The organism is Butyricimonas sp. Marseille-P2440, assembly GCF_900091675.1.
Classification (GTDB): Bacteria; Bacteroidota; Bacteroidia; order Bacteroidales; family Marinifilaceae; genus Butyricimonas; species Butyricimonas synergistica.
Genome location: NZ_LT594610.1, coordinates 1,516,466 through 1,747,151 on the forward strand (window position 1 = coordinate 1,516,466; position 230,686 = coordinate 1,747,151).

The window sequence follows — 230,686 nt, forward strand, 5'->3', positions numbered from 1 at the left end:
GATCCGGAAGTACTCACCCGCAAATTAATGAGGCAATAAAAAAAGGGCTGGCTACTTCGGACAAGCCAGCCCCGTGCAACCAGCTCTCAAACCCGGATATTCTCTATAATATTCAAGGTTCTCAACTCGTTCAATATATCATGTGTAACTCCAGTTACCCGGACACGTTTGCCGTGCGCCAGTTTGTACACGTACCACACCGACGTATTATACTTCTTTGCAAGGTTGAAATAGACAGACTTGTTTTTCGACTTAAAAATCTTCAATATAATCATACGCACTTCATTTTATCTAGGTGACACTCCATGAATTTCTATACGCAAAATTATGGATGACAACTCATTATCCCCGACCAAATGATAAAATAGTCAAGGTTAAAATCGTAAATCTGTCTCTTTCTTATAGGCAAAACCATAAAATCAAACAAAATAGTAAAAATCGAAGGTTTTATGAGAGAACATTTATTCACGAATACCGGACAAAATGTTTACCCCCTTCTCGTCATTCAATATTATGGAAATGAATATATTAAATACTTCAAATATCTGTTTGATATTTTAAACAGAATTATTACATTTGTGCAATCAATAAACGTTCGTTAAATAATATTCTCAAACCCTTATTAACAACCTAGTGTAGAATATATTTACTACCTTTGCGCCTACAATAATAATAGATGATATGCCAACCAACAGCACACGTGCGGAATTCTTTTCGGAAGTCTACGAAATAGTGAAACAAATCCCACCGGGAAAGGTTTTCACGTATGGCGGCATCGCCCGATTGGTCGGTAAACCCCAACGTTCCCGGATGGTCGGGCAAGCCATGTTCAATGCGCCTTCTGAATTGCATCTCCCCTGCCACCGCGTAGTAAACCACCAGGGAGCAATTGCCCCCCATTGGCTCGAACAAAGAGAACTACTCGAACAGGAAGGTGTTTCCTTCAAGAAAAGCGGGTGTGTGGATATGAAAAAACACCTTTGGAATACCGACCTTCTCCTGCCATAGGAAAAACTCACGATTCGTGAGTTATAAAGTTTATAAACTAAACTATTTCATATATCGAATATTAATTGTAGCTTTGCCGTGAAATATTCTGAAGGGGTGCCTAAGAAGCGCAGGAAATATCCTAAAACTTCTGTCTGACTAAGACCATTAGCAGATAAAAACAACGGGCTGAGATTATACCCATGAACCTGATCCGGGTAATGCCGGCGTAGGGAGAGAGAGTTATAATACATATCGAATTCCGTTTTAAAGAATCCCCCGAAAGAAATTGAAAATGGAAGTCCATCTTTCATTCTAAATTTAAAATTCTAAAATTAGAACGATGCAGATATTCATAAATGACAAATCATTCGAATGCCCCGCCGGGGCAACTCTTCCCGAAGTACTGGAAGCCAACGGCATCAAAACCGACAACATCGCTATCGCCGTCGACTTTTCCGTCATTCCCCGCCCGGAATGGAATCACACTGTCCTCCAAGACGGCAGCAAAATCATCATCATCAAAGCGGTACAGGGAGGCTAAATGAAGTTTAAAGTTTAGAGTTTAAAATCAAAAAAATAATATAATGGAAGAATTTAAAATCTCAAGCGGACCCCTCCCGGGTTCCGAGAAAATCTACGTGAAGGGCAAAATGTTTGACATACAAGTACCGATGCGCCGGATAACCCTCTCTCCCACGATTGACCTCGATGGCGTGAAAGTTGAAAATGAACCGGTGGTAGTTTACGATACTTCAGGACCTTACACGGATCCCAATTACCAGGTTGACCTGCACAAGGGTTTACCCAAGATCAGGGAACAATGGATTGCCGACCGCAACGATACGGTGAAGCTCGACGGGCTTAGTTCGGAATACGGGCGGATGCGGCAGAACGACAAGTCGCTGGATGCCCTCCGTTTCGAGCACGTGAACACGACTCCCCGGGTGGCAAAGCCAGGGCATTGCGTTTCACAGATGCACTACGCGAAGAAGGGCATCATCACCCCGGAAATGGAGTTTATCGCCATCCGGGAAAACCAGCTGGTAGACAAAATACGGGAAGCCTATAAAAAGGAAAAAGGAGAACCCCTGGGAGCCAACTTCCCGGAATACATCACGCCCGAGTTCGTGCGCCAGGAAGTTGCCGCCGGGCGGGCTATCATTCCGGCGAACATCAACCACCCGGAGAGCGAGCCGATGATTATCGGGCGCAATTTTCTCGTGAAGATCAACGCCAATCTAGGCAATTCCCCCATCACCTCCTCTATATCAGAAGAAGTGGAAAAAGCCGTGTGGGCGTTCCGCTGGGGAGCTGACACGATCATGGATCTCTCCACGGGAAAAAATATCCACGAAACCCGAGAGTGGATCATCCGTAACTCGCCCGTGCCCGTGGGAACGGTACCTTTATATCAGGCTTTGGAAAAGGTACGCGGCAAAGTGGAAGACCTGACATGGGAAATCTACCGCGACACGCTGATCGAGCAAGCGGAGCAGGGCGTCGATTACTTCACGATCCATGCCGGGTTGCGCTGGCACCATGTGCCACTAACCCTCAAACGCCTCACGGGCATCGTGTCCCGCGGGGGTGCTATCATGGCACACTGGTGTACCACCCACAAGCAGGAGAGCTTCTTGTACGACCACTTTGAAGAGATTTGCGAGATACTGGCGAAATACGACGTCGGGGTATCCATCGGCGACGGTTTGCGCCCAGGATGCATTGCCGACTCCAATGACGAAGCGCAGATTGCCGAACTGAAGACCCTCGGCGAACTCGCCCAAGTAGCATGGAAACACGATGTACAGGTTATCATCGAGGGGCCTGGACACGTGCCCATGCAGAAGATCCGGGAAAACATGGATCTCGAACTCAAATACTGCAAGGAAGCACCCTTCTACACCCTAGGACCTCTCGTGACGGACATCGCTCCCGGTTACGACCACATCACCTCTGCCATCGGCGGGGCAATGATTGGGTGGTATGGAACTTCCATGCTGTGCTACGTCACCCAAAAGGAACACCTCGGGCTCCCGAACCGGGACGACGTGAAAGAAGGGGTAATCACTTTCAAACTGGCAGCCCATGCCGCCGACCTCGCGAAGGGACACCCGGCTGCTTACTACCGTGATTACGCCATGAGCAAAGCTCGTTTTGAATTCCGCTGGAAAGACCAGTTTCACCTCGCCCTCGATTCGGAGAAAGCGTTGCGTTTCCACGACGAAACCCTTCCTGCCGAGGGACACAAGGAAGCCCATTTCTGCTCCATGTGCGGTGAACACTTCTGTTCCATGCGTGCCAGCGAGAAGTTGAGAAAGAAAATGAAACAATAAATCGATTACGTGATTCTATCACCCAATCTTCACGTTATGATAGTTGTCATCACTCCACCCTATCCGGTAGCGGACGAGGAACTTATCGTGAACCGTCTTTTTGAAAACGGGTTACATCTGCTGCATCTGCGGAAGCTGAATGCAGAAAGGGACGTTTACGAGCGATTCATTCAAAAGATAGAACCCCGTTTCCGGGAACGGATCATTGTGCATGATTATTTCGATCTGGTGGAATCATACGGTTTGAAAGGCGTACATCTCAAATCACACCAGGCGGACGCTTTCGGTGACCGGGATCGGTATTCGCACGTCAGTGTTTCCTGCCACTCTTTCGAAGAGATCTACGGATTGCCGTTCACGCCGGATTACGTGTTTTTGAGTCCCGTGTTCGACAGCATATCCAAGCAAGGGTATAAATCCGCCTTTTCCCGCGATATGCTGAAAAAGGGACTGGCTAAGACTTCCGTCCCCATCATTGCCTTAGGCGGGGTGAAAGCAGAAAACATCGCCACCTGCCGAAAGGCAGGCTTCCGGGGCGTTGCCCTACTCGGTTATCTTTGGGAAAATCCCTCGGCAACCCTCTCCCGTTTCGAGAAAATCTTCCCGGACGAGGCATTAAGCATCGCCGGATTCGACCAAAGTTCGGGTGCGGGCGTAACAGCCGACATAAAGACGTTTGAATGTTGCCGGGTATATGGATTGGGCGTGGCGAGTGCCGTCACCTTTCAGAACCAGAATGAGTACCTCGGCACCAAGTGGATGACCCCCGACGAGATTATCCGCCAGTGCGAAGTTCTGTTCCGGGAATTCACCCCGCCATTCGTCAAGATCGGGTTGATCGAAAGCTTTGATTCGCTGACTCGTGTCGTCGATTACCTGACTTCCGCCCTTCCCCGCGTGAAAATCATCTGGGATCCCATTCTAAAAGCGAGTGCCGGATTCCAGTTTCACAACGGCGAAAGTCTGGAAGCCATACAGGAAGTGCTGAAGAAAATATACCTGCTCACCCCGAACCGGAACGAACTTGAAATCCTTTTCGGGAAAGACATTGAAATACAACATATTCAAGACATTTGCCGCCGCCTGCACACCAATATTCTCTGGAAAGGCGGTCACAACACGGAGGCATTGGCTTCCGACAGACTAATCACGGGCGAAACGATACACACCTTCTCCGTCGCACGAGGCAGCCACGGGAAACACGGCACGGGGTGCGTCCTCTCGTCCGCTATCACCTCTTACCTCACACTCGGTTACTCTCTCCCAGAAGCCTGCCGCCTCGGGCAACACTACGTGTCCGGTTTCATCCGGTCGAACGACACGAACTTAGGCTTGCACAACCAGGTTCATGCCGAGGCGATCCCGGCTGACCTGTACCGTATTCCTTTGCAATACATCACGGATCACAAGGAAGGCGTATCCATCCCCGAGCAGGTAGAAGCGGTGTGCAAGGGAGGATGCCGCTGGGTGCAACTGCGCATGAAGGACGCCTCCCGTGAAGAATTTATCCGGATCGGGTACGCCGTCAAGGAGATATGCAAGCGTTACGGAGCCTTGTTCCTCGTCAACGACCACGTGGACATCGCCCTCGAACTCAACGCCGACGGGGTACATCTCGGCAAAAAGGACATGAACCCACTGGAAGCTCGCAAGATACTAGGATACTCCAAGATCATCGGGGGCACCTGCAACACGTTCGACGACGTCGCTGAACGCTACCGCCAGCAAGTGGATTACATCGGCTTGGGACCCTTCCGGTTTACTTCCACGAAGAAACAATTAAGCCCTATACTAGGACTGGAAGGTTACCGCCAAATCATGGACGCATGCCGCCAGACGGGCATCTGCCTTCCCGTACACGCCATCGGCGGGATTCAGGAAGACGACATCCGCCCCGTTTTAGACACCGGAGTGACAGGCATCGCCCTCTCCTCCCTGCTCAAAAACAATGACAACATAGCAGACAAAACAAAACAAGTTTTGTCCCAATTAAAACTTATACAATTGAAAAATGGATAGATTAAATGATTAAGGAATCACAGAATTTATTCAATCTAAAATTAATAGGATCATGGAACCATTAAAGATCGCAGACAAAGTATTCACATCGCGTTTGTTTACCGGAACCGGTAAATTCGCATCGAATCAACTCATGGAAGATGCTATTCTTGCATCCGAATCACAACTCGTGACGGTTGCCTTGAAACGGGTAGACCTCGAGAGCAAGGAAGACGACATACTCGCCCACCTCAAAGCCCCTCATATCACCTTGTTGCCCAACACCTCCGGCGTGCGCACCGCCAAAGAAGCCGTGTTCGTGGCACAGCTGGCAAGGGAGGCTCTCGGCACCAACTGGCTGAAACTGGAAATCCATCCCGACCCGAAATACCTTCTCCCCGACCCGATCGAAACCCTGCGGGCTACCGAAGAACTGGCTAAACTCGGATTTGTCGTGCTTCCTTACATCCAAGCCGACCCAGTGTTGTGCAAACATCTGGAAGATGCCGGTGCGGCAACGGTAATGCCATTGGGCGCCCCTATCGGCACGAACAAAGGGCTGGTGACCCGCGACCTGCTGGAAATCATCATCGAGCAAAGCCGCGTGCCCGTGATCGTGGATGCCGGCATCGGAGCCCCCTCACACGCTGCCGCCGCCCTCGAGATGGGAGCCGCAGCCGTGCTGGTGAACACCGCTATCGCCGTGTCGCCCAACCCCGTGGAGATGGGACGTGCTTTCAAACTGGCGGTAGAAGCCGGACGCATGGCATTCGAGGCAAAGTTAGCCAAACAATACCACCACGCACAAGCCAGTTCGCCTCTAACAGCATTTTTGGACTAAAAACAGTTTATAAACTCAACGACAATGACATTTTACGATATAATTCAAACCTACGACTGGGACGATGTCAAACAAAGCATCATGGACAAGTCGAAAAATGATGCAATCGATGCGATCAACAACCCGCACCGCACGGTGGATGATTTTATGGCACTCATAGCCCCCGCCGCCACCCCCTTGCTGGAAGATATGGCTATCGAGGCGAACCGCCTGACCCTCGAGCGATTCGGGAACACGATACAACTGTATATTCCCCTCTACGTATCCAACTACTGCACCAACTTCTGCGTGTATTGCGGATTCAACCACGACAATGACATCCACCGCAAGATGCTCACCCTTGACGAGGTGAAGGCGGAAACACGGGTGATCTCCGACTGGGGCTTCAAACACTTGTTGCTCGTGTCGGGCGAGGCTCCCGCCGTCACCACCGTGGACTACTACGAGCAGGTGATCCGTGCCGTACGCAACAACTTCTCGCAAATCGCCATCGAGGTACAACCTCTCGACACGGCGGACTACGCCCGTCTTCACGAGGCGGGGCTCAGTTTCGTCTGCGTCTACCAGGAAACGTACAACGAGAAACAATATCCCCTCTACCACCCGAAAGGCAGAAAAGCCAACTACCGCTACCGGCTGGAAACCCCCGACCGGGCTTGCTCGGCAGGCGTACAGAAAATGGGTATCGGGGCATTACTCGGGCTGGAAGACTGGCGCACGGACGCATTCTTCACCGCCCTGCACTTGAAATACCTCGAGAAAAACTACTGGCAGTCCAAGTTCTCCATTTCCCTTCCCCGCCTGCGTCCCCACGCCGGGGCGTTCATGCCGAAAGACCCCATCAACGACCGGCAGATGGTGCAGCTCATCTGCGCCTACCGCCTGCTCGACCAGCAAGCTGAAATCTCCATATCCACGCGGGAAAGCCGGGAGTTCCGCAACCACGTGATGCACCTCGGCGCCACCTCCATGAGTGCCGGGTCGAGCACCGAGCCGGGCGGCTACGTCGTGCCCCACAAGGAACTGGAGCAATTCGCCATAAACGACAACCGAACCCCGCAAGAGATGGTGGAAGCCATCAAGGCGCAAGGCTACGAGCCAGTGTGGAAAGACTGGGATACATGGATGTGATTTCATAACTAATTTTAACAACCTTAATATCACGATTATTCTCCTCCTTTTGTTACGTTTGTCTTTTTAATTCTCAAAAACTAAATGAATTATGGTAGTCGCGTATTTACGAGTCAGCACAAACAAACAACACCTGGAAAACCAGGAGGAGGAGATTAAGAAATTTGCAGCCAACCGGGGGCTCGATATTGACAAATGGTACCACGACGTTGTCAGTGGCAAAGTTTGCAGTAACGACCGGAAACTCGGCGATCTTCTCGAATCTTTGCAGGAGGGCGATTGTCTTATTGTCACGGAAGTATCGCGGTTGAGCAGAACCCTGATCGACATCATGAACATCATCAACACCTGCATCCAGCGTAAAATCGTTCTTCACAGCACCAAGGAGGGGTACACCTTCGAGAACAACCTGAACAGCAAAATCCTCGGGTTCGCTTTCGGGCTGGTGGCGGAGATCGAACGTAACCTGATCTCCATCCGCACGCGGGAAGCCCTCGCGGTCAGGAAGGCGGAAGGCAAGAAACTGGGACGCCCCCACGGAAGTTGCCCGCAGCTGAACGTGCTGATACAAAACAAGGAAAAGATCATCGAGCTTATGGACAACTGCGTGCCTTACAAGAAGATTGCCAAAAAATACAAGGTATCCATCTGTACCGTGAACCGCTTCGTGAAGCAACATATCAACGAGAGAGATAATTGAAAAGGACAAAAACAAATTTAGAATTAAAGCGATAGAATATGTCATTAACCTCTAGGGAAAAAGAACGTTACAACCGACATATAATCCTTCAAGAAATTGGAATTCAAGGACAAGAAAAAATTAAAGATTCGCGGGTACTGGTAGTCGGTGCCGGGGGACTGGGTTCTCCCGTGTTATATTACCTTACCGCCGCCGGCGTCGGGCACATCGGCATCATGGACGACGACGCCGTATCGGAATCGAACCTGCAACGGCAAATATTATACGACACCACGCACGTGGGGACAAGCAAAGCCATCATTGCAGCCACCAGGCTCAATCAATTAAATCCCTTTTGCGGGATTACACCATATTCCTTCCGGCTGACACCCGGGAACGCACTTGAAATCATCGCCACGTATGACATAGTGGTCGATGCAACCGACAACCTCCAAGCCCGCTACCTTATCAGCGATACTTGCGCCGAACTAGGCAAACCGTTCGTCTACGGCAGCATCTGCGAGTTCGAGGGGCAACTATCCGTTTTCAACTATCACGGCGGTCCGTCCTACCGAGACCTTTTCCCGTACCACGACGGCGTGAAGGACTTCTCCCAGCCACTGGGCGTCGTCGGTGTTCTTCCCGGCGTCATCGGCTCCCTCCAAGCTAACGAAGTTATCAAAATCATCTTGGAAAAACCGGGCGTTCTCTCCGGCAAACTGCTCACCATTGATATTTTGAATAACACGTATTTGACTTTCGCAATTGAAAAATGAATAGATTCAGAGATTTCCGATTTAGTGATTTAGCGATTAAGGAATCACTGAATCGGCAATCACGATGCACAACTAGACATACATTCCTGTAAACATTTGAATAATCATTACACAATCGTTGCCTAACCACAAGAACCTTGTATATACACATCATGAACGTTGCATAAACGCAAATTTACGTCTATGCAACGTTCATGATTTGTACTTGAGGTAGAGTATAGGTAGACCTAGTATGGCGAAAAGGTATACCACGTATTCTTCATCTTCTACAAATTGTTAGGTTTTCCCAGTAGCATGAACATATTGTTTTTGTAGGCTTCCACGCCCGGTTGGTCGAAGGCGTTCACACCGAGGATGCCGCCGGAAATGCCGCAAGCCAGCTCGTAGAAGTAGAATAACTGGCCGAGGTAGTATTCCGACAATTCGGGGATCACAACACGGATGTTGGGGACGCCGCCGTCCACGTGAGCCAGTTGGGTGCCGAGTTCCGCCATCTTGTTCACCTCGTCGAGGCGCTTGCCCGCCAAATAGTTTAACTTATCGAGGTCGTGCGCATCACTGGGCACGAGCAACTTGTATTTCGTTTTCTCGATGGAAAGCACGGTTTCGAACAGGTTGCGCCGTCCTTCCTGGATGTATTGCCCCATAGAGTGCAGGTCGGTCGTGAAATCCACGCTGGCGGGGAAAATGCCCTTGTGTTCCTTTCCCTCGCTCTCGCCGTACAACTGCTTCCACCACTCGGCAACGTAGTGCAGTTTCGGGTTGTAATTTACCGTGATCTCCGTCGTGTAGCCTTTCTCGTAAAGGGCGTTCCGCACTGCCGCGTAAGTGGCGGACAGCTCGGCGCCGTTACCCTTGCCGATCGTCCTCATGTCCGCGGCTCCCCTCAGCAGCGCCCGGATGTCGTAGCCCGCAATGGCGACAGGCAGCAAGCCCACGGGAGTAAGCACGGAATAGCGTCCCCCGATGTTGTCCGGGATAACAAACGTGCGGTAGCCTTCCCGGTCAGCCATGACACGCAAAGCCCCTTTCCGCTCGTCGGTGATCGCCACGATACGGCGGCGGGACACCTGCACGCCCTCCTGCGCGATCAGCTGCTCCTTCAAAAGGCGGAAAGCAACGGCGGGTTCTGTGGTGGTTCCCGACTTGGAAATCACGCATATACCGAACTTCTTGTCCTTTAAAAACTCCTGCAATTCATATAAATAATCCTCGCTAACGTTGTTGCCGGCAAAGACTACCCTTGTCCCGGAGAAGGCGTCGAAACTGCCGGACATCGCCTCGATGACGGCTTTTGCGCCGAGGTACGATCCCCCGATGCCGACGATAACCACCACGTCCGTTTCTTCCCTCAGCGACCCGGCACACGCCTCTATGCTATCGAGTTCCTCACCCGTGACCCGTGACGGGAGGTCTATCCACCCGAGAAAATCGCTTCCCTTACACGTTCCGTCCTCCAGCGCTTTCAACGCCCGTGACGCTTTCTCCTTTTGCGCGGAGATTTCTTTCTCTCCCGCAAATGGCAATACTTTCGAGTAGTCAAGTTTAATGCTATCCATTGTCTTTAATTTTTATTATTCGCTTTTTCTGGCATTCAGCATATCCCTGTAACGGGATGCGCTCTCGTAATCTTCATTCTTTACGGCTTCCGCCAGCAAACGTTTCAAGTCTTCCTCGGTTAATTCCGCTTCTTTCGCTTTCTCGATCTGTACCTGCACCTTCTCCAAGTGTTCTTTTATGACCTCGGTGTCGGCGACGGGAATCGCCGTTTGCTCGATCACCTTTGCCGCAATATAGATGGGGCAATCGTAACGCAACGCCAACGCGATAGCGTCCGAGGTGCGCGAATCTATCTTCAACAACTCCTCGCCGTGGCGGAAGCGCAACTCGGAATAAAAGATGCCCGCCTCCCAGTAATAAATGAAGACTTCCTCGAGGGTCGCCCCGAGGCGGTCGGTCAGACTCTTTATCAGATCGTGCGTGAGCGGACGCTGCGAATGCAAGTTTTCCAGTTGGATAGCAATAGACTGGGCTTCCGCTATCCCGATGATTATGGGAACACGAAATGCGTCATGTTCCTCGGCAAGAATCAACGCGTACGCTCCCGTGTGTGACATACTTTTATATGATAGTCCGAAAACTTTTAACCTAGCTCTATCCATAACCCTGTACTGTTTTAAATTTTATATCTACGGTTTTTAAACCCGCAGAGTTGCCCCAGGTCACTTCTTTATCGGTGCCCGGTATATACGCGCCAAACCGCCAAGACTGGTTTCCCGGTATTTTGCCTGCATATCGCATCCCGTCTGCATCATGGTTTCAACCACGTCGTCGAAGGACACTTTATGCCGCCCGTCCGAGAAAAGGGAATAGATGGCGCACTCCCTCGCTTTCTGCGAAATGAAGGCATTGCGCTCGATGCACGGGATTTGCACGTACCCGCCCACGGGGTCGCATGTCAATCCCAAGTTGTGTTCGAAGCCCATCTCCGCGGCATACTCGATCTGCATCGGCGAGCCGCCGAGTATCTGCGCCGCCGCACCTGCCGCCATAGCGCAAGCCGTACCCAGCTCGCCCTGGCAACCGACTTCCGCACCGGAAATAGAACCATTGGTCTTCACTATGTTGCCGATCAGCCCGGCAGTAGCCAATCCCTTGATGATGCGTTTGTCGCTGATATTTTGGTCGTGTTTCAAGAAAAACAACACGGACGGCACAACGCCTGCCGATCCGCAAGTGGGAGCCGTGACGATCTTTCCTCCCCCGGCGTTTTCCTCCGCCACCGCCAGCGCCGCAGCGAACACCATCCCCATGTGGCGCAACGTTCCGGCTGACTGCTGTGCCCGCACGTGGTAGGAACAAGCCTTACGCGCCAAGCGCAGGTTGCCGGGCAATACACCCTCGTTCTCCAAGCCGTTGTGGATGCAGTCTACCATCACTTGCCATACTTCTTCCAGATAGTCGAATATACCGGGTCCCTCGTGCAATTCCACGTACTCGACAAAGGAGCGCCCCTCGGCTTTGCACCAGTTCAATATGTCCGTCATCTTGGTATCCGGGTAAATATCATCCGACTTGAAAGTCCCCAGTTCGTCCCACAAGGCACCGCCTCCCACGCTGTACACTTCCCAACGGTCGGCAACCACGTCGCCGTTCAACGCCTCGAAAAGCATCCCGTTCGGGTGGTGAGGCAACGATTTCTCGGACTCCCACACGATCTCGGTGTCCTCGGGACGATCCATCATTTTCAATATCGCCTCGTCCGTGCCATGTCCCCTGCCCGTGAGCGCCAAACTTCCGAATAAAGTCACCCGATAGTGTTCTGCTTCCGGGTTTCTCTCCTTGAAAAAAAGCGCCGCACGTCCCGGTCCCATCGTGTGACTGGACGAAGGTCCGTAACCTATTCTAAATATTTCTCTGATTGATTTCACGTTTGCTAATTTTAAATCTTACTAATTTTAGATTGAATTAATTCTGTGATTTAGTGATTTCCAATTCTGTGATTCCTAAATCATTAAATTGGAAATCTCTGAATCTATTCATTTTCAATAAAAAAAAGGCAGTTCTATAAGCCGGGTTCTGTACCTTTCGGTTTCTATCATTTATCTACTCCGTGAATCACTTCACGGCTCTAGCGACCTACCCCCTGGCATCGGTCGGGCTAACCTTAATTGCCAGTATACATGGTCTTGCAACTCGTGAGGCGTACGGCTACCCCGGTTGCCCGGGATACCGGTGGGCTCTTACCCCGCCTTTTCACCCTTGTTCCGCAAACGGAACGGTTATTTTCTGTTACACTACTATATCCTTTCGAATACCTTCCCGTTAGGAAGCACGATGCCCTGCGTTGCCCGGACTTTCCTCTCTCCCTCTCGGGACAGCGATAGAACGAACTGCCTTTTTATATTTATGATAAATCTAACCATCAAACCTTTTTCATTTTCAATTCTCCATTTTCAATTAATTGAGAATCGGGTCTTCCGGGAAGTTTGCCCATAGTTTGTGCTTTCCTCCCAGAGAGCTCATGGCTTGTTCCCACAGCCCCTCGTTGGGCACGGTAAACAATATATCGGCGGGAATTGTCCCCACCATCCAAGAGTTTTCCTTCAATTCCCCATCCAACTGTTTCTCCGTCCAGCCGCTATACCCGGCAAAGAAACGAATCTCGTCCTGCAATATCTTTCCAGCTTGCAGCATCCCCGTCAAAGCCCGGAAATCTCCGCCCCAGTATATCTCTTCCGCTATCCGTACCGAATCGGGGACATCGCCCTTGCGATGAATATAGTACAACTGGTTCGGTTCCACGGGGCCCCCGATATACACCGGGAAATACACTCCCTCCAATTCCTTCACCAGCTCGGAAGCCGTGTAAGGCAGAGGCTTATTGAGCACAAATCCCACGCTTCCCGCGTCATCGTGCTCCACCATGTAGACCACGGAACGGTTAAAATACTTCCCTTCCAAAAAAGGTTCCGCGATCAATACCTTTCCCACTTCAACACGATCATCGTTATGACGTATCTGAAACAGATCCTGAAATTCCTTTTCCACTAGCTTTCGTTTTTACAATTCAAATATATCACTAAATTTGTATCAATAAAGCGTTAATGCAAAGATATTAAAATGTACAAAATAATCATCGTAATCTTCCTATCTTTATTTATTAACAGCTTTGCAGAGGCGCAAAGTGTCCTCCCTTCCGTCATCATCCGAGGGGACACGCTGCCGCACGTCACTCTGAATGAGGTAAATGTGTACGCCAAAAGGATCAGTAACAGGAAATTCACCCGCCAACAAAAACGCAATCACAGGTTGATTTATAACGTCCGCAAGGCATATCCCTACGCTAAAATAGCCGCCGCAAAGATCAACGAGATAGAAGCACGGCTGGCAAACATACACACGAAACGGGAACGGGAGCGAATTATCAAAGAGGAATACAAGCAACTGATGAAAACATTCAAGAAACCCTTGATGAGCCTTACCGTCACGCAAGGCAAAATTCTCGTGCGCCTCATTTACCGGGAAACCCACAATTCGTCGTTCCACCATATCAAGGAATACAAAGGCGGCGTGAACGCTTATTTTTGGCAATCGCTCGCCCTCCTTTTCGGCAATAACCTCAAGGCAGACTACGAACCGGAAGGCAGGGACAAGGATATCGAAGAGGTCGTGAGGCAGATAGAGAAGGGGTTGTAAAGTTCATCAATTTTCAATTCTCAATTTTCAATTATTTCGTATCTTTGCCTTTATGAAATACGAAGATATTATTGCAGATTTAAAGAAGGGGAAATACCTCCCTATTTACTTTTTATCCGGCGAGGAACCTTATTTCCTGGATGAAATAACGAACAGGATAGAGAAGAATGCGCTCACGGAGGACGAGAAGGCGTTCAACCAGACGATATTGTACGGGAACGATGTCACCATGACCACCGTAACCGACACCGCCCGGCGTTTCCCGATGATGGCGCAAAGGCAGGTGGTTATCGTCAAGGAAGCCCAAAACATCCGGGATTTCGAGAACCTGCTCCCCTATGTCGACCACTTCCAGCCGACCACCGTCCTCGTGTTTCTGTACAAAAATAAGAAGCCGGACAAGCGCAAAGGTGTCTTCAAAAAACTGGGCAGCTCACCCAATTGCGTTTATTTCGAGTCGGCAAAACTCTACGATAACAAGGTTCCCGACTGGATCATGTCGTACTGCAAGGATAAAAAATACATGATCTCGCAAAAAGCCGCAGGCATCCTAGCTGACAGCCTCGGCAACGACCTCAGCAAGGTGGCAAACGAGCTGGACAAACTCATGTTGCTGTTGCCGGGTGGCGGTGAAATCAAAGAGAACCTCGTCGAGGAACACACGGGCATCAGCAAGGAATTCAACACGTTCGAGCTTACCGCCGCCATCGTGGCTATGGATCACCTGAAAGCGAACCGCATCGTGAACTACTTCGAGGCAAACCCCAAGAACAACCCGCTCGTGCTAACGATCAGTATGTTGTTCCGCTATTTCCTGAACCTGCTCACGTACCACTATCAAAAGAAAAGTACTCCCAGCCCACAGGAAATGGCAAAGATACTAGGCATCAATCCCTATTTCATGAAGGATTACACGGAAGGAGCCAAAAGATACAACGCCATGAAATGCGCCAACATCATATCTTTCTTGAGAGAATACGACCTCAAATCCAAAGGTGTCGGCAACGCCAACATTTCCGACGGACAATTATTGAGAGAATTGATTTTTAAAATAATGCACTAAGACAATTGAAAATAGAGAATTGAAAGCACAGACCGGTGCGGTTGGAATCTAAAATCTAACATTTAAAATCTAAAATTAAAACATGGTTCGAGCGATATTTTTTGACAGAGATGGCACGATAAATTCCGATGAAGGACACTATTATATATACAGGAAAGAAGATTTCGTGTTTAACCCCGGGGTAATCGACGGCATCCGCCGGCTGAACGAGGCGGGTTATTTGATTATCGTGGTGACAAATCAAGGCGGCGTGGCAAAGGGCGAGTACTCGCTCGAGGACGTCGAGGCACTGCACGCATACATGTGCGCGGAACTCGAAAAGCACGGGGCACGTATCGACAAGATATACTATTGTCCCCACCATGACAGCGTGGCTCCCTGCCCCTGCCGGAAACCTTCACCCTACATGATAGAGCAGGCCATCCGGGAATACGGCATAGACAAATCCGCATCCCTGCTTATCGGTGACGGAAGCCGGGACATCGAAGCCGCAGAAGCCGCCGGGATACGAGGCATTAAGATCAAGAAAAACAGTGATATAACCCCCGTAATCGACAGCATCTTGGGACAGTAGTACTAGAATGCAGCCAGCAACAGATCTATATCCCTGGAAACCAGCCCGTATTTGTCGGCAATGATCTTCTTGGTCAATACCCCGTTGTAGATATACACGCCATGCCGCAACCCGGCATCACTCTTGATAGCGGGATTGAAACCGCCATCACGGGCGATCTTCTCCAACAAGGCGATAAACAAGTTACTGTACGCGATAGACGCTGTGCGGGCAACCCGCGAAGGCACGTTCGGTACACAATAATGGATCACGCCATTATATATATAGGTAGGATTCTCGTGCGTTGTGGGTCCCGAAGTCTCAATACACCCGCCGTGCTCGATAGACATATCCACGATCACCGCACCTTGTTTCATCAGTTTCACTTGCTCCTCGGAAACCGTGATATCCAGATCGTCATCGAAAAAGCGCAAAGCCCCGATTAACACATCGGCGGATAAGAGAGCCCGCTCCAACACCGGTTTGTGGAACACGGACGTGTACACGCGCTGTCCGAGACAATGATTCAAGCGGCGCAGGCGTTCCAAAGAGTAATCGAACACTTTCACCTCCGCCCCCAAAGCCAGCGCCGTGCGGGCAGCATACTCGCCAAGCGTCCCCGCGCCGAGGATCACCACCTCGGCAGGCGTCACCCCGGTAATTCCTCCCAGCAGAATGCCTTTCCCTTCCCGAGAATTGCTCAAGTACTCGCTGGCTATCATGATCGCCGAATTGCCGGAAATCTCACTCATCATCTCTACCACGGGATAAGTCCCGTTGTCCCCTTTCAATATATCGAAACCGATAGCGGTTATTTTCTTCTGCATCATCTCCACGATAGCCTCCTTCCGCAACTCGAAAAGCTCTATCGGGGACAAGATCACCTGACGGTCGCGCATCACTTCCACGTCCTCCTGCATCACGGGTGTCGGCTTCAATATGACGTCAGACGTATACACTTCCTCACGGGTATCCACCATCTGTGCCCCGGCGTCCGCATAATCCCGATCGTGGTAATGCGCCTGCTCGCCAGCACCCCGCTGTACAACGATCGTGTGCCCCATATCCATCAGCACACTCACCGCCTCGGGGGTCAGACAAATCCGGTTCTCCCGGCGTTCCGTTTCATTCGGCAAGCCGATCGTCAACCGTTTGTGACGGTATTCCCCGAAAACTTCTTTCTCTTGATACAGAAACCATTCCCTGTTGATTTGCGCACCCAACAATTTACCCGAATTATCCATGCGATCTCGATTTATAATTTACAATTTATTCTATCGTCAGTTCCCGCCGCCCGTCTTCCAACTCGGCAAAACGGCAAACCAGCGTGTTCTCCGGCAACAGCGACTCGATCATCTCAGGCCACTCGATGAAGCAACGGTTTCCACTATAAAAATACTCCTCGTACCCGAAGTCCATCGCTTCCTCCACGTTCTTCACCCGGTAGAAATCAAAATGGAACACGGAATTCCCCTGCGCGGTCAAGTACTCGTTCACGATCGCAAACGTGGGGGAAGTCACGTCGTCCTCTATCCCCAAGCACCCGGCGACAGCCTTCACGAAAGTGGTTTTCCCCACTCCCATCGGACCGTACAAAGCGTATATTGTGTCTTCCCCGGTCGATTCCAGGAACTCTCGTGCCACTCTCTTTAAATCATCTACGCTGTCAATTATCCAACGCATAATTCATCAATTTAAACGTATATTATCTTCGTGCTATACCTCTCCGTGAAGTATAGCACAAAGATAATATTAGTAAACGAAAAACGAAGTCAAAAGTTAGTTTTCACTCGCAACATCTTCCTGTGGCTTCTCTTCGACTTTCACGTTTTCCATCGGTTGCCCTTTCAAATAAGTAGGCAGATTAAGCCCCGCCATATTGAACAAGTCATTCAACGGGGGTACCGACTTCATCATTCCCGAGATGAAATTGGCGGTGGAAGTGTTGCCATTCCCGGCATTATTCCCGTCCCAAACCGTCACCTTGTCGATCTTGATGTTCTTGACCGCCTCGACTTGCGTCTTCACGAGTTCTGGCAACTTGTCGGTAATCAACATCATTACCGCCTTATCCGGGTCGCCGGCAGCAGCTTGCACGATCCGGGCATATCCCTCGGCTTGCTTGGTCAACACCTCGTACATACCCCGAGCCTCAGCGTCCATCTTCGCGAAGATAGCGTCCGCCTCTCCTTTTGCCAATCTGCGTAAACGCTCGGCTTCTGCTTCGGCATCGATAATAGCCTTCTCCTTGTCGATCTGCGCGGGAACCACGATATTAGCCGCTTGGGTCGCTTTCTCCCGTTCGGCACGGGCAATTTCAGCCTCTTTCTCTGCCAGATAAGCCTCTTCCAAAGCCTTTGCCGCCTGCACTTTCTCTGCCGCAGTAGCCTTGCGGGAAGCCTCTGCCTCACGTTCCCGGCGGATTGCGTCGGAGTCCGCAATCAGGATCTTGGCGTTATTTTCTCCCTCCACGGCGCTAGCGTTAGCTTCCGACGTGCGGATACGGGTATCCCGCACCGTCTCAGCAATACGTATATCTTTGTCCCGGTCTGCCTCTGCCTTACCGATTTCACCGAATCTGTTCTGCTCTGCCACGCTCTTCTTGGCGTCATTGATAGCCTTCGCTGCAGCCTCTTTTCCGAGTGCCTCAATATATCCCGATTCGTCGCGAATATCCGTCACGTTCACATTAATCAGCTTCAGACCGATCTTACGCAACTCCGCTTCCACGTTGGCACTCACGTTAGCCAAGAATTTGTCCCGGTCGGAATTGATTTCCTCTATATCCATCGTCGCAATCACCAAACGCAACTGACCAAAAAGAATATCTTTCGCCAAATCCTGAATATTCTCCAACCGTTGTCCCAACAAACGCTCAGCAGCATTCGTCATACTGTCCGACTCGGTAGAAATACCCACAGTAAACCGACACGGCACATCCACGCGGATGTTCTGCTTGCTCAACGCGTTGGTCAGGTTACACTCGATAGAAATAGGCGTCAAGTCCAGAAAAGCGTAACTTTGGAACACCGGCCATATAAACGCAGCACCTCCATGAATACAACGAGCTGAACTCACGCCTCCCGTGGCGTTTTTCCCTGTCTTACCATACACGACCAATATCTTGTCCGACGGACAACGTTTATAGCGGGACAAGATTGCCGCGAACGTCACGAACAAGACCGCGGCTATCGCCACAATCAAATACAAACTACCTTCCATAGTACTTTCCATATTTTAGCTGTTAAATAATTATATAGTTACCTATCAAAAACGCTCCACGAGCAACATACTGTCATTCACGACTTCTACGACCTGTATTGGGGCACCGGTTTCCAATTCTTCTCCCAAGGTGATCGCATCGAATTCACGGATTGCGCCTTGGATAGAAATCTGAACCTTCCCTTCTCCCCGCTTGTTTGCCGGGATTTTCAAGTAGACATTTCCCCGGCAGCCTACGGCATTCGCCATCTGTATCGTACCGCTCTGCTCCATACGGCTCATGAATCGGAAAATAGCCATCACGGCAATGACCAGCAATACCCCGATCACGGCAGCCACAAGGATCAGTATGAACTGGTTCTGAATCACTCCTTGAAACGAGATGATCGACCAACCGAACCCCAACAGGAAATTGATAAAATTACGGAACGTGAACAACTGGAAAGGACCGGCATCCCCGTCCCCCGGCATATCCGAACCCATATCCACATCCATACCCCCGTCGGCATCCATACCCACGAAAGTCAGTATAGTCTGTATAATAAATACTAAACTGGCAAACAACGTGATACACCACACCGATTGCATAAATAAGCCTAAAGCATTCCACCATTCTTCCATGACATTAATTTTAAGTTACACTACATTCGTCAATTCACTTCCCACGCACGCACAACTATACAAATATAAATATTTTTACAGAACTTCCAACATGAAAAAAACAGAAAGTCAAAAGAATGGAAAACTTACTAATTTTAGACTTTAAATTTTAGATTTTAAATGTAGAAAGATCGCCAAACAACCTCGAAGTGCTATTATAAAATATTAACTAATTATTAACTACTAAAATTAGTTTTATAACTAAAAGTTTTAGTTACTTTGTAGCAAAAGATAAAAACTATGAAAGGGCTAACAACAAAAGAAGAAGAGATCATGGGATTTTTCTGGAAGGAAGGTCCTCAATTCGTGCGGCAATTGCTTGCTTACTATGATGAACCCAAACCGCATTTCAACACCCTCTCCACCATCGTGCGGGGTTTGGAAGAAAAAGGGTTTCTCGGACATGAGGCATTCGGGAACACCTATCGATACCATGCCGTCATCAGCGAAGAAGAATTCAGAAAAAGGACGTTGAAAAACGTGATTAACAAGTATTTCAACAACTCGTACCTCAATGCCGTATCCTCTCTGGTGCAGGAAGAAGACATATCGCTAGAAGAACTGAAACAACTCATCGAGAAAGTAGAAAAAGCACACCAAAAACAATAGCTTATGGGCACTTTTTTCGTCTATATATTAAAAGCGTCTTTCTGTCTAACGGTCTTCTACCTATTTTACAGGTTGTTGCTCAGTAAAGAAACTTTTCACCGTTTCAATCGGATCGCTTTGTCCGGGATTCTCGTGCTGTCACTGCTTATCCCACTTTGTGAAATCACCGTTCACAACAATACCGAGATCCAACAAACCCTCGTGAACCTAGAGCAATTCATCCTGCAAGCGGATTACGTCATACAAGCTTCCCCCAGCATAGCAGAGTCATCGATCCCGGTGTGGATACTGGTTGCTCTACTGGTTTACTTTATCGGGATTCTCTTCTTTTTCGGACGCACCGTGTATTCTCTCGTTCAAATGCTTCGCCTCGTGAGAAGCGGACGAAAAGAAAAGTTGGAAAAAGGAATTACCCTCGTCATTCACGACAAAGAAATTGCCCCTTTCAGCTGGATGAAATACATCGTCATCTCGGAAAAAGACCTGACAGAAAACAGCAAGGAAATTCTGACCCACGAGATCGCCCATATCCGGAACCGCCATTCAATCGACCTGTTGGTCACCGATCTCTGCATCTGTTTCCAATGGTTCAACCCAGCCTCCTGGTTATTGAAACAGGAACTGCAAACCATCCATGAATACGAGACAGACGAATCGGTCATCCGTCAAGGCGTCAACGCAAAACAATATCAATTATTATTAATAAAAAAAGCTGTCGGCACAAGGCTCTACTCTATGGCCAACAGCTTTAATCACAGTAAACTAAAAAAAAGAATCACTATGATGTTAAAAGAAAAATCCAGTCCGTGGGCTCGAGCGAAGTACTTGTATGTACTACCGCTGGCAGTGGTTACATTAACCACTTTCGCCCGTCCCGAAATCTCTAACGAATTAAACGAGATTTCAGCTATCAAAGTTAATGATTTTACTTCAATTCTAGAAACAAAGGCAGCAAATAATCTTGCCCCAGAACAGGACTCCCTGACAAGAAAAAATAGTTCTACAAAAACAGTTGTCCGCGGGGACTCGGCTTATTTCTACACCTATACTCTCGAGGATTCTCTTGTGTCTATCACGATCGCATCCGACACGTTCAGTCATAAAAAAGGGAATATTACCCCCAGACATACATTCGTGAAGGATACCATCATCAACGGAACGAAAAGCTCTGTGGTCATTACAACCTCTTCCGATAGCCCCTTATTCATTCTGAATGGCAAAGAAGTCAGCCAAGAAACAATTCAGAATCTCAAATCTGAAAACATCCAATCTATAACCGTTCTGAAAGACCAGGCAGCTATCTCTGCCTATGGAGCAAAAGGTGTACACGGGGTTGTTGTCGTTGAACCGGTAGAAAGCGTTACCGCTACTACTTCCGTCCAAATCGTTTCGGATACGATCATTATCCTCGAGGATGGCACGAAAGTAAAACTTTCCCAAAGAGAAGGACAACCCTCCGAAGTATTTGTAGTCCGTGACGGTATCAGCAGAAAAGTAGAATTACAAGGTGAAGCTTATTTTGAGGCTCGTGAAACACACGACCACCCTCATTTCACACTTAGAACGTCACAAGTCAACGTTATTGCAGACAGTCAACTTCGTGTAGGAGAAACTCATATACTCCCAGGGATAACCAGCTCTTCCGTGGTGAAAGCAATGGGTACCGTTCTGGATCAGGACGGGAACCCCATTGCGGGAGCCTCAGTTGCTACCCCGGGCGCAAAAACGAACACGGATAAAAACGGAAAATTTCTGTTAATCACCGGGAAGAACGACAAACTCACGATCACCTCCCCCGGAATGAAAAAAGTAAAACTCAAAACTTCCCCGACGATCACCGTCTATATGGAAAAAGAATAAAACAAATAAGCCGTGCTGAAGCACGGCTTATTTGTTATTTTAGATTGAAGCAGGAATACTCACTGGCCTCGGGAATCTTTCCAATCACTCAATCTAAAATCTAAAGTCGATCAGTTAATGAAATCCTAATTCCCAAAATAAAAATCCCACAAATTCTCGATACGTTTTCCGATATGATATGCCAACAAAGGAGGAACAGCATTCCCTATGATTTTATACGCCGAAGAGGGGGATAATTTATATCTGCCCCTACCCCCGTCAGGGATCACGAACTCGTAATCCGGGGGAAAAGTTTGTATCAACGCACACTCGCGGGGAGTCAGGCGCCGCTCCTTCAGTCCCTGTTTTAACTCCTTTTTTTGGATACCCCCGTGCTCTTCCGAGAGGCGGCGATACTCGATATTCCCGTGATGCTCGGAACGGATAGTAGGAGCGACACCCGAAAGATCCACTTCAATCTGCCCTTGACAATGCCGCCCGAAGTATTTCGCACAAGAATAAAACCTTTGCGAGGGATCCTCGCTCTCTTCAGGTTCTTTCAACCCGGAAAGCACGTTGGCAAGAGTCTGTGGCACGATCAGGTTATCCCCCACCGCACGGTAGGCATGACTGGGTCGCGGGTAAGGGCTATATTCAACAGGGATTGCTTCCCTTGTCAATATCTCTCGGGCTTCCGCCGTCAGTGCTGACTTCCGGATACCGATAAAGATCACCCGCTCGCGCGATTGCGGCACCCCGTAATCGGCGGCTTGCAGCACTCTCGGTTCCAACACGAGATAACCGTCCCCGTCAGCGTGCGAAAAATCCCGCTGTATAATCTCCTTCACGTTCGAGAGGTTTACCAACCCCTTCACGTTCTCGGCAATAAATAACTTGGGTTTCGTAATCTCAATGACTTCTTTCATCCACATATAAAGTTTCCCTCGGGTTTCTTCCGATGCGATCTCCCCGTCTATGATTCTTCCCCTGTGATCCTTGTGGGAATTGAATCCCCCGCGTTTACCCGCCAAACTGAAATCCTGGCAAGGAAAACCACCCGTAACGATGTCCACCCCTTCCGGGAAGACACACTCCCCCGCCCGGTGTCGCTTCACCAGATCGACCACACTATCCTGCCGGAATACCTCGGCGGGATAACCATACTTGGCAAAATGATGCGTCCACGCCGTCCGTGCCTCTTTCAATATATCATTGGCAAAAACAATCCGGTAACGGGTAGGTTGCAGCTTCACCCATCCGTTCCCCCCGGACTTTTCAATAAAGTCCGGATTCGTTTTCTCGTTGATACTGGCTTCATGAACCGCAAAACCACCTTCCAGCCCTAAATCCATTCCCCCACAACCTGAAAACAGCGATAATACCCGAATTGTTTTAGAAGTCATCTATTGTTATTTTTACTCGTTATCCGTCGACAAAATTAACAATAATCATCAGGTTATCGACACACCTTCGAAAATTTATACTTCACGCCCCCTTTCCCATATTTTATCCCTTCAAAAATTTTTCTATTTCACCACATTCTAGTAAATTTGTCATGAATTGTTATCAGCCTAAATATATATCGAATGAACGAATTGAAGCCGGAAATAATGGAATTATTAACGTTAGTCGGGAAAAAATATGCTCGCAATTTGCTTACAACAACCGATTTCGACGAATTCTCACTTCATTTAAAATCCGAACACGGTTATCTCATTTCCACGTCCACGTTAAAACGTCTGTGGGGATACGTCAACGATACCCATCGACCTCGTACTCAAACATTGGATGTATTATCCCAATATATCGGTTTCGCTTGTTTCAGTGATTTCTGTCATCATCTGAAAACCAGTACTATGTACAATTCATCCTTTTTTACCACCCGACAGATACAGGCTCAAGATTTAAACCCGGGAGACGAGATAGAGATCGGCTGGTCGCCCAATCGTTATTTACGTTTACGCTTTCACGGGGGAGCCCGTTTTCAAGTCATGGACTCGAAACAATCCAAACTCAAAAAAGGCGATTGCTTTGAAACAGCTTGTTTCCTCATGGGACAGCCTCTATTATTATCTTACATCTTAAGGGATAATAAAAAAACGGCTCCTTTCATCGCGGGACGTAACGGGGGACTCACTTTAATCAATCAACTGACATAATGAACGAGGAAACATTATCATCCGGCTTTTTCGGTGAAGACATAACCTTGGATATATATACAGACCTAAAAGAATTTTATACCCCCGCTAACGGGTTTAGCAGGTTGCATTTATGCCGCCGATACGGGAAACTGCATATTCTGAAGAGCCTACAACCTTTCTACTCGTCACAAGAGTTTTATAAACAACTGCTATTAAAAGAATTTAATATCGGTTACCAGTTAGACCATCCCAACATTCGCCATACGCTAGGATGGGAAAAGAATGACCTGCTGGGAAATTACATCGTTCTGGAATACATTGACGGTATCCCGTTGACAACTTTTATGGAACAAGGAAAACTCACCCCGGTACTGGCATACAAGTTTATCACGGAAATATGTAATGCATTACAATACATTCACAGCAAGCAACAGATTCACAAAGACCTGAAACCGAACAACATTCTCATCACGTACAACGGAAACAACGTGAAACTCATTGACTTCGGGCTTGCAGATTGTGATGACTATGAAATATTAAAAATCCCGGCAGGAACAGAAAAATACCTTGCCCCGGAGCAATTGAATCCCGAAGCAACACTCGACTGTCGAACGGACATCTACTCATTGGGCATCATTATTGAAGAAATGTCGAGTATCGTAAAAGATCGGAAACTTGCCTCCATCGCTCAGAAATGTACACGCCCGACCCCAAACGAGCGTTACAATAATACCGCGGAAATTATCGAAGACCTCAAGAAAAGATCTTTTAAAACACCATTCAAATACGTGGCATTTGCTATCGTGTTAATTGCGGTATCCCTTTTCTATCTACAATATTCTCCCGCGAATAATCCATCTGCCGGCAAAAACACGATAACACAAACGTACAGCAACTTCTCGACCAGCAACACTTACCACCATATCCTTTTGCAGGAAAAGAACCGCTTGCACCGAAAAATAACTCAATATTCAACAAATCGCCAGGAACTGACACGGGATAGCCTGCTACTCCATCAAGCTCTACAACAAGCCCTAAATACGGATTTTCCGGAAACAAGCCAAAGGAAAACCCCGGTATATAAAAAGCTACTCTCCCATCTACAACTCGATGTTGACCGGGAAATAAAAAGCATCCGCCAAAAGATTTAATCGCCTAAGGAACAATTTCCACGATACGTTTAAATTTCTTCCACGGCTCGGCATAACGGTAACTGTTTTTACTTCCGGAAGGCACGTAAAGCACGCACGTTTCAAAAAAGTCCGCATTCCCGAAAGCCTTGGAAGCACACGTGGGAGAAATATCAGCCAACACCGTCAACTCCTCCAAGGCACAGCCGTCAAAACAATAGTCGGAAATATACACCGTTCCCCTTCCAAGAGTGACCGAACGCAACTCGACACAATTTTGAAAAGTAGCTCCCGAAACCATTGCAAGCCCATCGGAAAGAACCGCTTTTTTCAATTTAGCCCCCCGAAATACCTGAAGTCCCAAGTTCGTCACCGAATGTGCCATATACAATGTATCCGCGGGTAGATTCTGCAAGGCTTGATCCGCGATCTTTTTCACCCCGGCAGGGATTTCCAACACAGACAGCACCTTACCTTCCGGGTACAACAACAGCGTTTCCCTCCCCTTGTCATACAAAATGCCATTCTCCGCCTCGAAGTAAGGGTTTATCACGGACACCCTAAACTCTTGCAACGATGTACAGCCTTCCGACGAAGCAAAACGTTGCACGTTATCGGGTATAGTCAGCGCCGTCAACCCCGTACACCCTTTGAATACATCTTTCTCCACCACCTTTATCGTGTTCGGTAAAGCAATTTCCCGCAGATTCCGGCAATTCATGAACATCCCGTAACTCAACGTATCATTGGCAGTATAACGGGACGATGAATAGCTCATTCCCCCCTCCACGATCTGGGCATCCGTCAAATAAAGCTCGCTCAACATTCCCGGCGTATTTTCCCCTTCCACCCCCTGTCCCAACATATCCCGCAACAGGCGAAAATCGGAACCGTTCAACTTCCCGCTAACCGAAATTTGAGACAATTGGTATTTCAGACCTTCACCAATTACCTCTGACAACGTACCCGGCTCCGAAACATATATAGCGTCATCGGTGGTAAACACCACCTCGTCCGTGTATATCTCCCCGACAGAATTGGCGGCGTAAGCACGCACCACATAGGAAGTCGCCAAATTCAAATCCGTCAGCTGTTTCCGGAAAACACCCTGTTCCCCGGGTTCGGCTGGCGTAAACAACTCTTCCGTGGCATCCGCACCCCGGTACTTGAATCCCAAAAACGTGAGCGCTTCCCCTCCGTTTTCAACCAAGGTACATACCACGGTTGCCGTCGTGGGACCTTTATTTATCAAAGCAATCTCTTTCAACACGGGTGCCGTATTCGGGTAAGTGCGGAAATAAGATACTTCAGAACACACGGTACTGCCTCCGTTAGATACTTCCAAATAATAACAGTACTCCGTTCCCGCTTTCAAATTCTCCAGAACAACTTCCGCCCCGATTTCCGTACGAGTTGCCGCAACCCGAGCAACCTCCTCCGGTGAAACCCCGTACACGAAATAACAGTCCCGCACCGTCCCGTCCCCGTTTAGCATGATTTCTCCGGATAAATGCGCCGTATTGCGGGTAATGCCTGTCGCCTCACGTAAAATCAACGTCGGTGGCAAAACCGTGGGTTTCGTCTCTTTTGAACAAGCCGTTCCCAAAATCACGCAACAGATAATATAAAAACAAAACTTACCCATACACTAGAAATTAATACCTATACCCAACAGCGGTTCCCAATGCTCACCCCGGATAGTCAACATCCCGACAGACAACACCATCCGGCGTACTTCCCAAAGTACTCCCAATTCCCCCGTGATCCCTTTTGCCGAATAATCCGTATTTCGCAATTTAACCCCTTCTAACGTTTCCCAGGCGACACGCTGTTCCCCGTACCCGATGCCCTCGTACAAGTGCCACAATCCCACTATCCGGTGAATTCCCCCTATCGTGACCGTACCCAAAGCCCGGGACACGGACTCCTTGTAATAAGGTGTCGGTTCTCCAGAAGCCAACTCCCCTCTTTTGTTACACTCCCCCGAGGTCGAAAGAAAACGGAAATTACTCTGCACGTGTACCCATATGCCATGTTGCCGCATCACCCCGAACCTCACCCCGTTCGCCATCTCCCCCTCGTGCATGCCCGCCGTTGCAATCAGGAAATAAGCCGCTTGCCCACGACGTAATTTTCCCATGGGCATGGGACGCAGGGAATAATCTAAGGAGGTATTTTCCATTCCCCTGAACGGGAATCTCACCACCTTCGGGTAAGGCTTTTCCTGTACCTTCTCGGGAGGCGAAGCTATCACCAGTTCATACGTCAACCGGGATTCCAACGGCGCGGGGAAACGATAATCCCTCAACACTCCCCACCGGGGATGTTTCACGGTCAATTTTACCGTTTCGTGAGGCACGTAAATCCATATTTCGCCGACTTCATTCCTACGGGCAACAATTCCCAGGGGAGTAGAAAAGACAAAGTCCGGATCACCCACGACCTTTATCAACGCACAAGCCTCGTTGTTCAAATCGCGTACCGGATCCACCCAAGCCGTAATATCATTTGGCAAACAACGGAAAGAGCGCACCTTGAACTCTTGGGCTTTGCTCGAAAGTCCCGTCAAACACAATAGAATTATCAATAGAACCTTGTCCATCATTCCAAATTAAAACTTCCTATGTTAAATATCTCCTGTTCGGGTAACGGGGTTCGCTCATCCAACATGCGAGGCTGCCACGTGCGCACGTGTATCTTGGGTGCCGTTTCGTCCCGGAAATCCCACAACAAAAATAAATAACCTTGGTCGGAATACATATCCGACCTATAATTTTGTTTCACCGACACCCCGTATATCCCGACTTTCGTGGGATGCCGTTTTATCGAGAAATCCGTGAAATTCACATCAACACGTTGATTCGCTTGAAATATCACCCGCAGGCGATTCAAATACTCCCGCTTACTCTTCACGCTATAACGCACTTGCTCGGGAGATAAATAACGCACCTCTCCCACGGCAGCCCTCTTGACCACGGTCCCCACGACGATCAACGCTTCCTCGCTAAACAATTGTTCCAGAAAATCAATATCCTTCGTCAAGTAGGACATTCTGAAATGCTCCATGTAATTCAATATCACCTGCCTGTTCGAGGCATCCTCTTCCTGCAAACCGCCGTCCATCACCTGTCTGGCTTCCCGGTAAAACGGACTGTTTCTATCTATTGTTCGAACTTTAGGCTGAACAGGCTCTTCCAATCGCTCCGTCTTCATTTCTCGCTCCACGGGTTCAACGATAGAATCCTTCACCATCTCGTGCAACGTGAACACCTGCGGACACACCCCGGCAGCCACCCGATCCCAAAGAACGGTTGAAAACTTATTCGGTCCCACCACCTGTCCCCGTTCATCCATGATATAATAAACGTGATCCCGGCAGGCAAAAGCGTATCCTTCAAAATCCGAGATCCAATCGTACACGAACTCGCAAAGCGGTCGACCCTCGAAATCAAAAAGTCCCCACTTATCCCTTAACTTCAACGCCACCCGCCGTTCACCCACGATCTTTCCGTCATCATAATTCGCCGGGATCAAAACTTTTCCCTCCTTATTAATCAACCCGACACCCGTTTCCGTCCAGAACACGGCGGCGTCATACCGGAACGGCATCACCTCTTGTATCCGGGTTGGCAAATATAGACAAACCTTTCCCCCTCTGTCCAAAGCTCCGCAATAATTCTGTTCCAGATTCTTGAACAGCAAATAACCACAAGAAAAATGCTCGTGTATCCGGCTATTTTGTAACGTAATATAAAACTGAATCTCACCCCGTTTGTCGATCACCCGGTAAGCCAATTGTCCTTCTCCCCCGGCAACACCGACAACGGCAAGTCCTTCCGAGAAATCCGCGGCATAATCGTACACGGGCTTGATGACCATCTCACCCCTCGTATCCACGTAACCATACTTCCCGTTACTCGTGTACACCAATGCCAATCCTTCCCTAAAATTACGCGTCAACAAGATTTTATGCCCCTCGTAATTATCCACCACCGCCACCTTCTCCCCATGCTTATCCACCAACAACAAAGGCTCCCCCACCTCCTCCTGGGCGAACGTCACGTTCTCGAAAAAATAGCCGATAGCGGCAAACTTTTTGGGCGACATCAACTTCAACTCCCCTTCAAAACCATACAACTCGTACTTTCCCGAGTCATCCGGCACGCTCAACCTCCCGTTTACCACAGCCGACGGCTGATACTTGAAAGCGTTAATCATTTTTACCGTCCCGTCCGTCCCGAGAATACCCCATTCATCTCCCCGGGTAATCTTCAAGGGTAAACCATAAATTGCTATTCGCTTCTCGTCACAAGAAGCGAATAGCAACACGCACGTGAATAATATTATACCGATTCTCATCATAGACGGGACTTTACAACATCACACGTGACAAAAATACACATTTCTTTCTATTCTTCCCAATTTTCAATCTCGCCTCCTATTTCAATCTTCACTTGTTCCGGATTCTTGGAAATCACGACCGTCACCGTATGCTGGACTCCGGCTTTAAACACGAACCGTCTTTCCACCAGATAAGCCACCCCTTTCATCACCACTTCAATCAACGGTTTCATGTTATCAATCCGCTGGGGCACCACGATCGCCGAATATTGCTGTTCGCCCGTCTTCTTCGCCCGAATCACCCGTGTCGTGCCATAAACATCCTTCGTCACCACCCCCGCACTCAAGTCTATCGTGGCTGAAGGCACCGTGTTGTGCACGTACACCTCCGCCTCCTCAGGTAACTCTCCATCGTAATCATCACCCTTCACCAGACGAACATTCAACTTGCTCATCCGATGAGCGAAAACCAACTTCACGGCACCCTCTCCCGCGGTCGCCCCCTTCGCCGTTGCCCACAAGAAATCGCTCGCCTCGTAAGCACCCAAAGCGTTCCCGTTCCCCTCGATCGTCTGGTCCGAAGCCACTTCGAACGGCATATCGTCCACGCTTGTCAACGGGGACACGTACGGGTAATACCCGAACACATCATACGTCCCGTCATTCCAATAGATCTTTCTGGCAGACTCCCACGCCGAACCGGAATACGTCAGCAACTCGTTGTTCACGTAATTACCGGACACCTCCAACGGGGCATCCCGCTCCGTCAAGAACACACCCACTTGATCGCCCGCCTCGAAACTAGTCGAGGTTGCCCGGGCAAGAGCGGGATGCACCACGTCAAAAGTGACAAACAAATCATCGGGCACTGCCTCCCTATCAGAATTAGAGCAACCAGCCGAGAGGCACAGGAGACAGAATATCCCAACTCTGTATATTATATTCATGCAATTCATAGCAAACTTATTTTTCATTCAATCCTTATTTCAAAATATCCGGTTTACCTTTATGAATCCGTGGAGCGTATTGATACCCCCGAACCGTCACTCCCGGGCGATCCTCAGAACGGGACAGCGATTCCGTGGCATCTCGTTTGTCATTCTCCACGAACTTCTCGAACGAGTACGTTTCCCCGGCGTACGCCATAATCCGTTTAACGATAGCTTCCCGGCTAATCGCACTATAATAGGGAATATCATTGTTCATACAACTGTTTTGCTCCGAGCGGAACACGCCCCGGTTATGCATGAACCCGCCCTCGTAAATATCCACCACGTCACTGTACCGGTCATCAAAAATAAAATGAGCCCAAGGCACCTCGTGCATCTTCCCCGTGAGCGACAGATTCTCGTACCATCCCAACGCTTTAGCGTAATTAAATTCCCACACATGCCCGCAACACGTACAACCGCAGAAATCTATAAACTCATTATGATAGATATACTCGTCGCCCAGCTTGCCGAAACCGTGTCCTCCCGCCTCGTGTTGAATCACCCCCCGCGAATCCAACGGATAACCGTAATCACTTAACGGACAAAACGCAATAGCCGAACCATCATCCCACATCTGGCAAATACCACCGTAATCCGTCGAATTAGGAGTCATGATGATCAACGTCTGATTCAAATTACCCTTGTTCACCGTCGGCATCTCTAGGGCATACGCAAACGCCGCATCATAATCGCATTTCAACCCCACGCCACCTGTGTACGTGGTTTCGAACCTCGTGTAGCGAATTGTGTTGATCGTCCCGATACCGCTTTCCGGGGAAACGGCGATACCCGTGTACACGTTGAAATAATCCCGGTACGTCCGGTAAGGCTCTATATCAAAGAAACGCTCCACCTGCTCTCGGATCATCTTCATGTACTCCCCTTTCGAAATATCTAATGCACTATACCCGTCACCGAGAAACACTAGGTTCACCCCGTTGCCCTTGGTATGTTCCTGCAACGTGATAATCTCATCCTCCGCGTACTCGTAATCGTATTGCGTGACGTGGCAACGCGTCGTGTAATCTTTATCCTTCAACTGGAACACGATATCCCCCTCGCGAGCCTCGGCACCTCGACTCATTTGTTTAATCGTCAACCGCAACTCCGTTTTCTTCGATCCGCTCGTGGCCGACAACTCGCACCAATCCGGCTTCTCCGCCACTTCCCAATCCCCCTCGGCATTCAGCACCAGTCGACGCTCGCACTCCGTGTTGATTGCCGTCGCCAAAGCCGGACGGCACACCAGCTCCCGGTGAGCCGCAATCCGCTTGAAATCATTCCATCCCGGGGCAGCTTGGTATTGCGCAACAACGGGCTCCGGCACCTCCAACGTGAAATTATCCTTCGCCACCCCGTGAAAAGCTCCTTCCTGCACATAAGCCGGAATCGCCCCCTTACACACGATACTCCCTATCCCGAAACAATCTTGGAAAGCACCGCCATCTTCCCACCAACTAGCCTCGTAACGAATATTCTCCAAACTCTCCGGGAAAACCAAACCTTCAATACTACGACATTTAGCAAAAGCCCCAGCCCCAATACTCTGCATTCCCTCCGGGAATTCCAATATTCCCGCCAAACGCCAGTTATAAGCAAAAGCCTTATCCCCGATAGACATCAGTCCCTCGGGCAAAACCAAGGTTCCAGAGAAATCACAACCGCTAAATGTACCCTCACCAATAGCTATGAGATTCTTTGGCAAATGTAACTCTCCTTTAAGAGAAGTCCCTTCAAAAGCATATGCCCCAATAGACACGATTCCATCATGTAAAGTTAAAGTCCCATTTAACCCTGAACAACCTGTAAATGCGGCATCCCCGATATCCGTTACACCTTGAGGTATAGTTATTGAACCCGTCAAATTTTTACACCCTCCAAATGTCCCTTCATCTAAAAATTCCAAACTACCCGGTAAATGTAATTCCCCATAAAAGCCAGAACATCCCCAAAAAGATTGTAATCCAATGTATCTCAATCTTTCAGGAAGTTTCAGTTCACATACAAACTTACAGTCACGAAAAGCACCAAGACCTCCTCCCATACTTAATACCTCTAACGTCGATGGCAATGATAAACTTCCCGTGAAATTCTTACACCCGTAAAACGCCTCACCTTCTATTTTCGTGACCCCTTCCGGTATAATCAACGATCCCGTCAGATTTCTACAATCAGAAAAAGCCGCCGATTTAATCTCCTTCAACTGATCCGGCAACACCAACCTCGTCAAAGAATATTTACTACGCATCGCTGCTGCAGGAATAACATCATTCGTTACCTTTACCTCTTTCAAATTCAACGCCTGCAACCGATCCATCGAATCCCGCATGAAATAAAAGTCATCCGCATTAATCTCCCCCGTGATCTTCAAATTCTGCAACATCCGAAAATCCTTGTTCGCCGCAGTGATCGCCTCTTTCAACTTTCCCGCCTCCGACTCTATCACGATATACTCCCTCGCCGTTGCATCATGTCCTATATCATCATTCTCCCACGCCGTGATCGATTCACTCGCCAAGGTAAACTCGTACGTTCCTGTACTCTCCTTCTTGTCCACCGTTATCGTGAAATTATGCATCTTCGAGGGCACGTAAGTAAATGCCTCGTCCTTTTTGAAAGCATAAACCACCCCGTCCACTGTAATCTTGAATAATTCTGTTCCGGCAGCAATCTCCTGAGGCACCACGATCGCACGGAACACCCCGTCCTTCCGGTAAGGAATCGTCCCCGTCGTGGCAACCTCTCCCGTCACGGTCACGTTTCCCGTTGTCAAATCAATCGCTGCCTTTCGTTTTGTGTTTGTCACCAGCACCTGCTTCTCCAATCCTGCCCATTCCCCCTCGGCAAACCCCTTTCCTTCCGCGAGCGTCACCCGAGCAGTACTCATCCTGTGCCGGAATGACAAACGGATCACCTTCGTCGAAGGTGCCACCTCCACGGCTTTTCCCCAAAGAAAATCGCTCGCCTCGTATCCTCCTAGGTTACCGTTCTCCCCCGCCTTCGACTGATCCTTCTGTACCTCGAAAGCGTATGTCTCGATACTCTCCGGCGTTCCCCACGGGTAGTACCCGTACACGTCTATCGGGGTTTTCGAATCCTTCCAGTAAATATCATACGCCCCGCTCCATTTATTATTAGCCTCATCGTAAATAAATTGCACATTGGAAGCTCTATTCCCATCCAATTGTAACTTCCCGGGATTGCCACCCTCGTAATCCACGATATAGACACCCATCACATCCTTGTCACAAAATCCCCCGTCATTCACCCGGGACAACATCACCTGATCGATATCCCCCGACAAGACTATCGGAAGTCTGTCAGCCTCGCCTCCCATGACCCCGTCATCTTTCTGACAAGCAAAGAACAAACATGCAAACGCCGCCACGCACGTTCCCCAAATACCATATTTCTTTCTCATAATCACCTGTTTTAATTATTCAGCCACACCACCATGATCGACACCGTCTTCCTCCCAATTCCCGATCCCCACGTTAATACCGTTATTCGTTTTATCCACCGTAACAGTGAACGTGTACCGCTTGTTCGTCTCGAAAGTAAAAGCCTTCTTTAACGCGTACTCTTTTCCCCCGATAAGAACAACGATCAAACCAACCTCCTCGACCGCTTGCGGCACGATCAACGCCTTGTAGTATTCGCCATCACGCCAAGGAGTGATCACCTTCTCCGCCCCCACGGCAGTCGCCACTCCCGTAGCCAAATTGATGGAAGCCTCGTTTCTGACACCGTGCACCGTCACACTTTCAACAACTTTCTCCAGTTCCTCCGCAGTATACCCTTTGCCGGGAGCCACCTTGATCTGCATACAACTGAACATATGCTTCAAAGTTATATCCACCGCATTCTCTGTCGGAGCAATGCCCCCAGTTTTCCCCCACAAGAAATCGGAAGCCTTGTAATTCGTTTCTGTCGATTGATTCGCGTTCACCGTGAACTTGTACGCCAATACGTCCGTTACCGTCGTGTACGGGTAATAGCAATAGAAATCAGCCTTACTCGTTTCATCCTTCCAATAAATCTCCCGCTCCGGGATCCACCCGGAAGAATAAGTAAACTTCACGTTGTCGGCATGATTTCCCGAATTCTGCAACACCCCGGCAGAAGTACCGTTATAGTTCACGACGAACAATCCCACTTGATCTCCCGCCTCGAAACTCGTTTCCGTGGCACGGGAATCAATACCGCAATTCAATGTTATTTGTACTTTCGGTCCCTCCGGCTCCTCCGGTAAGGGTACATTCTCCTCACCGCCGCCCCCGGAACACCCGCATAGCGCAATAAAGAGTAGATTTTGCAACCAACGTTCAACCTTCATCCTTTGTATTTTTAAATTCAAATTCATTTAATAATACAAAAATACAGGACAAACTCACACGAAACAAGTTCATAATAGTTCACGACCAATATTACACTTAAATAACATTCCTCCCACTCTTATCCGTGTTTCCCGGCACACAACTATTGATTAAGTATTGATCAAGTATTGACTAACTATTCTTTAACCAATAGTTGATCAATAGTTGATTAATAGTTAGTCAATACTTGAGTGCCGGGAAACACGGATAAAACTGGTATATTACCAGGGTAATATACCGGCTACTCCAATTCACCCCGTCACAAACCGAGTATTCTCATGGTTGTGATTGATTCGTACGCAACGTGATCAAAATAATGAATGATCTCCGCTATCCCTATCCACGTGTAAACAACGATGCTCGTGATAACAACCAGTAGAAGGACTACGATTACCATTTGATTCCATTTAGCTTTCATCTCTTTTCTTTTTTAAAGTTACTAATTCAAACCAAATTCTCCTCTTCCGTTTCTATCCTCGCTCACTGTAAATATATAACATTATTTTGTATTTCCCAAATGAATTGTTAGGAAAATCTTAAATTTAACACTCTAACTACAAATCCAACTCTCTACGGCGGTGCATCAAGCGGTCGCGAAGGTATTTAATACTTTTATTTTTCTGGACTTTCACCGTGTTGACACTGATACCCAGTTTATCAGCAATCTCTTTTCCGGAAAAACCACTTATGCTTAATTTGATAATCTGTTTCCTCATGCGGGGCAAATCACCGATATGCAGGTAGAGCAAACGCACAATTTCTTCTTGTACTGTGTCGAGCAGGAAATCTTTGGCAAAATCTTCCTCCTCTTTTTCCTTGTCGATTTTATCGAGAATGGAGGCTCTTTTTTTCTTATTGCGAATATACACCAATGAATTATGATATAGCGACTTGTACAGGTATCCCATCAATTCTTTCGAGGACGCAAACTGCACGTCGGAATGCCAGAGATTCACCAACAGATCCTGCACGATGTCCTTTGAACTATCCATATCCTTGACAATCGATTCCACGTAGACACACATGGCTGCATAACAAGAGGTGTAGAGCTGTTCCCAACATCTCTCGTCTTTGCCGTTTATACCCGGTAAAATAGAATCAAAGTTTACCATCTTTATCCCTTTTTAAACTTTTCAATTTTATCAAGCGTAAATAATCTTCCCTCGCACTGTTCTGCCCGTTTGTCTCAATCCGCTTGTTCATCATAATTCATTCCTCTCGTAACACCACATTTCCCACTTATCATTATTTTGAATACTTGAACTGAACTTTGGTACTATTCTAAAATCTTAAAACTTCATTTTTTTTAAGCAGGACCCCGTACGGTTAGATCTAAAATAAAAATCCCCGTTGCCGAAGAAGATTCCAACGACAACAGGGAGGAAGAAAGGAAAATTTATCCCTTCACTATAAAATCAATTAAATTGCCTCGTTAGCCCACCCTTCATAACGCATATCGACAATCTTACCCAAACGGGTTGTCGATTGCCATTTAGGAGTTACTCCTGTTGCAAAATGGGAATTATTCACCGTGAACATATAAATTTCCCCTGTCTCCAAAGCAACTGTCAAATCCATACCCCTACTACTTGAGCCGGTTCCCGTATCCGTCGATGTTATTTTCACGATTTTCCTTCCTTCAAAATCAAATAACTTTATCGGATCGGTTCCACCCGAACCCCTGAAAATATACCCCCACAACTCTCCATTGTTCGCGCCACTACTGAAGAAGAAGAACTCCAAATCCCCGTGAGGAGAAACAAAATACGCACCATCACTATTGATTCTGTTCTGGAAACCGATAGGGAATGCCCTCTCTATTTTCGGATACGCCCTCAATTCCCAAGTTTCGTCGTCCGAACCTAATCTGAACGTATGGATACAATACAATCCCTCCGTTTCGCTTCCGCTTCTATTATCCTTGTAGAACATAAACAAATCCGAACTCTGGTCCGATCCCCATTCCGTTTGCCGGCGTCCCACGTATGAGCCGGCGTAAATAATATCCACGTCTTTCAAGTTGTCCATAGCAAGCGTGATACCTTCGGTCGGTTCCGTTCGAACAACATTAATAGCATTGGCATCACCCCAATTCCCGTAATATTCCAATGAATTGTCATCCGCGATATGCAAAAGACGATGGTTCAAACCGTCAATAGCAAAAGTGCCCGTGATACCCACTCTCTGGTAAGACATACGTATCAAACGGTCAATCTTCATTCCTCCATCTATAGCCACCGGCACATCGATATATTTACCGGCAAACCAAACATCCAAATGCTCCACGGCTTTCAAGTACAAATCTCCGTTTGTTGCCAATAAAACATGGCTTTTCGAGTTAGCCACGGCATCTTTAAAAGTTACATTAGGCAACATTCCGTTTATAAAATCATCCTTTAAATTCAAGGTCCTTTTATAATCCTGGTCACTTACATAGACCGGACCGATTCCCCCGTTCTGAAGAATCAATATCATTCCAGGCGAAGAAGAACTACCATTCTGCAACCAGTGATTCATCACTTTCACGGGCGAACCTCCCAATTCCACACCGCCATTCTGACTCGTGTAATAATCTTTCAATTCCCGGAAACGAGTCACGTAGTTATCATTTTCCCAACCACTCACATTTTCCAACACGGAAAGACAAGATTTTCCGTCTATTTCCGACAATACGATCCACGCTTCGGACATTGAATTATTATCCGTTGGGTAGATACTAATCTCACTGTCAACAATCTGGTATCCGGTAATCGTATCCGTTATAAATAAATGCAGGCTCAAAAAACCGCCCATATCTGTTTTCCATTCCAATTCTCTCCCAAATCCAAGCGACTTCACCTCATCTGTCCCCATACTCTCCACGACCCATTCAAATTTTAATGATAATGCTGTAGAATCGCCCGTGTATTCCAATACAGGGGAAACCTTTATGACATCCCCTACTGTCAAATTCCAGAAACTCCCGAATTCCTCTTCATTCGTGACGTAATCCACCACGGAAACGGTAGGCATTTCCGAATAGTCGTAATTCCCTTTATCTTCAAAGCATCCGTAAAGAAAAATCGCAACAAATACACCCCATATATAATTTTGTATCTTCATAATATTAGCCATTAATTATCCAACAATAGGAACCGTCATTTCCACGTCTCCGTCCATTACCGGAGTACCGGCATTTTTCATTTCCACTAAATGGTACTTCAGCTTCAGAGCGTAATACCTCAATTCCGTCGGTCCCATATCACTCATATCACTGATACCGGTAACCTCTATAAATTTGGCATACTTGGCATCACTATATTCACCCAAATAGTACTTGACTATATCGGATGTCCACCAGGAAGGAGCTATCGCTTTAGAAGTAAACGCCAACCGTTGGCTTCTCGTGTTATTCACCGGTCCTAAAGAAAAATCTTTCGTCGGTGCCAACTTCAATACCACCCGTACCATCTGATTTGCTAACTTTGCCGTTTTAATCAACTTAACCACGAGGGTATCCTTTTCTTTACCGGCTTCCCACGTTTGATCCGGTTCATAATCAAAATCAGTTCCTTTCACGGCAGTAGACAAACTCTCGTCTACGTCTACGCGATAAGCCATGTTTTCTTCCACGGGCATTCCTGCAAATGCCAGTTCCAAATTTATCTCATGCGTATCTTCTCCCGGGTAAAAGAAAAACGATTCGGTAATACTATCCGCCGTTATCCCTTTCGTAAAATACACAAATCTATCTGAATCGTAAGTCGTAAATTTATCCTCGGAACAAGCCCCAAGAAAAGACACGAATACCAGTATAAAAACTATATATCTCATTTCTACCTATTTAAAATTAACAGACTTAAAAAGCACTTTCCTCACTCTTCGGTACAGGTAAATAATTATTATTCCTAAAATCAATATTCTGCTTGCCATCAAAGATAGGAAGGTTCAAACGCTTGAACATATAGAAAGACTGTCCCTCCGCGATAAACTCTTTCCGGGCATCCGCCAACATGGCCTGTATATATCCCGCTTCCGTGGTAATTGTATTCAAATCGTCCGTTGAAATATCTCCCCGTGCACTTCTTACTTTCCGTAACAATTCAACTGCTTCATCCACTTTCCCCACGGAAGCCAGGTATTCCCCTTTTATATAATACAATTCGCTTTTTCTGATCACAGGCAAATAGGCAACATCCAAGTTTGTCCTTCTATTCTTGACAGAAACATAATCCGAACCTATTTGCATCAACAATTTTTCAAACCGACCGTCAATCTGGTTCCGACTTGGGAATACTTGAGTTATATTTCTCAAGTAAAGAGGATGTTCCGAGGTTAAATAAGGCGCATAATATTCACCGACCTGTTTATTATAAAGGTTAAAAATCACATCACCCAATAACCGGCATTCACCCGCCGGAAGATAATCCATTTGATCGAATCTCCACTCTTCCCCACGTCCTCCCATTTTCAACATTTCCTCAATCACGTCATAGGCTTTTTTCTTCTCGCCCATGTAAGCATAAACCCGAGCCAAGAGAGCATTCACGGATACCATATTCATACGGGAACGTTGATGTCCGAAAAACTCCGCATATTCACTCTCGTCACTCCAACTTTTCCAATATCCACCCATCACGACCCACATCCAAATCACTTCCTCGCGCCAGCTTTTACTATAAGAAACAACAGAATCCCATTGAACCATAAGCGAATGTGCCTCCAACAAATCTTGCTCTACATTTTCCAATACCTGCTTCACCGTCATTTTGTTATTAATCACGGATTCAGAATCTTTCACGTAAGGAATCCATGTTCCATTCTCGTTTTGGGCAGGCGAGGGAGCAAATAACCGAAGTAAGTCGAAATGGATAAAAGCCCGCATAGCCAAAGCCTCCCCGTGTATTTTACATTTCTCCCCTTCCCCGTTTTCAAATATGCTGTTAGAAGCTTTCTCCACATGTTCGATAATATTATTACAATCCGCGATTACCTTATACATACCGGACCAAATACCATCTGTCAAAGAAAGTACATCGCTCGTTTCATACAAACGGTCGTTCACATCCTGGTAAACTTGATCTAAATTTTCTTTGATATAATATTGTCCCAACACATCCACTAACCCCCACGTCAATTCCTTCCCGTAGAGATTTTGGGCAGACAAACTTTTATAAATACCGTTCACTTGCATCCTGAAGCCGTCCCCGGTAGAATACAAATCATCACTGCTAATTTGAGTTTCCGGACTCACGTCAAACCAATCATTACAACCGGTCATCGAGAAAGCAACCAACAAACCCATAATGTATTTTACTGTCTTCATATCTTTATCTCATTTTAGAATCTAACATTCAGGGAAAAATTCACCGAGTTGGCATACGGGTAACTCAATCCGCGTTCCGCCTTTACCGTGGAAAGTCGCCATAAATCATTCGTACCCACTTCCAAGCGAACATTGTCTATACCGAATTTCTTCAGTTTCTCGCTTCCTATCTCGTACCCGATAGTCATTGAATTCCATTCCAATATATTCTCGCGTTGCATAAAACGGGAAGTCGGATTCGTGGTTTGACTCTCGCTTTTTATATCCTTATACATCACCACGTCACCAAAGTTTTGCCAACGTTGAGCCAAAGCACGGCGGTCAACATTAAAAGTCCGTATCTGCGCGTTCTCAACCTTTTGGATTAACGTCTCATTATAAAAATCCCCCCCGAACTTATAAGTGAAACTCGTGCTAAGCGTAAAATTCTTCCATCGCAGATTCACCCCGAAAGCACCGGTTCCCCACGGGAGTTCATCCCCGATATTCTGCATTTCCGTTGCCCTCCACTCGTAACCGACAGTTCCGTCACGATAAACATACAATTCCTCTCCTGTTGCCGGATCAATACCCAAAGACTTCAACCCGTATTTAGCCGAAAGAGACTGTCCTTCCTCGTATTTCGTCATTACCCGATTCAGATTCGGTTTATCTTCATCCCAAAAATTCCTTATCTCTTGATTATAATACTCGTTTACCGCATCATTATAAGCTTTTTGGGAATCGGATATTTCCTTTATTACATTCTTGTTATGCGCCATATTAGCATAAACAGCCACATACCAATCCGAAGTCCGAAGCAATTGAGTTCTAAGTTGCAACTCGAACCCCCGGTTCTCCACCTTACCGACATTAGTCAAATACGTGGTAAATCCCGTTGAACTAGGCAATGAAGCATCATTAATCAAACCGTTTGTCACTTCATTATACCAAGAAAATTCAAGATATACCAAGTCCCTCAAAACACCTAACTCAAATCCCATGTCAAGCTTATTTGTCTTTTCCCACTTCAAATTCCGATTTCCCCGCGTAGTCATTAAGCTTGTAGCCGGACCGGACACATACCATTCGTCAGTATCAATCACGTGAGAGGGAACCGCCGCATAAGGAGAGAAGTTCACGTTACCTGTCTGCCCGAAAGAACCACGCACCTTCAAATGGTTGATAAAACCGAACTGTTCCATAAAAGGATACTTGTGTATGTTCAAACCGACACCGGCAGACAGGAATGGTGCGTATCTTTTATCAGAACCGAATTCAGAAGAGCCATCAAACCGGATCGTGGCATCAACCAAATAAATATCCCGATAAGAATAGTTCAATCTAAAATACACACCAAACAAACGCGATTGCGTTTCACTAAAATTCGGTTTATAAGGCATATCACGGGCAAACTCCGGCGAAGAGAATTCCGCGGATTGAAATCCTTTATAGGTCCCCGAATTGGAATTATTTTTAGAAGTCCGGACTTCGACCCCACTGGATAAATTTATATTATGATTTAATATTGATTCGTTATAAGAAACTGTAAATTTTCCCTCCCAGGAAATAGATTCCCTATCCGACTTGGTCAAACTGCCTACATAACTCCTATCATCCCCGTACTGCAAATTATTATATACAGACAAGGGATCAATAAATTTTTCTCTTTTATTCATCGATTGGGATACACTCGCCTCCGCCCTAACCCATAAAGTAGGCTTTATATACCAATTGACACTTAAGTTATCGGTTAACGAATTCGTTTTCCCTTTATCATAACTCCCCAGTTCTGCTTCGTACAACGGATTTATACGTTCATTAGCCATAATCTGCGACCAATTCAAGTGACGTAACATCTTACCATCCTCGTCCCTGTATTTCTCATAAGGCAACAATTTCGTATAAGTTGAAAAATCACCATAAGGAGATTCTTTTTCCTTCGTCACGCCATACGTGATCTTATTGGTTACCTGAACTTTCGGGGTCGTGTACAGCATAGAGAACCCCACGTCAATACGATCCCGGTACGAACCCTTCATAACCCCGTTTTCATTATTATAACTGAAATCTATACCATAGCGGAATTCTTTATTTCCCCCTTCCAGGTATAAACTATGTTTGTGATTAAACTCCGAACGCAACGGTTTGCTCAACCAATAAGTATCCACCCCTTCGATAACATTTTCCAATTTAGCTTGATATTCTTCTAGCCTCATCACGCCTATCCATAGTGCCAAGTCAGAAATATCATACATTCCTGATGCCACCTCCGCTTCCAGTTTCTCTCTCGCGTTCATCAGATTATAATCGTGCAAATTCGGCATAGATACTGTCCCTACCATATTATACGTTACTCGCACTTCTCCTGATTGGGGTGCCACAGTGGTAATCACGACTACACCGTTGGATGCACGGGAACCGTACAACGCTGTTGCCGCGGCATCTTTCAATATCGTAACACTTTCAATACGGTTCGGGTCCATATCATACACCTTCTGGATCGTCGTTTCAAAGTTATCAAGAATAAAAATCGGCAAATTAGGATTATTTTCCAACGCGGATTTCGACAGAGAATTCCGATCCAAATCCTTGACCCCGATACTTGATTGCCCGCGAATCTGCATTTCAGGCAAAGCATTCGGGTCTGATCCCCACTGGTTATTCGTCTTGATACGGAATGAAGGATCGAAAACTTCCAAAGCCTTTATCACGTTCGTTTTAGACACGTTCAACAATTCATCCCGCTTCACGGTCACAAAATTACCCGTGAAACTAGTCTTTCTCACGTTTCCATATCCCGTCACCACAACCTCATCCACTTCCTTCGTGTCCGGTTTCATTCGTACAACAATCTCTTTGTTAAAATCTGTCATCACCACCTCCCGAGTCTCGTATCCCACGAAACTTACCAGCAAGTAAATGGTATCCATTTTAGGCAGATTGAACACGAATATTCCTTGGTTATTGGAACTTCCCCCGATGTTCGTTCCACGCACGACAACCGTTGCACCCGGTAACACCTCCCCTCTTTCATCCAACACTTTACCACGCAACGTCACTGGTTCTATCGTCTTCTGCCGTTTCTGGATCACGATCATATTTTGGAAAAAACGAAAAGTATATTCCGTTCCCTCCAGGCATTGGCGAAGGACCTCGGACAAAGAGACAGCTTTAAAATCATGCGTCACAGCCGGAATCTTCTTCATCTCCTCATTATTATACAAAGTTTCATACTTTGTATGACGTTTAATGTAATTAAGCACATCGACAAAAGGGGTCTCCTTAAATTCCACGGTCAATCGCGGTTCATTAGCAGACTGCGCATAGCAAATCCCGATGTTAAAAGACTGAAGAACAAAAAACAGAATAAACACGATACCTGTTGTCTTCTTCATCATCAGTAAATTAGACTTCTTTTTTTTCATGTAGATTAGTTTTAGATTCATAAAAAATGAAACCCGCGTTTTACTTCGTGTCCCACCACATTGCTTGCGCGGGCTTCACCATCATTTGTATGTTAGATTTATAGGTTAGGAATTACCAGCTATTGATTTTTAAAGTTTTTAATTGTAATTACTCCGTCACTTAATATAAATTGCATATCTGTCGTCGTACTCATCCACTCCAGAAAAACCTCCAACGGATGATCACATAACAAGGCTCCCGTGAAACATCGTTCCCTCATAACAGGCGATTCATAAAGGACTTGCACGTTATACCAGCGACATATTTTCCTCATTATTAAATCCAATCGTTCGGCGTCAAAAGTAATCTTCCTATCCACCCAGGCAACGACAGCATCCGTGTTCACTTTTTCCACGTGAATCTGCTCCGGTGATATAGAAGCTTGTTCCCCGGGTTTCAACAAAACAGACACTTTTCCCGCAGTTGTTCTCACTTTCCCTTCTATCAAAGTGATCCGGGACATCGGTTCCTCGTCATAACTCATCACGTTAAAAACCGTACCTAAAACATCCACTTCAAAATCTTTTCCCGACACGATAAAAGGTTTACCCGGATCTTTTGTAACTTCAAATAAAGCCTCCCCCTCCAAGTACACTTCCCGGACTGAATCCGCAAAAATAACCGGATATTTCAAAGTAGACTTGGCATTAACTGTCACCCGTGTTCCATCCGACAAAACAAGCGATTGCATCTTCCCCGTCGGAACGATCAACGTGTGGTATTGAATAGAATCTTCCAACACACTATTTTTCAATCGCGAATAATCCAGCGTCGGCATCCCCGAGGAGCGGAATATGCCTATAGAATCCAAATGCGAAATCGGAATAATCTCTGCCTTTTTGGACAAAGCAACAACCTGGTTATTAGGCAACACCAAACGGACACAATTTCGATCCGCTATCTGTTGCACCATCGCCATATTTTCCTTACACTTGAGCAAAGAAGACTTGCTATCTTCTTTCAACAACAACCAACCCGCCGTCACGAATACAAGAACGCAAGCGGCAACATATCCCACTCTCCTCAATCTTCTATTCACACGTCTCAATTTTTGCTTTCTCCTGATTCGTTTCAAGAAAATAGCAAAATCAGCAACGGAATCATACTTCTCGTGTTCTTTAAATCTCCCCATTATAAAACGGTCATTTTCCAAATCTCTTTTCAACTGCGCCCATTCCAGATCTGCCAGTAACTCGTTCAATTTTTTCTCTTCCGGAAGAGTGAGAGCCCCCGACCAAGATTTAAGAAATAAATCCAATATCTTATATATTCTATCTTTATCCATAACCATCTAAAGAATACTCGAACATTCACTTGGTATTACTTTTTTATAGAAAAAAACTAAGTTCTTCTTTTCGAGAACAAACCTTTCATCGTCCCCTCCGGCGAAGCCAGATGACTACTCCGGCTAAAGCCAAAATAACCGGGACAACAACCATAAAGGTCATTTTCCAAACCTCCATAGCCGGCTCCGAGATATACAACTTCCGGTCTATCGGTTTCTCCCGAGACGCATGAATAGGAAGTTTCTCGTGAGACAACCAATAAAAACTAGAACGAACCAACACGTTTGCAAAATTCCGGACCTCCCTTCTCCCGGTAGCCAATTCCCCGTTACTGAAACAATCCGTATTCCCGATGACCACAACCCGCTGTTCCTTTCCATTCACCTCGCGGCTTACAGCCAAAGTAGACGTAAAAACCCCATCCTTATCACCGCATTCCGGATTATACACCACAGTATCGTTCACGAAATCCGTCGTCCCCATCTCGTTCCAACATCCCACGGAATCCGTCTCGAGCAAAGATGTATACCTCATTCCCTCGACAGGCGTATATTCCAACCCTACACATCCCGGAAACGCTACACACCCCTCATAAACACGGATCATATTCAATCCCGGAAAAAGATTTATACCCTCGTCAGTAGGTAAAGCTTGAATCAAATCTGCTTGCAAATCCCTCGTCGGCTGAACCAACCTCCCCGGTAAAAAACGAACTCCAAAGGGCTCAACAATAGAATTCATCAATTCCTGTCTTTCAGGACCACCAAGAATCAATAAATTTCCACCTCTAGCGATATAGGCATCCAAGTTCACTTTCTCCTTCTCGCTCAAGGAAGACCTCAATTCCGAAATCACGAGTATATCAATATTATCACCAATGGGGTGGCTCGCACTCACCTCCTCTATATCAAACCCTTGGTTGATCATCGCTCCCCGGTAATCCTTGTCACTGGAAAAACGTTTAAACTCACGGTCTCCCTCCTTGTAAATATTACGTTCTCCATGCCCGACGAGAAAACCGATCGTGGGCGATTCCAATACTAATCGCCTAAACGCAACCGTAATCTCACTTTCCATGGGATAACTTCTCCACCCCCCGTGATAATAGAAACGCAAATATGCCTTTTGCCCATTCTCCCGCTCGATCACGCGGATCGTCCTATTCCCTTCGCCACTCAAATCCTCTATCCCCTTCATCTCCTCCGGCGACCGGAAAATAGAGAAAGGCAACCCGTAATTTTCACAGATTCGTTTCGCCCGTTCCTCGTCATTCATATCCGGATATTGCTCATCCAACTCCTTATTATTCGCATTATCGTAAAAATACACATATCGGAGTTTCATATCCGGTTTAAACCGGACATAAGGACGCAACACTTCTTTATCTTGATTTATATTCTCGGGTAGTGTTTCCCAAAAATCCTGGTCTAATACATTCGTGTAAGTCGTTACGGTAACTTCGCCATCCAACAATGCGATAATATCCTGGCTACTCTGGCTTAAAGAATTACTCTTCGTGTACGTGGCGTCATAATATCCCATCAACGTGGAGCGGGAACTCAAGTACCCGATTCCCATTGCCAGCACGAAAACCCCTAGGTAAGCCCCCCAACGTGTCGTCCAGCCCCGCCGCTGCACCCGATTGATTAACCGAAGTGTCGTCCACGTCAAAAACATTCCGATCACGATTAGAAAATAAAGCACATCCTCACTGCAAATCAATCCTCGAATAAATTCTCCCACTCTCCCCTGCATGGACAACCAGTAAGTAATGTCCCGCACGAACTCGTAATTCTGCCACAACATTCCCACGTAATTCAGAATCATCAAGACTAACAATGTCCCAAAGGCAGCGACAACCTGATAAGAGGTCAAACTGGACACAAATAATCCAATTGCGGAATAAGCACACAATAACAAGTAAATACCAAGTATCCCGGCCAACACGTAAGGCACATCCATATTCTCGATCGTGAACAAACCGAACACCACGTAAAATAGTATCACCCCTATCATTGCCAATCCGAATGCCATCAAAGCCAGATATTTCCCTACAACAACTTGAACACTTCGCAAAGGTGCCGACTGCAACAACTTTATCGTTCCCCCGCTCAAATCCCGACTAATTATATTCATCGTTAACAAAGGAATATAATAGAAAAGATACCCCTGCATTTCTGCGAACAACTTCCCAAATATACTCGTTACCCTCCCAGCTTCATACCCCATCGCCTGGTTCACCACGATCCCTTCCAGCAAATCGGATATCATCATCCCCACCTGGTAAGCGAATATCACCAGCAATAACCACGCCACCGGCGAGAAAAACAAAGACTGCAACTCCATCTTTGCTATTTTAAACACCATCTTCATAAACTCACGATTTTAATGTTTCTTACTCTTGGCGGACAACTCCGCGAACACGCTATCCATCGAGCTCTTCTCCGCACGGATCTCAAGCAACTGCCAGTTACGGGCAACGCTCGTCTCCACGATCTTCAGGATCGCCTCGCGAGAATCCGAGAAACTCACCCGGTAATTCATCCCACCCGTGTTCTCCACATCAACCACGCCCGGAAGTACCTTCAACTCTTCCACTGACGGCATCGAAGCCAACGTCACGAAAATCGTGCTCGGGACAATATAATTGTCAAATTCCTCCACCGTACCCGAGAAAACGACCTGCCCCTCCTCGATCATGCGGATGTAATCACACGTCGCCTGCACCTCAGACAAGATATGTGTCGAGAGAATCACGGTCCGGTCTTCCCCGATCTCCTTGATCAAATGACGGATCTCGATGATCTGGTTCGGGTCCAAGCCATTCGTCGGCTCGTCCAATACCACGAAAGCGGGGTTATGGATGATCGCCTGCGCGATCCCCACCCGCTGCTGGTAACCTCCCGACAGGTTGCGAATCAAACGCCGGCGGAAATGGCTTACCCCGCAACGCTCCATCACCTCCTTCACGGAACGCCCTACATCTCCCTCCGGGATACGGCGGATATTCGCCGTGAACGTCAAAAACTCCTCCACCGTCAAATCACCGTACAACGGCGGCTTTTGCGGCAAAAAACCAATATGACGCTTCGCTTCCACCGGATCGGCACGCATACTCACTCCCTTGATATAAACTTCTCCCTCCGTCTGTTTCAACACACCGCACATGATATTCATCGTGGTCGACTTGCCCGCACCGTTTGAACCCAATAAACCATATATCCCATTCTCCGTGATCTCGAAATTTATATCCCGAATAGCCCATTGAACACTGTAACGATGTGACAAATGTTCCACTCTTACAATTGATTTTTCCAGTTCTTTCATCTTCCTCTTCTTCTAAACCATACAAAAATAGCTGCCAGCAACAAGCCAACCGGCACCATCCACTTAAACACGATCTCGGTTACAGCCACGCCGGTTTTACCCAAGAACAATTTATTATCGATTGATTTCGGACGGCGCACGTCTACCGGAGCCTCCCCGTCAGACAACCATTGGAAAGACCCGAGAATAATATAGAAATTTCCCCCTTCGATCCCTTCACGGGGCTTAAACAATTCCACGTTACTGATACAATCCGCATCCCCCAGGATCACAATCTTCTGTTCACGTTCCCCCATCGGGCGCGATAATCCCAAGAGTGTCGTGTATTGCTGTTCCACCTCTCCTCTCGCCGGGTTATAGCAAACCGTCGAATCAATAAAATTCGTCGTTTCCAACTCGTTCCATACTCCCGTGGAATCTGTCAGCAATATCGGCATCACTTTAAATCCTTTATCCGTAGAATACGTCAATCCCGTGGCACCCGGCATAGTGGCGCTCATTCTCCAATCCTTCATCGTCCCGAAGAAATAAGACAACTCCCTCGCCTCTTCCGTAGGTTGCGATAGTACTAAGTCGGGCTGGAAATCTTCCGTAGGTTTCACCAGTACCCCCTCGACAAACTCAACCCCGAACTGTTCCACCAATGGATTCATCAGGGCTTGCCTACTAGACTCTCCCACAATAAACAAATTGCCTCCCCGGTCTATATATCGCTGTAAACGTTCCATCTCCTCTCCGGTCAACGGTTGCTGCATATCGGCAATCACTAGAATATTTATTAATGTAGGAATATCCTCGTTCAACATCACTTCTTTCACGTCGAATCCCTGATTCAACAAAGCGTAACGGAAGCGTTTATTTTGAGCGAAACTCGCGTAATCACGATCCCGGTAACGGTTTATATTCCGCTCGCCGTGTCCCGTCAGGAATCCCACGGTAGGCAACTCCATCACCATTCGCTTAAATGCGGCGGAAATCTCCGCCTCGCCCGGATCTCGCATCATGTCATCAAACTGCCGTAAAAACATTTTCTCTCCGCTCTCCCGTTCCACCTGCCGCACGAAACGATTATCTTCCGGTGTTAGATCAATAATCTGTTTGATCTGTTCCGGATTCAAATACCTCGAAAACTTAATCTTGAACGAGGCGGCAATCTGCCTTGCCCGCTTCTCCATCGGCAAATCCGACAAGAATCCCTTTTCTTTAGTATTCATCACCGAATCGTAATAATACACATATTTCATCTTGATCTCCGGCTTAAAACGAAGATACTCGCGGAACTGATACATGTCACTATTTTGGTACTGCGGAAGAGCTTTCATAAAATCATCATCCAGCAAATTACTATAAGTTGTGATCGTTAACCCGCCATTCAGCTTCTTCACGATCTCCTGACTATGAGGCGTCAATGTCAGGCTCTTCTCCCGCGTCATATCAAGATATCCCATCAATGCCGGACGGGAACTCACATACGCGATAAGCCCCATTAACAGGAAAACACCCGCATACTTCATCAAACCTTGCACCCACGAGCTTCTTTGTACTCTCGAAGACAGACGCACAATAGAAAACCACACGAACATCGCCGGAAACGTGATGAAATAAGCGATCTCCTCGCTACAAATCATACCACTAATGAACGTCCAGGCATGTCTCGGGAGCGACAACCAAAAAGTAACATCCCGCACGAAATCAATATCTTGCCAAATCCGATCCACGTAATTCAAGAACGTCAAAAATACCAATGTTGCCACAGCCGAGATGATCTGGTAAGAAGACAACGTCGAGAAAAACAACCCGACAGCCGCATAAGTACATATCAACAAAAAGAAACCAAAAATCCCGGTAAAAATCTGCAACACGTCAAAATGCTCTACCGTGAACAAACTAAAAATCATATACGCGACCAAAATAGACACCAGCACAAGGGCAAAAAGCACCATCGACAAATACTTCCCGAGAACAATCTGCGCATTCGTCATGGGCGACGAATACAACAGCTTCATCGTTCCCCCGGCAAGATCTTTACTCACCAACCCCATCGTCAGCAAAGGAATATAAAGGAAAAAATACCTATATACTTCTCCGAACAACCTGCTGAAAAGATTGGAACTGATATACGAGGGATCATAACCCATCGCCTGTTGTTTCTCGATCATAGTAACTGTACCCGTGAAAATAAGACCACATTGAAAAGTAAATATGATCAACACCAACCAAGCCACGGGAGAATAAAACAACATCTGTAACTCGGTCTTCGCTATTTTATAAATCATTCTCATAACCTAAATTTTAAAATTAACGCCAATACTCAACGGCCCCTCCGCCGGAGCCATATCAGAACACCCACAAGAGCCAGCAAAACGGGAACGACAACCATGAACACAATTTTCCACCCCTCCATCGCAGCTTCACTAATATTCAACTTCCGGTCCGTCGGGTCCGCCCGGGAAGTATTCACAGGCAACTCCTCGTGAGACAACCAGTAGAAACTCGAATGAGCGAACGTGTAATTGAAATTGCGGATTTCCCGCCTGCCAGTGGCAAACTCCCCGTTACTCAAACAATCCGTGTTTCCCGAAATCACGATCCGCTGCTCTTTGCCATTCACCGTACGGCTCAAAGCTAAAACAGTAGCAAACACTCCGGCACGATCACCTGCCCCTGGATCATACACCACAGTGTCCCGCGTGAAATCCGTCTCTCCCGTCTCGTTCCAACACCCCACCGTATCCGTCGACAACAACGGCGTAACCGTCACACCCTCAACGGGACGATACTCCAACCCCACGCATCCCGGCATGGCAACACATCCCTCGTACTCCCTGATCGTCTTCAATCCCGTCCAAAACCTCACTCCCTCGTCTGTCGGCAACGACTGTATCAAATCCGCCTGGAAAAGTTCCGTCGGCTGCACCAGCTGTCCCGGTATAAACTTCGCACCGAACCGCTCGATAAGCGGGTTCATCAACTCCTGCCTCCCGGGTCCTCCCAGGATAAAAAGGTTGCCGCCCCGATCGATAAAAGCATCCAAATTCACCCGTTCTTCCTCGCTTAAAGGCGATCGCAATTCCGAGATTACCAAAATATCCACACTATCCGGAATCGCCCTGTCGGCACGCACCTCCTCGATATTAAACCCTTGATTCACCATCGAACTTCGGATATTCTTGTCACTCGAAAAACGCTTGTATTCCCGGTCTGCCTCCCGGTTTATATCCCGCTCGCCATGCCCGGTAAGAAACCCGATCGTCGGTACTTGCATCACCAAACGCTTGAAAGCGGCCGAAATCTCCGCCTCTCCCGGGGAATCTTTCCACCCCCCGTGGTAATAGAAACGCAAATACGCCTTCTGCCCGTTCTCCCGCTCGATCACGCGGATAGTTTTGTTTCCCTCCCCGCTCAAATCCTCGATCTCCTTCATCTCCTCCGGTGAATGGAAAATAGAAAAAGGTATCCCGTAATTGTCACAAATACGCTCAGCCCGTTCCCGGTCATTCAAATCGGGGTACCGCTCATCCAGTTCCTCGTTATTCGCATTATCGTAAAAGTACACATAACGTAACTTCATGTCCGGTTTAAAACGCACGTAATCCCGAAAATTCCCTCGATCATGACTGATATGCTCGGGTAAGGTGCTCCAGAACCCCTTATCCAACACGTTCGTGTAAGTCGTGATCTTCACCTTTCCATCCAACAACTTCACGATATCCTGACTCGCTTGGCTCAAGGTATTTCCTTTCGTTCTCGTGGCATCGTAATACGTCATCAATACCGGGCGGGAACTCATGTACCCCAATCCCATCGCCAGCACGAACACGCCTAGATAAGCCCCCCAACGTGTCATCCAGCCCCGCCGCTGTACCCGGTTAATCAACCGAAGCGTCGTCCACGTCAGGAATATAGCCACCACTATCAAGAAATAAAGCACATCCTCACTGCAAATCAAACCGGAGATAAACTCGAAAACCCTTCCCCGGATAGAAAGCCAATACGTCACGTCCCGCACGAACTCGTAATTCTGCCCCACCTCGCCCACGTAATTAAACGCCACCAGAATAAACAACGTGCCAAAAACCGACACCACCTGGTAGGACGTCAGGCTGGAAACAAACAACCCGATAGCCGCATACGCGCACAACAACAAGTAAAGCCCCAGTATCCCCGTCAACACGTAAGGCACATCCATATTCTCGATCGTGAACAAACCGAACACCACGTAAAATAATATCACACCCATCATTGCCAACCCGAACACCATCAGGGAAACATACTTTCCCATCACCACCTGCACGCTTCGCAACGGTGCCGACTGCAACAATTTTATCGTTCCCCCGCTCAAATCCCGACTGATCAAATTCATCGTCAACAACGGGATATACAAATAAAGAGATCCTTGAATACCCTCCGCCAACTCGCCAAACACGCTTGTCACCCTCCAAGCCCCGTAGCCCATCGCCTGGTTCACCACGATCCCTTCCAGCAAATCGGATATTGTCATCCCCACCTGGTAAGCGAATATCACCAGCAACAACCACGCCACCGGCGAGAAAAACAAAGACTGCAACTCCATCTTTGCTATTTTAAACACCATCTTCATAAACTCACGATTTTAATGTTTCTTACTCTTGGCAGACAACTCCGCGAACACGCTATCCATCGAGCTCTTCTCCGCACGGATCTCAAGCAACTGCCAGTTACGGGCAACGCTCGTCTCCACGATCTTCAGGATCGCCTCGCGAGAATCCGAGAAACTCACCCGGTAATTCATCCCACCCGTGTTCTCCGCATCAACCACGCCCGGAAGTACCTTCAACTCTTCCACTGACGGCATCGAAGCCAACGTCACGAAAATCGTGCTCGGGACAATATAATTGTCAAATTCCTCCACCGTACCCGAGAAAACGACCTGCCCCTCCTCGATCATGCGGATGTAATCACACGTCGCCTGCACTTCCGACAGGATATGTGTCGAGAGAATCACGGTCCGGTCTTCCCCGATCTCCTTGATCAAATGACGGATCTCGATGATCTGGTTCGGGTCCAAGCCATTCGTCGGCTCGTCCAATACCACGAAAGCGGGGTTATGGATGATCGCCTGCGCGATCCCCACCCGTTGCTGGTAACCTCCCGACAGGTTGCGAATCAAACGCCGGCGGAAATGGCTTACCCCGCAACGCTCCATCACCTCCTTCACGGAACGCCCTACATCTCCCTCCGGGATACGGCGGATATTCGCCGTGAACGTCAAAAACTCCTCCACCGTCAAATCACCGTACAACGGCGGCTTTTGCGGCAAAAAACCAATATGACGCTTCGCTTCCACCGGATCGGCACGCATACTCACTCCCTTGATATAAACTTCTCCCTCCGTCTGTTTCAACACACCGCACATGATATTCATCGTGGTCGACTTGCCCGCACCGTTTGAACCCAATAAACCATATATCCCATTCTCCGTGATCTCGAAATTTATATCCCGAATAGCCCATTGAACACTGTAACGATGTGACAAATGTTCCACTCTTACAATTGATTTTTCCATAAAGTATTGTTTTGAATAAATATTTATTACATTTTCTTTTCCACGTTTATAGAATACCCGAAAATAAAAATGGTACTATCCTTGCCCCCTAAAAAAAACACCCGGCTATCCTTTGCAGATACCCGGGTGTTTTACATTTAGTCCTCGTCTTAGTTCATTTCCAAAGCCCTCGCTAACTGATCGGGGCAAGAAGTCGTTTTCTTTCCGCAACAAATACCTCGCAAACGACGAATAGCTTCTTCTCTACGCATCCCCTTCAACAACGCCGCCACCCCCTGGGTATTTCCAGCACACCCCTTGGTGAACTTCACTTCCGCAATAACATCATCTTCCAAAACAATACGAATCTCCTTCGAACAAACTTCAGACGACGGGATGTAAGTAATCTCTTTTCTCTCCATAGTTCCATTAAATTTTATCCTCGTTTCACAAGTGGCAATTCAAACACCGCCCCATCATAACACAGATCTGTATTTGGAAAAATCTCACGGGCTTGTTCCAACAAAGGTGTCGGATCCGGGTATCGGGAGGAAAAATGTCCCAGCAGGAGGTGCTTTACCCCGGCAAGTACAGCCATTCGCGCCGCTTGTCCCGCGGTACTATGAAAAGTTTCTTTCGCGAGCTTCTCGAACTCGTTACCATATGTAGACTCATGGTAAAGCAAATCCACACCCTCCACGTATTCGGCAAAAGACTCCCTGAAAAGCGTGTCCGTCATATAAGCATATGAACGAGGGGCAGCCGGAGCCGTGGTTAAGCGGCAATTTTCAATCACCTCCCCATCAGGGGTAATAAAATCTTCTCCTTTTTTCAACCGATACATAAAAGCCACGGGCACCCGAAAAGCATCCGTCATCTCCCGCTTGATATTTCTTTCCCGTTCTTTCTCGGCGAATAAAAATCCCGTCACGGGAGCCTCGTAGCGATGTTTCAAAGGGAAAGCACGCACGGTCAAAGCATGATCTTCATAAATTAAAGCCGGTTCCCGTTCCAAGTGATGAAAAATCAAAGGATAATTCAAGCGGGTATTCATCACCTTTAACTGAAATTCGATAATCTCCTGCAAACGCTTGTCGGAATAAACGTGTAACTCGTTTTTCCGGTCTTGCATCGAGAAACTGGACAACAAACCGATCAGACCAAAAAAATGATCCCCGTGCAGGTGGGAAATAAAAATATGATTGATTTTATTATACGGCACCTTGAAACGCCGCAATTGCTGCTGGGTACCTTCCCCGCAGTCGATAAGAAAGTACCGCTCAAGTACATTAAGTACCTGAGCGGCAGCATTTCTTTGAAGAGTGGGCACGGCGGAACCGCACCCTAATATGGTTAGCTCAAACTTCACTAATTATTATTCTTTTTCTTTAGCTTCCATTTGGTCTTTCAAAGCAGCCAACTCGGTGATGTCACCCAGAGTAGTTTTCTCTAGTTTTTCTTTCACTTTCTTCACTGCTTTTTTAGTTGCGTTAGCCTCATCTTTCTTCTTCGCATTATCGGTAGCTTTTTGCTCGTCTTCGAAAATACGAGAGTGAGAAAGAATGATTCTCTTGGCTCCCTTGTTGAATTCGATCACCTTGAACGGTAATTTCTCGTCAACCTTAGCTTGTGAACCGTCTTCTTTTACCAAGTGGCGAGGAGTAGCAAATCCTTCTACACCGTAAGGCAATGCGATAACGGCACCCTTGTCGAAGATTTCGGTAATCGTACCTTCATGGATTGAATCAACCGTGAAGATCGTTTCGAATACATCCCAAGGATTCTCTTCCAATTGTTTGTGACCTAAGCTCAATCTTCTATTATCCTTGTCTATTTCAAGAACAACTACATCGATATCTGCACCGATTTGGGTAAATTCTGCCGGGTGTTTCACTTTCTTCGTCCAAGACAAGTCAGAGATGTGGATCAAACCGTCAACACCTTCCTCGATCTCAACGAATACTCCAAAGTTCGTGAAGTTACGCACGATAGCTTTATGTTTCGTGCCAACAGCGTATTTCTCCTCGATATTTTGCCACGGGTCATTCTTCAATTGTTTGATACCCAAAGACATCTTTCTTTCGTCACGATCCAAGGTAAGTACAACAGCCTCAACCTCGTCACCCACCTTCATGAAGTCTTGAGCGGAACGCAAGTGTTGTGACCATGACATCTCTGAAACGTGAATCAATCCTTCTACGCCCGGAGCGATCTCAACGAAAGCACCGTAATCAGCCATAACAACCACTTTACCTTTCACGCGGTCACCCACTTTCAAGTCTGCGCTCAAAGCATCCCACGGGTGCGGAGTCAATTGTTTCAAACCAAGAGCGATACGTTTCTTCTCGTCATCGAAGTCAAGAATAACAACGTTCAACTTCTGGTCTAACTCTACAATCTCGTTCGGGTGATTTACGCGACCCCAAGAAAGGTCGGTAATATGGATCAATCCGTCTACGCCGCCCAAGTCGATGAACACTCCGTAAGAAGTGATATTCTTAACAGTACCTTCAAGTACCTGTCCTTTTTCAAGTTTGGAGATGATGTCTTTCTTCTGTTGTTCCAGCTCAGCCTCGATAAGAGCCTTGTGAGATACAACAACGTTTTTGAACTCTTGGTTGATTTTAACCACCTTGAATTCCATCGTCTTCCCAACATAAATATCATAATCACGAATCGGCTTAACATCGATCTGAGAACCCGGCAAGAATGCTTCGATACCGAATACGTCTACGATCATACCGCCCTTCGTGCGACATTTAACAAATCCTTTGATAATCTCGTCGTTTTCCAACGCTGCATTAACACGATCCCAGCTACGCAAAGCTCTTGCTTTCTTGTGAGAAAGAGTCAACTGACCTTTTTTGTCTTCTTGAGTCTCAACGTAAACTTCTACTTTATCTCCCACTTTCAATTCCGGATCGTAACGGAATTCGTTCAATGAAATGATACCATCTGACTTGTAACCGATGTTTACAACGACTTCTCTCTTGTTCATTGAGATAACAGTACCTTCAACAACTTCTTTCTCTACCACGGATGAAAGAGTTTCGGCATACCTGTTCACTAATTCTTCTTTTTCAGATGCGGGGATTACATCATCATTTGCATAGGCTTCCCAATCGAAATTGTCATCAGCCTCAGCGCTTGTGGTTGCTACCGGAGCAACTTTCTTGGTTTCTTCTTGTGCAAGTTCCACTTGCTTTTGTTCTTCTGTCATAATAATAAATGCTTATCCTCTAATAAATTAGACATTATATTTTTCAAATACGGGCGCAAAAATACGAATAAATATTAACTTGGCAAACAAAACTCGCTGAAAAATAACACAATATCTCAATATCTGAATTTCCCAGCCATAAACCAAAAGTACATCCCGCAACACCCCTTTGCCAACTAAATCATCTGAATGCCCCGGTTTATTATCTGAATGTCCGGAAAAATTATCTGAATGAAACTTGTTCAATTAAAACAAATCACATACCTTTGAGTCGGACTGAACATTTTTGTTCAATCCATTGAACATTTTATACGAACAGATTGAACATTTGGGAAAATGGAATATAAAAGAGCACCATTCACGGAAATACTTCACCGTATTAATGAACCGCGCGGCAAAATGCAAGTTATCGTTGGTCCCCGTCAAGTTGGGAAATCCACGCTAATTGGTCAAATTCTAGAAGAATGTACCATCCCCTTTGACAGTTATTCAGCTGATGATGTCACCGGAGTATCCGCCGATTGGCTTGCCCAAGCGTGGGAATCACAAAGAATGAAAATGTTCGCACGGGGAGAATCGAAAAGGCTCATGGTCATAGACGAAATACAGAAAATCAAAAACTGGAGTGAAACCGTTAAAGCGGAATGGGATCGTGACACGAGGGAGAAACGGGAACTGGTTATCGTATTGCTTGGTTCCTCTAGAATGCTCATAGAAAAAGGGTTGACCGAATCTCTTGCCGGGAGATTCGAACTCATACGCCTTGCTCATTGGACCTATGCCGAAATGAAAGACTGTTTCGGTTGGTCATTACAACAATATGTCTATTTTGGTGGTTATCCCGGTGCCGCACAATTCATCAATAACGAAAACCGCTGGAGAAACTACGTGAAAGATTCTTTAATTGAACCTTCCATATCCAAAGACATTCTGATGGACACGAAAATCATGAAGCCACAACTTTTGCGGCAACTATTCGAACTGGGAAGTAGCTATAGTGGCGAACTTTTATCTTTGACTAAAATCGCGGCTCAATTACAGGATACCGGAAATGTCACCACCCTTGCGGGGTATCTTCATTTACTTGATGAATGTGGTCTTCTATGTGGTTTACAGAAATTCGCGGAGGACGATGCCAGAAAATATAATTCCGTTCCTAAATTTCAGGTACACAATAATGCACTCCGTAACGTCTATGTAGATGACGACTTTTCCGAAGTGATTGAAGATCCTAAATTATGGGGTAGATATATTGAATCTGCCATAGGCGCATACCTTGTCAGTCAAGCACAAATGAATGATTATAAAGTATATTATTGGAGAGATCATAAAGACGAAGTCGACTTTATCCTCGTCCGGCGAAAGAAAAAAATAGCCATAGAAGTTAAAAGCGGAAGAAGAACTACAAATCAAGGAATATCCGTCTTCACGAAAATGTATAAACCGTACAAAGCTTTAGTTATCGGTTTCGGAGGACTATCGTTTGAAGAATTTCTTTCCATGGATATTGACCTGCTTTTCAAATAAAGGCCAACCTGAAGTGCCCCCCAAAAGTTTTGTGTCTAACTTTTGGGGGGCACTTCACATCCCGACAAACACATTGATCAACCATTTGCCACAATATCAAAAACACGTTTCAAAGGAATATTATTTTGAAATAATCTCTACAAAATTTGAGATCACGTACTCCACCTCATCATCACTCAAACAAGTGTGCAGCGGAAGCGTCACTTCGTTACAATATTGATTGTAAGCGTTCGGAAAATCTTTAATATCAAACCCCAAGTTCTTGTACGCTGTCATCATCGGCAAAGGTTTATAATGCACGTTACAAGCCACCCCACGCTCCGCCATCTCCATGATAACCTGATTCCGGAAAGCGCTATCTTTCCCCAGCAAACGCACCATGTAAAGGTGACCGCAGGAAGAATGGTCATCTCCATAATGATCAAGCACCTGCACATTGCATTCCCCCAGAACTTCATTATAACGATTCACGATTTGACGACGACGATAAAGCAATTCCGGGTAACGCTTCAGCTGCGACAACCCTATCGCAGCCATGACATCCGTCATGTTGCATTTAAAATTCGGTGCGACAATATCGTACTCCCACGCTCCCAACCGTGTTTTAGCCAAAGCATCTTTACTTTGCCCGTGCAACGACAACAATTGAAACTGCTTGTACAACCATTCATTATCAACACCCTCCACCGAACGCCACGTCAAGGCTCCTCCTTCCGCCGTGGTCAGGTTCTTCACCGCGTGAAACGAGAACGACGTGAAATCGGCAATCTCACCACACATTTTCCCGTACCGCTTCGCCCCAAAAGCATGGGCAGCATCGGCAAGAACAACAACCCGCCCGAATGCCTTCTGTATATCATTTGCCGGAGAAAACAATCGTCTTTTACTCTCCACACCCTTAAATATCCTGTCATAATCACATACCACACCACCCAAATCCACCGGGATAACCACTTTTGTCCTTTCCGTGACAGCCTCCGCCAACCTATCGTAATCCATCTCGAACGAACCGGGAGCCGTATCCACCATCACCACCCTTGCCCCCACGTGACAAACCACGCTGGCAGTAGCCGTGTACGTGTACGAGGGAACGATCACCTCGTCTCCCGGACCCACGCCCAAAACACGAAGTATCAATTCCATGCAAGCCGTGGCAGAATTCAAACAAACTGCCTTACTCGTTTGGCAACACATCGCTATCAAATGTTCAAACTCCTTGGTCCTCGGTCCCGTCGTTATCCAACCGGAACGAAGTGCCTCACAAACTTCTATAATCTCCGCCTCCGTCATATCCGGGGGAGAAAAAGGAATATTTTTCATACAAGTAGTAATATTATGATGTAAACACATGATATTTACCGTCTGATACAATTATGTACCGATTTTTATTTTATCGTTTTTTAATAAATCTCGCGGGATTTCCAGCCCAAACCTCATTATCTGGTATGTCTTTCGTTACAACAGAAGACGCTCCTACTATTGAATTTTTACCAATTGTCACAGAATTACATATAACTGTATGACAACCGATAAAAGCATTTTCTTTTATATGGAGTTTCCCCAATCGAAACTTGTGCTGATATTTACTCCCTTCTGTATCTAATTTATTTGTGTCCAAATAATGAGTCAACAACACGCATCCCGTAGTTATCCAAACTCCCCTTTCTATCGTGATTAGTTCTGGATGATTGGTATCAAAAACAACATGTTCACCAATAAAAATATTATCTGACGGGGCATCAATACGTCCCCCCCCATTTTCAGACACTTAGCACGATTTTTCCCTTTCATCGGCAATCTGGCAAAATGGATGAACAGTAAATTTTTCAAACGTTTTATCTTCATCTCATTTTCTGAATTATCATGAATCCTTTAAAAATTCACTTCTATTTTCTGTAAGTTTTAATCCCTCCTGAAAACATCCCTTGTGTACACTTTATTTTGCACATCATCAAGAACCGCATCATAACGATTGGCTATAATTGAATCACACATACTCTTGAACCGCCCCAAATCGTTAATCACTTCACTACCGAAAAAGGTTGAACCATTTTCTAAAGCAGGCTCATATATAACAACTCTTGCGCCCTTGGCTTTCACTCGCTTCATAACACCTTGTATAGAACTTTGACGGAAATTATCCGAATTACTTTTCATTGTAAGACGATACACTCCTATTGTACAGATACGCTCTCTATTAACATCATATTCAACACCCTTATTATAATCATAATACCCAGCAAGTTGCAATACCCTATCGGCTATATAATCCTTTCTGGTACTATTACTGTCAACAATGGCTCGAATCAAATTCTGAGGCACATGCTCGTAGTTCGCAAGAAGTTGTTTCGTGTCCTTCGGTAAACAATACCCTCCATAACCAAATGAAGGATTGTTATAGTGCTCTCCTATCCTCGGATCTAAACAAACGCCATTAATTATCTCTTCCGTATCCAATGCCTTCATTTCCGCATACGTGTCCAATTCATTAAAGAACGACACACGCAATGCCAAATAAGTATTGGCAAATAACTTCACCGCCTCTGCCTCTGTAAATCCCATAAATAAGGTGGAAACATCCTGCTTCAATGCCCCATCCTGCAGCAAGAGAGCGAAACGATGAGCCGCATCTTCCAAACGTACATCACCCAATTTTGTACCGACAATTATCCTGCTGGGATATAGATTATCATATAACGCCTTGCTTTCTCTAAGAAATTCAGGACTGAACAAAATATTATCACAATTATATTTTGCTCTCACGTATTCAGTATATCCTACCGGTACTGTAGATTTGATAACCATAATTACCTTAGGGTTGATACGCATAACAGACTCAATCACGTTTTCAACAGCAGATGTATCGAAAAAGTTTTTAGACGGATCATAATTGGTTGGAGCCGCTATCACAACAAACTCCGCATCCTTATACGCTTCTTCCACATTCAAAGTCGCTTTCAGATTTAATGCTTTTTCTGAAAGATATTTTTCAATATACTCATCTTGAATAGGAGAAACACGCTTATTTATCATCTCGACTTTCTCCGGCAATATATCTACTGCCGTAACTTCATTATGCTGCGACAACAATGTCGCTATTGACAGACCTACATAGCCTGTACCTGCCACTGCTATTTTCATATATGATTTTTCCTTTTTTAAAACAAATCTGTCATTTGCAAAGAATTTTATTGTACAAACATTCTATCTTTCTGGCAACTTTATCTGGTGCATACTTATTTATAATGCTCTCGCTTATAATTTCAGGATTGTATTCATTATAATGTCCGTACATATATTGCATCGCCTCAACCAACTGTTCCTCACTATTCAAATCTATCAACAAACCATTGAAATGCTCCACGAATTCTTCAGGTCCTCCGCACTTGGTTGCAATGACAGGCAAACCAGACGCCATAGCTTCTATATATACTACACCGAAAATTTCAGAATTGGGCGGTAACACGAAAACATTAGAGGCATGTAACTTGTCCACAATCTCCTCCCTCCTCAAATTGCCGGTCATCTCTACACTATTTTCTATACCTAATCCCACTATTAAATCTTTCAACTCCTGCTTTTTCGGTCCGTCCCCAACAATAATCAAGTATTTATTTTCAATTTTCGACTTTGAAAATGCTTTCAACAATAAATCCAAACACTTTCTTTCGATAAGCGAACCGATCGATATAAAAACAAAACGTGCCTGATTTTTATCCGAACCACATAGTCCGGCAATATTAAATTTGGAAACATCAACCATATTCGGAATGACAGTACTTTCTATCCCGAAATGCTTCCTGATATTTGTCTTCAAACTGTTAGACACGGTAATAAGCGCATCCAATTTAGGATATACATTTTTAGCATAAAATCTGACAGGATTCAAAATATCATTTTTACCGACAAAACTCCAATGCTCGGTTCCGACACACGGTACTTTATATATTTCTTTTAACTTCAAAGCTATCGGCATAGTGTATAAAAAGTGTGCATGTATGATATCCGGTTTGCCGTGATTACGGAGAATAATCTTGGACAGGAATTTCGTCACCTGTACGATGTAGAAATAACCCAATCTATACATAGTCTTTATAGGCATCGGTAACAAACAGTAATTATAGACATCAATCCCATCGACAACCCTATGATTAATACCTATATGCCTATCTCTCGCTTTAAGGCGTCTATCCACACTCAATACTATCACTTTATGACCTAACGCCTGTAACGCTCTTGCCTGATCCGCTTCAAAATTCCCGTTCAACACATCTTGCGTGGAAGGGAAACCACGGGAAATAAGTAAAACTAGCATTTTAATTTTAATTTTTGAGAAATTCCTATAAAAAAATTAGCCCTGTATTTTAATCCTAAATTAATGCCTTCCCAAACAGCCCCTATGCCATAAGGACATAAATGTTTAATAAAAGGGAGAATTGAATATTGGTATTTTTTCTTTCCATATCTCCTAAGCAATTGATTTTTGCGAAGATGCACTTCTAATCTAATCAATATAGCCTCTTTCGAATTATGTGTCATAAGACTTCCTTGTTTTTCCGTAACACAATAAAACGGTCGGATATCTGCATGAATTTCTTTTGCAATAAGCGCAACCTTAGTAGAAAACATTGTATCGTTATAATAGTGCGTCTCATCGAACACAATATTATTTGAAAAAACTACAGAACTTCTAATCATCTTTCCCCATGGAACGTCATGACGAAATTTAAGAATTTCCTTTGTTTCATTGGAAGATTCATCATATTTCTCAATATATCTATGATTGAATTTATATCTGTCATTTTTCTCAAACGTTACACTATCGACACTTGTGATTCCGAAATAAACAATGTCGTATTTTGATAATAGATATTCATCGCACAATTCAAATGCAAAAGGCAAAAAGAAATCATCGGAATCGGCAAATATCAGCCACTTCCCTTTGGCTGTCCTAAGTCCTTCATTTCTGGCTCCTCCAGCACCCCTGTTTTCCGATAAAAAAATCATTGAAAATTCTGCAGAAACAAATGACGGCAGTTGTTTGAATTCATCTTCATCCAAATTACTGTTATCATCTATTACTAATACCTGTATATCATTTCTGTCTGGGATGGATAAAAGTAATCTGCACAAAGTATTGACCGACCTGTAATGAGGTATTATAATAGTATAATTAATCATTTTTCAATAAATTGGGAAATAAGTATGTTTTTGGTTACAAACATTAAAAATATAAATATATATATGAATGTATTTATGTAAACTTCAAACTGGGACATTAATAAAAAAATGATTGACACTGTTATTAATAATCTTTTCTGATATTTATTTTGAACAGACAAGATTTTTTTTATTCCCCCATACACAAACACGGCAAATATCAACAATCCTATTATACCACCTTGTAATAGCATTTGCAAAACTATATTATGAGTGTGTACCGCATTACTTAACAAATGCTGAAACCACTCTTTATCACATACACCGTAACCGATTATAGGGCTATGGATTATTTGAAATTCGGCATATCTCCATATGTTCGTTCTATGGGAAAATGTCATATCTTTTCCCAACCCTTCTACGAAATTACTTACAAGAGGTATGTCAAGAACCGAGAATGTCGGTATGACAAATGTAAAAAAGAAAAAAACTATCCCTACTATTAACGACAGGTTCTCAATTTTCAGCAAACGCTCGTTTTTAATGAATATTACCGTCAATAATAACAATAAAATAGATACTGTAGCCGTTGCAGACCCCTCCAAAGCAACTGATGCAAAACAAACTGAAAGTAATAAAATCAAACTTCTAATCCTACCAGTTCGGAAATACATTATTGTGTGTAAAAAAATAGCAGGCATAAATACTGCTGCAAATTGATTATAGTTCGTTGATATAAGATATATATATTCTCCTTTGAACGAACCAATTAACGACGGAAAAAATAACAATTGAAAAAAATTTGCATAGATTATGAAAGAAAATACCGATGATAAAATCTTCGTCGCTTTTTCCGTGTGATTAGGCATATACAATGAAAAAAGATAACGGACTGCAAGGGCTTTCATCACGAAAGGAATTTGTGTAATCCAACTATGTTTGTTTAATATGGAAGAATATACCAACCAGAACAACAATAACAACAGAAAAAAATCGAATTTGGAAAAAAACTTTCTCCTATATTTCAAACATCTTACGATATGCGCTGATAAACTTACTATAAAAATCACTTTCGACAGTATGCTAAACAACTCGAAAGTAAACGGGAATTTATACTGGAATTGAAAACAAGCACTTCCTATTACTATAAAAAAAGCGAACCACAATAACAAATCAAGAAATAACGGACTTCTATACACATTAATTTTTTTCATAAAACATAATTATTTTTTATGCTTTAAAATTATCTTCAGTACGATTTCATTAATCTTTTTCTTTTCGTTTTTTTCCATGGAAAATAAATAAACGGCAACAACAAACAGTACCGCAGAACTTACAAATGTTAATAGGAAACGATATTCTATATCTATATAATTCACAAAGAGATAACATATCGTAACACACAACATTACAGGTAGAATAACCATCTTGACCACCTGGTTGTAATACTTGCGGACATCAAAACCATTATACTTATACAGTACCGGAAGTCTTATGACCGCTGAAAATACCTCCGCTCCAACAAAACAAAGTGCCACGGTATAGAGTGGAGCTTTATTATATAGAAAAAGTATTGAAGTCGGTATGACCAACAACTTGGGCGTACTGGTTATCAATGTATATTTTTTTATATTCCCTATCGCCTGTTTTGCCGCACCTAATCCATCGGTCAACTGATTAAATAATGCAGCAGACATAATCATAATAGCGAAAAAAGCAGAATGTTCCGGTACTTTTTTTAACCATATATTAAGCAATGCATCGATTTCAAACATAATCGGAATCGACACAGCGGCAAGCAATAAAAAAGAATATTTGCATTGGATTCTTGCCAAATGCCATACACGTTCACGGTTATCCGACCCTTCAGATTTCACCAATTGCGGATTGATGGCATTACCCAAAGAAGAACTTACAAAATTTATAGCGCCAGAAACCTGTAACCCGACACCGTACGCAGCATTTAGAAGTGTTCCGAAAAACTTATTAAGCACAATTGCCAGCCCTTGAGTTCTTCCCACTATACACATAGAATGGTACACAATCCAACCCGTAAATCCGAAAATTTCTTTTATATATTTAAAATCGAACAAACTGATTTTAGGAAATTTACATTCTTCATATTTAATAAAGCAGAATAAAGCGAAAGCTACAAAATTAAACATACTTATAGCAGACATAATCCAACCGTAAGTCACTAATTTGTCATAGTTCACAAATAATAAACCGACAGCCAACACCAATTTCAATATCCCATCCAAAACTTCAATGACGGATATATACACGATATTTTCATACGATACCAGTAAAGCCTTGAACGGTGCAGCAAGTAACGAGAACATCAACATAAACAGAACCTGCTGATATACAATTTTTGCCGCACCGATTCTCTCCTGCGAGATATTAAGAAACCCGTTGAAAAGCAATGGCTCAATAACCTCCAATACTGCAACCAAAAGTATTCCGATAAACAAATGCAGTATTAAACTATTATTAAATACATGCCCCACTGTTTTCGGATTACCTTTGCCTTGATGATAAGAAACAAATCTCTGAGTCGAAGCCATCAAAGCATTGGTTAAAAACGACAGCATTGACACGACTCCGGCAACAAGCGAATACGTTCCGAAATCGTTTTCCCCTAAAGCAGACAAAACGATTCTGGAAGACCATAACGACAACAATACATTTAATATTGTCCTCGTGTATTGTGCAGCTGTGTTTACAATTATTCTACTGGATGATTTCATGAGCACAGATAAAACAAAAGCTATCTTCGCTTGGTAAGATTCTTGTCTATGTACGAACCCAACAATAATAAAGCATCCTCTGTATATTCAGTATCTTTTCCTGCCGCATTAGTCAACGTGAGTTCCCCGATATACACCTTGTTATTGACTTCGTATAAATCTATTCTTATTTGCGGAAAACCCTTTGACAACTTCCAGCATATCTCTAACTGTTGTTCCAAACACATCGGTTTTTTCACATCTGCTTTCAAGTTTTTTTTCCTCATGAATTCATCATGAGAATTCCATTCTGTATCGTATATTTGATAGTTGAATTTATGTGAACCAGAATAATCACGATTGGATAGGACTTGGGCTAATTTAGGTTCCCCGTTGAAACAAAACCATTTGTAGTCTATCAAAGATGTTCCATCCGGATTTTCCAATAATTCCTCGGCAACAATACATTTAGGAATTTTTACATAATGAGATTCGGCAGTTTCGTAACCGAAAGTAGTTTTAAGCCATTTTTCAGCCGTTTTGATGATTTCTTTACGATCTATCTTGCTTTTATCTTTTACTAAAATAACCTGCCCACATCCGTTATTCGGTTTTAAGACGAATTTTTCCGGTAATTTATCAAAATCAATCTGCTCAGCATGATAATATACTCCATACAACATGGGAAGATTCTCTCCGAATCCGTTTTCTGTAACCCATTCCCGCATTCTATACTTATCCGCCAATATTGACCATAATGATGTATCGGTATTGAACTCTAACCAACAAACCCATTCATTGAAAGACTTTGGATTTTTCCAATTCAATTTTTTCCCGAATGTTCTGTAATATAAATAAGAACACAGTGCTTTAGGATAAACACGTCCTAATACATTCCGAAAACTTTTACTTATCTTTTTTCTCAAATTAAACCTTGCCATCATTTTTATTTTTTAATTCTCAAATCCTGTCAATATTTCACTCGTCAATGTCAATAACTATTTGTTTCATTACATCATTTATCCGCACTTCACATTCCTCGTAATCAGAACATGAAACTACTACTTGTGCGAGACAGTGACTCGAATTTTCGAATTTATGAACGTATTGACCTTTTTCTACAAAAAAGGTCATATCATAGATATAAGGAAATTTCTCTCCCTGGTATGCTATATTCTCCAAAATTCCAGATTTATCAGTAGAAATTACCATTTTTGAAATTCCTGTCATTCTCCCTACTCTCCGTTTATTCCATATTCCCCTAACATCAAGTCCTAATGATGCCGCTACTATCAATTTATAGTAATTCAGACCATAATAAATACCGGTAAGTTCCGGCAAGCAATTAGCGCCTGCCCGTCCGGAAAGTTCCAGAACATATATATTCCCATTCTCCTCGATAAAATCTATATTCACGGCACAATTATCCAACTCCAATGCAAAAATTGCTTTTCGAGTTTCCAATTCGATTTTCTCTCGCATTTCCACATCACAATCAAAAGGGACATAATGTCCGACAGGAACTGCCGTTGCGGCGTAATACAACAAATCACCATGAGGCATGACAAACAACAACTCCCCATTGACAACAAATGCTTGCGCTCCAAATTCCCGTCCCTGCAGAAATTTTTCAACTATGAGATAATCCTTTTTAGTATCTTGCATCGCTTTACGGAATCCGGACAAGGCTTCATCACGATTTTCCGCCTTGTATATTCCTTTACTACCGGCTAGATCCGTTGCTTTAATGATAACAGGGTAATTCCCTACCTCCTCGACAGCCTTTATCAACTCCTGTTCCGAACCTATTTGCCTAAAAGAAGCTGTATTAACTCCACATGCCTCTAAACGCTGTTTCATTCTGAACTTGTCATTACAAAGTTCGGCAGTCGATTCCGAAAACCCCGGCAAAGAATATTTATCGCACAAGCGTCCCAACGACCTTACCCCCCTATCCAAACAACATGTCGCCACGCCATCAAACACCAATCCGGAAGTCTTGATTTCCACCTCATCCGGATTTACAATATTTGCATAACAAACCTCATCTGCCAATGGCAAACAAGGAGGATTATTATCAGGTAACGTGACTGCAATTGTCGTAATCCCCATCTCGCGAGCAGCCTTGTACAAACCTATTTGCCCGCGTCCCGCTCCCAATACAAGTAATCTTTTATCTCTCATTTTCAAAACTATTGTAAATATTTTTACGAAATAAAACTGTCCGTAGTGTCGCTAAAAATATTTTCAAATCTCCGGAGAATGTGACATGTTCGGCATATATCGCATCTTTTTCCAATTTTTCTTCATTAGATATGGAATTCCTGAAATATGCCTGAGAATATCCCGTAATACCGGGACGTACTTTTAATCGTATCCTTCGCTTCTCATCATACTTTTCAAGCGGTCTGTCTATCGTTACCGGACGAGGTCCGATAATACTCATATCTCCTGTTAGAACGTTGATAAACTGAGGTAACTCATCAACGGATGTTTTACGCATAAACTTTCCAATCTTAGTTATACGCGGATCATCAGGTGAATTATATGTTGAATTGTCTTCGTTGCGAATATCCGGAGCGTTTACCACCATGGAACGCAATTTATACATATTGAATATTCTCCCGTGACGTCCCCTGCGCTTGGCTAAATAAAACACACAGCCCTTGTCTTCAATATAAATAAAAGGGGCAACTATCAATATAACCAGAAACACGAACGGAAGAACACACAACGATACCAGAATATCCAACAAACGTTTAAAAAATTTATTATACATGGTTATTTATTCTATTTCAAAGTGAATCAGCGGTATAGCTTTTTCACACGACACCATAATTTCATCACTCGTATCACCTTGAACGATAATATACGCTACTCTGTCCAAACTATTACGCACATCCGGTACAACCTCTCCGATATGTTTCAATAAACCGACCTCGAATACCCCATCTACCGCTTCTGCCTCAGCTATTCCGGACACAGATTTTAATCTCCCTGATTTCGGTTGCAAAAAATGTATGGCAGAAAATTTTTCATATTTTTTCTCGATATCAGGAACCTCACCTATAGCACATTTGATATTGGCTGTAACCATATCTATACCAGTTGACAATGGTACAAGATGAGTCGTTATAAAATCTCCACCTAACCTTGCCCCGATTTCCACAACTTTGGGACCAGTAGCAGTATATTTAATTTCAGTATGCGAAGGACCATTGTTTATTCCCAATGCCTCTACTCCCATCTTCGCAACACTTGCTATATATTTCAATTTTACTGTATCATACCGAGAGGGTTGCGTATGTCCCATCTCCACAAAATATGGCTTCCCGGAAGTAATTTTATCCGTAATTTGAATTATATTACAAACCCCGTGAATACTTATACTTTCTACACTAAACTCATCTCCCTCCATATATTCCTCCAAAAGAATTCTGCCATCCCTGCTATATTGTTTACTATAAGCATACGCCTCCTTCAAATTTGCTAGCGAAAAATCAGTAACCAACTTTATCCCCCTATTACCGGAATTATCTGCCGGTTTCACGATAAATTTTTCTACAAAATTTTTAGAAGCATCATAAAATTCATTCCACTCACGAACTATATAAAATTCAGGGATAGGTACACCGCACTTTTTCAAACACATCCTCATTTCTGCCTTATTTGTCGCATTCAATGCTGTCTGAGGTGTAATACCGGGTAAATTCAAATCCTCGCAAACGGCTGCTACTGTCTGCATAGGCATATCTGAAGCGAGCGTCATGACACCATCTATACAGTACTCTCGAGCAGCCTCTATAACCTTAGAAGTATCTATCGTACTGATTAGAAGACCTATTACTCCATCTTCCTTAAAACCAATTGCTTCAGGATTCATATCAACAACGATAACTTCAAGCCCCATTTTTTTAGCTTGCTTGATTGCAGGAAGTTGAAGGAGGCTTCCACCCAAAATCATTATTTTTTTCATTTCAACATTATTTTCAATGATGAATCATATCAAACTCCCGCTTCGCCAAAATATTGAATACTTCCGATACCAAACCAAAATCCGCTTCCTGTCCCACCTGCCGAAAACTTTCGATTCTTTTATCCTCTTCCCGCTCCACGCTCACCCGCAAACGAGCCCGTTCCTCCTCCAGCCGTTTATAATCCTCCCCGGGCAACATCATTGCTCCCACGGCGTCACCGTACAAGCAAATGGTATCCCACCACGATAACAACACGCCACGGTCTCCGCCACGAATATATCCCAACGCCTCCGTCACCAAACGCCCCGCAAGTTCTCCGCACTCCTCGTCTCCGGCAAAATAGTAACAGTTACACAACAAACGACAAATATTAGGCGTACGGCAAGGCAACGAGATCTTCCCGTTCCCACGTGACGACAGTATCCGGTACGCTGCATCCAAACCATTTCTCAAGTATCCCAAATCAGAGTACAACTGGTAGACATCCATCTTGTCCGCCGCGTAACCCGCCCGGGTATCCACTGGAATATCATCACCTTGTAACTGCCCGGGATACAAGTGAACGATCGATTTCGCCCGCTCGTGAATATCACCGGGACTACCAAAATCACGCTCCAGCCACGGGTACACCCGCACCATCGAGTACACCGTCAGGTAACCGTGCAGCAAACCCGACAAGCTCGCCGGGGAATACGACCGGGGATCAAGATTGTCCAGTTGCCTGTACAAATCGTGAAACAAACCTTTTTCCATCTGTAATTTTTGATTTACAACGTCAGATTTATGATTTTATAAATCTTAAATCTATCCATTCGCTACTCTATTTTTTCAAGGAATGAACCCGGGATGTAAGACGTCGCAATCGACGCCACCCCCTCCAGGCGGATCACCACCCGCTTATGACCTCGCAAACGAACCAACTCTCCTTCCAGCCCCACCAATGGTCCTTTAATCACCCTAACCCGGTCACCCCGCTTGAGGTCTTTATTCAATATCTCGATACCCTCGGGAGAGAAATCCAACAGGAACATGAAATCTTCCATCTGCTTGTCGGGAACGACCAGGGAACCACGTCCCTCGATATCTTTCAGGTAAACCATGTTCAGGGAATACTCGTTAAGCAAGGAGAAACTTGTCATCTTGTCCGTGCGGATAAAAATCATACCGTGAATCAAAGGGACACGAATAGTTTTTCGACCAAGAGAAGTATCCCGGACTTGCTCCTCCAGAGGAAGAAAATTCTCGATTCCCAACCCGTCCAGTTTCTTCTTGATCAATAATTCCTGATTTACCCGTGTGTAAGCGACATACCAATGTATTTTTTTATCCTCGATCATGTAAATTCTATTCTATCAGCCGATCGGATACGCTTCGCGCACTAACCCTATTACCGGTTCTGATTTATTGCCATGTGTTTCACGCACCTCACTTAAACAGCACTATGTATTATAGATGCACGAAATCTGTTGCGACAAACGATATTTTATATCAAAAAACCATCATTTATTGACACAGCAAAAAAGAACTCTTGCGAGTAATCGCCAAAAAAACTAAACATCTGGTTGCGAGAAATAAAAATTATTATTCGAAATATTTGCGATAAACAAAAATGCTGTATATTTGCACCTCAATAAACGATCGTTTATTCACCCCCGGATCATCTCTCGAGTCAATTAATTGTCAAATAGATACAACACCCTACATCCACCCCAAGTACTGCTTTGCTTTACCTTGCCCTACCACAAAAACCATACATGTACCCATCACAAACGAATCATGAACGCAAATCCACGTTTATGCTACGGCCATGATTCGGCCATGATTCGTTTTTATGGTAGCGAAAGGATAGACTTAGGATAGCGAAAAGATCACTCATCCAATAAATCCGGACGCAACCGCCTTGTACGTTCCAAAGCCTGTTGTTCCTGCCACTCGTCAATTAAAGCATGATTCCCCGACAGCAATACTTCCGGCACACGCCAACCGTTGAATTCTGCCGGACGGGTGTACACGGGCGGGGCAAGCAGGTTATCCTGAAACGAATCCGTCAGGGCGGAAGTCTCATCACCCATGGCTCCCGGCAATAAACGCACAACGGCATCCGTCATAATACAAGCGGGCAACTCCCCTCCCGTCAACACGTAATCGCCCACGGAAATCTCCCGGGTAATCAAATGCTCCCGGATCCGGTGGTCGATCCCTTTATAATGCCCGCAAAGGATCATGATATTTTCTTTCAAAGACAACTCGTTTGCCGTCTTTTGATTAAACGTCGGGGCGTCCGGCGCCGTGTAAATAATTTCATCGTAGTGCCGTTGGGAAGCCAACTCATTGATACAATCAAAAATCGGCTGTACAGCCATCACCAAACCGGCATCACCGCCGAAAGAATAATCGTCTACCTTCCGGTGCTTGTCCTTCGACCAATCCCGTATATTATGGATATGAATCTCCACGATACCCTTCTCCTTTGCCCTCTTGATAATCGAATGATTCAAAGGACTTTCCAGTAATTCCGGTACAACACTTAATATATCAATGCGCATAACAATTGAAAATTGAAAGTTGAAAGCGACAAAGATATAACAATAAAAACAAAAAAGAACTACTATATTTGCCCATCGAATTTATTACATGGCAAAAAATTGATTATCTTTGTTATATAATAAAACACAAAAAATCATGGGAAGCGAAGGTTTACTGGAACGCTATATTAATCCCTACACAGACTTCGGTTTCAAGAAGTTATTCGGTACGGACATGAACAAGGATTTATTAATCAGCTTCTTGAATGCCTTGCTACACGGGGAACAATCGATAAAAGATATTACTTACCACTTGGATACGCAAGAGATTGACAGACGTGCAGTATTCGACGTGTATTGCGAAAACGAGCAAGGAGAGAAATTCCTCGTGGAGATGCAAAAAGGTGAGCAGCAATTTTTTAAAGATCGTAGTTTGTTTTATTCGACATTTCCCATTCGGGAACAAGCCGTGAAAGGGAAAAGTTGGGATTACGAACTAAAAGCTATTTACACGATCGGTATCCTTAATTTTACTTTTGACGACAAGGATAATTATTACCATCATGAAGTAAAATTACTAGATACTCGCACGAAAGAAGTTTTTTATGACAAACTAACGTTCATTTACCTCGAAATGCCCAAATTCAACAAGAGTGAATTGGAGTTGGAAACCATGTTCGATAAATGGATGTTTGTGCTACGGAATCTTTCAGGACTCATGGAACGCCCGGCTGCTCTACAGGAACGAGTTTTCGAACGCCTTTTCAAAGCCGCTGAAATTGCCGGATTCAGTAAACGGGAACTGTACGAATACGAGGATAGCCTAAAAGTCTTTCGGGATTGGTACAGCGTGGTTAAAACTGCTGAAAAGAAAGGGCATGTAAAAGGTTATGAAGAAGGAGAAAAGAAAGGCTTCAAAGAAGGAGAAAAGAAAAAGCAACAGGAAATAGCCCGAAATTTAAAAACGATGGGATTATCGCCAGATGCCATCATAAAAGCAACAGGTTTATCTTCCGGAGAAATTGAAGAAATATAAATGCCTATCAAGATAAATAAAATAAATCAGCCAACTAAGTCAAAGAAATTAGTTGGCTGATTTAATCTAATGCAGAATCCTATTCACGGCTACATTTTTCAATTATTTCAAGTAATCCTCGAAATAATTCGTCACCTTCTGCATCAGATGGATTCGGTCACGTCCCATCACGTTGTGCTCCGCGCACGGGTAAGGGAAGTAATCCACTTGCACGTTATTCTTGATACATTCCCGAATAAAACTTAAACTCTGTTCCCATACCACCACCGGATCGACAGCTCCCTGGCAGATCAATAATTTACCTTTGAGGTCTTTAGCTTTAGCTATCAAACTGGTTTTAGCGTATCCTTCCGGATTCTCCTGCGGGGAATCCATATAACGCTCGCCATACATGACCTCGTACCATTTCCAGTCGATCACCGGTCCCCCGGCGACTCCCACTTTATAAATATCGGGATAGTTGGTAATCAACGAAATGGTCATGAAACCACCGTAACTCCAACCGTGAACACCGATACGGTCGGCATCCACCCACGGGAAGGATTTCAACCACTCGATACCTTTCACCTGGTCTTTCATTTCCACCTGTCCGCACTGGCGGTGAATCACTTCCTCGAAAGCCTTTCCGCGATTGGGAGTACCATGGTTATCAATGATAAACACCACGTAACCGTGTTGAGCCATGTACATTTCCCACATCCGGATATTGGCATTCCAGATGTTAGTTACCATTTGCGCGTGCGGTCCCCCGTACACGTAATGAATTACCGGGTATTTCTTGTTCGGATCAAAATTCATCGGCTTTATCAAACGATAGTATAAATCGCTACCATCATCCGCCTTTATGGAACCCAAAGTAACTTCACCATAATTGTAGTTTTTGTTCGGGTTTTCCACTTCCTGAATCCGACGAATCACTTTACCGTTATTGGTTGCCAAATCAACGTTACGCGGAACCTTTACACTACTGTAATTATCAATAAAATAACTGCAATCCCCACTCATGCTGATATTATGCCAACCTTCCTCGGGAGTCAAGCGAGCTTTCTTACCACTCTTCACGTCTACCCGGAAAAGCTGTTTTTCCACCGGAGATACTTCTGAAGAAAGATAGTACACGTATTTTCCGGCACGATCCATATCCACGTAAGCCACGTCCGCATCGACATCGGTCAAACGTTTAATCAACTTGCCATTCACGTCGTACAGGTAAAGATTGAAATAACCGTCCCGGTTATTTGTCTCGTAAAGGAACTGCTTCGGGTTATTCTTCATGAATACCAACCCGTTTTGCGGCTCCACGTAAGTATTGGATTTTTCCTCGAACAATGTGGCGATTTGTTTCCCGGTAGAGGCATCGTACTTGTTCAAACGCATATGATCCTGTCCCCGGTTTAACACCTGAATGTACACGATATCGGATTCCGGCGCCCACGTGATCCCCGTGAGGTACTGTTCCCGACCGAAATCATTCACATCCAGAAAGACCGTACGACCGGAAGCGATGTCATAAACACCCATCGTTACCAGCTCGGATTTCATTCCAGCCATCGGGTACTTGATTTCTTTCAAACTCCCGGTGCGGCTATTGATATCCAACAAAGGGAAATTCGTCACCTCGCTCTCGTCCTTACGATAGAAACCGAGTTTCTTACCGTCTGGCGACCAGAATATACCTCCCGAGATCCCGAACTCATTACGGCTAACAACCTGACCGTTCACGATATTTTTATCCTCGTCGGCAGTCACGGTATAGCTGTTCCCCCGTTCATCCAGGTAATACAAGTTATTATCCACCGTGTAGGCATACAAATTACCCGCCTTCGTGTAAGTTTGATTGGCAGCCCCCTTCGGGAAAGAAAAAGTATGCTTCAACTGCTTTTTCTCCACGTCAATATGATAGATATTTCCTTGACGGGCTATAACGATCGTGTTGCCGTCTAGCCAAGAAAAGTTAGGAAAACCTTTCAGGTCGGCATTCAAAATCTTGTTCAACTCTGCAACTGTCAACAGAACAGTCTTTTCACCCTTATCGGCAGACTCTCCCATGAGCCCCTCCCGATCGAGATAAGTGTATTGATTCTTATCCCCTTGCCACTGGAAATATTTCGACCGGGGGTACAGGTGATACCCTACCACAGCCTCTTCCATGGTCAACACTTTCTCCTGTGCGTTCAAACCGAACATCATACTCAATCCGATTATCGTCAACAATGTTTTTTTCATTCCTTTCTTTTAGCTGTTATTTATACATTATTCTTCAATTGTAAATTCATCTCGATCCTCCAGAACAGGGAATTTATCACGAAACTCTTCCAGCGCCTCCAGGTCTATATCGGCTTGACGCACTTCATCGGCATAAGGTTCACACGCCGCCAGTACCTCCCCCCTGGGGGAGATCACCATGGAATCGCCCGAGTAACGCAACCCGATACCATCCTCGCCCACACAATTCACACCCACCACGTAACACTGGTTCTCGATAGCCCTCGCCTTTAGCAAAATCTGCCACGGCTCCCTCCTGGCTTCCGGCCAATTGGCAACATAGACAGCCATATCATACTCGGAAGTATTGCGGCTCCACACGGGAAAACGCAGGTCATAGCAAATAAAAGGAGCGATCTTCATTCCCTTGTATTCAAAAACCAACAACTCGTGTCCGGCGGTGAAATGCTCATCTTCCTTGCCCATCGTGAAACGGTGCCTTTTATCGTAATGCAACACACGCCCGTCCGGGAACGCCGCCAAAAGACGATTGAAATAATGCCCGTCTTCATAGCAAATGGTCGATCCCATGATTAAAGCATCCTTCTCATCCGCCCAATCCTGCATACATTGGTTCACGGCTTCATAAAAAGGCGCCACTTGCCCTTTACCCGCCATCGTGAAACCGGAAGCAAACATCTCGGGCAACACGATGATATCCGCCCCATTCACTTCACTCAAACGTTTGTTAAAAAACTTCAGGTTCAACGGAACATTTTCCCACTCCAAGCGTGCTTGTACGATTGCTACCTTCATAATCATTTTATTTTCTGATACAACAATATTCCCGTTCTATACCATTACTAATCACCCGCCGAGAAATTTTCCGGGTGACGAGGATGGGCATCCTTGTACGTTGACATGATGTACTTCAAATCCGCATCCGGGTCACCCGTGGGAATAAAACGAGGTCCCCAGGTACAATATTTATCTTTATAATCTATTCTTCCCAAATAAACGGGCACTCCCGCCTCTTTAGCGATCACCAGAAATCCTTTTTTCCATTTCTTCCGCTTCTTGCGGCTTCCCTCCGGGGTGATCGTCAAATACATCTCATCCCTCTTTTTAAACTCTTCCGCCATACGCTCGACAAGATGGTTTTCCTTGTTTCCCCGGTCAACAGGAATCACGTGCATGGCCTTCAATATCAAACCTAAAGGAAAAAAGAAAAATTCTTTCTTCATTAATATATAAGTGGGGATGCCATAACTCATGAACGTGAGTTTTCCCCAGATAAAATCCATGATGGAGGTATGTGGCACGGATATGACCACCGCCTTCTTGTCCGTGGGTAAACTTCCCCTGAGCTTCCACCCGAAAATCTTTAATATCAGACGTGCGATATATTTCATAATCTTTCTCTTTTACAGAAAACCTGCCAAAGTTAGTACATTTCCCCCGAATATAAAATCATATCTCATTTATTCAACGATTTCTTTGCCGTTTCAAAAACAATTACTACTTTTGCCGAGCGAAAATTTAGCCTCAGGGGTACACCAAGCGGAGAAACACCCACCCCATGGTATTAACTTTAAAATGAATTAGAACAATGTACGCAATTGTAGAAATCGCAGGACAACAATTCAAGGTTGAAAAAGACCGTAAAGTCTATGTTCACAGACTGGCTGCAGAAGAAGGCGCTCAAGTAGAATTTGACAAAGTGCTTTTAGTGGACAATGAGGGAGAAATCAAAATCGGTACTCCAGTAGTAGAAGGAGCCAAAGTTACGGCAAAAGTATTATCTCACTTGAAAGCTGACAAAGTGATCATCTTCAAGAAAAAGAGAAGAAAAGGATACTGCAAAAAGAACGGTCATCGTCAATGTATGACTCAAATTCAGATCGAAACGATCAACGCTTAATTTATTTTGTAACTTCTAAAATTATAAGACGATATGGCACACAAGAAAGGAGTCGGTAGCTCTAAGAACGGTCGTGAATCAGAAAGCAAACGATTAGGAGTAAAAGTTTTTGGTGGACAATTCGTGCAAGCTGGTAGCATTATTGTTCGTCAAAGAGGAACTGTACACAACCCGGGATTGAACGTGGGATTAGGTAGAGATCATACCTTATTCGCTTTGATCGACGGAAAAGTTGTTTTCAAAAAGAAACAAGACAACAAATCGTACGTTTCTGTAGAAGCTATTGCTGAGTAAACAGAAATTATGAACATATTTAAACTCCTGTCCTTGGCAAAGTACAGGAGTTTTTTTTATTTTTACAGCCCGAAACAAGAGTACTCAAAAATAGATTCTTGCTTTCGTAAATGAAAATCTTAAATTTAAAATCTAAAATTAGTCGAGATGCTAAACCTTAAATTTATTCAGGAAAACAAAGAAACGGTAATCCGTAAATTAGCCGTGAAAAACTTTGATGCCAAAGAATTAGTTGAGAAAATCATCTCTCTTGACAACGAGAGAAAAAACCTTCAAAAAGAATCAGACGACAAACAAGCCGAAATGAACAGCATCTCGAAACAAATCGGCTCGTTGATGAAAGAAGGGAAAAAAGAAGAGGCAGAAGCCGCCCGTGCCAACACAACCCGTTTGAAAGAAGAAATTGCAGCCCTGACCGCCAAGCATAACGAAACCTTGAACGAGTTGAACACACTTATCGTGCGCCTGCCAAATTTACCCCACGACTCCGTGCCTCCCGGAAAAAGCGATGCAGACAACGTGATTGTCAAAGTTAGCGACAATATACCCGCCCACGAGGAAGGACAACTCCCCCACTGGGATCTGGCAAAGAAATACCAATTGATCGACTTCGAGGTTGGGGTTAAAATCACCGGAGCCGGTTTCCCCGTGTACAAGGGACTGGGAGCACGCCTGCAAAGAGCCTTGATTTATTTCTTCCTCGAAGAAAATATCAAAGCCGGATTCGAGGAAGTGCAACCGCCTCTCGTGGTGAACGAAGACTCCGGGTTCGGAACCGGACAATTACCCGACAAAGACGGGCAGATGTATTACGTGAACGAAGACAAACTTTACCTTATCCCCACGGCAGAAGTTCCGGTAACCAACCTGTACCGGGATGTGATTCTCGACGCAGACCAGTTGCCCGTGAAAAATACAGCCTATTCGGCTTGTTTCCGCCGGGAAGCAGGCTCATACGGCAAAGACGTGCGCGGCTTAAATCGCCTACACCAGTTCGACAAAGTAGAGATCGTGCAGATCACTCGCCCGGAAGTTTCTTACGAGGCTCTCGACGGTATGGTGAAACACGTGGAAGGATTGTTGCAAAAACTGGAATTACCTTATCGTATCGTTCGTTTGTGCGGTGGCGACCTGAGTTTCACTTCTGCCCTCACCTACGATTTTGAAGTATATTCCAAAGCACAGAATCGCTGGTTAGAAGTAAGCTCCGTCTCCAACTTCGAGGAATACCAGGCAAACCGCTTGAAACTGCGTTTCCGGGAAAAAGGTGAAAAGAAAACCATTATGGCTCATACCCTTAACGGCAGCGCACTTGCCTTGCCAAGAATCGTGGCTTCCTTGCTGGAAAACAATCAAACCCCTGAAGGAATCCGTGTACCCGACGTCCTACGAGGATTCATGGGAACGGATTACATCAAGTAAAAGATAAGAACTAAAAACTAAAAGATAAGAGATAAAAGGTCATTCCCGCTTAAAGAAACCTTTTTCAGGATAGGCACGTAAGATTCACTTTAAACTTTTATCTTTTAGTTTTTAACTTTTAACCCGACCTATGCGATTTATCTACAACACCACATTTCACGTCGAAGAAGAAATAGAGGGAGCATTCAGAAAAGCGATCCGTGAATTTTATATTCCTTACGTCAAAGCCAAAAGCGTATGCTGTGATGTCCTATTCACCAGGATACTAGTAAACGAAGAAGAAGGAAAATCCTTCTCGTTACAACTTGTTTTCTCTGTTGCTGATGATTACGCGGTCTTCATGGAATTGTACAAAGAAAAATTACTGGGAGTATTAACCGAAATGTTCGGTTCTAATTTACTTCATTTCAGTACAACTTTGGAAGAAGTATAAAATCCAAAGGATTTTGTGTACCTTTGTACATGAAATAAACGTGTACACCTTCGATCAATGGAAAAACTAATCATGGGGATTGACCCCGGAACGAACTTTATGGGATACGCTATTCTCCGTACTACCGGGAAGAATAGTAAACCGGAACTTGTCGTATCGGGAGTCGTGGACATGAAAAAACTCGATGACCCTTACCTAAAATTACAACGTGTATTCCAACGTACCCTGCAAGTCATCGACTCCTACCACCCCGACGAACTCGCTATCGAATCACAGTTTTACGGGAAGAATATTCAATCCATGCTCAAACTGGGACGGGCACAAGGCGTAGCCATTGCTGCCGCACTTCAACGCGATATCCCGATCTTCGAGTATGCCCCGAAAAAGATCAAAATGAGCATCACCGGAACAGGAGAGGCATCAAAAGAACAAATCGCTATTCTGCTAGGTAAATTTATGGTTATGCCCGACACGATTTCCACATTGGACGAAACGGACGCCATCGCCATTGCCTACTGCCATCACCTGCAAGGTTCACTCCCGACAACAGGCAGCTCCAAATGCAAAGGTTGGGGAGATTTCATCAAGCAAAATCCGGACAAGGTTTTGTAAAGCAATAAATTGCTTTACCCCCCCCATAACCTAAAACAAATAGGGTCATCGCTTTCGCCATGACCCTATTTTCAATGCAAAGTCAAACAATTTTAATCAACAATATTCAAATAAATCGTTTCTTGTGCATAAGGATAAAACTCTTTATCTGTCCGAGCTTTTTCCTTCAATTGTGAGTCAAGCTGGATTGCTTTTTGCAAAGCCACAGCCATCGTCTGCGTATCTTTCAATCTAGCTGCAGCTATAGCCATCATGTAGTATTCGTATCCGGAAGTCAGATTCAAACTCTTCAGAGTAGACAAGGCTGCACGATTATCATTAGCCATCAACTGCGCGTAAGCCAAGTTAATATTCGGCATCTCTTTCAAGTAAGGAATAGCTTTGCTATACTCTTTCTGTTGCAATAACAGCATACCTAAATTATACTTAGCCTCTTTCTTAATGGACGCCTTCGTGTACATATTTTGAGCTTGTGCATTGTTGCCCTCGTTCTGGTAAACAATACCCAAGTTATTAAACACCTCCGGTTGATCTTTAATCACGGCAGCCGATTCCAATAACTTCTTCGCTTTCCGGTAATCCTTATTCTGGATAGCCGAGGCAGCCAAATCATTCAATAAATTTATATCGGTCTGTGCAGACAATACAGAAGTTTCCTGCAATTGAGGAACATAGTAAGCGGTTGCCTGATCCTCTACCTGCATCACAGCGGGTACCGTGTAGAATATAAAGAAATCAGCCCGGCGGAGAACAGGAAGAACAACATCTTTCAATTCCGGTACAGTCTTGATATAAGACTCGAGCACGGCTTCACGTTTTGCCAAATTCGAAGCAGCCTTCAAATCTTTCACGATCGTTGCTTTATTCTTTATGTTAGAATCATCCAACAACAGATACAAACCATCCCAATTCTCGTTTACCAGGTTAGACACGATAAACTTGGCATCTTTTGCCATCGGCGTATTTGCCAAACCAAGGTCTTTCTCGAAGAAAGTCTTCGCGGCCTTGAAACGGTTTGTTGTCAAATTCTTGTTCAATCTTTCCGGTCCTTCGGGGGAGCTGGAAACATACATAATCATGTTCGTGATCTTGGCATCCTTATTAGCCAACACTTCCTTCATCACCTTAGTCGCTTGGGACATCACGGTTGATTTCTTTTGAGCATCCGTGATCGCAGATTGTGCCAACGGGAACAAAACATACCCACTAACAACACCCACTCCGGTAGCGGGAACGTCTTTCACGAAAGTTTCCGTGAACAACGGGATAGCGTTAGGATTACTGGGTAAAGAATAAACGTAAGATTTCCATTCTTTCACACCATTCGTGTTCAAGATAGCAGGTGTAAAATCAACACTCTTATTACCCATGATCGCCTCGATATCAGCTATCAAGATCCCCTTTTGCATACCGTCACGGTACGGGAATGAAAGGTTATAAGTTGCCATCGTGTTACCCTTGTATTCTACCACCGGATAATCTGTGCCTCTCACCTTCTCTCCTTGGAAATAAAGCGGTTGCATAGCTTCTTCTCCTCCGGGATATTGCATCTTCGGAGTCACTTTCAAAATTAACTTCTTATAAAACTGCTTGGGAGCGAAAGCAACATTATAATTAAAATTCACCATTCCATCCACCGCCGTCAACTGCTGAGGTGAGACCTTCCCCACTACTGCCGTTTCGATGGCTTCTCTCTCCAACTTCTTCATGGTATTACATCCCACCATCAAGAAAGAAAGCATCAAAATAACTCCACTAGTCAATAAAGATAATTTTCTCATTGTTCTCTTTTTTTGGGTTCAACTTATTCCATTCATTAAAAATGTTCATATTTTTCAATTCATATCTTCTATAACGATTTTTATTGAATAAGGTTTTTTATCTTTGTCAAAACTTTTAGAGCAAAAGAGTTCAATTCACAATTATTATGGAAGAAACTGTTAAACCGATATATATAGAAGAACTTTTTAAGAGTAAAAATCCCAAGTTAGCCCGTTGGATTCCCAAATTCATTTATTCATTCTTAAAAAGATTGATTTGTCAAGACCAGATTAATGATTTCATCTCCAAATACGGCGACCACAAAGGGTTGGACTTCGCCGACGGAGTAATGGAATACCTTGATCTATCTTTCAAAATCGAAGGTGAAGAAAATCTCCCCGATCCCAACGGACGATACATATTCGCAGCAAATCACGCTTTGGGCGGACCGGACGGCATCATTCTGATTCACTACCTGGGAAGAAAATATAGTCCTTTAAAATTCCCGGTAAACGACTTGTTGATGAATCTGAAGAATTTGAACAATATTTTCTTGCCGGTTAACAAACACGGTGGATTAGCCAAGGAGGCCGCTGCCGATCTTGAAGCCGCCTTTGCTTCCGATGCACAGGTAATCACCTTTCCGGCAGGTATGGTCAGCCGGAAAACCAAAGGGGTCATCATCGATCCCGAGTGGCAAAAGAGTTTTATCGTGAAAGCCGTGAAATACCATCGTGACATTGTTCCGATACGGGTAAAAGGACAGAATTCCAAATTCTTCTATAACCTCGCTAATTTCAGAACAAAAATAGGATTGAAAGTAAACCTCGAAATGATGTGCCTTCCCAAAGAAACATTCAATAAAAAAGGCTCCACTTTCACGTTAAGTATCGGTAAACCTATTCCCTGGCAAACCTTCGACAAAAGTAAAACCCCCAAGGAATGGGCAGAACAAGTGAAGAAAATAGTTTACAGCTTATAGATTTAAATTGCGTATTGACAATCTAAAATTCAAAATCTAAAATTTATGCAGCCTGTCATCTATCCTTTGGATAAAGCAAAATTGTTAGCAGAGTTAACGGAAGAAAGATTTATCCGGAAAACGAATAAAGGTAACAACGAAATATACTCGTTCAACGCTTTCAATAGCCCCAACCTGATGAGAGAAGTCGGGCGACTACGCGAATTGACATTCAGGACGGCAGGAGGCGGTACGGGCAAAGAAGTTGACATCGACCCTTTCGATATCGATCAACAAGTGCCTTATCAACAATTGATCGTGTGGGATCCCAAAGAGCAAGAAATACTCGGCGGTTACCGTTACATCCTTTGTGACAACCTCTCCTTGAATGCAGAGGGAGAGCCCAACCTTGCCACCACGGAACTATTTCGATTCTCCGAGCAATTCAAGAAAGAATACTTGACCAAGATGATAGAACTCGGGCGTTCCTTCGTCCAACCCCTGTACCAGTCTACCAAGATGGGACGAAAATCCCTTTTTGCCCTGGATAACCTATGGGATGGATTAGGAGCCCTCACCGTGGAAAACCCCAAGATGGAGTACTTCTTCGGGAAAGTCACCATGTACACCAGTTTCAACATAGAAGCCCGTGACATGATACTTTTCTTCATGCGCAAATATTTCAAGGATAACGAACGATTGGTAGAACCCATCGTTCCCCTGGAAATACATATTGACGATCGAAAACTCGGTAGCATACTTTGCGGGAATAGCTACGAGGAGGATTATAAAATACTCTCCCGTTACGTGCGGGAACACGGGGAAAACATACCTCCCCTCGTGAACGCCTACATGAGTTTGTCCCCTTCCATGAAATCATTCGGAACCGCTATCAATCCGGGATTCGGTGGTGTGGAGGAAACGGCAATCTTGATCAAAATAGATGATGTTTATGAAACGAAAAAAGCACGCCATATTTCAACATACATTCCCCGTATATTACGCTTGAGGAAGTTCTGACCCCACGGTCACGAAGATCAGGCTAATCCCGATGATGATGTAAACCAGCGACTCGATGATATGCATAATCAACGAAAAATGACTATTTTGCATCAAACGGCGGGACAATCGTTCCGCCAACAAAGCTACTAGCGAGAAAATAACAATAGCCTGTGCCATAAAAAGTACACCTAATAACAGTAACTCTCCCGCAGGATTCTCCGTCGCCGGATTAACGAACCCGGGAAAGAACGCGATAAAAAACACGAGGACTTTCGGGTTCAATATATTCATCAGAATACCTTTGCGGTATAGCTTGTACTCCGCCCCCCCGGAAGCAGGTAATTCCAAGGAATTTTCGTTACGATGCATAAAGGATTTAACACCCAAATAAATCAGGTAAGCCGCTCCAAGATACTTCAACACGGAAAAAGCCACCGGGGACTTGTATAATATCAACGAAAGCCCCAAACTAACAGCCGCAGTGTGAGCAAGCAATCCGGTACACAACCCGCAGGCAAAAATGATTCCCGCTTTTTTCCCCCGGATAATACTTTGTGTGATCACAAATAAAATATCAGGTCCCGGCATCAATGTCAACGCTATTGCCGCACCCAAAAATCCCCAAATATTCATATAAAGAATCTATAAAGTCCATAAGGTCTATAAAGTCCATAAAGTTACAAAGTGTCTGCATATAGACCTTATAGACCTTACGGACTTTATAGACTTTCGACTGTTAAAGCAGATTGCTTGCGACCTCTGCCAGGTAACTCCGTTCCCCTTTTTCCAAGTGCACGTGAGCAAACATTTCTTGTCCTTGCATCCGGTCGAACAAATGTGACAACCCATTGGACTGGCGATCCAAATAAGGAGAGTCGATCTGGTCAATATCTCCCGTGAACACCATTTTCACCCCTTCTCCGGCACGTGTAATAATTGTCTTTATTTCATGCGGTGTCAAGTTTTGAGCTTCGTCCACGATAAAAAACACGTTCGATAAACTCCGCCCGCGGATATAAGCCAGCGCGGAAATCACCAGACGCTCGTCTTTCAACATATCGTCGATCAAACGATTCTCCTGACTGTGCATCGTGTAACGGTGCTTGATCACCGCCAAATTATCAAACAACGGTTGCATATAAGGACTCACCTTCTCGTTCACGTCACCCGGCAAGTACCCTAAATCTTTGTTAGACAAAGCCACGATAGGACGAGCCAGATAAATCTGCTCGAACGCTTTATTTTGTTGCAACGCTGCTGCCAACGCCAGCAAAGTCTTTCCCGTTCCAGCCTTGCCACTCAATGCCACCAAAGATATATTCGGGTTCATCAACGCGTCCAACGCGAACGCTTGCTCCGAATTCTTCGGGTAAATACCGAAAGTATTCAATTTCTCCACTTTCCGCACCACCCTCCGGGTCGGATCATAACAAGCCAACACAGAATTACTGCCGTTCTTTAATATATAATAATTATTCCCTTTGATCTCTTCCTTCGGGAAGAACGTTTCCACCGGTACCCCGGCTTCCCCGCTCTCGTAAAGTTTAGCAATCAACTCCTGGGAAAAATCCTCCCTTGTAATCACGCACTTGTTCAACGACACCTCCAAATTCTTCACCTGATCCGTCTTGTAGTCCTCTGCCAGAATATCCAAAGACCTCGCTTTCATCCTCAAATTCATATCCTTTGACACTAAAACGACCTTTTCACCCTTTCTCTTCTCTGTAATAAACGCGGCAATAGCCAATATCCGGTGATCCGGAATATCTTCACTGAACGACTCGTTTATCTTCTCGTTAAACGGCACCCCCGTCTGGATAAAAAGATTGCCTTTTCCTTTGCCTAAAGAAGCTCCCTTCACAAAGAAATCTTCTCCCGAAATCTGATCCAACTCACGCACGAACTCCCGCGCGTGGTAATTGATCTGGTCATTTCCCCTTTTAAATTTATCCAACTCCTCGAGAACCGTTATCGGGATAACGATATCATTATCTTCAAAATTGTAAATTGATCTATAATCATGTAGGATAACATTCGTATCTAATACAAACGTCTTTTTGTTTTTACTTTTTGCCATAATTGTAGTATTTTCTAAACACTGACAAGTTAGTAAATTTATTAACAAAAAAAGCGGCTTAGCCGCTTTTTTTTAATGTATAAACCGGAACATCCTGTTCCATCGTATCTTACCCAAGAAAGATTTATCCTTATCCAAGGAAAGCCAGATAAAATAAGCCTTACCCACGATATGATCCTCGGGCACGAATCCCCAGTAACGGGAGTCTGCCGAATTATGACGGTTATCCCCCATCATCCAGTAATAATCCATCTTGAAGGTATATTTATCTGCCGGACTTCCATTAATATATATCACGGAATCCTTTACTTCCAGCTTATTTTCCTCGTAAGCCCCGATAATACGCTCGTATATTGGTAAATTTTCAATTGTCAGGTCTATGGTTTCCCCCTTCTTCGGGATAGGCAGCGGACCAAAATCATCCCTCGTCCACGGGTAATTCTCGCTATACGGGAAAATTTCACCACGCTCGACTTCACGGCTAACAGAAACCACATTAGGCATCGCTTTAATCTTTTCCAACATTCCTGTTGTCAAAGGTAATTTATAAGTGTTGGCATAATAACCGATATCATCCCGGGCGATCCCCATTTCCTCCAATTTTAATTGATTGAACGGAGAATTTACCGTAATGACATAATTTTGCTGCATGGTAGCGTAATTCTCTTCTCTTTCCCCATTCACGTACAACACAGCATCCTTCATCTCCAACACATCTCCCGGCATCCCAACGCATCTCTTGATATAGTTTTCACGCTTATCTACCGGACGGGCAATAATGTTATTCGTTGCCCACATTTCTTTACGGACAATAGGTAATGCAAATTCATAAGCAACATCTATCCCCTTCTCCATTTTCGTATCATAAATTGCTTTTTGAGTCGCACCTCGCAATCGTGAATAATAATCCGGATTTTCATTCCCCACGATCACCGTGTCCCCTGCCGGGAAATTAAACACGACAATATCATTTCGCTTTACTTTTCCCAAACCTCCGATACGCTTGTAAGGCCACTGGATGGCTTCGGAATACGCCTTCGTGGAGCTTGTAAAGGGCAAAGTATGATGAGTGAAAGGTACAGACAAAGGAGTATTCGGCAGTTTCGGACCGTAAGCCACCTTGCTCACGAACAAGTAATCCCCCACGAGCATGGTCTTCTCCATTGAAGAAGTAGGAATCGTGTACGCCTCGAAAAAGAACATCCTAATCAACGTGGCGGCAATAATCGCGAAAATCAAAGCATCGATCCACTCGACAACCTTCGTTTGTTTTTCCACGTTCTTTTTCTTCCAGAAAGCCCAGTGCACCTTCTTTGAAATATAAATATCGAACAAAACGGGTACACCGATCAATAACCACCAACTCTGTATCCACAACGTCCACAATAAATATATAAAAAGAACTATCCCGAACTTAAACCATTTATTTGTCAATACATTTCTCATATCTTCGTTCTTAATTCTAAACTTTTATCTTTTAGTTTTTAACTTTCAACTCTAAAAGGTCATCCATTCCATAAACCCCTTTTTTCCCTGCCATAAATTCAGCAGCCATCACGGCTCCCTGGGCGAATCCGTCACGGGAAAAAGCGGAGTGATGTATCTGAATCTCATCCACGTCCGATTTATACGTCACGGAATGAATACCGGGCACTTCGCCTTCACGCTTCGCCTTGATTGGCAACTCGCGATCTTTCACGTCCCCCTCGTCTAATTTCCAACAAGAATATTTCGGATGTTCATCCAAGATTCCCTCTGCCAACGTTATCGCGGTACCACTCGGGGCATCCAATTTATGCACGTGATGTGTTTCTTCCACGAACACCTTGTAATTACCAAAACCTGCCATGGTCTTTGCCAACCAACGGTTCAAATGAAAGAATATATTCACACCTATACTATAATTGGAGGCATAAAAGAACGCCCCCCCTGTCTGCTCGCACGACTCTGTCACTTCGCCCCATCTGTCCAACCACCCGGTCGTACCGGAAATCACGGGCACACCATTACGGAAACACCAGAAATAATTATCCACGGCAACCGCGGGAGTAGTGAACTCAATCGCCACGTCCGCCTGTTTCAATTGCTCGTCCGTACACGAGGCACGATTTGTCTCATCAACCACCAGCACGATCTCGTGCCCGCGTTCCCGAGCCACCCGCTCGATCGCTTTTCCCATTCTTCCGTAACCAAGTAATGCAATCTTCATTATCCAAATAAAAAATATACCACTAAGACACAAAGATAATATTTTAATTAAAAAAAAAGGCTACCCGAGGGCAGCCTTTTCCGATATTTTATAATTACTAAGCTAACTCTTTCACTTTCGCCACTACAGCTTTGAAAGCTTCCGGTTGATTCATAGCCAAATCAGCTAAAACTTTACGGTTCATGTTTACTTCTGCTTTATGAACCAAGTTCATAAATTTGGAGTAAGTCAAACCTTCCATTCTAACCGCGGCGTTAATTCTCTGAATCCACAACGCTCTAAATTCTGATTTTTTCTTCTTTCTGTCACGGTACGCGTATGTCAAACCTTTTTCATACGTGTTTTTGGCAACCGTCCAAACATTTTTTCTTGCACCAAAGTTACCTCTGGTCTGTTTTAAAACCTTTTTTCTACGTGCTCTCGAAGCAACGGCATTTTTAGCTCTTGGCATAATTTTTCTTTTTTTTGAATGTTAGCGTTCTTTTTCAGAAACTTGTAAGGCATAACATCCTGGTTAATAACTGTCTTTAATTACTTAGATACAAAGCATCTTTCTCACGGTAGCCACGTTCGCTGGATCAACGATAGCGCTATGAGTCAAATTTCTTTTTCTCTTCGTTGCTTTTTTCGTCAAAATATGACTTTTGAAAGCATGTTTTCTTTTAATCTTCCCGGTAGCGGTCAGAACGAATCTCTTCTTCGCGCTACTTACACTCTTCATCTTTGGCATTTGTTCTAAATTTAATTGTTATCAGAATATGTAATTATAAAAATCTATCCATAATCACCGAATCCTATCATTTTTTAGGAGAAATAATCACGATCATTTTCTTTCCTTCCAACATGGGAGCGGATTCCAATTTACCGTAATCTTCCAAAGCATCGACAAAGCGTTCCAGTAGGTCTGCACCTTGATCCTTGAACAGGATTGAACGTCCCTTGAAGAACACGTAGGCTCTTACCTTCGCACCTTCTTTCAAGAATTCGATAGCGTGCTTCAACTTGAAATTGAAATCATGGTCATCGGTCTGGGGTCCGAAACGAATCTCCTTCACGACCACTTTTACACTTTTGGCTTTAATCTCTTTTTGCTTTTTCTTCAGCTGGTACAGGAATTTACTGTAATCAATAACCCTGCACACAGGTGGATCAGCATTGGGAGATATCTCCACCAGATCAACTCCGGCAGCCTCGGCTAAAGCCAAAGCTTCTTTTAAAGGATAAACCCCCGGTTCCACATTCTCTCCAACGACTCTCACAGAAGCGGCTCTTATCTGCTCATTAATTCTGTGCTGTGGCTTGTCACTTTGACCTCTGCCCCTAATTTCCATTGTCCTTGCTATAATTAATCCTCCTTTTATTATTTATTTTCATTATAGATAGCATTCAACTGTGCTTCTACCTCTTTGTTAATCATTTCTGCAAACTCTTCCATTGAAACAGATCCTTTGTCACCCTCTCCCTGACGGCGCACGGAAACCTTATTTTCGTTCATTTCCTGCTCCCCGACAATCAACATATAAGGTATCTTTTTCAACTCGTTATCACGTATCTTCCGACCTATCTTCTCGTTACGGTCATCTAAAACGGTGCGAATGTCGGAATTATTTAAGAAATTTACAACTTTTTGAGCATAATCGTTGTATTTTTCACTGATCGGCAACACGACAGCCTGATCCGGAGTCAACCACAAGGGGAATTTACCACCCGTGTGCTCGATCAAAACTGCCACGAAACGCTCCATACTTCCGAACGGCGCACGGTGTATCATCACCGGGCGATGTTTCTGGTTATCAGCCCCAGTGTATTCCAAATCGAAACGCTCCGGCAAGTTGTAATCCACTTGAATCGTTCCCAACTGCCACTTCCTACCGATAGCGTCTTTCACCATGAAATCCAATTTCGGACCATAGAACGCCGCCTCGCCCAACTCGACAGTGGTTGCCAAGCCTTTCTCGGCAGCAGCCTCGATAATAGCCGTTTCCGCCTTTTCCCAATTCTCGTCCGAACCGATATATTTTTCCTTGTTATTCGGGTCCCTCAACGACACTTGTGCCGTGAAATTCTCGAAATCCAAAGCCTTGAATATCGTGAAGATAATATCAATTACTTTTTTAAATTCGTCCTTCAACTGGTCGGGCGTACAGAACAAATGGGCGTCATCCTGGGTAAACCCGCGTACCCTTGTCAACCCGTGCAATTCCCCGCTCTGCTCGTAACGGTACACCGTACCGAACTCGGCAAAACGCACCGGAAGATCCTTGTACGACCGCGGCTTGAACTTGTATATCTCGCAGTGATGCGGGCAGTTCATCGGTTTCAGCATAAACTCCTCGCCCTCTTGCGGGGTCGTGATTACCTGAAAACTATCTTTCCCGTATTTCTGGAAGTGACCGGATGTCTTGTACAAATTCACGTTACCGATATGCGGGGTGATTACCTGCTCGTAACCGTATTTTTTCTGCACCTTTCTCAAGAAAGCCTCCAAACGGTCGCGCAACATGGCTCCTTTCGGCAACCACATCGGCAGTCCCGATCCCACGGCTTGCGAGAACATGAACAACTCCATCTCCTTGCCGATCTTACGATGGTCACGTTTCTTAGCCTCTTCCATCAGCACGATCCACTCGTCCAGCATTTTCTGTTTCGGGAAAGTGATACCGTAAATACGAGTCAACATCTTCCTGTGCTCGTCCCCTCTCCAGTACGCTCCCGCCACGGAAGTCAACTTGATCGCCTTGATATAAGACGTATCCGGCAAGTGAGGACCGCGGCACAAGTCCGTGAAATCACCCTGACGGTAATACGTGATCGTCCCGTCTTCCAAATCATTGATTAACTCTACTTTATATGTTTCGTCAAGCGATGAAAAATGATTCAACGCCTCTTGCTTGCTAACGTCTATCCTGCAATATTCCTCGTTTCTCCTTGCCAACTCCAACATTTTCTTCTCGATCTCCACCAAATCTTTCTCTTGGATGGCAACCCCTTCCCCGGGATCCACGTCATAGTAGAAACCATTCTCGATAGCGGGTCCGATACCGAACTTGATATTCGGGTAAAGAGCCTGCAAAGCTTCTGCCATAAGGTGTGCAGATGAGTGCCAGAAAGCATGGCGTCCCTCTTCATCGTCCCATGTATACAGCTTAATCTCGGAGTCTGTCGTTATCCCGCGTGTCAAGTCCCACGTGACACCATTTACGGATATTGACAATACTTCCTTAGCCAGCTTATGGCTAATCGACTTAGCTATGTCCATGCCGGTAACCCCGGACTCGAACTCTTTTACATTCCCATCGGGAAATTTAATCTTTACCATTCTGCTTTCTTTTAGTTTATTACTCTTTGTAATTTACAAGCTGCAAAGATACTAAAAAACATCGAAATAACAAAGAAAGAATCCAGCAGAATCAAGGCTAATTAAATGCAACAAACCCGATTCGTTCAAAAAAAGCGACCTTATTGGAAAACCAAACAAAAAAGTATATTTTTAACGGTCAATTTTTCAGTAAAGGACATCCCGTGTCCTATCGAGATTATACCCAAATCAGTTCTAAAAAAGATATTTCAACGAGATTTTATTGAAACTTTCTTGGTATCAACTCCTATTCAACTCCTATTCAACTCCCATTCAACCTCTATTATAATAGAAAAAGTATAGGCTTTTATTAGGATTTGAATAAAATTTGATATATGTATACACACAAGTATCTACCAGTAATATAGAAACCATATTACTGACTACGGTAGAAACACCCTAGGAGCAGTTACTGAACACGCCCTATAAAGTCATCTATTCTCTGGTAAAACAACAACTTACTTTTATTCCTGCCCGTGTAATTTATTGAACAGGATTGCCAGATTCGTGTAAATCGTACTATTTTGGACGGCAATATGCGAAGGAACTTTAATACGTGCAGGGGTAAAATTCCAAATGGCTTTGATGCCCCACGCTACCATTAAGTCAGCAATCGCTTGCGCACAATCCGCCGGAACGGTGATGATCCCGATTGCCACGTTGCATTCGGCAGGCATACCACGGAATTGGTCGATATGAAATATTTCCACGTCATTGATTTTCGTACCGATCTTTGATTTATCCACATCGAAAGCCTTTTGGATATTCAGCCCGAAATTTCTCAATCCTTTATCCTGCAACAAGGCACCTCCCAACGAGCCGGCACCCACGAGAAAAGCGTTATTCATTTTATTAAACCCGAGAAAATCATCCAGAATCTCCACAAAATTGTCCACCTCGTACCCCACCCGCGTCTTGCCGGATATGCCCGTATGTGATAAATCTTTCGTCACCTGCGTGGCGTCTATTTCCATGTATTCGGCTATTCTAGTCGATGACACGTACTTCTCCCCCTGCTTTTGCAAGGTCTTCACGAATGAAAGATATGCTGGCATTCGCCTTAAAACCGGAACCGGAACAACTTTACTATCATTAGCCATATAACGTCAATAATTTCCTTGCAAAATTACATTTTTTCATCGAAAACGATATAAATAATCTACATTATTTCTTTTCGCCTCTACCAGAGGGCAAAACTTCGTTCTTCCCGGACATCATTCTGCTCTCCCCGTTGAACGTTGCCCCCGCTTCGACGATCATCGTCACCGTGGTTATCGTTCCTTTCACTATCGAATTTTTTCTCAACACGACCGTTCCCGAAGACACGATTTCCCCTTCCACCGTCCCGTAAATGTCTATATTCGGGGAATTTACGCCCCCAGTCACCCGGGATGCCGTACCGAGTATCAAACGACCGCCGGTCTGTACCGTACCCACGAGCGTACCGTCAATCCGTATATCTTTCGTGGTTTGAACATCCCCTTCTACAATGACACTCTCGCTCAAAAGATTCAAAATTGTTTGTCCTTCTTGTCCCATAATATTTGTTTCAAATTTTAATAAATCTTACTCGTCCCAGACCTATCAATACGATTTTAGAGGTCTGAAAGTTAATGAAAATAGTTCAATATATTTCAATTTTACCGATCGCACGAATCACGAGTCATGACGAGAGAATCTCGTATATTGGAACACACCTTCCCGAAACACACCTTCCAAAGGGAAACGACGCAAACCGTTATTTTCGGATACCCCTTTCCCCATAAAAATATTTTCTTTCCACGTTTAGAATTATTAACACAAGATTATCTAATCACGCCAAGAACAACAAATTGTATCCAAGAGGATAGCTACATCATATTTTTACTACTTTTGCTCGCTCAATAACGAGAATTTGCTAAACACGGAGATATGAACTACAATGAAACTTTAGAATGGTTGTTCGCCCAACTTCCCATGTACCAGCGGGAAGGGAAAGCCGCGTACAAAGCCAACTTGGATAACACGCTGAAACTGGACGAACATTTCGGCGCACCACACCGTCAATTCAAAACAATACACGTGGGAGGAACTAACGGGAAAGGTTCCGTCTCGCATATGCTCGCTTCTGTCCTGCAAACGGCTGGATATAAAACCGGGTTGTACACCTCCCCTCACCTGAAAGATTTCCGCGAACGGATTAAAATTAACGGGGAAATGATCTCCGAACAGTACGTGATCGACTTCGTGGAACAGAATAAATCATTGTTCGCGGACATCAAGCCTTCATTCTTCGAGATGACGGTAGCCATGGCTTTCAAGTATTTCGCCGACCAACAAGTGGATATAGCCGTGATCGAGGTCGGGTTGGGCGGACGGCTCGATTCCACGAATATCATCACACCCCTGGCTTCCGTGGTCACGAATATCTCGTTTGACCACATGGCTCTCCTGGGTGACACGCTGGAAAAGATTGCCGGGGAGAAAGCGGGTATCATAAAACCGGATGTACCTGCCATTATCGGGACAAGGGACGCCGCAACAGATTTCGTTTTTACCCACAAAGCCCAGGAATGCGGAACCTCTATCGATTTCGCCTCGGACAACTGGAGTGAAGAACGCACCCCGGACAACACCTACAATTTAAAAAACAAGCAAGGAGTCAAGTTCAACGACCTGCACCCGGATTTGAAAGGTTTATACCAACGTAAAAATATTCCCATGGTGATCGAAACGATCCTGCACTTGCGGGAACAAGGAATAAAAATCACAGACCAAGCAGTACACGAGGGTATAGCAAACACGATTCGCTATACAGGCTTGCTCGGGCGCTGGCAAGAGCTATCCCGCACCCCTTACACGGTTTGCGACACGGGGCATAACATTGACGGGCTGACGGAAATCGTGGCTCAACTGAAGACGTGCAAATACGAGCGACTCCATTTCGTCATGGGTATGGTGAATGACAAAGACGTGGACAGCGTGCTGCATATTCTGCCGAAAGACGCAATTTATTATTTCTGCAAAGCATCTATCCCCAGGGCTATGGATGAACACATACTGGCAGAAAAGGCGGCAGACAATGACCTCCACGGCAAAACATACCCGACCGTAGCGAAAGCATACGCGGCTGCAAAAGAAGCGGCAAATCAGAATGATATGATCTATATCGGTGGCAGTACGTTCGTGGTGGCGGAAGTGGTATAAAGGCAATTAAAAAGGGCTTCCCGGTACCGGGAAGCCCTTTTTCTATCACGAAAAATCAAACTATAAACTATTTCTTTTTATCTGTTTTTTCCTCTTGCGCTTTAAAAACAGCTATCACGTTATTAGCATCTTTCAAAGTTAACTTGTCATTCTTGATCACAAAACTCTTTGAATCCTCCAACACCTTGAAAAAAGAGGTTTCGACATCCATATCGGGACAAGCCATTTTCGTTGCTCCCATCCCGCTAAAAGTTAATTCCGACTCGTTCCGCTCGTAGGTACCAAAAAAGCGATTGCATCCGGCTTTCCCGGATACCCTTTTTTCCTTGCCGTCAAACGTAAGGAAAACTTCACTCTCCGCTTCCTTGAACTTAATTTCTTTGCCGTTCAGGCTTTCCGCAATCCATTTCACGCCGGTCAAGGATACGCTCTCCTTGGCGGATTTACAGGATATTGCCAGAACTGTTATTAAACAACATACTATCATACCTTTCATAACTCGATCACTATTTTGAATATATAATCAATTAATCATTTTTCTCCCTATCCTAACAAATACTATGCCAAACAGGTATCCCCTTCTTGGGTATCCAGCGCTAAAAAAAGCATTCTATTGCAAGAATTAACTTTTGAATTACTGAATAAATTCAATAATTGATTATATATTTGCACGTATTTTTAAAACACCATATTTATGGGTGAAATAGAAATAATTATCTACATATCAAAAATATAATAAAACAATGTCCAAGGTGATAAAACTGAAAAAAGGCCTTGATATCAAGTTAAAAGGAGAAGCGGAAAACGTGGTGCGAAACGTGGAGAAATGTAATCTCTATGCATTAAAACCGACAGACTTCCGTCTACTTACCCCAAGACTTGCAGTAAAGGTAGGCGATCAAGTGAAAGCGGGCGATGTATTATTTATTAATAAATACAGACCCGAAGTGAAATTCACGGCACCTGTCAGCGGTACTATTGAAGCTGTAAACAGAGGTGAGAGAAGAAAATTACTGGAAGTTGTTATCAAAGCGGATGATCAAATCCAATACAAGGATTTCGGAAGCGCTGACGTGAACCAACTTTCAAGAAAAGAAATCATCGAGAAACTTCTCGACAGCGGTGTTTGGCCTATGATCAAGCAACGTCCGTACGACATCATCGCTAATCCGGAAGATATGCCGAAAGCGATATTCGTATCCGGATTTGATTCCGCACCCCTTGCCCCGGATTTTGATGTAACCCTGGCAGATGAGTTTTCCGCACTTCAAGCCGGAATCGATTGCTTAAAAAAATTGTGCGAGAAAAATGTCAACCTTAATTTAAGAGCTGGAACCCCTTCCACTTCTATCTTCACGAAACTGAAAAACGTGGAGATAAACTATTTCTCCGGACCACATCCGGCAGGGAACGCGGGTATCCAAATCCATCACTTGAACCCGATCAACAAAGGAGACATCGTGTGGGTGGTAAACGCTATGGATCTTGCTATTATCGGACGAATATTCACCAGCGGCAAGTTCGATGCCCGGAAAACAATCGCGGTTGCCGGTTCCGAGGTTGAGAAACCCGCTTATTTCAAGACCATCATGGGTGCCCAAATCGGATGCATCGTGAAAGGCAACTTGAAAAATCAAGTACACCAGCGTATCATATCCGGGAACGTGCTCACGGGATATAAAGTGAGCGAAGACAATTTCCTCGGGTATTACAACAATATGGTAACGGTCATTCCGGAAGGTGATAATTATGAATTTTTAGGTTGGGCAACGCCGGGCTTCAATAAATTCTCGATTTCAAAGACCTTCCCGTCATTCCTGTGCCCGAACAAGAAATACGCGCTGGACGCCAACTACCACGGGGAAGAAAGAGCCTTCGTGGTTACCGGACAATACGAGAAAGTGCTTCCCATGGATATTCTGCCCGTGTACTTGCTGAAAGCGGTATTGGCTGAAGACCTGGACAAAATGGAGCAGCTCGGAATGTACGAGATTGCACCGGAAGACATGGCTTTGTGTGAATTCGTTTGTACCTCCAAAACACCCGTGCAGGAGATAGTGGAACAAGGTATAGAGTTAATGATTAGAGAACTGAATTAAATCATAAATTATAAAGATGAATTTCTTACGCAAATATTTAGACAAACAGAAACCCAAATTTGAAAAGGGCGGCAAGCTACAAAAGCTTCACTCCGTTTTCACAGGTTTCGAGTCTTTCCTTTTCGTGCCCAATCGCACGACGAGTTCTGGGTGTAATATCAGAGATGCTATCGACCTGAAAAGAACCATGATTATCGTGGTGCTGGCATTAGTACCCGCCCTGTTGTTCGGTATCTTTAACGTGGGATTCCAGCATTTCAAAGCTATAGGAACATTAGCCGACACGGGCTACATCGAGATGTTCTTCTACGGGCTCTGGAGGGTGTTACCCATGATCGTCGTTTCCTACGTGGTAGGTCTGGCAATAGAGTTTGCCGCCGCCCAGATCAGGGGACACGAGATCAACGAGGGGTTCCTCGTATCGGGATTATTGATCCCGATGGTTATGCCGGTTAACGCACCCCTTTGGATGGTAGGAGTATCTACCGCCTTCGCCGTGATTATCGGTAAAGAAATCTTCGGGGGAACCGGTATGAATATTTGGAATCCGGCTTTATTAGCCCGTGCATTCTTTTTCTTCTCCTACCCTTCCATGATTTCGGGAGATAAGGTCTGGATTGCCGGAATGCCTGACGGATTCTCACAAGCAACCCCGCTGGCAGAAGCCTCACAAGGAATTCCTGCCACCTACGACATGGCTTCCATGTTCTGGGGATTGATACCGGGATCTATCGGAGAAACTTCAACATTCTGTATTTTACTGGGTGCCATTCTATTGATCGCGACCGGAATCGGTAGCTGGAAAATCATGCTTTCCACGTTCGTCGGCGGATACTGCATGGCTTTATTACTTGCCTACACGTTGCCAGAAACGAACCCCTACGCATCCATTACCCCGATCTCACATCTGATCATGGGAGGCTTTGCTTTCGGAGCCGTATTTATGGCAACCGACCCCGTAACCTCAGCCCAAACGGAAAGAGGAAAATGGATATACGGATTTATCCTGGGTGTTATGGCAATCCTGATTCGTACACTGAACCCCGGTTACCCGGAAGGTATGATGCTTGCTATTCTGTTGATGAATACCTTTGCCCCGCTTATCGACTGGTTCGTGGTTCAAGGAAATATCAAACGCAGACTTAAGAGAGCTAAACAATTTCAGATTTAAGATTTCATGATTTCAGATTACAAAACATTCATAAATCATAAATCGTAAATCACTAAATCTTTAAAGAGATGAACAAACAAGGAAATACATATACCTTTATTTATTCCATCGTTTTGGTTGTCGTGGTTGCGGCTCTGTTAGCCGTGGTATCTCTTTCACTGAAACCACTTCAAGATGAGAATATAGAGAACGAAAAAAGACAGAATATCCTGAGTTCCGTGAATATTAGTTCCACTCCCGAGACATCGGCTGAATTGTTCAAGAAAATTATCAAGAAACAATTCATCCTGAATTACAAAGGAGAAGCTATCGAAGGGGACGCTTTCAACGTGGATATTCCGACGGAAGGCAAGAAACTTCAGAAAGCTATCAAAAATAGTCCTGAACTTCAAAAAGCACTGAAAGACGGACGTATGATTTCAGAATCAATAAAAGACGCCAAAGCCCTCGCGGAGATCAAATTCCCCGTGTTCGTGGCTGACGTCGACGGAGCTGTCAAATACATTCTTCCCGTTTATGGGGTTGGACTTTGGGGACCGATTTGGGGATACCTTTCATTGAACGAGGACAAGAATACCGTTTACGGCGTGCTGTTCGACCACAAGGGAGAAACCCCCGGTTTGGGAGCTGAAATAACTACACCAAAATTCCAAAAACCGTTTAGCGGAAAAACAATCTTCGATAATTCCACCTTGAAATCAATTACCGTGAAAAAAGGCGGTAACGCGACAGGCGCTCATGAAGTGGATGCCATCTCAGGAGGAACGATCACGTCAAAAGGCGTAGAAACGATGATTGCTGATTATTTAAAATGTTACGAACAATTCTTAAAACAAATACAGTAATGAGCGATAAAGAAACATTATTTTCAGCAAAGAACCGGGGATTATTACTCGGTCCCTTGAGCAAAGACAACCCGGTTCTGGTACAGATATTGGGTATATGTTCTGCTCTCGCCGTAACAGCCAAAATGGAGCCCGCCATCGTGATGGCACTCTCGGTAACGGCAGTAACGGCATTCTCTAACGTGATTCTTTCGCTATTGAGAAATACAATCCCTACCCGGATACGTATCATCGTGCAATTGGTAGTGGTTGCCGCACTGGTAATCATCGTAGACCAAGTACTGAAAGCGTACGCTTACGAAGTGAGCAAGCAGTTGTCCGTGTTTGTCGGATTGATTATCACGAACTGTATTATCATGGGACGTATCGAGGCTTTCGCCCTAGCCAACAAGCCGTGGCCTTCTTTACTCGACGGTATTGGCAACGGTCTGGGATACGGTCTGGTTCTCGTGATCGTGGCATTCTTCCGTGAATTACTAGGTTCCGGAACATTGTTCGGATTCAAGGTAATACCTCAAATATTCTATGATTGGGGATACCAGAACAACGGTTTGATGATCCTTCCCCCGATGGCTTTGATGCTGGTCGGATTGATTATCTGGGTTCACCGTGCAAAGAACAAAGATTTGATAGAACAGAAATAGTGAACTAAAAACTGAAATAAGGATATGGAAAATCTATTAAATATATTTGTCCGGTCTGTATTTATCGATAACATGATCTTCGCTTACTTCTTGGGTATGTGTTCATACCTCGCCGTATCGAAGACCGTGAAAACTTCATTCGGATTGGGTATAGCCGTTGTATTCGTGCTATTGATTACTGTCCCGGTAAACTATCTTTTGGATAATTTCGTGCTAAAAGCTGGAGCCTTAACCTGGTTGCTGGGCGAAAGCGCCGCGAACATCGACTTGAGCTTCTTGAGCTTTATCATGTTTATCGCAGTCATTGCCGCCATCGTGCAATTGGTTGAAATGGTGGTTGAGAAATTTGCCCCTGCACTCTATAACCAGTTAGGAATCTTCCTTCCGTTGATCGCCGTAAATTGTGCTATCATGGGAGCCTCTTTGTTCATGCAAGAAAGAGGATACGCTAACATTGGGGAAGCTACCGCTTTCGGTTTAGGTTCGGGTATCGGTTGGTTACTCGCTATCGTGGGTATCGCGGCTATACGTGAGAAACTGAAATATTCTAACATTCCCGCACCGCTTAGAGGTATCGGTATTACCTTTATCGTGACCGGATTGATGGCTATTTCATTCATGAGTTTCTTGGGTATCAACCTGTAAAAGAATTCAGTGATTTACGGATTGCCGATTCGGAGATTATAATCACAGAATCTAAAATCACGAAATCATGTAATCATTAAATCTAAAATTAAGATGATGTTATTATTAATAGATACAACAATTATCCTATCGGGAATTATCGTGTTTCTTCTTGTAACACTGGTTCTCGTGGGGATGCTCTTGTTCGCGAAAGCTAAACTGACCCCCAAAGGAGAGGTGAAGGTGAGCATCAACCAGGGCGAAAAAGAATTAGTAACCGAACCGGGAGCCTCGCTTCTTGCCACTCTCGGAAATAATAAAATATTCCTCCCCTCCGCTTGTGGAGGAAAAGGATCTTGCGGTATGTGCCGTTGCCAAGTTGAATCTGGGGCTGGGTCTATACTCCCCACGGAAACCGGGTTCTTCTCCTATAAACAACAACACGAGAACTGGCGCCTTGCTTGCCAGGTGAAGGTGAAGGAAAACATCGAGATGAAAGTACCGGAATCCGTTCTCGGTATCAAAAAATGGGAATGTGAAGTGGTTTCCAATAGAAACATTTCTACCTTCTTGAAAGAATTCGTGGTAAAATTGCCGGAAGGCGAAAACTTGAATTTCAAATCAGGTGGATATATCCAAATTGACGTACCTGCCCTTGACGTGGATTTCAAAGATATGGACATTGATGAAAAATACAGGGCTGACTGGGAACGCATGAAGATGTTCGATCTGAAAATGCATAACCCGGAACCTACTTATCGTGCTTACTCCATGGCTAACTCCCCCGCGGAAGGCAATATTATCATGCTGAACATTCGTATCGCAACTCCCCCATTCGATAAAGCAATCGGAGGATTTGCCAACGTGAACCCCGGTATCTGCTCTTCTTTTATCTTCTCGCGTAAGCCGGGAGATAAGGTAAACATTTCCGGTCCTTATGGAGAGTTTTTCCTGAGAGATACGAACAACGAGATGATGTTTATCGGTGGTGGTGCCGGTATGGCTCCGATGCGTTCACATATCTTCAATTTATTCCACACGATGCACACGGATCGGAAAGTAAGTTTCTGGTACGGAGCCCGTGCCCTGCAAGAAGCCCCTTACGTGGACGAATTTAACAAGATACAAGAAGAGAACCCCAACTTCCACTGGACGTTAGCTCTCGACAGACCCGATCCCGTTGCAGATGCAGCCGGAGTAGCTTACAAACCGGGATTTGTACACCAGGTAATCTTCGAAAATTACTTGAAGAACCATGAAAACCCCGAAGATATTGAATACTATCTTTGCGGTCCTCCAATGATGATCTCGGCTGTAACCAAAATGCTGTACGATTTGGGAGTACCCGATGAAAACGTAATGTACGATAACTTCGGAGGATAATAGTTATCATCAAATAAAAGAATACGAGGGCGTGTTTGCCCTCGTTTTTTTTGCAGCCAACAATATTATAATTCAATTTACTTAATAAAAATACGGATACAACCTTTACAGTCATACCCGCATCAATATATTTTATCAATACTAATTATTCATCTTACCGAGATTCACCCCGTACAGGATAATGAACAACACGGCAAAAATACCGGATGCAATCATTGAAGCCATGACTACCATATTCCAACCGGAATACATGGGTAACACAAACAATTGGGCTATCTGAGCAACTGCATACAAGTAGAAACCTACTCTTTTCAATCTAAACATCAAAATCGCCCCACCTAAGCTCATCAACGAGAATAACGTCAATAAAGAATAGATAGCAATTCCATGTTTGATGGATGTTTGCAACACTTCGATGGAAGATCCCACGAGAGAGGATGCCCAAGATGGAGCCCCTTCCGTGGCAGTCATTGTCGTTATTTGTTGAATCTGGGCCACTATTGCTTCAGGCGAGAACGCAATCAAACTAAACAAGTTAGACACAGTTCCCCAACCGCTACCAATAAACGTTAAAATACAAAGTACTGTCAGAAAGGTCGGTCTTACCGCTTTTTCTGTTTCAAAAGGATTTTCCATAGCAAGTCATTTTTTAATACAACAACAAACATAAATAAATATTTGAAAATTAAAAAGCGGGAGGACGAAAAAAAGTCGGGAAATACTTTGTTTAGACGGACGATTAGTATAATTTTGGGCAAGATTTTATAAACGTCTATATTATTAAAAATCTAAATAATGGAAAGAGATACTCAAATTTTCGACCTGATTGCTCAGGAAAGCCATCGCCAGAAAGAAGGTCTGGAACTAATCGCTTCCGAGAATTTCGTGAGCGAACAAGTTATGCAAGCCATGGGTTCTTGCTTGACGAACAAATATGCAGAAGGATACCCTGGAGCTCGTTATTATGGTGGTTGCCAAATCGTTGACCAAACGGAACAATTGGCTATCGACCGCGCTTGCAAATTATTCGGTGCAGAATTCGCTAACGTGCAACCGCACTCCGGAGCACAAGCTAACGCAGCTGTGTTCTTCGCTTGTATGAAACCGGGCGACACTTTCTTGGGTCTTGACTTAGCTCACGGCGGACATCTTTCACACGGCTCACCCGTGAACCTTTCAGGTATCAACTACCACCCGGTAGCCTACCACGTGAAAGAAGAAACCGGAATGGTGGATTACGACGAGATGGAAAAATTAGCCATCGAACACAAGCCAAAAATGATTGTATCCGGCGCTTCCGCTTATTCTCGTGACTGGGATTACAAACGTATGCGTGAGATCGCCGATAAAGTAGGCGCTTTATTAATGTGTGATATGTCACATCCTGCTGGATTAATCGCCAAAGGATTATTGAACAACCCGATGGATTACTGCCATATCGTGACTACCACCACTCACAAAACGCTTCGCGGACCTCGTGGAGGTATGATTCTTCTCCCGAAAGATTTCCCAAATCCTTGGGGATTGAAGACTCCAAAGGGAGAGATCAAGATGATGTCACAAGTCATCAACTTTGCCGTATTCCCGGGACAACAAGGCGGACCGCTTGAACACGTGATCGCCGCAAAAGCAGTTGCTTTCGGAGAAGCTTTATCCGACAGCTATACTGAATACGCAAAACAAATGCAAGCCAATGCTAAAGCTATGGCAAAAGCATTCATGGATAAAGGCTATAAAGTTGTTTCCGGAGGCACGGACAACCACTCCATGTTGATTGACTTGAGAACCAAATTCCCGGAATTAACCGGTAAGAAAGCAGAAAATACTTTGGTATTAGCTGACATCACTATCAACAAAAACATGGTTCCGTTCGATACCCGTACCCCGTTCTCTACTTCCGGTTTACGCGTGGGAACTCCCGCAATCACGACACGTGGTTTGAAAGAGGAGCACATGGCTATTATCGTGGATATGATCGACAGAGTGTTGAGCAACATCGACGACACTGCCGTTATTACGCAAGTGAAGAAAGAAGTAAACGCAATGATGGGCGACAGACCTATGTTTGCCTGGTAATTACTCGTGAGTATATAAAAAACAAGCGATTCCTTTGCAGAATCGCTTGTTTTTTATTATCAAATTTTGCACCTACCCATCTCTGTACGCACAGACCCCATCACGATAGAAATGAAAGCAAACAAAATTATAACGTTTCAATACCTTTCCTGAAATCCCGATATTTAAGCCGAGGCAACAATTCTTTTTTCATGCGGGAAGTATCACCATAATAAGAAACTTGCCCTATACGTACAAAATCGACAGTCAACGGGCTCCTCACCCCCAATAAACGAGAAAAAAGTTCAAAAAAACGAGCCGCCGTATTTATCATCCATAAAGGCATTCTCCACGGTCGCACGGTGTGCCAATGAATTGCGGCAACATCCAAAAACTCTTGTAACGTCTGAACACCATCATCTCCCACGTGATACACCCCCTCGATTCCTTCTTTCAAACAAGCCGCACGTGTTGCTTCCAAGAAATCTTCGGTAGAAATCAGGTGTATCCAAGTAGGCTTCCGCCATACGCCTAGCAAGGCGTAACGAGAAAACCAACGAGCGGCATCGATCATTAAAATTCCACGCCCATACACCATTCCGACTCTCAAAGAAACAGCCTCGATTCTCTTTTGCCTGCCACATTCGAACAACAACTTTTCTTCCTCCAACCTCGTAATGGCATGAACGGATACAGGATTCCCGTCCAATCGTCCGGTTGCCGGGTGTTCCGGTGTCGTTTCACCTTCCACGTGCGGGAAACTTACCAATATCACCCGCTTCACTCCTTGTTCCACGGCTACATCCAACAGATTATTAAAATAACGGGTATTCGTGGTAGCCAAAAACTTCTCCGGGTTATGCCTGAAAAGTACCCCCGCGAAATGCACCACGGTGTCAACTCCTCGTAACGCATCTACCAACGTACCTGGTACACCCAAATCAGCCTTATATACCGAGATATTGTCCTTCCCTCGCAATTCAGGGAGTACCTCTTTGCGATGAGTTAAAAGATGCAGGAACACATCATCATCCTTCAAACGGCAAGCAAGCAAACCTCCCAAGTTCCCTGCCGCACCCGTGATTAAAATTCGTTTACTCATGCTCTATTCCTTTACAAGATCGAAATAATGCATATCGATCACCTTCCCGTTTTTCACGGCTGCTTTACGCAACACGGCTTGCCTCGTGAATCCGGCTTTTTCCAGTACCCTCATGGATGCCGGGTTATACTCGTAAACGGAAGCAAACAGTCGAATTATATCTGTTTCCCGGAACACGTATTCCACTACCTGCCGGATAGCTTCGCCCATAATTCCCCGGTTCCAGTAATCCTCGCCAAGCCAATAGCCTATTTCCGCACTATATCGTTCCACGTCGCACAAGGGGATAAAACCGATTCCTCCCACCGCTTCATTGTCAATCACGATAGCCAAATCCTGCACGTACGGCTTTTCACCCACGACATGCAAATACTCTTCGGCGTTTCGCTCCGTGTAAGGATAAGGCAGACCATCCCGCACGATATTCCATATATTAATATTACTGATATTCTTCGCCAAAGAAACAGCATCCTCCAACCTCCATTCTCTCAACAAGAAATTTCCATTTCTATCATGTATCTCCATAACATATTCATTTTAATATTCTCTCACCTATGACCCGCACACGGGCAAAAACCCCTATTCCAAACAAAGAAAATGTTCCTGAAACGTTAAATTTTCTCTCTCGTAAACAAAAATACGAACATTCAGGTGGTAAATATACCCATTTTTACGTATACAAGTAGAAAAAGGCTCGAAAAACGTTGCTTTTCTAATTTCAATTCATTAAATTTGAAACAAACACTAAGTATGATAAGATTCATATTACATAGCCTTCTGATCTTGGTGGTAACACAACTCACGAATGTTGCCATGGGACTGGTTATGACCGAATCTCAACGTACTGCAATCACTTCTCAAATCTTTGAAATACATGATTCAATAAAAAAGGCGGAAGCCTTCGATCTCATGAATCCCAATGATACCCCGGTACTCCAAACTCCCCTCCTTAGCATGAGGAGGTCGGAATTACCATGCCGGGTACGAGTCATGCTGGACGGAATACCTTCAGACAAGCACGAAAGTCCAATTCTCAACCCGGAGACAGACTACACGGGAACACGTGACGTGTTCGTGTCGCAACCTGAGCGATACTTCCATGAACTCTGTCTTCTAATCATTTGAAAAATCTGCGCATATTGGCACGTATCTTGTATCGTGAATACATATGGATACATTCGCTAGTGTTACCCAAATAATAAAACGGAGCAACGCATAAAGCGTTATATATATACACACACAACACACATAAAAATGAAAACAACTCTATTTAATCGGAAGCGGGAAGAGAAAAATTACGAATTATTTTTCGAACCAGAAGAATTGCATCGGGTGCAATATTTGTTAGAAACCAAACAGTTCCTTGGTCTGTCCGAGTTACAGAAAAGCGAGGACGAGAACACGGGGATGAAATTGAAACTCTCACTAGCTGAACGCGGGAAATTAGTCACGGCTCAACTATTCGAATATATAATGTCTGCTTACGAAGCAGTTTCGCCTATCATGATTTTCCGCAATAAAGAAGCGGTAGCTCTCTCGGGGGCAGTCACGCTGGAAGATTAGACATTCTTTAAGCAAAAACGGGTTCAAGAAATTGAGCCCGTTTTTATTTCATGGGAAATATTTCCACATGCATAAAAAGCGTTTACCCCACTTTTCCTCACAATTGTTTGTTGATCTTGAAAAGGATTCCCTTTTTATTGAAATAAAATAATGTAGCCACCGCCATCACAAAAGAAATAAAATCCGCCATAGGCAAACTAGCCCATACCCCTGTGATTCCCCAGAAACGCGGTAAAATAATCAGAAACGGTATCAAGAAAATCAACTGACGCGACAACGACAGGAATATAGAAACTTTTGCTTTCCCGATAGACTGGAAGAAATTGGTTATAATAATCTGACAACCCACCAATGGAAATAACAAGCAAGTGATCCGTAATCCATACTTCGCAAGTTCCGTCAACTCGTGATTATCCGTGAACATCCCCACGATAAAGTTCGGAAATAACTGGCTCGTGATAAAACCGAAAGTCGTAATCGAGATCCCCGTGATCATGGCATAGCGCAACACACGCCGTACCCGGTCAAACAACAACGCCCCGTAATTATACCCTACCACCGGCTGCATTCCCTGCGTGAGCCCGATCTCGATCATGATAAACAACGTCAACACCCGGTTCACTATGCCGTAAGCCCCGATCGCCAAGTCCCCACCGTAACGCATGAAACTATTATTCAAGATAATCACCACCGTACTGGCACACAAGTTCATCAGGAAAGGCGACATCCCGATAGAAAGAATACTTTTGATAATCCGTCCTTTCAACCGGAATATACCCGCCTTGAAATGTACCGAACTATTCTTGTTCAGGAAATGTGCCAAAATCCATACCAGCCCGCTTGTTTGTGCTATCATAGTGGCAAATGCGGCACCCCGGATGCCCCACCCGAAATGGAAAATAAATATCGGCGCTAATATGATATTCACGAAAACCGTCAACAAGGACGACAACATGGCTTTCTTCGGGTATCCTGTCGCCCGCATCAGATTGTTCAGCCCGATGAACGTGAAAGCGATAGGATTTCCTAAAAGGATCACTTGCATGAAATCCCGGGCATAAGGCATTGTGACATCACTTGCCCCAAAGAACCGTAACGTGGGTTCCAAAAACAACGTGGCAATTCCCCCGAAACAAAATCCCAAGATCACGCATAACACGAAAACATTTCCCAGCACCGAAGAGGTCTTCTCCATATCCCTCTGCCCCATGTATATGGAACTAATCGTGGCTCCCCCGACCCCGATCAATGTACAAAAAGCAATAATTAGGTTCATCAACGGGAAGGTAATCGCCAAGCCCGAGATGGCAAGCGGTCCCACTCCATGACCGATAAAAATACTATCAATGATATTGTACAACGACGTGACTGTCATTCCAATAATGGCAGGTATCGAGTATTGAAGCAATAATTTCCCGACGGGTTTCGTTTCCAATAGCTGTGATGCATTCACAACAGACATAAAATGATCCTCCTTTCTTTAAGTATCACCGCCAGTCCGTATCCCCGACCTCCTTGGACTATCACGGCGAATACAAAGGTAACAAAAAAAGTCTATTCTAACTTAAACACTGCCGTCACATGTGGGTTCAATGTCAATCTTAGTTGTTCCAGCTCTCCCAAATTCCGGTGCGACCACACGTCCCGGACAAAAGCTTTCATCGGGAAACCCAGTAAATCGAAAGGAATCACAACTTCCTCCGGCTCCTCCCCCCGGTTCATCACGGCTAAAGCAATCCGTCCCCCGTCCAGCAATTTCATCCAAACCTCGCAATTCCCTTCCTTTCTCATCATTTTTCCTTGCAGACCCAGCGCATCCTGATTGATGGCAATAATTTCCGGGTTCGTCAATACCTTCAACACGGAATCCGGCATATTCCGCACGTCATTTCCGCACAACAAAGGGGAAGCCATCATACACCACATACTCATGTGCGTGCGGTACTCGTTCAAAGTACACCCGTACTTTATCCCTCCCGAATTAATATTCGAACTTTTCCCGAATAAGCCGACGACCAGCATATCCGGGTCATTCCATGCCCCGGGAAAAGCGTAATCGGCAAGTTGCCCGTTCACGTCAATAATATCCATAATACCCTTCAACCCCGTACCCGACTCTCTCAAATCCCATGCGTCACGAATATCCTCCGTCGTGCGCCAGTAATGTCCCCCAACCTCTCTCGCCCACTCCCACGGTTTCCTGCGTCCCCACTCGCAAATACTGTATACAATCGAACGGTCGGTAATCCGCAAAGCCTCTCCCATTCTCCGGTAACGTGCGATCGCAGTATCTCTCGATGCCGGAGCCCCACAATAGTCATACTTCAACAAATCCACTCCCCACTCGGCAAAATCCCGGGCATCGATCTCCTCGAACCCGTAACTTCCGCATACTCCGGCGCAAGTGTACCGTGACGCATCCGAGTATATACCTAAACGAAATCCCCGGTCATGCAAATAATCAGCAACGTATTTAATCCCTCTCGGGAACTTAGTGGAATCAATCACGATATGCCCGTCCGCCCCTCTCTCTTTCAATTGCCACAGGTCATCGATATTAATATAATTATAACCCAAATCCCGCATCCCGTTCGCGATCATCGCTTCCGCCGTTTCGATAATCAAAGCCTCCGTCAAGTTCTCACCGAAAGTATTCCAACTGTTCCATCCCATCACCGGGGTCAACGCCAGTTCTTTGCCTACCTTTATTTTCAACTCGCTCACCCAGCTTCCCTGCTTATTCTCGGCTATGATCTTTATCTTGTACTCCCCGGCATCCTTCACGACTCCCCGTATGATTCCAGTTTTGGCATCCAAAGCCAACCCCTCCGGTAAGCCTTCCGCCACCCAAGTCATCGGACGTTCCCCCGAAGTCGGTATAGCAAAAATAAATTCTGTTCCCGGATAACTTCCCACCACGTAAGGCGGATTCACACGGGGTACCCCCTCAAATACTCCTTCAAACTTACCCTTCTTGCCGGTACAACCTAGCACGACAAATGCCAACACGAACCACAATACTTTTTTCATAGCCTATTATTTAACGATAATCGTACAAATATAACAAATCTCCCTTTGAGATCAATTATTCTTGTTTATTTCCAATTCCCGGTAAAACGCTTACTCTACCGAATCTTCCCGTTTTTCCGCCTCCCAACCTATCATCACAGCCTTGCGAATATCACCCCAGTGATAATGTCCCAACTCTCCCGTGGCACGAATCACCCGGTGACAGGGAATAAGGAACGCCACGGGATTTTCCCCCACGGCAGTCCCCACGGCACGGCAAGCTCCCGGGTTCTCTACCCTCGAGGCAATATCGCCATAGGTCACCAATCCACCCATCGGCACTTCCAGCAAAGCCTTCCACACCTTTAACTGAAAATCCGTTCCCTTCAGATGCAGCTTAATCCCGAACAGGTCATTCCAGTCCCGCGTGAAAATAGATAAAGCATTCTGTTGCATCTCGTCCGCAGTCTGCACGAATCTCGCGTTCGGGAATTTCTTCACCAAAGCCCCGAAAGACACCTCCCGGTCTTCAACAAACACCATCCAGCAAATGCCCTTTCCGGTAGAAGCCACCAGAATTTCCCCGAACGGACTTCCCGCAAAACTGTAATTTATAGAAAGACTCTCACCCCCGTTCTTGTACTCACCGGGCGTCATCCCCTCGATATTAACGAACAAGTCGTGCAACCGCCCCGTCCCCGACAACCCGGTCATCTCCGCCACATGGAACAAAGAAGCGTGTGTTTCGTCCAGCACCCTCTTCGCGTACTCGATACTGGTATATTGCAAAAACTTCTTCGGGCTCACCCCCGTCCATTCTGTGAACATACGCTGGAAATGCGCCGGGCTCAACGCCACCTCACTTGCCACCTCATCCAAATCGGGTTGCCGTTTGAAATTCGTCCTGATGTACTCGATTGCCCGTGCGATCCGGGCTCTATCGAGAGTTTTTTGCCCGCTCAAAACAATGAATTTGACAAAGATTCCAGTTCAAGTAACAACCTTTTGGCAGGTAACCCGCCGCCATACCCTATCAATTTATGATCGCTGCCGATCACCCGGTGACAGGGAACAAATATCGAGATTGGGTTTGCCCCGTTGGCAGCCGCCACCGCCCGAATCGCCTTCGGATTCCCCAACCGCCGCGAGAGCCCCGCGTAAGACTCAGTTGCACCGTAAGGGATTCGCCTCAATTCCTCCCAAACCGTCTTCTGGAAATCTGTCCCCACGAAGAGCAGGGGCACGTCAAACTCCATCCGCCGGCGATCGAAATACTCGTTCAACTGGGCGACAGCATGCGCAATCACCTCCGATTCTCCCACTTCATAGCGGGCTTGCAACACCTTCTGTATCCGCTTGTCGATCGCCTTCCTCCGTTCCTCGATCTGCCAGTCACACAGACAAAGCCTGCCCTCGAACGAGCCGAGTAGAATTCCCCCACAAGGGGATGAATAACTTTGAATTTGAATTACTTTAGCTTTTCCCTCGCTTTCCATTGGACATTTTTTTAGGTTCATGATCTTTCATTTCTTCAATAGCCCCCACCCGTCACCGTCCGCGGGTAAAGGTTGACATTCATGCAAAGTAACCGATTCCCCAAGAACAAAACAACCCGAAAGATGCTATACTTACCACTCCCGCCATTCCACCGTCACGTCATCCTCCGTATTCAGCCCCGCGGCGTTCACGGCAGCAATAATATAAGCACAAATATCTTCCCGCTAATCATACATCGATGCCAACACCGATTCTCCCAAACCATTTTTTAAATCTTCCAGACTCATATCTTTCTTATTAAATTATTATCACCTACCGATTCCCTGTACACCACACAATCCGAGAAGCGGCTTCCCTCCGGCGCGTACAGCATGGTATACCCCTTCGCCTTCAGCCCTTCCAGGTAGTCCGCCAAATTCCAGTTCTTGAAAGTACACGTTTCCATATTGTCCGACCGCAAGGGATAATTATCCGCCATCGGGTTCGGGGAATGCAAGTACAACGCATCCGAACCGCTGTCAAACTCATGTATGATAGCGAATACCTGCAAAGCCCGTCCTACCTTCACCACCTCGTCCGCCAATCTCTCGTAATGCCGGAACATAGCATCCAGATGTGCCTTGCGCTCCTTCCAGTACAAATCACCGTATCCCTCCCAGTCGAAATGAAGGTGCGCGTGATTAAACCAATCCTCCGCATCGTGGATAAACGTGAGCCAATTCTCGCCGGAAGCAAACTCATCAAGCGCCGCCAACTTCCTGTAATACTTCCTCAATCCCCTTCTTTTTTTCATACTATTTCTATTAATACATTTAACAAATATAGAAACAAAACCCATGCAAAGCAATCCCCTGATCCATTTTAGATTTACTGATTTTAATATAGTAAGATTAGTTCCTTTCTATCATTCCAAATTCTTTCCAGAATATTTTCCTACTTTTGCAACTATAAAATCGAAAAGCCATGAAAATACTAATCATTGAAGACGAAAAAGGACTACGAGAAGTGATGACCCAATCACTCGAGAAAGAGCGTTTTGTCGTGGAAACCGCCTCGGACTACTCAACGGCGATACAAAAAATCAATGATTACGACTACGACTGCGTCCTACTCGACATCATGCTTCCCGGCGGCAACGGGCTTTCCATCCTCGAGGAACTGAAGAAACTACGCAAGCGGGAAAGCGTGATTATCGTTTCCGCCAAGGACTCCATCGAGGACAAGGTCACGGGGCTAGACCTCGGTGCCGACGACTATTTAGCAAAACCCTTTCACTTGGCAGAACTTCACGCCCGAGTAAAATCCGTCATCCGGCGCAAACAAAACGACGGAGACGTCCGCATCGACATCGGCAACTTGACCGTCTATCCCGACAACCACACCGTTTTCATCGACAACAACGAACTGAAACTCAATCGCAAGGAATTCGACCTTCTGTACTATTTCGTCGCCAACCCCGACCGTTTGATAAACAAGACCTCCCTCGCCGAATCCGTTTGGGGCGACAACATCGACCAAGCAGACAGTCTCGATTTTATCTACTCGCAAGTCAAGAACCTGCGCAAGAAAATGAAACAGGCAGGCGCCATCCCGGAGATCAAAGCAGTCTACGGCTTCGGCTACAAACTCGTAACTATCCCGGAAGCATGAAACTCATCCACTACACCATAAGCAAACTCTCCGTCGTGCTCATCGTCATCCTCTCGGCGTGGGCTTGCCTTTTCTACTTCAACATACTCGACGAAATACTCGACGAAACCGACGACAGCCTCGAGAACTACAAGAACCTCATTATCCGCCAGGTACTCACGGACACTTCCGCTATTGACCACCACAATGACCTGATGAGCCAGTACATGATAAAGGAAATATCGGAACGGGAAGCGATCCACTACCGGGAGCGTTATTTCGATTCCACTCGTTTCTACGAAACCGAACTGGAATTTGATCCCGTGCGGGTACTGAAAACCGCTTTCCGAGGACAAGACAAAAAATTCTACGAACTGACGGTCATGATCTCCACCCTCGAGCAGGACGACATGATCGAAGCCATCCTACAATGGATCATCATCCTCTACCTCACCCTGCTTGTCTGCATCCTCGTGGTGACGGAGATCGTCTTCCGCCGGAGCCTTGCGCCTTTTTACAAGCTGCTCAACTGGCTGAACACTTTCACCCTCGGTGAAAAGAATCCCCCGTTAGACAACCCTACCAAAATCAAGGAGTTCCGACGACTAAACGAAACGATTGCCCAAATGACCCGGCGAAGCGAAGAAATGTACTCCCAGCAAAAGCAATTCATCGAGAACGCCTCTCACGAACTACAAACCCCGCTGGCGATATGCCGCAACAAACTTGAACTCCTTGCCGAACGACCGGACTGCACCGGGGAACAATTGCAAGAGATCGCCGACATCCACCGCACCATGGGGCGCATCGTCAAGCTCAACAAATCTCTCCTGCTTCTCTCCCGTATCGAGAACGGGCAATTCCACGAAGTGAAAGAAGTCGAACTCAACCCGATCATCCGGGAACTCTTGGATGATTTCCGGGAAATATACGAGCACAAAGAACTTCAAATCCAGCTGGAAGAATCTGCGGCATGCAAAGTCCGTATGAACGAATCGCTAGCTAACACTCTCGTCACCAACCTGCTCAAAAATGCCATGGTACACACCCCGCCCGAGGGAGAAATAACCACCCGTGTACTCGCCAATGAAATCACCTTCACCAACTCCGGCGACGGCACCCCCTTGGACTCCACCCGCCTTTTCACCCGCTTCTATCAAGCCGACAACAAGAAACCCGACTCCACGGGTTTAGGTCTTGCCATCGTCCAAAGCATCGCCAATCTCTACGGCCTACGCATCACATACACACACGCTAACGGGAAACACAAGTTCAGCTTAAAAATCAATAAGTTATAATTTTAGATTTAACCCACTCCTTTCGAGAGGAGAAAAATCCAAAATTAATAATTTCTTTTTCCTTTTTCCCAAATCTTTCCAAAATTGCCCCTTTACTTTGTTCTCGGAAATTGAAATAAAGAGTGAACATTAAAAATAAAACGCTATGAAAACAAGAAATTTACTTTTAACCGCAATTTTAATATCAGGACTGGCTTTCACGAGCTGCAACGATGACGACGACGATTACACCCCGGACGGAAAGATTCAGGAAGCATTCATCACCAAGTACCCGAACGCCGAACGTGTGGAATGGGAAAAGAAGTATGACCATTACGTGGCGGACTTCTACCTCGACGGTATCGAGCGGGAAGCATGGATCAACGCCCAAGGCGAATGGGTGATGACCGAAAGCGACATCCGCTTCAACGATCTCCCGGCGGAAGTGCAAAGCGCATTCGAAGCAAGCGAGTACAAGGCGTGGAAGATCGACGACGTGGATATGCTGGAACGAGTGGAAATGGAGCCCGTGTACGTGATCGAGGTAGAGCAAGGCAAGCAGGAATTCGACTTGTACTACGCGGCGGACGGCACACTGGTCAAAGCCGTTGAAGACACAGACAACGATGACGAACACCGCCCGGCAAGCGTTCCCGAGGTATTGAAAACCATCATCGACACCCGTTATCCCGGCGCCGTGATCCTCGACATGGACATCGAGAAAGGCATCACCGAAATCGACATCCGCCACAACAACAAATCGAAAGAAGTACACTTCAACTCACAAAACGAGTGGTTGTACACCTCCTGGGATGTGAGAGAAGCGGAAGTTCCGGCAAACGTGATGAAAACGATAAAAGATAACTATGACAACAGCTACAAGATTGACGACATCGAGTACGAGGAAAGACCTAACGGCGACGTGTACGTCTTCGAGCTGGAAAAGAATGACAAGGATACTCTCGTGATCGTGGACACGGAAGGAAACATCGTGACACCCCCAACCGTATAACCCCGTGAAAAGCTATATTGTAAAACACATCAAACACTAAACTATGAAAACAACATTTATTACGGCAATAATCATTCTTAGCGCCACGTTCGCCTTCAGCAGCTGCAAAAGCGACGGTTACATCCCGGCGAAAAATATCGTGAACGCTTTTAATGCCAAGTACCCGAAAGCGAAACAAGTGGAATGGGAAGTGAAGAACACGTACCAAGTCGCCGAATTCCGCCTGGGATTCACGGAAGCCGAGGCATGGTTTGACAACAACGGCAACTGGATGATGACCGAGAGCGACGTGTCCTTCCGCTCACTCCCCGCCGTGATTCGCAACAGTTTCGAGACCGGGGAATACGCCAGATGGAAAGTGGAGGACATCGACAAGCTGGAAAGAGCCGGCATGGAAACCGTCTATATCATTGAAGTAGAACTCGGTGAACAGGAAGTAGACCTGCATTACCTGGAAAACGGGACCCTCGTGAAAACCGTGATGGATAAGGAAAACAGGGGCTATCTGCCAGAAACAATGCCCGAGAGCGCCCAGCAATTCATCAAGCAAAAATACCCGCAAGCTAACGTCATTGAAATCGACCAGGAGAAAGGATTACTGAAAATTGAGATCATTGATGGTCGTATCAAAAAAGACGTGGTGTTCAACCACCAGAATGTGTGGGTAGTCACCACCTGGGAAGTACGCCAGAATGAAGTTCCCGCCAACGTGATGAACGTCCTAAAAACCTCGGCATACGCCAACTACCGTATCGACGATATCGATTACGAGGAAAGAGCCGACGGCACGAACGTCTACATTTTCGAGATGGAACAAGGCAACAAAGAAGTTTACATCACGATAAACGCCAACAACCTGGAAATCATATCCTCGGCTCCAAAAAACTAAACTCTAAACTAGAAGAGAAGTTGTGTCGTGCAAAACACTGACACAACCTTTTTTACATGTAATAGCCAAGACTTGTTCTGACAAGCTGTTTACTATCAGACAAAAAAAGAGTCAGATGTTTGTCGCAAAATTACGCCACTTTCCCCCGTTCGCCTCGCCTTCTTCCCTACAAACTAAACGATTGTTATTCGATTGATAAACGATATAAATCGTTTAAGAATTGTTTTATAACACAATATTTACTGTCTATATCGTTGGGAAACCCGCAGAAAGAACAGGGCAACAGACAAACAATCACAAAATAACCTGATCGAGTTGCAGACTTCCATCGTGGGCAATATGAATGCAAATTTTTATCGATTCACGTCCATAGCTTCTTTCCTCGTGCGCAAAATAAATCCCAGAAGCACTAACTTCCGGGATTTTCTATTCAGAATATCTGATTCTGTTACAGATGCAATTTTACCTCTACCGGTTTCTCTTTCACTTTCACGTTCTCGCCTACCCACTTCCCGTTTTTATCGAAATAATACAGCGTGTACTCTTTGTTCTTCTCCACAACAAATTCCAACACGTCGTTCATATCCTGATGGGGTCCGGCGGTACGTCCGCCACCGATCTGGTCTTTCCCACAGAAAATATCCACGTTGGCAGCCACCCGATCATCAGACTTACGCATATTGCGTTTATTCTTATACATCGAAACTTTCATCTTCACATGGTTTCCACCTTCCAACTGTTCGTTATATACTTGCTTGTAAATATCCAGGTAACGTTGCGTCACGTTCAGAGCGGGCACGTACTTGATATTAAAGTCCCACACGAGCGGGAAACTTTCTCCTGTCGGTTTGAAGGAAGTAGCCCAAATAGCGTGCATACGGTCATTCGGGTCGGCTTTCCCAGCATCGGCAAGGAACCAAGAACGGTCTAACTCGTTAGGGTAGTACTCGGTGAAGTACCATTTTCCGTCCAACCATACCTCGCACCAGTTATGGTTTCCCCGGTTGTCGTGCCAGTTGGCTGTCCCGGCAATACGCGACGGGATACCGACAGCACGGAAGGCATCCGTCAGCAGGATGGACAAACCGCTGCAAGAAGCCATATGCTGGCGCATAGATTCGAAAGGACTCTGGTCGGGTTTCTCGCGTGCCGTATTGTAATCCACTTTCACCTCGTCACGGATATTCCGGTTCACGGCAGCAATGGCTTCTCCCAGTGTTTTGCAATTCTCCACGTAAGGAGCAAAACGCTTGTAAAAATCGGCACGCCAGTTCTCACGGGTTTCGTTCATGGACGCATAGGGCAACACGTCGTTCAAGAAAATAGAATCGGGTACGCTCTTCGCCCAGGCAAAGCGGTTACGAGCCTCGTAAGCTAACCGGACATTCGATAATAAATCGTCGCCTTTCATGGAAATCAGATCCCGCTCCGGCATATAAGCGATCAGAAACGCAACCCCCTCCTTCATCTCGGGAGCGGCATCCTTCAACGCCTTTTCCAACTCAGCCTGATTGGTACCAGCTTTCAGTAAAGCGGTGTCCAGTAACACATGATATTTCTCCGGTACACCCGGATATTTCGCGCATGACACGCACACGCAACACAACAACAAGACAAATAGTTTTTTCATGAATTATAAGGATTTGTTACTAAAGTATTTCATAAACTGTGCACGTTCGTACAAGTCGGGATTCTCGATCGACGAGTAGGACAACATCCCCCGAAAATCTTCAATACGCTCAAAAGCCTTGTTCTCCATCCATGTTTTGATAAAACTATTCATTTCTTCAATCACCGGAATGCCTTTCTCGTAAAGCACAGAACACAATTGCACGGTGGTAGCCCCCGCCAACAACAACTTCACGACCGCCTCGCCACTATGCACACCGGTAGAAGCAGAAATCTCCAGTTTTTTGTCCTTGCCGGCAAGGATGCCCGTCCACCGTAACGTAGAGCGCAATTCCGAGGCTGTACTGAATACGGAGGCAGCTCCCATCGTCAAGGTGTTGATGTTGATGTCCGGCTCGTAAAAACGGTTGAATATCGTCGTGGCATTCGCCCCGTAAGCCTTCATCTTGTCCACGAATGCCGAAAGGTTCGTAAAATAGTGGCTGATCTTCACCGCCACGGGAATTTTCACCTGTTCCTTGATCGACTTCATGATCTCGAAATACACGTTTTCCACTTCCACACTTTCCGTGAACTCGTTCACGGGCAGAATGAAAACGTTCAGTTCCAAGGCATCCGCCCCGGCATCCTGCAATTGGCGGGCAAAGCTGATCCATTCGCCACCACTAAAGCAGTTTACGCTGGCAATGACAGGGATAGACAAACGGCTCTTGGCTTCGCGCACCAGCTCCACGTACTTCTGTATCGTGTTAGAACGGATATACGCCTTGATATAGTCCTCAGCCTCTGGGTAAGCATCGCTCATCCCGTACCCAGCATTAAACACACCGCTCGTTTCCTGATTGATTTGTTCCTCAAAAATAGATTTCAACACGACCGCTCCCACTCCCGCTTTCTCCATCTCTACCATCTTGTTTACCTCGGACGTCAATCCGCAACTAGCTGCGATGATCGGACTCCGTAACTCCAAGCCCATGTATTTTGTCTTCAATTCTGCCATAATAAATTAATTTATGATTTTAGGTTTTAGATTGCATAAATATTGTCTCGCCCCAAATATCGAGCTCCCCACCCTCACCATCGTGCTTCCTTCCTCCACGGCAATCCCGTAATCCCCGGACATACCCATTGACAATTCCTTGAACCCGGGCTTGTCAGCGAAATAGCGTTGTTTCAATTCCTCGAATATCTTGTGCAAATGCCGGAACTCTTCCCGCACCTGCGCCAGGTTATCCGTGTTCGTCGCCATTCCCATCACCCCCTCGATCCGCACGTTCTTCATGTTCGCGTAGCTCTCGCTTTCCAATAATGCTGCCGCCTCCTCCATGTTCAGACCGAATTTCGTTTCCTCCTGTGCCACGTGGAATTGTAGCAGGCAAGGAATCACCCGGTCATGCTTCTTCGCTTCTTTATTTATCGTTTCCAGCAATTTCAAACTTTCCACACCGTGAATCATCGCCACAAATCCTGCCACGTACTTCACCTTGTTGGTTTGCAAATGCCCGATCAAGTGCCACTCTATATCTTTCGGGAGTACCTCGTACTTCTCCGCCATTTCCTGTGCCCGATTCTCCCCGAACACCCGTTGTCCAGCGTTATACGCCTCCTCGATCGCCTCTACCGGCTTCGTTTTCGATACAGCCACCAGCCTAACCCTTTCCGGCAAGCTATCGACTATCCGTTTCAAATTTTCAGCTATACTACTCATCTCTTTTCAACGTTTATCAACGTCCGTGAAAACTATGGACACACAAATATAACGTAAAATCTATAATTTCTCCCCGATTTGTGTTAATTTTGAACCTTGAAAAGGAAAGATATGCACAGGTATTTTATAGAACTAGCTTACAACGGGAACGGATACAACGGTTGGCAAATCCAGCCCAATGCCCCTTCCGTACAGGAAGATATAAACAAAGCCTTGTCGCTGCTGCTGAAGCAAGACATCAACGTCACTGGTGCCGGACGTACCGACACGGGCGTGAATGCCTCCTTTTTCGTCGCCCACTTCGACAGCAACGCCCCCGTAACGGACACGCAAGCACTGACCGACAAGCTAAACCGCTTTCTCGGAAAACATATCTCCATAAAAGAGATCTATCCCGTTCTCCCGGAAGCGCACGCCCGGTTCTCGGCTCTCTCGCGTACCTACAAGTATTACATCAACAAGACCAAGAACCCATTCACCTACCCGTTCGCCTACACACCCCACCCGTTACCCGATATCCGACTAATGAACCGGGCATGCGAACTGCTGGGGCATTACGAGGACTTCACCAGCTTCTCGAAGTTGCACACGGACGTAAAGACCAATATCTGCCGGATCATGGAAGCCGGGTGGGAAGAAACCGACGAGCAACTCGTCTTCACGATCAAGGCAGACCGTTTCCTACGCAACATGGTGCGAGCTATCGTGGGAACTTTGCTCGACGTGGGGCAGAAACGAATCACGCTGGAAGAATTCCAACAGGTCATCGAAAGCAAAGACCGTTGTAAAGCGGGCACCTCCGTCCCCGGGAACGCACTGTTCCTCTGTGATATCAAGTACCCGCCATGTAAAATATAACTCAACACGAGATATCATGAAAACGAAAATATCTACACTATTCGCACTCGTATTGTGCATTTTCAGCCTCAACGCATCGGCAATCAAACTGTCGAAGGATGCCACCATCAGTATCCTCACGTGCGCACCGGGTAACGAACTTTACTCCCTCTTCGGGCACACGGGAATCCGCATCACCGACGAGGCGAACCGTCTGGATATCGTGTTCAATTACGGTACGTTCGATTTTGAAACCCAAGGTTTCTACTTCAAGTTCGCGCAAGGGCTACTCCCTTACCAACTATCCTGCACGGACTTTGACTATTTCGTGAGATCTTACCACAGGGAAAAACGCAGTGTCTATTCACAAACCCTAAACCTTGATTCTATCCAGAAACAATACCTGATGGATTTACTGGTAGAGAACTACCAGCCTCAAAACCGTTCCTATCTCTATAATTTCCTGTATGACAATTGCTCTACCCGTGTAAGGGATATTATCGAGAAAAGCACGGATAACCATATCACGTGGACGGCTGAACCTTCCACCAAAAGTTTCTGGAACCTGCTGGACGAATACCTGCGCCGTTCCCCGTGGACGCAATGGGGTATCCACACCATACTCGGCTCCCCGGCAACCTCGACCGCCACGACACGGGAACAGATGTTCCTGCCTGACTACCTCATGTACCGCCTGGATTCCGCCGCATATAACGGTAATCGGTTGGTCGAACCGATAGAGGTCATCTACCAAGCCCCGGAACAAGACTTAAGTACCCCGTGGTATCTCTCCCCGTTCTTCGTCTTTGCCGTTTGCACATTAGCATTTATCCTGCTCCTGCAAAAGTACAAGAGCAGACGATTGCTGAAAGCCGTCGCCATCCCGTTTTTCATTGCCACGGGTATCATCGGCTGCCTCATCGTCTTCCTCTGCTTCTTCACGAAACACCCCACGATGTTCCCCAACTTCAACGCCCTTTGGGCGAACCCTCTTAACCTTATTGCCGCCTTTTTCCTCGGCAAAAGGGAATTGCCGTGGATCATCAACAAATACATCTCCGTGTACCTCTATATCCTCATCATCGGCTTCCTGCTTTGGTTCCTATTCATTCCGGCAGTACCCTACGCCTCGATGGTCATTTTCGTGTGGATGATGTACCTGTGTATTCGCCTAAGGTAAAAACACAAATAATATTTTTTCCACTTTTTGTGCCCGACGCCTTGCAAGTTCAAATAAAACCTCTATATTTGCACTCGCAATTCAGCTATGGTGCCATAGCTCAGTTGGTAGAGCAAAGGACTGAAAATCCTTGTGTCCCCGGTTCGATTCCTGGTGGCACCACTGAAACAGAGAGAGTTACAAAAGTGACTCTCTTTTCTTTTATAGCTGTTTTTAGGGTTTTTGGATAGGATGTTTAAACCATGTTTAAACCGAGATTTAGACATGAGCACGTCTGTTTCAGTAGTTTACTACACATCAAAAACATTAAAGAATGGAAATCACCCGTTAATGCTAAGAGTTACTCAAAATCGAAAAACTAAATACGTGAGTTTAGGTATCTCTATTCATCCCGATTATTGGAATTTTAAGAAGAATGAACCTAAAACAAATTGTCCTAATAAGGTTGCCATTCAAAGACTTATTACAGATAAGATCAAAGATTACACGGGTACAATAATTGATTTAGAAGTGGAGAAGAAAGACTTTACCCCAACTTCATTAATCGAAAAGGTTGACAAACCAACTAAAAGGCTAACAGCAGGAGAACTATTTCTACAACAAATCGCCCAGCTCAAGAAAGAAGAAAGGTTCCCCTATGCGGCATCTTACAAGCAAACATATAATTCATTAATTGAATATAACAAGCATTTGGATATATATTTCTCCGATATAGATGAGCAATGGTTAAAGAAATATGAAAGTTGGTTAAGAACTAAAGAAATAGCGGCCAACACTATTGGCATTCGGTTTCGAAACATTCGCACACTATATAATGTTGCCATTGATGAAGGACACGTTAAAAGTGAATGTTATCCTTTCAAGAAATATAAGGTTTCAAAGTTACATGAAAACACTCCTAAACGAGCAATAGTGAAAGATAAAGTAGTCAAGGTTATCAAACATAAGGCTACACAACCCGATCTATACAGCGAGTTATCAATTGACCTGTTTACTTTCTCGTACATCATGGGAGGTATCAATTTCACCGATATGGCGAGAATCAAACATGATAATATTATTGACGGACGTTTGGCATACAAGCGAAAGAAGACTAAAAAACTAATATTATTACCTCTTCAATCGAAAGCGATAGAAATCATAAATAAATACAGGTCTGATGACAACCCGTACATCTTCCCTATCCTGTCAACCTTCCACAAAACGGAACAACAGAAGTTGAACCGAATTCATAAGGTTATAGGTAAAGTAAATAAACATTTAAAAGCCTATGGAGCAGAATTGAAACTTGATAAAAAACTAACTACTTATGTTGCTAGACATTCATTCTCTACCACGCTAAAAAAGGCTGGTGTTAGTACATCTGTTATTAGTGAGGCTCTCGGACACAGTTCAGAGAAAGTTACTCAAACTTATTTAGATTGTTTCGAGAACGAGCAAATGGATGCCGCAATGACAAACCTTTTATAAACAATAATACCGCTTCTCCATTTTCGGGGAGGCGGTTATAATAAAAAAGAGCCTTCCCCCCAAATTAAATTGCCAGCGAGGGGGAAGCCTCTATAACTTAGTCATAAAGCACTAATCTCCTAAGATTGCTCCTTCATTAGTCCTAAAACTTGTGAAACAGCATTCGTTAGTTTCTTAGCCTCTGTGAGTTGCCATTCGGATGGACTACCCGTGAGAGAACTAAATCTAGCTTTCGCCATTTCTAGCTCTGTATAGATTTCGTCCTTCAATACTTCTGTATTGTCCTTGTACACAACTCCAACGCCCAAGTTGAGAACTAAATCAACTTGCTTGCTACCAGCCATTGCTATGTTCTGTGCAGCAGCAAAAGGATCCAAGCCCAATTCAACACAATCACACTGAAACATAATGTTAGCCAATAACTTTCTGAATATAATATCTCTCAAAATAGAAAGATAAATATTTAGGGTTATTCCTGCCGTTTCACTAATCGCTCGATCGGCAACAGCTCTTTTTGTTTCTTTTGATTGGCTGACTTGCCTAGGGAGACTTCTTGAATAACGCTCGTTCACCAAAGTAAACGGGTTCTTCTTTCGAGGACGCCTCGAACTTTCTCTCTTGGCAACAACAGGTACATTTTCTACTTCTGATAAATTATTAGCATTCGCATCATTACGAATACTACTTTGATATAGGTCTTTTATTTTCATTTAGCTCTTTTTTTAAATTAAAAAAAACAACTTAAAAGATGTATATATTTGATATATTAGTATAAAAACTTCAAAGTATTCATCGGCCTATTCTTACAAAATGAGAAATGGAATTAAAACTCAAAAGAATACACAAAGAAGAAAATTACACGATTGGAAAACTGTACATCAACGACAAATGGTTTTGTGATACTATTGAAGATAAAGTAAGAATTCTTCCCCCGAAATGCAAGAACACAACTTCCGGAAGCCAATGCCATTGTAAAGAAAAAATTTATGCCCAAACAGCAATTCCTCCCGGTATCTACAAAATCACGATGGAATATAGTTCCAAGTTTAAACGCGTATTACCCTTTTTGCATAACGTTCCACATTTCACGGGAATTTTGATTCATCCTGGGACAGATGAATCATCTTCCGCGGGGTGTATTATTGTCGGAAAAAATACGATGAAAGGGAAGGTACTTGAATCAAGAGTCACGTCTGATTCTCTAAATGATATATTATCCAAAGAAAAGGAAATTATTATTACCATCGTATAGTGGCCACGAACAAGCTAAAAGCACCTCATAACATTAAAATCGATTTCCAACCCTCGTCGAAACAATACGAGCTGTGGAAATTATTACAGCCGGATTATTGCCCGTGGTGTGGAGGCGAAATCGAGCAAATTCTAACCGGGCATGACGCGCAACAAAACCCACGATATAAACCTCGCTGCAAACAGTGCAAGAGCACGAATCTACCACAGTTAATCTTGGGTGGCGGGGCTGCCGGCGGGGGAAAAATGGGGTTATTGGATTCAACTGTTTGTACCCCGTTTGGTTTTAGAAAAATTCGTGATTTAAAAATTGGTGATATTATTACTTCTGCAACAACCGGGGCTCAACAACGGGTAATCAAACTTCACCCGATTGGGTCTTTTGAATTTTACCGGGTACATTTCGTTGACGGTACCTATTTCGATTGTTCGGAAGGTCACCTATGGCAACTACATCAAAGTCGCAAACGCACGAGGAAGAAAGATGCCGGGGGAAACCGATTGAATGAAAGAATATGGACAACTGAAATGATATATCAATGGTTGGAACGGAAGAAAAGCGGTATGTATAAAGGATGTAATCTAATTATTCCCTTGTGCGCTCCCGTGCAATTTACACAAGGTAACAGGTACAAGCATGCTCGCGTCGTTTCTCCTTATGTTCTAGGGGCTCTTATCGGGGACGGGTGTATGACTGATTCCGTCATCAATGCAAATGCCATACAATTCACCACGATGGATGAGGATATAGTTAATCACTTTACACGTGACGGGTACAACATGAAATGTTGCCAAATAAAAAAAGGCAACAAGGCAAAGAGTTATCTAATCCACGATTATACTTTAGTACAAGCCTTAAAAGACATGGGGCTCGCCGGACACGACGCTTCGAGAAAATTTATTCCTGAACAATACAAATACGCGACAATCGAGGAACGCAAGGAATTAATACAAGGATTGATGGACACTGACGGGTATGTTGACAATCGAGGACACCTTTCTTACTCTACAATTAGCAAGAGATTGGCAGACGATGTGGCTTTCGTTATTCGTTCTCTTGGTGGTAAAGCTACTATTAAAAAGAATAGTGCCGGGTATAAAGATAAAGCGGGAAACTTCGTTAAATGTCAAGATGTTTACGACGTCTATATATCTACACGATTCGATCCCGAGCTAGTATGTCTTCCCCGCAAAAAAACGCGTTGCCGTTACGAGTTTAACGGCGGGAACTCCATGCTAGGGAAAAGAATTTCTAGTGTTGAACCTATTGGGAAAAAGACTGGTCGTTGTATCACGGTAAATGAACCTGAAGGATTATACGTGGCTGATGATTTCACGGTCACACACAATTCATATCTTGGTAGCACGTGGCTTATAAGTTCTTGCATGAGATTTAGTGGAGTGAGAGCCGTGGTTGCAAGAAAAACACTAAAATCTTTAAAGGAGTCCACATGGAACACGATCAAAACAATCTTGAAAGATTGGGGGCTCGCCGAGGGAATAAACTACAAGATAAATAATATCGAGGGAACACTACTCTTCTGGAACGATTCTATCATCATAATGAAAGAGATGAGTGACGCCCCCAGTGATCCCAATTTTGAACGATTCGGCTCCAGCAAGTTTACCATCGCGTTCGTTGACGAGGTATCTGAAATCTCGGAACGGGCGATAGAAGTGTTGTTTTCTCGACTCCGGTGGAAGATTCACGACACGTTCAAGACTCCAAGGATGTTACTCACGACCAATCCCACGATGAACTGGGTTCGTTCAAGGTTCGTGCAGGATGATGATGGAGAGAAAGTCACCCCGAATGAAGGTGAGGCGTACATACCTTTTACTGTGTTTGATAACCCGGATGTGGCCTTCAGGCAAGTTTACGAGGCAGCCTTGAACAAGATCAGGGATCAAGCGACAAAAGAAAGATTGTTGTACGGGAATTGGGACTTTATCGAATCTAACTCGATGGTAATATACAACAAGTTTAATGGAGAAAAACATCTTGTTTCTGGCTTGAAAGAGAAAGTGTACGATCCCGGCAAACCCCTGATCACGATCTGGGACTTCAACGTCGCCCCGTACATGTCAACGTTAATCGCCCAGATAGATTACGACAACAAAATCGTTTACATTCTCGAAGAAATCATCGGTAAAGCCGAGGACAAGGAAAACAACACCCCCACTCTAGCGAGAAAATTAAAACAAAAATTTTACCGGGAAAAACAAATTGGCGGAATCGATGTCACCGGTGATCCCGCCGGGCTACAACGATCCACGACGAACGAGGACGGGATTAATAATTACACTATTATCTCGGATACATTTGGCAAAGGGGTCTTGCGTCCCCGGGTTAAATTGCTAAAGAAACAACCGCCCCAGGTAACCCGTTGCGAGTTCGTGAACGAGGTGTTCACGGGCTACAACGGGTGGGGCATTCAAATTGACATCCGGTGCAGGAAACTAACACAAGACCTGATCTACCAGCTAAAGAACGAGGACGGCAGCAAGAACAAGAAAAAAGTTACTGACCCCAAAACGGGAGTCAAGCACGAGAAATACGGGCACCTCTCTGATTGTCTGGATTATTTACTGTGTTATTACTTGAGAGATAGCTGGTACAAATACAAACGGGGTGATGACGATGGAAGTATTCTTACAACGGCACAATACAACGAGGGTTTTAATTACTAGACGAATAACATGTACAGGAGATTTTTAAACAACAATGACTATCTCGGGATAATAACCCCGGAAGCCCTCGCCCAGATCACGAGGGGAGATAACGAACGCTTTATTCAAGCGGAGGAATCGGCAGAAATGAGTATAGTAGAATATCTTAGCGAGAATTACGAGATCGAGAGGGAGCTGAACAAGGGAAAATACATCGCTGAATACGATCGACAAATATGTTATCCTTGCGGTGCCCATGTTTATTATCAAGGCAAAATACATGAAATAATCAAGGCTATAGGCGGCTACAAGGCTCCCGCTGACGTGGAATACTGGGACGAGATAATTGACATTAACATCGACACCGAAAATCTCCTGCGTTATTCTCAATTTGAAACGTATAGAACTGGCGACACCGTGCAATACAATGACTCCGGGTACATTTGCTTGCACGACAACGGGTACAAGTTTGAGAACATTAGAATTCCAATGGTACACGGGTGGATCGAGGCAGAAACTTACGTCTGGCAACCTATCGACTACAATCAATGGGAAATCGTGTCATTCGAGGGGAACTATTACACATTGTTGAGCCAAGACTATTTCGACAACAATCTTACCCCAATGGAGAGTGACAACTGGGGTGCCATTGCCGATTATAGCAAGGAATACAACGAGTACGAGCTATCAGAACACGAGTATGTTGTTTACAAGGATAAAGTTTATTACCCGGAAATTGACGTTAACGCTGATACCCCAGCCCTTGGCTACAATATCTCCCAGGCTGATCCTAGAAATTACAACTTGAAAAAACACATGACACGCCTTACCATTTATGAACTCACGAAATTGATCGCCCCCAATAATGTTAGCGTGATCCGGGTTAAAGATTACGAGGATTCCATCAAGTGGCTTAACGATGCTTCAAAACTAAAGATTAATCCCCAGATTCCTCGAAAAATTGGAGAAGACAGAAAACCCGTTACGGATTGGCAAATTTCTACCTTTCAAACAGAATTCGCCCCTTACAAGAACCCGTGGCTCACGTGAATAAATACAAAGATTAGTATATCATGGAGTGTTTTTTATCATAAAAGCCCTAAAAATGAGATCAACAAAAACACAAATGAATTAAGCAGATTATATAAACAAAATAAAAATGGTCGTATAAGGTAATAACAAGAAATGGCATAAAATAATGAATGCGTCTTTCGTTTGTGCACACCCATCCGAGGTTACTTTGTTAATATTTAATAAAAAAAATAATTTCTATATTTTACCCAATGTTGGTTTTGCGACAAATTTATCGTATCTTTATAAAAATTACGATTACATTGTAGTTAGTTGGCAATTTATCAATAATGAATAATATATTCCACGTGCAATAATTATAGTTATTAACTAAATTTAAAACCGATTGTCATGAAAACAAAATTAACATTCATTAGTTTCATTGTGCTTATTCTAGTTGCCTGCCAAAAAGAACAAGTTGAAACAAAAATTGACAACGACGACGAACTAAAAAAAATCGAAGAAGTTTATGGAATTCAATTTAAGGCTATCACGGAAGAAGAAGCGAAGGATCTACCCTTTATTCCCCTTGAAGTATTAAAGGAATTTTTAGAAAATCATGCATTATCCAGAGGAAGAATTGAAAAAGAATGTCCTACTATTCTGTCTTGGCGTTCACCTTTAGATCTATTTCTATACACTAATGGTGTTGAATTTCACCTCTCCATACCCTACAAAATAGATTTTACATGGGAATTTAGAAAAAATGTTGATCTAAACCTTAGCGTAGAGCTTAAAGATGCTTTTGCTCTAATCGCAAGTAGGATATATAGATTCCCTTTTGAAAAAAAATTCGAAGCCAATGATCCCTACTCTAATATGCATAGCCTTGTCGCACAAATACAACTAAATTTTACAACATATTCAAACAACCAACCTCATACCTTCAGATTAAAAATCGAAACAAATATATCTTTTAAAATGGGTAGAGATATGGAGCCAATAAATGCACCTTACTATGTTAGCATGACTTACACTTGGCTGTTTTAGTATACAGTAATAACTAAAATACATATTGAATTTCTATTCTTATTTCAACAATACCGATAGAAATTTATCTATACTAACATAAGACGACTCTATCATCCCAAATACATAACTATTTTAACAAAACAGTCTTCTTTTGGAAGACTGTTTTTCCGATAAAGATCTTCACGTTTATACTAAACGTGAAATTTCTAGATTTAGGAAAATGCATTAATAATAATCGCCATCCCAAGAATCCCAATTTATTTTATTATTTGTATTATAATTGTAATACGTATCTTCTATTTCTTTTGGAGTCAACTTTGCCGGATATTTTATCTTTGGCATTTTTTCAGAAAGCTCAAGCTCTTTTCCAATTTTATACAATATCTCATAAGGTTCAATAGTAGAAGGTGATAACAATTTATTGATTTCTCCCCTATATGGAAAAGGAAATGGATGACTATCAATTCTAATCCCATGCCCCGTCTGTACTTCATAACGTAATACATCCACTAGTACCCTTGTCTTACCCTGCTCTAAAAAATCCAAATAAATCGCTATTTCTATTTTTACGGGCAAACCTTTATTGTCTTTCCTATAAACATATGATGGAACTTTATTTATGTTCCAAACACGAAAATACGGGGTTTTATAATAGTTTTCTTCTCTTGCATTTTTATCGAAATCATATCCAAACCCAGACACGGCAAATCCCCTGTATTTATTCATTCCTAAACATGACCATATAGCTTCTTTTACTATTTGGAATGATTCATCAAATACCCATGATGTTGGGTTTTCCTCTTCTAAGGTTAACACGTTCTTCTCTGCATACCAAGCACTCGTCATTGTTCGATTCCATACGATCATACAAGCTAATAATAAAACACAAGACAAAACTATCAGCCAATTTTTTTTCATCCTAATACACTTCATTACAATACGTTATAAATTACTGTATTCCACTTTCCAATACCGTAGTATTACTTCCGCTTTTCCTCCTTGCTCTGAGTAATTATCATTCCCGTAGGCAATTTCCATAATATGTTTTACAACCTCTATTGTTTTCATTGTTCGTTCTGGAGATCTTACCCATGAATCCCATTTTACATGTTCGGCTATTGCAGAAACGCTCCCCCAATCAAAATACTGAAAACCACTATGACTAGGACAAAAACTATCAGTAATCCCATGTACAACAATACCCATATCCCAATTATCTCCTAACTCAATACTCGAATCCAAATATTGTTTTAAATGTATTTCAAAATTCTCTTGGGCCTTTACAACTGATTGTTCCTGGCTAGTTCTCATTGCATGAAAAACAGCTTTTTCTGAAGATTGATTCCCTATCAATAAATTATCACACCATTTACTTGCATTTTCAAGTACAATCATAAGATCCGAAGGCAAATCCAAACTTTGAATTGCCTGTAATAAAATAAACGCATGTGATGATCCTTGCCATTCCCCCATCGCCTCTACCAATTGAGAAAGAGCCTCACTATTATTCTCTCCTCCAGGGCTATTTCCGGGATCAGGATTTGGATTTATTGGTGTAAATGCCCCATCAACCCAATTACAAATTGCGACAAAATCATAAAAATATCTTCCCATATAATATATTTCACTACAAACATTCGTGGGACCATAAATACGAACAATATTATCCAATCGCTCATTTAGTATGTTTCCATTATAATAAAAGAATGGCGTATCAGATGGGGTATCTGCAACAAACCTTCTATAATAATATCCTGTTCCTCCATGTCCTGTTGAATTTAAATAAGTCAACATTTCTCCCCTAAATCGACTTCTGTTACTTGCTGATATATTAAATATTACACCACGTTCTATACTTTCATAATCTTGCCACCCTTTTTTCCAATTTTCGAATGTATTACACACATCACCGACGTACATTCCACATTCCCCCCAGTTATGTACTGCTCGACTTAATACCTCCCTCTCTTTTTCAAATTTTAGACAATACGCTAATAAATTCCAACACTCAAAAGATATTGCTAAAGAATCTATTCTAGCTACTGCATTTTGCCATTCATGCAAATCTTTTCCTTGGCTATCTATCATCTTATCTCGTGAAAAAACATATTCCTGTGTTACAGATACAAAAGCAGGATTATTATATAATTCATCGTATAATTTTTCATCTATACGCAAAAAATTTTCTACAGTCTTGTTTACAATCTCTACCTCCGTCTCTTCTTTCTGACACCCCCATATCAATGCAATTACTGCTGTTAATACCACAACTCTAAATATTATGTCTTTAAAATAAATAAATTCGATCTTTTTCATAAACTTACATTTTTAATTTTGGCATATTACAAGAGATTTATTAAGACTAAATCTAACGTTATAAATTAATCCTATCCTCTAATTCTAATACTTCTACAAATATATAACAAAAAAAATCAAGAAATTGTACCATAATTGTATCGATTTTCCTTAATATTTTCTTAAATTATTTCTTCGTATTAGTATTAAATTCTACACACAAAGATAAACCTATCTAGAATCAAGATATTTACCAAATAGATATTTATAATATTAGTTATTATATATTAAAAACACCTTGTCGTTATATCTCTCACAAGTTATACTATGACAAGAGAGAGGAAATCATTATTTCTGCAACTTCCACGTGAATAGCCACGTGATAATTATTAATTTACGAAACATCAATATCATGACAAAAGCAGACATAGTTAATAGAATCGCGGTAAAAAGCGGTATTTCAAGAAAAGAGGTTGAAGTTATCGTGTCCAATCTAATGGAAACGCTTAAATCTAAAATGACAGAAGGAGAGAATATCTATCTGAGAGGGTTTGGCTCGTTCATCATCAAGGAAAGGGCACAAAAAACCGCCCGTAATATATCCAAGAACACGACTATAATTATCCCGGCACACAAGATCCCGGCTTTTAAACCCTCGAAAGAATTCGTGGATAACAACAACCTACAGGGCCCGCCATAGAAAGCGGGTCTTGTTTTTACATGAAACACGTCAAAAATAATCACCAAATTTACCGTTACTCGCCCCTTCTTCCTATTCTTTGAAAAAGAAACGAACATGGAATACATCGCGATTGAAAAAGAAGGATTCGACTCGCTACTTGAGAAAATTAATGAATTAACCCAAGACATAAAGCAATGGGAAAATGATACCAAACGAGATAACTGGATTGAAAATTCAGAACTCTGCAAATTACTGGGAATCTTATCACGCACTCTCCAGAATTACCGACAGCGGGGAGTCTTGGGTTTTTTCTACCATCGGTAGAAAGATATACTACAAGATTGAAGACATTCAAAAACTTATAGTGGAAAAAGGAATTTCTTCAGTAAACACACGGGAATTATTCAATAAATAATAAACATGGAATTAATAACAAAAGAAGACTGTGAAGACATTATCGGCTCGTTAGAGTTATTATCAACCTTATTCAAGACCCACGTTTCTAACCACAAGCCAAATTTGAACGGGGAAAGGTTTTACTCGGGTAACGAGATATGCAAACATTTGAACATCACCAAAAGAACTCTTCAAGAATACAGGGATTCTCGACAAGTTTCTTATATATCGCTTTTTGGTAAAACGCTATATAAAGAATCTGATATACTTATCCTTTTACAAGAAAACTATATCCCAAGATTGAATTACTAAACCCTTCCCTTCATTCCTTTTTCATAATTGTTAATTACTGCTACCCCACTAACAAACAACGCTCCATATAGAAAGACTTTAGATGAAATTCCGTATTTTTATCATGAGGTTCTTTGAACCTGTTGATGCAAAACGATGCAAACAAAAATATGACCATTCATGGGTAATTCTAAAGACGTTATTCTAATACATTGGTTAGCAATCAGTTATTAAGATGGTTCGATTCCTGGTGGCACCACAGGAAATGAGAGAGTTACGAAAGTAACTCTCTTCGTTTTTACAAACAAGAACCGGCTTTTTTGACAAGATGTTTAAACCGAAAATTAAACCGACAGATTCCCAGCTATACACTATTTTATGCGTCAAAATCATCCCTATAAAAAGCATAATCGGGTTTTCTAAAACCAGTATCTGGTTGCAGATTTGTTTCGAATTTCGCATATAAAAAAAAAATTATCTACAAAACATCGAAATTCGAACACATATTTATTCATATTTACTCTATCAGAAATACACCGAACTATAAATACTCCCCAAAGAGCACCAATACTTGTAGGACAAATTATATTTTTACATTATTAAAAATCAGGCTATAAAGTGATTTATTTGAGATGTAAAAACGCTTATTTGGGAAAATGATTAAATACATATATATTCTTTTCACTGGTATGTTATGCTTGCTTGTTTCTTGTATAGAGGAACGCTTGACGTCGGAAGAAACCGACGAGGAGGCGGCATATATACTTGTGCAGAGAGCTAACTCGTTAGGATCGACCGATCTGCTGGATAACGAAATCAAAACACTTAGAATATTTGCATTTCGCGCAAACGGGAAATGCGTGAGCAACGTATTATACAACGCAATGTTGAACGAAATCATAGAACATCCTATAAATGAAGGTATTTATGATTTCGTGTTCTTGGCTAACGAGCCAACATCGTTGAATATCCAAAACGTGCTGAACACCATAGGTCAATATTCAGACCTTGAAGGAGTCACGTATCCCGAGTCGGCTTTCCGTGCGGACACACCGATCCCCATGTTCCAAGAGATAAAGAATGTTGAAGTTCTTCCCGGCAAAGGGAGAGCAAAGGTAAACGGAGGATTGGTACAAAATCCACTTCGATTAAAACTCGACAGGCTCGCATCACGGGTGGATATCATGTTGGAAGCGGAGGAAGACTTGACGAATTACTTCACCGGAATTACTATCAGCAACGTTCCTGACGGTATCAAATTAATGTCTGACGACAATGGGGCTTTCGGTAGAACTAAAACTCGTAAATATACTTTAGCAGATGATGCCGATCATTTTTCAAGTGCGACACCGAGTGTTGAACAACAGGCCCGGGGAATTGTATGGGTACGACATATCACCCGTTTTATTCTGCCTTTCAACAATTTCACGCCGGTAGACAATGTAGATAAAGCCTTTGACTTAACCGTGGATATGAAAGACCGGTATAGCCCTTCCTGCAAGTTGAAGATCGCAACAAACGGCGTAAATGGTGCGACAAAAGATAACTACACGTTACCTTTCAATTCTGCCCTTCTTCTAAAAGGGATCATCAAGATTCCCCTGGAACTTAATGTAACATTAACACCCTGGGGGGAAGAGGATCATAATTGGCAGATGGAAAATTACTACTTGAACGTTTCCGAGGTCAACGTAAGCATTACCGATTTCAATGGTGCGAGAATAACTTTTTCGTCCAATATGCCGAAGGTTCATGTTTTGCCGGACTTGTATGTAGGGGTGAGCGGCAATACCATCATGCTTACCGAAAAGGTATTCAATGACTTGGTATTCATGCCCGTGATGAACAATCCCTGGTTTGCACAATATGGTAATCCGGTGTACGACGGAAAATTCGTGAAATATGAAACCTCCCGCTTTAGCTATATATATGATACCGAATTAAAAACGGGATCGGGGTACATGGATATCCTGCTGGATGAATATAACGAAATACATAATAAAACATTCCGGATTATCTTGTCCGGTGAAGCTGATGAAGGAGGAAAATTACAGCGGGAAATTAAAGTGAATACCCGGCAGGAAGGGTATCGTTTTGATGGTATCCATTGGGCAGGGTATTACGTCGGAGCTTTTTTCAAGGATACAGAAAAAGGGGAACGTATTATCACGGGACAAAAACCGAGGGTTGAAAACACGACAGACCTTGGCGAGTGGCAGGTGTGGATAGAGCAAGGAGACGGAGATATTGTTTTGAGTACAACCCCCAGTTTCGATCCGTCCGTCGGAACAGATACGCCCGGTGATGCCGAGAATTATCCGGTTCGCCCTAACCAATTCAAACCACATGAAAACGGAAGTTACATCACGGGAAGAGGTCGGATTTATTTCCGGGTCGCATGGAAAAACGCTAATCCCAATCCCGTGGTTGACAACGGGCTAAGAAAGCCAAGATACGCGATACTGCATTTATCCCACAGGTGGGCTGCCTATTGGGAACCGACCACGCGTATTTATATACGACAGGGCGAAGCTGCCGATTATCTAATGACCAACGGGGATATTATTGCGCTTGGTCCCCTGGCGGGCAACACCCGGACGAAAGCGGGTAAAATATCTCCTTTCAATCTGACCGCTCCTGCCTACAAGAACAAGGGCGAGAATAATTATTATGACCTGGCACAGACAAAGAGTGCCGTATTCGTGGAATACCCGACCCAAGTCGGGGCATTCTTCCAGTGGACATCGACAGGGCACCCGCGCAGGGCATATCATCCCACGAAACCCGTTAACGGTTATTCTTCCACGGATGACTGGGATGACGCTATGGAGGCTCAACCGATATGGGACGATGGCACGGGAACCGGGTATATATGGAATCATAAGGCAATATCCGAAGTTTGTCCCCCGGGGTATCATCGCCCGAATGACGGGTACACGAATCAAATTTCATATAACGGACCTTACCCGAACTTCAAGCGTTTCTGGCCGACACCGGTAATAGAACGTACCGATCATTCCGGCACAGCCGCAAACGGCAGCAACGACCTGACATACACGGCGCAGATCTCGAATTCGGAATGGCGACAGTCGTTGGCACTCAATCCCGTCGCAGGGGAATTATTGTTCGGGTTCGAGGCAACGCTTGATATTCAATACGGAGAACGAGAAGGGTGGAAGATTTATCGTTACCCCACGTCGCCGGCATTTAACGAGGATGAATCACAGGAAAAAAATATAAAAGCCAAAGATGGCTTCTACGCGGACGGCTATTTCGATCGTCGCCCGATCAAGAAACAGCGGATCGCGGACGGAACCGATCGTTACGGGGTGAGTATCAATACGTCGCAGGTGGCTTACCGGGGGTGCATATTCTATAACCCAACGACAGGAGCCTCCGTGTTCTTTCCAGCAGGCGGGCGCAAGGAATCCGCTGGAGGAGGATTGATGTACGCGGGAGAAACTGGTTATTACTGGACTTCTTCAGCATCACCACTATTCCCGAATTCCTTCCGTAACGCATGGGCACAGGAAAGTCGCGGAAGTTTCGTGGGTAGCGTGTCAACTTCGGCTTCAACAGGTAATTTAATCCGTTGTTTTCGAGATAATTAAACATTGAAATGAGATACATAAAAAGACATATTACATATCTGTTTGCCTTACTGGCTTTGCTCTCGGCTTGTAGCGAGAAGGTAAATGAAACTACCTATACAGAGGATACGAAAGTACGGTTTGAACTTTTCACGAGAGCCAGGAGTTACGGGCTTCCTGTTTCTCGCATCGGGGCGGACGAAGACGCCCTGGACAGACAACCCTGGGTACTCGTTTTCTCGGGAACGGGAGGAACGGCTAGTTTTGTCGAAGCAGTTCAAGCCGAAATTCTGAATAACAAGACCTATGTTTACCTGGATGTACAAACAAGTGCATGCCAGTTATTGATATTGGCAAATCCGCCGAGTCAGTTTTACGTGGGAGGCACCGGGTATTCCTATACTTCTGACAATTTCGCGAATACCTTGGGTAGTCGTAATCTGGATTACGCTTGCAAGAACTTACTCTCGGAACCCTTAACGAACCCGCAGTACACCGTACCGTATGTCGGACAGAAATTGCCGATGAGTGATCTGGTCAGTGTTTCCAAGATTGATGCCAGTATAACAATTCCACAGATAAACCTGAAACGCGTGGTCGGAAAAGTAATCGTGAAAAATACGGCTCCCGACTTTATACTGCAAGGAATTACAACGGTGACAAATATTCCCAAACAGGGACAATTTCATAACCTAACCGGGACGTTACTGATAAATAATTTAGTGGAGTACAGAGGCCATGCCTCGTATAGTACGGATATCGTGAACGCAGAAATCATCACAGCCACGGAGCAAAGTACGGAATCATCCCCGCTTTATCTTTACGAATCGAATACGCAAACGAATGATTCTTATCTAATCATCCGGGGTATTTACAAGGGAGCGAGTTATTTCTATAAAATGGCATTTATCAACAACAATCAAAACGTGTTGAATATATTGCGGAACACAGAATACGAGTTCACGATTACCTCCGTCGGGGGACAAGGTTTCACGTCGATAGAAGATGCAAAAGTATCGCTGGCATCCAATTCCAACTTGAAATTTACCACTTTGGTTCAAAATGATTCGGGTTACGAGATTATGAGCAATAATGATTACTATTTGGGGGTAACAAACTCTCATTTTGAACTATATACCACCGGGGGCACGACAGATGAGTACACCGCATTTACTCTTATAACGGATTGCGGACGCACGTTCCCCGTGAGACGGACGATTACTTCACTGACAAGTGGTTTGGAAATCGTTTCCCCAGCGGACGGTAAGATTCCGGTTGGAACCACAACTCCTTATGATGTGAAAATAAAAGTAGCGGCGGGATTCACGACAGGGCAGATTGAAATATACCTTGGAAATCTGAGAAAGATTGTAACTGTTACCCGAAAAGACCGGGTTGCTTCCGGAACCGCAACGATCACCACGTTTATGGAGAACGGGTATTATATTTCCGCCCGCGTGGAGGATTATAGCAATCATACCTGGTTACAACTGGCTCCCGGAGATGGTATCGTTCGTAACGATCCGGATTACATATACGTGGACGACGGATTGATTACCTTGAAGATCGCAAGAGGTATAGGAGTCGTGAGGAACGGGACAGTATACGTTTCGGCAAGGGAAGGAACAGAAACCAAAAGGATAAAAGTTTATATCACCCAAGCCATAAGACAAGTATAGGGTCAGAATCCACGACATTCACAAACGGAACTAATTCCAAGGAAAAAGAATTGAATTCTAAACCTCACTCTTCTTGAACAGCGGGAAGTCACGTGGTAATCCCGGTGTAGTTTCGATGAAGATAAGGATCAAAGACGTTTCACCTTCGATTCAAAGACGTTTCAAAGACGCTCACGAAGGTCTTTGCACCGAAGTTGTTCCGAAGTTGTACCGAAATTAACTTGTATGATCAACGGCTATACCATGGATCATCACCCTAACCACCCCGGGTTCTCATTTAGATCAGGAAATCACTTGATTTCTATTGAAATATTTTCCCATCATTTTAATAATTCCCCGTTTAAAGGTATATTCGCGGGAAACAGAACACAAGTGTCATGCAACAACCCGAACAATATTATTACGGCAAGCTGGAAGAAGTAACCGCACTGCTGAAGAATCACAAACAGAAACGCAATGCTATCACGCTAGTAAAAATACTTCTATTCCTCGCCGCCGCTTTCTTTATCTATCTATTTTCAACCACGGGTACAATCGCTTACCTATGTGCTTTTTTCGCCGCCATTGCGATCTTTATCTCAATAAATATATTTGAAACAAAATTACTAAAGAAAATAACCTTTCTGAACGAATTGAAGAAGTGTTCGGAGGTGGAACTAGAATACTTGTCGGGAGAATTGCAACACCTTTTCCCGGGCAACGAGTATAAAGACCAAGCACATCCCTACGCCCATGACCTCGACCTATTCGGCGACAACTCGCTCTTTCAAGCAGTGAACCGGACCATCACCCCACACGGGAGGGAAAAAATACACCGTTGGTTGCTCCACCCGCTAAAGTCCGGTGAAGAAATCACCTCCCGCCAACAAGCCGTGACCGAACTAAGCAACTCCCCGGACTGGTGCCACGCGTTCCGAGCCACGGGGAACAGTCAAGCCGTGTCCAGTCTTGCCATGGAGCAAATCGAAATGTGGCAACGGGAGCAAGAATCATTGCCCCGCTGGATGACGCCTTTCCTTTATATCTTCCCGGTAATCACCATTTCCACGTGGTTATTGAATATTTTCTCCGTCATCCCCTCGAACATCCCGCTCACTCTCTCCTGTCTCTCGCTTCTGTTTTGCTACATTCCGGCAAAACGGACATTCCGGGCACATTTGCGATTAGACGAATTTACCCGTTCATTCAGTAACTTGCACGAGTTAATCCACCATTTCGCCTCATTCCCGAGCCAATCGGAGCAACTCCAAGCCATCCGGCAGCAATTATTCTCGTCCTCGTCAAACGCAGACACAGCCCTACGCTCCCTGCGCAAGATACAGGAAGGCTTTGACCAACGCACGAATGTATTGGTGGCAATACTGCTAAACGGGTTATTCCTGCGGGAGTTACACCTGCTGAAACGCCTCGTGGCATGGAAACAGGAATATGCCGAGGCTATCCCCGCGTGGGTAAATGCCACGGGAGAGCTCGACGCCCTCGTCAGCCTTGCCAACTACAAGTACAACCACCCCGATTTTGTCACGCCCAAGCTGAACACCGAAGTGATTCTGCAAGGCACCGGTATCGGGCATCCCCTACTCCCCGCCGACGGCTGCGTGACAAACGACTTTGGCATCGATCACCTTCACGAATTTTACATCATCACGGGAGCGAATATGGCGGGCAAGAGTACCTTCCTGCGTGCCGTCGGGATAAACCTCGTTCTCGCCTGTTGCGGTGCAGTGGTGCGTGCCGCCACGTTCGAGTTCCAACCCATGGGCATATTCACGAGTATGCGGACAGTGGATAACCTCGCCAAGGGGACATCCTATTTCCACGCCGAATTGCTCCGCCTGCAACAACTTGTCACGATGGCTGAAGGGGAAGAAAAGACATTTATCATCCTCGACGAGATATTGAAAGGAACAAACTCCCGCGACAAGCTCAACGGTTCCCGCCGCTTCCTTCAAAAATTGCTCACGCTTCCCATCGCCGGGCTCGTTGCCACCCATGACCTCGAACTCGGAGCCCTTGCCGACGTGCAACCGGATCATTATTTTAACCGTTGTTTCGAGATCACCCACACGGACGACGACATCGTGTATGACTATAAACTTAAACCCGGCATCAGCCAAAACATGAATGCCTCGATACTACTGGAAAAAATGAAATTAGTTTAAGCGCGACAAACCTTTCAGGCTTTTTTTCCGTTTCATTCTTTAAACAAGGAAATGCCATGAAAGTACACGCTCTATTATTAGTATCTATTATCTTCATCCTCTGCGGATGCAAAAATAACACAAAAACCAAAGAATCACGCCACCCCTCGACGTCCGCGGACACCGTGTTGAGTGCCATGCCTATCCCCGCCTCCGACTATTACTTCGCGGGAGAATACGTGCTCCAGGGCAAAAAAGCCACACTAAAAGATTGTGCCACGAGCGAATCGCTCGTCATCGCCTTCGGGGAAACCTCCTACAAGGTAGAGAAAGAATACACGGCGTTACACTTGCCGGAGGGGACTCCCGTTTACGCCCGGTTCTACGGTTACCTCGTGCCCGGTGACGAGGCGGAACAAACCCCGTCGCCCAAGCTGGTAATCACCCGCATGGTCAGCCTCAACCCAGAAGCCACGTGTCTGCCCTCACGCCTGCTGACGGGAAGTTACTTCACTTACATACCCAATAATATCAAACCGTCCGAACGGTTCACGTTCACGCTTTACCCCGATTATACCTACAAGTTCAGTATTCTAGACATCGCAGCTAACACGTCGAGAGAAGCCAACGGGACTTGGTATCTGCTAAAAGAAGATTATATTCAATTCGCCAGCAACCCGCTCACGAATTTCCGCAGTGAAGCATTCGTCAATTACGACAAGATGGAATTGACGTTCAAAAACAGTAAACGAGTATATTACCAGGAAAATCCGGAATAAATGATCAATATCTCACGGCATCCGTCGGGAGCGACACGTTATCCTCTAGTCCGATCATCGCGTTGACCAAATACAACCGATCGTAGCGGGAAAGTTCTGTAACCGGAATAGAGCGCACCTGCACGTCCCCCTCGTCAATCAGGCGGCGGCGACAAGTTCCGTCAAGCAAGAAGGTGTCGGGCGTGTACAAACCCGTGGCATCTTCCAGCACGACATTCGAGAAGGATGTATCGGTAATCATCCCCCGCCGCACGATAAGCACGTCGTCACATCCCTCCCGCAGCGCAAGCAAACGTTCGAGCCCAGAACGATCAGTGGATTTAAAAGCATAATCTATCCCCTCCCCCTCGACTAACCGCAGGGAAGCGATCTGTCGGAATACATACGGGGTGAAAGTCACTTCCCTCACCATCGTATCGTACACCACCCGGCATTTGACCAATCCCCGGAGTAACTCGTCCGGTATTGCCCACCCGGACAAATCCCAATCCAAAGAACAACCGAAAACGGCAAGCGCCGTTGCCCGTGCCCTCCGTTCGTGATAAGCCGGATGGCAAAACTGACCGTCACATACCTTGATTGTTTCTACAAAACGACGCTCCATTTTATCTCGTATTTCAATTCTAACATCCTGTAAACGGTAAATACACCTTTTTCAATACTTCCTCGTACTCTGCCCGGCAATCGCTATTAATCGTGATCCCCCCGCCACTACGGAAATAGAACTGACCGTCACGCCATTCGACAAATCGGATCATCACTGCCGAATCGAATTTCTCGCCATCAAAATAACCGAATACCCCTGTGTAATAACCTCTCGTTTCCCCTTCCGCACGGGCAATAATATCCAGTGTAGAGGGTTTCGGCGCACCGGAAATAGAACCGGCAGGCAATAACTCGAAGACAATATCCCCCAACCGGGAAAAATAATCCCCCTTCAAGTCCCCCGCCACCTCGGAACTCACTTGCAACACCTCGCCATTGCTTGTATGCAAGCGATCGATATAACGGAAACGGGGAACCCGCACGTTCTCGGCTACCCGGTTCAAATCGTTCCGGATCAGATCGACTATCGTGTAATGCTCGGCACGTTCCTTGTAATCCTCCAAGATCACCCGTTCGGCATCCGGCACCCGGGCATCGATAGTGCCTTTCATCGGGTACGATGAAATCACCCCTTTGTCTATCCGCACGAATATCTCGGGAGAGAAACAGACAAATTTCCCCGGCAACAGTAAACGATAAAGCGAACGTGCCCGGTGGAATATCCCCTCCAGCGTCCAATCCGTTTCAAGGGCGGTAGCCACAGTCAGGTTTAGCAAGAACGAATCGCCCCTCATCAGTCCCCGCCTTACTGTATTGAATTTTCCCTCATACTCTTTACCGGAAACGGGATGCGGTATAAACACCTTTCCTGCCGGAAAATCTATTCGGGGCGCATTCGTCACACCCCCTACCTCAAAAAGGACGTCCTGCTGTTGCAAAGGAGAAGGTATAAAAAAGCCCCCAGTCAACTCAAAATCCACTCCAAACAGGAAAGGTTCCCGTCGACCACCCCATTGGTTCATTCGTTCTCTTACCTCGTTCGCCGTCATTCCTAATTCCTAATTTATGATTTATGATTTTCTACTATCCCCTCTAACTCCCCCTTACACGGGAGGAGCCGGAAGGGGTCGTTTTTCATTTTCAATTCTCCATTTTCAATTTTCAATTGTAAAAGAAGTGCTTAAGGCAACACTCTTTTTCTTCACCCTCGACATTGTAAAAACTCTCCAAGAAACGGTTAAAAGGTTGCCGTCCCTCTGCCGCGTAACGTATAGCCTCTTCCGTGATATCTTCAAAAGTAATAGTTACGTCCCGGCGAGGCACAAAAAAAATCAAATTCGCTAACACGTAAAAGATACCCTTCAGGTAAGTCCACAGGAAATCAGGTGATTTCCCCGTCTTCGCCCTAGACCACATACTACCCCACAAACCTTGAATCCGCACCCCCACGACACGTACCCCGTCCGGCAACTGGCGGCACACTTGCCAAGTACCCTGTTTATTGCCGACACGTTCGAGTCCCCCGTTAGTCAATTGTCCTGCCGGGTAAATCAACACATTCCTCCCCGACGCTAAGGCATCCACCACGACCTTACTCAATCCCGCGACAACTTCCACGCCCCGGCGGCTCTTTTCAAGATCAGGAACCTGCACGGCACCCATCAAATGGAGTATCTGTGCCACGATAGGAATCTTAAAATACCCTTCCGTCACCAGCGGGGATACATCCGTGTATCGCAACAATTGGGAACACACGATCTGCGGGTCTACCGAAGCCTGATGGTTCGGCAAAAACAGCGTAGTCCGCGGTTCTTTCAGCAATTCTTCGCCTTTCAGATGAACCCGATAACGAACACTCAACACCCCCCGGTAAAAAGCCGCTAATACTCTTTTATACCTTGCTACCATAGAAAAATCTTACTATCCTTAAATTGCGGAACCGCTCCCGCACCTCTGCCACCCGGGTAAACAGGATAGCAGTAATCGCGAACGTGAGCACCGCAAGAAATATAAATACAATTCTGGAATCAAAAAACATCCCGATCACCCCGAAACATCCCGAGGCAAAAAGCATAAACAGGAACGTGATCAAGTTCGAGTAAGCCAACATATCTCCCAACTCCCGTCCCTTCACGTTTGCTTGAATCCACGCATCCAACGGCACCTTGAACATACCACTGAAAAAGGCTGCAAGGAATACCAGTATGGCAAAGAATACCCCGCCGGCATCAAAAATAAAAATTGTCAAGAGCACCAATCCCGTGGTGATACCTCCACACGGCACCAACCCCAACTCCACGTCATGCCGGGACAACACTCCCGCAAGATAACAACCCGAACCGATGCCGATAGCCGCCAATGACATCACGATACCCGTTTCCGAATCGCTCATTCCCAAGTCGGAACGACAATACACGATAAGCACCATCTGTATCATGGCACCGATAAACCAAAACGTGGCAAGCCCCACCACGATAAGGTTCAGTCCCTTGAAAGCCTTCGCCCGCAGGAACATATCCTTCACGAACTTCACGGGATTCAAAGTTTCGTGACTCTCTTTCATCGGCTCGCTCTCGTTCGCCCGAATCGTCAGACTCGCCAGCCACCCGAAAAGGGCAACCCCGAAAAGAATCACGCACAGAACCGGAATATCCACGCTCTCCGACAAGAAAGCCGCCATCAAAGTACCCGTGAGGATACCCACGAAAGCAAACATTTCCATCGCTCCCGAACCGAAAGATATACCTTCCTCTCCCCCGATATCCCGTATCAAGCCGTACTTGGAGGGCGAAAACAATGCGCTCTGCAATCCCATGAGCAGAATAGAGCCCAACACGAGCGACGTCGAATGAGTCAGGAAACCAGCCGCCGCCACGAGCATAATCAACATCTCGGCGAACTTCGCCCAGACCACGATCTTCCGCTTCGGGTAGACCTTCGCCAAACGCCCCGCCAACGGGGAAAATAACAGATAAGGGATCACCAATGCTGCCGATGCCAGCGTAACGACCATAGACTCATTCTCCTTGCCAACCCAAGCGATGCAAATAAAACACGCTAAGGTCTTCAGAAAATTATCATTCAATACTCCCAAATAGTTCGTGAAGAACAAGGAGAACCAATTTTTTCTTTTTACCATAATTACACAGTTACAAATGACAGCTTACAAGTTACAAACATGTGTACCCCCGGGAATTACGCACTTCTCCCGAAAAACTGTCCTGCCAAAGGTAGTTTATTTCACCCCGAATTCCTACTTTCGCACCCGGAAAGAGTTCATAAAGTTTATAAGATTATCCTAATGAAACGTATTTTAGTCATCGACAATCACGATTCGTTTGTCTACAATCTGGTTCAGATTCTACGTGAAAACAAGCATTGTCAATTCGATATTGTTTATAATGACCGCATAGACTTTTCTGTTCTAGGACAATACGAAAAGTTGCTGCTCTCCCCCGGTCCGGGCATCCCGTCGGAAGCCGGCGCCCTGCTCGCCCTCATCGACCGATGCAAGACCACACACTCTATTCTCGGCGTATGCCTCGGGCATCAAGCAATAGCCGAATGTTTCGGTGCACGCCTGCAACAACTGAACTACCCGAAACACGGGCACCCGAGCTCTCTAACGATTGTCGACCCCTCGGATATTCTCTATCAAGGTATTACCTCCCCCGTAAAGGTAGGACGTTACCACTCGTGGGTTATCGCCCCGCATACCTTACCTCCCTTCCTGAAAGTAAGCGCACTCGACGAAGACGGCAATATCATGTCCTTCTATCACGAAAGCCTCCCCCTCCACGGGGTACAATACCACCCCGAGTCGATCATCACGACTCATGGCAAGGAAATCATAAATAATTGGATTATTCAATAACTAAACTTCTTTGCAACAAACGAACAAAGGTTTCGAAGCAGACCGTCCCCGGTCAAAACCGAACCAGTATTCCTTCACGCCATCCGGTAGATAATACATCCGCATAATATCCGTGTACTCACCCGCCAACACGGTGATTCCCGTCGGAACGCCGTCGTTCCAGGGTTTCAGCCGCCGACTGGGTTCTTTGGCAAAAGGAATGCCCGCCACGATCCACGCCACGGAAATATCCGTCAGATATGCCGGATAGCGGCTCTCGCAAAACTCATATAGCAAAGTCCCCCGCTTTTCCAGACTCAGAGGCTGTTCCAACACCTCCAATTCCTCCAACCATGCCAAGAAATCCGGCAAGAAACGCTCGTCATGCACGATCAGACACCGCACGACTCGCTGCCATGCGCCGGCGTTATAAAAGCCGTCAATCAAGCGGGACAACAAGCGAGCCTGCCGCAAATCCTCCACGCCCATCTCCCGGGTACGCAATACCTCGTAAGGCACGTCCGGCGAATACACGATCCCCAACTGTCCTGCCCGTTCCCGCATCACCGTTCCGGGCAATAGTTTCAACAATTCCAACTGGATTTCCCCCGTGCCGAAAGAAGCCAGCACCCGCACATCGGCGATCATCTGCTCCAACGTGTAGAGAGGCAATCCCGCTATCAGATCAGCGTGCACGATCAAGTTCGGCAATCCCGCCAAATAACGCAATCCGTCCAATGCCGCCTGCAAGCTGCCTATCCGCCGACAAGCCTGTAACACATCCTCCCGCAAACTCTGAATCCCCGCTTCCAGATGCAACAATCCGGCAGGTAATTCCCGCAACAACGCTTTCACTTCCCCGGAAAGCAAAGCGGGGTGTATCTCCAAATGGAAACGCATATCATGAACAAACTCCCGGAACAATTGCAGCAAACGGATAGCTCGCTCCGAACTCCCGTTAAAAGTACGGTCTAGCAAACGAATATCCCGAATACCATGTTCCCGAATCGTAATTAACCGTTCCCGAATCCGCTCCACGGAAAGTACCCGCACGGGTTTCTCCTCACCGCTCACGCAAAACGCACAAGTATTGAAACATCCTCGTGTGGTTTCCAACTGCACGAAAGGCTTCGACCAATCGAAAAAACAACTCGCTTCTGGTATCCGCAAACGGTCGAACTCCATAACCCTTGCCAGCCCCCCGTCATGATATTCCTCCCGTTCGTCCAACCAACAAAGCCCGGTGATAGAATGCCAAGCCTCCGGGCTATCATATACTCGCAACCACTCGTGAAAACCAATCTCCCCTTCTCCACGGAAAACGCAACTCACAAAACGATGGCGCCGCAAATACGCCTCATTATCGCCCAGCATTTCCGGTCCCCCGAATATAATCGTGCATTCCGGCAATAACGCTTTTACACGGGAAGTAATCTTCAACAACACCTCGTGAGTGAACAACCACGCCGTGGCAGCCAACACATCCGGCTTTCTCTCCACGATCTCCGCCACCACACTTCCCACGTTCGAATTAATCGTCACCGACACCTTTCCCCATGTTACACGCCCCTCATCTTCTTCCGCTTGGGCATGGATAGCCGGGAGAGCCAAAGAGGAATGAGCGTACGATGAATTCAAATCTAACCAGAGTAATTGCATGACAATGAGTTCGTAAAGTTTATAAAATTTATAAGGTTTACTAAATTCTTTTCGAGTCGCAAGGTAATCAATATCTGTTCCAGATCAAAGAAATTGAAAATGGATTTCCTTAAAGAACTACCCCCTCTAACTCCCCCTGTGTAAGGGGGGAGCCAGAAGGGGTAGTTCGGGAATGAAAAGTTCATTTTCAATTCTCCATTTTCAATTCTTATTGGTGCAAGTGTACGTCCAGCTGCGGGAAAGGAATATTCAGCTTTTCCTCTGCGAAAGTCTTGTACACCTTCTCGTTCATGTCAAAATAAACACCCCAATAATCGGGAGCGTTCACCCAAGCACGAACTACGATATTGACGGAACTCTCACCCAAAGACGTCAAAGCAATAAAATAAGCCGGATCTTTCAGCACACGGGTTTCCGCATCCAGCAAACGGCTAAGCACCTCTTTTGCCTTCGTGTAATCATCCCCGTAAGCGATGCCGAATTCCCAATCCACCCGGCGGGTAGCTTCCTTGGAATAGTTCTTCATCAACCCCGTGGACAAACCTCCATTAGGGATGATAATCACCTTATTATCAGCCGTTGTAAGGATCGTATTGAATATCTGAATCTCTCTTACCGTACCGCTTTGTCCCTGCGCCTCAATAAAATCACCTACCCGGAAAGGCTTGAACAACAAAATCATCACTCCCCCGGCAAAATTCTGAAGCGTACCGCTCAATGCCATACCGACGGCAACACCGGCAGATGCAAAGAGAGCGATAAACGAACTGGTTTCAATCCCCAGTATCCCGATAATCACGATAATCAACAACAGGTTCAGCGTGATGCTCACCAAACTCCTCACAAAAGTAGTCAAAGAAGCCTCGACCTCCCGTTTTATCAAAATCCGGTTCAACAACTTGTTCAAGCGTCGAACAATCCAACGTCCCACGATCAAAACAAGTAATGCAAACAAGATTTTAGAGCCGACGGCAATCCCCAAATCAACCATCTTGCTCAAAAATACGTCCATAGAAACATTGGACGGACTAGTAAATAATTCTTCCATACTCCTCTTTTTATATTTAGTTAATAATCAAGTCTTCGTTCAACTTCGCATGACACATCTCCCGCACATCCGGCAAGAACCGCTCGAATATACCCTGCAACTGCATCCGGTTCGCTACCAGAAACTCGATCGCCCTATCCGGCTCCACGCCCAAATGTTTATACTCCACCATAATTTCCAACGAACGCCGGATGCCCGACAATGAAGCATACTTCACCAAACGGTTCGTGAGAATAAAATGCCACAGGAACCCCTTAAAACGCTCCGGCAAATAACGGTAGTTTCTCACTAAAGCCACGTAGAATCCCAAGGTAAACCGCCATAAGGACTTTCCCGTGTAGCGCTTGAACCCCGTCGCCAAAAAGTAGTCGAAGTAAATATCCGTCATCACTCCCGCATATCGCCCGAACTCCCCTCGCGACAACTCGATCGCCTCACGCACCAACGGATGGTGATCCGTGTAATCGTCGATCGCCCGGTGCAATAATATCCCTCTCCGGAAATCAATCGGATACTTCTCGTAGGCTCGCCCTTTCACTGCATCCCCCACGAAGTTTCCTATTTGTACCTTCCGGTTATCTCCTGAAAGAAATATATGTGCCAAATAATTCATCCGTGCAAAAATAAGAAAAACCTCAAACAAATTAATTATCTTTGCCAAATAAGCACATAAATCACATGAGAAACATACTATACTGGAGCATTCTTTTACTGGCATTGGCATTATCTTCTTGTAGTTCGACACAACGGCTTGCCGTCCAGAAAAGTAAAACCGAACAATTATCCCGCAAATTAGGCTTCACAGTGAACAAACGGGACAATCTCCCCTTATTCGAAGAAGTTAGCCTCTGGCTCGGGGCGCCCTATCGTTACGGGGGAACCAACCGCACGGGTGCCGACTGCTCGGGGTTCGTGGGTTCCGTGTACAAGAACGTGTATCACAAATCATTGCAACGGACAGTAGCGAACATATACAGTAAAGACTGCCAACGCATCGGGAAACGCCGGGTAAAATCCGGAGACCTCGTGTTTTTCAATTTCTCCAAGAAAAAAAGAAGAGGATTAACCCACGTGGGCATATTCCTCAAGAACGGGTACTTCGTCCATGCCAGCACGTCCAAAGGCGTTATCGTCAGTCACTTGAGCGAGAACTACTACAAAAAAGGATGGAGAAAATCCGGAAGAGTGTGGTAATTCCCGTTTCATTCCCAACACCCGGTAAAGTCAATAAATTCAAAGATTGCACGTAATCGGTAAGCTCATCGTTAATTACCGTCCCTACCGACTGGTAAGGGTCAAATCAATACTTTTATTCCCTGCCGGAATAACTGTTTCCTTATCATCATCATCGCTACAACAGCTATACGCTATTCCCATGATGACGGTCAAAATCAAAATTGCAAATCGCTTCATGCCTTCATTCGTTAGTTTAGTTTTCTTTTATAGCGAATGAAGGCATCTAATTGTTTCACAATCTGTTTTACTTTTTACCTACCGGACCCGAACAAGGCACCTCGTGAGGATTCACGGGAGCACTCGCAGTGACCGTGGCATACGTCCGGTATCCCCCGTTCAGGTTCATCACTTCGTAACCGAGTTGCATCAATACCCGTGCAACAATGTATCCCCGCAAACCAATGGCGCAAAAGACCACGATAGTCTTATCCTTCGGTAGATTCTTGTATTCACCTCGGGAACCATCCAACGGAATATTCACCGCTCCCGGTATCGTTCCTTCTGCAAATTCTGCCGGCATCCGGACATCTACCAGCATGACTTTCCCGCTATCCATTGCCTGCAATTCCCGCCAGCCGATCATCTTCACCTTGCCGCTCAACATATTATCAGCCACGAAACCCGCCATATTCACCGGGTCTTTCGCCGAAGAATAAGGAGGCGCATATGCCTGTTCCAATTCCATCAAGTCATACACCGAACCACCTTCCCGGATCACCGCGGACATCATCTCCAAGCGTTTGTCCGCCCCATCCGAGGCTACCGCCTGCGCTCCCAGCAATTTTCCATCCCCCGGGGAAAAGTTGATCTTAATATCCATCATAATCGCTCCCGGATAATACCCCGCATGTGAAGCCCCATGAATAATGGCTTCCCGGTAAGGCATCCGCAATCGGTCGAGCATCTTCGCCGACAATCCCACGGAGCCGACCGTCAAATCAAACACCTTGGCAATAGCCGTATTGATCGAACCTTTATATTTTCGTTGATTACCGTAAACGATATTATCGGCACATATCCGCCCCTGCTTATTAGCGGGACCAGCCAGAAATGCCAACGCCGGGCGACCGCTCACGGGATTCGGGAACTCGATAGCATCCCCCACGGCATATATATCCGCATCGGAAGTCTGCAAATACTCGTTCACCCAGATACCGCCCGTTTCCCCGATCTCCAACCCTGCCGCTTTTGCCAAACGGGCATCCGGGCGCACACCGATAGAGAGCAACACCATATCTGTCTGCATCACCAACCCGCTTCGCAGTTCCACCTCGATACCGTCCTCCGTCTGCCGGAAAGCCGTCACCGCCTCCTGCAAATAAAGTCCCACGCCTTTCGCTCTCAGGTGTTGGTGTACCACTGCCGCAATCTCGAAATCCACGGGAGTCATCACTTGATCTGCCATCTCCACGATCGTAACCTCTATACCGTACTCGTACAAGTTTTCCGCCATCTCCAAACCGATAAACCCGGCTCCGACAATGACTGCCCGCTTCACGTCACGCTCGTCCACGTACCCTTTCACCCGGTCGGTATCGCTCACGTTGCGAAGCGTGAATATCCCTTCCGTATCAATCCCAGGCAAAGGCGGACGCACAGGTTCCGCTCCCGGCGACAGTACCAACTTATCGTACGTTTCTTCATAACGCTTCCCGGAACGCAAATCATGCACCCGAACCACTTTTCTTCTCGGTTCAATTCCCTCAACTTCCGAACATACCCGGGCTTCGATATTAAAACGAGCGGCAAAACTCTCCGGCGTCTGCACGAACAGCTTTTGTCGCTCGTAAATCACATCTCCAATATAGTAAGGTAATCCACAATTCGCATAAGAGATATACTCACCTCTCTCGAAAAGGATTATTTCAGCATTTTCATCCAGCCTACGCAAACGGGCTGCCGTAGAGGCTCCTCCCGCCACGCCACCGACTATCACATATTTCATACACAACGATTTAAATGTCAGACATACTGTTCTATAATCTGCTGCAACTGCGCCGCCTGCACCACCCCGCTATTATTCCACAACATCCGCCCCTCCTTAAACAACATCAGCGTCGGCACCGATTGAACATGATACAAGTACACCAGCTGGCGATTAGCCGGGACATCCACGTCCACTTTCAGAATAATCACCTTATCTCCCAACCGTTTCTTTACCTCCTCGAGTATCGGGTGCATCATCTTGCAAGGTCCACACCAGGTAGCGAAAAAATCTACCAGCACCGGCTTGTTGCCATTAATCAATTCATTGAACTTGTCCATAGCTTTCATTATTTTCGTTAATTTATAACCGATATACGTCTACCGGTAAAGACAAGTTATTCCAATCGAGCCACTTTTATATCCTTCCGGTCGATATAATTCGGGTAGCGGAAAGCCGGCATCCCCAGAGCCATAATCGCATGGATATGCCCGTCGATACCGAAAGACTTCGCCAGTCCCCTTTTTTTATCCTGCTTAATAGCGGACATCACGAATCCCATGTACACTTGGCTCACCCCCAGGCTCTCCGCCACTAACGAGGCATTCTGGTAGGCAAGATTGCAATCCTCACACCCGAAACGGTTCGACTTCGGCGAGTGAATCAGCAACAATGCCGTGGCATGGCGCAATATCGGATCATTACCCGCTTGGTCTTCCCGAACCAACCGTTCAAAAACGGGCACGTACCTGTAAACCCCTTTCAGCAAAGGCTTCAATAAAGGTTTTAACACCGGGTTCTTCAATTTCTTCAATACCCCGTTAAAGATCCCGAGCGTGTACTCGCTTACCTCCCTCACCCGCTTCGGGTCGGTTACCAGCGTGAACGCCACGCTCTGCGCATTCGTCGCCGTGGGAGCCCGATGCGCCGCCTCCACGATCATATCCAGCATCTCTGCCGGCACGGGAGTCTTCGTCATCGTCCGGTTTGACCGCCGTACCTTGCACAAAAGCATCATCTGCTCCGGCGTTGGCAACAGCGTGTAATCAATCGGGTGCACCTTCTCCGCCGGGAAATCACTATGCCTCACCGCTCCCGTCGGACAAGCCGCTGCGCAATGCCCGCACCCGATGCACATCTCCTCGTGCTCGATACCTACTACTTCCCCCACCTTCACCTGTGTAAAAATCGCCGCCGGACAAACCTTCACGCATTTTCCACATTTTACGCAACTATTTTGATCTATACTTAACGTCATATTTTTAAATCTAATCAATAAATCCACTTTCCGATATTCCGTTCCGTAGCACTAAACTCCACACCAACTTTCACTATCTCACGTTCGTCTACCTGATAAGGAATCAAATATTTCTTATCATCAATCTGTTGTAAAGCCTCCTCTGCTATACCGTTCAATTTAAACTCGAAATGCAACACCGGGTAGACATTCCATTCCCTCTCCAACCCGGCTATAGCAAGCCCCTCAAACAACGCCTTTTTACCCTCAAAATAAGCCTCAAAAGTAGATAACAACAAACTTTTGCCAAAGCGCCTGGGACGACTCAGGAAATAAAGTTTTCCAGTGCTCGCCATTCGCCACACGAAAGCAGTTTTATCCACGTAAAGATAACCCTCTCTACGAATATTCTCGAAAATCTGTATCCCGATAGGAAGTTTACGTGATATATTATTATCCATGACCATTGTTACGTTATTTGAATTACAAACTTACGGAAAAATCTCCAATTTTTGCCATTTACACACCATAAACAAGAAGAGATCAAGTCACACGTCCCCTTTTCAAGTACATCACCTATTCACCAACACTCGTCGTCACCGGTGTTGCTCTGATCACGCGGCTTCACGTACAGGATAGACTTCGATCACCCCAAAGCTTACGTGCAATTCTATGAATGCGAAGGAGATTATCATTTACCATATCCTACTTACTCGCTCAACCTCGTGAACGAGATTTTCGAACCGGAGATGCAGGAATACTACCCCCACTACAAGCTCGTGCATAACAAGGATTCAAACAAAGTTATCGACGGGTTGCAACTCGTGTTCGTGGAGCTTCCCAAGTTCACTCCGCACACGTACGCAGAGAAAAAAATGCAAGTGCTTTGGTTACGATACCTCACCGAAATTGGCGAGCACACGGTTTCCGTCCCGGAAGAATTACACTCGAACCCCGAGGTAAACAAGGTCGTTAAAGCCATCGAGGAAGCGGCATTCTCCCCCGCCCAACTGCTCGAATACGAGAAATTTTGGGATATCATCAGTACCAAGAAAACATTGTTCTACAGTGCCGAACAAAAAGGATTAGCCAGCGGGATGGAAAAAGTAACCGGGTTACCCGTGGAGGAAATCGAGGCATTATAGTTTCAATAAATTCAAATTATAAACCTATTCCAGGAAGTTGTTTCCCAGGACAAGTTATTTATATTTATTTGTTATTTTTAAAGGAGCGGGCTTTATGCAATCCTTTCACTTTGCCGAGGAACCGGAAACGGGAGTGGAAGTCGTTGCGGTAAGCGGAACTTACCAAGAAATCCTGCTTGCCAATATAGATCGTGTTGCCGATCACCCGGTCCACGAGATCCTGGCAGACGGCATAACCGCGGTGTACCCGAGCGAATCGCTCGGGAGGAAGTGCCGCCAGCACTTCTTTCAACGGGTGTATCACGATGATTTTGGTGCCATCCTTGAAATAAATGTAACAATAAGCCCGATCCGCCTGCAACCAGGCGATACTCGAGAACAAGACCAAGCGGTACGAGTCATTACTCCAAACGAAAATCCGATCGTTCATAACACCATCACTTACCACAACGGCATTACCTGCCGGGAGGTTTATGCCCCCAGAAAACAAGCCTCCCGGCAGGTAGATTTATAATTTTACAAAAAATAAATGCCGAGAGAAATCTTCACGCACCTAAAGCTCTCCCGGCATTGGCAATCAAATACTAAAGTAACCTTGACAAACTTCTTATTTCAGCAACTCCTCGATTTTCTTTTTCAATTCTTTTCCTCTAAGATCCTTCGCGATAATCCGATTATTTTCATCTAACAATATCGTGTGGGGGATACTCTTGATAGCGTACAAGATTGCAACATTAGGCGTTTGCAATAATTCCGAACCGTGTATCCACACAAGTCCATCATCTTCTATAGCTTTTTCCCAAGCCGCTTTGTCCGTATCCAAAGAAACACTAAAAATCACAAGACCTTCCTTGTTAAACTCTTTGTACAATTTTACCATGTTGGGATTTTCCAACCGACACGGTCTACACCAAGAAGCCCAAAAATCAACAAGTTTCACTTTCCCTTGAATCGAATGCAAAGAAATCGGCCTTCCCTCGGGAGTCAGTACCGTAAAATCGGGAGCGATAGCCCCCACGGCGATCTTGTCCAACAAGCTAATATACTTGGCAACCTCTTCCCCGAAGAATGAATTCTTCACTTCATCCGTGAACCCTCCAAATATATTCTTCACAATATCTATTGGTATATTCTGCATTGAACCGGACAAAATACAAGCCACAACAAAATTATCATTGTTTTTCCGCATCAATTCGATGCGTTCGTTCATGGCCTTTTTCATAAAAGACTCGTAACGATTTTGCAATGAAGTCATTTGTGCTTGCGATTGAACTGCACGAACAGCTTGCTCTACCTCTTTGCGTTCTTTCGTCACGCTTTTGTCTATTTCCGCGAACTGATTAAATAAACTTTGTGCCACCCCTCCTTTCACGTTCAACACGTCATGCTCGTCAACTTCAACCTCGTAATCCGCATTTTCCAGCATAATTTGAAAAGCTGATTTACCATTCGGCATCACGACCAGAGCCACGCAACCATGTTCTACCCGTCCACTCAATTCAAACCTACCGTTTTTCATCACACCTTGACCAAGCGTATCCAACGTGTTATTTGCCGCCCGTTCCAGCAACCAAACCGTTCCATCAGACATATTAGCAACCTGCCCGGAAATTTTAAACCCCTCTTGAGCGTACCCCTTCCCCATGAACATGAACGCTACAAATAAAAATAATATTTTCTTCATAGAATTATTAATATTAAAGATTATAAAACACCACATTATAGTGGACAGGTGTTTTTGTCACACCTGCCACTTCTTCACAATTACTTACTTCACGATAATTGTAAAAATATTCTCAACATCTTTCGAATATCCCTCGTTACAAAAGTTTAACGATATTTTATACCGTCCCTCGGGTATCGAGAATACATCCGTCGGTAAAATAAGCATCCCATCACCCCGCACTGTCAATAATTTCAACATCTCTTCAGGATCTCCATTTTCACTCGTGATTTTCTTTACTTGCACATGTATAGGCATCGTACCTTTGATTCCTTGAATCTTCGTGCTTAACCAAGGCAATTGCAAACGATCCCGCTCGTAATCCTCTCCCGTGTTTATTCTTTCCTTGATCCCCATTCTAATTATATCAATAGGTTTAAACTTCAAATCATTCAAATAAAATGACCACATAGGATTTTCCACTCCCGGATCATTATCCAAAACACGCTTCACAATCATCGAATCTGGTACATACGATGCCTCTTCCGTTCTCAAATATCCAACTGCCACGTCATGGCAGCCCACACTCAACAGCCCCAATAGTCCAACAACAGACAATATTACTTTTTTCATTTTACTTGTTTTAATTGAGATAAATAATATAAATCCAGCTATCAATACATGATATCTCCCAACTTGTAAGAATAGTCCAAAGAGTGCACTACCCCATTGAGCGGTTGAATATTCGGACTTGCTAACGGAACCACTGCTTTTCCGGTGAAAGAGTAAAGATGTAACTCTTCTCTTCCTCCATCCGGCACGTAGAGATAATCAGATTTTTCAATATAGGCTCGTAAGTGCACGCCTTTCAACGTGTACAAATCAGTTCCCCCAGTCTGTTTCTCGTCATATATATAATACTCCTCATCACGATACGCGATCTCTTCACTTAACACTTTCCCTTTCATCACATGCATCAAGACTAACTCACGGGCTGTCTCTTTGTCTATTTCAGTCACGTTTTCCATTTTCTTGTCGTAAAGATAACGCAACACGGAATAACTGGGGAATCCCCAGAAAGTAATCTCGGGTAGCGTATCCACCTGTCCCTCGAACAAGTCCGTTAACCCGGCATGTTCTATCAATTCTACCGTCAATTTCCAGTTATAATCGTCCCCCCGCAGATATTCCATCATCGAACAATCGTGATACGGGGAGGAAACCCCGGAATCCCAAACATTCTGTTTCGTGTCGCAAGAAGCACCTATCCCTGCAAGCAGTAATATCACGTACAATTTATATATCTTTTTCATTCTATCATTATTTTAAGCCATACATTATAAATACCGATTCCACCACGTGTTCTGTCTTAACCCCGTGTTTCTCCCGAAAGCAGTTTCTTTCAAAGCGTAAAAGAAACAACCGTCAATAAAATCTTGGTCGGATGCCTCGGCGAATCCCGGATCCAATTCTTTACGAACGTAATCCGCACCATTCCGGATAATATCAAAATAACGGTGGCTTTCAAAGAACAGCTCTTTTTCCCGTTCTTTAAAAATGGCATAACGCAAATCACCATTATATTCGGCAGGATCATACAATTTAGCATTCGCCCGTTTCCTGACCTCGTTCAGGTCCGCAATAGCCTCCGCCTCTTTATTCAATCGCACCCGACACTCCGCCCTTAACAGGTGAATATCAGCCAAACGCCAAAACGTGTAATTGCAATCAAAATGGGCAAATTTCCCCTTATCATCCCCGGAAGTGAAAGTCCTCATATCTCTAAATGCGTAAGGATAAGCAAAACCACCCGTGACGTTCAAAAGCGTGTCATGGCTCATGGAATCCAATTTCCAGAAATAAGACTCGCGTCTCAAATCTCCCTTGGGATACATTTCCTTTATCCGTTCAGCCTTAACCATCGTTCGTTGCTCTTTGATACAATCCAATCCTAAGCCATAAAACCGCATGTATTGAAGCCAAGTACAATATCTTGCGGCCCGCCCATCGCCAGCGGTTTTGTAATACTTATAATTTTCGTTCCTCTCGATTTCATCCCAATACGGGTCATATTGTAACTCGAAAACACTTTCCGAGGAATTCCCTTTAAACACTTTATTTATTACCGCTTCCGGATTTTCTACAAGTTGATATATTCCCCCGGCTTTACCGGTTTCACTTCCGATAATCGCCGTACAAGCCTGTTCGGCCTCTCGCCATAAATCATTCTCGTCATACCCTTGCAAATCCGGCCGAGCGTAATACTTTCCTCCCGCTTTCCACGCGCACAAGTAAGCCAACAACGCATTCGCCGCACCTTTGCACGGTTCATTTTTATAAAGAGGGGAATTACCACTGGAATTTTTAACTTTATCATATTCCGGCAACAGACGCACCGCCTCACGAGCCTCGTTTATCGCGTAATCAATCACCTCCACCCACGGGGATTGAGGACGCACGATCTCCATGTCCGCATCCAAACCGACAATCACACAATCTCCCCATCCCTGCACGATTTGGAAATACGCAAAAGCCCGATAAAAATGTCCCTGTCCAAGGTAATAATCTTTCCTTTCACGTGAAGCATCTATCTGATCCGTGTACTTGATAACCACATTTGTCGCACCGATCAACTCATACCAAAGAAACCAATCAGACTCTCGTACAAATTGCGGCCGCAAATTTCTTTGTCCCTCGTAATCGGAATATATCGTTGAATCAAGCACCGTGCCTAGTCCAATATTTCCATCCACGCCGACCACATCCCGAAGTTTTTGCGCACAAAGCCTCACGGCTGACTCAATGTCTTTTTCCGTTTCGTAAGCATTCTTAAATGTAAGCGAATTCTCTGGCGTCATATCCAGCATATCATCACAAGCAGACAGCAATCCTACACTTAATAACAAGCTTATTATAAATATTCCTTTCATTTCCTTTAAAATTTAAGAGTCAAACCTAAAGTATATTTCCGAGCTAACGGGTAATTTCTACCAGAATCAAATCCACCGCTAATATCCACGCTCTCCGGATCCAAGCCGGAATAATTACTCCACGTGAATAGATTTTCCCCGCTGACAAACACTCGCAGCTCTTTCATTTTCAATTTATCGAGCCAGCGTTGAGGAATAGTGTAACCCACTGACAACGTTTTCAATTTCAACCAGTTCACTTTTTCCACGTAACGATCGACCAAACTATTAAAATGAGAATAATCAGGAGAAGCTTCCCAACTAGGATATTCAGATTTATCGCCCGTTTTTTCCCAGAAAGAAGTATGTTCTATATCCATGAAGAATGGTGCCAACTCTCCTCTCAACGAACCTAACGGAACATCATTCACGATGTGACGCCCTAATTGATAAGCCATGGAAAAATTAACATCTATGTTTTTCCAACGGAATTCACTTACCAATCCCCCGCTGATTTCAGGCAAAGCACTCCCCAAATACACCTTGTCACTCGCATGATCTGCATATCCATCTCCATTCGCATCAATATATTTCAAGTCCCCTGGTTTAAAGTAATATTTACCATCCACAGCTGTCATATAACTTTTCCATCCCTCGCTATTCAAATACACGAACGGCAATTCCTCTTGCTTATCCACGTAACCGTCACTCAACATCCCGTAGATTCCATTCAAGGGTTTCCCGATAATCCATCCTCGTTCGTCATATCCTGAATAAGATTTTCTAAATTTGTTCCAGTTTTTAGCACCATTCACGGAAATCCGCCAAAACAAATCCGGTTTCATGAAGACATTAAATTTCAAGAGTAATTCTATTCCCTCATTTGAAATCGCCGCAGCATTTCTCCATTGACGAGAATACGTGTTTGGAGGTGACAAGGGCACTTGCATTAACAAATCAGTCGTGTAACGATAATAATAATCTAACACTACACCCACGCGGTAATTGAAAAAATCCAAATCCAATCCTAAATCATACTGATCCGTATTCTCCCAAGAAAGATCCTCGTTATACAAGCCGTTTGCAAAATCTGGAGTCAAAGCTCCATTCCCTTGGAAATTAGGACCATTTTCCACAAGCCCCAATGCCAAATAAGGACTTTGGAAATGCATTCCCGAACGTCCCCAACTAGCACGGATCTTACCGAATGACAACCATCCTAAATTATCCTTCACGATAGGTTCCTCGGAAAATGACCAACCTGCTGCCACCGAAGGGAAAGTACCCCAGCGATGTTTAGCACCAAAGGTTGAACTCCCGTCTCGACGGCAACTTACAGAAAGAAGATATTTTTCCCGGAAATTGTATTCTAAACGAGCGAAATAAGATATCAATACCTTTTCCTCCATATTGGATTCGTAAAATTTAAACGGTATCACGTTCGAGGTTCCGAAAGCCTCTTCAATCCCATAAGAAGGCAAACTCCCAGGAGCATAATGAATCTTGTCACTTGGTGAATTCATGGCACATCCGGCATTGTACTCTATCTGGTCATATTCATAAGCAAATCCCGCCATCAACGTGAAATTATGATCCTCCCCGAAAGTCTTTTTATAACTGAAAAGCTCTTCATTCAACACCATCAAATTAATACCCGTTTCACCTAAACTTTGTGAACGATTATTCGAGTCAAAATACGAGGGCTGGAAATAATTGCGCCGGGCTATAGAATAATCAGCCGCCAAAGATGACGATATATTCATGCCTTCTATCACCTCGTAATTCAATTTAAAATTCGTTCGCAAGCGAATGTTGCGATTAGCCTCTTTCGTACCTTTCAGGTTTTCCAACGCAGCCTCCCAAGGAGCAGAACCAGCACCGGGACTCATAGTGCTCAACTTGTAGGGATCTCCCGGAACAGTTTCTATTGAAGGAGCAGACCCCACGTGTCCGCCTTCACCGTCAGACACGAAACCGGAAGCATTGGTACCCCTTCGTCGGTTTACCAAGGTAGCGTTGAAACGCATGTCCAAATTGAAACGCTTCACAGGCTCCACGTTCAAATTTAAATTCAAATCCACCCGTTTAAACCCGGTTCCTTTCACGATACCTCCTTCATCATAATATCCCAAGCCAAGACCATAAGTCATTCGCTCACTTCCCCCGTAAGCCTAAATATTAGCATTGGTTGTCTTCGCCGTTTCGTAATACATCGGGAAGAAGTTCGTCGCATTATTGTAAAACGGATTCAAACTGTCTTGCAATGATGACCCATTAGATACCTTATTAGATGGAAAAGGGATCCAATTGGCATCCAAACTTCCTTCCTTTCTATCATAAATATCTTTCAGAGAAGTCGGGTATTTGTATGTCAAATCAGTTACATCAAAATAAGCCACGTATCTTTTCCTTTGGGACAACAACCGCATCCAACGTTCCATTCTACCGATCGTAATATCAGGGAGGCGAGGCAAAATTCCCCAGCTTTGGGAAGCATTCACGGAAAACGTGGCGTTTTGTTCTTTCTTCCCTTTTTTGGTCGTCACGATAATCACGCCGTTAGCAGCCCGAGAGCCATAAATGGAAGCCGCAGAAGCATCTTTTAAAATCTGAATCGACTCGATCATATCCGGGTTAATATCCGCCAGCAAGTTCGTTCCCGTCACCGGAGAGGAAAACGAATTCAAGGGCACCCCGTCAACAACCCATAACGGGTTGGAAAAACGACGTCCTTGCTCTACATCCAACGAATTGTAACCGCGAATCACGATGGAAGTACCTCCACCACCGGGAGAACCGGACATCTGCGTGATATCCATTCCGGCAACACGTCCCTGCAACAAATTCGCCAGATTAGAAACAGGAATACCCTTGAGATCCTCCCCTTTAATCACGGAAATAGACCCGGTCGTTTCCCGTTTTGTCGTGGTCCCGTACCCGACAACGACAGTCTCGTCCAAAGCCAAAACTTCCTCTTCCAAGATAACCCGCAAGGTATCTTTTACCGTACGCTCGTTGAATTCTATCGTTTTCTTTTTAAAACCGATAAAAGAGAATTCCAACATCCCTTTTTGCATGGGCAAGTCCATCGCAAACCAACCATTCGCATCCGTGGCGGTACCCATGGAGATACCCATAATCTTCACCGTTACCCCCGGCATCGGGTGCTTACCCGTGTCATACACGAATCCTTTCACCCGAACGGATTTCTTCTCCGGCTCTTGCTTCGCTGCTACCTTAATAATCACCAAGTTGTCGTCAAAAGAATACGCCAATCCCAAGCGAGGCAACAAATCTTCAAGCACGGTCTTTAATTTTTGGTTTTCCACCTGCACACTCACGTTCCCCCGGTTCATGACTTCCCGGTGATTATAGAGGAAGCTATACCCCGTCTGCCGTTCCAACTCCAGAAAAACCTTCTCTAATGCCACGTTTTTCAACTCTACCGACACTTTCGATTGCTGCGCGTGCACGGTCGCATGCACCTGCATCAAACTGCAAATCAGAAAAATAAACACAATTTTCATCTTCATCATCCATTTTCGGACAAAAATCTTTCCTCCAGATCTTGTCCGGTTTGAATTTTTTTTCATACCTTTATATTTTAGAATTTTACTTGGCATGTCGGTCAAAATTACCACACTCCGACCCACATGCTTAAACTAAAAGCTGTTCAATGTCCATGCGAACAGCTTTTTTATCTTATTTTAATAAAAACATTATTCCCTTTTATATCAAACGTCACGTTTTCCGTTTGCTCGAATTTATCCAGTAACACACGGATATCCTCGTAGCGTTTCACCTTTCCCGTGAACTCAACCTGCTTTGCGCTCTCGTTCTGGTAGAATACGTTCACCCCGTACCATATCGAAAGTGTCGTCATGATTTCCTCCAGCGTCGTTTGCCGGAATTTGTAATACCCGTCTTTCCATGAAGTGTACTGTTCCGTGTCCACTATCCTCACGTCCGCCTCACGACTATTCTTATCATACACGAACTGTTCTCCCGGCACGATCCGGAAACTTTTCCCAACACACGCCACCTCCACACTTCCTTCAATAAGAGTCATCGCCACCTTTTCCAATTTCTCGTAAGCATTCACGTTAAAAGAAGTTCCCAACACTTTCACATCCATTATGCCCGTACGTACCCAAAACTCCCGTTCGCTATCTTTTGTCACCTCGAACCACGCTTCCCCTTTCAGGAAGACCTCTCTCCTGCCTTCACCGAACGCCTCCGGGTAACGAATTTCGGAACCGGAATTTAAAAACACTTTTGTCCCATCAGACAAAACAAGCTGATATTCCCCGTTCGCAGGAACTGTCAACGTGTTGTATATCATTTCTCCCGACGCCTCCTTGCTTTCGATTCCCGAGTACACCAGCGTATTCCGCTCATTCGTGATCCGCAATGCCGTGTCCGCCAGAATCAACTCACTCGTGTCCCGTTTCAACAGCACAACCTCTCCACCACCCAGCGTCAACACCACTTGCCCGCTTCCCGGTTCCACCCGTTCCCCGGTCACCCGCAATTTCCCCTCTTCCGGCTTCATCCATACCATTACTCCCACACCTAGCATCAACAACACCCCTGCCACGCTCGCTCCATATCTCCACCAACTCATCCGCCGCACTTTCTCCTTTTTCTTCAACTTTATCATCGTCTTCTGCATCTCTCCCTCCAACCTCTCGTAAGCCTTCTCACTATCCAACCCTCCCTTCAGCCTCACCAGCCTCACGACTTCGCCCAACTCTCCCGTCACCATCCTGTACATCTTCTCATTCTCACGACTCACTCCTCGCCACCTGTTCACACGCACACGCTCCTCCTCCGCCACCGGCTCTCCCGCTAACTCTGCCGCTATAATTCTCAAAACTTCATCTTTCATAATCCTTATTTTACACTATAACACCGCCACCCCCCGAATCATGTGACAGGAATCTTCATTTTTTGCAAAAAAAATTCACGACAACAATACCGTCATCGCAAATTCGTGCAAAACACGCTATAATTATTTCGATTTCAATCTTTTATATAAAAACAGCAATACCGTAAACATTTGCTTTTCCAGTTTCTCCCGTAAAAATTTCAAGGAACGAGTCAATTGGGTTCGGACGGTATTGATACTGATTTGCAATTGATCGGCAACTTCCTGGTACTTTTTCCCCTCTGCACATATCATCATAAAAACACGGCGGCGTTCCGGGGGAAGCTCGTTTATCACGGAATAAAGGAGTTCAATCTCCTCCTGCCCGTCTTCATACATTATCTCCGACACGGGCATTTCTGCCATAACTTCTCCATGGCGGGCTTCCCGACGTTTACTGTTCCGCAAATCGTTCAACGCAACATTCTTGACTAAACGAAACATGTACTTATCCAAACCATCGACAAGATTCTCGTAAAGGGCGTTTTCCCAAACATTCATGAAACAATTCTGCACGACATCCTCTGCCGCATCCACATCCTTAAGAATATTCGTGGCATACAAAACCAATACGTCATGATACTCCAAGAAAAAAATCTTAAACGCATTTTCTTCTCTGTTTTTCAACGCTGCTAATATTTCTTCCGCCCTTTTCATTCATGCCATGTTAATTCCACAAATTAAATAAATATATTACAATAACACATCATATTTAATTTACTTTTTCCCAATTGACAAGTCAAAAAGGCATTCCCCGTCTCAAAAAACTAGCATCTCGCCTCCTCTTTCATCATGCTGTAATAGTAAAAATCGATCACTTTGCCGTTTTTAACAGCGGCTTTGTGCAAAACGGCTTCTAGTTGGTAGCCTGCTTTTTCCAGAACCCGCATAGAACCGGGGTTGTAGTCAAAGACGAGAGCGTACAGTTTCTGGTAACCGAATGTCTCGAAAGCGTATCGGGTAACGGCTGCCACTACCTTGTGCATGATACCCCGCCCCCAATAAGGCTCGCCCAGCCAATAACCGATCTCGGCGGTTACACGTTCAATATCGCCCTCGGAGCCGAACCCAATGCTTCCCACCGCTTTTCCGTCCACCTCTATGGCGAAACGTGTCGGCGGGGTTGGTAAGACGTGCACCATACTGATATAATCAAAAGCATCTTGTTTCGTGTACGGATGTGGAAAGTGATCCATCACGTTATTCCAGATCTTTTCGTTGTTGGCATTCTCGGCTAATGAATCACAATCCGAAAAACGCCATTCGCGCACCACGAACCCGTCCCCTTCAATCCTCACTCCACGCACTTTCTCCCGTAACATTAAGAACTCATTTCCCTGACTCTCCGATCGGGGTAAATCGCTTATACTTGTTTTCATAACTGTAAGATTCGCTCAGAATCTCTCCTTAATCATTGTTTGTTTTCGTGTATTAAAACTACACAAACATACATAGTTTAATGATATTGTGTACCGCAACACTAAAATAAATTTTTGCACTAACAATCAACACATTAACTCTCAACAACACTAAAAATTCATCCCGGTCACGATACCAATATCACTAAAATATTCCCCAAAGATACGCACGGAATTAGTCCAACACGATTGTTCCGTCCGGGTAGATTTCCACGGAAATATTCATCGTGTGCGGTTTCGTGAGGACGAAGCGGTAAACGTTCTCGCCGGAAGCATACTGTATAAAGTGGATGCTGCCGATAGAGAAACTGTTGTACGCCTCACCTTTCAGCACGTCCAACACGACTTGCGGCACGTTGGCTTCGAGGACAGACCAGGAGGTCTTCATCCAGTTGTTGTTCCGGTCGAACAACACTTCTTTTACCAGGTTCTCGTCGATAATATCCACTTCCAGGATACCATCCTGCCAGCGTTCGTCGTTGACAACCACCGCCTTCGGGTAGTTTTGGGAGATAAACGAATTCACGGAGACGGGTAAAGTTTCAGCGTTCTCCTCCGACTGTTTTACCAGTTCGCCGTCCTCGTTAAAATAAATGTACATCTCGCTGTTCGCATTCTCGATCTCCAAACGATACAGGGGGGGAGTATTCACCCGGTCGATGTAATCCACGTCCTCGACTTTCCAAGAGCTGTATACACTTCCGGCAAACCCGTCCTTCACTTTCGCCGGGAGATTGGCATACGACACCATGTCTTTCTCCGTCATCACCCACTGCCCGTCCTTACTGAACCAAGCCTCACACTCCCAGCCCGATTCCCTGAACTCAGCTTTCTCGTATACCCCCTTCGTTTCCCAAGTCACCGCCGTGGCATTCGGGAACTTCGCCGTGAAAGCAGCCGTGACACTATCGTGCGGTTTGTAATCCTTATCGTTGTCGTCATCGTCGTGACAAGCGGCAAAAACAAATAACGAGGCAACCCACAAGGCTGCCATCAAAATCTTTCCTCTCATAATCTTTCCTATTTATCTGTTTAACATTTGGTTCCTAGTATTCCTTCTAACGAAAAACAACAAGAGAAAGTTTCCTCGGAAAAAAATAAATAAAGGGGGACAACGTGCCCGCGGATTGCTTACTTTTGCACCGAAATTAAGGACTTGAAATGAATAATTGTCAAGAAATAAGCTATTCAGCGAAAAGCTCGAAAGACAAAACGATCTCGATATGCGTCTTCTTGTCGGGATTTTCTTGCTTCGCACAATTGTATTATTTTCAACCGCTGCTCCCCGACCTTGCGACGCAATTCAACCTGTCTGCAAGTTACAGCAGTCTGGCTATCTCGTTCTCGACGCTAGGCATGGTGATCGGGTTGTTTACCGCCATGTTCGTGGCAGACAGCATACCGAGGAAGAAATTAATCAGCGCTGCGCTGCTATCATCCTCCGTGGCATCGGTGATCTGCTCTTATTCCAATTCCTTTTTCCTGCTCGTGGCATTGAGTGCCCTGAAAGGATTCCTGCTGTCGGGGGCGACGTCCGTGTCGCTGGCATACATCTCGGAAGAAGTGTTGCCCAAGAACAAGGGTAAGATCACGGGATTATACATCGCCGGCAACGCCCTCGGGGGAATGGGCGGACGCGTGATATCCTCGTATCTCAGCTCCGAATTCTCGTGGCGGATAGCATCCGCCTCAATCGGGATATTGTGTGCCGTCTTCGCTATCCTATTCCTGATATTCAGCCCCCGTTCCATGAATTTCAAACCAAAGAAGGAGAATTTCAAATCGCTTATCATCTCGAACTTGCACCTGCTCACGTCCGCCAAGTTGCTCCCGTTTTACCTGATCGGGTCGCTTATGCTGGGGATATTCGTGAGCCTGTACAATTACCTCGGGTTCTACCTCGTGAAAGAACCGTTCAACTTCCCGGATTACCTGATTCATTACATCTACTTCATGTATATTTTCGGGGTATTCGGCTCGGTTGCCACAGCTAAACTGACCGCCCGCTTCAACCATTTCAAGATACAGAAAACCATCGTGCTATTATCCGTCGTGGCGTTGTTGCTGCTATACGTGAATAATTTTTGGATTATCACCCTCGGCTTAGCTATTTTCACGTTCAATTTTTTCGTCGTGCACGTTATCTGCAACCGCATCGTGAGTGACTATAACCTGCAAAAACGCTCGGTCACCATATCCATATACCTTCTGTTCTATTACATGGGTTCCAGTGTGTGGGGTTCCGCCACGGGTGTTGTCCTCGACCATTTCGGCTGGCAATGGTTCATCGCCGCCCTGATCCTCCTCACCTTTATTCTATATGCCATAGCGTACAGGGGTGCAAGATTAATGCAGGAAGACTAGAAGTTCAAAGCCTTCCTGACCAACCGCGGGCGGGCAAACGGCTTCTCTTCAACCGCACGGGCACGAAGGTATGCACGAACTTCCGGCTTATGCAATATATCGAACGCCACAAAGTCCTCGTAAGCAGGTGATACAACATTCTTACCCTTCTCCATTACCTTGTCGTATATCTCTTTGCGGCTCGGGGCATTGAACGCAGTCTTGTTACTATTCATCATACTTTCATAAGTCGGGCGGTAAATACCTGTTTTAAAGGTGTAAGCCCCCTCTATCACGTCTATCTCCTCAGACACATAACGGTTGTCTGACAAGAAAGCAGACCAAGGTACTTCTGTCCTATTATTCGTCAAACTAACATTTTGCACCCATCCATCACGTTGAAGACTTTGTACTTCTTTTATGACATCAGCTGTAATGACCGGGAATTCCAAATAAGAATACTCATCGCCCAGCTTGGCTAAGCCGTGTCCGACAGCCTCGTGCGTGAGCACTTGCCGGAAGTCTTCACTATCCATTCCCTTAATAATCGGACAATAAGCGATGGCAAAGTCTATGCCCTTGTTCGTTTGCGAATTCATATACCAATAAGTAGTTCCAGCATGAACCTGTGTGTTCAGTATTACGATAACTAACGCATCATCATAATTAATATTCTTTACACATTGCATATATGCCTGAACTATTTTGTCATCCCCTTCAATCGCGGTACTTTGCCCGCCTTCCAACTTGCAACGAAAAACGGTTTTATCACCACTCGTGAAATCTTTACTCTTTGAAACTGCCGTCACGGCATACACGTCGAAATAATCGCGAAGTGACTTTATCGGTTCCTCCGTGAATATATTCTCGCACGCTTTATTCATGGTATTGGCATAAACCCCGTCGTCAATCTCTTGCTGTGTAAATCCATCCCCCATAATGATAATAGGAATTCCATTCCCCTTGCTTGCTGTCTGCAAAACCCGGACACTCTGGTCCGACGTGTGATCGACAGGCGTCAATTTTCCCGCCTGGGTAAATTTAACGGTTGCCATAACCTTAGAGTCTGCCTTCCGGGTAAAGATGAAATCAACGGACCTGGAGTCATCGCCCGGATTAGCCAAAACATTCAGCCGAACCTCATATTGGAAAACTGCCCTCCCACCTTCATTTTGGTTCAACCAATCCACGTTCGGGCTACTCTCAATCTGAAACTCATCCTCTCCCATGTTCGTGGAGAACCCGATTTGTAGTACTCCTCCCTCGACAGGCATTCTATATTCCGTCAGATCCGGCTCGATAAAACCTATTTCACCTGCTTCCTGCGTCAACGTGATTTCTTTCCGCACCGTGCCGGAGGACAATACAAGAGTAGCAGAACGATCGACAGTAGTCGAGTTTTCACTCTTGGCGGTAATCGTGAGCGAGGCTTTCCCGCTCTCCCCCGAAAGAGGGGATACCGAAAGCCAATCGGCAGAACAGGAAGCCTTCCATTCACGTGCGCTCGTAAAGGAAAAGATCGTCGTTGAACCGACTTCCGAATTTATTACGACACCACCGCTATTCTCTATCGCGAAACTAGGCTCTATTTCTTTATCGGAACAAGCCGCCACGAGAAAAAAGCACAATAAAAACAAGAAAAAGGATTTCATCTTCATGTCAGTAGTTATTGGTAATGTACAAATATATAAAATTTAAAAAGCTCCCGTCAAAATGACGAGAGCTTTTTGGCAAAATTTTTTCAATGGCTTACGTTGAAAAGAAAAATCATATTATTAACATTACAAAGATCTCGATTTTAGCCTTATCCCGCAATCCCTAATATTAGGGATATTTTGGATAAAAAGTCACTCCACCTCATTAATATCGATGAGATTGTTCAAAATAGCGTACACGGTGAGTCCCGATACCGACTTAATTCCGGTTTTACGGATGATGTTTTTGCGGTGGGTAATGACCGTGTGTACCGATATATGATGCTGGTCGGCGATCTCTTTATTGATCTTGCCTTTTGCCAGGGATACCAATATTTCCTTTTCCCGTTCGGAAAGTTCGTTTTTATCGGCACCATCGGCGGGAGCGTTGAGGGCATCAATGGATTGCAACAATTTCTGCGCTATCTTGTCAGCATCATCCGAGATATCGATCACCGTGTGGTATTGTTTCAATGCTTCCGGTTCTATATACTGGTAGACCAAAGCTACCAAAGCCGCACTCTTCATTCCCTCGAATAATTCTTCCAGGTGTTGCCGCCTTTTCGGCTCCACGGTCGAGGGATTAATTATAATAATATCCGGGGCGAGATGATTAATCTTCTCCACGCAATGATAGCAATCGGCAAGCGAGGCAACGACCTCGAAATCATGCCTGCCCTCTATCAATTTCCGCAAACCGGTCGATATAATCATTGACGGCTCAATAATAACAATTCGGTACGATTTATTATTGCTTGCCATATTGTTGTTCTAATTTCTTGACTAACGGGATTAAAATCTTATCCTCTATCAAAGAATGTTTGCTTAAATCTTCTTCCAGCGAGAATATTCCGAACAGCACCCGGATTCGCATTTCAGACAACGCATCTCCTTGCAGGTACTTCATGATAATATTCTTCAGGTCGTTTAGTTTATCATCAATATTGCTGTGATTTTCCTTGAATTCCTCAATCTCATAGTTGCCAGAACGATCGCCGTGCATGATGCCGGAAATATACGGAAAAACAGTGTCTTCCTCGTAAGCAAAATGCTTGATAACCTCGTTCTTGTACTCGTTGAAGAAAAGGTGAAGGATTTTCTTGTGATGCTCCTCGCAATTCCCCGAAATCTCTTTCAGCTGCTCCTCGATCACGAACATACGGCTATTGAGGTAATAATCATGGGAATTCTTCAAGTAAGCGATCAACTGGTCGACATCCGTACCGATACGCTCGATTTCCTTGTCCATGGGTAAATACGCCTCATTGCTATACACGTTACAAATCATCAGGAACAAGGGACAGGACACATGATTCGCCTCGCAAACCTCCCGCACGGTCTTATCCCCGAACCCCAGGTTCAACCCGAAACGGTGCAAAAGCAGCAAAAGGGAATAATCGGCATGAATAACATCTGCCAATTTCATATCGGCAGAGAATAGATGTGAATTCATAGTATTATTTTTACCACAAATATTGGAAATATTCAACTCACTACCAAGTTTATTCATTAGTTTATAGAATTATTTATGATATTTCACGACATCAAAAATAAGAAAATATTTAAAGACACAACATCCTCAAAATCGGGTAAAAGCAACGGGATGCATCCCTATAAATGGGGATTAATTCACGGGGAATCCAAATAATCCGTACACTTTTCCCTATCATATTAAACGAAATTTATTGTTCATTAAAGAAGAAATTATAATTTTGTCCGGTACATAATCACACGAAAACAAATGGAGAAGGAACAAATCATACTACTGGAAGAACTTTTCACCCGCTATTTCAGCCACTTGGTTCTCTATTCCGGTAAGCTAGTCGGCTCGCGGGAACCGGCAGAAGATATTGTTCAAGACGTGTTTTTGCACCTGTTCGAAACGAAACGTTTAAAATACGCCACTTCTTCCTTCTTGTTTACCTGCGTGAAAAATGCATCCTTGAATTATATCAATCTCTCGAAAAAGAGAACCATTCCCCTATCCTCCACCCAAGAGGCTATCCCGGAAAAAGATATCCAGGAGGAAATCGCCCATATGCAACAATTGGAACGGCTGGATGTCGCTATCGAGTCGTTACCTGCCAAATGCAAAGAGATTTTCAAGCAGGTATATTTGCAGGGGCAACGTTATGAAGATGTCGCCTCGCAATTTGGGATATCGTACCACACCGTGAAAGCGCATATGACAACCGCTTTCCAACATCTACGAAAACATCTTTTAGTACTACTTTTCCTTCTTCGAAATGTTAAATTCGCGAGAAAGTGAAAAATAGTTGTAAAAACGACTAGGTAGATTCTGCATTATTTTTGTTATTATATAAACGATATGACAAAACCATGCCAAATGAACCAAAAAATATAGACGAAAAGATCATCCGGGATTGGGTAGAGATGAAGAAATTACAGCACCCGAAATACTGGACGAAGATGAAGGACAAGCTTGAAATTGTCATTCGTCGGAAACGTAGAATCCAGAGGATAAGCTATGCCGCTATATTCATGTTGCCTATCGTGGCGGGCGGACTTTACCTGTTACTAGATACTTCTTCGCTTTCGCCAACGGAACAAACACTGGCAAAGGTATTACCGGGAGATAAAAAAGCGATTTTATACACTTCGGACGGCAGTTCGCTGGTACTTTCCGGGGATACGCTCTCGCTGACGGAAGTAAACGGAACCCGCATTTTATCGCAAAAGAACGAGGGGATCGTCTATACCCCGCGCTCGGCGGATGACAAGATCGAGATCTACAATACACTGGTGATCCCTCCAAAGGGAGAATACAACATCACGCTCTCCGACGGGACGCAGGTATGGTTAAACTCGTCGTCCTCGTTGAAATATCCCGTGTTCTTCTCGGATACCCTCCGGAAGGTACAACTAGAAGGTGAGGCATACTTTGTCGTAAGCGAGAATAAAGAGAAGCCGTTTATCGTCGAAACAAAAGACTACTCGATCAGAGTGTTGGGGACAGCCTTCAACGTGATGGACTACAACGATGACAATTATTCCCACACGACGTTGGCAAGGGGGAAGATCGAGATTCTGCACGAGAATACCCGCCGAATACTGAACCCGGGAGAACAAGCCCTCTTGAAAGACGGGAAGATGTTGATAAAAAAGGTAGACCCGCATTATTATACCACATGGATGAACGAACGTTTCTATTTCGACAGCGAAAGCCTGGAAAACATCATGAAAAAGTTGTCCAGATGGTATGACGTGCAAGTGACATTCAGGGACGAAGAGGCAAAACAATATCATTTCGAGGGTAGCGTTCCTAAATATAGCAGTATCAAAGAAATATGCAATATCATAGAATTAACAACACACGTGAGGTTTGAATTGGAAAAGAATAATATAATCGTAAAAATAAAGGAATAACGGATGTCATGTCATTTCTGTATCCTGATATCAATCTGGAATGGCACGATAGAAAAATGAACAGTTAAAATACTTAATATCGCATCGAATGGCTGCGATAAAGGGGAGAATTATACACTTAAGTCTAACCATCTAAAAAAGAAATTTTATGTCATTAATCCAACGTTTATTCCTTGTCTAAGCGCATCCTTTCAAAATGCCCTACAAACAACAAACGTATTTCTCATTTTCAAGTGATTAGCATTTTATTACAATACCAATAAAAGAGATTACTTCTTACCTTTTTTACGATTAATAAACGTTCGTTTATTGATCGTGACCTTTTATGGTAATTAACACTTGAAACAAGTAACATAAACCACAAACAAACTTATGAAACAAAATACGAATAATCTATTAAAAAGGTATCTGTTACTCACATTTACCCTATGCCTTACCTCCCTATCCTTCGCTGGGTACGGTCAAAAACAGGACAAAATAATCAGTGTCGATTTCAAAAATGAAACACTAACAAATGTCCTCAAAGAACTCAAGACGAAATCGGGTTACGAGTTCCTATATAATTTGGAAATTGTTAATAAATCCCCGCATGTCACCGTGAAAGCCGAGAATAAACCTTTCACACAGGTTTTGGCACTCTGTCTGGAAAATACAGGCTTCACGTACCAGATTGTCGACGACACGGTAGTGATAAAATTGAAGGAGGAAAAAAACACGCCCCCGCAGAATAAGGAGATCAGTGGAGTCGTGCTTGACGAAAACAATGCCCCCCTCCCCGGAACGACAATCATGATAAAAGGGACACAAGTAGGAACCGCCACAGATAAAGACGGCAAGTTCAAACTAACCCTCCCGAACACCCAGGACATCACGCTCGTTATCAGCTTCCTTGGTTTTGAAACACGAGAAGTGGAAATCACCGGTCAGAAAGAAATCAAGGTGATTCTCCAGGAGAAAAAAGAAAGCCTGGAAGATGTTGTGGTGACCGGTTACGCGAACGTGAAAAAATCCAGTTTCACGGGAACGGCTATCCGGGTGGAGAAAAAAGATTTATTGAAAGTGGCTTCCCGGAATGTCATTTCGGCACTGCAAGTCTTCGACCCTTCCCTGCGTATCATGAAAAACAACGAGATGGGATCAGACCCGAACACGGTACCCGAGTTTTACATCCGCGGACGTTCCGGCATGGGAGTCATGGAACTGGATAAAAATTCAGTGTCCAAAACAGCGTTACAGAATAACCCGAACGCCCCGTTGTTTATCATGGACGGGTACGAGGTAAAAATAGATAAAGTGTATGACTTCGACCCGAACCGGATTGCGAACATCACGATTCTGAAAGACGCCGCCGCAACGGCATTGTACGGTTCACGTGCCGCCAACGGGGTGATCGTGATCGAAACCGTAGCCCCGCAACCCGGCAAACTCCGGGTATCCTACGATTTCATGGGCGAGTTGACCGTGCCGGATATTTCGGACTACAACCTGATGAATGCGAGTGAAAAGTTGGAAGCGGAACGGTTAGCCGGATTCTACGAATCCGATTCTCCCGTGGAATTCCAAAGCCTACAAAGGGAATATGTCGAGAAAATGAATAATATCATGGCAGGCGTGAACACCGACTGGATTTCCCTTCCCCTGAGAAACCCCTTTAATCACAAGCACAGCTTGTTTATTGAGGGAGGCGCCAATGACTTCCGTTTCGGGATCACGATGCGTTACGACGAGCAGAACGGGGTAATGAAAGAATCCGGAAGAACACGGGTCGGTTCTTCTTTCATGCTGGATTACCGGGTGAAGAACTTACAATTGCGCAACGAGGTAAGTTACGACGTCACCAAGGGAACAAATTCTCCTTACGGGGATTTCAGCGAATACACCCGCCGACTGCCTTACGTGTCTTACAAAGATATCGACGGGAATTACGTGAACGACTTAAAGTGGCACATCAATGAAACCCGATTGAATCCCTATTACGAGGCTAAACTGATGAAGAATTTCAGCAATAACAATTACAGCTCGTTGACAGATAACTTGGGTGTAAACTGGTATATACAAGACGGACTTCAAATGAAAGCCCAATTCTCAATCACAAAAACAAATGAATGGGCTTCCACGTTCGTGGATCCGGAATCCGCAACCTTTAAAAGGACAGACGAAGATCTAAGCGTACAAAGGGGGACGTTGGACAAGAGTAAATCCGAAACAATAAGCTGGAATTTCAAGGCATTCGCCAATTACGTGAAAACATTGGGAAACCACAACATCAACTTCTCCGCCGGTATAGAATTGAACGAGAACAAATATAGTTATGAAAGTACCACGTTCCGGGGATTCCCGTCCGGAGAATTGAGTTCGCCCATGTACGCCGAGAAATCGGATGCCCCCACCTTCTCGGATAACCATACCCGCCTGTCCAGCGTGTACGCGGCATTAAACTATTCATTCCAGGATATTTACCTACTGGATGCCTCCTTCCGTATGGACGGTTCTTCCGAATTCGGGACAGACAATAAAACGGCTTCATTCTACGCTGTCGGCGCAGGAATCAATTTTCACAAATACGGGTTCTTGCAGGGAGTAGAGAAAATCAGCCAATTGCGATTAACCAGTACTTACGGGCAAACGGGTAAAGTAAACTTCCCCGCCTATGCCGCCAAACACACGTACAAAATTTCCGACAAATATTACGGCACGGGAAACGGGCTAACCTTGTTCTACATGGGTAACGACAAATTGACCTGGGAGAAGACCAATGAATTGAACATCCGCTTCGTACTGGGATTATGCAATGATAATATCACGGTGGAAGCAGACTGGTACAACAAGCTGACCAAAGACTTAATCACGGACGTGACGATCCCGGTATCCACGGGTTTCGAGTCCTACAAGGATAACTTGGGAGAGGTACGGAACCGGGGGTATGAAATCATCGTGCGTGCCAACGTGTACAGGACGCAGAATTGGGATGTCATCCTGTACGGTAACTTGGCACACAACAAGAACCGGATCATGAAAATCTCCGAATCGTTGAAAGCCTACAACACCCGTGTCGACGAAGAATTCGGGAAGTTTGAAGATAACAAGAAAGACCTGACTTACGCCAAACCGCTCATGAAATACGAGGAAGGCGGTTCGCTCACCTCCATATGGGGTATGAAATCACTAGGTATTAACCCGAGTGACGGGCAAGAAATATACGTGAACCGGGACGGACGAATCTCGTATGATTGGGTTTCCTCTCAACAACAAATTCTCGGGGACACGGAACCGGACGCACAAGGCAGCTTTGGGGTGAACTTACGGTACAAAAATTTCTCGTTGTTCGCTTCTTTCATGTATGAATTTGGCGCACAGGCATATAACTCTACCCTCGTGGAAAAAGTGGAATGCGTGGATTTACGTTACCAGAATGCAGACAAACGCGTGCTGACCCAACGCTGGGAATCCGCCGGACAACGTACCCCGTTGAAAGACATCAAGGACAGAAGCGAAACGACCCGCCCGACATCCAGGTTTGTGCAAGACTATAATTCACTGGATTTCACATCCCTAAGTTTAAGCTACGACTTCGAGCGGGAATTAATCAAACGCATTGGTTTGAGTATGCTCCGCCTGCAACTGCAAATGGGCGACCTGACGCATATCTCGAACGTGAAACAAGAAAGAGGTCTATCCTACCCTTTCAGCCGCACATTTAATTTCTCTTTAAATGCAACTTTCTAAATCCATGATATTATGAATAAAATAAGATACCATATCATTTTAGCCATCCTGTCCTTGTTTACCTTGAGCGGTTGCGGTAACTGGTTAGACGTTTCCCCCGAAAACCAGGTAACGGACGAGAAGTTATTTGATGATTATTCCGGCTTCCGCAATGCCTTGAACGGAATATACCGGGAACTATCGGAACAGAAACTTTACGGGCGGGAACTCTCCTGGGGACTCGTGAGCGTACTGGCACAAGATTACGACGCGAGCAGACTGAACAAAGCCTATCCGGAAGTAGCCACGTACAACTACGACCTGGCGGACACCAAGAACATGATAGACCAAGTGTGGATTCAGATGTACAATGCCATAGCAAATTGTAACAAATTGATCGACGAAATACAGAAAAAGGATGGCTCATTCTTCCCGTTGGGCGAGATAGAAAAAGACCTGATCGAGGGGGAAGCCCATGCCTTACGGGCGTTTATTCATTTCGACTTGTTGCGCCTGTTCGCCCCATCCCCCAAGGTGAATGCCGACGGAACATATTTGCCCTATTTCACGAGTTACCCGTCAAAGTACGAACCCAAGCAGAAAACGTCTGATTTCCTGCAACTCGTGATAGACGACCTGTTAAAAGCAAAGAATATGGTTGCTCATTTTGATTCGACCTACGCGGCAGAAAACGGTTTGTATTCCACCACCTGGCGATATTCCCCGCAAAGTACAAAACTGGGACGATTCTTTAATTCCCGTGGAATCCGGTTGAATTATATGGCAATTCACGGGATGCTCGCCCGGGTATACATGTACGCCGGAGATGAAACCAATGCCGAGAGAGAAGCACGTTTCGTGTTGGAACATTTTGTGGCATCGGAGGGTGGCGAAGACGCCTTACGTTTTGCCACAGCAAGTGAACTGACATCCGGCAAGGGATTGAATACCAAGTATAAATCGGAAATCATGTTTGCCCTGTATGACGATAAATTACCGGATCTATACGAGGAATTCAAGACCGAGAATAATACACGTTTTGCCTTGAAAGCCTGGACGGACTTCTTCACCGAGGATGGGGACGATTTGAGAAAGAACCTGGGAGAGTATAATTACGAAACGGGACTATACAATCTTTTGAAATGGCAAGCTTTCACGACAGAAGTTCCCGATGTTACGCCAAACTTCAATTTGCTACCGGTATTACGGTTATCCGAAATGTACTACATTATCAGCGAATGCCGTTACAACGCTACCGACATGACCAACGCCCAATCATACCTGCAAAAAGTACGGGATGCTTACCAGGCAGACAACCGGGTGGTCGACATGAATCGCTACCAAAGGGAATTGATTCTGGAAATGAAAAAAGAGTACTTGACGGAAGGACAACTATTCTTCCTCTACAAACGATTGAACATAGCCATCGAGAATGGCGGGGAAACCGTAAACGTGGGAAACAAGTTTACACTTCCCATCCCGGAAAAAGAAGACATATTCTAAAACACCAAGGAGGATAAATATGAAAAAGATATTATTATTCAGCTTATTAGTAGGATTAGGAAGTGCTTGCAGCAGAGAAAATATACCTTTGTATGACTCTCCGCATCACGTACAATTCGTAAACGAATACACGGACTCCACGGAGATTTCGTTCTTCTTTTACGGTTCGGCACAAGAAATAAAAATAGGATTACCCGTGAAACTCATCGGGATGCCTTTGACCGAGGCAAAAGAAGTTGCCTTAAAAGCAAACACACAATACACGACGGCAGCACCCTCTCAATTTGCCCTACCGGAGAAAGCATTGTTTAAAGCCGGACAAACCCTAGACACGCTTTACATCACGCTGAAACGGGAAGGATTGAACGAAAAAGTACGGTTAGTTGTCGACATTGAGAACGGAACAGAGATACTTAGCGGACAGAGCATATATTCCCGGCAGATCATCTGGTTTAGCACGGAAATATCCCGTCCGGCATGGTGGGATAAGGACGTGGAAGATGTCTTCTTGGGAAGATATTCCATACCGAAATTTCAAAAATTAATCGATGTCACGGGAGTCGGCGATTGGGATGGCAAAACATATGACGAACGCCGGGCTCTCGCGCTAAAGTTTAAACGGGAATTATTACGCCTGCGTTATGCCGGCACCCCTTACCCGGATGAAGAACTGGGGTTGGACGATATGTCTTTGGATGTTCCCGTGCTAGGTTATTAATTGTTGAATAAAAAGAAAAAATAGTATGAAAAAATTAATGATATTATTTATAGCCTGGTTCATTTGGGGATTAGGCGCGTGCGTGGACGATGACGGAAATTACAATTATTTGCCGCAAGATTTGGTCACAATAGAACTACCGAGTTCCTCAGGTTCGGGAGCCTCTTGTATCGAGGGAACAGAATTTGTCTTGGAACCGAAAATCACATGGCAAAACCCGGAAGACGAACCGTATTTCACCTACACGTGGGTCGTGGACAAAGACACCATCTCGCACGATAAAGTGTTGAAATACGTGTTCCCGGAAATCAAAGACTTCTACGTGACCCTGTACTTGACGGACGAAAGAACAAACATCTCCTACACGCATGCTCATTCATTTATCCTTCGCGTGGAAACCCGTTACAAAACCGGCTTCATGGTTCTTTACAAGGACGGCAACACTTCCCGCCTTGGGTTCATAAAAGTACCCGGAAGCGGGGAAGAACCGGACGGATTTGAATACTGGAACGAGAAGGAATTATACAAACAATTCCACGAAGGAGAAGATATGGGGTGCGAACCCGTGAAATTAATACAACACTTTTCTTCCGGTTACACAGCCAACGACCAAGTTTTGGTTATCCAACGCGGCGGGCAAGGTCCGTTAGAACTGGACGGGGTAACACTAAAGAAAGTCATCCTGACAAGACATGAATTTGTAAACGAAGAAATCCCCGCGGTATTCGAGCCGATAGACGTGTGCTACAACGAGAGAATAAACCTGATATTAAATAGCGACGGTAACCTGTACAACCGGATGATTACAGTTTCAGATGCATTCCAATCCAACGCATACAGTAACGTCCCCATGAGTATTGACGTGTCTAATGGCGTTAGCGGCGGAAAGATCACCTTGTTTGCTCAGCCGGCTGGTTCCGCGATGACAAACACGATATTGGCATATGACGCTACCCCGGAACACAAACGCTTTGTTTTGGTTTCCATGGCTGGAAGGAATCGGGCGGGAATGGCTATCGTATCTTCAAGCACGGGAGAATGGCCGGACAATTACGTGCCGTTAGACAACCTGGGAGAATATGATCTAGTATACGCCTGTCCCTACAAGGACGACCTGATGACAAGCTGGGGGGATGCCTACTTCTATTTCATTCTAAAGGATGCGAGCGGTAAATATTGGATACAATCATGCAATATGCCTCCCTCATCCATAGGAAAATTAGACATAAATCCCACGAGTGACATATTAAAAGAATTCCCTAAAGGGGACCAAATCACCGCTAAAACAAAATTCTTATGCCACCGTTCCGGCGACTACCTATTCTTCTCGGGTGGCGTGAATAACGATATCCTATATTGTTATCAAGTGAACACGAATAAGACAACTGTATTCTTTAATGCAGGAACCTCCATCACGGCATTGAGTTTCAATGAAGGCTACACGATGTTCGGTTATACTGGAATCGCTATCGGTACGGCAGGCGGCAAAGTCCATTTTGTTGATGCTTCCAGAAGTTCCATCATGACGGAAGGTAATCCAACCATCTACAAGGAATTTGAAGGATATGGCGAAGTCGTCGATATCATTTACAAACACACGTCAGCCATGATGCAATACAATTAATTCGCCTAAACATAAACATTGATGAAGGGGGGTATCCGAAAAGTCGGATACCCCCTTCTTTATATTACATCTCCTGATTTCATTCTGCGCCCAAAAAAACATTAGCCGACAGTCCAAATTTTTAGTACACTGAACATACAGAGAACCCACTATAAACCCAAAGAAGATTCACCCAAATCATACCTATCCTCCGTTGTATCTCCGTTTCTGCCGTAGACATTCTATAATCTTTTATATAGAAACATAGGAGCGCAAACGCCCCCGACACGACAGTGAAAGACGATTACCTCGATTCTTCCCCGGTTCCTCTCCGGTTCTTCAGTATAAACACTCTCCTTTCAAGACTGTTTCAGATCAAACCAAATATCGATTATCCGTTTCTCCCGCCTGCATCGGGAATATCAACACGAAGCCGTTCACCTGAAAATACTTGTTCAGATAATTCGGGATGCGATTCATACTAGCGTGGTACGAGATCCGTTCTCTCCGGCTCATCACCACCCACAACATATCATCGTCCTTTATTTCCCGGAAGATAATCAGGAAATCGTCCCAATCCTCAAAGGTTGTGAACTCGGCTTCTATCGGACGCTTTTTATAAATATCCTTCAAGTATCCTAAAGTGGTTTCCGTCCCGTAGAACACGACCTTGCCGCCCGTGTTCTGAATAACATTCCAGATTTTATTCACCCACATGGAGAAACCGACTTCTTTCTCCGCTTGCTCGGGAACGACCACCAAATGACGCTTCACGGTAGCAATGGGTTGCATCGGGCGATACACCAACGTCGTCACGTTGCTCTGTCCCAGAATACCCTCGGTCATATTCCCCAGAAACGAAGAAGTAGCCCGCTTTCCCTGGTGCAATCCCAACACAAGATCCGTGATGTTTTGTTCCTTTATGACGCTGATGATCGCATTCACCACGTTCAGATCGTAACGCAACAAATCGTTCAGCTTGTTATCTGTCGCGGAAGCCGTCGTTACCGCCATATTCAGCACCTTCCTCGCCTGTTTGGAAGCCTTTTCGTCCGACACCTTATTGTCGATCACGTTCAAGGCAAACAGACCGTCTTTATTTCTCTTCGACTTGATCGCCGTACTCAGGTTCACCAGTTCCGTCACGTTCCTTTCATAAGACACGGGGATCAATATACGCTCCTTGTGCTCGTCGATATCTTCCTTATCGCCGGACGAGTCCGCCATGGCAATATTATGTGCCCCCTTTTGCGCGGAGAAAGAAGCCATCGTGCAAGTAACCAATATCATCAGTATGGTACCGTTCAACACGCTCTCGTTCAACAGGCGGATAGGCTCGCCATCGGGAGTTTCTCCCAAAATCACGTTGTATCCCACCATCACCGCCGCCAATGTCGCCGCTGCCTGGGCGTTACTCAACCCGAAAATGACTCGCCGCTGATCGATCGTCAGGCGAAAAGTTTTCTGCGTCAACCACGCCGCGGCATACTTCGCCGCGGTGGCAACCACGATCATCACCGCACCCACCTTGATCGTTTCTATATTCGTGAAGAAAGCCCGGTAGTCTATCAACATTCCTACCCCCAACAAGAAAAAGGGTATAAAAATAGCGTTCCCCACAAACTCCACCCGATTCATCAAGGGAGAGGTCGACGGAATCAAGCGATTGAGCGCCATCCCGGCAAGGAAAGCCCCGATGATAGATTCCAGCCCGGCTAACTCAGCCAAATATGCCCCCAGGAACACCATGACCAGTACAAAGATATATTGCGAGATATTGTCGTCACACCGCTTGAAAAACCAACGCCCAACCAAAGGAAACACGATCATCACGAAAGCAAAGAATATAACAACCGCTGCCGCCAGACGATACCAGAACCAATCGTCCATTTTCCCGACAGCCATCTCCACGATAACCGTCAATACCAACAATGACAACGTATCCGTAATCATGGTTCCCCCTACGGTAATCCCGACAGATTTATCCTTCGTGATTCCCAGTTTGCTGACGATCGGGTAAGCGATCAGCGTGTGGGAAGCAAACATACTTGCCAATAAAACGGATGTCAACATGGAGAAATCCAACACGTATAGTCCGACAGCCGTTCCCAATGCCATGGGTATCAGAAACGTGTACATCCCGAAAGTTAGACTCTTCCATTTATTCTTTTTAAAATCCCCCAAATCAATTTCCAAACCCGCCAAGAACATGATATACAATAACCCGGCTGTCCCGGAAAGGATGATGCTACTATCCCGCAGCACCAAATTGAACCCGTTAGGACCGATCACCGCACCCGCGATAATCAATCCCAACAAATGGGGAATTCTCAACTTGTTCAGCAACAACGGGGCTGCCAGAATAATAACCAGTATCAACAGAAATTTCAATACCGGATCAGTCAATGGCAATATAATATTAGCAAGTATTATTGGCAACATAAATATCATTTTACAAGTACATCTCCCCGTATTTCAACATCTGCGCCAAGAAATCCGTCGGGTACTCGACCACCACATCCGCAATCTTCCCCTCTTTCTCGACCAATTTATATTCGGGATTCACGAATCCGGCATACGGGGCAACATTCAATTTACGGTAACGCTCCAAAACTTCCTCGTGCAAGACGGGATCGATCCGGACACCATAACCCTCAATCAAATCACGGGCACCCGCGAAATCCCCTTCCGACTTCACCCGCTGGATTTCAGCCAACAGTTTCCCGAACAGCTGCCGCAATGCCGCGTAATCCCGTATCGTGAAATAAGTCTTTCCCTCCCGCACGACACGCTCGATCACGTTCGCCGCCTTTCCCCGTTCGTACACCCAGGAGGCTATCAGTTGACGGTTGCGCATATGCGACTCTTCCAGATTACTCCCTAATTTCACCCGGGTAAGTTGCACCATCAACCCATTGCGTATATAATTGCAGTATTCACTTTTTGCCACCTCCAAAGAAGGAATAACACCCAGTTCCACGAGTTTCGGGTCCATGATATAATAAAGAGCGAACAAGTCTGCCCTTGTTTCTTCTATCGTGGAATAATAATTCTTCAGAGCCTCCTGTCCCACGCCGGGAAGCATCTTGCCGGAACCGTGACCGAGGCACTCGTGCAAATCCGTGTGTACATTGCCGCCCAGATAACCGTATTCCCGCACGAGTTCCTTCTCTTCTTCCGAGAACGCGAACTCGTCCAGCACGCCGGAAGTCAAAGAAGTTTGATTGTAGGCATACGTGATATTATCCAGCGTGACGGATTTACTCCCGTAACGTTCCCGTATCCACTCGGCATTCGGGAGATTGATACCAATAGGCGTAGCCGGATGACAATCCCCGCCCAACATTGCCGCCTGTACCACGCGGGCAGTGATCCCGACAACCTCTTTCTTTTTAAAGCGTTCGTCTATCGGGGCATTTTGCTCGAACCATAAGGCATTGTCCGCCAATTTGCGCGTGCGCTTGCAAGCCTCTTCATCCATGATCTGTACCACGGACTCCCAACTTGCCTTATACGCCAGCGGATCACCATACACTTCAATAAAACCGTTTATAAAATCAATCGGAGCGGCACTCTCCTTTACCCATTCTATCGAATAGCGATCGAAAAGAGAAAGGTCACCCGTCCGATAATATTGGATCAACAAATCGATAATCGTTTTCTGATGCTCATTGCAAGCATATTCGCCTGCCTTCTCCAGATTCTTGACAATACGGGCAAGTTCCTCGCTATACTTTCCCCCGATATGCCATACATCCTCCCGCAAATTCCCCTGTTCGTCACGCACAAGCGTGGAATTCAGTCCCCACGAAATCAATTCATCCTGTTTCTTTTTCTCCCCGTAGAAAGCCTCGACTTCCTTTTGCGTCACTCCCTCGTAATAATTATTCGCAGAAGCCTGCACGAGATCTTTCCCCTCGTCCAACACCACCCGCTTTGCCATATACTCCGGATCGAAAAGCACCCGTTCCAACTCCCCATAAGCCGTTTCTTCCCCGGCAGCCCGGAGAAGCGATTTAAAATACTCGGGAGTAAAACCGGGAGTAAATTTCTCCATCGAATAATGATGATGTATCCCGTTCGCAAAAAATACCTTCTTGGCATAAACCAAAAAAGCCTCAAATTCTTCGGTTTCCCGGTCGCCTTTATAATCCCGCAAGATTTTCTCCATCACCTTCCGCAAACGCAGATTATATTTGTTATTTTGCTCCCAAAGGATATCCCTACCAGCCAAAGCCGCCCGGCTCAAGTAATAAACAAACATTTTCTCCCGCAACGTCAGACCGTCAAACGCGGGAACATCATAACGCAATATCTTTATATCGTCGAATTGCTCCAAAAAATACACTTTCTCGTTCATCTCTATTCTGTTTTTAATTCTTCATGCCCGGCTACTTTAAACGAATCGTTTATCCGCCGGACAACACCCCGGGCAATATCGTCACCTTTCTTATTACTTGAAACGAGCTGATAAAGTTTCAAGCCGTCGACATACATCGTGATCCGAAACTCGTATTCCGTACCCCCCTTCACGTATGTCCCCTGCATGACGATCCCTGTCATATCGCCCATCTGCACGTATGCCTTGTCATTTTTCAGATCGAATACACCCCGCTGCCCCTTCACGTTATTCAACACTCCTTCTGCAGCCCCGTCCAAGTCAGCCTGCCCCACCTCCGGGACGTACTCCGCAAACATCAACATGATCTCTGCCCCGTAACCGTTATAAGCAAAACCATCCATTTCCTTCATCAAAGCCTTCACCTCCTCCGGCAACCTGCCTCGTATCGCATTCCCAACAGATTTCATTGCCTTGGGGGTTGCCAAAGAAACACCACCGGCATACGTCCCCATGTACCATTGTTGTTCCAGCACCGGCATATCCGTGTCCCCCACCTGAGCCTTATACGCTTTCGAGAATTCACTGATCAGAAGGACAATAAACAAAACCATCAACAAAGCCCCGATGCCCGCGGCAATGACTCCTTTTTTATTTTTCTTCCCTTCCGGTTTCGACAGGTCACCTTTCTTCACCTGTTCCTCTGTCAAACATACCTCTTTCTGAAAATCCTCGAATGTTTTCTCCGGATGGCGTGTTTTCCAATCCTTAAAATTATCTTCCAGTTTCCGGTTACATAAACCGCAAACCATCATGTATTCCGATTTTACCTCGTTGAGATGATTACAATGCTTACATTTCAAATAATACATAACCTACTGATTCTGATTAAACCGTTCCAATATCTGTTTCGACGCCTTGATTGACTTCTTATACCACGCAAACAACACGTTGTCCCGTTCCTCCCGCGACAGATGCCAATCAATATCCGTCTGCCGCAATCTCTGCACGACACTATACATCAGCAAAGCCGCACACACGCTCACGTTGTAGCTTTCCGTGAACCCGTACATGGGTACTTTCACGAATTCATCCGCCCTCGCCAGCACCTCATCCGACAGCCCGGTCAATTCCGTCCCCATGAAGAAAGCCATTTTCCCCGCGTGAAGATTCAACCGGTCAATATAGGTATCCCGCTCGTGAGGGGTGGTTGCGATGATCCGATACCCTTGGGCTCGCAACGCTTCAATTGTTTCTATCGTGTTATTTTCCTTATGTTTGTGCCGATGTATCGTCAACCATTCGGATGCCCCCATGGAAATCTCCGAATTATCATGAAAATGATTCTCTCCTTCAATAATATGCACGTTCTGAATCCCGAAACAATCGCAAGAACGCAGTACTGCGCTACAATTGTGTTCTTGATACAAATCTTCCAACACCATGGTAACATAACTTATCCGCTCGTTTACCAATCTCTCGAATAAATCGTTCTTGTAGTCCGTCACGAACTCGCTCAAATACTCAACTTGCTCTCTAATTGAATGCATATAAACAGCTTATAGAATTTCAAGATTCATAAATTTTATAAGGTAAAAATATGAAATTTAATGAACAATACGAACTTTATCCTCCTTATGAAGATCATAAATTTTACAAATAAAAAAAGGGTGTCGTAAAAAACACCCTCCTTTTATCTTCAAATGGTAATTATAGTTGGCCTTCCAATTCAGCACCAGCTCTAAATTTCACCACTTTCTTTGCCGCAATCTGGATTGTCTTTCCAGTTTGTGGATTTCTTCCGCTTCTAGCGCTTCTCTCGGATACAGAGAAAGAACCGAAACCTACTAACGCTACTTTGTCTCCACCCTTTAAAGATTCACCAACAGTAGCAACAAAAGCCTCTAGTGCCTTTTTAGAATCTGCTTTAGTCAAACCAGCCTTTTCAGCAATTGCATCAATTAATTGAGCCTTATTCATAATCGATAGTTTTAGGATTAGAACTAATAAAATTTTCTATATGTCGACAAATGTAGGTATTTTCTTGATTAAAGCAAATTTTTTACGAAAAAAACAAAGCAAATTTATCCGCCCCTAGCTACGAAGTCGCAACATAGTCCCTTTTCATTAACAAATCACCTCTGCACACCCTTCTCCGTCCATTGCGGCGGACACAATCCCCCCCGCATACCCGGCTCCTTCGCCACACGGGTACAACCCAGCGACTTCCGGATGAACCATACTTTCCGCCTCCCGGGGAATCCTCAATGGTGAAGAAGTCCTGCTCTCCACACCTAGCAAAACCGCCTCTTCCGTGATGAAACCTCTCGCCTTCTTCCCGAATTGTTCCAATCCCGTGCAGAGGCGCCGAGACACTACTTCCGGTAACCATTCACCGAATAAAGTAGCCCGCGCTCCCGGTTTATAAGATGTCCGGGGCAAATTCTCGCTCAAATGCCCCCGTAAGAAATGAGTTAAACGCTGTGCCGGAGCATACAAATTCTTTCCTCCTTCTTCCCATGCCATGCGCTCCAAATCCTCTTGAAACTCCATTCCGGCAAATAAACCGTTATAATTCATCCTGACCAACTCCGCCTCACCGATGGAAGTAACCATAGCGGAATTAGCCCATGCCGTGTTCCGCCCCGAAGCCGACATCCCATTCACAACCTGTTGTTCCGGTCCCGTGCACGCCGGAACGACCACCCCTCCCGGACACATACAGAAAGAATATACCCCCCGACCGTCAATATTAGTCACGAAACTATATTCCGCGGCAGGCAGGAAATCCCCCCTTCCTCGCGGGTTATGATACTGTATGCGATCTATCAACTCCTGCGGATGTTCCAAACGCAACCCCACGGCAAACTCTTTCGATTGCATCAACACGGAACGGGCGTGCAGCATACGGTACACATCACGGGCTGAATGTCCCGTGGCTAGAACCACGTTATTCGCCCGGATCTCTTGATCCCCGACAATCACCCCTCTCACCCTATTCTCCTCTATGATAATATCCGTTACCCGGCTGTTAAACCGGACTTCCCCGCCATACTGCTCTATGGTCTTACGAATATTTACAATCACCCGCGACAACTTGTCCGTACCGATGTGTGGATGCGCATCTATCAATATATTCTCCGAAGCCCCGTGATGTACCAAAATTTCCAAAATACGATTCACATTACCCCGTTTCTTGGAACGCGTGAACAACTTCCCGTCCGAGAATGTACCGGCTCCCCCCTCACCAAAACCGTAATTGGAATCCGTATCGGCGATCCCGGTTTTGTACAAACGGTTTAAATCCAGCTTCCGATCCTCCACACGCTTTCCCCTCTCCAACACGATCGGTTTCTTTCCCCGTTCAATCAACCGCAATGCAGCGAACAACCCTGCCGGACCGGCTCCCACGATAACCACGGGTTCCGCTTGCGATACATCCTTATACTGTGGCACAAATTCCCTCTCCCTCTGTTCAACCCGGTCGGTGTAGACCCCCACCTTCAACTGAATCACCACCCTGCGCTGGCGGGCATCTATCGATTTACGCAAAATCTCCGTGTGCACAATGCGCTCTTTCTCCACGTGCAATCTCCTTGCCAACAAATCATTGACAATATCCTTATCATGTGCCTCCTCCGGCGTTATTCTCAATTCTATCTCTTGATACATAATTTCAAATGGCTTTGCCATGTTACAAGTTACAAGGTTACACGTTACAAGTTCAAATTAGCAAGAAACAAACTTGCAACCTGTAACCTGCCAAACTGTAACTTTTAAATTTCAACTTGAAATTAAAAAACTAAAACCCAAAAGTAAGAAAAATTCCAAGACCGGACTCATTTTTATATTTCCAAATTTTCAAATGATTCAATTAACCCCTACCTTCGCACAACAGATTTTTAAATAAATATACATATGAGCAAGATAGCATTAATCACAGGAGCTACTTCCGGTATCGGAAAAGCAACAGCCCACAAATTGGCTGAAATCGGATATGACATCATCATCACCGGACGCCGGGGTGACCGTTTAACGGCTTTTGAAAAAGAATTGAAAACAAAAGGCATAAATGTACTGGCTCTCCAATTCGATGTTCGTAACCAACAAGAAGTACACAACGCTATTTCCAACATTCCGGACGCATGGAAAAATATTGATGTTCTCGTGAATAATGCCGGTCTTGCCGTGGGAACCTCCCCGATACAGGATGGGGTACTGGATGATTGGGAACGCATGATCGATACAAACGTGAAAGGCTTACTTTACATCACGCACGAAGTAGCCCCCTTGATGATAAAGAACAACAGAGGACACATCGTGAACATCGCTTCCGTGGCAGGCAAGGAAGTCTATCCCGGCGGTAACGTGTACTGCGCCACCAAACACGCCGTTGATGCACTTTCCAAGGCAATGCGGATCGATATGTTGAAACATAACATCAAAGTAACCAACATTGCCCCCGGTATGGTAGAAACCGAATTCTCCGTGGTTCGTTATAAAGGTGACCAACAAGCCGCCGACAATGTTTACAAGGGCATTACCCCGCTTACCGGAGAAGACATCGCCGACACCATCGTCTTTGCCGTTACCCGCCCCGCTCACATCTGCTTGAACGACATCCAAATCATGCCGACAGCACAAGCGAGCTCCAGGGATGTAAACAGACAATAAAAGTTTCGTGATTTAATGCTTCGGGAAGCATTAAATCACGAAATCACCGAGTCATTCACTTTAAACTCTAAACTCCCTTCTGGAGAAGTTAGAGGGGGTGGATATAAATCTGCCTCCTAGATATTTTTTTACAATTATATCACCATGAAAAAATCGTTCTTACTAATTCCCATATTTTGTATTTCATCCTTCATTTGCTCGGCACAAATAATAAAGATCAAATTATCGGACGGAGATACACTAACCGGTAAACTATTCCTACCCACGCAGGATGAAATAAAAGAACTTATTATATTGATTCCCGGCACAGGTCCGAACACCTATATGAATCATAGGAAATTCGGGAACTATGATTTCAATTACGTGGACTTATTCGCAGAACAATTCAATAAAAGAGGTATTGCATTGTTTACCTATAACCGGAGAGGGGTCGATCTTGGAGAAGATGCTCCTTATTTCGATAAAATTGACAGGGAGAAATACAAAAAATACCTGCCCGTCACCGAGGCTATTGATATCGAAACCGTTATCAAGAAACTCAAGAAAAACAAACAATTAAAAAAAGCCCCCATCATCCTGTATGGAATCAGTGAAGGTACAATGATTGCCAGTATTGTTGCCGACCGTCAAAAAGTAAACATTAACGGATTATTCCTGCAAGGTTATGCGCATGATAATTTAAGCGATATTATAAAATGGCAATTTTCAGGAGCTAGTTCTATCATAAATCTCAAAAGCTTCTTCGACAAGAATAACGATAATATTTTTACCCGGGAAGAATACACGGATACAAGTAAAATTGCGACATACGGGAGACAACAAATTTTACGGAACGCAAGATTCGATGATCTTGATCTCGATAAAGACGGAGTTATCTCACAGAAAGACTTTGGTTTATTGAACCATACAACTTATGAAAAACTCCTTAGCGCCATAACAAATAATGATGACGAATACATATGGAATAATTATTTCAGAGTAACCTCCGCTTGGCTGAAAGAACACTTTGCACTAGAAACCAATAAAACCAGATTACCGCGTCTAAACATCCCTATTTACATCTTTCACGGAGACTCGGATGCCAATACTCCTGTCGAAAAAGTATATGAAATCAAAAATGAATTTGAACGCCTTCATAAAGAAAATCTCCATGTATTCATATTTAAAGGACATAACCACGATCTAAATTATATGAATTACATTTATTACAAACAAATTCCTGAAGGACTACAAAAGATATTCGATACAGCAGAAGCATTAAAGAAATAATCTATTTCCAATCCTCGCTTCCATCCACCACCACAAACCCCTGTCGCAGCGTATTTCCTTTGGCATCCACGAGGTGCAACACGTGTCGTCCCGGAGACACATTGACCTCCAATTGATGGTGATAACGGGTCGTTCCCAAAAATTGATCGTCAATATGCCAGTACACCAGCATCGAAGGCTCCCGGTGAGCCATCTCGAAGATCACGCCCCTCACGACACCTCCCAAATCTTTGGGTATAAACACCCTTAGCCCCCGTTGCGGGTAGATCATCTCCATCACGTCATCCTGTCCCCGCTGGCAATCCGCACGATAGGGCGGCAATTTCTTGTAATCCGCGTGTGTACGGGCATAATACCACTCCTGCACGGGCGACAACACGAACCAAGGCTCTATTTTCATCCGGTTGACAGACTCGCATTCCGAATCGACACGGAACTTTCCCGCCAAATCCAGATTCACCAACCGATGATAAGGACAGACAGCCGTCTTCTCCCCGGCACGGGCAATCCACACGGTATCCCTCTCCGGGCATATATCGGAAGCCCGATAACCGCTCTTGCGGCATACCGCCGTTTCAACCAATTCCTCACGGGGCATAAAAAAATGTTCGTCCGTTCGCAATAAAGAAGCCACTTCAAACAAGATAGGAGCGGCAGCCCTCACCCCGATCAAACCGGGTCGTCCTTCACCGTCCGCATTGCCAACCCACACTCCTACCACATATTCCGGGTTCACCCCGACAGCCCAAGCATCCCGGAACCCGAAACTCGTTCCCGTCTTCCACGACAAATTCATGGATGATGCAAAATTCTTCCACCCGGACTCCAGATCCGGTCGTTCCACATCCCGCAAGGCTTTAAAAGTCAACCATACCGCCGAAGCTGTCACCACATTCTGTCGTATCTCCGTACTATCCGCCCGCTCATCGCCCCACACTCGCAAACGCCGGAACTCATGGTCGAAACTAGCTCCGTCGCATTCCGAGTAATGCCTCAATATAGAAGCCATTCCCCCGTACATATTACACACGTCCCACAGCTTGCATTCCGCCCCTCCCAGGATAAGACTCAACCCGTAATTTTCCGCCCTCCGGTTCAGCGTGGTAATCCCCATCTTCTTCAAATCGTCGTAAAAATGCTCCACCCCGTATTCCCGCAGCAAACGAACAAACGGGATATTCAAAGACATGGACAGAGCTTTAGCGGCAGGCACCACTCCTTGAAACTCCTTGTTAAAATTAGAAGGCGTGTACCCGCCGAAACGAGAAGGCACATCCGACACGATACACCCCGGCAAGATATACCCCGATTGCTGCATCAATGCGTACAAAGCCGGCTTCAAAATACTACCGGAACTACGGTTGGAAGTTATAATATCTACTTGATTTCCTCCATTCTCCCGTACTTTAGGGCTATTCCCCACGTAAGCCCTCACCTCCCCAGTCGGGATATGCGCCACCAGCACTGCGGCATTATAGATATGATTATGTTTCAGCACGTCGATATGCCTCGCCACAATCTCGTTCACCCTCTCTTGTAACCGGGCATCAATAAAGGTCGGATTAATTTGTCCCCTCCGCTGCTTGTAGGCTTTCGCCAATAGATGCGGTGCGATACATTCCGGGCTGTATATCCGTTCGGGCAATGGTTCTGCCGTGGCAACCGCCAGATCATCTTCTCCAAAATACCCTGTTTCACTAAGTTCCCGCAACAGCTTGTCCCTTTTCGCCTTCAATTCCGGCATATTCTTTCCCGGGTACATCAAAGCCGGAGCGTTCGGCAATACCGCAAGGAGAGCCGCTTCCGCCCAACTCAACTCGTCTGGCTGACGGTTAAAATACTTGAGTGCCGCCGCCTGTATACCCACGATATTTCCCCCGAAAGGAGCGTGATCCACGTACATATTCAGAATCTCCCACTTGTTGAAACTCTGTTCCAACCGCAACGCCAGGAACATTTCCAGTATTTTCTCCGGGATCGTCCGGGGCGGATTCTCCCGTGACAACCGCACCACCTGCATAGTCAGCGTGCTTCCCCCGCTTACCACCGAACCACTTCGCACGTTCAGAAACAAGGCTCTGGCTATAGCCCAAGGATCGACGCCCTCGTGCGCCCAAAAGCGCTTATCCTCGAAACAAAGCAAAGCCGCCACGTACTTCGCTGACAAATGCCCCCGACCGGACACCCGAAACTGCCCGTCCTCGGCAACCGTCATTCCCATAATCTCATCATCCCGGTCAAGAATTACCGTGGAATAAGGTACACGAAACAAGGGGTCGGGTAAGAAAAACCACCAACCGACAAGCAAGGCAAGTAACATACTCCCCCCGATCCATCTTCTCAGCATCGGTCTTCGTATCTTATCTCGCCCGATATGCATACGCGAAATATTATAAGGAATATTCTTCGATATGGAATCCTCGCAGGAACTCTTCTACCCTCATCCGTTTCTTTCCGGACAATTGCAATTCTTTAATCCGGATCACACCGCCTTTCACGTGAACATCCAATACCTTCTTCCCGTCGGAAACCAGCCTCACCTTCCCGTCACTTTCTCCCGGCATTCGCTCGACAGCGAACAGCTTCATGGAAACACACTCTCCCGTTCCCTTATGTCTCAATTCCGTCCAAGCCGCCGGGAAAGGCGCCAAGCCCCGAATATGATTGTACACCGTATCCAAATCCCGGAGCCAGTCGACCTTCATGTCCTCCTTGAAAATCTTCGGGGCGTGCTTCGGTTCACGTCCTGCCAGCAAACCGACCTGCTCCTGCAAGGGATAATCCCCCGCTGCCATCGCCTCCACCGTCTTCACCAACAAATCAGCCCCGGCACACATCAATTGATCGTGCAACTCTCCGGCTGTCATCGTGTCGCTAATATCCACCCGTTGTTGGAATATCAGATTTCCCGTGTCTATCTCGTGTTTCAAAAGAAAAGTCGTCACCCCGCTGTATTGCTCCCCGTTCATCACCGCCCAATTAATTGGCGCTGCACCCCGGTAATCGGGCAATAAAGAAGCGTGCAAATTGACCGTACCTAACGGTGGCATATTCCACACCACCTCCGGCAACATCTTGAACGCCACCACCAACTGCAAGTCCGCCTCCAACGCCTTCAACTCCGCCAGAAACTGTTCGTCACGAAAACGCTCCGGTTGCAACACTGGCAATCCCCGTTCCACGGCAAACTTCTTCACCGCCGATTCCTGCAACTTCTGTCCCCGTCCCGCGGGTTTATCCGGGTTCGTCACTACCGCCACGATATTTTGCCCGGCTTCCAATAACTTTTGCAAAGGATACACCGCAAAATCCGGCGTTCCCATATACACGATTCTCAACTTACGCATCCTTCTTTTTCTTTTTAAAGAACCCGATAATTTTCTTGATAAAATTCATGTAAGACTCGCTGCTCATCACGGCAGAATCCGTCATTGCCGTGTAAGTCAATATCGCCCCCAACGGCAAAAGCACCACAGATGAAATCCACATTCCCTGCCACGGCTCCAATGCTCCCTCGCGGGCAGCCCGTTCTCCCATCATCCATATAATGTAATACATGATAAACAAGAATATCGACACCACCACGGGTGCTCCCAATCCTCCTTTCCGGATAATCCCCCCAAGAGGCGCTCCGATAAAGAAAAAGATAAAACAAGCAAATGAAAGCGTGAACTTCCGGTGCCACTCTATATTATACCTGCGGATACCAGCTTCGTCCCGGTTATACACTTGCACGTTATACCGCAAATTCTCTTGTGCCCCTTTTGCCAGTTTCACGGCTTCATCCACGGCTTTTTTCTGTTCCTCTATATCAAAATGCTGGTACAAACTATCCAAATCCTTCACCTGTTCACCCGTTTCCTCCCGGAACACGCTATCCCTCTGTGGACTCCGATTCTTCTTCACCATATAATTATCATTCCGCATCCTGTCAAGAGTACCTTGTTTCTGAATATTCAATCGTTTCTGTAAAGAATCGACAGCCGTCTCCAACTGCACAATATTCAGCATCCCGTAACTATCCTTGAACAAATCATCATCGGAACGTTGCAGTTCGTTCCCCGCCAGCGGGATCACAAAGAACTGCTTATCAAACTTCACCCTCCGGAAAGGATACGTTTCCTTGTTTCCCGACTTTCCCCCCTCATCCGTGTAAGTATACCCGTTATACAACTGCACTTCCATAAAATTGCCGGATGCGTTGGCTTTCATGATGCCGGAATCCGCGATAGTCGTTTCAAAATTACCCCTACGCCCGTTTTTCGGATGGCTATATATCAACATATTATACATCATCCCATCCTTCTTGTCTATCTTGTCCACTTTGATACTATACCCCTCTATGTCATTAATAAACATCCCCTCTTTCAACGACAATTCCGGTTTTTGCTTTTTAATATCATAAAGTAAAGTACTCGCTTTCAAGTTCGCATAAGGAAGCACGTTATTAGAAAAGAAAAAAGCACCGATCGTGAACACGATAATTAAAACGATGAGCGGCTGCATAATACGGTAAAGGGAAATACCTGCCGCCTTCAACGCTGTCAACTCGTAATTTTCCCCCAAACTCCCGAAAGTCATGATTGAAGCCAAAAGCACCGCCAAAGGCAACCCCATCGGTACCAAAGTCAACGACACGTATGACAATAACTGAATAATCACGTCCGCATCCAATCCCTTTCCCACGAGATCATCTATATATCGCCACAGGAATTGCATAATCAGGACGAACATACTAATAAAAAACGTCGCCACGAAAGGACCGACAAAGCTTTTCAGCATGTACAGGTGTAGCTTCTTCATCTTTAGCACCTTATATTGGTTTTCTTATTTTTCTATCTAACTCTTCACGAATGAATTTACAAAGATAAAAAAATTCTACCGAAAATAGTCCATAAAGTCCGTAAAGTCTATAAAGTCTGTAAGGTCAATAGACCCTGCGGGCGCTTTGTCCACGGCAACAAAGTTGCCGACAAGTGTGTCCGAAAGACAATTGTGACTTTACGGACTTTACAGACTCAACGTGCTTCGCGCATCACCCTCCTACCGTCCGATGAAGCATCTCGATTTGTTTATTCCACAACTCGATCTCGTCACCCTCCTCGTCACTATCCACGAAGTCGGTGATAATTAAAGCCACTTCTTCCGTCAAAGGTTCCACGTGCAGAGAAAACTCTAAAAATTCATCTTCATCGTCCGCATCCAACCACTTAAAACGTACAAACGAATTTTTCTTCATAGCCACAAGCTCGGCTTGCTCATCAACACCATCCCACCCGAAGGTGAAAATATTCCCATCATGTTTCACATCATCGGAAAACCACTCCGCTAGACCCGGCGCGGTACTTAGACGAGAGAACAATATACTTACCGACGATGAGAAAATGTACTCTAAATCGATTCTTTTCCTCATACTGCATTCAATTTGTTCGACAATATATAAAAGTTTTACGGAATATGCAAAAAAATGCTACATTCCGCCCCGGCTTTTTAATCAAAAAAATCAATTATACCTACGGCTCTGTACGTTACAGACTCATATTTTTCGATTGCACCCGTCCATCGTACACGAGCACACGTCCCAAACGAATCAAACCAAGGTATCCCCGGCAAAACCTTTTTGAATGGCTTCCGTGAATTGCTTTTTCCACATCTCGTTCCGGCTCTCGTGAACCCGTGAAAAACGTATAATAATATCCCCGACAGACATGGCGTGCAAATCAAAAGCCGGGTAATAAAAATAATCCTCATCTTCCTTTGCCTCCACCAAAAGATGCAAATCCACCAGCTCCTGAAGCACCAAACGAAGCTTCCCGGTGTTGATCTTCAATTCCTTGTTAATCATCCCGAGGCTGGGACCTCCCTCCCCGTTAATGTACACCCGTGCCACGTATTTCATAATCTTCAAGGCACATTCCAGCGTTTCCATCCATGCCTCGTCCCCCAGCAACTCGTTCCTATACATGAAATGGCGGTTTCGGAATATATAGCACAACTCCGTCCCCCACAACACGACACTCCAACTCAACTGCAACCACACCAGCAACAAGGGCAACGCCGCCAAACTACCGTAAATCGTGTTGTAAGAACTTACCCCAATTTGGAAACGGATGTAAAACCATTGTATCACTTGATAAGCCGTGCCCGCGATCATCGCTGCCACGAAAGCGTGCTTGAACTTCACCGGGGTAGCCGGCATAAACATATACAGGAAAATAAACAGCATCCACACCAGCAAGTAAGGCAGCAACTTGATAAACATCGTCAAAAAAGAACTGATTAACGGGAAGTTCTCCTGCCAATAAGAGGAAGTCATGAAAACGTTCACGCTACTTATCAAGATCATCAAGATCGGGGCGATAAAAATAATCGAGAAATAATCCGTGAACATCCGCCTCAGATTCCGTCCCTTGCGCACCCCCCAGATGCGGTTCATCGTCATTTCCGTGCTATTCAGCACCCGAATGACCGCCCAAAGCAAAATCACGATACCGACTCCCGTCACAACCCCGCCTTTAGCGTTCTTGATAGCCCCGTTCACGTATCCCAGCAACTGATGGGCAAACTCTTGGTTGTCACCCAAACGCTGCAAAAACTCGTTTTCAAGAGATTTGTCCGCCCCAAATCCCGTGGCAATAGCGAATGCCAACGCCATCAAGGGAATAAACGCCAACACAGAATAAAACGTGAGGGCGGAAGCCGAGATCGTGCAGGCGTCTTTTATAAAACGATTGAACGAAACGACTAGAATAGACAGGGCTTTCTGCAAAAACTCCGTGATAATGAAACGATTCCCGTAATCCCGGCGCAACACCATGTAATGGTAATCCAAATCTAACAGACAATCTGCCCGGCGTACAATTTCCAGTCGATACCGCCGGAATAACTCTATACCCTTGTGTTCCTTGAATACATTCATAATTTCACGTTCAAACCTCAAAGATAAGAAAAAGGCTTGTTCAAGACAAGCCTTTTTAGTTTATAAAGTCCGTAAGATTGTAAAGTCTATAAGGTCAATAGACCACTGCGGGGCACTTTGCTCTCAGCAGCTCTAGCTGCCGATAAAAAAATCCGAAAGACACCCATGATTTTATGGACTTTACAGACCTTTTTACCTTCCAATTAACTCCCGTACTTGCTTCTTCACCATCTCCGGGTCGGGATTCACGGGGAATACCAAATGAGGCTTCTGTTGCACGGGCTTAAACTCTTGTTTGTACCGCCCGATACCTCCGCCCGTGATGTTCAGCATAATCACGGCATCTTCCTCCACCCGTTGCTCCTTCACGGCTTGCATCAAAGTAGCGGTAGCCACGGCAGCAGCCGGTTCTATATCTATACCTTCGAGTTTCTCGAATAACTCTTTCGCTTTCATGGCTTCCTCGTTCGTAGCCAGCATCACGTCGCCACCCGTTGCCACCAATGCGTCATAAAGTCCGCCTTTCAACGAATAAGGAGGCTTCCGATTGGACAATACTTTGGCACACATCTCTTTCACTTGCTCGCGTGCCGTGTTCTCATCCACATCAATCAAAGCCCGTGAATTAGCCTTCCATGAATCATAAATCAACGTGAAAGGAATATTCTGTGAAACCATCAATTTCATCAAGTTCTTCCCGTAACGCCCGTCTGCGATAAAACGCTTGTTTGCTTCCCAAGCAGCAATCGCTCCCGTTCCGCTCCCCACGGCTTGGAAATAATAATCCGGAATACGCCCGATCTCCTGCACGGCAGACAACACGGTCGTTCCCATCCCGTCACGGCGAGCCACATTCTTGGCTCCTCCCTCGGGATAGAAGTATTCCATCTCACAAATAATATTGGAAATATGTATTGCGTCAAAATAATCACATCCCGATGCCGCACAAACCAACTTCACGCAATCATTCCACGGCTCGTCAGCCCAAATCGAATCCAGATTATCTTCCGGCACGCACAGCAATAATGGGATACCGTTCTCCGAGCACACCCTTCCGAAAGCCCTCGCCGTATTCCCAGCAGAGGCGACCACCATAATCTTATCACTGTTCCGGTTCGTGCGGGCACACACGGCGTATGCCTCACATTCCTTGAACGAGCCTGTTTTCATCAACGCACCCCGTTCCGGCCAGTAACCGTTGAACGTGATATATAGATTTGACAGCCCAAGGTATTCTGCCAACCCCTCGCTCTTAAAAGTCACGGGCGCCCCCGAACCCTCTAATATCCGGCAAATCGGCAACCAATTGGCATACTTGTATATACCAGGTAAATCATTTCTCACTTCAAATTGACGTTCCGCGTAATTCGCAAAAATCAAAGCCGCACCATCCTTGTTGGGACATTCCAATTCCCATTGCCCGTCCTCGAAAGATGTTCCACAGCACGCTGATTCTAAATGATAACGTGTCATATCTTCACTCCTTGAATTGTACATTTCTTCATATGTACAAAAGTAAAGTATTCCCAACACTCGTGATAGGGTATAAATACCACTTTTTATTTTAAATTTTAGATTCCAACCGCACTAGCCAATATTTTCCCATTTTAAAACTCTAAATTTTAAACTTTAAACTCTTCACGTACTCCGGCACCGTCAACCGGAATATATCCCGTTCCGTCACCCGACTACCAAAAAAGTTCTTGTAACGTTCGGCTTCCGCTTCCACGCTAGCACTGTGGGGATAAAGCACCACTTGTATCTCCGCATCGGGGCGGATCATGCGTGCCAACAATTGCCGGATTTCAAAATCAGCTGCAGGCAGGGAGTAACCGATAAACACGATACGCTTCGCCTCCGACAACTCGATTGCGGCGTTCTGCCATACCAGCTTCATCTGTATATTGCTCAAGTTCTTCAAGTAAGTCGGCAACAACAAATTACTCTGTAACTTGATCGAACTAATATCCGGCATCCCGTAATTCTTGCGGCAATGACGGCAATATGCCGCTTTCATGATAGCGATCTCCTCGCCGAAACGCACGTACATACGCTGGCACAGGGGACATTGAAACCAGTTCATCGAACCGTGCAGCTTCAACAGCTTGATATTATACCCACCGTATCCCACAGCAAGCAATCCCGGCTTGATTGTATTGTCGTTTGCCTCCCACGAACTCACGTAACAGCAGTAATCCACCACGCTCAACTTCTCCGGGTGACCGCTCTCTATTGCCCGTTTCAAAGCATGATCGAACAACACATCCCAGTTCGTGGTAATCACCGACACCCGATCCTCCCCGTCCTCCATGCGCCGTCGGGCAATCCCGTTGATATATTCCGCGAACTCGTCGATATAATCGCCGCAAGCCTCGTTTTTCTTGAAACTGTAATTCACCGCCGCACCCATCAGCGCATTAAACTCCTCCCGCAACTCCACCAGCGCCCGCGAACTGTAACGCCCGATAGAAAGCCCGTCCCAAATACAACGGTCAATAGGCGTGAACACGTCCTCCAACTGCACTTTACAATAGTGATCCTCGTAAATATGCAATTCTTCTTTCAAAAAACCTATAAAATTATCTCTTGCCCGGATCAACCGTTCGTCATCCCGCGTGAAATTCTCGTCCAGAATCATCTCGATGATCTCATTCTGAACCAAACCACCCGCCTCTTTTGAAAAACCCGAACCTAAAAAATAAACCGTCTTATTCATATGACCGTGTTCTAATTATGCCTACACAAAAATAACATTTATTTCGGGTATCCTGATTGCATTCCGGTTAAATTCCACCTCGTCCTTCACGCCCAGCGAGAACCTTTGGTGTTCCCGCGGAAACAATCCCGTGTTTCTCCCTCAAGGCAAGGTGATATTCCAATTGTCAAAGAAATAAAGCCGACTCCTACCGGCTATATCTCGGCTTTAATACCTGAAGGGGCTTATTTCTTTAGGATTCGCACAGGAACACTCTAGCCTTTATATTCCATCCGATACAAATCAAATCCTTCAGCCCAGTAGTCCTTCTCAACCTTCTGCAACATGAACCCCTGTTTCTCGTAAAACTTGTAAGCTACTTGCGAAGTCCTGACGGTTATCCTTCGGATACTGCCGATAGATTTTAGTTTTCCGATTCTATATTCAAGTAATCGAGTACCCAAAGATTTACCTTGATATTCTGGGTGAAAAATATCCCAACTGATTCTTCCTGTCGTCTTACAGTCTGCAAAATTTATCCCGCCACAACCTACAATTACGCCATCGAAAAGCAGAACATAATACAGCTCCCTTTCGTTGTCCAAATACCTGTCCAAATCAGCTTCTTCCTCCGGTGCAAAATATTCCGGCGTATTTAGCCTGATTAAATTCATCACGGCACTCTTGTCCGCAACCTCGTATTCCCTAATTGCAATCAAGTCGTTCATTCTACTACCCTAAAAAATAATTCCGCAAAGATAGCTAATATTTATTATCTAAAACACCAAGCCGACTTTTTGCCCCCCTATCGTGAATTACAATATTTTTTCAAATATAGGAAAAAGTCTATAAATTCAGTGATTAAGTAATACCAAACGTACAATCTTTTGATGTGTATAAAGAGTAGGTAACCTGACAGTGAGAAATGAAACAGAAATAAGGGTGAGAGCAGGCTGAAGAGAGGGAACAACTTCGAATCACTCCCGGTACAAAGTCAATACAATTTCGCTCACGAAGGTCTTTGCACCGAAGTTGAAACGACTTTGCACCGAAGGTGATCCCTATTCTCTTCCCGTTCTCACCGGGATCTCCTCGTCTATTCGTCGGCAATTCATCCAGGTTCCCATACATCAGACAAGGTAGGTATTGCCGTATCTTGCCGGCAGACCAATCCCACCATACCAACGCTTGCAATCGCTCTATCACCTCCGCGCTGAACCGTTTACACATCTTTTTCATGCAAGAAAGCGGTCAAAAAAAGAATAAAATATAGCTGAAAGCGGTAGTTCGAAAATGAAAAGCCCATTTTCAATTTTGCATTTTCAATTTTCAATTAAAAAAGGGCTGCCCTTTCGGAACAGCCCCAACACATAACAATATTTTAAAACCTGTCAGGCTTTGAACATTTCATCGATATGCTTTGCCGCACGGCGACCGTCGCCCATGGCGAGAATCACGGTAGCACCGCCTCGCACGATGTCACCCCCGGCAAACAAGTCGGACAAATTAGACTGCATTGTTTCCTCGTTCACCACGATAGTACCCTTGCGGGATACTTCCAATCCGACAACCGAATTCGGGATAATCGGGTTAGGCGATACACCCACGGCAACCACTACCACGTCGGCATCGATCGTGTACTCGGAACCTTCCATTGGCACCGGGCTACGGCGTCCGCTAGCATCGGGCTCACCCAATTCCATTTTCTGCACCCGCACTTGTTTCACTCGTCCCCGTTCGTCAGCGATATACTCCACGGGATTCGTCAACGTGATAAACTCACATCCCTCTTCCTTGGCGTGTTTCACCTCTTCCAAACGGGCGGGCATCTCTTCCTCGCTACGGCGGTACACGATCATCGCACGCTCCGCACCCAAACGCTTTGCCGTACGCACGGAGTCCATCGCCGTGTTGCCACCACCCACGACAACCACGTTCTTCCCGTGATATATCGGGGTATCGGAATCCTCGCTGTCAGCACCCATCAGATTTACCCGCGTCAAATACTCGTTAGAAGAAAGGATTCCATTACAATTCTCGCCGGGAATATTCATGAAACGGGGAAGCCCCGCGCCGGAAGCCACGTAGAACGCCTTGAAGCCATCCGCTTTCAAGTCTGCCACGCTATCCGTCATTCCCACGATAAAATTCGTCACGAACTTCACGCCCATTTTCTTCAAGTTCTCGATCTCCACGTCCACCACGCTATTCGGCAGACGGAATTCCGGGATACCGTATTTCAACACGCCGCCGATCTCGTGCAACGCCTCAAACACAGTCACATCGTATCCCCGCTTTGCCAGATCGCCCGCGCAGGACAATCCCGAGGGACCGGAACCGATCACCGCTACTTTTATACCGTTAGCCGGGGCTACTTCGGGCACGGAGATATGTCCGGACACCCGCTCGTAATCGGAAGCGAAACGTTCCAGATAGCCAATAGCCACTGACGGCTTCTTGAGTTTCTGCAAATAAAAACACTTCGACTCACACTGCTTTTCCTGCGGGCATACCCGTCCGCAAACAGCCGGGAGAGCACTCGTACGTTTCAACACGGCTGCCGCCTGCAAAAATTCACCCCGTTCGATATTCTTGATAAAACCGGGAATATCGATACTCACGGGACAACCTTCCATACACGTCGGCGTCACGCAATCCATGCAACGTGTAGCTTCCCGCATAGCCATTTCGGCAGTCAACCCCAAGTTCACCTCGATACGCTGGCTTTTGACACGCTCCGCAGCAGGCGTTTCAGGCATAGATACCCTTTCGATAGCAGTACGTTCTTTTCCCGCCACCTTTTGGCGAAGTTCCTGGCGCCACGCCTCGTTACGGTCGCTCACGCCATTCTTCACCTCTATATTCTCGTGTTTTACTTCTGCTTCATGTTGTGCTTTAACAGTCTCGTCATCTTTGAAACCTCCCAAACGAGAAAGGATCTCATCAAAATCAATCTGGTGTGCATCAAATTCCGGTCCGTCCACGCAAGTAAAGCGGGTCTTTCCACCTACTGTCACGCGACACGCCCCACACATCCCGGTGCCATCCACCATGATCGCATTCAAACTTGCCACCGTGGGAATATCGTGCTTCCGGGTCACTTTCTCGCAAAATTTCATCATGATAGCCGGACCGATCGTCACGGCGAAATCAACTTTCTCACGGGCGATCACCTCTTCCATACCCTCGGTAATCAAACCCTTCTTCCCGTAGCTGCCGTCATCCGTCATGACAATCACCTCGTCGGAAGAAGCCCGTATCTCGTCTTCCAGAATCACCAAATCCTTCGTACGTCCGGCAATCACCGAGATCACCCGGTTACCCGCTTCCTTGAATGCCTTCACGATCGGTAACAAGGGAGCAACCCCGACACCTCCGCCACAAGCCAACACCGTACCCACTTTTTCGATATGAGTCGGTTTGCCGAGAGGACCCACTAAATCCGTCACGTACTCCCCTACTTCCAGCGCACATAATTTCCGGGATGAAACACCCATCACCTGCACCACCAGCGTAATCGTCCCTTTCGCCACGTCCGCATCGGCTATCGTCAGCGGCATACGCTCGCCTTTCTCTCCGACACGCACGATCACGAAATTACCCGGCTTGCGGGATTTAGCGATCAAAGGAGCCTCTACCTCTAGTTTTACAACCTTCTCTGAAAAATAAGTTTTACTTACAATTTTGTTCATAATCAATCTGTTATTCCATTGAACTGATTTCTACCCCGCTATCATTTTCGACTTCAAGCCGCAAAGATAACGAACCCCTTTAAAAAAACAATGCCGGTAAGTTTATAATTTAGCGATTTGGCGACCGCCGAATTGTCGATTAAAGCATGACAATCTCTATTCTACTCCGTTTCGTGGAAATATCCAACTCTTTCAAAGCGCTATATACCCGGTTGACCTCCTCGTCCACCCGTTCCGTATCCACACCTTCCTCCCGGAGACGCCCCATGACTTCTGCCACGGCTCGGTCGTACTTCGCCTTATAGCGGGCGTTCAGTTCCGTCCAGTTAATCCCTTTAAAATACCCCGCAATCTGTCTGTCCAGCGGCAAGCGTCCCTGCAACATCAACACGGCGATCATCGGATAACCCGCGTATCCCTGCCAATAGGAAGCGTTGTCGTTCGAGGTGTACTGGTCGCCCTCCCACGTCACGGTGTAACGTTTTTTCCGATCGGAAGAAACCACTTCAGCCCGCTCGCTGTCGAACTTCACCCGCCCGTCGGCAATAGCACTGTATGCCTCGTGAATTTTCTGTATTGGTGGTAATTTATTCATAAGCCATCCATCCGGTTAAAGGTTCTGATCCAAATACGACAGGATTACCCGAAAAGGAACATCCTTGAATATCACTTTTTTATTCTTGTCCAGCAGGTAGAACGTCGGGATAGCCCGCAAATCGTACAAGCGTTCTTTCCGAATAATCTCCCCGTCGTCGTACGCGTTTATCCACGACGAAGGCTGCTCTTTCAGCGATTTCCGCCACACGTCCAAGTCGGGGTCGGGATACACCGAAAGGAATACCAGCCGACGCTGTTTCTCTTTCTGTTCCTTCTCCAAAAAAGGATTCAGTCCCGTACCCGCTATTTCCGCCCGTATCGTCCGGCAGGCATCACAATCGGGATTATTAAAGAAAAGAATGATGTAATTAGAACGAATGTCCGACAACTTCCCTTTCTCTCCCGACGGCAAGGTGTAGACGAAATCGGCAGCCTTGCTTCCCGGTCGGTTTTTCAACGCCATCATAAGGCGGTATTCCGGTCGAACCTTATCGATTTCCCCGATCCGGGGCGAACGCACAATATATTGTAGCACGGGAATATAATATTCCTCGCTCAACATGGGAGAATTAGGGTCATACAAGTAATTCTCGTACAACGAGGTAAAATGAGCGAACATCACCGAATCGGCAGCCAGCGCCTTATCAAGCATTCCGGCAATACCACTTTCCACATCCGCATAAGGCACAAGAGGAAACAATTGCAGGAATCCCCCGAATGCCTGTTCCGTGACCTCCGGCTGGCTTATCAGCGAGGTATCGGCAAAATTAAAATGATCCCAGTAATGAGCAACCAGAAACTTCGCCTGCTCCCTTTCCCCCGTGTAAATCACGGGCACTTCCGGCAACCGGAAAGCCTGCCCTTTCGCCTTTCCCTTCCCCTTGGGTGAGGAAGAACACGCTGCCAGCGCCATACACAATCCGATAATAATACCGAGTTTCTTACTTTTCATAGTCTGATCGATTAAATACTTCTACAAAGATAATATTAATTTTAGATTTTAGATTGAATGATTTCAACCACACAATCTTCCGCTTCTTTTTTCACCCTAAACTCCTTTGGGGGAGGAGGAGCTGGAATACTCTTTCGTCTTCGGTAATCTTTTCATTTTCAATTCTCAATTTTCAAGTGTTTACAACCTTATTTCAAAACAAACGTTTAAGTATAAAAAATGATATGATGAAAACAAAACACGTGCAACAGATATTACCCCCTCCCCCGTCCCACATGGTGGGTGACGGGTTTCGGGTTCACAACTTTTTCCCACACGGGTACGACATCCAGCCGCACCGGATGAGCCCGTTCTATTTACTGGACTATAACGCCAAAATAGACTTCTGCCCAAGGGAAACGCCAAGAGGCGTCGGGGTTCACCCGCACCGGGGATTTGAAACGGTAACCATTGTTTACAGCGGGAAAGTGGCACACCACGACAGCAGGGGCAACCGCGGCGTGGTAGGTCCCGGCGACATACAATGGATGACCGCAGGAGCGGGAGTCCTGCACAAGGAATACCACGAGGCGGAGTACAGCCGAAAAGGTGGTCCGTTCCACGTGGTGCAGTTATGGGTCAACCTGCCCGCCAGTTACAAGATGAGCGAGCCGGGCTACCAACCCATCACGAACGAGATGATCCCAAAATACATCCTCCCGGAAGAAGGCGGCACGGCAGACGTCATCGCCGGGACATTCAAGGGAGTACAGGGCATCGCCCGCACCTTCACGCCTATCGAGATGTATAATTTACGCCTGAAAGGGAAAACCGCCCTCGCGTTCACCCTGCCGCGGGACTACAACACGGGTATTCTCGTGGTTGAAGGCAACCTGCGGGTAAACGGCAACGAAATGGCACCCGCCGACAACTTCATCCTATTCCGCAACGACGGGGAAAAAATCACGCTGGAAACTGAGGAGTCCGCCACAGCGCTCGTGCTGAGCGGGCAACCGATCAAGGAGCCCATCGTGGCATACGGTCCGTTCCTCATGAACACGAAAGAAGAAATAATGGACGCATTCCATGACTTGAATTCGGGTAAGTTCGGTAAGCTGGAAGACGAATAAAAAAAGAGGTTGTCCGACCTCCACCGGACAACCTCGACCTTTAAGAAATCACACGCGCACTTATAACGTATCCACAATTTTCTTTTGTTCGTTAAAGAAATTCATTCGCTGTATCTCACCACTTTGTGATATAAGGGTAGAATGTCTTTTCAACGAATGAATCCATTTTTTCTGGTAATTGCACACCTTGCCATCACGCGAATCCATCGAATTGATCGAATAGATACGTAAAAAGCATATCTGATATCCATTTTTCTCCACGTAACTGTAAGTTGCCTCAAAATCGACGTTAGAAAGATAAACTGACAACAGGTTCCCGTTATGGAAAGAACCTTTCTCCGACACCAATTCCAACTCGCGGAGAAGTTGATGCAACTCTTTTTTCATATTCGCGACATCGGTCGCGGTCACCAGACCTAATTCTGCAAAATATTTTATTTCTCTGACAAAGGAAGCGAACACCCCCTGATCCAAAATGAAACAGGTTTTGTGTACCAGCCGCAGGTCTTCCTGCAGCTCTTTCTGCACCTTCGCCAGTTTTTCCGGGATAACGATGTTAGCCAGCGAGGTTGGTGTTCTCAACTTCTCGTTCTGGTATAGCCACCTGCTAATCCGGAATTTAGATAAATTCTCGTAAGGGGCGTAAAATGTATAAGGAATGGTATTCGACGAGGTAATGACCTCCGTCGTTGGATCCGCCTTAACGTATCTGAATAGTTTATGGTAACGAACTAATATCTCGTAATAATTATCCATCGGCTCCAAAGAGTGCAACACGTTCAGGTCGAACATCGCCCCGCTGGACATACTGTTACCGACAATCTTGTCTAACGATATGCCCATCTGGCTGGCGATGATCGCTACTTCACTGAACGTAAAAGCAACCTCCCCCCTTAATCTCCGGTAAATCGCCTCCTTACTCATGCACAATACCTCCATGAGGATATTCGCGAGATTCCCCTCTTTGGGAGTAATCTCGCGCATCGTGCTGATTAGTTCATTTACCACGGCATTTTTCATCGGGGTACCGTTCCTTAATCAAAAAAGTATTTGCCGATAGAGAATTTCACAACCTTCTTCGCCGGAATGGTCATGTTTTGCTTGCTGTTCGGGTTGTAACCGTTGCGAGCTTTACGTTCTCTGATAGAGAAAGAACCCAATTCCAATAAAGAAATTTTCTCGCCTTCCTTCAATGTTTCAGCCATAGTTCCAATTACAGCGTTTACAGCCTTAGCAGCTTCTACTTTACTTGTTCCGTTTTTCTCTGCTACCTTTTCAATTAATTCTCGTTTGTTCATTGTCAATAGTTTTTAAATTTATAAATAGAATTTATTTGACTCGTATCACAAAACCGCATCCGATGTTCGAAACATCAAATGCGGTCTGGATACTATTTGTAATTTTGTTTCATCAATGCACACTGTTTTTAATAAATGCTACCGGGATGACGTTCTTCCCTCTCGGCAGTACAAAGATGAAAGATAATCTTCAATAATCAGTGCTCATTACAGTGTATCAACCAAATACGTTTTTTCTATTTTTGTAATATAAGTCAAAACAGACTTGATTTATGAAACATCTTTTCTATTTATTGTTAACTATTTCATTATTTGCAACAAACGTTGTTCGCATTTTTTGATTGCTGAATCTACCTACTCGCACAGCCTGTTGATGATTTCGCGCTGTTCGTTGAAGAATTTGATCCGTTGAATTTCTCCGCTTTGAGAGATCAATACGGAATATTTTCTCAACGAGTCCACCCACTCTTTCACGTTACGGAAAACATTCTCATCATGCGACGTGATCGAGTTGATCGCGAACAGGCGAATCAAACTCAAACGATAGGCGGAAGTAGCGATATAACTATACGTAGCCTCGAAATTCACGTTCGCTATATATATGGATACCTCCTTCCCGGTCTTGAAAACACCTTGCACCGCTATTTCTTCCAGCTCATCCAACAACTGTATCAACTCTTTTTTCAATTTCTGAACATACTCTTGTGAAATTAAATTCGTCCGGGCAAAATATTTAATATCATTTACCAAATAGACAAAGATCTTGCTATCCCATATATATACGGTACGGTTAAACTCCTGCGACTCCCTCACGAAATCCCGTTGCCGGTCGAGCAATTTATCCACCATCTGAAGTTCCTCGAAGTGATGCTCGATATCGATTTTTTCAAACTGGTACAACCATTTGAACATTCGGAACTTCGACAACAACTCGTATTTCAAGTAGAAAGTCTGCGGGATAATATTCGACGCCGTGCATAATACCGACGTCGGGTCGCCCTTTATCTCTTGAAAAATTTTCACGTAATTATCGACAATTGAATAATAAGTTTCCAGCGGTTCGCTATAATGAATGATATTCAAATCGAATATCGCGTTCATACCTTTATTAGAACCGACCAATTTGTCGAGCGACACCCCCATCTTTTGGGATATCGTGGCAGCCTCGGCGAGGGTAAAGGGAACTTCACCCCGCAATCTGCGGTAAACGGCTTCTTTACCGAGATATAACATATCTATTAATGTATTCGCCAGATTCACTCCCCCGGGAAGTTTACCTTTCATGGCTTTAATTAATTCTTCATTGTAATCGAAAGTTGTCATGATTTGAGTATTTAAATAATACAACTAAATTACTCGTTATACGAACCTACACGAAAAATAGTTGCGAAAAGTGAAATAATTCAATTCATCGTTTAATAAAAATATCGGAATACAAATCAAAAAAATACACGGAGTACTTCAATAGAAACGTTTCAAAGTGTAAATACACTCTAAAAGTCACCATTTCTTGCTTCCCTTCGAATACTTTTGTAATATCAAAAAACAAAGTGAAAGGGTTATGATGAGGAAATGGATATTCATGCTGGGAATGATTGTGCTTGTTTCGACAGGTAACGTCAGCGGACAGGAGAAGAAATTCTACGCCGCACCGGTTTTCAGCTTGAAGACCAACACCTTGTACTGGTTGACCACCACCCCCAATGCGGACGTGGAAGTCGCTTTAGGGAAAAAGATAACTTTCGACCTGTCCGGTACGTATAACGCATGGAGCTTTGGTGATAATAAAAAGATAAAACACTGGCTGGTTCAACCGGAATTCCGGTACTGGGAAAGTGAACGCTTCAACGGGCATTTCTTCGGGATACACGGACTCGGTGGCAAGTTCAACGCAGGGGGAATTAAAATGTTAGGGTTAGACAAATATCGCTACGAGGGTTCGTTTTACGGGGGCGGCATTTCATACGGTTATCAATGGATCATCGGGAAACGCCTCAACCTGGAAGCAACGATCGGCGTCGGGTACGTCCGGTTCGAGTACGACAAGTATGAATACCAAGTGAAGGGAAAACATATAAAAGAAGGCACGAAAAACTATATCGGACCGACAAAGGTAGGGCTTAGTCTGGTGTACATTATAAAATAAGAGAGATGAAAAAGGCAATTATATGCAGTATAATTTTATTGACCGCAGGTCTGTTCGTGACGGAAGCGAAGGCGCAAACTACCGTTCATGCGGGTGAGATACGAATTACCCAAAACCGTTTTGAACAGCAGGGCGACAGTCTTTACATCGAGATGAACTTCGATCTGAACGGGTTGACAGTTGGCAGCAATCAGGCTTTCACGCTGACCCCAGTGATCGAGGCTGGAAAAGAAGTAAAAGAATTACCATCGGTAATCGTGAACGGCAAAAGACGGTCTAAGGCGTATCTACGGTCACTTTACTTCAACAACGGGGTAGATCCCTTCCCGGCTTACACGACCCTCGTGGTCAATAAGCGCACGCAGGAAAAAGTGAACTATAAAGTGGTCGTACCCTACGAGGCATGGATGCAGGACGCCGTGTTGAACCTTCGCGAAAGCTTCTACGACGGCATCGAGCAACGCTTGATCTCAGTAAATATGCTGACAAAGAACCTCAAATGGGATGCCGCACAAAAAGGAAAGGTACAGATCGTTGCCCCGACACCCAAATTCACGCCCGTGCCGGTAGCAGAGGCTACCCCGGTCATCGTGAAGGAGAACACGGGAGCAAAAGTGAAAATCGTGGCGAACACGAGTAAAGCAGAAGAGCAACGCCCCGTCGTGCGGGAGAAGGTAAAAGAAACCTACGCCAAGGAAGGTTCCGCCTACTTGGATTACCCGCAGAACCGGACTCAGATCATACCGGACTACCGGGACAACCGCGAGGAACTTGCCAAGATCAGAGCCACGCTCGACGAGATAAGGAATAACCCCTTTTACGAGATAACGGGCATTTACCTCACCGGGTACGCTTCCCCCGAGGGAACGTACGAGCAGAACGAGAAGCTGTCACGCGGACGCACGCTGGAACTGCGCAACTACCTGCTCGACAGGTATCCTCTCCGGAAAGACCTCTACCACATGGATTGGGTAGCCGAGGACTGGACAGGCTTGAAGAAAATGATTACACAATTCGGGATGCCCGATAAAGATAGAGTTCTTTATATTATTAATACAGTCGGAATTTTCGAGGGAAGAGAGAAACAACTCATGGACTTGAACAACGGAACACCTTACAGGTACATGATGAAAGAATTTTTTCCGAAACTACGACGAGTTGATTACAAGATAACATATAAACTAATCAAATAAAAGAATAGATGAAGATATTCCTGAATGCCCCCCGGTATAACAAACGCCGATCCCCACATACACCTCTTACCGGGGGCATTCTTTAAAAACACTAACAATCTATCCTCGAATGCCCCCCGGTTGTAACAAACGCCGATCCTCACATACACCTTCTTGACCGGGGGCATTCTTTTCCAAGAGCCGATTTCTAATCGGCTCTTTTCTTTTTCCCAAAAAGCGGAATAACACACCCCTGCCAATTACAAAGATGACGGAAATTCTTGTAAAATAATGTTCTTTCTATGCTATCACCAGCACGTTAGGGCAATGGTCGGAGTGGCGAGCTTCCGGTTCGATATAGGCATCTTTTAAGCGGGGCTTGAGGCTTTCGCTTGCCATGCAGTAATCGATACGCCAGCCCTTATTGTTGGCACGGGCGTTGAAACGGTAACTCCACCACGTGTATTTCCCGGCTTCTTCCGGGTGGAAATAACGGAAAGTATCGATAAAGCCGGAATCAATGAAACCGCCTATCCATTCGCGTTCTTCCGGCAAGAAACCGCTGTTCGTGGCATTACGCACCGGGTCGTGAATATCTATCGGGCGGTGGCAGATATTATAATCCCCACAAAGAATCAGGTTCGGGCGGGTTTTCTGCAATTCTTTCACGTACTGTTGAAAATCTTCCAGCCATTTCATCTTGAATGCCTGACGCTCGTCCCCGGTCGTTCCCGAGGGATGGTACACACTGACAACAGACAGGTCGCCATAATCGGCACGAATGAAACGCCCCTCGTCGTCATAGAGCGGTATTCCCATGCCATACTCCACGTGGTCGGGTTCCACCTTCGTGAGGATTGCCACCCCGCTATACCCTTTCTTCTTGGCTGAAAAGAAATAAGAACGATATCCCAACGCCTCGAATTCAAGCGTCGGAATCTGATCGGGTTGCGCCTTCGTTTCCTGCAAACACACTACATCAGGCTGTTCCTCTTCCAACCATTTCGTGAACTCTTTCGATAGGGCTGCCCGTAAGCCGTTGACATTGTAAGTTATTATTTTCATGCAATTCAAAATTGAAGATTGAAAATACAAAATTAATAAAAATCACGGGACTTTATGAACCTTTGACTTATTTGGAAAGTTAATGCTAACTTTCCAAATAATACCGTCGTATCGGGCGCAACCGCTCGTCCAGCTCGTACACTTGCGGCACGCCCGTCGGAATTTCCAGACCAACGATATCCTCGTCGCTGATCCCGTCCAAGTACTTGATTAACGCCCGAAGGCTGTTGCCGTGCGCCACGACCAAAACGGTATTGCCGGCAATCAGGCACGGGGCGATATAATCCTGCCAAAACGGGATAACCCTCGTGATTGTCAACGCCAGCGACTCGCCCAGCGGGAGGACGGCAGGATCGATATTCTTGTACTTATCCTCGAAAACGGCACCCCGAGGATCGTCCGGCGCCAGCAAAGGAGGTGTGACATCAAAACTCCTTCGCCATATATGCACTTGCTCGTCCCCGTACTTCTTTGCCGTTTCCGCTTTGTTTAATCCCTGTAATGCCCCGTAATGCCGCTCGTTCAAACGCCAGTTATGAATCTCCGGGACCCACACCCGGTCGGCTGTCTCTTCCAGCAAATGCAGCGTGCGAATAGCACGTTTCAACACGGAAGAATAAGCCACGTCAAACAACAAGCCGTGCTTCCGGATTAACTCCCCAGCACGGCGTGCTTCCTGCTCCCCTTTCTCACTCAAGTCGACATCCATCCACCCGGTGAACCTGTTTTCCTTGTTCCAGACACTTTCCCCGTGCCGGACTAATATTAATTTATACATAATACATTGCTTTTAAATACAAGGTATTATACGGGAAAACAGGGCTTAAAGTTTAATAATAATTGCGTAAAACGGGCTTAATGCAAATCCCAAACCTCACCATCGACACGTAGCGGTTGTATTCCAACAAATTCTCGGCGTAACCGTTGTAGAACTGCACGAACAGGTATTCGTTGGCGTCACGGCTGGGTTTGAAGTTCACTTCCAAGGTGGTATTCATATTGATAAACTGCCGCCGGGGATTAATCACGGCGGAGCACCACCACCGCTCGTTGGCGCTTTGGTAATTGAAAGCGACGAACCCGTACCCCTTGTACTTCAACAGGTCGGGGTTGCCCTCCTTGTCCACCCAGCCTCCCCATACCTTCAACTGCACGGAAAAACGGTAGTCAATAAACCACGAACCGGACAAGGAGATATAATTCCAACTCCGGGAAGCCAGAGAATCCCGCCCGTTCGACTCGTGCTCGAACGAGAGAACCGCCATCCCCATCAAGTGGTTGCGGTATATCACAGCCTTACTCAGGCTTACCCCGGGGTTGAAGTTATTATCCAAAAAGGGACTGGACTTCCCGTATATGTCCCAAAACGATTTCTGCGTGTAGGTCAAGTACAGGAAAGTCTTAAAAGGAAGAATACTTTTTGTCAGGCGCTGGCGTATGCTAATCTGAAACTTCGCATCCGCTGTGTTCTTGTCGATCTTGTGGTTCGTGGGAATCCCCGTGACAAAGTAATTATCCCGGAATATCCCGAAACTCGGGGTATTGTCGAACAATTCCAAAGCACTTTTCTCGTCGATAGCCACAGATCCCCCGCTCTTACTTTTACCGAGTTCCTCCCGTTCCCGAAGTATCTTTTTTTCCTCGTCCGTCTGCGCCCGCAAAAGCACCGGGCAAAACAAGCAGAACAGAAAGACCGGGATTACCACTTGCCACCTCGTTTCCATAACCTACGAGCTTCTTTTGCTAAGCAAAGACACGATGGCTAACAACACGATAGCTCCCACCGTCGCCGTGACCAGGCTCCCGATAATTCCCGTCGTCCAAATCCCCATCACCCCGAAAAGCCAGCCACCCAACACTCCGCCGATAATACCCACTATCAAGTTCACCAACAAACCCATACCTCCCCCTCGTACAATCTTCCCGGCGAGCCATCCCGCCACGATACCGATTAAAATATACCAAATAAACATCATAACTTATAAGATTTAGATTCATTTGTATATTTAAACTTAATTCGACGGGGAAAGGTTTTAATTATCGACAGAATTAATTTTAGATTGTTACGCCGGCAAGGTCATGAACCAGCCCATGATCCAGTACACGAGCCCGGACATCAAGATTGTTGCGGGAATCGTCAGTACCCATGCCGCCACGATGTTCGTAGCCGTAGCCCAACGCACGGAAGCCACTCCCTTCGTGATGCCGACCCCGATAATAGAACCGGTGATCGTGTGCGTCGTACTCACGGGAATACCCAGCACAGCCGTTCCCATCAGCGTCAAGGCACCGGAAGTTTCGGCGCAGAACCCTTGAACGGGTTTCAAGCGAGCCAACCCGTCGCCCAATGTCTTGATAACCTTCTTGCCACCAACGATAGTACCCAAGGCAATCACCGAATAACAAGTCACGATCAACCAAACCGGCACGTGGAATTCACCCGTGTTCTCGTACAGGTACTCGCTGACGAAGGCATTGCTTCCCGCCACGCTGTACAGCAATATGGCAATGATACCCATTGTTTTCTGAGCATCGTTGGCACCATGTCCCAAACTGAATATAGCGGAAGAAAAAAGCTGTAAACCCTTGAACAAGCCTTCCACCTTCATCGGATGTTTACGTTTGAATATCAACATCGTCAGGCACATCATGAAAAATCCCAGTATCATACCGATAAGCGGGGAAAGCACGATAAACACGGCGATCTTGATAATCCCGGAGGCAACCAAAGCGTCGCTCCCGAAAGTAAACCAAACCGGACCGATCAGCCCACCGATCAAAGCGTGTGACACGCTGATAGGCATCCCGAAATGGGTACACAACCATACCCAGATCACCGAACCAATCAAGGCGGCAAAGATCAAGTATTCGTTAATCCTGGCGGCATCCACAATCCCCTCGCCCATCGTGTGCGCCACGCTGACGCCGAAAATAAAGATAGCCGCAAAATTCCAGAAAGCAGCCCAAAGCACTGCCACGGTAGGAGAAAATACGCGGGTAGCCACTATTGTAGCGATCGAATTTGCCGCATCGTTCATTCCGTTCAAAAAGTCGAAAAGAAGAGCGATCAAAATGGTTAAAAGAACTATTGTCAACATATCGGTCAGGCGAATTTGATGATGATCCCCTTTAAGATGTCGCTTACATCTTTTGCCCGGTCGGTAGCATCCTCGAGTACCTGCCCGATGTTTTTCAATTTAACCAACTCTATCGCATCTTTCTCGTTGGCAAACACGTCACTCATGAATTCCTCGTACAGGTCATCCACGTCATGCTCGATCTGCTTGATTCGAACACATTTCTCGTTTATCTCTTGAGGTCTTTTCTGTATCTGATCCAGAATATCCATAATCTGCCCCAGTATCTTGGCATCCTCAACAATACATTGTGCCATGGCAATCATAAGCTGATTAACACTCTTCGGGCGATACATCAACATCCGTTTTGCCGCATCATGAATAAAATCCAACAAAGTATCCATGCTACTGCCCAAACGGTTGATATCTTCCCGATCAAAAGGGGTTACAAACGTCTTGTTCAACTCCTCGTAAAGTTTCGCCGTGATCATGTCGCCACGGTGCTCGTACTCTTTGACATCCTTGTACAAAGCTTTCTGCCTGTCATGGCTCTGTTCCTGCAAAAGCTCTACCAAAAGTTTCGCCGCCATCTCGATATTAGCAGCTTGCTCGATATACAAAGGATAAAACTTCTTTTCCTTTACCACAAATAATTGAAGAAATCGGTCTATTTTCATTTCATTATTGATTAGTACGCAAATGTACAATCCTCCCGCATATTACTGTGTTAAATTTCCTGAAATATTTATCTTTTTCCGCAATCGTTTACACCCGGGCAATAGAAAGAAAACAAGTAAAAAGTACCAGCGTCGTCCCCAGCCACAAACGCTCTGCCGCGAGGGGCGAAAGCCTGCCGAAACGATACTCCAAAGCCCCGTGCCTACACGCTGCCAAGCAATCCCCGCACAGCGTGCAATTCACCGCCGGACGCCCTTTCAGAACACTCTCCTTCGGCAACACATCATACCGACACACCCGCACGCATGCCATGCAACGCACGCAACGGTCGTTCATCCGAAAACGCCACGGGGACACGTATTTCAAGTAAGACACCAGCGTTCCCGCCGGGCAATACGACGAACAATGCACTGCGATATTCCGCCGATGGGATACAAACACGATGATTCCAACGCCCGCAATTCCCGCAAAAGCCGCTATCACCGTGGCATAGATTGCCGGAATATCAAACAGCCGCAATCCCGCAGCCACGAAAATAAACAACACGAGTACCGTCCAACGGATTCGGGCTCTCGCGGCAGGCTTGATTCCCTGCCGTTTACCGCTCTTCCCCGCCGCCAGATTGTCCCAAACTCCAAAATAACACAACTGGCTGCACCAAGCTCCCCCGGAAAGCAATATCGTAATCAAAAACAGAAAAGGCATAAAGGACATCCCGCCCCGGTAGAACACGCCCGCCGGGATCAAACCCGGTATCGGGAAGTGCAGCTTCCCGGACATCAGAAACACGCTATCCGCGTAAATACCCAATAACAATTGAAGGAAAAAGACCACGGAGAACAACAGCCATATCCGCCGCCGCCAAACGGCACGCCCGGCACGCTCGAACATCTGCGTGTAAAGCCAACCGCTAAACAAGGCAGCCAGCACCACCTGTACCCAACCGCCGCCGGGCAACAACCTTTCCGCCAGCAACAGGGGCGGACCGACCATAACCTGCACGACCGAGAGCAATCCCCCGGTGAACAACATCGTCCACACTGCTCCCCGAATAGCTGCTTTTTCCAAATGACTATCTTTTTCCATAACACCGCAAAGATAATCAATAATCGATTAGCATACCCCGTGCTACCCAAAGATATACCCTGCCGACAAGGACAAAAATCTGCAATAAAGAATGCCGCACCCGATATATTCAATCCATAAAACCATTAACTTTGTCGTCGATAACAAGTAAACAGCTATATGTCGGACATTCCTGTTTTAATTTCGGATTTGGCGGTCATTCTTTTTTCCGCGGGACTAATAACCATTATCTTTAAATGGCTAAAGCAACCGGTTGTGCTGGGCTATATCATGGCAGGCATTATCGCAGGACCTTACACGTTCGGTGGTCCCATGGTCATGGATGCGGCAAATATTCAGATATGGGCTGACATCGGGGTTATTTTCCTGTTATTCGCCCTGGGGCTTGATTTCAGTTTCAAGAAATTAATGAACGTGGGCGGCACCGCCATGATTAGCGCCCTCACCATCGTGGGAGCCATGATGATGTTGGGTTACTCGGCAGGATTGTCGCTGGGCTGGGGACACATGAACAGCCTTTTCCTCGGGGGAATGCTTTCCATGTCCTCCACGACTATCATCTTCAAGGCTTTCGATGATATGGGATTGCGGGGACAACGTTTCGCGGGGGTCGTGTTCGGCATTCTCGTGGTCGAAGACCTCTTCGCCGTCGTACTGATGGTATTGTTGTCCACCCTCGCCGTGAGTAAGCATTTCGAGGGAATGGAAATGGCAAACAGCATCCTCAAACTTGTTGCCTTTCTCGTCTTCTGGTCAATCACCGGAATTTTCCTGATACCCACGTTCCTGAAGAAAGCGAAACAATGGCTGAATGCCGAAACCTTGCTTGTCGTGTCGCTGGGATTGTGCCTCGGCATGGTATTACTCGCCGTCAAAGCGGGATTCTCCGCGGCGTTGGGTGCTTTCGTCATGGGTTCTATTCTGGCGGAAACCGTCGAGGCGGAGAATATCGAACATCTCGTTAAGCCCGTGAAGGATCTCTTCGGGGCTATCTTTTTCGTTTCCGTCGGCATGATGATCGATCCCGCCATGCTGGTCGAGTACTGGTTCCCCATCCTGCTCATTACCCTCGTCGTTGTCGTGGGACAGGTGACATTCGCCGCCTTCGGGGTATTACTCTCCGGACAGAACTTGAAGATAGCCATCCAGTCCGGTTTCTCTCTCGCCCAAATCGGTGAATTTGCTTTCATCATCGCAGGATTGGGAATGTCGCTACACGTGACGGACAAATTTCTGTACCCGATCGTCGTTACCGTTTCGGTACTCACGACCTTCTTCACGCCCTACATGATCCGGCTATCCGAACCCGCCTACCAGTTCGTGGACAGACGAATGCCAAAATCATGGAAACGCTTCATAGACAGGTATAGCACGGGAACGAACACGATACACCACAAGGGAATGTGGTCACAGCTACTCAAAGCACTGTTCCGTATCGTACTCACGTATACGATACTCTCCATTTTCACCATCGCCCTGTTCCTGCAATACCTCACCCCGCTCATCCGGCGGGAATTGCCCGGCATACAAGGCGGGCTTGTCAGTGCCGTGGCGATATTGCTGCTGATTTCTCCCTTCCTGCGTGCAATAATGATGAAGAAGAATCACTCCGAAGAATTTCAATATCTCTGGAATGACAGTAAATACAACCGGGGACCACTAGTGTCACTTATCGTGCTGCGTATAGCCCTGTGTATCGGCATCGTGATGTTTGTCATTTCCAGCCTCGTGAACGTGGCTGCCGGGCTACTGCTAGTGATCGCGAGTGCCATTATTCTGTTTTTCATCTATTCCAAACGGCTGAAAAAATACTCGATACAACTAGAACGGCGTTTCTTGCGAAACTTCACGGCACGCCAACAAGAACAGGAACGCAAAGCCCCGATCAAACAACGTTTCGTGAAACATTTACTCGACCGGGATCTCCACTTGGCTGATTTCGAGGTATCGCAATCCTCTCCCAGCGTCGGGAAAACTCTGAAAGAATTGAACTTCCGTCAGACTTGCGGAGTAAGCGTCGTTACCATTACCCGCGGAGAGGAACGCATCAATATTCCCGGCGGAGAGGAACGTCTGTACCCGTTCGACCACATCATCGTGGCGGCAACGGACAACGAGATTGAAGTATTCCGTAAATTCGTGGAAGACCGGGTAGAAAAAAGGAAACAGGAACTAGAACGGCAACGTCCCCCCGAGGTCAGCCTCGAGCAATTCATCATCGAAGAGGGTACACCACTCGTGGGGCACACCATCCGGGAATCCGGCATCCGTGACAAAGCTGCCTGCCTGGTTATCGGCATCGAACGTAACGGTACCTCCACCATGAACCCCACTCCGGACACCGTGTTCGAGGCTGGCGACGTCATTTGGATCGTTGGCGAGAAAGATAAATTACTCCATCTGGCAGCAGGAGAAACAATCTAGGATTTCAGCCACACAAGTAACATTTTATCAATCAAGGAATCGACAACCGAATCATTCAATCTAAAATTTAAAATCTAAAATGAATAAGTTCCTCCCTTTAAACTTTATTCTATTTCCAACCCGAAAAGGGCTTTCAATTCACCCACGGCAGGATTGATCGACGCAAAATGCTCAAATTTATCTTTGGCGGTAAACAAACGCTTCTTCTCCTCCCCGTCGTTCTTATCCACGTAGATTTGCACGTTCAGTGTAATAAAACCATTATTCAATTTCTTCATCAGGAAAGAAAGCAAAACCGGGTGCAAATCCATCGTCCGGGTCAACAGAAAGTCATTGTCGACCTCAAGCGTAATAACAAACCCTTCGACTTTTGGGGCATGGGAGGAAAGGGCTATTTTAGTTGCCTTATCTTCATCGCCCAACGTGGTAATATATGATTCCAGCGCGGCTGTGACATCTGCGGCGGTAAATTCGCTTTGAGCTTTCACCCGGTTGTCTTCCGTTCTCAAACCTTGCCCGTCTTGCTGGTCGTTAGCCTTCTCCTTCGTTTCTTCCAACGCCTTTTTCAAATTGAAAGAATGAATATTCTCGGGCTTGTAGATTGGTTTCTTTGTCGTTTCGGCATGCGGCGCTTCCACGGGTGGTGCAGCAACCACACCCCCGTTCGCTTGTTGAAATTTGCCGTTGAATCCCTCAATCTTCAACAACCCGGCAAATTCTTCTATGCTAAGGCTTTTTTTTTTAATTCATTGATCTGACACAATTTAATCAGTGTAAGTTCCACGCACAAGCGCTTCTCCATACGGATTTTATATTGCATCTCGCACTGTTCTACGACTTTCAGCGCATCAAAAATGAAATCGGGAGTCACTGCCTGTGCTTGTTGCAAATAACGATCTTTAATGGAAGCACTCACTTCCAGCAATTGCACCGTGATCGGTTCCTTTGCCACCAGTAAATCCCTGAAATGCCGCCCGAGTCCCGATATAAGGTTACCGGCATCGAATCCCTTCTCCATGATCTCATTGAAAAGCAGAAATGTTTCCGCTACTTTCCCGGCATAAAACAGATCGGTCAACCGAAAATAGTAATCGTAATCCAACACGTTCAGGTTCTCGATCACCTTGTCATAAGTCAGATTTTTTCCGCAGAAACTCACTACTTGGTCAAAGATCGAAAGAGCGTCACGCATTGCCCCGTCAGCCTTTTGCGCAATCACGTTCAAGGCTTCTTCCTCTGCCTGTATTCCCTCTTTCGCCGCGATACGTTTCAAATGGTCTATCGTATCGGGGACTTTAATCCGGTTGAAATCGTATATCTGGCAACGCGACAATATCGTCGGCAGTATCTTGTGTTTCTCCGTCGTGGCGAGAATAAATATAGCGTGGGCGGGCGGTTCTTCCAAAGTCTTCAAAAAAGCGTTGAAAGCCGAAGCACTCAACATATGCACCTCGTCGATGATATAAACGCTGTAACGTCCAACCTGCGGCAAAATGCGCACTTGGTCTACCAATCCCCGGATGTCATCCACGCTATTGTTGGAAGCGGCATCCAATTCATGGATATTCAGCGAACGCCCGTCATTAAACGCCTTGCAAGATTCGCACTCGTTACACGGCTCGGCATTCGGTTGCAAGTTCATGCAATTAATTGTCTTGGCAAAAATACGGGCACACGTCGTTTTCCCGACACCACGCGGTCCACAGAACAAATAAGCTTGCGCCAGTTGTCTATTGAGGATCGCATTTCTCAACGTGGATGTGATCGAGTGTTGCCCGATCACGGTATCGAAACTTGCAGGTCTGTATTTACGCGCCGAAACAATATAATTCTCCATGAATAATAACTTTCAATTTACTTTTGACTTTCTTTGAACATCGGTCTACAAAATTACAAAGTAAAATGAATTATCTCTCTACAAAATCAATTAATTTTTTTATCATATTTTCTCCAAATCGGTTTTAGCGATCCATCCTTCGTTTCCATCCGCCAAACGCACGTTATACCAATCGCCCAAAGAGCCGATTACCTGCACTTTCAACCCCTCGTGTACCATGAAAAGCTCCGTACCGCTATTATCGGGCGCTCCGCGTACCACCACGCTCGGCGTCATGATAATGCCACTATCACGATTCGTCACGCGATGATATTGCTTCATGGCAAAGAATATCGTCATAATCGACACGAGCAACAAGATAATACCCAAAGTAAACCAACTCTTCTTTAAAGAAATCGTGGTTGCATGGAAGAATAACGCCGCCATTACCAAAAAAGCTATAAAGAGAGCCACGGAAACATAAGCCCACTGGTCTGCCGTAAGAGCAGTGACAAACGCGTTATACCAACGCACGAGGAACAACTCCGGTAACACCTTGATATTATCCACTGTAGCCTGTTGTGCCAGTTTCAAGTTATACTTGGCATCCTTATCCCCGGGCTTGAGCAACAAAGCCCGCTCGTAATTCAAAATAGAACGGGAAATCTCCCCGATCTTGTAATAACAATTGCCCAGATTATAATAGACAGAAGCCGATTCCATATCATCCGCCAGAATCTCATTATATAAATCTATCGCTTTCTGGTAATTTCCTTCCTGATACATCTTTGTCGCCTCGTCTTCCAAAGCCTTGTCATCAGTGGCAAACGCGACAATTCCGGATAACAGCAAAACCAAAATTATATATACCTTCTTCATCATCTTCAATTTTCAATTGTACATTTTCAATTGCCTAAATCGCTTTATCCAATTTCGTGATAATAGATATACTATCCTTGTACACCTTATCCATCTCCTCACCCTGGTTCGCACCGGGAGCATAACGGGCATACTCACAATGGTCAAGCACATCTATAAAACCCTGTATTAAAGCCGCATCCGTACCCCGACGGGTTAAAATATCGCTGATATTATCCCGGTTCAATTCAGAAGCGGAAACATTCAATTTATAACTCACGTATCCCCACATGGCATTCAGAACTTCCTGATAGAACAACTCAGAATTACTTGCCTTCATGGCTACCGCGGCAGCTTTCAAGCGTTTCTGTGCCATCTTATTTGCCGTTTTACTCTTCATGCGTACCAAGTCGGCATTCGCTTTTATCCGTCGGCGATTCAGAATCATCCCGATCACGAACAGCACGAAAGGAATAATGAAACTCAACCAATAAGACATCGTCGCGAAATATTGAATCCCCTTCGGGCTCAAATCACTCTTGCCGGATTTGATGAAACGAATATCCTGCCCTAACACACGCACATCCTCTTTCTTGAAGGATTGCAAGGCAGCCTCTCCCGCACTGGAACTGGCTTCATTCCCTTTCGCCACCCGAATCGTGTATTCATCCCCTTTCAACATCTTATAAGTATTGGATTTCGGGTCGAAATAGGAATATTGTATTGCCGGGATCTTGTATTCTCCCGCGTAACGGGGAATAACGATATATTCATACGTAACTGTCCCGGAAGTACCGTTTATATCTTTCGTAACCTTCGGGTCATACACGTCAAAGTCATGTGGGAAATTGATCTTTGGTGCGTTCAACAATTTCATATTCCCGTTACCCCGCAACACGACTTTATAAGTCAACGCATCATTCGCCCTCAACGTATCGGTAGACACGGAGGTCGCCATAGAAAGCGTTCCGACCATACCGCTAAAGCCTAACGGTTTTCCGGTTTCCGGCAAACTCTTCACGGTAATATTTACCGGATCACTCTCGCAAAGTACCCGAACATCCCGGTATCCCCCAAAGAAATCGTCGAATATACTACCTGCACGTCCTGTTGTACGCTGACGAACCAAACATACAATCTCATAGGGATCTATCTTCAATGTTCCGGCGTGCTGGGGGAATAAGATATTCTCCTGCAACACACCCACCTGGTCGTAGATTTTCCCGTTATATTCTTCCCGGTTCAACCGGATTTGCCCGATCTTCTTTTCTTCCGTCAAAAAGCCATCGAAAGCGGGTACCTTTTTCCATTGTATATCGGCAAGATTTACCCGGGAATACACTTTCAACGTGGCGACAAGACTTTCACCCACGTACAATGATTTCCGGCTTACTTCCAATTTCAAAAACAGATCATCTTTTTTTATCGAGGTACTACCGCGCGGCTCTTCCCGCTGCTGACTGTTATTCCGGTTACCGCTATTATTCCCCCGTGATTCACCCGAACCCTTAATCACCTTGATCTTGACTGCCTCGGACTTATACTCCTTTCCGTCAACCGTGACCGTCGCCGGTTCTATCGTGTACTCGCCTTCTTCCCTCGCTTCCAAAACATACGTATAAGTAAACTGCGAACTTTGTTCCATCTTACCGTTTATATTGGAAAAACTCATTGAAGTGCTTAACGACGGTCCTGCCAATAAATCAAACCCCTTCAAGGTCGGCACCTGCAAATTCTCGCCTTGCTTGTTTAACGTGTAAGAAAGCCGGAATTGCTCCCCGACCTCCACCACGGAAGGAGCCGAAACATCAAACGTCGTCTTTTGGGCAAATACCTTTGTCCCCCCTATAACACATAACAATAATGCTATAATTAATGACCTCATCTGTTTTATTCTTTTTGATTCTGTTATACCCTTTGACTCATTCTGCAAAATTACCAATTTTTCTCAATCTTCATCTTTTTCGTTTTCTGCGTCTGGGCTTTATCTTTTTGTACTTTTTCCTGTGTTTTTTGCTCATCAGCCTCTAAAGCTTCCAGCAAACGTTCGGCATCCTCTTTGGATATTTTAGGCTGCTGCTGTTGTTGCTGCTGGTCTTTCTTATCCTGTTGATCCTTGTTTTGCTGATCTTTATTTTGTTGATCCTTATTCTGGTCTTGCTGATCTTTGTTTTGATCTTTATTCTCTTGATCCTTACTGTCTTTATTTTGATCTTGCTGATCTTTATTCTGGTCTTTGTTTTGATCCTTATTCTGGTCTTTGTTCTGATCCTGATTTTGATCTTTATTCTGATCTTTATTCTCCTGATCCTGCTTCATCTTACGGGCAAATTCCAGATTATATTTCGTTTCCTGCGAATTGGGGCGATTCCTCAACGATTGTTTGTAAGCCTCAATACTCTCGTCCAATTTATTCATCGACAAAAGAGTATTCCCAATATTATGATACAACTCGCCCAATTTCTCCTTGTCCTTCTCGTTCTGAGCCAAAGATTGGAATTGTTGCAACGCCTCATCATACTTCTTTTGCTTGTACAAAGCATCCCCGAGATTGAAAGCTCCCTCGTAGGACTTCACTTCCGTGTCCAACGCCTTGCGGTATTCCACCTCGGCTTTCTCGAAGTCCTGCTTATTGAACAAGTCATTTCCACCCCGGATAAACTTCCGTTCCTGCTGCGCAAATAACGGGCTACTCACCATTACCGCTAGTATCATTGTCATTAAAACTTTCACCATATCACTCCATTTCAATGTTTATCGACTACCTTCAACACGCTTTTCTTCCGTACCGAAGATATTAATCTTCAAGAAATTCTTATTCTTACGTCCCAATATCATGAAATCCAATAGAATAAAAATCAATGCCATTATCAAGAAATACTGGTATTTATCCGCGTAATCCGCAAATACCCGTTCTTCCAGCAAGGTCTTATCCATCCGGTTGATTTCATCCAACAAGGTATTCAACCCCACGTTGGAATTACTTGCCCGAACAAAAATACCTTCACCCGCTTTAGCAATCTCCTTCAATGTCTGCTCGTCCAGTTTGGAAATAACGGGATTACCGCTTCCATCCCTCATATACTGACCGGGATTACCTTTCTCCGGGATAGGAGCTCCCTGTGCCAATCCCATTCCTATCGTGTGCACGTATATTCCTTTTTCTCGAGCAGCCTTTGCCGCGGCAATTGCGTCATCCTCATGATTCTCGCCATCCGTGATGACAATGATCGCTTTCGAGGCTTCCGTATTCGACGTAAAAGACTTGGCAGCCAAATCAATCGCCGTTCCGATCGCCGTTCCCTGAATCGGAACTATATCCGTGTTGATGCCCGACAAGAACAATTTAGCTGAAGAATAATCCGTCGTGATCGGTAACTGCACGTACGCATCCCCGGCAAACACGATCAACCCCACCTTGTCATCACTCAACTTTTCCACCATCCGGGAAATAGCTTGTTTCGCCGCATCCAACCGACTTGGCTTGATATCCTGCGCCAGCATGGAATTAGACACATCCAACGCGATAATCAACTCCACGCCTTCCTTCTTCACCTGCTGTAACTTGGAACCGAACTGCGGTGCCGCCACCCCAAGAATGACAAAAAACAAAGCGATCAATACCATAACGAACTTCCACGTAGCCCGCTTCGGCGATTGCAATGGCATCAACGTTGCCAACAATTCCGGATTCCCGAATTCTGCTATTGCCTTCTTCTTGCGTATCCTAGCTACCACGTAAAATACGATTAGTAAAGGAATTACTATCAGCAAGTATAATAAATCAGGATGTGCAAACCTAAACATAACCTTATCAATTTTTAGATTTAATAATTTATAAAATCTCCCAATCGCTCAATCCTATGGAATTTTCCTCAATAACATGTATCTGCCTAACGCTTCCAGAATCAACAACAAAGCTCCGATCAAAGCAAAATAGAAAAACTGCTCGTTCTTCCGGCTGAAATGTTTCACTTCCACCTTACTTTTCTCCAATTTATCAATCTCTTGATATATCTGTTCCAGCTTCTTGTTATCCGTGGCTCGGAAATATTTACCCCCGGTCATATCGGCGATTTGAGTCAGGACATCTTCATCTATCTCCACCGGCATCCGTTGCAATTGCACGCCGAAAGGTGTTTGCACGGGATAAGGAGCCTCCCCCAGCGATCCCACGCCAATCGTGTACACCCGGATACCGAAAGTCTTCGCCAACTCCGCAGCCGTCATGGGAGCGATTGATCCCCGGTTATTGATACCGTCAGTCAACAAAATAACCACCTTCGACTTTGCCTTACTGTCTTTCAAACGGTTGACCGCGTTTGCCAACCCCAACCCGATAGCCGTACCATCCTCGATCATTCCGCTACGAATATCTTTCATCACGTTGATCAGCACCGCCTGATCCGTCGTCAAGGGACTCTGCGTGAAACTCTCCCCGCTGAATACGACCAACCCGATCCGGTCCTGCGGACGTTCCTGTATAAAATTCGTGGCTACTTCCTTGGCTGCTTCCAGTCGGTCGGGAGTAAAATCCCGCGCCAACATACTACCGGAAATATCCAAAGCCAACATAATATCTATACCTTCGCTATTATACGTTTGCCAATTCGAACTGGATTGCGGTCTAGCCAAAGCAAACACCAAAAACACGATGGCGATCACTCTTGCCGCGAACAACAAATGACGCAACCAGATCCGATTTCCCCGCTTCATCAGCTTAAACACCCGGATAGAAGAAAACTTCATATCGGCGTGCGATTGCTTCTCCTTGAAAATATACCAGACTATCATCGGTACCAGTACCAACAATAACCAAAAGTATTCGGGGTTTGCAAATTCATATCCAAACATATTCTCAATTTTAGATTTTAGATTTCATGATTTTTCTCCCCTTCTTGCTTTGTCGCCTCCGCGGCTGCCTTCTCCGCGGCCTCTCGTTCCTGCTGTTCCCTCAACTCCTGCTCCAGACGCTCTTTCTCGTTCGCCTCCCGGATCGTGTCATTCGTCTCTTGCACGAAATCATAAGCGATATCCAAGTTGCGCACGTTCTCGTCCTGCAAAGGTTCAGCCTTAGCAAACTTCACGAAATCGGCAGTTTCGAACATATCCGCCAATTTATCCCGTTGCTTGGCATTCACCTGCTCGCATTTCTCCAACGCCTTCAACGTCTCGAAAGAAGTTTGTTCCATCGCCGAAATACCTAACTCCCCGTCCAAATAATTCCGGATTGTATCGGTCAACTGCGTGTAATACTCTTTCGTCTTGCCGTTTTGCCACAATTTCTCTTTCTTAATTTCTTCCAAAGCCTTCATGGCAAGCACGTACGGAGGTATAGCCGGTTTCTCGTGACCGAACAAAGTCTTACGGGATTTTCTAAACTTGATAATCCAGATAACCAATAATATGACCACAACGACCAACAACGTCCATAACAAATAAGGCAATATCTCGGCAAACGTCCAAGGCGCAGCCAAAGGCATCACGATATCGAAATTCCCCTTTTGCGGATCGACCACGAAAGTATTCACGATCAACTCCAGCGGGTCTGTCCGCAGAGTATTGTTATAGCTTTCCTGCTGTATCTCGATCGGCATGGGAGGAATCATGAACACCCCAGAATCAAAAGAGGTAATCACGTAACTTTCCTGCACAAGCATCCGACCGTCACTCTCCTTGATCGAATCCCGGACAGGACCGGAAATAATCTCCACCCCCTTGGTCAACGTGTCTTTCAATTGAGGGAACACGATTTTCAATCCCGGTTCCGCCTTTACTTTCATTCTGAAATTGATCTGGTCACCAATCATGATATAATTGGTGTCGAGCTCTGCCGCGTATTCCCTGCTCTGCGCCTTCAATCCCCCGATACCGGACAATAGCAATATTACGAATAGAACAACTCTATTTTTCATTTTCAATTCTCCATTTTCAATTTTCAATTAATAGCCAGCCCCTCTTCTCTTGAACAACGCGATCAACGACCTCACGTAATCTTCATCGGCACTGATGGATGCCATATCCACCCCGGCATGCTTGAATATCCGATCCAATTCCTTGTCCCGTTCCAGGGCATACGCCTCGAACTGATCCCGAACCTTTTTGTCGGCTGTATCCACCCACACGCTTTCGCCCGTTTCCGCATCCGTCAAGTACATCAATCCCACGGGCGGCAACACCTTCTCCCGGCGGTCGTACAATTGCAAAGCCACCAAATCGTGCTTCTTGTTCGCGATCATCAAAGGATGCTCGAAATCATGTTCGTCCATAAAATCTGAAATCAGAAAACAAGTGCAACGCTTCTTGATGGCATTCGTCAAGTATTGCAAAGCCATCGCTATATTGGTCTGCTTACGTTCCGGGTAGAAATCTACCAATTCCCGAATTATATGCAGGATATGCGTACGTCCCTTCTTCGGCGGGATAAACTTCTCGATTTGATCCGAGAAGAAAATCACCCCGATCTTATCATTATTCTGGATAGCCGAGAAAGCCAGCACAGCCGCGATCTCCGTGATCTGGTTCTTTTTCAGCTTCGAGACAGTTCCGAAATTACGCGAGGCACTCACGTCGATCAGCAACATCACCGTCAGTTCGCGTTCCTCCTCGAATATCTTCACGTAAGGATGATTGTAACGGGCAGTCACGTTCCAGTCGATACTACGGATATCGTCCCCGTACTGGTACGCCCGCACCTCACTGAACGTCATTCCCCGACCCTTGAAAGCCGTGTGGTATTCCCCTGCGAAAATATTGCTCGACAATCCCCGCGTCTTTATCTCGATCTGCCTAACACGTTTTAATAAATCTGAAGTCTCCACCTTATTAATTTTAGATTTATCGATTTTAGATTTTAGATTCCAGCCGCACAAAGCCGCCACGTCCTTTGATCGAAAATCTCAAACTGAAAATCATTTCATTTTCAATTTTCAACTTTCAATTTTAAATTACTAAGGCACCTCTACCGTGTTCAAAATTTCGCTGATAATATCCTCACTCGTCAGGTTATTAGCTTCAGCCTCATAGCTCAAACCAATACGGTGGCGCAACACATCATGGCAAACGGCACGCACATCCTCCGGGATCACGTACCCGCGGCGTTTGATGAACGCGTAAGCCTGTGCCGCCTTCGCCAAACTGATACTAGCACGGGGTGAAGCACCGTAAGCGATCATGGAAACAAATTTTTCCAACCCGTGTTCCTGCGGGTAACGAGTCGCGAACACGATATCCACGATATATTTTTCAATTTTCTCGTCCAAATAAACTTCCTTCACCACTTCACGGGCACGCAAAATATCTTCCGGTTGAAGAATCGTATTGGACACCGGGAAAGTCTTTTCCAAATTCTGGCGAACAATCAATTTTTCCTCGTCTTTTTTCGGGTAATCGATCACCACCTTCAACATGAAACGGTCGACTTGCGCTTCCGGCAACGGGTAAGTACCTTCCTGCTCGATCGGGTTTTGCGTAGCCATTACCAGGAAAGGCTCGTCCAACTTGTAAGTCATATCCCCGATCGTCACCTGGCGTTCCTGCATAGCCTCAAGCAAAGCGGATTGCACCTTTGCCGGGGCACGGTTAATTTCATCCGCCAGGATAAAATTAGCGAAAATAGGACCTTTCTTTACCACAAACTCCTCTTTCTTCTGGGAGTAGATCATCGTACCCACAACGTCGGCGGGCAACAAGTCCGGGGTAAACTGGATTCGACTAAATTTAGCATTAATAATATGTGCCAAGGTATTGATCGCCAAAGTTTTTGCCAACCCGGGAACACCCTCTAATAAAATATGCCCATTAGAAAGCATACCGATCATAAGTCCTTCCACCAGGTGCTTTTGTCCGACAATCACCTTGTTCATCTCCATGTTAATCATATCGACAAAAGAACTCTCTTGTTGTATGCGCTCGTTCAATGCTTTGATATCAACCGTATTCATATCATTGATTTTTATATTGATTTATAATACTATATTTAAACGTCAAAAATACCACATCGGTTTCAAACTTACGGGAAAGAGTTTTTCAAATCCCTATCTCCGTTTCCGTTTTTCCAAAAATAGAGATTATTCCGTCAAATGTTAAAACCAAAGCTACTAAATAATGTTAATGCAAACTTTAAGGTTTTCCCAAATAATTTTTAATCTCGTCTTAAATTACGGATTATTACTGAGATAAGGCTACAATTTTAACATTTAACACTTTCCTGTCGCACATTTATTAACAATCAGCCTCTCGAAAACTGCTTATTTTCCCCCACAATCACTTAACAATAAGTAGAAATCTTGAAAATTTCATTCACAACGGGTCTATATCGAAATAAATTTTCAACCCTTTGCCCGTTTCTCCTTTTAACAATTCGTCGCATTTCTGCCGGAGAAAAGACTTCAGTTTCGACAAAGAGAGTCCTTGTTCTGCTTTGATTAACACCTGTATACGATACATCTTCCGAATCCTCCCCACTTCCGGTTCCGCCGGACCACACACCCGACGTTCCAACCGCTCCCGCAACTTTCTCGCCAACTCGTTGGCAGCGTTACGCAATGAATACTCGTCCGTGTGCCTCAACTCAATCTGGATCAATCGAGAAAAAGGAGGATAATTAAACATCTCCCGTTCGCACGACAAGAACGTGTAGAACCCGTGAAAACTCCCTTTCCTCACCAATCGGTACACCCGGTTCTCCCGGTCGGCAACCTGGATAACCACTTTCCCCCGTTCGCCTTTCCGTCCGCTACGCCCGCTCACTTGCATCAGCATATCATAAGCCCTTTCTTCCGCCCGAAAATCAGGGAAACTAACCAGACTATCGGCATCCATCACCCCGACCAATTTCACCCGTTCGAAATCCAGCCCCTTGGACACCATTTGCGTGCCGATCAATATATCCAGATTCCCCGCCTCGAACTCGTCGATCAAAGCTCGGAATTTCACTTTATTACTCATCACTTCCAAATCCATGCGAGCCACCCGGGCATCCGGGAAATACTGCTTCACCTCTTCCTCTATCCGTTCCGTCCCCGGGGTACGATTCACGTAATGCCCCTGACCGCATTCCTCGCAAACCGCCGGCACAGACCGCAAACTGCCGCAATAATGGCAATTCAACGTGTTACGGAACCGATAATAAGTCATGCTCACGTCGCAATGCTTGCATTTCAAAACAGAACCACAACGGTCACATTGCAGATAAGTAGAATACCCCCGCCTGTTCTGGAACAGGATCACCTGCATTCCCTTCGCCAACACCTGTTTCATCTCCTCGTGCAACACGGGTGTAAAACTCCCTTTCATCATCTTTTTCCGGCGATACTCTTTCACGTCCACGAATATCAACTCCGGCATCATCACCTCACCGAACCGGGTAGCCAACTCCACGAAACCGTACTTGCCGCTCATGGCATTCTGGTAACTCTCGAACGAGGGAGTGGCAGACCCCAACAAAATCTTCGCCCCGTTCATCTTGCCAAGCATAATGGCAG

General features: G+C 45.4%; 206 protein-coding genes, 1 tRNA gene, 1 other RNA gene, 2 pseudogenes and 1 riboswitch (2 of these 211 cut by a window edge). Of the genes and pseudogenes, 70 read left to right on the forward strand and 140 right to left on the reverse strand.

The features are described from left to right. A protein-coding gene (locus tag BN8899_RS17390) for an NADPH-dependent 7-cyano-7-deazaguanine reductase QueF (protein ID WP_065220327.1) crosses the window boundary here: on the forward strand, positions 1–39 show its 3' portion. 837 nt of this gene lie to the left of the window's left edge; the window shows 39 of its 876 coding nt (coding positions 838–876); the start codon falls outside the window, past its left edge; the stop codon is at positions 37–39. A gap of 47 nt (positions 40–86) precedes the next feature. Here the strand turns inward: BN8899_RS17390 and BN8899_RS17395 are convergent, their stop codons facing one another. Beyond that, a complete protein-coding gene (locus BN8899_RS17395) occupies positions 87–275 on the reverse strand; it encodes a hypothetical protein (RefSeq protein WP_018336265.1) in 189 nt (62 codons plus the stop codon). A 406-nt stretch (positions 276–681) separates the two neighbouring features. Between BN8899_RS17395 and BN8899_RS17400 the strand changes: the two genes are divergently transcribed. The 8 genes from BN8899_RS17400 to BN8899_RS17435 all read left to right on the forward strand — a co-directional run bounded on the left by BN8899_RS17400 (position 682) and on the right by BN8899_RS17435 (position 8,748). Next, positions 682–1,008 (forward strand): MGMT family protein, encoded by a 327-nt coding sequence (locus BN8899_RS17400; protein WP_065220328.1) that lies wholly within the window; start codon positions 682–684, stop codon positions 1,006–1,008. Between the two features lie 82 nt (positions 1,009–1,090). Next, a riboswitch (TPP riboswitch) is annotated at positions 1,091–1,241 on the forward strand. Between the two features lie 89 nt (positions 1,242–1,330). Continuing rightward, on the forward strand, positions 1,331–1,531 hold the full coding sequence (gene thiS, locus BN8899_RS17405; protein ID WP_065220329.1) for a sulfur carrier protein ThiS: 201 nt from the start codon (positions 1,331–1,333) through the stop codon (positions 1,529–1,531). A 43-nt stretch (positions 1,532–1,574) separates the two neighbouring features. Beyond that, entirely contained in the window at positions 1,575–3,323 is a 1,749-nt protein-coding gene (gene thiC / locus BN8899_RS17410) for a phosphomethylpyrimidine synthase ThiC (RefSeq protein WP_065220330.1), read from the forward strand. Between the two features lie 36 nt (positions 3,324–3,359). Continuing rightward, positions 3,360–5,342 (forward strand): thiamine phosphate synthase, encoded by a 1,983-nt coding sequence (locus BN8899_RS17415; protein WP_065220331.1) that lies wholly within the window; start codon positions 3,360–3,362, stop codon positions 5,340–5,342. Between the two features lie 52 nt (positions 5,343–5,394). After that, the gene (locus BN8899_RS17420; protein WP_065220332.1) at positions 5,395–6,162 is read left to right on the forward strand and encodes a thiazole synthase; all 768 of its coding nucleotides are present in this window, start codon (positions 5,395–5,397) and stop codon (positions 6,160–6,162) included. 24 nt (positions 6,163–6,186) lie between these two features. Next, positions 6,187–7,293, forward strand: coding sequence for a 2-iminoacetate synthase ThiH (thiH, locus tag BN8899_RS17425; RefSeq protein ID WP_065220333.1), 1,107 nt, complete (start codon positions 6,187–6,189; stop codon positions 7,291–7,293). Positions 7,294–7,384: 91 nt separating this feature from the next. Beyond that, positions 7,385–7,993, forward strand: a complete 609-nt coding sequence (locus BN8899_RS17430; RefSeq protein WP_018336257.1) for a recombinase family protein — start codon at positions 7,385–7,387, stop codon at positions 7,991–7,993. A gap of 38 nt (positions 7,994–8,031) precedes the next feature. Then, positions 8,032–8,748, forward strand: a complete 717-nt coding sequence (locus BN8899_RS17435) for a HesA/MoeB/ThiF family protein (RefSeq protein ID WP_065220334.1) — start codon at positions 8,032–8,034, stop codon at positions 8,746–8,748. A 266-nt stretch (positions 8,749–9,014) separates the two neighbouring features. Here the strand turns inward: BN8899_RS17435 and BN8899_RS17440 are convergent, their stop codons facing one another. The 5 genes from BN8899_RS17440 to BN8899_RS17460 form a co-directional block, all read right to left on the reverse strand. After that, positions 9,015–10,307 (reverse strand): glucose-6-phosphate isomerase, encoded by a 1,293-nt coding sequence (locus BN8899_RS17440; protein WP_065220335.1) that lies wholly within the window; start codon positions 10,305–10,307, stop codon positions 9,015–9,017. 15 nt (positions 10,308–10,322) lie between these two features. Continuing rightward, positions 10,323–10,910: a bifunctional nuclease family protein gene (locus tag BN8899_RS17445; RefSeq protein ID WP_065220336.1), complete on the reverse strand. Its 588-nt coding sequence runs from the start codon at positions 10,908–10,910 to the stop codon at positions 10,323–10,325. A 60-nt stretch (positions 10,911–10,970) separates the two neighbouring features. Then, positions 10,971–12,179 carry an L-serine ammonia-lyase gene (locus tag BN8899_RS17450; protein WP_065220337.1) on the reverse strand — a complete coding sequence of 403 codons (1,209 nt, stop codon included), beginning with the start codon at positions 12,177–12,179 and terminating at the stop codon, positions 10,971–10,973. Between the two features lie 121 nt (positions 12,180–12,300). Continuing rightward, positions 12,301–12,648, reverse strand: an RNA gene (gene rnpB / locus BN8899_RS17455) — RNase P RNA component class A. Positions 12,649–12,708: 60 nt separating this feature from the next. Next, positions 12,709–13,299, reverse strand: a complete 591-nt coding sequence (locus tag BN8899_RS17460) for a YqgE/AlgH family protein (protein ID WP_018336251.1) — start codon at positions 13,297–13,299, stop codon at positions 12,709–12,711. 72 nt (positions 13,300–13,371) lie between these two features. On the opposite strand from BN8899_RS17460, the gene BN8899_RS17465 reads away from it, so the two are divergent. The 3 genes from BN8899_RS17465 to BN8899_RS17475 all read left to right on the forward strand — a co-directional run bounded on the left by BN8899_RS17465 (position 13,372) and on the right by BN8899_RS17475 (position 15,584). Beyond that, on the forward strand, positions 13,372–13,947 hold the full coding sequence (locus tag BN8899_RS17465) for a DUF4294 domain-containing protein (RefSeq protein ID WP_065220338.1): 576 nt from the start codon (positions 13,372–13,374) through the stop codon (positions 13,945–13,947). A gap of 52 nt (positions 13,948–13,999) precedes the next feature. Beyond that, positions 14,000–15,010, forward strand: coding sequence for a DNA polymerase III subunit delta (holA, locus tag BN8899_RS17470; RefSeq protein WP_018336249.1), 1,011 nt, complete (start codon positions 14,000–14,002; stop codon positions 15,008–15,010). Between the two features lie 82 nt (positions 15,011–15,092). Beyond that, positions 15,093–15,584 carry a D-glycero-alpha-D-manno-heptose-1,7-bisphosphate 7-phosphatase gene (locus BN8899_RS17475; protein WP_018336248.1) on the forward strand — a complete coding sequence of 164 codons (492 nt, stop codon included), beginning with the start codon at positions 15,093–15,095 and terminating at the stop codon, positions 15,582–15,584. Positions 15,585–15,586: 2 nt separating this feature from the next. Here BN8899_RS17475 and BN8899_RS17480 read toward each other — a convergent pair whose 3' ends face one another. The 4 genes from BN8899_RS17480 to BN8899_RS17495 all read right to left on the reverse strand — a co-directional run bounded on the left by BN8899_RS17480 (position 15,587) and on the right by BN8899_RS17495 (position 19,406). Continuing rightward, entirely contained in the window at positions 15,587–16,807 is a 1,221-nt protein-coding gene (locus BN8899_RS17480; protein ID WP_018336247.1) for an alanine dehydrogenase, read from the reverse strand. Between the two features lie 25 nt (positions 16,808–16,832). Beyond that, positions 16,833–17,246 carry a tRNA (adenosine(37)-N6)-threonylcarbamoyltransferase complex ATPase subunit type 1 TsaE gene (gene tsaE / locus BN8899_RS17485; protein ID WP_065220339.1) on the reverse strand — a complete coding sequence of 138 codons (414 nt, stop codon included), beginning with the start codon at positions 17,244–17,246 and terminating at the stop codon, positions 16,833–16,835. Between the two features lie 96 nt (positions 17,247–17,342). Next, entirely contained in the window at positions 17,343–18,797 is a 1,455-nt protein-coding gene (locus BN8899_RS17490) for a flotillin family protein (protein ID WP_231932413.1), read from the reverse strand. 33 nt (positions 18,798–18,830) lie between these two features. Next, positions 18,831–19,406, reverse strand: coding sequence for an NfeD family protein (locus tag BN8899_RS17495; protein WP_065220341.1), 576 nt, complete (start codon positions 19,404–19,406; stop codon positions 18,831–18,833). 279 nt (positions 19,407–19,685) lie between these two features. Between BN8899_RS17495 and BN8899_RS17500 the strand changes: the two genes are divergently transcribed. Both BN8899_RS17500 and BN8899_RS20980 read left to right on the forward strand, forming a co-directional pair. Next, the gene (locus BN8899_RS17500; protein WP_018336243.1) at positions 19,686–20,054 is read left to right on the forward strand and encodes a BlaI/MecI/CopY family transcriptional regulator; all 369 of its coding nucleotides are present in this window, start codon (positions 19,686–19,688) and stop codon (positions 20,052–20,054) included. 3 nt (positions 20,055–20,057) lie between these two features. Further along, on the forward strand, positions 20,058–21,914 hold the full coding sequence (locus BN8899_RS20980) for a M56 family metallopeptidase (RefSeq protein WP_065220342.1): 1,857 nt from the start codon (positions 20,058–20,060) through the stop codon (positions 21,912–21,914). Positions 21,915–22,039: 125 nt separating this feature from the next. Here BN8899_RS20980 and BN8899_RS17510 read toward each other — a convergent pair whose 3' ends face one another. Further along, positions 22,040–23,296 carry a DNA cytosine methyltransferase gene (locus tag BN8899_RS17510; protein WP_065220343.1) on the reverse strand — a complete coding sequence of 419 codons (1,257 nt, stop codon included), beginning with the start codon at positions 23,294–23,296 and terminating at the stop codon, positions 22,040–22,042. A 183-nt stretch (positions 23,297–23,479) separates the two neighbouring features. On the opposite strand from BN8899_RS17510, the gene BN8899_RS17515 reads away from it, so the two are divergent. Together BN8899_RS17515 and BN8899_RS17520 are read left to right on the forward strand one after the other, a co-directional pair. Then, a complete protein-coding gene (locus tag BN8899_RS17515; protein ID WP_065220344.1) occupies positions 23,480–24,052 on the forward strand; it encodes a hypothetical protein in 573 nt (190 codons plus the stop codon). Next, positions 24,052–25,185 (forward strand): serine/threonine-protein kinase, encoded by a 1,134-nt coding sequence (locus tag BN8899_RS17520; protein WP_065220345.1) that lies wholly within the window; start codon positions 24,052–24,054, stop codon positions 25,183–25,185. Before BN8899_RS17515 ends, BN8899_RS17520 begins: the two co-directional genes overlap by 1 nt. A 4-nt stretch (positions 25,186–25,189) precedes the next feature. Here BN8899_RS17520 and BN8899_RS17525 read toward each other — a convergent pair whose 3' ends face one another. From BN8899_RS17525 to rpsA, 21 genes are all read right to left on the reverse strand, one after another. Further along, positions 25,190–26,809, reverse strand: a complete 1,620-nt coding sequence (locus tag BN8899_RS17525) for a leucine-rich repeat protein (RefSeq protein ID WP_065220346.1) — start codon at positions 26,807–26,809, stop codon at positions 25,190–25,192. Between the two features lie 3 nt (positions 26,810–26,812). After that, on the reverse strand, positions 26,813–27,769 hold the full coding sequence (locus BN8899_RS17530; protein WP_222860562.1) for a hypothetical protein: 957 nt from the start codon (positions 27,767–27,769) through the stop codon (positions 26,813–26,815). Continuing rightward, positions 27,766–29,526, reverse strand: coding sequence for a WG repeat-containing protein (locus BN8899_RS17535; protein ID WP_065220348.1), 1,761 nt, complete (start codon positions 29,524–29,526; stop codon positions 27,766–27,768). Before BN8899_RS17535 ends, BN8899_RS17530 begins: the two co-directional genes overlap by 4 nt. Before the next feature lie 47 nt (positions 29,527–29,573). Beyond that, positions 29,574–30,479 carry a fimbrillin family protein gene (locus tag BN8899_RS17540; protein ID WP_065220349.1) on the reverse strand — a complete coding sequence of 302 codons (906 nt, stop codon included), beginning with the start codon at positions 30,477–30,479 and terminating at the stop codon, positions 29,574–29,576. Between the two features lie 7 nt (positions 30,480–30,486). Then, complete coding sequence (locus BN8899_RS17545) at positions 30,487–33,918, reverse strand: leucine-rich repeat protein (RefSeq protein ID WP_065220350.1); 3,432 nt, start codon at positions 33,916–33,918, stop codon at positions 30,487–30,489. Positions 33,919–33,933: 15 nt separating this feature from the next. Then, positions 33,934–34,833, reverse strand: a complete 900-nt coding sequence (locus tag BN8899_RS17550) for a fimbrillin family protein (protein ID WP_065220351.1) — start codon at positions 34,831–34,833, stop codon at positions 33,934–33,936. A gap of 299 nt (positions 34,834–35,132) precedes the next feature. After that, positions 35,133–35,291: a hypothetical protein gene (locus tag BN8899_RS20855; protein WP_157237435.1), complete on the reverse strand. Its 159-nt coding sequence runs from the start codon at positions 35,289–35,291 to the stop codon at positions 35,133–35,135. A 136-nt stretch (positions 35,292–35,427) separates the two neighbouring features. Continuing rightward, the gene (locus BN8899_RS17555) at positions 35,428–35,985 is read right to left on the reverse strand and encodes a sigma-70 family RNA polymerase sigma factor (protein ID WP_065220352.1); all 558 of its coding nucleotides are present in this window, start codon (positions 35,983–35,985) and stop codon (positions 35,428–35,430) included. A 307-nt stretch (positions 35,986–36,292) separates the two neighbouring features. Beyond that, complete coding sequence (locus BN8899_RS17560) at positions 36,293–37,975, reverse strand: PKD-like family lipoprotein (RefSeq protein ID WP_187376943.1); 1,683 nt, start codon at positions 37,973–37,975, stop codon at positions 36,293–36,295. Between the two features lie 15 nt (positions 37,976–37,990). Next, positions 37,991–38,686 carry a DUF4843 domain-containing protein gene (locus tag BN8899_RS17565; protein ID WP_065220354.1) on the reverse strand — a complete coding sequence of 232 codons (696 nt, stop codon included), beginning with the start codon at positions 38,684–38,686 and terminating at the stop codon, positions 37,991–37,993. Between the two features lie 25 nt (positions 38,687–38,711). Then, positions 38,712–40,178: a RagB/SusD family nutrient uptake outer membrane protein gene (locus tag BN8899_RS17570; RefSeq protein WP_065220355.1), complete on the reverse strand. Its 1,467-nt coding sequence runs from the start codon at positions 40,176–40,178 to the stop codon at positions 38,712–38,714. A 14-nt stretch (positions 40,179–40,192) separates the two neighbouring features. Continuing rightward, entirely contained in the window at positions 40,193–43,585 is a 3,393-nt protein-coding gene (locus BN8899_RS17575) for a SusC/RagA family TonB-linked outer membrane protein (RefSeq protein WP_065220356.1), read from the reverse strand. A gap of 119 nt (positions 43,586–43,704) precedes the next feature. Next, on the reverse strand, positions 43,705–44,910 hold the full coding sequence (locus BN8899_RS17580; RefSeq protein ID WP_187376945.1) for a FecR family protein: 1,206 nt from the start codon (positions 44,908–44,910) through the stop codon (positions 43,705–43,707). 85 nt (positions 44,911–44,995) lie between these two features. Further along, positions 44,996–47,284, reverse strand: coding sequence for a Gldg family protein (locus BN8899_RS17585; RefSeq protein ID WP_065220358.1), 2,289 nt, complete (start codon positions 47,282–47,284; stop codon positions 44,996–44,998). A 12-nt stretch (positions 47,285–47,296) separates the two neighbouring features. Beyond that, positions 47,297–48,229: an ABC transporter ATP-binding protein gene (locus BN8899_RS17590; protein ID WP_065220798.1), complete on the reverse strand. Its 933-nt coding sequence runs from the start codon at positions 48,227–48,229 to the stop codon at positions 47,297–47,299. Between the two features lie 5 nt (positions 48,230–48,234). After that, the gene (locus tag BN8899_RS17595) at positions 48,235–50,520 is read right to left on the reverse strand and encodes a Gldg family protein (protein WP_065220359.1); all 2,286 of its coding nucleotides are present in this window, start codon (positions 50,518–50,520) and stop codon (positions 48,235–48,237) included. 29 nt (positions 50,521–50,549) lie between these two features. After that, a complete protein-coding gene (locus BN8899_RS17600) occupies positions 50,550–52,838 on the reverse strand; it encodes a Gldg family protein (RefSeq protein WP_065220360.1) in 2,289 nt (762 codons plus the stop codon). 12 nt (positions 52,839–52,850) lie between these two features. Further along, the gene (locus BN8899_RS17605) at positions 52,851–53,783 is read right to left on the reverse strand and encodes an ABC transporter ATP-binding protein (protein WP_065220361.1); all 933 of its coding nucleotides are present in this window, start codon (positions 53,781–53,783) and stop codon (positions 52,851–52,853) included. Between the two features lie 149 nt (positions 53,784–53,932). Then, the gene (locus BN8899_RS17610) at positions 53,933–54,184 is read right to left on the reverse strand and encodes a TIGR03905 family TSCPD domain-containing protein (protein ID WP_065220362.1); all 252 of its coding nucleotides are present in this window, start codon (positions 54,182–54,184) and stop codon (positions 53,933–53,935) included. A 14-nt stretch (positions 54,185–54,198) separates the two neighbouring features. After that, on the reverse strand, positions 54,199–55,131 hold the full coding sequence (locus BN8899_RS17615; RefSeq protein WP_065220363.1) for a ribonuclease Z: 933 nt from the start codon (positions 55,129–55,131) through the stop codon (positions 54,199–54,201). A 6-nt stretch (positions 55,132–55,137) separates the two neighbouring features. Next, positions 55,138–56,982, reverse strand: coding sequence for a 30S ribosomal protein S1 (gene rpsA / locus BN8899_RS17620; RefSeq protein ID WP_065220364.1), 1,845 nt, complete (start codon positions 56,980–56,982; stop codon positions 55,138–55,140). 336 nt (positions 56,983–57,318) lie between these two features. Here rpsA and BN8899_RS17625 point away from each other — a divergent pair, with 336 nt between their 5' ends. Beyond that, positions 57,319–58,509 carry an ATP-binding protein gene (locus BN8899_RS17625; RefSeq protein WP_065220365.1) on the forward strand — a complete coding sequence of 397 codons (1,191 nt, stop codon included), beginning with the start codon at positions 57,319–57,321 and terminating at the stop codon, positions 58,507–58,509. A gap of 120 nt (positions 58,510–58,629) precedes the next feature. On the opposite strand, the gene BN8899_RS17630 is transcribed toward BN8899_RS17625, so the two are convergent. The 14 genes from BN8899_RS17630 to trmD all read right to left on the reverse strand — a co-directional run bounded on the left by BN8899_RS17630 (position 58,630) and on the right by trmD (position 72,921). Then, entirely contained in the window at positions 58,630–59,829 is a 1,200-nt protein-coding gene (locus tag BN8899_RS17630) for a DegT/DnrJ/EryC1/StrS family aminotransferase (protein WP_065220366.1), read from the reverse strand. Positions 59,830–59,899: 70 nt separating this feature from the next. Further along, positions 59,900–60,277, reverse strand: a complete 378-nt coding sequence (locus tag BN8899_RS21315) for an acyltransferase (protein WP_148375515.1) — start codon at positions 60,275–60,277, stop codon at positions 59,900–59,902. 134 nt (positions 60,278–60,411) lie between these two features. Further along, the gene (locus BN8899_RS17635) at positions 60,412–61,650 is read right to left on the reverse strand and encodes a nucleotide sugar dehydrogenase (protein WP_065220367.1); all 1,239 of its coding nucleotides are present in this window, start codon (positions 61,648–61,650) and stop codon (positions 60,412–60,414) included. A 31-nt stretch (positions 61,651–61,681) separates the two neighbouring features. Next, entirely contained in the window at positions 61,682–62,824 is a 1,143-nt protein-coding gene (locus BN8899_RS17640; RefSeq protein WP_065220368.1) for a glycosyltransferase, read from the reverse strand. Next, complete coding sequence (locus tag BN8899_RS17645) at positions 62,818–63,690, reverse strand: glycosyltransferase family 2 protein (RefSeq protein WP_065220369.1); 873 nt, start codon at positions 63,688–63,690, stop codon at positions 62,818–62,820. The genes BN8899_RS17640 and BN8899_RS17645 overlap by 7 nt, the downstream gene beginning before the upstream one ends. Beyond that, entirely contained in the window at positions 63,687–64,883 is a 1,197-nt protein-coding gene (locus tag BN8899_RS21385) for an O-antigen ligase family protein (protein ID WP_065220370.1), read from the reverse strand. The genes BN8899_RS17645 and BN8899_RS21385 overlap by 4 nt, the downstream gene beginning before the upstream one ends. A 9-nt stretch (positions 64,884–64,892) precedes the next feature. Continuing rightward, positions 64,893–66,419 carry a lipopolysaccharide biosynthesis protein gene (locus BN8899_RS17655; protein WP_082987116.1) on the reverse strand — a complete coding sequence of 509 codons (1,527 nt, stop codon included), beginning with the start codon at positions 66,417–66,419 and terminating at the stop codon, positions 64,893–64,895. A gap of 20 nt (positions 66,420–66,439) precedes the next feature. Further along, positions 66,440–67,342 carry an ATP-grasp fold amidoligase family protein gene (locus BN8899_RS17660; RefSeq protein ID WP_082987117.1) on the reverse strand — a complete coding sequence of 301 codons (903 nt, stop codon included), beginning with the start codon at positions 67,340–67,342 and terminating at the stop codon, positions 66,440–66,442. Positions 67,343–67,376: 34 nt separating this feature from the next. After that, complete coding sequence (locus BN8899_RS17665) at positions 67,377–68,582, reverse strand: ATP-grasp domain-containing protein (RefSeq protein ID WP_065220373.1); 1,206 nt, start codon at positions 68,580–68,582, stop codon at positions 67,377–67,379. Next, positions 68,572–69,177, reverse strand: a complete 606-nt coding sequence (locus BN8899_RS17670; protein WP_065220374.1) for a sugar transferase — start codon at positions 69,175–69,177, stop codon at positions 68,572–68,574. Before BN8899_RS17670 ends, BN8899_RS17665 begins: the two co-directional genes overlap by 11 nt. A gap of 6 nt (positions 69,178–69,183) precedes the next feature. Then, on the reverse strand, positions 69,184–70,374 hold the full coding sequence (locus tag BN8899_RS17675; protein ID WP_231932414.1) for an ATP-grasp domain-containing protein: 1,191 nt from the start codon (positions 70,372–70,374) through the stop codon (positions 69,184–69,186). A 13-nt stretch (positions 70,375–70,387) separates the two neighbouring features. Then, a complete protein-coding gene (locus tag BN8899_RS17680; RefSeq protein ID WP_065220375.1) occupies positions 70,388–71,128 on the reverse strand; it encodes a hypothetical protein in 741 nt (246 codons plus the stop codon). Between the two features lie 62 nt (positions 71,129–71,190). After that, positions 71,191–71,712 (reverse strand): UpxY family transcription antiterminator, encoded by a 522-nt coding sequence (locus tag BN8899_RS17685; protein ID WP_018336195.1) that lies wholly within the window; start codon positions 71,710–71,712, stop codon positions 71,191–71,193. Between the two features lie 531 nt (positions 71,713–72,243). Then, the gene (gene trmD, locus BN8899_RS17690) at positions 72,244–72,921 is read right to left on the reverse strand and encodes a tRNA (guanosine(37)-N1)-methyltransferase TrmD (protein WP_018336194.1); all 678 of its coding nucleotides are present in this window, start codon (positions 72,919–72,921) and stop codon (positions 72,244–72,246) included. Between the two features lie 136 nt (positions 72,922–73,057). Here trmD and BN8899_RS17695 point away from each other — a divergent pair, with 136 nt between their 5' ends. After that, on the forward strand, positions 73,058–73,936 hold the full coding sequence (locus BN8899_RS17695; RefSeq protein ID WP_065220376.1) for an Rpn family recombination-promoting nuclease/putative transposase: 879 nt from the start codon (positions 73,058–73,060) through the stop codon (positions 73,934–73,936). Between the two features lie 102 nt (positions 73,937–74,038). Here the strand turns inward: BN8899_RS17695 and BN8899_RS17700 are convergent, their stop codons facing one another. Genes BN8899_RS17700 through BN8899_RS17710 form a run of 3 tightly spaced genes read right to left on the reverse strand, consistent with a single transcriptional unit; the run spans position 74,039 to position 77,553 of the window. Then, positions 74,039–76,162 (reverse strand): S9 family peptidase, encoded by a 2,124-nt coding sequence (locus BN8899_RS17700; protein ID WP_065220377.1) that lies wholly within the window; start codon positions 76,160–76,162, stop codon positions 74,039–74,041. Positions 76,163–76,189: 27 nt separating this feature from the next. Beyond that, on the reverse strand, positions 76,190–76,957 hold the full coding sequence (locus BN8899_RS17705; RefSeq protein WP_065220378.1) for an amidohydrolase: 768 nt from the start codon (positions 76,955–76,957) through the stop codon (positions 76,190–76,192). A gap of 47 nt (positions 76,958–77,004) precedes the next feature. Next, positions 77,005–77,553 carry a 1-acyl-sn-glycerol-3-phosphate acyltransferase gene (locus BN8899_RS17710; protein WP_018336190.1) on the reverse strand — a complete coding sequence of 183 codons (549 nt, stop codon included), beginning with the start codon at positions 77,551–77,553 and terminating at the stop codon, positions 77,005–77,007. Between the two features lie 197 nt (positions 77,554–77,750). On the opposite strand from BN8899_RS17710, the gene rplU reads away from it, so the two are divergent. From rplU to ruvC, 5 genes are all read left to right on the forward strand, one after another. Continuing rightward, entirely contained in the window at positions 77,751–78,062 is a 312-nt protein-coding gene (rplU, locus tag BN8899_RS17715) for a 50S ribosomal protein L21 (RefSeq protein ID WP_018336189.1), read from the forward strand. A 33-nt stretch (positions 78,063–78,095) separates the two neighbouring features. After that, a complete protein-coding gene (gene rpmA / locus BN8899_RS17720; protein ID WP_018336188.1) occupies positions 78,096–78,356 on the forward strand; it encodes a 50S ribosomal protein L27 in 261 nt (86 codons plus the stop codon). Positions 78,357–78,503: 147 nt separating this feature from the next. Continuing rightward, complete coding sequence (gene serS, locus BN8899_RS17725) at positions 78,504–79,778, forward strand: serine--tRNA ligase (RefSeq protein ID WP_018336187.1); 1,275 nt, start codon at positions 78,504–78,506, stop codon at positions 79,776–79,778. Between the two features lie 130 nt (positions 79,779–79,908). Further along, positions 79,909–80,211 carry a DUF4286 family protein gene (locus tag BN8899_RS17730; protein WP_018336186.1) on the forward strand — a complete coding sequence of 101 codons (303 nt, stop codon included), beginning with the start codon at positions 79,909–79,911 and terminating at the stop codon, positions 80,209–80,211. A 57-nt stretch (positions 80,212–80,268) separates the two neighbouring features. After that, positions 80,269–80,823 (forward strand): crossover junction endodeoxyribonuclease RuvC, encoded by a 555-nt coding sequence (ruvC, locus tag BN8899_RS17735; RefSeq protein WP_018336185.1) that lies wholly within the window; start codon positions 80,269–80,271, stop codon positions 80,821–80,823. 92 nt (positions 80,824–80,915) lie between these two features. On the opposite strand, the gene BN8899_RS17740 is transcribed toward ruvC, so the two are convergent. Further along, positions 80,916–82,604 carry a tetratricopeptide repeat protein gene (locus BN8899_RS17740; protein WP_065220379.1) on the reverse strand — a complete coding sequence of 563 codons (1,689 nt, stop codon included), beginning with the start codon at positions 82,602–82,604 and terminating at the stop codon, positions 80,916–80,918. A gap of 146 nt (positions 82,605–82,750) precedes the next feature. Between BN8899_RS17740 and BN8899_RS17745 the strand changes: the two genes are divergently transcribed. Both BN8899_RS17745 and BN8899_RS17750 read left to right on the forward strand, forming a co-directional pair. Beyond that, complete coding sequence (locus BN8899_RS17745; protein WP_082987119.1) at positions 82,751–83,566, forward strand: glycerol acyltransferase; 816 nt, start codon at positions 82,751–82,753, stop codon at positions 83,564–83,566. Positions 83,567–83,611: 45 nt separating this feature from the next. Continuing rightward, positions 83,612–84,565, forward strand: coding sequence for a GNAT family N-acetyltransferase (locus BN8899_RS17750; RefSeq protein WP_018336182.1), 954 nt, complete (start codon positions 83,612–83,614; stop codon positions 84,563–84,565). Here BN8899_RS17750 and BN8899_RS17755 read toward each other — a convergent pair. The 10 genes from BN8899_RS17755 to BN8899_RS17800 form a co-directional block, all read right to left on the reverse strand. Further along, positions 84,545–85,180: a LysE family translocator gene (locus BN8899_RS17755; RefSeq protein ID WP_065220381.1), complete on the reverse strand. Its 636-nt coding sequence runs from the start codon at positions 85,178–85,180 to the stop codon at positions 84,545–84,547. The genes BN8899_RS17750 and BN8899_RS17755 overlap by 21 nt on opposite strands. A gap of 103 nt (positions 85,181–85,283) precedes the next feature. Further along, on the reverse strand, positions 85,284–86,624 hold the full coding sequence (locus BN8899_RS17760; RefSeq protein WP_018336180.1) for a PhoH family protein: 1,341 nt from the start codon (positions 86,622–86,624) through the stop codon (positions 85,284–85,286). Between the two features lie 72 nt (positions 86,625–86,696). Then, the gene (gene lepB / locus BN8899_RS17765; RefSeq protein WP_018336179.1) at positions 86,697–88,070 is read right to left on the reverse strand and encodes a signal peptidase I; all 1,374 of its coding nucleotides are present in this window, start codon (positions 88,068–88,070) and stop codon (positions 86,697–86,699) included. 31 nt (positions 88,071–88,101) lie between these two features. Then, positions 88,102–88,833, reverse strand: coding sequence for a 4-hydroxy-tetrahydrodipicolinate reductase (gene dapB / locus BN8899_RS17770; RefSeq protein WP_065220800.1), 732 nt, complete (start codon positions 88,831–88,833; stop codon positions 88,102–88,104). A 97-nt stretch (positions 88,834–88,930) separates the two neighbouring features. Beyond that, complete coding sequence (gene rplT, locus BN8899_RS17775) at positions 88,931–89,284, reverse strand: 50S ribosomal protein L20 (protein WP_018336177.1); 354 nt, start codon at positions 89,282–89,284, stop codon at positions 88,931–88,933. Positions 89,285–89,368: 84 nt separating this feature from the next. Continuing rightward, positions 89,369–89,563, reverse strand: coding sequence for a 50S ribosomal protein L35 (rpmI, locus tag BN8899_RS17780; protein ID WP_018336176.1), 195 nt, complete (start codon positions 89,561–89,563; stop codon positions 89,369–89,371). A gap of 67 nt (positions 89,564–89,630) precedes the next feature. After that, on the reverse strand, positions 89,631–90,164 hold the full coding sequence (gene infC, locus BN8899_RS17785; protein WP_018336175.1) for a translation initiation factor IF-3: 534 nt from the start codon (positions 90,162–90,164) through the stop codon (positions 89,631–89,633). A gap of 29 nt (positions 90,165–90,193) precedes the next feature. Continuing rightward, positions 90,194–92,152, reverse strand: coding sequence for a threonine--tRNA ligase (gene thrS, locus BN8899_RS17790; RefSeq protein WP_065220382.1), 1,959 nt, complete (start codon positions 92,150–92,152; stop codon positions 90,194–90,196). Between the two features lie 503 nt (positions 92,153–92,655). Then, complete coding sequence (locus BN8899_RS17795) at positions 92,656–93,291, reverse strand: redox-sensing transcriptional repressor Rex (protein ID WP_018336173.1); 636 nt, start codon at positions 93,289–93,291, stop codon at positions 92,656–92,658. Positions 93,292–93,355: 64 nt separating this feature from the next. After that, positions 93,356–93,730 carry a bactofilin family protein gene (locus BN8899_RS17800; protein WP_018336172.1) on the reverse strand — a complete coding sequence of 125 codons (375 nt, stop codon included), beginning with the start codon at positions 93,728–93,730 and terminating at the stop codon, positions 93,356–93,358. Between the two features lie 372 nt (positions 93,731–94,102). On the opposite strand from BN8899_RS17800, the gene BN8899_RS17805 reads away from it, so the two are divergent. Beyond that, a complete protein-coding gene (locus BN8899_RS17805) occupies positions 94,103–95,377 on the forward strand; it encodes a bifunctional folylpolyglutamate synthase/dihydrofolate synthase (protein WP_065220383.1) in 1,275 nt (424 codons plus the stop codon). 67 nt (positions 95,378–95,444) lie between these two features. Here the strand turns inward: BN8899_RS17805 and BN8899_RS17810 are convergent, their stop codons facing one another. After that, positions 95,445–95,873 carry an META domain-containing protein gene (locus BN8899_RS17810; RefSeq protein WP_026207200.1) on the reverse strand — a complete coding sequence of 143 codons (429 nt, stop codon included), beginning with the start codon at positions 95,871–95,873 and terminating at the stop codon, positions 95,445–95,447. 247 nt (positions 95,874–96,120) lie between these two features. Between BN8899_RS17810 and BN8899_RS17815 the strand changes: the two genes are divergently transcribed. The 6 genes from BN8899_RS17815 to nqrF all read left to right on the forward strand — a co-directional run bounded on the left by BN8899_RS17815 (position 96,121) and on the right by nqrF (position 102,143). Next, a complete protein-coding gene (locus BN8899_RS17815) occupies positions 96,121–97,476 on the forward strand; it encodes a Na(+)-translocating NADH-quinone reductase subunit A (RefSeq protein ID WP_018336168.1) in 1,356 nt (451 codons plus the stop codon). Positions 97,477–97,492: 16 nt separating this feature from the next. Beyond that, positions 97,493–98,647, forward strand: a complete 1,155-nt coding sequence (locus BN8899_RS17820) for an NADH:ubiquinone reductase (Na(+)-transporting) subunit B (protein ID WP_018336167.1) — start codon at positions 97,493–97,495, stop codon at positions 98,645–98,647. 68 nt (positions 98,648–98,715) lie between these two features. Beyond that, positions 98,716–99,492 carry an NADH:ubiquinone reductase (Na(+)-transporting) subunit C gene (gene nqrC / locus BN8899_RS17825; RefSeq protein ID WP_018336166.1) on the forward strand — a complete coding sequence of 259 codons (777 nt, stop codon included), beginning with the start codon at positions 98,716–98,718 and terminating at the stop codon, positions 99,490–99,492. Beyond that, positions 99,492–100,136, forward strand: coding sequence for an NADH:ubiquinone reductase (Na(+)-transporting) subunit D (locus BN8899_RS17830; RefSeq protein ID WP_065220384.1), 645 nt, complete (start codon positions 99,492–99,494; stop codon positions 100,134–100,136). The genes nqrC and BN8899_RS17830 overlap by 1 nt, the downstream gene beginning before the upstream one ends. Positions 100,137–100,160: 24 nt before the next feature. Next, positions 100,161–100,781 carry an NADH:ubiquinone reductase (Na(+)-transporting) subunit E gene (gene nqrE, locus BN8899_RS17835; RefSeq protein WP_018336164.1) on the forward strand — a complete coding sequence of 207 codons (621 nt, stop codon included), beginning with the start codon at positions 100,161–100,163 and terminating at the stop codon, positions 100,779–100,781. 93 nt (positions 100,782–100,874) lie between these two features. Continuing rightward, positions 100,875–102,143: an NADH:ubiquinone reductase (Na(+)-transporting) subunit F gene (gene nqrF / locus BN8899_RS17840; RefSeq protein ID WP_065220385.1), complete on the forward strand. Its 1,269-nt coding sequence runs from the start codon at positions 100,875–100,877 to the stop codon at positions 102,141–102,143. 141 nt (positions 102,144–102,284) lie between these two features. Here the strand turns inward: nqrF and BN8899_RS17845 are convergent, their stop codons facing one another. Next, complete coding sequence (locus BN8899_RS17845) at positions 102,285–102,779, reverse strand: hypothetical protein (RefSeq protein WP_065220386.1); 495 nt, start codon at positions 102,777–102,779, stop codon at positions 102,285–102,287. Positions 102,780–102,938: 159 nt separating this feature from the next. Between BN8899_RS17845 and glyA the strand changes: the two genes are divergently transcribed. Beyond that, positions 102,939–104,219: a serine hydroxymethyltransferase gene (gene glyA, locus BN8899_RS17850; RefSeq protein ID WP_018336155.1), complete on the forward strand. Its 1,281-nt coding sequence runs from the start codon at positions 102,939–102,941 to the stop codon at positions 104,217–104,219. A gap of 127 nt (positions 104,220–104,346) precedes the next feature. On the opposite strand, the gene BN8899_RS17855 is transcribed toward glyA, so the two are convergent. Together BN8899_RS17855 and BN8899_RS17860 are read right to left on the reverse strand one after the other, a co-directional pair. Beyond that, a complete protein-coding gene (locus tag BN8899_RS17855) occupies positions 104,347–105,300 on the reverse strand; it encodes an NAD-dependent epimerase/dehydratase family protein (RefSeq protein ID WP_065220387.1) in 954 nt (317 codons plus the stop codon). A 3-nt stretch (positions 105,301–105,303) separates the two neighbouring features. Further along, complete coding sequence (locus BN8899_RS17860) at positions 105,304–105,825, reverse strand: GNAT family N-acetyltransferase (protein ID WP_065220388.1); 522 nt, start codon at positions 105,823–105,825, stop codon at positions 105,304–105,306. A 225-nt stretch (positions 105,826–106,050) separates the two neighbouring features. Between BN8899_RS17860 and BN8899_RS17865 the strand changes: the two genes are divergently transcribed. Together BN8899_RS17865 and BN8899_RS17870 are read left to right on the forward strand one after the other, a co-directional pair. Beyond that, positions 106,051–106,425 carry a hypothetical protein gene (locus BN8899_RS17865; protein WP_065220389.1) on the forward strand — a complete coding sequence of 125 codons (375 nt, stop codon included), beginning with the start codon at positions 106,051–106,053 and terminating at the stop codon, positions 106,423–106,425. A 129-nt stretch (positions 106,426–106,554) separates the two neighbouring features. Then, positions 106,555–106,863, forward strand: a complete 309-nt coding sequence (locus BN8899_RS17870) for a hypothetical protein (RefSeq protein ID WP_065220390.1) — start codon at positions 106,555–106,557, stop codon at positions 106,861–106,863. A gap of 97 nt (positions 106,864–106,960) precedes the next feature. Here BN8899_RS17870 and BN8899_RS17875 read toward each other — a convergent pair whose 3' ends face one another. From BN8899_RS17875 to BN8899_RS17895, 5 genes are all read right to left on the reverse strand, one after another. After that, positions 106,961–108,325 (reverse strand): MATE family efflux transporter, encoded by a 1,365-nt coding sequence (locus BN8899_RS17875; RefSeq protein WP_065220391.1) that lies wholly within the window; start codon positions 108,323–108,325, stop codon positions 106,961–106,963. A gap of 92 nt (positions 108,326–108,417) precedes the next feature. Further along, positions 108,418–109,893 (reverse strand): putative Ig domain-containing protein, encoded by a 1,476-nt coding sequence (locus BN8899_RS17880; RefSeq protein ID WP_065220392.1) that lies wholly within the window; start codon positions 109,891–109,893, stop codon positions 108,418–108,420. A 90-nt stretch (positions 109,894–109,983) separates the two neighbouring features. Then, entirely contained in the window at positions 109,984–110,835 is an 852-nt protein-coding gene (locus tag BN8899_RS17885; RefSeq protein WP_065220393.1) for a methylated-DNA--[protein]-cysteine S-methyltransferase, read from the reverse strand. Further along, a complete protein-coding gene (locus BN8899_RS17890; RefSeq protein ID WP_065220394.1) occupies positions 110,832–111,368 on the reverse strand; it encodes a methylated-DNA--[protein]-cysteine S-methyltransferase in 537 nt (178 codons plus the stop codon). Before BN8899_RS17890 ends, BN8899_RS17885 begins: the two co-directional genes overlap by 4 nt. Positions 111,369–111,652: 284 nt before the next feature. Beyond that, positions 111,653–112,162 carry a hypothetical protein gene (locus BN8899_RS17895; RefSeq protein WP_148375519.1) on the reverse strand — a complete coding sequence of 170 codons (510 nt, stop codon included), beginning with the start codon at positions 112,160–112,162 and terminating at the stop codon, positions 111,653–111,655. A gap of 170 nt (positions 112,163–112,332) precedes the next feature. Between BN8899_RS17895 and BN8899_RS17900 the strand changes: the two genes are divergently transcribed. From BN8899_RS17900 to BN8899_RS17915, 4 genes are all read left to right on the forward strand, one after another. Next, entirely contained in the window at positions 112,333–113,019 is a 687-nt protein-coding gene (locus tag BN8899_RS17900) for a response regulator transcription factor (RefSeq protein ID WP_065220396.1), read from the forward strand. Then, positions 113,016–114,296, forward strand: coding sequence for a sensor histidine kinase (locus BN8899_RS17905; RefSeq protein WP_065220397.1), 1,281 nt, complete (start codon positions 113,016–113,018; stop codon positions 114,294–114,296). The genes BN8899_RS17900 and BN8899_RS17905 overlap by 4 nt, the downstream gene beginning before the upstream one ends. A 145-nt stretch (positions 114,297–114,441) precedes the next feature. Further along, the gene (locus BN8899_RS17910) at positions 114,442–115,287 is read left to right on the forward strand and encodes a PepSY-like domain-containing protein (RefSeq protein WP_065220398.1); all 846 of its coding nucleotides are present in this window, start codon (positions 114,442–114,444) and stop codon (positions 115,285–115,287) included. Positions 115,288–115,330: 43 nt separating this feature from the next. After that, positions 115,331–116,176, forward strand: a complete 846-nt coding sequence (locus BN8899_RS17915; RefSeq protein WP_018336142.1) for a PepSY-like domain-containing protein — start codon at positions 115,331–115,333, stop codon at positions 116,174–116,176. Between the two features lie 448 nt (positions 116,177–116,624). Here the strand turns inward: BN8899_RS17915 and BN8899_RS17920 are convergent, their stop codons facing one another. Genes BN8899_RS17920 through BN8899_RS17930 form a run of 3 tightly spaced genes read right to left on the reverse strand, consistent with a single transcriptional unit; the run spans position 116,625 to position 119,513 of the window. After that, complete coding sequence (locus BN8899_RS17920) at positions 116,625–117,806, reverse strand: transglutaminase-like domain-containing protein (RefSeq protein WP_065220399.1); 1,182 nt, start codon at positions 117,804–117,806, stop codon at positions 116,625–116,627. Between the two features lie 3 nt (positions 117,807–117,809). Next, complete coding sequence (locus BN8899_RS17925) at positions 117,810–118,805, reverse strand: dihydroorotate dehydrogenase-like protein (protein ID WP_018336140.1); 996 nt, start codon at positions 118,803–118,805, stop codon at positions 117,810–117,812. 6 nt (positions 118,806–118,811) lie between these two features. Continuing rightward, complete coding sequence (locus BN8899_RS17930; protein ID WP_065220400.1) at positions 118,812–119,513, reverse strand: YggS family pyridoxal phosphate-dependent enzyme; 702 nt, start codon at positions 119,511–119,513, stop codon at positions 118,812–118,814. Between the two features lie 111 nt (positions 119,514–119,624). Here BN8899_RS17930 and truA point away from each other — a divergent pair, with 111 nt between their 5' ends. From truA to BN8899_RS17950, 4 genes are all read left to right on the forward strand, one after another. Next, on the forward strand, positions 119,625–120,371 hold the full coding sequence (gene truA / locus BN8899_RS17935; RefSeq protein ID WP_018336138.1) for a tRNA pseudouridine(38-40) synthase TruA: 747 nt from the start codon (positions 119,625–119,627) through the stop codon (positions 120,369–120,371). A 16-nt stretch (positions 120,372–120,387) separates the two neighbouring features. Then, complete coding sequence (locus BN8899_RS17940) at positions 120,388–121,530, forward strand: Lnb N-terminal periplasmic domain-containing protein (RefSeq protein ID WP_065220401.1); 1,143 nt, start codon at positions 120,388–120,390, stop codon at positions 121,528–121,530. A gap of 89 nt (positions 121,531–121,619) precedes the next feature. Beyond that, positions 121,620–121,692 (forward strand) — tRNA-Phe (locus BN8899_RS17945). Positions 121,693–121,794: 102 nt separating this feature from the next. After that, positions 121,795–123,000: a site-specific integrase gene (locus tag BN8899_RS17950; RefSeq protein ID WP_065220402.1), complete on the forward strand. Its 1,206-nt coding sequence runs from the start codon at positions 121,795–121,797 to the stop codon at positions 122,998–123,000. 119 nt (positions 123,001–123,119) lie between these two features. Here the strand turns inward: BN8899_RS17950 and BN8899_RS17955 are convergent, their stop codons facing one another. Next, positions 123,120–123,710: a hypothetical protein gene (locus BN8899_RS17955; protein ID WP_065220403.1), complete on the reverse strand. Its 591-nt coding sequence runs from the start codon at positions 123,708–123,710 to the stop codon at positions 123,120–123,122. A 107-nt stretch (positions 123,711–123,817) separates the two neighbouring features. Between BN8899_RS17955 and BN8899_RS17960 the strand changes: the two genes are divergently transcribed. The 4 genes from BN8899_RS17960 (at position 123,818) to BN8899_RS17975 (ending at position 128,982) form a co-directional block, all read left to right on the forward strand. Next, positions 123,818–124,252, forward strand: a complete 435-nt coding sequence (locus tag BN8899_RS17960; RefSeq protein ID WP_065220404.1) for a DUF5675 family protein — start codon at positions 123,818–123,820, stop codon at positions 124,250–124,252. Continuing rightward, on the forward strand, positions 124,252–126,942 hold the full coding sequence (locus BN8899_RS17965) for a phage terminase large subunit (RefSeq protein ID WP_065220405.1): 2,691 nt from the start codon (positions 124,252–124,254) through the stop codon (positions 126,940–126,942). The genes BN8899_RS17960 and BN8899_RS17965 overlap by 1 nt, the downstream gene beginning before the upstream one ends. Positions 126,943–126,951: 9 nt before the next feature. Further along, the gene (locus BN8899_RS17970; RefSeq protein ID WP_065220406.1) at positions 126,952–127,971 is read left to right on the forward strand and encodes a hypothetical protein; all 1,020 of its coding nucleotides are present in this window, start codon (positions 126,952–126,954) and stop codon (positions 127,969–127,971) included. A 372-nt stretch (positions 127,972–128,343) separates the two neighbouring features. Further along, a complete protein-coding gene (locus BN8899_RS17975; RefSeq protein WP_065220407.1) occupies positions 128,344–128,982 on the forward strand; it encodes a hypothetical protein in 639 nt (212 codons plus the stop codon). A 207-nt stretch (positions 128,983–129,189) separates the two neighbouring features. Here the strand turns inward: BN8899_RS17975 and BN8899_RS17980 are convergent, their stop codons facing one another. Both BN8899_RS17980 and BN8899_RS17985 read right to left on the reverse strand, forming a co-directional pair. Further along, positions 129,190–129,831, reverse strand: a complete 642-nt coding sequence (locus BN8899_RS17980) for a hypothetical protein (RefSeq protein WP_148375521.1) — start codon at positions 129,829–129,831, stop codon at positions 129,190–129,192. A 75-nt stretch (positions 129,832–129,906) separates the two neighbouring features. Next, positions 129,907–131,280: a hypothetical protein gene (locus BN8899_RS17985; protein WP_065220409.1), complete on the reverse strand. Its 1,374-nt coding sequence runs from the start codon at positions 131,278–131,280 to the stop codon at positions 129,907–129,909. A gap of 391 nt (positions 131,281–131,671) precedes the next feature. Between BN8899_RS17985 and BN8899_RS17990 the strand changes: the two genes are divergently transcribed. The 7 genes from BN8899_RS17990 (at position 131,672) to BN8899_RS18020 (ending at position 140,817) form a co-directional block, all read left to right on the forward strand. Beyond that, positions 131,672–131,959, forward strand: a complete 288-nt coding sequence (locus BN8899_RS17990; protein ID WP_065220410.1) for an HU family DNA-binding protein — start codon at positions 131,672–131,674, stop codon at positions 131,957–131,959. A gap of 96 nt (positions 131,960–132,055) precedes the next feature. Next, positions 132,056–132,265 carry a hypothetical protein gene (locus BN8899_RS17995; RefSeq protein WP_082987120.1) on the forward strand — a complete coding sequence of 70 codons (210 nt, stop codon included), beginning with the start codon at positions 132,056–132,058 and terminating at the stop codon, positions 132,263–132,265. A 96-nt stretch (positions 132,266–132,361) separates the two neighbouring features. After that, entirely contained in the window at positions 132,362–132,649 is a 288-nt protein-coding gene (locus BN8899_RS21390) for a helix-turn-helix domain-containing protein (RefSeq protein WP_065220411.1), read from the forward strand. 635 nt (positions 132,650–133,284) lie between these two features. Next, positions 133,285–136,239: a FimB/Mfa2 family fimbrial subunit gene (locus BN8899_RS18005; protein WP_065220412.1), complete on the forward strand. Its 2,955-nt coding sequence runs from the start codon at positions 133,285–133,287 to the stop codon at positions 136,237–136,239. A gap of 8 nt (positions 136,240–136,247) precedes the next feature. Next, positions 136,248–137,897: a hypothetical protein gene (locus BN8899_RS18010; protein ID WP_065220413.1), complete on the forward strand. Its 1,650-nt coding sequence runs from the start codon at positions 136,248–136,250 to the stop codon at positions 137,895–137,897. Between the two features lie 377 nt (positions 137,898–138,274). Then, positions 138,275–140,059, forward strand: a complete 1,785-nt coding sequence (locus BN8899_RS18015) for a MutS-related protein (protein ID WP_065220414.1) — start codon at positions 138,275–138,277, stop codon at positions 140,057–140,059. A gap of 56 nt (positions 140,060–140,115) precedes the next feature. Beyond that, entirely contained in the window at positions 140,116–140,817 is a 702-nt protein-coding gene (locus BN8899_RS18020; protein ID WP_065220415.1) for a hypothetical protein, read from the forward strand. Between the two features lie 4 nt (positions 140,818–140,821). Here BN8899_RS18020 and BN8899_RS18025 read toward each other — a convergent pair whose 3' ends face one another. From BN8899_RS18025 to BN8899_RS18040, 4 genes are all read right to left on the reverse strand, one after another. Beyond that, entirely contained in the window at positions 140,822–141,421 is a 600-nt protein-coding gene (locus BN8899_RS18025) for an aminotransferase class IV (RefSeq protein WP_065220416.1), read from the reverse strand. A gap of 19 nt (positions 141,422–141,440) precedes the next feature. Next, entirely contained in the window at positions 141,441–142,412 is a 972-nt protein-coding gene (locus BN8899_RS18030; RefSeq protein WP_065220417.1) for an aminodeoxychorismate synthase component I, read from the reverse strand. 112 nt (positions 142,413–142,524) lie between these two features. After that, complete coding sequence (locus BN8899_RS18035) at positions 142,525–143,271, reverse strand: lysophospholipid acyltransferase family protein (RefSeq protein WP_065220418.1); 747 nt, start codon at positions 143,269–143,271, stop codon at positions 142,525–142,527. Continuing rightward, the gene (locus BN8899_RS18040) at positions 143,255–144,502 is read right to left on the reverse strand and encodes an MFS transporter (RefSeq protein ID WP_026207194.1); all 1,248 of its coding nucleotides are present in this window, start codon (positions 144,500–144,502) and stop codon (positions 143,255–143,257) included. The genes BN8899_RS18035 and BN8899_RS18040 overlap by 17 nt, the downstream gene beginning before the upstream one ends. A 162-nt stretch (positions 144,503–144,664) precedes the next feature. Between BN8899_RS18040 and BN8899_RS18045 the strand changes: the two genes are divergently transcribed. After that, a complete protein-coding gene (locus BN8899_RS18045) occupies positions 144,665–145,237 on the forward strand; it encodes an anthranilate synthase component II (RefSeq protein ID WP_065220801.1) in 573 nt (190 codons plus the stop codon). Here BN8899_RS18045 and BN8899_RS18050 read toward each other — a convergent pair whose 3' ends face one another. The 3 genes from BN8899_RS18050 to BN8899_RS18060 form a co-directional block, all read right to left on the reverse strand. Then, positions 145,238–146,875, reverse strand: a complete 1,638-nt coding sequence (locus BN8899_RS18050) for a B12-binding domain-containing radical SAM protein (protein ID WP_065220419.1) — start codon at positions 146,873–146,875, stop codon at positions 145,238–145,240. Positions 146,876–147,083: 208 nt separating this feature from the next. Continuing rightward, positions 147,084–147,923, reverse strand: coding sequence for a mechanosensitive ion channel family protein (locus BN8899_RS18055; protein WP_018336126.1), 840 nt, complete (start codon positions 147,921–147,923; stop codon positions 147,084–147,086). A gap of 16 nt (positions 147,924–147,939) precedes the next feature. Beyond that, positions 147,940–148,536: an acyl carrier protein phosphodiesterase gene (locus BN8899_RS18060; RefSeq protein WP_065220802.1), complete on the reverse strand. Its 597-nt coding sequence runs from the start codon at positions 148,534–148,536 to the stop codon at positions 147,940–147,942. 65 nt (positions 148,537–148,601) lie between these two features. Here BN8899_RS18060 and BN8899_RS18065 point away from each other — a divergent pair, with 65 nt between their 5' ends. Next, positions 148,602–149,117: a C40 family peptidase gene (locus tag BN8899_RS18065; RefSeq protein ID WP_065220420.1), complete on the forward strand. Its 516-nt coding sequence runs from the start codon at positions 148,602–148,604 to the stop codon at positions 149,115–149,117. 84 nt (positions 149,118–149,201) lie between these two features. Here the strand turns inward: BN8899_RS18065 and BN8899_RS21300 are convergent, their stop codons facing one another. The 5 genes from BN8899_RS21300 to BN8899_RS18085 all read right to left on the reverse strand — a co-directional run bounded on the left by BN8899_RS21300 (position 149,202) and on the right by BN8899_RS18085 (position 152,781). Continuing rightward, the gene (locus BN8899_RS21300; RefSeq protein WP_018336123.1) at positions 149,202–149,336 is read right to left on the reverse strand and encodes a hypothetical protein; all 135 of its coding nucleotides are present in this window, start codon (positions 149,334–149,336) and stop codon (positions 149,202–149,204) included. Positions 149,337–149,403: 67 nt separating this feature from the next. Then, positions 149,404–151,104: an FAD-dependent oxidoreductase gene (locus BN8899_RS18070; protein WP_065220421.1), complete on the reverse strand. Its 1,701-nt coding sequence runs from the start codon at positions 151,102–151,104 to the stop codon at positions 149,404–149,406. Between the two features lie 17 nt (positions 151,105–151,121). Further along, a complete protein-coding gene (gene trxA / locus BN8899_RS18075; RefSeq protein WP_065220803.1) occupies positions 151,122–151,424 on the reverse strand; it encodes a thioredoxin in 303 nt (100 codons plus the stop codon). A gap of 56 nt (positions 151,425–151,480) precedes the next feature. After that, positions 151,481–152,341, reverse strand: coding sequence for a nitroreductase family protein (locus BN8899_RS18080; RefSeq protein WP_065220422.1), 861 nt, complete (start codon positions 152,339–152,341; stop codon positions 151,481–151,483). A 14-nt stretch (positions 152,342–152,355) separates the two neighbouring features. After that, positions 152,356–152,781, reverse strand: coding sequence for an AAA family ATPase (locus tag BN8899_RS18085; RefSeq protein WP_148375523.1), 426 nt, complete (start codon positions 152,779–152,781; stop codon positions 152,356–152,358). Between the two features lie 201 nt (positions 152,782–152,982). Between BN8899_RS18085 and BN8899_RS20520 the strand changes: the two genes are divergently transcribed. Further along, a complete protein-coding gene (locus BN8899_RS20520) occupies positions 152,983–153,465 on the forward strand; it encodes a PD-(D/E)XK nuclease family transposase (RefSeq protein WP_316244993.1) in 483 nt (160 codons plus the stop codon). Positions 153,466–153,529: 64 nt separating this feature from the next. On the opposite strand, the gene BN8899_RS18095 is transcribed toward BN8899_RS20520, so the two are convergent. The 11 genes and pseudogenes from BN8899_RS18095 to BN8899_RS18140 all read right to left on the reverse strand — a co-directional run bounded on the left by BN8899_RS18095 (position 153,530) and on the right by BN8899_RS18140 (position 165,394). Then, positions 153,530–153,895, reverse strand: a complete 366-nt coding sequence (locus BN8899_RS18095) for a LytR/AlgR family response regulator transcription factor (protein WP_231932416.1) — start codon at positions 153,893–153,895, stop codon at positions 153,530–153,532. Between the two features lie 177 nt (positions 153,896–154,072). Continuing rightward, positions 154,073–155,149 (reverse strand): TlpA disulfide reductase family protein, encoded by a 1,077-nt coding sequence (locus BN8899_RS18100; RefSeq protein WP_187376947.1) that lies wholly within the window; start codon positions 155,147–155,149, stop codon positions 154,073–154,075. 84 nt (positions 155,150–155,233) lie between these two features. Beyond that, positions 155,234–155,761, reverse strand: a complete 528-nt coding sequence (locus BN8899_RS18105; RefSeq protein WP_065220426.1) for a hypothetical protein — start codon at positions 155,759–155,761, stop codon at positions 155,234–155,236. Positions 155,762–155,802: 41 nt separating this feature from the next. After that, positions 155,803–156,441 (reverse strand): hypothetical protein, encoded by a 639-nt coding sequence (locus BN8899_RS18110; RefSeq protein WP_065220427.1) that lies wholly within the window; start codon positions 156,439–156,441, stop codon positions 155,803–155,805. A 24-nt stretch (positions 156,442–156,465) separates the two neighbouring features. Beyond that, positions 156,466–158,058 carry a RagB/SusD family nutrient uptake outer membrane protein gene (locus BN8899_RS18115; RefSeq protein ID WP_065220428.1) on the reverse strand — a complete coding sequence of 531 codons (1,593 nt, stop codon included), beginning with the start codon at positions 158,056–158,058 and terminating at the stop codon, positions 156,466–156,468. Positions 158,059–158,063: 5 nt separating this feature from the next. Beyond that, positions 158,064–160,190 (reverse strand): annotated as a pseudogene (locus tag BN8899_RS21260) (SusC/RagA family TonB-linked outer membrane protein); the annotation flags it as partial. Positions 160,191–160,208: 18 nt separating this feature from the next. Then, entirely contained in the window at positions 160,209–161,630 is a 1,422-nt protein-coding gene (locus BN8899_RS21265) for a SusC/RagA family TonB-linked outer membrane protein (RefSeq protein WP_231932418.1), read from the reverse strand. A 104-nt stretch (positions 161,631–161,734) separates the two neighbouring features. After that, positions 161,735–162,925 carry a FecR family protein gene (locus BN8899_RS18125; RefSeq protein WP_065220429.1) on the reverse strand — a complete coding sequence of 397 codons (1,191 nt, stop codon included), beginning with the start codon at positions 162,923–162,925 and terminating at the stop codon, positions 161,735–161,737. A gap of 123 nt (positions 162,926–163,048) precedes the next feature. Beyond that, the gene (locus BN8899_RS18130) at positions 163,049–163,621 is read right to left on the reverse strand and encodes an RNA polymerase sigma-70 factor (protein ID WP_065220430.1); all 573 of its coding nucleotides are present in this window, start codon (positions 163,619–163,621) and stop codon (positions 163,049–163,051) included. A gap of 110 nt (positions 163,622–163,731) precedes the next feature. Beyond that, a complete protein-coding gene (locus BN8899_RS18135) occupies positions 163,732–164,343 on the reverse strand; it encodes a GNAT family N-acetyltransferase (RefSeq protein ID WP_231932419.1) in 612 nt (203 codons plus the stop codon). 214 nt (positions 164,344–164,557) lie between these two features. Continuing rightward, positions 164,558–165,394 (reverse strand): PepSY-like domain-containing protein, encoded by an 837-nt coding sequence (locus tag BN8899_RS18140; RefSeq protein ID WP_065220432.1) that lies wholly within the window; start codon positions 165,392–165,394, stop codon positions 164,558–164,560. A gap of 149 nt (positions 165,395–165,543) precedes the next feature. Between BN8899_RS18140 and BN8899_RS18145 the strand changes: the two genes are divergently transcribed. Continuing rightward, complete coding sequence (locus BN8899_RS18145; protein ID WP_065220433.1) at positions 165,544–166,746, forward strand: MFS transporter; 1,203 nt, start codon at positions 165,544–165,546, stop codon at positions 166,744–166,746. Here the strand turns inward: BN8899_RS18145 and BN8899_RS18150 are convergent. The 3 genes from BN8899_RS18150 to BN8899_RS18160 form a co-directional block, all read right to left on the reverse strand. Continuing rightward, a complete protein-coding gene (locus BN8899_RS18150) occupies positions 166,743–168,383 on the reverse strand; it encodes a M64 family metallopeptidase (RefSeq protein WP_065220434.1) in 1,641 nt (546 codons plus the stop codon). The two genes, BN8899_RS18145 and BN8899_RS18150, sit on opposite strands and share 4 nt — an antisense overlap. Before the next feature lie 189 nt (positions 168,384–168,572). Further along, positions 168,573–169,181 carry a response regulator transcription factor gene (locus tag BN8899_RS18155; RefSeq protein WP_018336091.1) on the reverse strand — a complete coding sequence of 203 codons (609 nt, stop codon included), beginning with the start codon at positions 169,179–169,181 and terminating at the stop codon, positions 168,573–168,575. Continuing rightward, positions 169,168–169,872 carry a hemerythrin domain-containing protein gene (locus tag BN8899_RS18160; RefSeq protein ID WP_040371375.1) on the reverse strand — a complete coding sequence of 235 codons (705 nt, stop codon included), beginning with the start codon at positions 169,870–169,872 and terminating at the stop codon, positions 169,168–169,170. The genes BN8899_RS18155 and BN8899_RS18160 overlap by 14 nt, the downstream gene beginning before the upstream one ends. 288 nt (positions 169,873–170,160) lie before the next feature. On the opposite strand from BN8899_RS18160, the gene BN8899_RS18165 reads away from it, so the two are divergent. The 6 genes from BN8899_RS18165 (at position 170,161) to BN8899_RS18190 (ending at position 179,356) form a co-directional block, all read left to right on the forward strand. Next, positions 170,161–170,688 carry an RNA polymerase sigma factor gene (locus BN8899_RS18165; RefSeq protein WP_065220435.1) on the forward strand — a complete coding sequence of 176 codons (528 nt, stop codon included), beginning with the start codon at positions 170,161–170,163 and terminating at the stop codon, positions 170,686–170,688. 71 nt (positions 170,689–170,759) lie between these two features. Then, entirely contained in the window at positions 170,760–171,806 is a 1,047-nt protein-coding gene (locus BN8899_RS18170; RefSeq protein ID WP_018336088.1) for a FecR family protein, read from the forward strand. A 372-nt stretch (positions 171,807–172,178) separates the two neighbouring features. Further along, a complete protein-coding gene (locus BN8899_RS18175) occupies positions 172,179–175,532 on the forward strand; it encodes a SusC/RagA family TonB-linked outer membrane protein (protein ID WP_065220436.1) in 3,354 nt (1,117 codons plus the stop codon). A 12-nt stretch (positions 175,533–175,544) separates the two neighbouring features. Next, positions 175,545–177,014 carry a RagB/SusD family nutrient uptake outer membrane protein gene (locus BN8899_RS18180; protein WP_065220437.1) on the forward strand — a complete coding sequence of 490 codons (1,470 nt, stop codon included), beginning with the start codon at positions 175,545–175,547 and terminating at the stop codon, positions 177,012–177,014. 19 nt (positions 177,015–177,033) lie between these two features. Next, positions 177,034–177,732 carry a DUF4843 domain-containing protein gene (locus BN8899_RS18185; RefSeq protein ID WP_065220438.1) on the forward strand — a complete coding sequence of 233 codons (699 nt, stop codon included), beginning with the start codon at positions 177,034–177,036 and terminating at the stop codon, positions 177,730–177,732. Between the two features lie 25 nt (positions 177,733–177,757). Beyond that, complete coding sequence (locus tag BN8899_RS18190; RefSeq protein ID WP_065220439.1) at positions 177,758–179,356, forward strand: PKD-like family lipoprotein; 1,599 nt, start codon at positions 177,758–177,760, stop codon at positions 179,354–179,356. Positions 179,357–179,710: 354 nt separating this feature from the next. Here the strand turns inward: BN8899_RS18190 and BN8899_RS18195 are convergent, their stop codons facing one another. The 6 genes from BN8899_RS18195 to BN8899_RS18220 all read right to left on the reverse strand — a co-directional run bounded on the left by BN8899_RS18195 (position 179,711) and on the right by BN8899_RS18220 (position 187,346). Then, entirely contained in the window at positions 179,711–181,786 is a 2,076-nt protein-coding gene (locus BN8899_RS18195; RefSeq protein WP_187376949.1) for a cation:proton antiporter, read from the reverse strand. Position 181,787: 1 nt separating this feature from the next. Beyond that, complete coding sequence (locus tag BN8899_RS18200; RefSeq protein ID WP_065220440.1) at positions 181,788–183,695, reverse strand: dipeptidyl-peptidase 3 family protein; 1,908 nt, start codon at positions 183,693–183,695, stop codon at positions 181,788–181,790. 2 nt (positions 183,696–183,697) lie between these two features. Further along, entirely contained in the window at positions 183,698–184,489 is a 792-nt protein-coding gene (locus tag BN8899_RS18205) for a hypothetical protein (protein WP_018336081.1), read from the reverse strand. Between the two features lie 60 nt (positions 184,490–184,549). After that, on the reverse strand, positions 184,550–185,224 hold the full coding sequence (locus tag BN8899_RS18210; protein WP_065220441.1) for a TrmH family RNA methyltransferase: 675 nt from the start codon (positions 185,222–185,224) through the stop codon (positions 184,550–184,552). Positions 185,225–185,384: 160 nt separating this feature from the next. Then, on the reverse strand, positions 185,385–185,654 hold the full coding sequence (locus BN8899_RS18215) for an HU family DNA-binding protein (RefSeq protein ID WP_018336079.1): 270 nt from the start codon (positions 185,652–185,654) through the stop codon (positions 185,385–185,387). Positions 185,655–185,801: 147 nt separating this feature from the next. Then, positions 185,802–187,346 carry an NAD(P)/FAD-dependent oxidoreductase gene (locus BN8899_RS18220; protein ID WP_065220442.1) on the reverse strand — a complete coding sequence of 515 codons (1,545 nt, stop codon included), beginning with the start codon at positions 187,344–187,346 and terminating at the stop codon, positions 185,802–185,804. Positions 187,347–187,592: 246 nt separating this feature from the next. Between BN8899_RS18220 and BN8899_RS18225 the strand changes: the two genes are divergently transcribed. Together BN8899_RS18225 and BN8899_RS18230 are read left to right on the forward strand one after the other, a co-directional pair. After that, on the forward strand, positions 187,593–188,348 hold the full coding sequence (locus BN8899_RS18225) for an SDR family NAD(P)-dependent oxidoreductase (protein ID WP_018336076.1): 756 nt from the start codon (positions 187,593–187,595) through the stop codon (positions 188,346–188,348). A gap of 363 nt (positions 188,349–188,711) precedes the next feature. Beyond that, positions 188,712–189,617, forward strand: a complete 906-nt coding sequence (locus tag BN8899_RS18230) for an alpha/beta fold hydrolase (protein WP_148375527.1) — start codon at positions 188,712–188,714, stop codon at positions 189,615–189,617. A gap of 1 nt (position 189,618) precedes the next feature. Here BN8899_RS18230 and pbpC read toward each other — a convergent pair whose 3' ends face one another. The 12 genes from pbpC to BN8899_RS18285 form a co-directional block, all read right to left on the reverse strand. Continuing rightward, positions 189,619–191,997, reverse strand: a complete 2,379-nt coding sequence (gene pbpC / locus BN8899_RS18235; protein WP_231932420.1) for a penicillin-binding protein 1C — start codon at positions 191,995–191,997, stop codon at positions 189,619–189,621. Positions 191,998–192,007: 10 nt separating this feature from the next. Continuing rightward, on the reverse strand, positions 192,008–192,964 hold the full coding sequence (gene fmt / locus BN8899_RS18240; RefSeq protein WP_065220444.1) for a methionyl-tRNA formyltransferase: 957 nt from the start codon (positions 192,962–192,964) through the stop codon (positions 192,008–192,010). Then, positions 192,957–194,420, reverse strand: a complete 1,464-nt coding sequence (locus tag BN8899_RS18245) for an LptF/LptG family permease (RefSeq protein ID WP_018336072.1) — start codon at positions 194,418–194,420, stop codon at positions 192,957–192,959. Before BN8899_RS18245 ends, fmt begins: the two co-directional genes overlap by 8 nt. Positions 194,421–194,652: 232 nt before the next feature. Further along, a complete protein-coding gene (locus BN8899_RS18250) occupies positions 194,653–195,030 on the reverse strand; it encodes an START-like domain-containing protein (protein WP_018336071.1) in 378 nt (125 codons plus the stop codon). A gap of 177 nt (positions 195,031–195,207) precedes the next feature. Next, entirely contained in the window at positions 195,208–196,536 is a 1,329-nt protein-coding gene (locus BN8899_RS18255; protein WP_065220445.1) for a YihY/virulence factor BrkB family protein, read from the reverse strand. A 192-nt stretch (positions 196,537–196,728) separates the two neighbouring features. Beyond that, on the reverse strand, positions 196,729–198,009 hold the full coding sequence (locus BN8899_RS18260) for a cysteate synthase (RefSeq protein WP_065220807.1): 1,281 nt from the start codon (positions 198,007–198,009) through the stop codon (positions 196,729–196,731). A 142-nt stretch (positions 198,010–198,151) separates the two neighbouring features. Continuing rightward, positions 198,152–199,252: an SIR2 family protein gene (locus tag BN8899_RS18265; protein WP_018336068.1), complete on the reverse strand. Its 1,101-nt coding sequence runs from the start codon at positions 199,250–199,252 to the stop codon at positions 198,152–198,154. Positions 199,253–199,506: 254 nt separating this feature from the next. Beyond that, positions 199,507–199,959: a GNAT family N-acetyltransferase gene (locus tag BN8899_RS18270; protein ID WP_065220446.1), complete on the reverse strand. Its 453-nt coding sequence runs from the start codon at positions 199,957–199,959 to the stop codon at positions 199,507–199,509. Positions 199,960–200,092: 133 nt separating this feature from the next. Continuing rightward, positions 200,093–200,470 (reverse strand): hypothetical protein, encoded by a 378-nt coding sequence (locus tag BN8899_RS20985; RefSeq protein WP_187376950.1) that lies wholly within the window; start codon positions 200,468–200,470, stop codon positions 200,093–200,095. A 152-nt stretch (positions 200,471–200,622) separates the two neighbouring features. Beyond that, positions 200,623–202,923, reverse strand: coding sequence for a bifunctional dihydroorotate dehydrogenase B NAD binding subunit/NADPH-dependent glutamate synthase (locus BN8899_RS18275; RefSeq protein WP_018336061.1), 2,301 nt, complete (start codon positions 202,921–202,923; stop codon positions 200,623–200,625). 139 nt (positions 202,924–203,062) lie between these two features. Further along, positions 203,063–203,518: a hypothetical protein gene (locus BN8899_RS18280; RefSeq protein WP_018336060.1), complete on the reverse strand. Its 456-nt coding sequence runs from the start codon at positions 203,516–203,518 to the stop codon at positions 203,063–203,065. A gap of 15 nt (positions 203,519–203,533) precedes the next feature. Continuing rightward, positions 203,534–204,472: a DUF5106 domain-containing protein gene (locus tag BN8899_RS18285; protein WP_065220447.1), complete on the reverse strand. Its 939-nt coding sequence runs from the start codon at positions 204,470–204,472 to the stop codon at positions 203,534–203,536. 224 nt (positions 204,473–204,696) lie between these two features. On the opposite strand from BN8899_RS18285, the gene BN8899_RS18290 reads away from it, so the two are divergent. Continuing rightward, positions 204,697–205,581: a pirin family protein gene (locus tag BN8899_RS18290; RefSeq protein ID WP_231932422.1), complete on the forward strand. Its 885-nt coding sequence runs from the start codon at positions 204,697–204,699 to the stop codon at positions 205,579–205,581. A 60-nt stretch (positions 205,582–205,641) separates the two neighbouring features. On the opposite strand, the gene BN8899_RS18295 is transcribed toward BN8899_RS18290, so the two are convergent. From BN8899_RS18295 to BN8899_RS18305, 3 genes are all read right to left on the reverse strand, one after another. Then, positions 205,642–206,601, reverse strand: coding sequence for a hypothetical protein (locus BN8899_RS18295; RefSeq protein WP_065220449.1), 960 nt, complete (start codon positions 206,599–206,601; stop codon positions 205,642–205,644). A gap of 14 nt (positions 206,602–206,615) precedes the next feature. Continuing rightward, positions 206,616–206,879, reverse strand: coding sequence for an HU family DNA-binding protein (locus BN8899_RS18300; RefSeq protein WP_018336056.1), 264 nt, complete (start codon positions 206,877–206,879; stop codon positions 206,616–206,618). Between the two features lie 354 nt (positions 206,880–207,233). Continuing rightward, positions 207,234–208,202: a helix-turn-helix domain-containing protein gene (locus BN8899_RS18305; RefSeq protein WP_065220450.1), complete on the reverse strand. Its 969-nt coding sequence runs from the start codon at positions 208,200–208,202 to the stop codon at positions 207,234–207,236. Positions 208,203–208,440: 238 nt separating this feature from the next. Between BN8899_RS18305 and BN8899_RS18310 the strand changes: the two genes are divergently transcribed. Both BN8899_RS18310 and BN8899_RS18315 read left to right on the forward strand, forming a co-directional pair. Then, positions 208,441–209,025 (forward strand): DUF3575 domain-containing protein, encoded by a 585-nt coding sequence (locus tag BN8899_RS18310; RefSeq protein ID WP_082987174.1) that lies wholly within the window; start codon positions 208,441–208,443, stop codon positions 209,023–209,025. Positions 209,026–209,030: 5 nt separating this feature from the next. After that, positions 209,031–210,218, forward strand: a complete 1,188-nt coding sequence (locus BN8899_RS18315) for a DUF3868 domain-containing protein (protein WP_065220451.1) — start codon at positions 209,031–209,033, stop codon at positions 210,216–210,218. 279 nt (positions 210,219–210,497) lie between these two features. Here the strand turns inward: BN8899_RS18315 and BN8899_RS18325 are convergent, their stop codons facing one another. From BN8899_RS18325 to BN8899_RS18355, 7 genes are all read right to left on the reverse strand, one after another. After that, on the reverse strand, positions 210,498–211,262 hold the full coding sequence (locus BN8899_RS18325) for an exodeoxyribonuclease III (protein WP_065220453.1): 765 nt from the start codon (positions 211,260–211,262) through the stop codon (positions 210,498–210,500). Positions 211,263–211,347: 85 nt separating this feature from the next. After that, complete coding sequence (gpmA, locus tag BN8899_RS18330; RefSeq protein ID WP_018336049.1) at positions 211,348–212,040, reverse strand: 2,3-diphosphoglycerate-dependent phosphoglycerate mutase; 693 nt, start codon at positions 212,038–212,040, stop codon at positions 211,348–211,350. A gap of 52 nt (positions 212,041–212,092) precedes the next feature. Beyond that, positions 212,093–212,986 (reverse strand): phospholipase A, encoded by an 894-nt coding sequence (locus tag BN8899_RS18335; protein ID WP_065220454.1) that lies wholly within the window; start codon positions 212,984–212,986, stop codon positions 212,093–212,095. 3 nt (positions 212,987–212,989) lie between these two features. Beyond that, positions 212,990–213,238 carry a GlsB/YeaQ/YmgE family stress response membrane protein gene (locus BN8899_RS18340; RefSeq protein ID WP_018336047.1) on the reverse strand — a complete coding sequence of 83 codons (249 nt, stop codon included), beginning with the start codon at positions 213,236–213,238 and terminating at the stop codon, positions 212,990–212,992. An 87-nt stretch (positions 213,239–213,325) separates the two neighbouring features. Beyond that, the gene (locus tag BN8899_RS18345) at positions 213,326–214,360 is read right to left on the reverse strand and encodes an inorganic phosphate transporter (RefSeq protein WP_065220455.1); all 1,035 of its coding nucleotides are present in this window, start codon (positions 214,358–214,360) and stop codon (positions 213,326–213,328) included. Positions 214,361–214,365: 5 nt separating this feature from the next. Continuing rightward, positions 214,366–215,016: a DUF47 domain-containing protein gene (locus BN8899_RS18350; protein WP_026207175.1), complete on the reverse strand. Its 651-nt coding sequence runs from the start codon at positions 215,014–215,016 to the stop codon at positions 214,366–214,368. 88 nt (positions 215,017–215,104) lie between these two features. After that, positions 215,105–216,103 (reverse strand): 4Fe-4S binding protein, encoded by a 999-nt coding sequence (locus BN8899_RS18355; protein WP_065220456.1) that lies wholly within the window; start codon positions 216,101–216,103, stop codon positions 215,105–215,107. A gap of 159 nt (positions 216,104–216,262) precedes the next feature. Between BN8899_RS18355 and BN8899_RS18360 the strand changes: the two genes are divergently transcribed. Next, positions 216,263–218,527 carry a monovalent cation:proton antiporter family protein gene (locus BN8899_RS18360; protein WP_018336043.1) on the forward strand — a complete coding sequence of 755 codons (2,265 nt, stop codon included), beginning with the start codon at positions 216,263–216,265 and terminating at the stop codon, positions 218,525–218,527. 104 nt (positions 218,528–218,631) lie between these two features. On the opposite strand, the gene BN8899_RS20530 is transcribed toward BN8899_RS18360, so the two are convergent. The 11 genes and pseudogenes from BN8899_RS20530 to priA form a co-directional block, all read right to left on the reverse strand. Beyond that, positions 218,632–219,234, reverse strand: coding sequence for a hypothetical protein (locus BN8899_RS20530; protein WP_018336042.1), 603 nt, complete (start codon positions 219,232–219,234; stop codon positions 218,632–218,634). A gap of 44 nt (positions 219,235–219,278) precedes the next feature. After that, positions 219,279–220,364 (reverse strand): annotated as a pseudogene (locus tag BN8899_RS20535) (DNA polymerase III subunit gamma/tau); the annotation flags it as partial. Positions 220,365–220,466: 102 nt separating this feature from the next. Further along, positions 220,467–221,225, reverse strand: coding sequence for a tetratricopeptide repeat protein (locus BN8899_RS18370; protein WP_082987126.1), 759 nt, complete (start codon positions 221,223–221,225; stop codon positions 220,467–220,469). Between the two features lie 31 nt (positions 221,226–221,256). Continuing rightward, a complete protein-coding gene (locus BN8899_RS18375; protein ID WP_065220458.1) occupies positions 221,257–223,086 on the reverse strand; it encodes a BatD family protein in 1,830 nt (609 codons plus the stop codon). 50 nt (positions 223,087–223,136) lie between these two features. Then, on the reverse strand, positions 223,137–223,937 hold the full coding sequence (locus tag BN8899_RS18380) for a tetratricopeptide repeat protein (protein ID WP_065220459.1): 801 nt from the start codon (positions 223,935–223,937) through the stop codon (positions 223,137–223,139). 18 nt (positions 223,938–223,955) lie between these two features. Continuing rightward, entirely contained in the window at positions 223,956–225,008 is a 1,053-nt protein-coding gene (locus tag BN8899_RS18385) for a VWA domain-containing protein (protein ID WP_018336037.1), read from the reverse strand. A gap of 54 nt (positions 225,009–225,062) precedes the next feature. Beyond that, complete coding sequence (locus tag BN8899_RS18390) at positions 225,063–226,055, reverse strand: vWA domain-containing protein (RefSeq protein ID WP_065220460.1); 993 nt, start codon at positions 226,053–226,055, stop codon at positions 225,063–225,065. Between the two features lie 17 nt (positions 226,056–226,072). Next, the gene (locus tag BN8899_RS18395; protein WP_231932423.1) at positions 226,073–227,116 is read right to left on the reverse strand and encodes a BatD family protein; all 1,044 of its coding nucleotides are present in this window, start codon (positions 227,114–227,116) and stop codon (positions 226,073–226,075) included. 27 nt (positions 227,117–227,143) lie between these two features. Beyond that, a complete protein-coding gene (locus BN8899_RS18400) occupies positions 227,144–228,022 on the reverse strand; it encodes a DUF58 domain-containing protein (protein ID WP_026207173.1) in 879 nt (292 codons plus the stop codon). Positions 228,023–228,151: 129 nt separating this feature from the next. After that, the gene (locus BN8899_RS18405; protein ID WP_018336033.1) at positions 228,152–229,144 is read right to left on the reverse strand and encodes an AAA family ATPase; all 993 of its coding nucleotides are present in this window, start codon (positions 229,142–229,144) and stop codon (positions 228,152–228,154) included. Between the two features lie 358 nt (positions 229,145–229,502). Next, positions 229,503–230,686: the 3' end of a replication restart helicase PriA gene (gene priA / locus BN8899_RS18410; RefSeq protein WP_065220461.1), read on the reverse strand. It continues 1,273 nt past the right edge of the window; only the last 1,184 of its 2,457 coding nucleotides appear in the window; the start codon falls outside the window, past its right edge; it ends in the stop codon at positions 229,503–229,505.

Coding starts and splice junctions, on each gene's coding strand:
- thiS (WP_065220329.1), top strand. CDS start 1,331: ATGCAGATATTCATAAATGACAAATCATTCGAATGCCCCGCCGGGGCA.
- BN8899_RS18335 (WP_065220454.1), bottom strand. CDS start 212,986: ATGGAAACGAGGTGGCAAGTGGTAATCCCGGTCTTTCTGTTCTGCTTG.
- BN8899_RS18045 (WP_065220801.1), top strand. CDS start 144,665: ATGAAACGTATTTTAGTCATCGACAATCACGATTCGTTTGTCTACAAT.
- BN8899_RS17515 (WP_065220344.1), top strand. CDS start 23,480: ATGAACGAATTGAAGCCGGAAATAATGGAATTATTAACGTTAGTCGGG.
- BN8899_RS18165 (WP_065220435.1), top strand. CDS start 170,161: ATGGAGAAGGAACAAATCATACTACTGGAAGAACTTTTCACCCGCTAT.
- BN8899_RS18190 (WP_065220439.1), top strand. CDS start 177,758: ATGAAAAAATTAATGATATTATTTATAGCCTGGTTCATTTGGGGATTA.
- trxA (WP_065220803.1), bottom strand. CDS start 151,424: ATGGACAAGTTCAATGAATTGATTAATGGCAACAAGCCGGTGCTGGTA.
- BN8899_RS17985 (WP_065220409.1), bottom strand. CDS start 131,280: ATGAAAAAGATCGAATTTATTTATTTTAAAGACATAATATTTAGAGTT.
- BN8899_RS18405 (WP_018336033.1), bottom strand. CDS start 229,144: ATGAATACGGTTGATATCAAAGCATTGAACGAGCGCATACAACAAGAG.
- BN8899_RS17600 (WP_065220360.1), bottom strand. CDS start 52,838: ATGAAGATGGTGTTTAAAATAGCAAAGATGGAGTTGCAGTCTTTGTTT.
- BN8899_RS18175 (WP_065220436.1), top strand. CDS start 172,179: ATGAAACAAAATACGAATAATCTATTAAAAAGGTATCTGTTACTCACA.
- BN8899_RS17465 (WP_065220338.1), top strand. CDS start 13,372: ATGTACAAAATAATCATCGTAATCTTCCTATCTTTATTTATTAACAGC.
- BN8899_RS17395 (WP_018336265.1), bottom strand. CDS start 275: ATGATTATATTGAAGATTTTTAAGTCGAAAAACAAGTCTGTCTATTTC.
- BN8899_RS17950 (WP_065220402.1), top strand. CDS start 121,795: ATGAGCACGTCTGTTTCAGTAGTTTACTACACATCAAAAACATTAAAG.
- BN8899_RS17960 (WP_065220404.1), top strand. CDS start 123,818: ATGGAATTAAAACTCAAAAGAATACACAAAGAAGAAAATTACACGATT.
- BN8899_RS18130 (WP_065220430.1), bottom strand. CDS start 163,621: ATGAAAAGGGCGGAAGAAATATTAGCAGCGTTGAAAAACAGAGAAGAA.
- BN8899_RS17585 (WP_065220358.1), bottom strand. CDS start 47,284: ATGAAGATGGTGTTTAAAATAGCAAAGATGGAGTTGCAGTCTTTGTTT.
- BN8899_RS17610 (WP_065220362.1), bottom strand. CDS start 54,184: ATGGAGAGAAAAGAGATTACTTACATCCCGTCGTCTGAAGTTTGTTCG.
- rpmI (WP_018336176.1), bottom strand. CDS start 89,563: ATGCCAAAGATGAAGAGTGTAAGTAGCGCGAAGAAGAGATTCGTTCTG.
- BN8899_RS17705 (WP_065220378.1), bottom strand. CDS start 76,957: ATGAAGGTAGCAATCGTACAAGCACGCTTGGAGTGGGAAAATGTTCCG.
- BN8899_RS17490 (WP_231932413.1), bottom strand. CDS start 18,797: ATGGAAAGTACTATGGAAGGTAGTTTGTATTTGATTGTGGCGATAGCC.
- BN8899_RS18015 (WP_065220414.1), top strand. CDS start 138,275: ATGCAACAACCCGAACAATATTATTACGGCAAGCTGGAAGAAGTAACC.
- BN8899_RS18025 (WP_065220416.1), bottom strand. CDS start 141,421: ATGGAGCGTCGTTTTGTAGAAACAATCAAGGTATGTGACGGTCAGTTT.
- BN8899_RS18375 (WP_065220458.1), bottom strand. CDS start 223,086: ATGAGGTCATTAATTATAGCATTATTGTTATGTGTTATAGGGGGGACA.
- BN8899_RS17530 (WP_222860562.1), bottom strand. CDS start 27,769: ATGATGGACAAGGTTCTATTGATAATTCTATTGTGTTTGACGGGACTT.
- BN8899_RS17625 (WP_065220365.1), top strand. CDS start 57,319: ATGGAATATAAAAGAGCACCATTCACGGAAATACTTCACCGTATTAAT.
- BN8899_RS17570 (WP_065220355.1), bottom strand. CDS start 40,178: ATGAAGACAGTAAAATACATTATGGGTTTGTTGGTTGCTTTCTCGATG.
- BN8899_RS17740 (WP_065220379.1), bottom strand. CDS start 82,604: ATGAGAAAATTATCTTTATTGACTAGTGGAGTTATTTTGATGCTTTCT.
- BN8899_RS17865 (WP_065220389.1), top strand. CDS start 106,051: ATGATAAGATTCATATTACATAGCCTTCTGATCTTGGTGGTAACACAA.
- BN8899_RS20985 (WP_187376950.1), bottom strand. CDS start 200,470: ATGAAAAAGATGTGTAAACGGTTCAGCGCGGAGGTGATAGAGCGATTG.
- BN8899_RS18115 (WP_065220428.1), bottom strand. CDS start 158,058: ATGAAAGGAATATTTATAATAAGCTTGTTATTAAGTGTAGGATTGCTG.
- BN8899_RS18360 (WP_018336043.1), top strand. CDS start 216,263: ATGTCGGACATTCCTGTTTTAATTTCGGATTTGGCGGTCATTCTTTTT.
- BN8899_RS17565 (WP_065220354.1), bottom strand. CDS start 38,686: ATGAGATATATAGTTTTTATACTGGTATTCGTGTCTTTTCTTGGGGCT.
- BN8899_RS17440 (WP_065220335.1), bottom strand. CDS start 10,307: ATGGATAGCATTAAACTTGACTACTCGAAAGTATTGCCATTTGCGGGA.
- lepB (WP_018336179.1), bottom strand. CDS start 88,070: ATGAGAAATGTATTGACAAATAAATGGTTTAAGTTCGGGATAGTTCTT.
- BN8899_RS17680 (WP_065220375.1), bottom strand. CDS start 71,128: ATGGAAAAAGGTTTGTTTCACGATTTGTACAGGCAACTGGACAATCTT.
- BN8899_RS18170 (WP_018336088.1), top strand. CDS start 170,760: ATGCCAAATGAACCAAAAAATATAGACGAAAAGATCATCCGGGATTGG.
- BN8899_RS17940 (WP_065220401.1), top strand. CDS start 120,388: ATGAAAACGAAAATATCTACACTATTCGCACTCGTATTGTGCATTTTC.
- BN8899_RS17880 (WP_065220392.1), bottom strand. CDS start 109,893: ATGAAAAAAGTATTGTGGTTCGTGTTGGCATTTGTCGTGCTAGGTTGT.
- BN8899_RS17930 (WP_065220400.1), bottom strand. CDS start 119,513: ATGAGTAGTATAGCTGAAAATTTGAAACGGATAGTCGATAGCTTGCCG.
- BN8899_RS17760 (WP_018336180.1), bottom strand. CDS start 86,624: ATGGCAAAAAGTAAAAACAAAAAGACGTTTGTATTAGATACGAATGTT.
- BN8899_RS17480 (WP_018336247.1), bottom strand. CDS start 16,807: ATGGATAATTCGGGTAAATTGTTGGGTGCGCAAATCAACAGGGAATGG.
- BN8899_RS17710 (WP_018336190.1), bottom strand. CDS start 77,553: ATGAAATATATCGCACGTCTGATATTAAAGATTTTCGGGTGGAAGCTC.
- BN8899_RS18380 (WP_065220459.1), bottom strand. CDS start 223,937: ATGGTGAAAGTTTTAATGACAATGATACTAGCGGTAATGGTGAGTAGC.
- BN8899_RS17670 (WP_065220374.1), bottom strand. CDS start 69,177: ATGTATAATAAATTTTTTAAACGTTTGTTGGATATTCTGGTATCGTTG.
- BN8899_RS17510 (WP_065220343.1), bottom strand. CDS start 23,296: ATGACTTCTAAAACAATTCGGGTATTATCGCTGTTTTCAGGTTGTGGG.
- BN8899_RS18065 (WP_065220420.1), top strand. CDS start 148,602: ATGAGAAACATACTATACTGGAGCATTCTTTTACTGGCATTGGCATTA.
- BN8899_RS18395 (WP_231932423.1), bottom strand. CDS start 227,116: ATGAAAAATAGAGTTGTTCTATTCGTAATATTGCTATTGTCCGGTATC.
- BN8899_RS17630 (WP_065220366.1), bottom strand. CDS start 59,829: ATGAAAAATATTCCTTTTTCTCCCCCGGATATGACGGAGGCGGAGATT.
- BN8899_RS17475 (WP_018336248.1), top strand. CDS start 15,093: ATGGTTCGAGCGATATTTTTTGACAGAGATGGCACGATAAATTCCGAT.
- nqrE (WP_018336164.1), top strand. CDS start 100,161: ATGGAAAATCTATTAAATATATTTGTCCGGTCTGTATTTATCGATAAC.
- BN8899_RS17845 (WP_065220386.1), bottom strand. CDS start 102,779: ATGGAAAATCCTTTTGAAACAGAAAAAGCGGTAAGACCGACCTTTCTG.
- glyA (WP_018336155.1), top strand. CDS start 102,939: ATGGAAAGAGATACTCAAATTTTCGACCTGATTGCTCAGGAAAGCCAT.
- BN8899_RS17605 (WP_065220361.1), bottom strand. CDS start 53,783: ATGGAAAAATCAATTGTAAGAGTGGAACATTTGTCACATCGTTACAGT.
- BN8899_RS17445 (WP_065220336.1), bottom strand. CDS start 10,910: ATGGATAGAGCTAGGTTAAAAGTTTTCGGACTATCATATAAAAGTATG.
- BN8899_RS18290 (WP_231932422.1), top strand. CDS start 204,697: ATGATGAAAACAAAACACGTGCAACAGATATTACCCCCTCCCCCGTCC.
- BN8899_RS18300 (WP_018336056.1), bottom strand. CDS start 206,879: ATGAACAAACGAGAATTAATTGAAAAGGTAGCAGAGAAAAACGGAACA.
- BN8899_RS18315 (WP_065220451.1), top strand. CDS start 209,031: ATGAAAAAGGCAATTATATGCAGTATAATTTTATTGACCGCAGGTCTG.
- BN8899_RS21385 (WP_065220370.1), bottom strand. CDS start 64,883: ATGAAAAAAATTAATGTGTATAGAAGTCCGTTATTTCTTGATTTGTTA.
- BN8899_RS18385 (WP_018336037.1), bottom strand. CDS start 225,008: ATGTTTAGGTTTGCACATCCTGATTTATTATACTTGCTGATAGTAATT.
- BN8899_RS18325 (WP_065220453.1), bottom strand. CDS start 211,262: ATGAAAATAATAACTTACAATGTCAACGGCTTACGGGCAGCCCTATCG.
- BN8899_RS17535 (WP_065220348.1), bottom strand. CDS start 29,526: ATGATGAGAATCGGTATAATATTATTCACGTGCGTGTTGCTATTCGCT.
- BN8899_RS18095 (WP_231932416.1), bottom strand. CDS start 153,895: ATGAACGATCGGATTTTCGTTTGGAGTAATGACTCGTACCGCTTGGTC.
- pbpC (WP_231932420.1), bottom strand. CDS start 191,997: ATGCATATCGGGCGAGATAAGATACGAAGACCGATGCTGAGAAGATGG.
- BN8899_RS17910 (WP_065220398.1), top strand. CDS start 114,442: ATGAAAACAAGAAATTTACTTTTAACCGCAATTTTAATATCAGGACTG.
- BN8899_RS17855 (WP_065220387.1), bottom strand. CDS start 105,300: ATGAGTAAACGAATTTTAATCACGGGTGCGGCAGGGAACTTGGGAGGT.
- BN8899_RS21265 (WP_231932418.1), bottom strand. CDS start 161,630: ATGAAAAAAAATTCAAACCGGACAAGATCTGGAGGAAAGATTTTTGTC.
- BN8899_RS17875 (WP_065220391.1), bottom strand. CDS start 108,325: ATGTCTGTTGTGAATGCATCACAGCTATTGGAAACGAAACCCGTCGGG.
- trmD (WP_018336194.1), bottom strand. CDS start 72,921: ATGCGCATTGATATATTAAGTGTTGTACCGGAATTACTGGAAAGTCCT.
- BN8899_RS17430 (WP_018336257.1), top strand. CDS start 7,385: ATGGTAGTCGCGTATTTACGAGTCAGCACAAACAAACAACACCTGGAA.
- BN8899_RS17905 (WP_065220397.1), top strand. CDS start 113,016: ATGAAACTCATCCACTACACCATAAGCAAACTCTCCGTCGTGCTCATC.
- BN8899_RS17435 (WP_065220334.1), top strand. CDS start 8,032: ATGTCATTAACCTCTAGGGAAAAAGAACGTTACAACCGACATATAATC.
- BN8899_RS17595 (WP_065220359.1), bottom strand. CDS start 50,520: ATGAGAATGATTTATAAAATAGCGAAGACCGAGTTACAGATGTTGTTT.
- BN8899_RS17520 (WP_065220345.1), top strand. CDS start 24,052: ATGAACGAGGAAACATTATCATCCGGCTTTTTCGGTGAAGACATAACC.
- BN8899_RS20855 (WP_157237435.1), bottom strand. CDS start 35,291: ATGAAAGCTAAATGGAATCAAATGGTAATCGTAGTCCTTCTACTGGTT.
- BN8899_RS17870 (WP_065220390.1), top strand. CDS start 106,555: ATGAAAACAACTCTATTTAATCGGAAGCGGGAAGAGAAAAATTACGAA.
- BN8899_RS18140 (WP_065220432.1), bottom strand. CDS start 165,394: ATGAGAGGAAAGATTTTGATGGCAGCCTTGTGGGTTGCCTCGTTATTT.
- BN8899_RS18150 (WP_065220434.1), bottom strand. CDS start 168,383: ATGAAGATGAAATCCTTTTTCTTGTTTTTATTGTGCTTTTTTCTCGTG.
- BN8899_RS17955 (WP_065220403.1), bottom strand. CDS start 123,710: ATGAAAATAAAAGACCTATATCAAAGTAGTATTCGTAATGATGCGAAT.
- BN8899_RS18110 (WP_065220427.1), bottom strand. CDS start 156,441: ATGAAAAAGATATATAAATTGTACGTGATATTACTGCTTGCAGGGATA.
- BN8899_RS18035 (WP_065220418.1), bottom strand. CDS start 143,271: ATGGTAGCAAGGTATAAAAGAGTATTAGCGGCTTTTTACCGGGGGGTG.
- BN8899_RS17555 (WP_065220352.1), bottom strand. CDS start 35,985: ATGGTAAACTTTGATTCTATTTTACCGGGTATAAACGGCAAAGACGAG.
- BN8899_RS17755 (WP_065220381.1), bottom strand. CDS start 85,180: ATGAATATTTGGGGATTTTTGGGTGCGGCAATAGCGTTGACATTGATG.
- BN8899_RS18160 (WP_040371375.1), bottom strand. CDS start 169,872: ATGAATTCACATCTATTCTCTGCCGATATGAAATTGGCAGATGTTATT.
- BN8899_RS17750 (WP_018336182.1), top strand. CDS start 83,612: ATGCAGCCTGTCATCTATCCTTTGGATAAAGCAAAATTGTTAGCAGAG.
- nqrC (WP_018336166.1), top strand. CDS start 98,716: ATGAACAAACAAGGAAATACATATACCTTTATTTATTCCATCGTTTTG.
- thrS (WP_065220382.1), bottom strand. CDS start 92,152: ATGGTAAAGATTAAATTTCCCGATGGGAATGTAAAAGAGTTCGAGTCC.
- BN8899_RS17500 (WP_018336243.1), top strand. CDS start 19,686: ATGAAAGGGCTAACAACAAAAGAAGAAGAGATCATGGGATTTTTCTGG.
- infC (WP_018336175.1), bottom strand. CDS start 90,164: ATGGAAATTAGGGGCAGAGGTCAAAGTGACAAGCCACAGCACAGAATT.
- fmt (WP_065220444.1), bottom strand. CDS start 192,964: ATGCGTAAGTTGAGAATCGTGTATATGGGAACGCCGGATTTTGCGGTG.
- tsaE (WP_065220339.1), bottom strand. CDS start 17,246: ATGCGTTGGATAATTGACAGCGTAGATGATTTAAAGAGAGTGGCACGA.
- BN8899_RS17525 (WP_065220346.1), bottom strand. CDS start 26,809: ATGGGTAAGTTTTGTTTTTATATTATCTGTTGCGTGATTTTGGGAACG.
- BN8899_RS17540 (WP_065220349.1), bottom strand. CDS start 30,479: ATGAAAAATAAGTTTGCTATGAATTGCATGAATATAATATACAGAGTT.
- BN8899_RS17805 (WP_065220383.1), top strand. CDS start 94,103: ATGAACTACAATGAAACTTTAGAATGGTTGTTCGCCCAACTTCCCATG.
- BN8899_RS18030 (WP_065220417.1), bottom strand. CDS start 142,412: ATGACGGCGAACGAGGTAAGAGAACGAATGAACCAATGGGGTGGTCGA.
- BN8899_RS18295 (WP_065220449.1), bottom strand. CDS start 206,601: ATGAAAAATGCCGTGGTAAATGAACTAATCAGCACGATGCGCGAGATT.
- BN8899_RS17820 (WP_018336167.1), top strand. CDS start 97,493: ATGAATTTCTTACGCAAATATTTAGACAAACAGAAACCCAAATTTGAA.
- BN8899_RS21390 (WP_065220411.1), top strand. CDS start 132,362: ATGGAATTAATAACAAAAGAAGACTGTGAAGACATTATCGGCTCGTTA.
- BN8899_RS18205 (WP_018336081.1), bottom strand. CDS start 184,489: ATGATGGTTTGCGGTTTATGTAACCGGAAACTGGAAGATAATTTTAAG.
- BN8899_RS18005 (WP_065220412.1), top strand. CDS start 133,285: ATGATTAAATACATATATATTCTTTTCACTGGTATGTTATGCTTGCTT.
- BN8899_RS18085 (WP_148375523.1), bottom strand. CDS start 152,781: ATGGATAATAATATATCACGTAAACTTCCTATCGGGATACAGATTTTC.
- BN8899_RS18280 (WP_018336060.1), bottom strand. CDS start 203,518: ATGAATAAATTACCACCAATACAGAAAATTCACGAGGCATACAGTGCT.
- BN8899_RS17920 (WP_065220399.1), bottom strand. CDS start 117,806: ATGAAAAAACTATTTGTCTTGTTGTTGTGTTGCGTGTGCGTGTCATGC.
- BN8899_RS17990 (WP_065220410.1), top strand. CDS start 131,672: ATGACAAAAGCAGACATAGTTAATAGAATCGCGGTAAAAAGCGGTATT.
- BN8899_RS18010 (WP_065220413.1), top strand. CDS start 136,248: ATGAGATACATAAAAAGACATATTACATATCTGTTTGCCTTACTGGCT.
- BN8899_RS17700 (WP_065220377.1), bottom strand. CDS start 76,162: ATGAAAAAAACATTGTTGACGATAATCGGATTGAGTATGATGTTCGGT.
- BN8899_RS18265 (WP_018336068.1), bottom strand. CDS start 199,252: ATGAATAAGACGGTTTATTTTTTAGGTTCGGGTTTTTCAAAAGAGGCG.
- BN8899_RS17745 (WP_082987119.1), top strand. CDS start 82,751: ATGGAAGAAACTGTTAAACCGATATATATAGAAGAACTTTTTAAGAGT.
- BN8899_RS17675 (WP_231932414.1), bottom strand. CDS start 70,374: ATGAAAAAAATAATGATTTTGGGTGGAAGCCTCCTTCAACTTCCTGCA.
- thiH (WP_065220333.1), top strand. CDS start 6,187: ATGACATTTTACGATATAATTCAAACCTACGACTGGGACGATGTCAAA.
- BN8899_RS17575 (WP_065220356.1), bottom strand. CDS start 43,585: ATGAAAAAAAAGAAGTCTAATTTACTGATGATGAAGAAGACAACAGGT.
- BN8899_RS17810 (WP_026207200.1), bottom strand. CDS start 95,873: ATGAAAGGTATGATAGTATGTTGTTTAATAACAGTTCTGGCAATATCC.
- BN8899_RS18305 (WP_065220450.1), bottom strand. CDS start 208,202: ATGACAACTTTCGATTACAATGAAGAATTAATTAAAGCCATGAAAGGT.
- BN8899_RS17895 (WP_148375519.1), bottom strand. CDS start 112,162: ATGAAAAAAAGAAGGGGATTGAGGAAGTATTACAGGAAGTTGGCGGCG.
- BN8899_RS18185 (WP_065220438.1), top strand. CDS start 177,034: ATGAAAAAGATATTATTATTCAGCTTATTAGTAGGATTAGGAAGTGCT.
- BN8899_RS18145 (WP_065220433.1), top strand. CDS start 165,544: ATGAATAATTGTCAAGAAATAAGCTATTCAGCGAAAAGCTCGAAAGAC.
- BN8899_RS18340 (WP_018336047.1), bottom strand. CDS start 213,238: ATGATGTTTATTTGGTATATTTTAATCGGTATCGTGGCGGGATGGCTC.
- BN8899_RS17995 (WP_082987120.1), top strand. CDS start 132,056: ATGGAATACATCGCGATTGAAAAAGAAGGATTCGACTCGCTACTTGAG.
- BN8899_RS18250 (WP_018336071.1), bottom strand. CDS start 195,030: ATGAGGAAAAGAATCGATTTAGAGTACATTTTCTCATCGTCGGTAAGT.
- BN8899_RS17550 (WP_065220351.1), bottom strand. CDS start 34,833: ATGAAGGTTGAACGTTGGTTGCAAAATCTACTCTTTATTGCGCTATGC.
- BN8899_RS18020 (WP_065220415.1), top strand. CDS start 140,116: ATGAAAGTACACGCTCTATTATTAGTATCTATTATCTTCATCCTCTGC.
- BN8899_RS18080 (WP_065220422.1), bottom strand. CDS start 152,341: ATGACGTTAAGTATAGATCAAAATAGTTGCGTAAAATGTGGAAAATGC.
- BN8899_RS17890 (WP_065220394.1), bottom strand. CDS start 111,368: ATGGAAAGCGAGGGAAAAGCTAAAGTAATTCAAATTCAAAGTTATTCA.
- nqrF (WP_065220385.1), top strand. CDS start 100,875: ATGATGTTATTATTAATAGATACAACAATTATCCTATCGGGAATTATC.
- BN8899_RS18270 (WP_065220446.1), bottom strand. CDS start 199,959: ATGAACGACTTGATTGCAATTAGGGAATACGAGGTTGCGGACAAGAGT.
- BN8899_RS17660 (WP_082987117.1), bottom strand. CDS start 67,342: ATGATGGCAAGGTTTAATTTGAGAAAAAAGATAAGTAAAAGTTTTCGG.
- gpmA (WP_018336049.1), bottom strand. CDS start 212,040: ATGTATAAATTAATATTAGTCCGGCACGGGGAAAGTGTCTGGAACAAG.
- BN8899_RS18055 (WP_018336126.1), bottom strand. CDS start 147,923: ATGGAAGAATTATTTACTAGTCCGTCCAATGTTTCTATGGACGTATTT.
- BN8899_RS18135 (WP_231932419.1), bottom strand. CDS start 164,343: ATGAAAACAAGTATAAGCGATTTACCCCGATCGGAGAGTCAGGGAAAT.
- BN8899_RS18345 (WP_065220455.1), bottom strand. CDS start 214,360: ATGTTGACAATAGTTCTTTTAACCATTTTGATCGCTCTTCTTTTCGAC.
- BN8899_RS17640 (WP_065220368.1), bottom strand. CDS start 62,824: ATGCTAGTTTTACTTATTTCCCGTGGTTTCCCTTCCACGCAAGATGTG.
- BN8899_RS18040 (WP_026207194.1), bottom strand. CDS start 144,502: ATGGTAAAAAGAAAAAATTGGTTCTCCTTGTTCTTCACGAACTATTTG.
- BN8899_RS17635 (WP_065220367.1), bottom strand. CDS start 61,650: ATGAAAATAGCAGTGGCAGGTACAGGCTATGTAGGTCTGTCAATAGCG.
- BN8899_RS17685 (WP_018336195.1), bottom strand. CDS start 71,712: ATGATCGAGGATAAAAAAATACATTGGTATGTCGCTTACACACGGGTA.
- BN8899_RS17800 (WP_018336172.1), bottom strand. CDS start 93,730: ATGGGACAAGAAGGACAAACAATTTTGAATCTTTTGAGCGAGAGTGTC.
- BN8899_RS17900 (WP_065220396.1), top strand. CDS start 112,333: ATGAAAATACTAATCATTGAAGACGAAAAAGGACTACGAGAAGTGATG.
- BN8899_RS17580 (WP_187376945.1), bottom strand. CDS start 44,910: ATGGATAAAGATAGAATATATAAGATATTGGATTTATTTCTTAAATCT.
- BN8899_RS18255 (WP_065220445.1), bottom strand. CDS start 196,536: ATGAATGTATTCAAGGAACACAAGGGTATAGAGTTATTCCGGCGGTAT.
- BN8899_RS18220 (WP_065220442.1), bottom strand. CDS start 187,346: ATGTATCAAGAGATAGAATTGAGAATAACGCCGGAGGAGGCACATGAT.
- BN8899_RS17420 (WP_065220332.1), top strand. CDS start 5,395: ATGGAACCATTAAAGATCGCAGACAAAGTATTCACATCGCGTTTGTTT.
- BN8899_RS17665 (WP_065220373.1), bottom strand. CDS start 68,582: ATGAGAGATAAAAGATTACTTGTATTGGGAGCGGGACGCGGGCAAATA.
- BN8899_RS21300 (WP_018336123.1), bottom strand. CDS start 149,336: ATGAAGCGATTTGCAATTTTGATTTTGACCGTCATCATGGGAATAGCG.
- BN8899_RS17645 (WP_065220369.1), bottom strand. CDS start 63,690: ATGATTAATTATACTATTATAATACCTCATTACAGGTCGGTCAATACT.
- BN8899_RS17695 (WP_065220376.1), top strand. CDS start 73,058: ATGGGAAGCGAAGGTTTACTGGAACGCTATATTAATCCCTACACAGAC.
- BN8899_RS18070 (WP_065220421.1), bottom strand. CDS start 151,104: ATGAAATATGTGATAGTCGGTGGCGTGGCGGGAGGAGCCTCTACGGCA.
- serS (WP_018336187.1), top strand. CDS start 78,504: ATGCTAAACCTTAAATTTATTCAGGAAAACAAAGAAACGGTAATCCGT.
- rpmA (WP_018336188.1), top strand. CDS start 78,096: ATGGCACACAAGAAAGGAGTCGGTAGCTCTAAGAACGGTCGTGAATCA.
- BN8899_RS17925 (WP_018336140.1), bottom strand. CDS start 118,805: ATGGCAGAATTGAAGACAAAATACATGGGCTTGGAGTTACGGAGTCCG.
- dapB (WP_065220800.1), bottom strand. CDS start 88,833: ATGAAGATTGCATTACTTGGTTACGGAAGAATGGGAAAAGCGATCGAG.
- BN8899_RS18100 (WP_187376947.1), bottom strand. CDS start 155,149: ATGAAGAAAATATTATTTTTATTTGTAGCGTTCATGTTCATGGGGAAG.
- BN8899_RS18370 (WP_082987126.1), bottom strand. CDS start 221,225: ATGATGAAGAAGGTATATATAATTTTGGTTTTGCTGTTATCCGGAATT.
- BN8899_RS17795 (WP_018336173.1), bottom strand. CDS start 93,291: ATGGCTAATGATAGTAAAGTTGTTCCGGTTCCGGTTTTAAGGCGAATG.
- BN8899_RS18060 (WP_065220802.1), bottom strand. CDS start 148,536: ATGAATTATTTGGCACATATATTTCTTTCAGGAGATAACCGGAAGGTA.
- BN8899_RS17495 (WP_065220341.1), bottom strand. CDS start 19,406: ATGGAAGAATGGTGGAATGCTTTAGGCTTATTTATGCAATCGGTGTGG.
- BN8899_RS18180 (WP_065220437.1), top strand. CDS start 175,545: ATGAATAAAATAAGATACCATATCATTTTAGCCATCCTGTCCTTGTTT.
- BN8899_RS18310 (WP_082987174.1), top strand. CDS start 208,441: ATGATGAGGAAATGGATATTCATGCTGGGAATGATTGTGCTTGTTTCG.
- BN8899_RS18260 (WP_065220807.1), bottom strand. CDS start 198,009: ATGACACGTTATCATTTAGAATCAGCGTGCTGTGGAACATCTTTCGAG.
- BN8899_RS18210 (WP_065220441.1), bottom strand. CDS start 185,224: ATGCATTCAATTAGAGAGCAAGTTGAGTATTTGAGCGAGTTCGTGACG.
- holA (WP_018336249.1), top strand. CDS start 14,000: ATGAAATACGAAGATATTATTGCAGATTTAAAGAAGGGGAAATACCTC.
- BN8899_RS18285 (WP_065220447.1), bottom strand. CDS start 204,472: ATGAAAAGTAAGAAACTCGGTATTATTATCGGATTGTGTATGGCGCTG.
- BN8899_RS17830 (WP_065220384.1), top strand. CDS start 99,492: ATGAGCGATAAAGAAACATTATTTTCAGCAAAGAACCGGGGATTATTA.
- rplT (WP_018336177.1), bottom strand. CDS start 89,284: ATGCCAAGAGCTAAAAATGCCGTTGCTTCGAGAGCACGTAGAAAAAAG.
- BN8899_RS17560 (WP_187376943.1), bottom strand. CDS start 37,975: ATGAAGATACAAAATTATATATGGGGTGTATTTGTTGCGATTTTTCTT.
- BN8899_RS18125 (WP_065220429.1), bottom strand. CDS start 162,925: ATGAAAGATGAAGTTTTGAGAATTATAGCGGCAGAGTTAGCGGGAGAG.
- BN8899_RS18195 (WP_187376949.1), bottom strand. CDS start 181,786: ATGATATTTATGTTGCCAATAATACTTGCTAATATTATATTGCCATTG.
- BN8899_RS17970 (WP_065220406.1), top strand. CDS start 126,952: ATGTACAGGAGATTTTTAAACAACAATGACTATCTCGGGATAATAACC.
- rplU (WP_018336189.1), top strand. CDS start 77,751: ATGTACGCAATTGTAGAAATCGCAGGACAACAATTCAAGGTTGAAAAA.
- thiC (WP_065220330.1), top strand. CDS start 1,575: ATGGAAGAATTTAAAATCTCAAGCGGACCCCTCCCGGGTTCCGAGAAA.
- BN8899_RS18225 (WP_018336076.1), top strand. CDS start 187,593: ATGAGCAAGATAGCATTAATCACAGGAGCTACTTCCGGTATCGGAAAA.
- BN8899_RS17400 (WP_065220328.1), top strand. CDS start 682: ATGCCAACCAACAGCACACGTGCGGAATTCTTTTCGGAAGTCTACGAA.
- BN8899_RS18200 (WP_065220440.1), bottom strand. CDS start 183,695: ATGAACGAGAAAGTGTATTTTTTGGAGCAATTCGACGATATAAAGATA.
- BN8899_RS17975 (WP_065220407.1), top strand. CDS start 128,344: ATGAAAACAAAATTAACATTCATTAGTTTCATTGTGCTTATTCTAGTT.
- BN8899_RS17980 (WP_148375521.1), bottom strand. CDS start 129,831: ATGATCGTATGGAATCGAACAATGACGAGTGCTTGGTATGCAGAGAAG.
- BN8899_RS18050 (WP_065220419.1), bottom strand. CDS start 146,875: ATGCAATTACTCTGGTTAGATTTGAATTCATCGTACGCTCATTCCTCT.
- BN8899_RS18245 (WP_018336072.1), bottom strand. CDS start 194,420: ATGAAGAAGCTACACCTGTACATGCTGAAAAGCTTTGTCGGTCCTTTC.
- rpsA (WP_065220364.1), bottom strand. CDS start 56,982: ATGACAGAAGAACAAAAGCAAGTGGAACTTGCACAAGAAGAAACCAAG.
- BN8899_RS18350 (WP_026207175.1), bottom strand. CDS start 215,016: ATGAAAATAGACCGATTTCTTCAATTATTTGTGGTAAAGGAAAAGAAG.
- truA (WP_018336138.1), top strand. CDS start 119,625: ATGCACAGGTATTTTATAGAACTAGCTTACAACGGGAACGGATACAAC.
- BN8899_RS18390 (WP_065220460.1), bottom strand. CDS start 226,055: ATGTTTGGATATGAATTTGCAAACCCCGAATACTTTTGGTTATTGTTG.
- BN8899_RS17655 (WP_082987116.1), bottom strand. CDS start 66,419: ATGAAATCATCCAGTAGAATAATTGTAAACACAGCTGCACAATACACG.
- BN8899_RS18215 (WP_018336079.1), bottom strand. CDS start 185,654: ATGAATAAGGCTCAATTAATTGATGCAATTGCTGAAAAGGCTGGTTTG.
- BN8899_RS18355 (WP_065220456.1), bottom strand. CDS start 216,103: ATGGAAAAAGATAGTCATTTGGAAAAAGCAGCTATTCGGGGAGCAGTG.
- BN8899_RS18275 (WP_018336061.1), bottom strand. CDS start 202,923: ATGAACAAAATTGTAAGTAAAACTTATTTTTCAGAGAAGGTTGTAAAA.
- BN8899_RS17815 (WP_018336168.1), top strand. CDS start 96,121: ATGTCCAAGGTGATAAAACTGAAAAAAGGCCTTGATATCAAGTTAAAA.
- BN8899_RS17730 (WP_018336186.1), top strand. CDS start 79,909: ATGCGATTTATCTACAACACCACATTTCACGTCGAAGAAGAAATAGAG.
- BN8899_RS17415 (WP_065220331.1), top strand. CDS start 3,360: ATGATAGTTGTCATCACTCCACCCTATCCGGTAGCGGACGAGGAACTT.
- BN8899_RS20980 (WP_065220342.1), top strand. CDS start 20,058: ATGGGCACTTTTTTCGTCTATATATTAAAAGCGTCTTTCTGTCTAACG.
- BN8899_RS17545 (WP_065220350.1), bottom strand. CDS start 33,918: ATGAGAAAGAAATATGGTATTTGGGGAACGTGCGTGGCGGCGTTTGCA.
- ruvC (WP_018336185.1), top strand. CDS start 80,269: ATGGAAAAACTAATCATGGGGATTGACCCCGGAACGAACTTTATGGGA.
- BN8899_RS17915 (WP_018336142.1), top strand. CDS start 115,331: ATGAAAACAACATTTATTACGGCAATAATCATTCTTAGCGCCACGTTC.
- BN8899_RS18105 (WP_065220426.1), bottom strand. CDS start 155,761: ATGAAAAAAGTAATATTGTCTGTTGTTGGACTATTGGGGCTGTTGAGT.
- BN8899_RS17860 (WP_065220388.1), bottom strand. CDS start 105,825: ATGGAGATACATGATAGAAATGGAAATTTCTTGTTGAGAGAATGGAGG.
- BN8899_RS18155 (WP_018336091.1), bottom strand. CDS start 169,181: ATGGCAAGCAATAATAAATCGTACCGAATTGTTATTATTGAGCCGTCA.